Consider the following 230,686-nt stretch of genomic DNA (forward strand, 5'->3'; position numbering starts at 1 on the left):
AGCGGCATGTCGACGTATTTCGCCACGCGCGGGTGGTTCGCCAGCACGTCGACGAGCGCGTCGTCGAGGGTCTCCGGATACAGGTAGAATACACGCACCCAACGGATGCCCGCGATGTCGGCGAGGTCGGCGATGAGCTTCGCCAGCGGAACGCGCTCGGCGGCGGGGAGGTCCCGGCCGTAGGCGACCGTGTCTTGCGAGATGAGGTTCAGCTCGAGCACGCCCTGCTTCGCGAGAGCGCGCGCCTCGCGGAGGATGTCCGCCGCGGGCCGCGAGCGCTGCTTCCCGCGAAACTCGGGGATGGTGCAGAACGCGCACGTGCGGTTGCAGCCCTCCGCGAGCTTCAGGTACGCGCTCGCGCGGCTCTGCGTGAGCACGCGCGGGTCCTTCGCGCGGACCACCCAGTCGGCGGGGTTGCCCACGAGCACTCGGTCGGCGTTGCCGCGGAGGACGCTCGCGAGCTTGAGCATGTCGCTCGAGCCGAGGAAGTGGTCGACCTCGGTCATCTCCGCGGCGAGCTCCGCGGGGTAGCGCTGCGACAAGCAGCCCGAGACGACCAGCCGCTTGCAGTCGCCCGAGCGCTTCAGCTCGGCCATCTCGAAGATGGTGTCGATCGACTCCTTTTTTGCCTCGCCGATGAAGCCGCAGGTGTTCACGACGATCGTGTCGGCGGCCTCCGGCTCGCCTACGAGCGTGTACCCCTCGCGCGCCGCCACCCCGAGCATGACCTCGGAGTCGACGCGGTTCTTCGGGCAGCCGAGGCTGACGAAATAGATGGTCTTCTCGCGGGAAGAGTCGGGCGCGGGCGGCGCGGGCGGCGTAGGTGGCATGCGCGGAGGCTCAGTAGCAGGTGACGTCGACGTTGTCCCGGCCGGGTGTCCCCCGCTGCGCGCCGCTCGCGTAGGTGCTGAACGTGAGGCTCCAGCGGCTCCAGTCGCTGCGCACCGCCGCAGGGCAGTTCGCAGGGAACGCGATCGAGCGCGCAGGCGTGACGTTCGAGAAGGGCGGGTAGTCGAGCTGGTCGATGACCGTCGTGCCCGCGCGCACGGTGATGCGATCCCCGTCGTTCTTCAGCACGTCGGTGCGCTCGAAGGCGTACACGGGCTCGGGCAGACCGAGCGCCCGCGCGCCGGCGAGGGAGCCAGCCACGAGGACGATCCCGAGGGGCGGGAGCTCGGTGCCGGCGGGGAGGGTCGCCGTGTCGAAAGCGGCTCCCTTCGGCGACTCGACCACGAGCCCGTCGAGCTTGAGCCAGCAGGCGCTCCGGCGGCTCGTGATCTCGACCCACTCGGCGTTGTCGCCCGAGCCCGATCGCGAGGAGAGGAGAAGCTCGGTGATCGCCAGGTCGCCCGCGCCGAGCGGCGGGCAGTAGACCTTGGGCGGCGGGCCCGCGTCGACCGAGGCGTCGGGCCGACCCGCGTCGACGGAGGCATCGGGCCGGCCGCCGTCGACCGGAGGCGGCGTGGCGTCGACCGGGGGGGGCGTGGCGTCGACCGGAGGCGGCGCGGCGTCGACCGGAGGAGGCGCGGGGCGCTCCCCGGCCTGGAAACCGTTTGGGTTCACCGAGTCGGGCTCGCTCGGCTCGAGGGGGGCTTCCTCTTCGTAGAAGTCGTCCCCCGGGTCGGCCTGGGCGCGCGACGGTCGTGGAGAAGCGGCGCTGCACGCGGACGTGACGACCAGGAGCCCCGCGAGCAGGCCGGCCGCGCGGCGCGCGAGGAGCGCGCGCCCGACCTGACCCGGCGTGTGTGGAGGCGTGTCGAGCGGCGTGGGGGGGGACACCTGCATGCGCACCCTCATGCGGTAGCAGCTCCGCCTACATGCGCAAGGCGGCGGTCTGCGGCCGCGTCGACCGCGTCGATGAACCGGTCGAAGAACCGCGTCGAGTCGTGAGGGCCGGCCGCGGCCTCGGGGTGGAACTGCACGCTCATGGCGAGCCCGTCGCGCGTCGACAGCCCCTCCACCGTCCGATCGTTGAGGTGGACGTGGGTCACCCGCACACCTTCAGGCAGCGACGCCTCGTCGACGCAGAAGCCGTGGTTCTGGGCGGTGATCTCGACCCGGCCCGTGGCCACGTCGAGCACCGGCTGGTTGACGCCTCGGTGGCCGAAGGGGAGCTTGAACGTCCGGGCGCCGAGGGCCAGCGCGAGCAGCTGGTGGCCGAGGCAGATGCCGAACACCGGGGCGCGCTCACGGGTCTTCAGGAGGTCTCGGACCACCGCGATGACGTCGACCGCGGCGGCCGGATCGCCGGGCCCGTTGGTGAGGAAGACGCCGTCGGGCGCGAGCGCGAGGGCCTCGTCGGCGGGGAAGGTCGCCGGGACCACCGTGAGCTCGCAGCCGCGCTCAACGAGGTTGCGCAGGATGTTCTTCTTGGTCCCGAAGTCGTACACGACCACGCGGCGGCTCCGACCGCCTGCGGCCTGCGGCCGCGTGCGCCACGCCCCGAGGTCCTCGGTGAACGCGTAGGGCTCGCGGGGCGTCACGTGCGGGACGAGGTTCCGCCCCACCATCGACGGCGCGGCCCGCGCGGCCTCGTGGAGCGCCTCGAGCGGGCCAGTGCCGAAGGCCGCCATCTGGCTGCCGTGGTCCCGAAGGTGGTGGGTCAGACGGCGCGTGTCCACGCCCTGGACCCCCACGACCCCGTGGCGGGCGAGCCACGCGCTCAGGGGCTCTCTCGCGCGGTAGTTCGAGGCCGTGTGGCTGAGCTTTCGCGCGATGAGGCCGCGGACCGTGGGCCGCTGGTCGCGTGACTCGGCGTCTTCGCCGTTGACCCCCACGTTGCCGATCTCCGGGCTCGTGAGGACGAGCAGCTGGCCGAAGAACGACGGGTCGGTGAGGGACTCCTCGTAGCCGGTGGGCGCGGTCGAGAACACCGCCTCCCCCGTACCTATCCCCTCCGCCCCGAACGATTCCCCGGGGAACGCGGTCCCGTCAGCGAGCACGATGTGGGCGTTCGCGTGCACCATAGGCCGCGGCATAGCACGGAACGGCGGGGCTCAACGCTCCGCCAGCTCGAAGCGGTCGGAGGTGCGCTCGCCGCGGCGAGCCCGCTCGGCGGAGCGCCGCTCGGCGAGCCTCGACAGCTCGTTCGCCTGCTCTTGGACGGCGTACACGGCCGCCAGCGCGAGCAGCCCAAACGAGAAGAGGCCACCGAGCGAGTAGAGCAGCACCTCGCGGGACCGGTCCTCGTGGGACCGCTCGAAGTACATCGACACCGCGTGGATGGTGCGGGCGCTCCTGTGGATCACGACGAAGCTCCAGAGGCCGCCGGTGACGAGCATGAGGAACAAGTCGAGCCCCGGCCGGAGGGCGGGGTTCTGGGTGGTTCGCTTCAGGTCCCGCGCCAGCAGGGCGAGCCACACGATCCCGAAGAGCCCCCCGGTGACGGCGACGAGGGCGGTCACCCGCGCGGGGCTGCGCTGCGGGAGGAGCCCTCCCACGAGGCGCACCTTGACGGGCACGCTGGCGCGCGCGCGGGCATAGAGCTCGTGGGTGGAGGAGAGAGTCGCGGCCATTCTCGGCGTCCGGTGCGGCGTCCAGCCAGACCATTCAAGCGCACGGGCTGGGCCGCGCAAACTGAAAACGATGTAACCTCCACGGGTCGCGACCGGCAAGAATCCGTCGCGCCTTGACCCCGCGTGCGCGCCTCGGTAAGCCACGTGTCCCCTTGATCTCCGCCGAGACCATCCTTGCCGTTCGCGAGAGATCAGATCTACTCGCCGTGGTGGGGGAGCACGTGCCCAGCCTGAAGCGGCGGGGGAAGTCCTACGTGGGGCTCTGCCCGTTCCACAAGGAGAAGAGCCCGAGCTTCCACGTCAACCCGGATCGCGGCTTTTACCACTGCTTTGGGTGCAAAGAGTCGGGCACCGCGATCGACTTCGTGATGAAGCTCGAGGGGGCGACCTTCCCGGAGGCGGTGCGCTCGCTCGCCGAGCGGCTCGGCCTCGAGGTCGACGAGTCGCGCGAGGCTCCCACCGAGGTCGACCGCCAGAAGCGGCACAAGGACGACCTCTACTCGGTGAGCCAGCTCGCCGCCGTGTTCTTCGAGGCACAGCTCCGCGAGCACCCCGACCGCGAGCTCGCCCTCGACGAGCTCGCGCGCCGCGGCCTGCGCCCGAGCTGGGCCGGCGGCGAGAACGACGCGGAGGCCGACCAGGCGCTCCAGGCCTTCCGACTCGGCTACGCGCCGCCCGAGTGGGACGGGCTCGCGCGCTTCCTTCGGGCGCAGGGCATCTCTCCGCTCGTGGCCGAGACCGCCGGGCTGCTCGTGCCCAAGTCGAGCGGCGCCGGCCACTACGACCGCTTCCGGCATCGGCTCATGTTCGCCGTGGTCGACCCGCAGTCGCGCGTCGTGGCCTTCAGCGGGCGCGCCCTCGCGCCACACCCCACCGACACCCGCCGCGACGATAAACCTGCAAAGTACATCAACTCGCCGGAGACCCCGATCTACACGAAGGGGGCCATGCTGTTCGGCGTCCACGCGGCGCGCCACGCCATCCGCGCGGCGGAGGAGGCGCTCGTCGTCGAGGGCAACTTCGACGTCGTCTCGCTCCACGCGCGCGGGGTCACGAACGTCGTGGCGCCGCTCGGCACGGCCTTCACGCTCGAGCAGGCGAAGCTCCTCCGTCGGTTCGCGCCCGCGGTCGTGCTGCTCTTCGACGGCGACGCTGCGGGGAAGAAGGCCGTTCGGCTCTCGCAGGCGCCGCTCCGCGAGGCGGGGCTGTCCGTGCGCGTGGCCACCCTGCCGGAGGGGGTGGACCCCGACGAGCTCGTGCGCGAGCGGGGCGCCGACGCGGTGCGCGAGCTCGTGGCGCAGGCGCGGGGCATGACCGAGCACCTCATCGAAGAGGCGCTCGACGCCTCGTTCGTCTCCGCCGACGCGTACGAGCGCGTGCGCCGCGTGGGCGAGGTGGCGCAGATCCTCCGCGACGAGCCGAACCCGCTCGTGCGCTCGATGTTCAAGTCGTACGCCGACCAGCTCGCGGGGCGGCTCGACCTGCAGCGGTCGCCCGAGGCCTTCCGCACGCTCGAGCAGACCGTCCGGCGCGCCGTCGCCGACAAGCCACCGCCGCCGCCGAGGTCCCGCCGCCCGGGCCTCCCGGAGGAGGGAGACACTGCGCCGACCCAGCAGCGGCCGGCGGACGCGCGCATCGCTCGCCGCGTGAGCGGCGCCGCAGAGCGACGAGAAATCATCGGCGCGCTCCTCGAGTACCCCGCCTTGCTCGACGACGAGGAGGTCGACGCCACGCTCCAGCAAGACCTCGTCAAGGGCCCGAGCGTCTACGTCGTCGTCGCGCTCCGCGAGGCCTGGGATCGCCGCACCGGGCGGCTCGATAGTGTTGAATTTCTTGCCCAAATCGACGAAGCGTTCCACAGCTTCGTCGCCTCCCGGCTCGCCGCCCCGTTGCACGAGACCGAGGAGGACGCAAAACGGCACTTGCTCAAGAACGCAAAACAGCTAAAGAGCCTGCTCCTTGGCGAGGAGGCTGAAAACCTCGCCCGTGAAAATTACAAGCCGGAAATCGAGTGGGAGACGCAAACCGAACTGGCGAAGGAGGCTGCTAGCCGCGTGAAGGCGCGGCAAGGCATCAAAGAGTGACGGGGGAGCGGGGCCCCGACCTTGGGCTGCGACGCGCCCTCGGGCGCTGCGCACGCGACGAGCGACGAGCGACGGCTCGGGATGACGACCCAAAGCGGGGGGCGCGAGCGGCGCGCTCCCGCGATTCGGCTTGTGGAAGAAGGCGGCAATGGCGACGAAGAACCGGGACCGAAAAGAAGAGTCGAACCCCAAGGAGAACGGCCAGAAGAAGGGCTTCATGACCTACGACGAGGTCAACGAGTCGATGCCCGGGGACGCCTCCGACCAAATGGACGACGTGATGGGCGGCCTCGGTGACGAGGACATCGAGATCGTCGACGCGGCGACGCAGGTGAAGATCGCGCCGAAGCGGATCGTGGAAGAGGAGGCGGCCGAGAAGAAGAACGTCCCCCGGGACGGCCGCGAGAAGGAAGACGACGAGAGCTACTACTCGAAGTCGAACGATCCCGTCCGGATGTACCTCCGCAAGATGGGCAGCGTGTCGCTGCTCACGCGCGAGGGCGAGGTCGAGATCGCCAAGCGCATCGAGCAGGGCGAGCACCGCATCCTCGGGGCCATCCTGAACTCGCCGGTCGCTGTGCGCGAGATCATCGATCTCGGCGACAAGCTCCGAAAGCACAAGATCCGCGTCCGCGAGATCGTCCGCGACGGCGACGACGAGGAGCGGGAGTTCGACGAGGAGGAGGCCGATCGCCGCGTGCTCCGCTCGATCGACAAGGTCAAGCAGCTCGACAAGCTCGGGCAAGAGCTCGCCGCGCAGCGCGAGACCGCCGCCGCCTCGCGTCGCAAGGGCCTCGACGCGGAGATCGTCGCGAACCACACCAAGATGGTCGAGACGCTCGAGGAGATGCGCCTCAACAAGAAGACCATCGACAAGATCGTCCTCAAGCTGCGCACGCTGATCCAGAAGGTCGAGCGCGCGGAGAGCGGCTCCACCGAGCTCGAGAAGCGCACCGGCGTCGACATGGAGCAGCTCCGCAAGGAGGCGCGCGCCGCCAAGGGCGACGTGGCCGCCGAGCGCAAGTTCAAGCGCCGCCACGCGGTGGCCCCCGAGGAGGTCCTCTCGAATCACTCCGCGGCGCTGAAGAACCTGAAGAAGGTCGAGGAAGAGCTCCAGCTCGACATCAAGGCGCTGCGCGAGACCTACTCCGAGATCCGCTCGGGCGAGCGCATGGCGGAGCGCGCGAAGGCCGAGCTCGTCGAGGCGAACCTGCGCCTCGTCGTGTCGATCGCGAAGAAGTACACGAACCGCGGCCTGCAGTTCCTCGACCTCATCCAGGAGGGCAACATCGGCCTCATGAAGGCGGTCGACAAGTTCGAGTACAAGCGCGGCTACAAGTTCAGCACGTACGCGACCTGGTGGATTCGCCAGGCGATCACCCGCGCGATCGCCGATCAGGCGCGCACGATCCGCATCCCCGTGCACATGATCGAGACGATCAACAAGCTCATCCGCACCTCGCGGTACCTCGTCCAGGAGTACGGCCGCGAGCCCACGCCCGAAGAGATCGCGGAGAAGATGGAGCTGCCGCTCGACAAGGTCCGCAAGGTCCTCAAGATCGCGAAGGAGCCCATCAGCCTGGAGACCCCGATCGGCGAGGAGGAAGACTCCCACCTCGGCGACTTCATCGAGGACAAGAGCGTGGTGTCGCCCGCCGAGGCCGTCATCAACAACAACCTCGCCGACCAGACCCGCAAGGTGCTGAAGACCCTCACTCCTCGCGAGGAGAAGGTGCTCCGCATGCGCTTCGGCATCGGCGAGAAGAGCGATCACACCCTCGAGGAGGTCGGCCAAGACTTCGAGGTCACGCGCGAGCGCATCCGCCAGATCGAGGCGAAGGCCCTCCGCAAGCTGCGTCACCCGAGCCGCTCGAAGCAGCTGAAGAGCTTCATCGAGAGCTGAGCGTTCGCGTGCGCACACCGAGCCCGCGTGCTCCGAGGGAACGACCTCGACGGCGCGCGGGCTCGCTCGCGTCTTCGGTCGCGGTGGCGCTATTTTCCCTGCTCGCGGCGGGTTGTGAGCGAGGCTGCCTCGCGCGCGCCCTGACCGATCGCGCGGGGGAGCCGCAGGCGCAGGGCGTCGACCTCGGCGGCACCGACTGCCCCGCCGGCGTCGTGCGGTGCCGCGCGGGGGAGCTCGAGCGCGCGGTGGGCGGACACCTGCCCGCAGTGTGCCGGCGCCCCGAGGGGTGCGCCTGCCCCACGGAGCGGGCCGGGGAGTGCAGCGCGCTGGGCATGGCGCCGCGCTGTCTGCTGGAGGACGCCTGGGTGGAGCTCTCGATGGGGCACGAGGCGGCGCTCTGTGTGGGCACGGCGTCGCGCGCCGTCCCCGTGGACGGTGTGGTGGGCGTGCTCGTCCCGAACGACGCGCCTGCGCGCGTCCCCACCGCCGCGTGCGACTCCGACGACGCGCGCTGCGTCGACGGGGCGCTCGTGCGGTGTCACCCCGCGCCGCGGGTGGTGGCCCGCTGCCTGCGCGGGTGCGCGGGGCCGGGCGGCGTCGATCCCGACACGAGCGACGAGGCGCTTCAGGCTCTCTGCGCGCGCTAGCCCCGGCTCGCCCGCGGTCCCCGGCGCGACCCTCGCTCGAGCGCGATCGCGGCGTCAGGGGCCGTGCAGAGCCGCGCCCTCAAAGATGTAAGAAAATGTGACCCAATGTAGGTCTCCCAAGTACGCTTCGAAGCGCGCGGAAACCCAAGCGGATCTTCGCCCGAGCGGCGGCGCCGCGCGGGCGCAGGCGTCCTCACAAGTTACATCAAAGACGTTGGCCAACATCTTGCTTTTTCGATGAAAAGGCGAGACCGCCGGAAATCGGGGAGAGAAGTCATGAAGCGCTCGAAGTTTGGGGCTTTGGTCTTCGGATTCGTTGTGGTTTCTGTCTGGGCGGGCCAGTCGCCGCCCGCGGTCGCCGAGCCGTCGGCGCCCGAGCTGTCGGGCGGGCCCGGCTGGCTCGGCATCACGGCCACGAACGGCCTCAAGCTCTCGACCACGCCGGCGCCGGTGGACGCGCTCCAGGCGAGCTGTCCGACCGGCATGGTCGAGGTCGAGGGCGATTACTGTCCGGCGCTGCAGCAGCGGTGCCTCCGCTGGCTCGACCCCGAGACCAAGCTCCGCTGCGCGGAGTTCGCGCCCACCGGCGCCTGCCAGGCGAAGACGGTGCATAAGCACTTCTGCATGGACCGCTACGAGTACCCGAACAAGGTCGGCGAGCGGCCCGTGATCGGGACCACCTGGTACGAGTCGCGCGACGCGTGCAAGGCCCAGGGCAAGCGGCTGTGTTTGGACAGCGAGTGGACGCTCGCGTGCGAGGGGCAGGAGCGGCTGCCGTATCCGTACGGCTACGCCCGCAACGCCGAGGCCTGCAACATCGACAAGCCGCACCCCGAGCCCAACGCGGCGGCCATGTTCGATCCGAAGCGGCGCGCGGCGGAGTTCGCCCGGCTCGATCAGCGCGATCCGTCGGGGGCCCGCGAGGCGTGCGTGAGCCCCTACGGCGTCTCCGACATGGCGGGCAACGTCGACGAGTGGGTCGTCAACGAGAGCGGCTACCCGTACAAGAGCGGCTCGAAGGGCGGGTACTGGGGCCCGGTGAGGACTCGCTGCCGGCCCATGACCACCGCGCACTTCGAGATGTTCTCGTTCTACCAGCTCGGCTTTCGGTGCTGTGCCGACGCGCAGACGCCGGAGCCCTCGGGCCCGAGCCCGTCGGTCGGTCTCGTGGGGCCGCGCCGGCTTGGCGTGGCGGCGAGCGGCCGCGTGGCGCTGCTGCCGGGCTCGTGACGGCGGCCGCCGGGACCGTCGTTACGGCTCGGCGTCCGGGGCGCCGGCGTCTTCGGGAGGCCGCTTCGAGCGCGGGGCGCGCGCGGGAGGCTCGCCGTACTCCGCGCGGAGCTTCCGCGCGAGGTTGTTGATGAGCACCTGCTCGTGGTGATGGGGCATTTGTGGGAGCTGCACCACCACCGTGACCGGGCCGTCTTCGGCGCCGCGAATGAGCTCGATCGAGCCGCTGGTGGCCTTCGCGCCCGACTCCGGCGACTTGTACTCGAAGAGCAGGTAGCCGGTGTTCGCGTCTTTCTCGACGACCTTGAAGCCGAGGTCGACCCGGATCATGCGGAACGCGGCGTTCCAGGTGCGGTCGTAGCCGTACGCCGACTCGTACGAGGCCTTTGCGGTGGCCTCGTGCCCGGAAAGCAGCGCCGCGACCGCGAGCCCGGCGCCGAGCGCCGAGGCGCCGGCCGGACCGAGCGGCGGGACCGAGGCGAGCGCGAGGCGCGCGCGAAGCAACCAGCGGAACATGCCTTCAGGGCTAGCCCCTCCGCGGCCATCGGCCAAGTCTTTCGTGCACCGGATCACACACCCCCACCATGACGCGACGCGTTGCGGAGCTCAGGAGGCGGGCTCGCGCTCGGGAGGGGGCGAGATGCTCTCGTGCGCGCGCGCGTCGAGCGCCTCGCGGACGGCGCCCTTGTGGGTGAAAAAGAAGAAGCCGCCGACGAGCGTGCTGAGGGCGAGCTGCGAGGCGTAGAGCAAGAACACATACGCTGCGCCTGCCCCGATCACGACGCTCTCGGGGAAATACATCGACATTCCCGCGTAGATTCCCGCCTGAAAGACGCCGAGGAGGCCGGGGGGGCCGGGGATGAGGATGGTGACCCCGAGCATGCCCATCAGGGCGCAGCTCTCGCCGAGCGTGATGGGTGAGCCGTCGGCGTGGACCACGCCGCAGCCCCACGCGAGGAGCCACATCCCGCACGCGTTGATGCCCCAATAGATGGTGGTCTCGAAGAGGAAGCCTCCGGCGTCGCGCGCGTTGCCGAAGGCGTGGAGCCCGTTGGCGAGCTTCTCGGCGATCTCCGAGAGCTTGAGGGCGAGCCGCTTCGAGACCAGGCCGAAGACCGCGAGCGTGGCGCGACGCGCGAAGTCGCGCGCGAAATAAAAGACGAACACGGTCACGAACGCCGCCGCGAACACGCCCAACATGACGAAGCCGCTGGCGCGCACTTGGGCCACGCGGATGGGCAGCCCCACGACCTGCTCGGGCAGCGGCGAGAGGTGCGGGACGGTGATGAGCGCCACCGCGAGGAGGCCGCTGAGGAACAGGCCGTCGACCACGCGCTCGGCCACGACCGAGCCCGTCGCGGACGAGAGGCTCACCTTGCCGGGCTCGCGCACCATATAGGGCCGCACGAGCTCGCCGAGGCGGAAGGGGAGCAGCAGAATCGCCGCGAAGCCGATGCACGAGATCGCGAACGCGCGGCTCTTCGTGATGGTGACGAACGAGCGCAGCAGGTAGCGCCAGCGGACGGCGCGAAACCAGGTCATCGCCAGAAAGGTGAGCGCGTACGCGGGCAGGGTCCACCAGCGCACGTTTTGGAAGGACACCCCGCGCGGGATGAGCGTGAGCCCGCCCCGCTGCAGGGTGACCAGGATGCTGACGGTGATGATCGCCGAAGCCACGAGCTTGCCGGCGTTGCGCCGCAAGATCCCGCGCTCACCGGGCGCGGCGGTGGCCTCCGACACTCACAGGCTCCAGTAGTCCAGCCCGCGGCTGACCTTCTTGGGATCGAGCGCGCTCTTTACGTCGATGAGCACGCCCCCCTCGCGCACCAACGACTCGAGCTTCGGCTGACCCATCTCGAGGTACTGCTTGTGGCTCACCGCGAAGATGAGGGCGTCGAGGTCCTTGAAGTCGTCGAGCGACGAGAGCGTGAGCCCGTACTCGTGCACGGCCTCGGGCGCGCTCGCGATGGGATCGTGGATGATCGGGGAGATGCCGAAGGTGCGCAGCTCCACGAGGATGTCGGGGACCTTGCTGTTGCGAAGGTCGTTGCAGTCTTCCTTGAACGTGAGCCCGAGGACGCCGATCTTCGCGTGCTTGACCGGCCGATCGAGGTTGATCAGCATCTTCACGGTGCGCTGCGCCACGTACGCGCTCATGTGATTGTTGATGCGCCGGCCGGCGAGGATGACCTCCGGCTGGTAGCCGAGCTCCTCGGCCTTCGTGGTGAGGTAGTAGGGGTCGACGCCGATGCAGTGGCCGCCCACGAGGCCCGGGAAGAACTTGAGGAAGTTCCACTTCGTGCCCGCCGCTGCGAGCACGTCGCCGTGCGGATGCCGATGCGATCGAAGATGAGCGCGAGCTCGTTCATCAGGGCGATGTTGAGGTCGCGCTGGGTGTTCTCGATGACCTTCGCGGCCTCGGCGACCTTGATGGAGGGGGCCCGGTGGATGCCCGCTGTGATGATCGCGCCATAGGCCGCGGCGACGCGGTCGAGCGTGGCGTCGTCCTCGCCGGACACGACCTTCACGATGCGCTCGAGCGTGTGCTCGTGGTCGCCGGGGTTGATGCGCTCGGGGGAGTAGCCGAGGGCGAAGTCGGCGCGGTCGAGCCCCGACACCTTCGCGAGGATCGGCCCGCAGATGTCCTCGGTGACGCCTGGGTACACCGTGGACTCGTAGACGATGACGGCGCCCTTGCCGATGACCTTGCCGACCGACTCGGAGGAGCGAACGACGGGAGTGAGGTCGGGGACGTTGTTCTTGTCGACCGGCGTCGGGACGGCGACGACGAAGAACGTGCATCCGCGCATGTCCTCGATGTTGCTGGTAATTTTGATCGGGTTGGACGTGAGCTCCGCCTCCGAGATTTCGTGGTTCCGGTCGTAGCCGCGCTGGAGCTCGGCGACCTTCTCCTTGTGGATGTCGAAGCCCACCGTCCCGGGGAACGCCTTCGCAAAGGCGAGCGCCACGGGGAGGCCCACGTACCCCAGCCCGATAATCGCGATCTTCTCAGCCATTCTCATCCTCCCTCAACGCGGTCCCTCGCGGTCCCTCGCGGTCCCGCACGCGCCCGTGCGTCGCCGAGCCTCGCCGAGACACGAGCGCCGACACCCTACAGGAGTCTCTGGCGCGCGTCGCGTCCCTTTGGTCGGGTGACGCACATGCGCGCTCTCAGGCGAGGGGCGCTGGGGGCGCGAGGGGCGCGCCCCGCCCGCGGAGCACCTTCGTCGGCCCGTCGATGAGCAGCCGCCGCACCTCTCTCTGGCCGGCGAGCGCGGCCAGGCGCTCGATCGCGCGCGCCGTGACCTCCGCGTCCTCGGGGCGGTGAGCGTCGGAGCATGCGGCCTCGTAGGCCCCTTCGTCGACCAGCTTCTCGGCCGCCCGCTGCGAGGCCCGTCCGTACTTCCCGACGAGCGAGCAGATGTCGAGCAGCAGGGCGGCGCCCGCGTCGATGAGCGGATCGAGGCAGGCGTCGTCGGCCCACACCGGCTTGTAGCGCTCCGGGTGCGCCAGCACCGCCGTGAGGTTCGCGCGCCGCAGGTCGAAGAGGCGCGCCTGCGCCTGGGCGGGGAACGCGTCTGGTGGGAACTCGATGAGGATCGGTCGCACGCGCAGGGCCTGCTGGCCGGAGAGCGGCGGGTAGGGGAGGGCGTCCGCCGCCCGCATGCGCTCGAACACGAGCGAGTCGAAGTAGTGCTCGCTGGCGAGGTGCACCTCCGGCAGCTCCGTCCGCGGGATGGCGTTCAGCCCCTCCAGCGTGCGCGCGTACGCCTCGCGCAGCCCGGCTGCGTCGTTTTCGAACATCCCCGGGCGCGTGTGCGGGGTGGCGTAGACCGTCGAGAACCCGGCCCCCCACAGGCCTCGCAGGATGCCGGCGCTCTCCTCAGGGGAGCGCGCGCCGTCGTCGACGTTGACGACCCAGTGCGAGTGCAGATCGATGTAGCCGCGCATGGGGCGGGAGGATAGCGCACCCCGTGAGCCGCCGTACGTCGGCGCGCGCCGTGCGAGCGGCGCGAGTGCGGCTCGCGGCCGCCCTTGAAAATTCGCACACCCGCTGCCGGACCGCATACCTTGAGGTGTCGCGAGATCCACGGTGACGATCTTCGATCACGACCGCGGATGGCTTCGACGGGGCATCGGAGCGCTCTGTCTCCACCCACGGGGCAACCCGGGTGGGCCACGCTCGTGTCCGGCATCACGTGCTCCAGACCACGCTCGCCCAACCAGGGGAACCCCATGCCCACGCTGAACCCTCATACGCGGGAGCTGTCGTTCAAGCTCGTGTTCTATGGCCCGGGGCTCGGCGGGAAGACCACCACCCTGCAGAGCATCTTCGGGGCCACCGAGCCCGAGCACCGCGGCAAGATGGTGAGCGTCGCCACCCAGCAGGATCGCACGCTCCACTTCGACTATCTCCCCGTGCGGGCGGGGCTGGTTCGCGGCGTGACGACGCGGCTCCAGCTGTATACGGTGCCCGGGCAGCTCTACTACGACGCCACGCGCCGGCTCGTGCTCTCCAACGTCGACGGGGTCGTCTTCGTCGCCGACTCGCAGCGGGGGCGCATGGACGCGAACCAGGAGGCCCTCGACGACCTCCGCGAGAACCTGGAGAAGCTCGAGCGACCGCTCGAGGGGCTGCCCCACACGTTCCACTGGAACAAGCGCGATTTGACGGAGCTCGTGCCCGTCGAAGAGCTCGAGGCCCGCTTCAACCGCTCGGCTGTCCCGTCGCGCTGCACCGTCGCGCTCACGGGGGAAGGCGTGATGGAGGGGCTCGAGACCCTAGTCGACCTCGTCGTCGCCGCGTACGACGGGCACGGTGAGGCGCGTTCGGAGCCGCGTCCTGCGTCGCAGCCGGGGGGCGTCGCAGCGCCGAGCGACGTCGCCGCTGCGCCCGCCGCGCCCGCGTCCCGAGGCGGGTCGCCCGCGCAGCGCGAGGCCTCCATCCCGCCGCGGGAGAGAGGTTCGGGGCCGGTCGTCTCCCCGCTCTCGACCTCGCTCCTCGAGTCCGATCCGGAGCTCGCGCTCGAGCCGCCCTCCGACGACGAGGGCAAGCGGGTGACGGTCGCGCCGCGGGCCTTCGCCCCCGAAGCCGGCACCGCGGTCTCCGCGCAGCTGCCCGCGCGGGTCATCGTTCGCCCAGCGGCGCCCGTGTCTTCGCTCCCCCCGGTGCCGAGCCCGCCTGGCTCCTCCGAGGCCGGGCTCACGTTCGTCCACATGTTCCCCTCGGCAGACGAGCGCGAGGTCGTCGAGCGCCTCGAGGCGCAGCTCGCCAGGGGCGACGCCCACGCGGCGTTGCTCTCGGCCGAGATCGCCCTCTCGCGCCTCCTCGCGACGGTGGGCGCGGCCTTCGGAGGCGACGGGGCGCCGAAGGAGCCCGCGCTCGCCGCCTACCTGCTGGGGCTCGACGGGCGTCGCTTCTCTGCGTTTCGAGCGGTCGTCCGGGCGACGCGACGCGGCGACGACGTGGGGCTCGCGCAGGCCTTCGAGGGCTATTTGCTCCTCCTCGAGGGGGCGAGGCTTCGCGAGGAAGGCCGAGCGGAGCGTTGAGCGAGCCGACCTGGAATCTCGTGCGCGCCAGCGAACGGGGGTGTATCCTTTGACTTCGATGATGGCGGATCCGCTGGCCATGGAGGTCGACGAGCCCGGCGAGCTTGCGCCCGGGACGCGGTTAGGTCGCTACGAGCTGCTCGTGCCGGTGGCGCGGGGCGGAATGGCGCGCGTGTGGGCCGCGCGCATGCACGGGCAGCGCGGCTTCACCAAGCTCGTCGCCATCAAGACGATCCTGCCGCACCTCGCGAGCGAGCAAGAGTTCGAGCGCATGTTTCTGGACGAGGCTCGTATCGCCTCCAACGTGCACCACCCGAACGTGTGCGAGACCTACGAGCTCGGCGAGGAGAACGGCGTCCTCTATCTCGCCATGGAGTGGGTGAGCGGCGACTCGCTGAGCCGGGTGATCCGGCCGACGCAGGGGCCTCAGACCTACCCGCTCGAGCTGCGCATCGTCGCGCGCATCCTCGCCGACGCGTGCGCGGGGCTCCACGCGGCCCATGAGCTGGTCGGCGACGACGGCACGCACCTCAGCGTGGTCCACCGCGACTTCTCTCCGCACAACATCCTCATTTCGGCCGAAGGCAACGTCAAGGTTGCGGATTTCGGCGTCGCGAAGGCGTTCGGTCAGCTCCACGAGAACACGAGCGCGGGGCAGATCAAGGGCAAGCTCGCCTACATGTCGCCGGAGCAGGTCGGAGGGATCGCCGATCGCCGAAGCGACGTCTTCTCGGCCGGGTGCGTGCTCTACGAGGCGACGCTCGGGATTGCGCCGTTCCGCGCCGACAACGATCTCCAGACGATTCAGGGGCTCCTCCAGGGGCACTACGTGCGGCCCTCGGAGCGCGCGCCGGGGTACCCGCCGGACTTCGAATGGATCGTCATGACCGCGCTCGCGGCCGAGCCGGAGCGCAGGTTCCAGACGGCCGAGCAGCTCCGGGTCGCGCTGGAGGAGTGGCTCGCGCGGACCGGGCAGGTCGTCACGCAAGCCCAGGTCGCGCAGGCAGTGCGCGCGCGCATCGGGGAGCGCATCGACCGTCGTCGCGACCGCATCCGCAGCGCGCAGGCCGCGTCGGTGGCCGACCTCCGCGACGAGGCCATGACCCCCTCTGGGCGGTCGCCGCGATCGGCGAGCGGCGTGCAGCCGGTGATCGTGCGCGACGCTCTCGAGATGTCGCGGTCGCAGCGCTTCCCGACCCAGGCGGACATGTCGGGCTCGTACTCGCAGGTCGGTCCTCAGGGCTACCCGGGCTACCCCGCGCCTGCGCCCGCCGAGGACAACAGCCGCTACAACGCGATCGGTGGTGTCGCGATCGGCGTCATCCTGGCCGTTCTGCTCGTGGGTGGGGGTTTCCTGTATTCGTCTCGCGCGTCCGCACCCGTGGCCGCACCTATCGCGACCCCGGCCGCGCCGGCCAAGGCGGTCGTCGCTGCGCCTCCGGCCGACACCGCGTCCGCGGCGGTCGTCGCGTCGGTCGCACCCCCCGCCGATCTCGAGCTGCCGGACGTCCCCTTCCTCGCGCTCGAGCTCGAGCCCGCGACGGCGCTCGTGGCGGTCGACTCGGCCGCCCCCGCGGCGATGCGCTCCATCCCGTTGCCCGCGGCGGGCAAGTCGGTCGTCCTCACGTTCAAGGCCGAGGGGTACACCGACACCGTCGCGACCGTCGACTCGAAGACGGCCACCCCGCTCAAGGTGACGCTCAAGCCGAGACCGAAGGCCGCGGCGCCGAGCGGCGGCTCTGGTGGGGGGCCGGCCGTGCCCCCGACGCCGCGCCCCGGCGCCGGGCCGAAGCCACCGGCCATTCCGGCGAGCCCTTACTGACACGCCTCGCGCGCGCATTTCTTGGTCGCTCGCGCCGCAGCCGTGACAGGATGAAGGAGGAGGTTCGGATGCGGAGAGATGTGTGTTCGCGCGCGGTCGCGTGCTTGTTGCTCGGGCTCGCCCTCGCGGGGCCGTCGATCGCCCGAGCAGAGGAGCCCGCGGAGGACACGACCGCCGAGGCGAAGGCGCGCTTTCGACAAGGCTCTGAAGCGTTCGGACAGAAGCGCTTCGTCGAGGCCGCGATGCACTTCGAGGCGGCCGCGGCGCTGCGACCGCACGCGGTGCCGCTCTTCACCGCCGCGCTCGCGTGGGACACGGCCGGGCGCCCCGAGCGTGCGGCCGACGCGTTCGCGCGCGCGCTCGAGCTGCCTGGGCTGGACGCCAAGCAAACCGCCACCGCCAAGGAGCGCGTCGAAGCGCTCGAGCGCACGCTGGGCGTCCTCGCCCTGACCGTGCCCGCGGGCTGGAAGGTTCAGCTCGACACCCTCACCGAGGTCAAGGTCACGGGGCCGGCGCGTCTCCACGCGGCGCCCGGCGCTCACGTCCTGACGCTGCAACCGCCGGGTCGCCCTATCGAGCGCCGCGACGTGTCCCTCGAGGCGGGGAAGGCCACGCCGTTGACGCTCACCGAGGCCGATCTCGCGTCGTCGAAGAAGCCCGAGGTCGCGACGACGCCGAAGGTCGAAGCCCCGCCGCCGCCGCCGCCGCCGCCGCCACCTCCGAAGCCCGCGCCCGAGCCGCTCCCGCTCCGCACCGTCGGCTTCGTCGCGGCGGGCGCGGGTGGCGCCCTCATCCTGAGCGGCATCATCCTTGGCACGCAGGCGAACGGCGCCGGCACGGCCTACAGCGCCGGCCCCACGCGCGAGGGCTACGATCACGCGTCCGGTCTCCAGACGTGGACGACGGTCTCGTTCGTGAGCGGGATCCTCCTCGCCGGCGCCGGCGTGACCCTGGTTCTCCTCCCGCTGGGGAAGTCGGAGGCGAAGGTCGCGATCTCCCCCAACTCGGTCACCTTGGGAGGCACGTTCCAATGAAGAGAAACGCGAAGGCCGTCGCGCGCCTCGGCGTCGCGGCGCTCCTCTCCTCCGCGGTCGCGGCGGCCTGTTCGCTCGGCCTCGACGAGGGGCGCATCGGTCAAGTCGACGCCGCTCCTCTCCCCACGACCACGACGACGGTGGAGCCCCCGGTCGACGGCACGGCGCCTGACGCTCCGGTCGTGAAGCCGAGCGACGCCGCGCCAGACAGTCGCCCGCCGGCGACCTGCGCGCGCAACGAAGACTGCCTGACCACGGCGACGTGTCAGAAGGGCCGCTGCGACGTCGCGGCCAAGCGCTGCATCTACGAGATTTGTCCCCAGACCGATCGATGCAAGGTCGCCGCCTGCAACGCGGCCACGGCCCGCTGCGAGGCGCCCGTCGATCGACCGTTCAGCGAGAGCTTCTCCATCATCGACCAGCCGAGCGGCGCGGGGCCCTTCAAGGGCATCGCGCTCATCGAGCCGTTCGTGTTCGTGGGAACGAGCTCGGGCGTGTACGCGTACTCGCTCCAAGAGGCAGGCGTCCCAAAGACCCCTATCCCTGTGGCCGGCGCGGCCTTCGTCCCGCAATATCTGTTCGCGTCGGGCCGGCGCCTCTACCTCGTCGGGCCGCTGCAAGGGAGCCTGCAGCGGCGGCTGGCGGTCGGGTGGCTCGACGTCCCCTCCGACCCGGCGCCGGCGGAGCTGCGCGCCGAGTCGAAGTACGTGACGTTCAACGCGCCCAGCCTCGGCTCGGTGTTCCCGTACCCCGGAGAGCGCATGCTCGTGGGGCAGCAGAGCTCGGGGTCGGCCTTTGGCATCACGGAGCCCCCGTTCGGCGCAGCGATCGCCCTCCAGACCGCGATCCTCCCTTCGGGCCAGCTCGCCGCCAGCTCTGGCGACCGAGTCGTCCTCCTTCGCGCGGTGGGGGGCACGTCGGCGCCCGTCCTCTCGCTCGTCACGGGGGCGGGGACGCCCACGCCGAACGCCGGGGCGGATCAGTCCGTCGCGGCTGGCGGCAACGCCTCGTACAACTACGCCAGCGGACACTTCGCCACGAGCCCGGGGGGCGCCGTGGCGATGTCGTGGCACATGACCAACTCGGCGTCGCCGTTCAACAACAACGCGGTGGCGGCGCGCCTCTCGTTTCTCCTCAAGGACGACAAGGACGTTTCGTTCTCGAGCTCGGATTTCATCGACTACGCGACGTTTCCCGCGCCCGGTGTGAACCCGAACATCTCCAACCTGGCTGGCCCCATCGCGTGGGCCGACGACACGACCTTGCTCGCGACCTACGCGACGCCGGGGGATACTGGCCGCACCAGCGTCGTCTTCGTGCGGCGCGGGCGCACCGACGCGGGCGTGGACGCCGGCGTGACCGCGCCGGTCGACCTGCCCTTCTCGGCGGGCAACGTGCTGAGCGTCGCCGCTGCGCCGGGGGTGGGCGCGCTGCTGGTCTCCGCGGGCGGCGGCGGGTACCAGGTCACCGTGCTCCGCGAAGGCTGCGCCGCTTCGCCCTGAGGGCGCACGGCGGCTCGCCGCGCGGGTGGGAACCGTGAGGCGCCGTCTGAGGAGACGGTGCCCGCGGGCCGTCTTGCGCGTCCGACAGTGGAGGGGTCGAAGCGCGATCGCGGGGTCAGATCGCGCGGATCACGTTGGACAGCCGGCCGAGCCCGTCGATCTCCAGGTCGACCCGGTCGCCTGGCTGGAGCCACTGGTCGTGGGTGATCTTCGAGCCGTTGAGCTCGAGAAAGCAGCCCGTCCCGCAGGTGCCGGAGCCGATCACGTCGCCGGGGTACACGTCCACGCCGTAGCTCACGCGCGTGAGGATCTCGGCGAACGTGAACGTCATGTCGCTCACGTCCCCCGTGGACACCTGCACATCGTTGACGAAGCCGCGCATGCCGAGCCGGTACACGTTGCCCTTCGCGGTCTTCGTCGTATGTGCGGAGAGCTCGTCGAGAGTGACGAGCCATGGCCCGAGCGCGGTCGCGAAGTCTTTGCCCTTCGCGGGACCGAGCGAGAGCTTCATCTCCTCCATCTGCAGGGCTCGGGCCGAGAGATCGTTCATGATGGTGAGGCCGAACACGTGCGCGTCGGCGTTCTCGGGCGTGAGGTCGCGACCCCGCTTGCCCACGACGATCGCGGCCTCGAGCTCGAAGTCGAGGCGGTCGCGCGCGAGCTCGCGGACGCCCACGTCGCCGGGCCCGACGACCGCCTGGTGGTTCGTGAAGTAGAACACGGGGAACATGTCGAACTCGGGGATCATGTCGAGGCCGCGGTTGCGGCGCGCCGTGACCACGTGCTGGCGGAACGCGTAGCCGTCGCGCATCGACGGCGGCCGGGGGATCGGCGCGACCAGCGGCCTGCCCTCGGGGGAGAGCAGGAGCTCGTGCGGCAGCTCGCCGGTGGCGTGGGCGGCCAGGAGCTCGCGCCCGGCGGCGAGGGCGACGTCACCCGCCTCGACGAAGCCGAGCACGGACGCGCCGTACCGGGCCGATACGGCGGAGGCCGTGGCCGCGCGCCCTTCGCGCGCCTCCAGCCACGCGAAGGCGAGCGGAAGGTGCACGAGCGCGTGGGCCGTCGCGGTGGCGTCGGTGTCCACCACGAGGGCGGGGATCTGGGTGTCGTTCTCGACGAAGGTTGCGAGCTTCACGCCGAGGCTTCTATCACGCCGACCCGCCGAAAACGCCGTAGAGTGCCCGGCGATGCCAAGAGGACTGTTTTCGAGGCTCCCGCGCGGGGCGCTCACGCTGGTGAAGGAGGTGGCTCGCCACGTGCTGCGCCGGCCCGTCGTGGGCGTCGTGGTCGCCGGCCGGACCTCCGACGGCCGCTGGCTGCTCATTCGACGAGCAGACACGGGCCGCTGGGCGCTCCCGGGGGGTACGGTCGAGTGGGGTGAGCCCCTCGCGGCGACCTACCCTCGCGAGCTCGAGGAGGAGGCCGGCGTCGTCGTGTCGCGCTTCGAGCGCGTCGCGGGCGTGTTCTCGCGCCCCGAGCGCGATCCCCGCTTCCACGCGATCACCGTCGTCGTCCGCTGCGAGGTCGAGCCGCCGGTCAAGGCGCCTCGAAACCCGCTCGAGATCCTCGAGGCGCGCCTGTTCGGGGAGAGCGAGCTCCCCGATCTCCGCGTGATGGGCATGGACGAGATGCTGGCGTGCGCGCGCGACGGGGCGCCGGTTCATTTCGAGTGACCGCGTTTTTTTCTGGGGCTCGCGTAGATCGAAGGGCGGGCGGGCGCGTAGACGAGGGCTCGGGCGGTCACCTCGGGCCGGCGCAGGGAAGCAGCGAGCGGGAAGAGGCCACATGGAGCGAATCGGCGAGTACCTCGTCAAGCGCCTGATCGGCGAAGGGGGCATGGGCAAGGTCTACGAGGCGGAGGAGCGCCTGTCGAAGCGCCGCGTGGCGCTGAAGGTGCTGCGCCCCGAGCTGACGAAGAGCGACGAGGGGCGGCGGCTCTTCTTGAACGAGCTCCAGATCCTCGCGCACTTGGAGCACCCGAACTTGGTGAGGAGCCTCGCGTCGGTCGAAGACGGCGACAAGCTCGTGATGGTGCTCGAGTACCTCGAGGGGCGAACGTTGCGCGACGAGCTGACGCGTCGAAGGTCGCTGCCCTGGTCGGAGGCCCTCGAGCACGTCGTCCACATCGCGGAGGCCCTCGCCGTGGCGCACGAGCAGGAGCCGGCCATCGTGCACCGCGACCTGAAGCCCGAGAACGTGATGCTCCTCTGCGAGGAGGGTCCCGACGGGGCGCCGAGCGCCGACGCGCCGGTCACCGGGCTGAAGGTCATGGATTTCGGCGTCGCGAAGGTGCTCGCCGAGGTCAACGTGACGAACACACAGAGCGTCGGCACGCTCCAGTACATGAGCCCCGAGCAGATCGACGCGGGCGCCGTCGACGCGCGGGCCGACCTCTACGCGCTCGGGCTGGTCTTCTACGAAATGCTCGCGGGCGAGGTCCCGTTCCACTCGGCGTCGCCTCGCGAGCTGCTGAACTTGCAGTGCACGGCCGAGCCGCCCGAGCTCTCCGACGAGGTCCGCCGCGGCCTGCCGAGGGGCGTGGAGAACACCCTGTTCGCGCTGCTCGAGAAGAGCCCGGAGAAGCGGCCCGCGAGCGCGCGCGAGGTGATCGACGCGCTCGAGCCGTTCCGCGCCGCGGAGAGCGAGGCGGCGTCGCGGGCCCGGCGGACTGCGGGGCCGAAGGTCACGAGCCGCACGCACGTGTCGACCGGCGGCGGGCGGAGTGAAGCCGAGGCCGACGCGGGAGAGAAGGACGCCGCGTCCGAGTCGGAGCCGGCGAGCGAGCCGCGCACTGAGTCGGCGAGAGCGGAGCGCACGCCGTCGGCGAAGAAGGTGGAGCGCCTCGACACGGTCGCCCTCGTGGAGAGAGCGGGGACGCCGCGCGACGTTCCGCTCTGGCTCGGCGTGCTCGTCATCGTCGTCCTGTCCGCCGCGGCGTCGCTCACCACGTATCGCCTCCGCGTCGCGGCGAACGCGCGCGCCGCGGCCGGAGAGTCCGCGTCGGCGACCGCGGCCTCGCAGACCGCCTCCCAGCCCTGAGGCGACCGTGGTCCCGCCGCGAACGAGGGCGCCCGAGCCCGCCGAGCTCGCACCGCTCCCTCCGCGCGGCCGCGCGACGAGGGGCGCCCTCCCGGACGGCGCCATCTTCCACCGCCTCGGGGCGGCCGACGCGGCGCTCGCGCGGCGCGTCGCCAAGCTGGGCGCCGCGGGCGTCTTCGGGTGCGAGGCGGGCGGGGTCGACGACGCGGGGCCGTGGTTCCTGCTCACACCTCCAACACCCACACTGCGCGAGCGGCTGGAGGTCGGAGCGCTCCCGTCCGCGGAGGCGATCGTGCTCTTTCGTAGGCTCGCGGGCGCGCTCGCGGCGTGCGAGGCGGCCTCGCTGTTCCCGGGGCGCCTCCGCCCGCGCGACATCGGCGGCGAGGGAACGAGCACGTTCTTGCTGGCCGCGCCGCTCCTCTCTGCGTGGCTGGGAGAGACCCTCGCGACTGCACCGGAAGGGGCCTCGCTGTCGCGCTGGGACGCCCCCGAGCTGGCGGACGGCGCGGGCGCGAGCAGCGCCACGAACCGCTACGCCTTGGGCCTGGTCGTCTACAACGCCCTCGCCGGTCGTCACCCGTTCGGCGGGCTCGGCCTCCGCCACGCCCACAGCGCATCGCTGCGCGACGCGCCGCCCCTCCCGGAGCAGGTGGCCGGCGCGCTGTCGCCCGGCGTGCAGGCGCTGCTTCTCCGCGTCCTCGCGCCGAGCGCGGCCGATCGGCCTGCGTCCGCGACTGAGATAGTCAATCGACTTGATGAGCTCCTCTCGCCGGCGCGCCCGAGCCGCGCGCGCGTAAGGCCCGCCACGGCGCCGTCGCCGCGCCCCAAGGCGGCTCGGACCGAGCCTCGCAGCGGAGGCCGCGGCTTGCCGCGCGGGTGGGCAGCGCCGCTGGTGCTCGGGCTCGCGGGGCTTGCCGCGCTCGCGTCGCGCGCCGCCTCGCCCCCGGACGCGAGCGCCGTCGCCGCCGCGCCGCCTCCGCAGCCTCCGCGGCCCCTCTCGGTGACGCGCGCCGCCGACTGCGCGCCGTGCCACGCGCGCGAGGTGTCCGAGTGGGAGCGTTCGGTCATGGCGCACTCGGTGAAGAGCCCGCTCTTCGGCGCCCTGGAGAGCATCGTGGAGGAGCAGGCGGGGCGCGACGCGCGGTGTCCGAACGGCGCCGGGCTGCTCCGCCGTCGCGGCGCCGAGGTGTGCGCCGACCGCCGCTCGGGCGTCGTCATCACGGGCTCCGGCGGCGAGCACTGGTGCGTGAACTGCCACGCGCCGATGGAGGCGCAGAGCCCCTCGGTCGAGCCATGGACGGCGTTCTCGTCGCCGCGCGGCCGCGCGCCGCTGCGCGACGTGCTCCGCCCCGAGGCGCTCGAGGGCGTGTCGTGCGGCGCGTGCCACGCGACGGTCGGCCCCGTGGGTGCGCACGCCTCTGGCGCCCGCTACGAGGGGAACCCCACGTGGATCTCGACCGCCACGGGCGCGCTGTTCCTCGCGAGACCCGAGGACGCGCAAGGCCGGAGCGGCATCGGCAACAGCGGCTACCGGCTCGAGCCCTCGTCTCTCCTCGGCGAGACCACGGGCGCCCGCCCGCACCGCGCGTCGAGCCCGGAGGCGCTCGCGTACCGCCGGTCGAGCGAGTTCTGCGGGGCGTGCCACGACGTCCGGCTCTTCGGCACCGACGCGGTGGCGCGCAGCTCGGGAGACCACTTCAAGCGTCTTCGCAACGGCTACTCGGAGTGGCGGGCGTGGGCCAACGCCGAGGCCGCGAGCGGGCGGCGCGCGGCCACCTGTCAGGACTGCCACATGAGCCTGTTCCCGGGCGTGTGCCTCCCGACCTCCGACGCGGGCGCGCCCGGGCCCGGGTGCCCGCCGGGCACGCGGCTCTCCCCGCGCGCTCCAGGTGAGTACGCGACAGGCCTCGTGGCGCCCTCCTCGGCGCGCCCCGAGCGCCTGTATTCGCACACGTTCTCCAGCGTCGACGTCCCGCTGACCCCGTCGTTCCCGGAGCGGTTCGCGGCCGGCGCCACGCTCGACGCGCGCGGCGTGCCGCTCGGGCTGCGCGCCCGTCGCGACATGCTCCTCGCGCGCACGTTCCGGTTCGAGGTAGGCGCTGCGAGGCGGAGCGGCCGCGCGCTCGAGATCCCGATCGTGCTCGAGAACACCGGCGCCGGGCACCGGGTCCCCGCGGGCTTCAGCCAGGAGCGCGAGGTGTGGGTCGAGCTCCGCGTGACCGACGGCGCGGGGCGCGAGGTGTACCAGGTCGGGGGACTCGACGACCCGCGCGCCGATCTCCGCGACAAGCGCTTCCTCCGGATTACGGCCCGAGAGACCTCGTTCGACTCCGACGGGCGGCCGCTCGGTCTCTTTGGCGCCGACGTCGCCGATGGCCCCGACCTGCCGGAGTGGTCGCCGAACCCGCGCGCCGGCGGTACGCGCTTTCGCGGCAAGGGTCTCATCAATCTGCAGAACGGCTTCCTGCGCTGCGTGCGCTGCATCGGCGTGATCGACGCGCGGGGTCGCTGCCAGCCGGGCCCTGGGCAGGGCCGCACTCGCGCCGACCGGTACGACGACGGCGTGTACGATCAAGACACCGGCGAGTGCCGGTCGAACCTCTCGGGCGGCGAGGAGCTCTTCGAGACCTACTTCCCCGTCGGCTCTCTCGACGCCGAGCGCGGTGTGTTCAAGGCGCCCGACGCGATCGTCGACACGCGCTCCGCGCCGCCCGGAGCGCCGCTCGAGTACACCTACGTGCTCGATACGGGCGCGCGCACGGGCCCGTTCCAGGTCGAGGCCCGCCTCCGCTTCCGCAGCTTCCCGCCCTTCCTCGTGCGGGCGTTCGCGGCCTACGAGGAGGCGCAGGCCGCCCGCGGTGCGCGCCCGAGCGGTGCGCAGGTCACGCTCGACATGCTCGAGCGGGTCGAGGTGCTCGAGCTCGCGCGCGCGACGACGAGGATCGAGTGAGCGAGCCGTGGCCCGAGGTCGTGTGGTCGTCGCCGCTGCTCCGCGGGCTCGACGCGCGCGGGCGTCGAGAGGTCGCGGCGGCCGGCGCGCTGCTCGAGCGCGCCCCAGGCGAGGCGCTCTTCACCGAGGGCGCCCCCGCCGACGCGCTCTTCGTGATCCTCGAGGGCGAGGTCGGTCTCTCGGCGCTCGGCCGGGGGAAGGCGGTCGCGAGGATCGAGCGCCGCATGCGGCCCGGCGACGCGCTGGGCGAAGAGGCGCTGCTGGGCCCGCACGCGGTCCGTGACGGCGACGCTGTCGCGACCCGCCGGGTGGTCGCAGCCAGCGTGCCCTGCGTCGTGCTCACTCGGGCGCTCGTGCGCGCGGGGGGCGCAGAGCTCGAGGCGCGCACCTCGCGCGCCGTCCGGCGGAGGCTCCTCGAGCGGCGGCTCGCGGTCTCGGGCCTCACAGCCGGGCTCGGCGACGGGCCAGTGGGAGAGCTCCTGGACATGGCCGAGCATCGCGACGTCGCTCGCGGCGAGGTCGTGTTCGGGGCGGGCGAGCGCGCGCGCGCCCTCGTCTTCGTGCTCGACGGGCTGCTCTCGACCCACGAGATCGACGACGGAGGCAAGCTCGCGCCGGTCGGCTACGTGGGCCGCGGCGACCTGTTCGACCCGGGCGCGGGGCCGCTCCCGGTCACGCTCGCCGGGGCCGGCCCTTCGGCCGTCGCGCTGTTCCCGGCCGCAGGGCTCGCGCGAGCGTTCGCCGGCCGAGAGGACGCCATCGCCGCCGTGGGCCGCGGCGCGCTGCCCGCGCGGATCGAGGTCGACGGGGGCACGACGGCGCATGTTGTCAAGGATCTTTACCGTGTGCAGATCGCGGGCTCGCTGCTGGTCATCGACCCGAGCTCATGCGTGCGGTGTGGCCACTGCGTCTGGAGCTGCGGCGCCGCGCACGAAGACGGCGTGCCGCGCCTCACGCGTCGCGGCGACAAGCTCCTCGTGCCCACGTCGAGCGGGGCGTCGCCCCTGTTCCTCCCGAACAGCTGCCAGCACTGCAAGAACCCGGCGTGCCTGAAGGAGTGCCCGACCGGCGCCATCGTGCGCGACGGCCGAGGCGAGGTGAAGATCCGCGAGGAGCTCTGCACCGGCTGCGGCAACTGCGCCCGAGGGTGCCCGTGGGAGAACATCCAGGTCGTCCCGAGGTCGCCGCGAAGGCCCGCGGTGGCCGGCAGCGAGGACGTGGCGCGGGTCGCGAGCGGCGTGGCCGTGGCCTTCCCCGACGTCGCGGTGAAGTGCGATCTCTGCGAGGGGCTCGCCGGCGGCCCGGCGTGCGTCGCCTCGTGTCCCACGGACGCGATCGCGCGGCTCGATCCGCTCGCGTCGGGGGTGGCGAGCGTCGCCCCGGGGCCGCTCCTCCCGCCGCCGCGGCCCGCGTGGCCGTGGGTGGTCGCGGGCGTCCCGGCCGCGCTCGCCCTGTCGCGGCTCGCGCTCTCACCGCGGACCTCGGGCGCGCTCGCGCTCGCGCTCTCCGCGGTGGCCGCGGGATACGTCGCGGCCAAGCGTGTCTCTCCGCGGGCCGGCGCGGGCGCAGGCGCCGTGCGCTCACGCCTGCGCCCCCACTACGTGGGCCACCTCGTCGTGGGCGTCCTCACCCTGGGGGCGGTCGCGGCCCACGCGCGCGCGGTCGCGGCGCCGCACGCCGCCGGCGGCGCCGCGCTGGTGCTCTGGCTGGTGGCCGCGGTCACCGGTGGGCTGGCGGCCCTTTTGTATCGGCTGGTGCCGAGCCGGATCGCGAGGCTCGAGCGCGAGGCCACGCTGCCCGAGGACCTCGCGCCGGCGCGCGAGGAGAACAGCCGGGCCGTGTTCCGCGCGCTGTCTGGCCGCTCGGAGCTGGTAAAGCGCCTTTACGATAAGGTCCTGGCACCCTACCGCCGTCAGCCGCTCGGCGGGGTAGCGCTCGCGCTCTCGGGGCGCTCGGTGGGCGCGGAGGAGCGGCGCGTGCGGAAGGACATCGACGGGCTGCTCGAAGGGCGAGGGCAGGGCAAGCTCGAGGGGACAGGCGCACTGGTCCGCCTCGCCGTCGAGGCGCGCGCCCTCGACGCGCGCGCGGGCCTCGGAGGGCTCCTCCGAGCGTTCGTCCCGGCGCACGTCGCCGCGGTCGCCGCGTTCCTCGTGGTGGCGGTGGTGCACGCGTGGCTCTCGTGGAGGAGCGGGCCTTGAAGCGGACACCCGCGCGCGCGTTGGGTCGATCCGTCGCGCCCACCTCTGACACGACCCGCGTGCGCGCGGGCGCGCTCGTCGCGGCCGCCGCGGCGCTCGGGGCGGGCGCGGGGCTCGCGGTCAGCGCCTGGAGCGGGAGCGCGGCGCCCGAGCGCGCGCTCGCGTCGCCACACGTACGCGCGAAGATCGCCTGCGCCGCGTGCCACGCGGATCGCGGTGCCGAGCGCCCCGCCGCGGCGACCTGCACGCCGTGCCACGTCACCACGCTCCATGCCTCGACCCGCGCGCCCCACCGGGCGCTGGTCGCCAAGGGGGCGCTCTCGTGCGCGACCTGCCACCCGGCTCACGCGGGGTTCCAGGGCGTGACGTTCGCGGCCAGGGGCGGCGAGCGATGGGGCGCCGGCGCGACCCTCCCCGTCGCGCGGGATGCGGCGACCCCCGCGGGGCAGACCGTGCCGCTCGTGGCGCTCGCCGCGTGCACGCGCTGCCACGCCGTTGGCGATCCGCGCGATCCCACGGCGCGGTGCCTGCCGCCGGTGTCGGCGCGTGGCCCGAGCTGGGCGGTCACACCGAGCCTCTGCTTCGATGAGCACGCGGTGGTGACCGACGCCCCGCGCGCGTCGGCGGGGAAGTGTGGAGCTCAGCACGGCGACGCGCACCTCGCGGCCGTCGAGCTCGCGGGCGACGTCGCCCGCACGACGGCCTGGCAGGCTGAGGCCCCGAACCGGCGCGGCCTGCTCTGGCCGCCGGCCCTCGCGGGGCTGTTCGCGTTGATCGCCCTCGGCGTCGCGTCTCGGCGTGCGCCCGTACGCCCGACTGCGCCATCGAAGCTGCCCTCGGTCGAGGCGCGGCGAAAGCTGCCGCGGATCGACGCGTCCACGTGCCTCGGCTGCAACGCGTGCGTCGAGGCTTGCCCGTTCGAGGTGCTCGAGCTCGACTCCTACGTCGCCCGCGTCGCCCGGCCCGAGGAGTGCTGCGGCGTCGTGCTCTGCGAGCAGGTGTGCCCCAACGGGTCGCTCACCGTCGGCGAGGGAGACCTCATCGAGGGGCGCGTTGAAATCGACGAGCGCCTCCAGAGCGCCGCCGTCCCTGGCGTCTACCTCGCGGGCGACCTCACCGGCGTACCGCTCATCAAGAACGCGATCGCCCAAGGGGATCGCGTGGCGCGAGCGGTCCACGAAGACCTGCGCAAGGCGCCGCGCGCGCGCGCTCGCGTGGACGCCGACCTCGTCATCGTGGGCGGAGGCCCCGCGGGCCTCGCGGCGGCGCTGCGGGCGAAGGAGCTCGGGCTCGCGTGCGTCGTGCTCGAGCAGGGCTCGGTGGCGGCCAGCGTCCGCAGCTTCCCTCGCGGCAAGCTCGTCCACGATCCGCCGCTCACGCTGCCGGTCGAGGGAGATCTCTGGCTCGCGGAGGCGACCAAAGAGGAGCTCGTCGCCCAATGGGAGCGCATCGTCCGCGTGCGAGGCCTCGAGGTCCGAGAGGGCCACCGCGTGCGCGCAGCGTCGCGCGACGAGGACGGTGTCTTCTGCGTGGAGGTCGAGGTCGACGGTCAGGCGCTCACGCTCCGCGCGCGCCGCGTGCTCCTCGCGATCGGGCGGCGAGGCACGCCGCGCACCCTGCCGCTCGAGCTCGGCGCGGGTGTCCTCGAGAAGATCCACTACAGCCTGGCCGACGCCGCGTCGTTCGCGCAGGCCCGCGTGGTGGTCGTGGGCCTCGGCGACTCGGCGATGGAGGCCGCCCTCGCGCTCTCGCGCCAGCCCGGCGCCCGCGTCACGGTCGTGGCTCGCGCCACGTCGTTCACGCGCGGGCGGGCGCGGACGGTCGCGGAGCTCCGGCGAGCGCTCGAGTCGCGCCGGCTCGACGTCCACTTCGGCACGCGGCTCGTCGCCGTGGGCCGTACGAGCGCGACGCTGGAGGACCTCGCGAGCGGGAAGCGAGAGTCGCTCGGAAACGACGCCGTCTTCGTGATGATCGGCGGGCTCCCCTCGTGGGACCTGCTGGAGCGCGTCGGCGTCGTCCCGCGTCGCGAGCCGCCGCCGAGCGAGCGACATGGAGAGGCCGAGAGGGCCGACGGGGCCGACCCTGAAACGCCGCCCCGCTGAGATCTTTTCGCGGCGCGGCGCGTACAAGCGGGCTCGGAGGAGTGATGAAGCGGAGAACCCTGGCTATCCTGTCCTTGGCCTGCGTCCTGGCGTCGAGCGCCGCGGCGTTCGCGGTGCCCCTCCCCGATCGGGCGCCCGCGCTCGCCGGCCCGGATGTCGCGCTCTTGCCTCAGTCGGGGTCGGGCGAAGCCACCCGTAGCGCGAGGCCGGCCCAGTTCTCGGCAGGTGAGACCCTGCTCCTCGATGCTCGGCTCGGTCACGAAGTCCTCGGCCAGCGGGGCTCCGGCGAGACCTACCTCTTCGCGCAGGTCACGGGCGCCGACAAGGCTACCGATCGCGCCTCCGCGCCCCCCGTGAACCTCGGCATCGTCATCGACAAGTCGGGCTCCATGAAGGGTGAGCGCATCGCCAACGCGCTGAGCGCCGCGGTGCTCGCGGTCGAGCGCATGCGCGACGGCGACAAGGTCACGGTCGTGAGCTTCGCCGTCGCCTCGGAGGTGGTCGTCCCGCCCACGGTGATCGGCCCCGATACCCGCGCGGGCATCGAGGCGCGCATCCGAGGGATTCGCCTCGGCGGCGACACCTGCATCTCCTGCGGGCTCGAGTCGGCCATGCACGAGCTCATGAAGTCGCCGGCGGGCACCGACCAGGTGAGCCGCATGCTGCTCTTGTCGGACGGAGCTACGAACGCAGGAATCCGCGACGTCCCAGGGTTGCGGAGCCTCGCGGGGCGCATGCGGGACCGCGGCTGCTCGATCAGCACGATCGGCGTCGACGTCGACTTTGACGAGAAGGTGATGGCCGCCATCGCGAACGAGGCGAGCGGCCGGCACTACTTCGTTCGCGACGCCGCCGGCTTGCCCAACATCTTTGCGGAAGAGTTCGAGTCGCTGGTCGCCTCCGTCGCGCGCGACAGCGAGCTCGTGGTCACCCTCGCTCCGGGCGTCGAGGTCGAGCAGGTGTTCGATCGGGCGTTTCGCCGCCAGGGCGATCGCTTGATCATCCCGTTCGGCTCGGTCTCGCGCGCGCAGCAGAAGACCGTGCTCATCAAGCTCCGCGTCCCCGTCGGCTCTGTCGGCCTGCAGCCCGTCGCCGACATGAAGCTCGCGTTCCGCGATCTCGTCCTTCGCACCGACGGCGCCTCCACCGGGGCGCTGTCGCTCGAGGTCCGCGCCGGTGCCAGCGACCCGAGCCTCGACCCCTTCGTGGCCGCGCGGCTCGAGCGGAGCCGCACCGCCCAGAGCCTCACGCAGGCGAACCTCCTCTTCGAGGCTGGAAATGTGCTCGCAGCCCGCGCCGCCCTCGCCGATCGCCGCACGGAGCTGAAGAAGGCCGAGAAAATCGCGCTCGCCGACCCGTTCGCGCAGGCCCCTCGCGCGGCGCGCCCACTGAACCGTGATTTCGACGAGCAGCTCGGCGCGGTGGCCAACGCGGAGGCGTTCGGCGGCGACAAGGCCGCCACGGGTGGAGCGCCGCGCGCGGCGCCCGCGCCGGCCTCGCCTGCCGGGAAGGGCGCCGTCCGCCACAACCAGGCGGCGGCCTCGGAGCTCGCCTTCTAGACGCGCCACTGGACTGTACAAGTGCGCAGCGGTACGCTCGCGCGATGAGCGCTCGACTCCGCGGCAGGCTCTCCCGGCTCGCGCCGCCCGCGCAGCCGGGGCTCGGGGCCTCGCCGGCCACCGCGGAGCCGCCGTGCGACGACGAAGCGCTCGGCCTTGTGCCGCCCGCGTCGCGAGAGCGTAGCCTCTCGTCCACGCGGCCTACGCTCGACGAGCTGCGCGAGCGAATGGCCCAGGTGCTCGGTCGGGTCGAGCCCGCGCGCGTCGCGCCCGCGGTCGACCTGCCGGAGCTGCCTTTCCTCGCCGAAGAGACCCCCCACGGGACCATCCACGTTCGCGCGCGCCGGCTCTCGGCCGCCCACCGCGTGGGGCACGTCGGCCTCGCGCCCGCGGGCGTGGCGCGGCCCGAGGTGCTCGCGCTCCTCGCGCTCGACCCCTCGCTCGCCCTCGCGTCGCCACGCAAGGCGCTCTACCTCGACACCGAGACCACCGGCCTGTCGGGCGGCACGGGCACGGTGGCGTTCCTCGTGGGCCTCGCCTACTGGGACGCCGGGTGGATCACAGAGCAGCTCCTCGTCCGCGAGCTCGGCGAGGAGGCCCCGATGCTCGCGCGCGTCGCCGAGCGCCTCGCCGAGGCCGAGCTGCTCGTGACCTTCAACGGAAAGAGCTTTGATCTTCCGCTCTTACGTACACGTTTCGTGCTCGCGGGGCTGCCGCTTCCGCCCGAGCCGCCGCACCTCGACCTCGTGCACGTGGCGCGAAGGCTGCACCAGGCCCGTGGCTTCCCGTGCAAGCTCACGCAACTCGAAGAGCACGTGCTCGGCTTCGTGCGGGTCGACGACGTGCCCTCGGGCGAGGTCGCGGCGCACTACCTCCATTTTCTCCGCACAGGCGACACGCGCGGCCTGGTCGGCGTGGTCGATCACAACGGCTGGGACGTGGAGACGATGATCGCGCTGGTCGCGCTCTACGGCGAGCCGCTCGCGGAGACGCGCCTCGGGCCGAGCGAGCTCGTCGGCCTCGCGCGCACGCTGCGCCGGTCCGAGCGCCAGGACGAGGCGCTCCTCTTCGCCGACCGCGCCGTTCGCGAGGGGGCCGGGGCGCCCGCGCTTCGTGCGAGGGCGGAGCTCCAGAAGAGCCGCGGCGATCGCGAGGCGGCCCTCGCCGACTTCGAGCGCCTCGCCGCCGAGCTCGACTGCCCGCGCGCGCGCCTCGAGCTCGCGAAGCTCTACGAGCACCTCCGCAAGGCCCCCGCGCGCGCGCTCGAGGTCCTCGCGCAGGGCACGAGCGAGGCGCCCGCGTCCGCGGAGAAGCGGCGCGAGCGCCTGCGACGCAAGGTGGCTCGCGCCGGCGACGACGGCCCGCTCTTCGCGCGAGGAGCCACGCGCGAGGCCAAGCGGCGCTGAGCTCCCCGGCCGCGCGGCGCTCTCTCGCCCTGCAGGTTGTGGTAAATGCGCGGCATGATCGACCCCAGCGAAGACCGCTACGACCCGTCCGCCATCGAGCCCAAGTGGCAGCGATTCTGGGAGGAGCGGGGCACGTTCGTCGCGAAGCGCCGCCCGGGCCGAGAGAAGGCCTACGTGCTCGACATGTTCCCGTACCCCTCCGGCGCGGGGCTCCACGTGGGCCACCCCGAGGGGTACACGGCGACCGACATCGTGTGCCGCCACAAGCGCATGCGCGGGGTCGACGTGCTCCACCCCATGGGGTGGGACGCGTTCGGGCTCCCGGCCGAGCAGCACGCGATCCGCACGGGCACGCACCCGCGCGCGACCACCGCCGGCAACATCGAGAACTTCCGCCGTCAGCTCAAGGCGCTCGGCTTCAGCTACGACTGGTCGCGCGAGGTCGACACCACCGATCCGGGCTACGTGCGGTGGACCCAGTGGATCTTCCTGCAGCTCTATAAGCGTGGCCTCGCGTTTCAGCAGTCGGACATGCCGGTCAACTGGTGCCCCGCGCTCGGCACCGTGCTCGCGAACGACGAGATCGTCGACGGCAAGAGCGAGGTCGGCGGCTTCCCGGTGGAGCGCCTGAAGATCCGCCAGTGGTCGCTGCGCATCACCGAATACGCCGATCGCCTCGCGGCCGACCTCGCCGCGCTCGACTGGCCCGAGACGAAGCAAAAGCAGCTCCACTGGATAGGCCGAAGCGAGGGTGCGATCGTCGACTTCGCGATCGACGGCGAACCCGGCGCCAACCACACGGTGAAGGTGTTCACCACCCGCGTCGACACGCTCGCTGGCGCAACCTACGTCGTGCTCGCGCCGGAGCACCCGCTCACCACGGCGCTGGCGAGCCCCGCGCAGCGCGACGAGGTGCTCGCTTACGTCGCCGCGGCGGCCGCCAAGAGCGACATCGACCGCTCCGACGCGACCCGCGAGAAGACCGGCGTCGCGCTCGGCGTGAGCGCGAAGAACCCGCTGAACGGCGAGCTCGTGCCGGTGTGGGTGGGCGACTACGTCATCGGGAGCTACGGCACCGGCGCGGTCATGGCCGTGCCGGCGCACGACGAGCGCGATCACGCGTTTGCTGTAAAATACAAGCTCCCGATCGTCGGCGTGATCGCCCCCGCGGACGGCCGCGCCGTCGACGTGCAGGCCGAGGCTTACACCGACGACGGCGTGACGAACGAGGCGGCGCGCGCGCGGTCGCTATGCCCGCTACCCGCGGGGACGTCGAGCGACGAAGCGCGTCGCGCGGTGACCGCGTGGCTCGCCGCTCAGGGGCGGGGTGAGGCTCGCGTGACCTATCGCCTGCGCGACTGGGTGTTCTCTCGCCAGCGCTACTGGGGTGAGCCCATCCCAATCTACTTCCCGGTGCGGTGCGACGGCGATCCTCGCGCGCCCGGGGCCGCCTACGAGATCGACTACGCGACGCCGATCCCGGTGCCCGAGAGCGAGCTGCCGCTCGTGCTCCCCGATCTCGAGGACTTCAAGCCCGGCACCGATCCCGCCGGACCGCTCGCCCGCGCGGCCGATTGGCGCTTCTTCCAGCAGGACGGCGCGTGGTTCGCACGCGAGACCAACACGATGCCGCAGTGGGCGGGCTCGTGCTGGTACTACCTGCGCTTCCTCGACCCCGCGAACACGACGGCCGCGTGGAGCCAAGAGGCCTACGACGCGTGGATGCCGGTCGACCTCTACATGGGCGGCGCCGAGCACGCCGTGCTCCACCTCCTCTACGCGCGCTTCTGGCACAAGGTGCTCTTCGACGTCGGGCTCGTCTCCCATGGCGAGCCGTTCACGCGGCTCGTACACCAGGGCCTCATCCTCGGCGAAGACAGCCAGAAGATGAGCAAATCCCGCGGGAACGTGGTGAACCCCGACGACGTGGTGAAGAGCCACGGGGCCGACTCGCTGCGCCTCTACGAGATGTTCATGGGCCCGCTCGAGGCGGTGAAGCCCTGGCAGACCAGCGGCATCGAGGGCGTGCGGCGCTTCCTCGATCGCGTGTGGAACGTGGCCACGGGGGAGCTCACCGACGATCCGTCGGCCTACGACCAGGCGACGCGTCGGGCCGTCCACAAGACCGTGAAGAAGGTCGGCGACGACATCGAGGCGCTTCGCTTCAACACGGCGATCAGCGCGATGATGATCCTCGTGAAGGCCCTCGGCGCGCTGCCGGCGGTCCCGCGCGAGGCGGCGAGGGTGCTCGTGCTGCTCGTGTCGCCGTTCGCGCCGCACCTCGGCGAGGAGCTGTGGTCTCGCCTCGGCGCGACCGAGTCGCTCGCGTACGAGCCGTGGCCCACGTTCGACGCCGCGCTCGTGCGCGACTCCGAGATCGAGATCGGCGTGCAGGTGAACGGCAAGGTGCGCTCGGTCATCACGCTCGAGGTGGACGCCACCGAGGAGACCGCGCGCGCCGTGGCGCTCGAGGACGCGAAGGTGCGCGCGTTCATCGGCGACAAGTCCGTGAAGAAGTTCATCTACGTGAAGGGCAAGATCGTGAACGTCGTCGTCGCGTGAGCGCGCCCCGGCAGACGGTGCTGGCGCTGGCGCTCGCGCTCGCGAGCTGCTTCGGGTGCGGAGCGTGCGGCTACCGCCCGCTCGCGGCGCATGGCGCGGGCGATCAGCGCCTCTTCGTGGTCGCCGGGGCTCGTACGGTCCCGGCGGCGCGCGCCCACGACGCCCTCGTCGTGGCGACCGCGGGGCGGCTCGCGGAGGCCGGCGAGCTCGCGGGCGGCGCGGGGTACCCAAGGCTCGAGGTGGAGCTCGTGCGCATCGACGAGACCGCGGAGGCGCTCGCCCCGAGCGGCGAGAGGCCGCTGGCTCGCGGCCTCCGGATCACGGCCACCGGTCGCGCCCGTGTGCTGCGCGGGCCGTCCGAAGAGCCCGCGTTCGACACCGGCGACATGAGCGCTCACGCCTTCGTGAGCGCCGGCGGCGCGGGGACGGCGGGCTCGGCCGCCTCGTCGCTCGCGCTACGCGACGAGGCCGCGGCGCTGGCCGCGCGCGCTCTCGGCCGAAGGCTCGCCGAGCGTGTCCTGGGGCTGCCGTCGCCGTCGGACGAGGGCAGGGGCGCCGATCTCTAGTCGCCTAGGCCGTGTACGCGTAACCATTGGATAGTAAGCCTCAATCCTTCTTCAGGAGGCCCGGCAACGGCCGCAGGGCGAAGCCGAACATCAGCAGCGTGACGAGCAGCCAGGGCACGTCGCCCAGGAACGCGTAGACGGTCTGGCCGCGCATGAAGTGGACGACCGTGTCGACGGTGGCGGGCTTGAACGTGGGCGTGTGCGCCATCGTCCGGCCGACCGGATCGACGATGGCGCTCACGCCGCTGTTGGTCGCGCGCACCAGGTACCGGCGGTGCTCGATCGCCCGGAATTTCGCGAGCGCGAGGTGCTGCCACGGCTCGAGCGTGTCGCCGAACCAGGCGTCGTTCGTGATGTTCACTAGCAGATCGGGGTCCTCCTGGTTCACGAGGTCGCTCGTGAACCGCGGGAGAATGTCCTCGTAGCAAATGAGGGTGCCGAGCTTGTAGTCCTTGCCGCCGCGCGAGAAGAGCAGCGGCCGAAACTCTTTGCCCTTCGAGAAGCGCCCGCTGTTCGGCGACCACTTGTGAAGGATCGGCAGCTCCTCGCCGAAGGGGAGGTACTCGCCGAACGCGAGGAGGTAGTGCTTGTCGTAGCGCGCCGTGATGTCGCCCTGCGCGTTCGACGAGAGCGCCGTGTTGAACCAGCGTTCGCGATCGGGATCGCTCCGGTAGACCACCGCGCCGAACACCATGGGAACGCCCGCGCCGGCCGAGACGCGGTTCTTCATGAACGCCTCGTGCACGTTCTCCGGCACGGCGAACGTGACCGACGACTCGCTCCACACGACGAGCTCGGCGCCCTTCTGACGGAGCTCCTGGGTGAGCCGCTTGTGGCGGCGGAGCCCCTCGGCGGGGTCCTCGCGCTTCTGCATGAGCCCGAGGTTGCCCTGGACGATGCCCACGTGGAGCGGCTCCGACGCCGCGGCCCGTGCGTCAACCGAGCCGATGCGCACCGCGCCGTAGAGCACCGTGGCCGCGAGCCCGCCCGCGCCGATGCCCACGATGCGTCGCGACATGGGCCGCGCCTCCAGTCGCGCGACCACGAGCTCGGCCAACGCGAGGTTCGCGCCGATGAGCGCGAGCCCGACCAGGATGGGCCCACCGAGATCGGCCACCTGAGCGAGCGCGGGCGTGTCGTGCGCGACGCCGCCGAAGTACCACGTGAAGAGCACGGGGAAGGTGAGCTCGGCCGCCACGAACGTGCCCGCGAACGCCAGCGCCGGGGCGACGCCGCGCTGGGTGACGCGCGCGAAGAGCCACGCGTGGAGCGCGCTCCGGCCGCCCTGGAAGGCCGCGACCACGAGCACGAAGAACGCGCAGATGGGCGCCGGAAAGCCGCTGAAGGTCTTCAGCATCGACATGAGCCAGTAGAAGCCCGTCGCGTTCATGGTCGTGCCCTGGAGCAGACCGAGCCACGCCGCGCGGCGGGGTGTCTGGCCGAGCAGCACGACGTAGAACGGCACGAACGCCACGATCGCGAGCGGCCACAGGTTCACGCCCGGAAACGCGAGGAAATACAGCAGCCCCGAGAGGAACGCGCCCGCGGCGGCGAGGCCCGTGGGGAGCGGCCGGTCGGCGAGTGTACGGCGGTCGTTCGACGACGGCGCCGCGGTCGGCGGCGGCGCCGCGGGTGGCGAAGCAGGTTCGGATGCGCTCACGGCGGGGCTCACTCGGTGCGGAGGATGACGTGGAAGCCGAACGGCGTCTCGACGACGTCGGAGAGCTGGCCGACGCGCATGCGAAAGGCGACCTCCTCGAACGCGGGCACCATGCGTCCGCGGCCGAAGCGGCCGAGCGCGCCTCCGCGCCCCGCGGCGCCTGGCTCGTCCGAGTACTCGGTGACGAGCCGCGTGAAGCTCTCGCCGCGTCGAGCGCGCACGAGGACCTTCTGCGCGAGCGCCTCGGCTTGTTCACGCGTGCGCACGACCGAGGCGGGCGCACGCTCGGCGCCAAGGAACTGCACGAGGATGTGACGCGCCCCGATCTCCTTCGGGAGCGTGGTGCCGGGCGGGGCGAGCTCCATGGGAGGTGCCTCGCTCGACGGCGCGGGCGTGCCTCCGGTCTCCGGCGTGGCGCCGGGGGCCGTGGGCGCGCCAGAGGCTGCAGGGGCCTCCGGGGCGGGCGAGCGGGCCAACGAGGTCTCACCGTCGGGCGTCGCGAGCTGCACGGGCGCGGACCCGCAGGCCGCGAGCAGGAGGGCGGTCGACGGCAGGAGCCAGCCTCCTGCGCGGGTCATTTCTTCCCGCCGGGCCGATCGTGGCCGGGGTGGGCTGGCGCTCCTTCTGGATTCTTCTTGATCTCCAGGAGCTCGACCTCGAACAGCAGCGTCGAGTTCGGCGGGATGACCGGCGGGGCGCCGCGCGCGCCGTAGGCCTTGGAGGGCGGGATGACGAGCTTTCGCTTGCCGCCCGGCTTCATGCCGGCCACGCCCTCGTCCCACCCCTTGATGACCTGGCCCTGGCCGAGCGGAAAATCGAAGGGTTTCCCGTGCTTGCGCGAGGCGTCGAACTCCTTGCCGTCGACCAGGGTGCCGACGTAGTGCACCGACACCACGTCGCCAGCCTTCGCCTCCGGGCCCTTGCCGACGACGACGTCGGTCTTCTTGAGCGGCTCCTCGGGGGCGGCCGGCTTGTCGGCGGGCTTGGGCGCGGGACGGTCCGCGGCCTTCGCCGTGCCTTCGGGCTGAGCCGGCTCTGCCTTGGCGGCGGGGCCGGGGTCCTTCGTGACCGTGATGGGCTCGTCGGGCGCGGGGGCCGTGAGGTTCGAGCAGCCGACGAGCGCGAGCGCCACGAGCGCAGCGGGGAGGCGGAGCGGGCGGCGGACGTGAGCGGGGGCGCGAGGGGGAGTGTCTGCGATCATGGGCAGGCGCACCGTACCCGGCTCTGCGATGAAGTAAAGAGCCAGGCGGCCCTCGCGCTGCCCGATCGCGCGGTGGATCCATGGGGTATACGTCGAGAGAGGTCCGCCGCCATGGCCCGCGTGCTGCACATCGAAGACGACCCTCGCAACCGGCTGCTGGTCCGCAAGCTGCTGCTGGCGGAGGGGCACGAGGTCGTCGACGCCGTGGACGGCCTCGAGGGCGTACGCCTCGCCCTCGCGGAGCGACCGGATCTCGTCCTGGTCGACATCAACCTGCCGGGCCTCGACGGCTACGAGGTCACCCTCCGCCTGCGCACCGAGCCCTCCCTCGCGAGGGTGCCCATCATCGCGATCACCGCCGAGGGCGATCGCGACACCACCGTGGCCGTCGGCTGCGACGGGTTCCTCGAGAAGCCCATCGACGCGCGCCGTTTCGGCGAAGAGGTCGGTCGCTATCTGAAGGGCTTTCGCCCCAGCATGGTCTCGTTCTCCGACGCGACCGGCGAACGCCTGCGCATGCAGAGCGGTCGCATCGTCGCGCACCTCGAGGAGAAGGTGGCGGAGCTCTCGCACGCGAACGAGCGGCTCCGCGAGCTCGATCGGCTGCGGGTGGAGTTCTACCGGAACGTGTCGCACGAGCTCGCGACCCCGCTGACGCCGCTCGTCGGGTATCTGCGCATGCTCGCCGATGAGGAGCTCGGCGACGTCAACAAGGCGCAGGCGAAGGCGCTCCGCGCGATGGAAGACTCGGTGCGGCGGCTGCGCGGCGTGCTCGACAACCTCGTCGACGTCACGGCCCTCGAGACCGGGCACATGCGCTTCTTTTGCAAGGAGTACGACTTCGCCGACACCGTACGGCGCACGATCGCGCAGCACGCCGAGCGGTTCCACGAGCGACGCATCACGCTCCTCGAGGAGCTCCCGCGGGGCGGCCTGCCGGGCTCCTCGGACCCAGACCGGCTCGCGCGCGCGATGGGGCAAATACTCGATAACGCAGTAAAATTCAGCCAAGATGGAGGCATCGTCGGGGTGGCCGTGCGCGCCCACGAGTCCACCTACGAGCTGGTCGTGGCCGACACGGGCGACGGCGTACCGCCCGACCGGGCCGCGCGCATCTTCGACGCCTTCTACCAGGTCGACGGCTCGCCCACGCGCGCGCACGGCGGCGTCGGGGTGGGGCTCGCGATCGCCCGGCGCGTCGCGCGCGGGCTCGGCGGCGATCTCCGGCTGCTCGCGGAGGGGGCCACCATCGAGGGGATGTTCCTCGGCGGCGCGGCGTTCAGCCTGACCGTCGCGAAGCGCGCGCCCGAGCTCGTCGGCGCTCCATGAGCGCGCGATGAGCGACCGCGCGACCGTGCCCGAGCGCGAGCCCTCGCGCGCCTACCTCGACTGGAACGCGACGGCGCCGCCGCTCGAGGCGGCGCTCGTCGCCATGCACGAGGCGGGGCGGATCGCCTGGGCCAACCCCGCGAGCGTGCACGGCGACGGACGCCGCGCGCGTCGCTTGGTCGAGGAGGCGCGGGCCGAGGTGGCGGCGCTGACCGGGTACAATCCGCGCGACGTCGTGCTCACCTCGGGCGGGACGGAGGCGAACAACCTCGCGATCCGGTCCGCGTTCAGTGACGTGCGAGGGGTCCTCGTGCTCTCGCGCGCGGAGCACCCCTCGGTGCTGCGGGTGGCCGAGGCGCTCGAGCGAGAGGGCGTGGCCACGCTGCGGTGGGTGCCCACCGGGCCGGGCGCGGTGGTCGCCATGGAGGCGCTGGAGCGCGCGCTCGCGCCCGGCGACGTCGCGCTGGTCGCGCTGCAGGCCGTCAACCAGGAGACCGGCGCGCTCCAACCCATCGCCGACGCCATCGCGGCCTGCCACTCCCGGAACGTGCGCATCCACGTCGACGCCGTGCAGGCCTACGGGCGCGTGACGACCGACCACCTCTTCGGCGCCGACACGCTGGCGGTGGCCTCCCACAAGCTGCGCGGACCGAAGGGGATCGGCGCGCTCGTCGCGCGGCCGGGCGCGCGCCTCGCCGCCTACACGTTCGGCGGCTCGCAAGAGCGTGGCCTCCGCCCGGGCACGGTCGACCCGGTGGCGAGCGCGGGGTTCGCGGTCGCCCTCCGCCACGCCCGCGGCGGGCCCGCGCGCTACGCCGCGGTGGCCGCGCTGCGCGACGCGCTCGAGGCGGCGCTCGAGGGTGCCGCGGAGAGACCCGTGGAGCTCCGCCCCGCCGCCCGCGCGCCGCACGTGGCGAACCTGTTGTTCCCTGGGTTCGAGGGGCCTGAGCTCGTCGCCGCGCTCGACCTCGAGGGCGTGTCGGCGTCGAGCGGCAGCGCGTGCAGCGCCGGCACGAGCGAGCCTTCGCCCGTGCTCGCGGCCCTCGTGGGGCAGGCAGCGCGCGCGGCCGTGCGGTTCTCGCTCGGCGAGACCACGACCGAGGCCGACGTCGAGCACGCCGTGCGCGCGCTCCGGGTCATCCTCGCGCGCCGCGCCAGCCCGGGGGGGGGGGGGGGCGGGCCCCGGGCCCGGGGGCGGGGGGGGGGGGGGGGGGGGGGGGGGGGGGGGGGGGGGGGGGGGGGGGGGGGCCGGGGGGGGGGGGGGGGGGGGGGGGGGGGGGGGGGGGGGGGGGGGGGGGGGGGGCGGGGGCGGGGGGGGGGGGGGGGGGGGGGGGGGCGGGGGCCGGCCGAGTCCCTGGGAGCGTGATCCCTACGCTCCAGGTAGCGACGGCGTCTCAGGCTCGCGCGCTACTTCGCGGCGCCCGGCGCCGGGGCGGGGGCGGGGGCGCCAGAGAGCGGGATCGGGATCCAGAAGGCCTTCATCTGCGTGGCCGCGCCCTGGCGCTTGTAGCCCGCGAGGCCGAACATCACGTTCCAGAAATAGCCCGCGGGGTTCTCGCCGTACGAGAACAGCGGCGCAAAGTGGAACTGCCAGTCGAGGCCGCCGCTCACTTTGTGCTGCAAGTACACGGTGTTGCCAGCTACCTGAGTGATCTGCGCGTTCTTGGCCTCGGCGAAGCGCCAGAAGAGCGGGAACGCGACGGTCGAGCGCGACTCCGGGCTCGCGAAGTCCCACAGAATGGGCGCGAGCACAGTGTGCGACGACTTGCCCTCGCGCCCGAGGTACACGATCGGGTGGAGATCGGTCTCCCAGCCCTTGTAGCCTCGCTGCACGGTGAGGTTCGGGAAGGCCCAGAACGTGCGCGACTCGCCGTAGCGCTCGAAACGCGCGAACAGCGGGGTCCACAGAGAGCGCCCCTCGTTGCCGTGATCGCCGTAGTAGAAGGGGAAGAGCCCGCGCGCGGTGAAGCCCGTGTCCCGGTCGTCGTACGCGTAGTACATCGGGAGGATCGGGCCCGCGGTGGTGAGCGACGTGGCGCCGCTCCGCGTGGTCGAGTGCACGAACAGCGGCGTGACGGTGGTGTCGACCGTGGGCGTCGTGCGGTGCAGATAGCCGGGCACCGCGAAGAGCGTCCCGGTGGGCGAGGTGCCGTAGTGGAAGAACGGAAAGAGCGTGGTGTGCGACTCCTTCACGCCACCCGACTCGGGCTTCCCGCGGATCGAGAAGAACAGCGGCGCCACGTCGAACACGAACCGCTTCGGGTTCTCGTGCGTGATGACCGGGCCCACGACGGTGAACGAGCTCTCTTCGGCCTCGCGCTCGCGGTGGTAGTAGAGCAGCGGCGGGATGAGCGTGTAGGTCTTGCGCCCGCCCTCGACGTCGCCGTTGTCGCCGCGGAAGAAGAGCGGCGCGACGCCGAGGTCGACGTCGGTGCCCGTGCGGTCGCGGAAGTACGGGCCGACGAGCGTGAAGGCGCTCTTCGCGTTCCAGTGGGACGACGTGAGCAGCAGCGGAAAGTGGAAGTAGCCGCCGTCCGCGCGCGCGCCGGTGAAGGCGAGCGGGGCGATCCAATTGTCGTGCTCGCCGGGGGCCTCGCGGTGGGCGAGCGGGCCGAGCACGAAGGTGCGCGACGCGTCGTCGCGGACGTGCCACGCGAGCGGGAAGACCACGTCGGCGTCGTGCCGCGGTGAGCGCCGCCGGTAGTACACGAGCCCGAGCAGCGACTCGGTGTCCTCGGCGGACTCGAGCGAGAGCTTGGGGGTCGGGAGGAGGGCTCTTGGGTGAGGGGCGCCCGCCGCGGGGAGGCCCCGCGTGTGCTCGAGGTAGAAGGGCGGCAAGAAGCGGAAGCGGTAGTCGCCCTTCGACTCCTCGTAGACAGGGAAAAACGAGCGCTTCAGCGAGCCCATGGGCGACGGCTCCCCGCCGTCGTGGTCGGTGCCGATGCGGTCCTTCAGCTCCTCGGGGATGGCGGTGGGGTCCTGCGGCGCCTGAGCCTGCGGTTCGGCGCGGCCCGGCGCGCGTGGCGCGGCGTCGTCGTCGTCGCCCGCGGCCGGCTGGGCAGGGCCCGCGCCGCGCGGTGGTCCGCTCCCGCGCGGACCTCCACCCGGCGGCCGCTGCGCGAAGGCTGGCGCGGCGAGCGCGGCGAGCGCGGCGAGCGTGGCGAGCGTGGCGACCGCCGTCGCCGCGGTCGTAGCGGGCCGCCGCGCGCTCACGCGGGCGCTCCGGCGAGGCGCTCGCCGAGGACGCGCGCGACCTCACCCCGGCCGATCCGCTCCTGCGTGTGCGCCCCGAGGTTCTTGAGCTCGACCTGTCCGCCGTCGAGCTCCGCGTCGCCGAGCAGCACCGCGAAGGGCGCGCCGAGGCCGTTCGCGCGGCGGAGCATGCTCTTCATCGAGCCCCCGCGCGTGTCGACCTCCACAGCGAGGCCCGCGGCCCGCAGCTCTCGCGCGAGCACCAGCGCCGCGCCGACCGCCCGCTCGCCGAGGGGCGCGATCAGCGCCTGCACGTGGGGGCGCGTGGGGGGTGGCTCGGTCGCGATGAGGAGCCGCTCGAGCCCACCGGCGAAGCCGAGCGCGGGCACGCTGGGCCCGCCGAGCTCCTCCACCATGCGGTCGTAGCGGCCGCCGCCGATCAGGGTGTCGCCCGCGCCGAGCTTCTCGCGCGACCCTTTGATCTCGAAGAGCGTGCGCGTGTAGTAGTCGAGCCCGCGCACGAGGAGAGGGTCGACCTCGTAGGTGACTCCAAGCGCGTTCAAGTGCTCGACAAGCCTGGAGAAATGGGCGCGGTCTTCCGCCGTGAGGACCTCGGTGAGCGACGGCGCGCCCACGATCGCCTCGCGGTCCTTCGGGTTCTTCGAGTCGAGGATGCGGAGCGGGTTCTTCCCGAGGCGTCGCTGCGAGTCCTCCGACAGCGCGTCGCGTTTCGGCTCGAGGAACGCGACCAAGGCGTCCGCGTACGCCGCCCGTGTGCCCGGTCCGCCGATGGAGTTGACGAGGACGCGCGGCGCGGTGACGCCGGCCGCCGTCAGGAAGGCGACGAGCTCCGAGATCATCTCGGCGTCGCTCGCCGGCCCGGCGTCGCCGAAGCACTCGGCGCCGTACTGCCAGAACTGGCGGTAGCGGCCGAGCTGCGGTCGCTCCGCGCGGAACATGGGGCCGAGGTAGTACCAGCGGCTCACGGGCTCGGATTTGGCGACGTTGTGCTCTACGTACGCGCGCACGGCGCTCGCCGTGCCCTCGGGCCGGAGCGAGAGCCGGTCGTCGTGGTGGGCGAAGGTGTACATCTCCTTCTCGACGACGTCGGTCTCTTCGCCGATGGCCCTCGTGAAGAGCCCCGCCGGCTCCACGAGCGGCGTGCGGATCTCCCGGTAGCCGCCGAGCGCCATCGCGCTGCGAAACAGGCCCTCCAGCGCGTGCCAGCGGGCCACGTCGCCGGGCAGCACGTCGTTCATGCCTTTGACGGCGCGGATGGAAGGCGAAGCGGAGGGCGAGGCCATGGAAGAAGTGCCCGAGACGGCGGCCACAGAGGGGCGGTGGCGGGCGGGCCGACTTTTGCCTTTTCGCCCGAGCGGGGTCAAGGGGAAGCTTTCGCGGTGAGGGGCTGCATGCTAGCTCCACGCGACTGTGGGAGGAATGCACAAGGCGCGGGGCGCGCGTGCGTGCGCGCTCGATTTGGGTGGGGCACGCGTCGGCGTGGCGCTGGCAGACGAGCTCGGCCTGTACGCCCACCCGAGGGGCGTGCTGGCCGCGCGCCCGAGGCCCGCGCTCCTCGCGAGCATCGCCGCGTTCGCGCGCGAAGAGCGGGTGACCCACATCGTGTGCGGGCTGCCCCTCGACATGCGTGGCGGCGAGGGCGACGCCGCGAACAAAGCGCGTGATCTTGCACAGGAAATTGCCGACAGCACTGGGCTCTCGGTCGAGCTGTGGGACGAGCGCCTCACCACGGTGGAGGCGCGGCGTAACCTCGCGGCGAGCGAGGTGCACGGCGCGAAGGCGAAGGCGCGCATCGACGAGGCGTCGGCCGTGACGATCCTTCAGGCGTGGCTCGACCAGCGCCGCCATGCTCCGCGCTCGCGGGGCAGGCGGTGAGCGGCTCCCGCGGCGCCGGTGAAGCGCGCGAGGGGGGGCGTGGCGGCGGGGCGGACCGACGCCGACGCCGGCGCTCTCCGCGCTCGCGGGTGTCCGCGCCCACCATCGCCCGCGTGATCGCCGCGCTCCTGGTCACGACGCTCGTCACGTGCGCTGTCCTCCTCGAGGTGGTCTACCCGACCTCGAAAGGCCCGGGGACCGGCAAGGTCGTGACGTTCGTCGTGACGAAGGACCAGGGGGCCTTCGCCCGGAGCCAACAGCTCGCCGAGCTCGGCCTCGTGTCGAGCCCGCGCATCTTCGCGCTGTTCATGCTCTCGCACGGCGGCGCGTCCACCCCGGTGCCCGGACCGCACTTCGTGACCGACGACCTCGAGCCGGGCGAGCTGCTGAAGCGTCTGCAGCGCTTCGGGCTCGGGGCGCGCGTGAAGGTCACCATCCCCGAGGGCTTCACCCGCTTCGACATCGCCCGGCGCTTGGAGGAGAAGCGCGTGTGCAGCGCCGCGTCGTTCCTCGAGGCCAGCGTGCGGCCCGAGCTGCTGACGGAGCTCGGCCTCACCGGGTCCGCAGAGGGCTTTCTCTTCCCGGCGACGTACGAGTTTGCGGCCGACGCCGATCCCGATCACGTCATCCGTCGGATGAAGTCGGAGTTCGATCGTCGGCTGGCGCAGCTCCACCTCGCTCATTCGCTCTCCAAGAGCTCTCTCTCCGCCCAGCTCGGCTGGGGCACGCGCGAGCTCGTGGTGCTCGCCAGCATGGTCGAGAAGGAGGCCGTGGTGGACGACGAGCGGCCCCTCATCGCCGCGGTCTTCATGAACCGCCTCCGCGACCCGGCCTTCAAGCGCAAGGTGCTCCAGTGCGATCCCACCGCCGGATACGGCTGCCTCGTGCTCGGCGCGGCCGTGCCCGCGTGCGCCGGATACGCGGGCAAGATCACGCACGACATCAACTCGGCGCCGGAGAACACGTACTCCACGTACACGCACGAGGGGCTCCCGCCCGGGCCGATCTCGAACCCGGGCGCCAAGTCGCTCGAGGCCGCGGTCTCCCCTGCTAACACCAAGCATCTTTACTTCGTCGCTCGCGGCGGCGGTCGTCACGCGTTCTCGGAGACCTTCGACGACCACCACGCCGCCGTGAAGGCGTCGGGGCCGCGCACGCCCAAGGCCGCCCCCGCGCCATGAACCTGAGAGTGAGCCCGAAGGGGCGAACGCAGGTCTAGATGGCGAGCCCGAGCCGAAGGCGCGGTCCCGCCATGCACACGGCGAGTAGGATGGCGCCATGGAACCCTGGCTCAAGGCCGCGCTCGCGGGCGGCGTGTGTATCGGTGTGCACTACATGTTTTTGCGCGCCGCTTCGGGCAAAATCGGCGACAGCCTCGGTGCGCTGATCCTCGAGGGGACGGCGACCCTCGGCATCCTCGCGGCGTACGTCGGCCTGCCTCGGGGCGAGGCCGTCGCGACGACCCGCGTCGGGGGGGTCTACGCCGCGCTGAGCGGGCTCATGATCTCGGGGGCGAGCATCCTGCTCTTCTACGCCCTGCGGCGCGGCGGCCCGGTGGCGTCGACCGGCACCGTGGTGCTCGGTGGCGGCGTCACGCTGAGCGCCCTGCTCGCGCCGCTACTCTTCGGCGAGGCGTTCACCGCGCGGCGCGGGCTCGGCGTGCTGCTGGGGGTCTGCGCGATCTTCGTCCTCTCCGCGGACGGCAAGGCGGCGACGCCGTGAGAGCGAGCTTCAGCCGATACCGCCCGCGGCGCGGTCGACCAGCCACGAGAGTCGGCCTTTGAACCCGCGCGTGATGCGCGCGGGGCAGTCGAAGGCGTCGCCGTGGAGCGCCCACGCCCGTTCGAGCGCGGGGTTCTTCGACCCGCCGTAGGCGACCACATACACGTTGCGGGCCTCCGCGAGGACCGCGCGGCCGAGGGTGACGCGCGCCTCACGCGTGTCGGTCGCCGGGATACCGAGCACGACGCTCTCCATGTCGTTGACCGCGGGATCGCCAGGGAAGAGCGAGGCCGTGTGCCCATCGTCGCCGATGCCGAGCACGACGAGGTCGAACGCCGGCGGCGTGCCGGGGATCTCCTGCGCGAGGAGCTCGGCGTACGCGGCGGCGCTCGCGGCCGGGTCGCGCGTGCCGTCCATCGGGAAGACCCCGAGGAACGGGGTCGCTCCGAAGGCCTCGCGGACGGCGCGCGTGTTGCTGCGCGCGTGGTCGGGCCCGACGGCGCGCTCGTCGACCCAGAAGAGCTTCACGCGGTCCCACGGCACGTCGGTCGCGGCGAGCGCGGCGTAGGTGGGGAGGGGAGTGCCGCCGCCGCTCACGGCCATGGTCGCGGTGCCCCGCGCTCCGACCGCCCGCCGGAGGACGTCGGCGAAGAGCCGCGCCCCCTCCGCAGCGCCGCGCTGGGGGTCGTGGACGGCGACGAGCTTTCCTGGGACGAGTTGTGTGGCCACGAGCTGACGGCTTTCTGGGGCACGGGGAGGCGGAGGCGGAAGGCGACGAGGCAGGGTGGTCTGGCGGCCCCTCAGGGGGACGGGGCGCCGGGGGCGCCGCCCGGGAGGTCGGCCGATTCTTCGACGGGCTCCAGCGTCGCGAGCTCGTCCGCGATGTTCTCGGCGAACGCGATCGACTCGAGCAGGGCCGCGTCGAGAGGCGGGCGCCGGAGCGTCCGCTCGAGCCACTTCGCGGCCTTGTTCGCCCCGAGACGAACGCGCTGCTCCATGGCGGCCCCTCCCGAGGGGACGAGCCGCCAGGTGATCACGTCCGCGTCGGAGGTCTCGCCGCACTCGCCGCCGCTCGCCAGCTTGCGGACCGCGCTGCCGCGGAGGAGCTCGTGACCCTCTCGGGCGACGAAGGAGACCTCCGCGAGCGTGCACGGGGCCACGCCCTGCGGGGGCGGCACCGCGCGGAGGTCGATGCGGACCTCTCCGCCGTCGGGTCGCACGTAGCGGAGCGCGCCTCCCGCGCGGTAGGAACGAATGCCCAGGCGCGTGGCGAGCCACCCTACGAGGAGCGCCGCCTCCGACCCGATGGTGCTGTCGGGCGGCGACGCCTGCAGCACGCGGATGGACTCGATCCGCTCGGCGAACGGCGTGTGCGCGGGCTGATCGAAGAAGCGCGCGAACAGCTCTTGCCACGGCTGGAGGCGGGTCCACGCGAGGTCGGCGACGCGAGGCCCCTCGGTGCGCGAACGCGCGTAGGCCGCCAGGCCAACCAGGTTGCTCACGGAGGTGTACTCCGAGTCGATGAGCACCCGGTCGGCGCGCTCGGCGAGCTGCTCGAAGATGGCGTCGTTCGGGTGGAGCCTTCCGAGCCACACGAGCGCGATCGGGACCTCCGCGACGCGCAGAGACTCGACCACGCTCGGGATGCGCAAGCACATGGGCCCACGCGCCGTGAGCGAGATCCGCTCGGTGAACGAGTCCTTCTCGCCCCCGGGCGAGGTCACGTGCACGGCGCACCCCTCGAGGGAGCCCTGGCGTGACCCCGCCTCGAGGCCCACGACGATGGCGCGCGCCAGCAGCGACGCCGACACCTCGTCGACGACGTGGGTGTATTTTACAGCGATATCGATCGACTCCGCCACCACCACGAGGTTCATCGACAAGAGCCGGGTCGTCGGCCCGCGCGCCTCGCCGATGGCGCGCAGCTCGCGCTCCACGTTCGCGATGATCGCTGATGGCGGTGTCACGGCTTCCTCCACCGGCGCCCGTCGCGGGCGAGGAGATCGTCGGCCTGCTCGGGGCCCCACGAGCCCGACTCGTACACAGGCGGCGGCGCGCTCGCCTCGGCTCGCCACGCGTCGAACACGCGATCGATGAAGGCCCACTGCTCCTCGACCTCGTCGTGCCGGGTGAACAGCGTCGCGTCGCCGCGCATCGCGTCGAGGAGCAATCGCTCGTAGGCCTCGGGAGTGTTCGAGCCGAAGGCGGCGCCGTAGCGGAAGTCCATCGCGACGTCGCGCAAGATGGTCTGCTGCCCGGGCTCCTTCGTGATGAACCGCAGGGCGATCCCCTCGTCGGGCTGGATCCGAACCGGTGAGGACGTTCGGGCTCACGCCGCCGTCCGGCGCGCGGAACAGGTTGTGGGGCACGCGCTTGAACTGGATGGCGACCTCGGTCACGCGCCGCGCGAGGCGCTTGCCCGCGCGCACGTAGAAGGGCACGCCCCCCCACCGCCAGTTGTCGACGAACATGCGCATGGCCACGAACGTCTCGATCGACGAGGTCGGCGAGACGTCGGGCTCCTCGCGGTAGGCGGCCACCTCGTCGCCGCGGATCAGGCCGCGGCCGTATTGGCCGCGCACGACGTTCTCCTGCACCAGCGTGCGCTCCATCGGCCGGAGGGAGCGGAGCACCTTGACCTTCTCGTCGCGCACGGCGTCGGCCGCGAGCGAGATGGGGGGCTCCATCGCCGTCAGGCAGAAGAGCTGCATCAGGTGGTTTTCGACGATGTCCTTCGTGACGCCCGTCTCTTCGTAGAAGCGCCCGCGCCCCTCGACGCCGATCTCTTCGGCGACCGTGATCTGCACGTGGTCGACGTGCTCCCTGCTCCAGACGGGCTCGAACAAGCTGTTCGCGAAGCGAAACACGAGCAGGTTCTGGACCGTCTCTTTGCCGAGGTAGTGGTCGATGCGGAAGATCTGCGACTCGTCGAACGCCGACGCGAAGATCGCGTTCAGCTCGCGTGCGCTGGCCAGGTCGGTGCCGAACGGCTTCTCGACCACGACGCGGGTGACGGCGCGGCCTTCGCCGGGCGACTGGACGAGGCGAGCGTCGCGCAGGTTCGCCACGATCGTGCCGAACTCCGAGGGCGGAACGGCGAGGTAGAACAGCCGGTTTCTCGTGCCGCGCTCGACCTCGAGGGCCTCGAGCTGCGCGCGGAGCGCTGCGTACGTCGACGGGTCGTTGAAGGCGCCGCGCACGTAGTGGACGCCGCGCTCGAAGTCGTCCCACACGGCTTCGTCGAGCGGCTTGCGGCGCGAAAAGCTGGACACCCCGTCGCGCATCTCCCGACGGAAGTCCTCCTGGCTCTTCTCACGGCGCGCGACGCCCACCACCGCGAAGCCGCTCGGGAGCGTGCGGCTGACTGCGAGGTTGTAGAGCGCCGGGAGGAGCTTGCGTTTGGTGAGGTCGCCTGATGCGCCAAAGATGACGACCACCGAAGGCGCCACGGTGCGGTCCTCGACGAGACCGCGTCGGAGCGGGTTGCTCATGAGCACACGCTCTGCGCCGCGCAGGCGACCCGCGCGACCTCGACGTCCCAGCGAACAAGCATGGTTCCCTTCTCCCTAGACTCCCGACCCTCGCGTGAGCGCCGCCCATCATAGCGGCGTTCGAACGGCGGCGCGCGAATCTGGCGAAACCCCCTTCGGTCGACCGGCATCCGAATCCACGAGGACGACGATGCACACCAACGACGACGCCACCAACCGACGGAACCTCCAGCCCCTTTCGAGCAGCCCGTCCAACGCAGACGCCCTGCCAGAGCCGCGCCAGCCGAAGCGCCGCGGCTTCGCGGCGATGGACCCCGCGAAGGTCTCCGAGATCGCCCGCAAGGGCGGCAAGGCGGCGCACGCTGCGGGCACCGCGCACGAGTTCACCGCCGACGAGGCGCGCGCGGCCGGTCGCAAGGGAGGCCTCGCGCCTCACTCGCGCCGTGGCACGCAGAAGCTCCCCGAGCCCGCGCGCGGCTAGCCCCTTTTTTGACCGGGCGCGTGGCGGCCCGTAGCGTGTGGTTCGCCGTGCTCCCCCCTGTACGCGTCCACCACCCCCACGTCGATCTGAAGCCCGACGACGGCGCGCCGTTCGTGCGGGGGACCCGCGTGGCCGTGCGCAGGCTGTATGCATGGCACAAGGGCGGCGCGAGCGTCGAGACGCTCCTGAAGCGCTACCCGGGGCTGGGTCCCGCGCGACTGTTCGACGCGCTCGCGTTCGCGTACGACAACCTCGAGCTCGTCGAGGCGGACCTCGCGCGTGAGCGCGCGCTGCTTCACTCCGACCCCGACGCTCCGAAGGCCGCGACGCGTCAAGAGAAGCTCCCGTTCTGACGCGCCCCGTCGAGAACTTTTTCGCCTGCCAGGCGTCCAAGCGGCTTCCACCCCTGGAGCCCGCATGTCCTCGACGCCTCCGCTCGCCGCCCCCGCTACCCCCGCGCCCGAGGCGCCGTCCCTCCCTCTCCCCCCGCGAGGCCCCATAGGCCGCCGCACGCGCGCGTTCGCAGTGCTGGCGGTACTGGGCGCCTTCGCAGGCAGCTACCTCGGGCTTCGCCTGGCCGATCGGCAGGCTGCGCCAGCCGCCCGCGCGAGCGGCGCGCTCCAAGGCGCGGTGTTCGCCGTCTCGCGGGGCGCCGCCGACAAGGCGGGGGGCTTCACCATCACGCCCCCGGGCGGGACCGCACAGACCGCGGGCCCCAAGGCCCAGGTTGGGCCTGGCAGCGTCCTCAAGACCGACGCGCGCACCCGGGCCCGAGTGAAGCTCGCGGACGGGACCGACCTCGTGCTCGACCGGGGCTCCGAGCTGGTGCTCGAGGCCCAGGCGCGTACGGCTCGCCTCGTGGAGGGGAGCGCGCTTATCGAGGCTGCGAGCGTCGCGGGGGCGCCGCCCTTGACCGTCCGCACCGCGCTCGGCGACGCCCGCGTGCTCGGCACCAAGCTCGTCGTCACGACCAGCGCCGACCGCACGAACGTCGAGGTGCTGCGGGGCGAAGTCGAGGTCCAAGGGGCAGGGCAAGGGGACGGCACGGCGAAGGTCCTCGCTGGCCAGGAGGCGGTCCTGACGAAGGCTGCCAGGCCCGAGGTCGTCCCCGCGACCGACCTCGCGCGGCGCACGGCGTTCGGCGAGGCCCTCGTCGCTCACAACGAAGACACCGAGGGCGACACCGGCGGCCTCGGCGAGCTTCGCGCGAAGCGGCCGGGCAAGACCGACGAGAAAGATCGCGTCGTGCGGCTGGCTCGTCACGACGTGAAGGTGCGCATCGCGGGCGCGGTCGCGCGCACCGAAATCGAGGAGGTCTTCACGAACGAGAGCGACGACGAGCTCGAGGGGCTCTACCGCTTTCCGCTGCCACCCGGGGCCCAAATGGAGCGCCTCGCGCTCGACGTGGACGGCAAGCTCGTGGAGGGCGAGTTCGTCGACGCGGCCCGGGCGCAGGCCATCTGGCGTGGGGTGATCCAGCACGCAGCGCCGAGCGCCCCGAAGCCTCGCGAAGAGTGGGTGTGGGTGCCTGGCCCGTGGCGCGATCCCGCGCTGCTCGAGTGGAAGCGCGGCGGGCGCTTCGAGCTCAAGATTTTCCCCATCCCGAAGCGCGGCTCTCGGCGCGTGGTGCTCGCGTACACCGAGGCCATCGCGCCTTCGGCGGGCCTTCGCCGGTACACCTACCCGCTCCCACACACGACCTCGAGCGACATGGTCATCGAGCAGTTCCACGTGGACGCTCGCGTCCTCGGCTCCGACAAGCCCGCGAGCGTTCAGCCACGGGGCTACGAGCTCACGCGGAGCGAACAGGGTGGCGCGGTGGCCCTCTCGACCGAGGCGCGGAGCTTCCGTCCGTCTGGCGATCTCGTGATCGAATACTCGCTCGGGGACCAGCGCAGCCCGCTCTCGGCTCACGCCTTCGCCACGCCCGCCGCGGGCGGAAAGCCTGGCGAACGCTTCGCGGCGATCGCGCTGCGCCCGCAGCTCCCCAAGTGGACCGACGTGCGGCCGCGCGACCAGGTGATCGTCGTCGACTCCGGCCGCTCGATGTTCGGGGAGCGCTTCCGCCGGGCTCGCCGCCTCGCGGTCGAGATGGCGCAGGAGATGGATCGCCGCGATCGAGTGACCGTGATGACGTGCGACATGCGCTGCAGGCCGCTTGCGGCGGGGCTCATCGGGCCGGGCTCCACCGCGTCACACGACGTGGACGCGTTCTTGTCGGGGGTGACGCCCGACGGCGCGTCCGACCTGGTCGGCGCCGTGCGGGAGGCCTCGCGCGTCGCGGGGCGCGACGGCTCACGGGATCTCCGCGTGACGCTCCTGTCGGGCGGCCACGCCACCGCGGGGCACCGCGCCACTGATCGGGTCGCCGACGAGGTCCGTGACGCCGTCGGCGACCTGGCCCACACCTCGGTGCTCGCGGTACCCATCGGGGGAGACTCCGACGTGACGTTCCTCTCCGAGGTCGCGCGCGGCGGCGGCGGCGTGGTGCTCCCGTACCAGCCGGGCGAGCGCCTCGCCACCGCGGCGCTCGACGTGCTGAACGCGTCGTACGGGACCGTGCTTCGTGACGCCACGCTCACTCTCCCGGAGGGACTCGTGGACGCGGCGCCGGGCGTGCTCCCGCCCCTGCGTGGCGGCGGCGAGACCCTCGTCGGAGTGCGCATGCTGCGCGACCGGGTCGAGGGGGAAATCGTGCTGCGTGGCACAGTCGGCGGCGAGCCGTTCGAGCAGCGCACGCCGGTCACGCTGACGGCTACCGACGCGCCGGGGAACGCGTTCGTGCCCCGGGTGTTCGCGGCGAACCGCATCGCGGATCGCGAGCGAGAGGCCGGCGACGCGGGGAAGACCGAGCTCATCGAGCTCTCGAAGCGCTTCCTCGTACCGAGCCGGTTCACCTCCCTCCTCGTCCTCGAGAGCGAGGCGATGTTTCAGGCCTTCGGCATTCAGCGAGGCGGGAACACGCAGGTGCGCTGGACCGGCGACGATCTCGCGACGGGACTCATCGCGGGGACCAAGTCGGCCGAGACCGAGAAGGACGATTCGCACGATCTCGGCGGCGCCATGGAGCTCAAGGTGCCCGCCGGCGCCGGCGGCTTCGGCGCGCTCGCAGGCCCGTCGCCCACGTCCCCTGCGCCCGCGCCCCCTGCCGACGCCCCAGCGGCCAAACCCAAGGCCGAGGCCTTCGGGGGCGCGTCCCGGGCGGACGAGGCGCCGCGCAAGGGCGCCCCGTGGCAGCCTTCGATGCCGCCGCCACCCCGTGGGCGCGGCGAGTGGATGAAGCGTGTCTGGCGTCGCACCGCCGCGGTGACGGAAGGCCGTGGCGCGGTCGTGCCGGGCGACAAGCTCTCGGCGGCGCGATCGGCGCTCGCCGCGGCGCCAGACGAGCGCAACAAGCACCGCGACCTCGCGCGCCTCCTCGCCGTGCAGGGCGAGCTCTCGGAGCTCGACGATGTGCTGACGAAGTGGAACGAGCGCGACCCGCTGGACGCCGACGCGATCGCCTGGCGCGCCGACCTCTCCGCGAGGAGGGGAGACCGCGCCGGCGCGCTCCGTGTGCTGACGGGCGCCCTCGCCTCGACCACGGCGTCGCCCCGCGAAGCGTCGCTCGTCGCTCTCGCGGCGGCGGAGGCCTACGAGCGAGCCCACGATCCAGCGGCCTGCGCGCTTCGAATCACGGTGAGCGAGCTGCGACCCGGCGACGTCGAAGCGGCCGCGCGGGCGGTCCGCTGCGAAGAGGGCCTCGGGCACGCGCGCTCGGCCATGCGCCTTCGCAAGGGGTTCCAGGGGGCGAAGCTCGCGGCGCTGGAGGCCGCGCTCGCGAGGATCGGCTCCGAGAAGGCCGACACGGCCCGAGGAGACATCGTCATCAGCGCGAACTGGGAGGGCGCCGACGACCTCGATCTGGCCTTGCTCGACCCCACGGGAGTCCGCGCGTCGTTCGTGTCTCGGCTCCCTGGCGTCCACGTGGTCGATCCGACGGGCCTTGGCCGCGAAGAGCTCGGTGTGTCCAACGCCAAACCCGGCGCGTTCCTCGTGGAGGTGACGCGCGCGACGCGAGGCGCGGGGCGCCCCATCTCGGGGACCGTGAAGATCTCCTCGGGTGGCAGCGTCAAGCAGATGCCCTTCGTGTTGACCGGCGACAGCGTCGTGGTGGGGCGCGTCGACGCCCGCTACGAGGAGACCCTCGTCTCCGAGTCGGTGGATCGCTCGGTGCCACCGACTCCCTGGGGGATCGGCGGGCGCCCGTTCGATCGCGCCTCCGCCTCGGCTGCGCTCTCGCGTGTGAACCTCCAGTCGTGCGCGCGCCCGAACGGTCCGACCGGCGTGGGGCACGTCACCGTCGTGTTCTCACCGGCGGGCTTCGTCAGCTCCGCCGTGGTGGACGGCGGCCCGTTCCCCGTGACGGCCATCGGGGCGTGCATCAGCGCTCGCTTCCGCGGCATCCGAGTCGCGCCGTTCGACGGCGTGCCCGTCTCGATCGGCAAGACGTTCACCCTGCGCTCGGCGCCGTGGGAGGAGTGACCTCGGACACCCTAGTCAGTAATCTTGTCTTGTTTCGGCGGGTTGGACACTGACTCCCGCCCCTGGATGGGCGGGGACCAGGTCTAGCTAGTAGTCGCAGCGCGACAGGCTGATCACCGCCGCGACGCGGGCCTTCACGACGTCGAACTCGCGGAGCGCAAGGGTGATCTCCGCCTGGCGGAGGGTGGTCGCGGCGGCGACGAGCTCGAGGCTCGTCCCGCGCCCCTCGTGATAGGCCACGCGGACGAGGCGGTCGGTCTCCGCGGACAGCTCCCGGGAGCGAAGCGCGACGGCCCGCGACTGTTCGGCGACCTCGACGGCCCGGCGTGCCTGCGTGATCTCGATCGTGGCCTGGCGCCGCACCGCCTCGAGGCGCTGCTCGGCGCGGCCGATGTCGACGTTCGCGGTCCGCATGGTCGCGTAGCGCGCGCCGCCATCCCAGATGGGGATGGAGAGCACTCCTTGGATGTTCCACGTGGTGCGCGGCGTGGCGCCCGTGTCGATGCTCGTCGTGGCGAGGGTGCTCTGGAGGTTCAAGACGGGAAGGAACTGCCGCTTGACGTCGCCGATGGCGCGCCCGGCGAGCGCGATGCTCGCGCCCGCGGACGCCACATCGGGGCGGTCGTCGAGCCGAGACGAGGGTTTACACGTGGCCGAGGCCGCCTGCTCGAGCCCGTCGATCCTCACGTCGGCGGCCACGCCGATGGCCTCAGGAACGCCCAGCGCGAGCCCGAGCGCCTCACGGCTCTGGCGGAGTGACTCGTCACCGCTGACGAGCGAGGTGCGGGCGACCTCCGCGTCCTGCTGCGCTCGCACGACGTCGAGGCCGGTCGCCGAGCCGAGCTCCGCGCGCCGCTGCGTGAGCGCGAGGCGCTCGAGGGCGTTGCGGAGGCCGACTCGGTTCAACTCGGCGAGGCGCTCCGCGGTGACCACGGCGACCATGCCGTTCGCGACACGGAGGGCGATCTGTCGCTTCACGTCGGCGACGTTCAGCTTCGCGACCGCTTCACTCTGCTTCGCCGTGCCGAGCGCGTACCACGAGCGAGTCGCGAGGAGCGGCTGGACCGCGGTGATCCCCGCGTTCGCCGCGTTGGGGAACGGCGTCTCGATCGGGCACAGCGACACCGAGCCGTCGGGCGTGCACTTCGAGCTCGGTTGCAGCGACGTGTTGGTAATGAGCTGGTGGGTGAGCGACGCGTTCAGGTTGATCGACGGGAGGGAGCCCGCGAGCGCCTGGCGCCACTGCGCCTCGGCGCGCGTGATTTCGATCTCGGCGATCCGCAGATCGGTGGACCGAGCCTTGATGTAGACGAGCGCGTCCTCCCAGCGGTGGAGTCGGCGCGCGGGCTGCGGCACCGAGACGAGCATCGCGTCCTCTACCGCCGGGCTCGCGGGGGTGGGCGCGGTGCGAGCGGGCGCGGGCGCGGGCGCGGGTCCCTCCGCCGCGGCGCTCGATCGGGCCTCGACGACGACGAGCGTGGCGAACGCGAGTGCAACCTTCCAGGCATGACTCATTCCGCTCAAGTACCACGCGAGCGTCCGGTCGTTCAGGCTCGTGCGGGCGTCAGGTGGCGTAGCGGTCGTCGCCCCGGGTGATCCGGAGCTCCGCGCGGAGCTCGGCGAAGCACCCTCGGAGTTGCGCGACGGGCACGCGGAACGGCGCGGCGACCTCGGCGTGGGTGAGTGGCACCTCGTCTACAAACACGATGGCGTAGGCGATGGCGGCCGCGAGGCTCTCGCTGGACCGCGTGCGCGTGACCGAGAGGCGGGCCTGTTCTGTCGCGTCACGCGCCAGCTCGCGCGCTCGCGAGCGCTGCTCGTCGCTGAAAGGCAGCCGCTCAAGGCCGAGCCGTAATGTCCGGCTCAGGGCCTCGTGCGCGCCCGGCTGCGACACGATTCGAGCGCTCCCGCAGGGCGCGTGCCGCGCGGCGGGTGGGCGAACCGCCACGTCGTCGGACCGACGCTCCACCCAGCGAGCGAGCGCCGAGAGCTCCCGCGTGGGCCCGTGGGCGAGCGCCCTCCCAAGCACCTTCTTCGCGTCTGCCCAGCGACCCGACCGGCCGAGGGCGTGGGCGTACGAGGCGGCGACCGAGGGATCGCTCCGCGCCCCGTCGTGAGCTCGACGAAGCCACGGCACCGCCGCGTGAGGATCTCCGAGGGCCACGTCGAGCAAGTGGCCCAGGTTGTGGGCGTACGAGCCGTTCTTGGGCGCGAGCTCCAGGGCGCGCTGGTACGCGGTGCGCGCGAACCGGAAGTGGCCCAGCGTCGACTGCGAGAGCGCGAGCACGGCCCACGCGCGGTGGCTGGTAGGGAAGTGCTGGAGCACGCGGCGCGCATACAGGGCCGCGCGCCACGGCTCTTCCTCTGCCAAGAGCTCCGCGAGCTTCTGGTGGGCGAAGGCGGCGTCCTCGCTCGTGGGGCTCGCGATCCGGGCGAGCTGATGCAGCAACGGTACGACTCCGACCGGATCGCCCGAGCGCCGCAGCGAGTGCTCCGCCCGGCGACGGAGTCGCGCGGGAGCATTGTCGTCACGGGTGCGGCGCCCTCTCATGGCTGCACTTGGTGTAGCGAGAACGAGACACCCGCGCAAACCGCGACGCGAGATTTGGGCTGTCAGCGCCTCGCGGCGAAGTCGATGATGCGCTGCTCGACGAGCTCCGCGAGGATGCCGAGCGCCTCGAGCTCCTTCATCCCGCTGATGTCTACGATCTCCTCGACGCTGGACACACCGTCGACGTGAGACAGGATGAACCCCGCTTTGTGATCGATCGCGAGCCAGCGGAGTTGATCGCGCGCGACCGCGACGACGGGCACGCGGTCGAGGGGGCCGAGCTTGGCGGCGAGGCTCGCGCGAAGGGACGTCCGGCACCGCTCGAGGCACTCCAGGGCGTCGACGTGCTGCGGGTGTCGGGCGAGAAGCGCCTCGGCGGTGGCCATCGCCCCCGCGAAGTCGCCCATCGCGAACTGGTCCTCCATGTCGACGGCGCTCGGGCCGCGCGGCGGCTTCGGCGCGGGAGCCGGCGCCGTCGTGGGCGGCGGCTCGAGCAGCATCACGGCGGGAGTCGCCTCGGGCGTAGGGGCATGGATGGCGGCGAACCCCACGGGCGTGGGGCGGGTAAACACAGCCGCGGGGATGGGCGCCGATGGCGGCACCTCGGTCTCGGGGCTTTCCCCGGCGGGCGGTCGCGCGGTGATGATCTTCGACTGGCTGGGCGCCGCAGCCGGCTCTTCCTCCACCAGGAGATCGGAGTCGAGGAAGGGGCCGCTGTCGTTGGTGGTCCGCGCATAGGGCGGGGGTGGCGCCGTGACGGCGAGCGGCGCGGCGTTCTCCGTCGCAGCAGGAGCCGTCTCCGGGGCGTGCGGCTCCGCGGACGCTGCCGGGGGCGGCGCCGTGCCCGCATCGTGAGGCTTCGTGCTCGCCGGGCCGAGGTCCCAGTCGTCGTCGAGAGACTCGTCCTCGGGGGGCGCGGGCGCGGCCACGGGTGAGTGACCGCTCGGCACCGCGGACGCTTTGAGCGCGTCCCACACCCGTCGACCGTCGACCACGAGCGTCGCGTCCGGGTCGTCGCCGGCCTCGCTCGGCGGGGTCTTGGGGGCCTCGGTCACTCGAGTGGTCCTTGCTTCGTTGCGCCGCGCAGCGCGATCAGGTCTTCGCGACCACGCCCTTGAACATGCGATGGGTCCGCTGAAGGCCCTCGAGCTGCTCCTTCACCGCCGCGGCGTCGCGCTTCTCGATCGCCTTGCGCGCCTTGGCCACGATGCCCTTGGCCTTCTCGATCGCGTCGCGACCGAAGTCGCTGGACGCCACCACGGCTTGCACCTGGGGAAAGAGCTCTTCGATCTGGGCGATGGCCTTCTCGGCCTCTTGCTTCGCGCTCTCGAACTCGTCGGACGTGCGGCGATCGACCAGATGGTCTTTCGCGTTGTCGATCATGGACTTGATCTCGTCGCGCGTGAGGCCGCTCGTCGCGGTCACCTGGATCGACTGCTCGAGGCCGGTCTCGAGGTCCTTCGCGCGCACCGACACGATGCCGTCCGCGTTGATCTCGAAGGTCACCTCGATCTCGACGGTGCCCTTCGCCGCGCGGCGCAGGCCCGTCAGGATGAACTCGCCGAGCAGCTCGTTCTCCTCCGCGTTGGTGGAGTCGCCCTGCATGACGAGGATCTTGACGGCGGTCTGGTTGTCGCGGCTCGTCGTGAAGATCTTCTGTCGCTGCGTCGGGACGGTCGTGTTCGCGGGGATGAGCTCCTCGAAGAAGTTCCCGAAGGTCATGATGCCCAGCGCGTGGGGCGTCACGTCCAGCAGGATCATCTGCTGCTTGTCGTCCACGAGGGCGGAGCCCTGTATCGCCGCGCCCAGCGCCACGACCTCGTCCGGGTGGACGCCCTTGGAGGGCTCACGCTCGAAAAACTTCGCGACGGACGACTGAATGAGCGGCATGCGGGTCATGCCGCCGACGAGGAGCACCTCCTCGACCTCGTTCTTCTCGAGCCGCGCGTCTTCCAGCGTCTGTCGGCAGATGTCGATCGTGCGCGCGACGAGGTCGTCGGCCAGCTCTTCCAGCACCTGCCTCGTCAGCGTGCGCTGGAGGTGGAGCGCCTCGTTTCGGCTGCTCGTGATGATGAAGGGGAGGTTCACCTCGGCGTCGCTGACGCTCGAGAGCTCGCATTTCGCCTTCTCGGCGGCGTCCTTTAGGCGCTGCAGCGCCATGCGATCCTGCCGAAGGTCGATGTCGTGCTCGTCCTTGAAGCCCTGCACGAGCCAGTCGATCACCCGCGCGTCCACGTCCTCGCCACCGAGGAAGGTGTCGCCCGCCGTCGCGATCACCTTGAAGACGCCGTTGCCGGCGATCTCGAGGATCGAGATGTCGAAGGTGCCGCCGCCAAAGTCGTAGACCGCCACGACCTTCTCGACGTTGCGTCCGTACCCGTACGAGAGGGCGGCCGAGGTGGGCTCGTTGATGATCCGGATGACGTCCAAGCCCGCGATTTCACCCGCATCTTTGGTGGCTTGGCGTTGGTTGTCGTTGAAGTACGCGGGCACCGTGATGACCGCCTGCGTGACGGGCTCACCGAGGTAGTCCTCCGCGATGACCTTCATCTCCTGGAGGATCATCGCGCTCACCTCGGGGACGCTGAACTCCTTCTCGCGGAGCACGATGCGCACGTCCGCGTGGGGCCCCTCGACCACCTTGTAGCTCGAGGTAGCTACGGCGTTCTTCACCTGCGGGGACGTCCACTTGCGGCCGATGAGGCGCTTGGCGGCGTAGACCGTATTCTCGGCGTTCGTGATGGCCTGGCGCTTGGCGATGTGTCCGACGAGTCGCTTACCTGCCTCGGTCACGGCGACCATGGACGGCGTGGTCTTGTATCCGCCGCGGTTCGGGATCACCACCGGGTTGCCGTTCTCAACGATCGCAACGCACGAATTGGTGGTGCCGAGGTCGATTCCGATGACTTTATCCATACGTGGGGCTCTCCAAAAAAGAACGCGTCACAGCATGCCTCAAGTGGCCAAGGTTGTGCACATTTCTAACGTGCACGGCCAACGCTGCGGCGATTGGGTTCAGGCGGGCCTCGCGGCGAGGGACTTCAGCAGCTCTGCCACGGACTGGCTCTTGGGGTCCACCTTGGCGGCGGCCTCGAGCTCTCGCTTCGCGGCCAAGGTCAGGTTGGCGGCGATGTAGACCTTCGCCAGCGTGATGCGGTACTTGATGTTCTCGGGCATCAGCTCGATCGCGCGCTTCGCGAGGTCGGCCGCCTGGTGCAGGTTGCCCTTGCCCGCCACGAGGCAGCGCGCCGCGGACTCGGCCGCGATGGCGTCGTTGGGGCGGATCTGCGCGACCTTCTGCCACGACCGCGCGGCCTCCACGAACTTGTCGTTGCGCTCCTCGTACTGGGCGGTCTTCTGGTAGCTGTCCACGAGGATGAGCGAAGCGGCCGCGTCGGCCTCGTCGTAGCGCGCCCGGAGCTCCTCGTCGGTGTCGTCGACGCTGAGGGCCATGCGCAGCGCCGCCGCGCGCGCGACGGCGTCGTTCTTGGCGGCGGCCGCGTCCGCCATGTCGGTGTACTTCTTCACCTGCGCGCGCTTCACGCCGTGGAGGCGGTCTTCGTACATGCGCTTGACCGTCTCGCGGTTCTCTTCTGCCGTACGCCAGCGCGCGCTGTCTTGGCGCGCGGTCTCGACGGGCTTGGGCGGCGCCGCCTGCGCGACGGGCCGCCCGAGGCGCCTCGCGAGCGCCTCGCGCCGCGCGCGAAGCTCCGCCTCCGGGTCGCGCTTGGGGCCGACGGGCTCGAGCTCGCTGGGGTCGACCTCGGTGTACTCCGCGGCCGCCGCCTTGAGCTCCTCCTGGGCGCGCGCGAGCTGGGCCTCGAGGCTGCGCGTCGTGACGACGTCGCGCAGGTAGACGTCGTATTCCTCCCGACCCTGCGTCGACGTGAGGGTCTCGTGGGCGGTGGTCACCTTCGCGAAGACGACCTCCATCTTCGTCTTGAACGAGCCGAGGTTACGTCGGAAAAAGCGGTCGGGGTGGAGACGCGACGCGAGGTCGTAGTAGGCGCGCTTGATCGCCTTCTTGTCGACGTCTTGGGTGACGCCGAGCAGCGTGTAGTGATCGAGCTCGTCGAGGTCGTAGAAGAGGTCGAGGATCTGCCTCCGGTGGTCGCGCTCGAGGTCGCACACCTCGTCGAGCTCGGATTCGGGATACCGCTGCGAGCGCCCGGCGCTCCCGGCGCTCGCGGCCTTGGACGCGTCCGGCTTGGACTGCGCTGGGGGCGGCGCGGGCGGCGGCTTCGACGGGTCGATCATGTCGACCACCCCGAGGCCCTTCAGCTTGTCGATGCACGAGGCGACGCTGCCCTCCGGCAGCCCGGTGGTCTGCGCGATTGAGGCGATCGTGGTCGCGCCGTCGATGCGGGTCAGCACGAACCCGTCGGTCGGATCGAGCGGGAGTTTGCGGAAATCCACGCCGGGCAGCACCCGGGGCACAAGGGTAGGCAAGTGAGGTCCCTCCACGTCGATCGTACCGGAATCGGAGCGCACCGATGGAACTTTCGGCCGCGGGACGGGGTCACCGCGGCGCCGGGAAGCGCTCGTGCATCCACGGCCAGTGGGTGGGGGCCCCCCGAATGCGCGCCGACAGCTCGTCGTTGACGCGTCGCAGCAGCTCGCGCTCGCCGGCCTCGCCCGAGGTGAGGTCGTCCGTGCGGATCGCCCGAATGCGGATGCAATCTCCGGGGGTGTAGGTGCCCACGACCACTCGCGCGCCGGTGCGGAGCGCGAGGCGGGCGGGCCCCACCGGCGTGGGCGCCGGGACGCCGAGGAACGGGACCTCGACGGTGGGCACGCGCGAGGCGAGGTCCATCGGTGCGCCAAGCACGCCGCCGGACCGCAGCGTCCGCACGATGCGCGCCGCCGCGCCCGCGGTGCCTCGGAAGATGGCGCGCACCCCGTGCCGCTCCCGGAGCGCCACGAGCACCCTCGTGAGGCGGGGATCGTAGGCCGCGCGCGCGAGCGTGACGAGCGGGACGTCGGCCCGCACCAGGGAGGCGGCGACCCTCTCCCACGGTCCGAGGTGGGCCGAGGCGAACACCACGCCGCGCCCGTCGCGTCGCGCCTCGGCGAGGACCGCGTCCGAGCCCTCCTCGAGGGGCAGGACCGCCGAGAGCGAGCTCTTTCCGTACAGATCGACGGTGTCGCCGAGGTGCGCCCCGAGCGCGCGGAAGGTGGACCGGACCAGCGCGTCGCGCTCCGCCTCCGAGAGGTCGGGGAGACCGCGCCTCACGTTCCGTGCGGCCGTCAGGCGCGCGTGCCGGAGCAGCGCATGCGCGACCGCCCCGAGCCCCCGCCCGAGCGCGAGGAGCCAGGGGCGCGGGAGCGGCCCCAGCCCGGCCAGCAGCGCGCGCGCGGAGGCGTAAATGAGCGCGTTCTTTAGGGATTGCGCCCAAGTCCAGCGCCCCCCCTCGCGGAGATCGCGCGAGGCCAGCGTCGCGTCGGGCGTCGCCGGGCTCACCGGGGGCTTGGCACCGGCGCGCTCCGGTCGAGGCTGGTTCCGTCGGGGCACGCGACGCAGGCGGCGCGCACGCGATCGCGAGCCGCGCGCACCCGAACGACGGCGTCGGCGCAGACGTGCGGTTGGGCTGCGCCGTCGAGATCGCAGAGCTCTCCGGCCGCGCGGTCCATGGCCCCGAGCGCGCGGCACGCGGCGCGGCAGTCGGCTCCCGCATGCTCGAGCATGACGCTCGCCTCCACGAACGCGGCGCGGCGGGCGCCGAGCTCATTGGGCCGGTGGGCCGTCGCGGAAGGTGGGGAGGGTGGGGAGGGTGGGGGCGGCGCGTACTGCGGCGCGCCGGGCTGCACCGGCCTCGCGACCTGGTCTGGAGCAGCAGGGCTCGCGTTGACCGACTTGGGCGCGGCCTCGGCCGACGGAGCGCGCGGGGCCTCCGCGTCACGCGCGGCGCACGCGGCGAGGGACGCCGCGAGGGACGCGACGACCGTCGCGAGGCGGAGGGCGGGCCTGCTCACCGGTCACCCCCGGCGTCTCGCAGGGCGGCCAGGATGACGCCCTCTTGCACCTTGACCGCCTGGTCGAGCAGCTCGATCGCACGCGCCCGCGCGGCGCGCGCCTCCCCCTCGCGTCCGGCGTCGGCCAACGCGCCACCGCGCGCCTTCTCCACGAGCCCTTCGATCTCCAGCAGGTGGCCGCGGAAGAAAGTCGGCGCGTCTGCGTGCCGGAGCCCCTCGTGGACCGACGCCAAGGCGGCGTCCGTGTTGCCCATGCGGAGCTCGAGCTCCGCGCGGCGGGCGAGCGCGTCGGCGAGCACCTCCTCGACCTCGGGCGTCGTGCGCTCGGGGTGGGGGCGCGCGGCGGAAGTGAGGCGCCCGAGCGCCGCGACGGCGCCCGCGAGATCGCCCGAGTCCTCCTTGATTCCGGCCTGGTGGTGGAGCGCGCGCGCCTCGGAGAGGTACGCCATCGTCTCGAGATCGAACGCGGGACCCTCGTCGACGTGGCCTTCGCGCTTGCCGCAAGCCAGGACGAGCGCGAGCGCGAGCAGCGCCGCAAAGGCCAGGGCGACGTGCGCGGACGTGCGCGTGAACCTGGACGTGAGCCCCGAAGGGGCGACCCCAGGTCGACCGCGATCCCGAGCCGTAGGCGAGGGCTCGCTCATGAACCTGCGCCTCATTGGACCCCCCACGTCGCGAAGCGGTTCTCGCGAAGATCGCCGCCGCGCGCCACCGCGATGCGGTCGATGCGCGCGCTCGCCTCCGACGCGCGGAACGGCTCGCGGAACAGATCCTGCGTCGAGCGAGACCGCGCGAGCGGGGCGGTCGCCCGCGGCGTGTGATCCGGCCCGAACGACGAGAAGGAGAAGAGGACCGCCGCGGCGATCGCGAACGCCGAGACGGCCCCGAAGGCCACCCGGATCACCCGCCCGCGGCGGGACTGCGCCGCGCGCTCGTCGGTGGCGCCGACCACCCTGGAGACGAGCCGCTCGTGGTCCGCGGGCTCGATCGCGCGCGGTGCGTTCGCGACCTTCGCGGAGCGGAGCAGCTCGGCGGGGCCGGCGCCGTCCCCGCGCTCGAGCGCCTCCATGAGCGCCCGCGCCTCGCGCAGCTCGTCTTCGGTGGGGGGCGCCTCGGGGTCGAGGTCGCGCTCGTGTTCAGGAGCCATGCGTTTTATCCTTGGCCAGGCTACCATCCCGCGGAGCGGACGGAGCGATTGGAGGCGTCTCGAGCGCCTTCTTGAGCGCGGCGGTGGCGCGATGCAGCAGCACGTCGAACGTCGCGGGCGTCGCCCCGAGCCGGGCGGCGACCTCCTCGCGGGGCAGCTCCTCGAGCACCCGGAGGCGAATGGCCTCCGCGTAGCGCGGGTGAATGCGCGAGAGCGCGGCGTGGAGCTTCTCGCGCACGGCCTCGGCGTCGCGGGCCGCGGACACGCGGTCGTCGAGCGGCGTCGACGTGGCGGTGGCGTCCACCTCGCGCTCCACGTCCTCGGCGCCCCAGACCACCATCCGCTTGCGCGCCCTCAGATGGTCGAGCGCCACGCGCAGCGCAACCGTTCGTAACCATGGGTAAAACCCGACGTTTTGCCAGGTGAAGGTGTGGAGCTTCGCGAGGACCTTTTCGTAGGTCTCGGCGAGCGCGTCGTGGGCTGCAGCCTCCGAGCCCAGGCGCGGGAGCAGCACGCTCCGGTAAAGGGTCGGGCCGTGGGCCGTGAGCAAGACGCCTAGCGAGGCCCCGTCGCCCGCCTGAGCTCGCGCGACGAGCTCACGGTCGCGCTCACGCTCGAGGTCACGGTCCGCGGCGATCCCAACGCCCCCGCCGCGCCGCTCGTCGTCACGCTCGCCCTGCACGCGCGCGAGCCTACCAGCCTTGCGATCGGCGCGTCGCGTGACCTCGCGCGCCACCCCGAGGGTCGCCAAGACCGAGGGGAGACGCCAGTCGTCGAGGGCCATCGTGCTCACGAGGACCCAACGCGGGTCGGGTGGTGCACCTTACAGCTTCGCCCGCGGCGACGAACGCCTCGGGGCTCAGTTCCAGGTTCACGGGGACGCGTCCCCCGCGCTACCGTCGCGGCATGCGAGCTAGCGGTCACGTGGGTCTCCTCTCGGCCACCCTCGCGGCGGCGCTCGCGCTCGCCGCCCCGGCCGCCGCCGCGGAGGCAGCCGCGCCCACCCCGCCCGCCGCACGCGCCGGCGCGTCCGCGCGCCCCCTGCTGCCGTTCACGAAGACGACCCTACCCAACGGGCTCCAGGTCATCTTGCACGAGGACCACACGACCCCGACCGTCGTGGTCAACCTGGGCTACCGCGTGGGCTCGCGCTTCGAGGCGCCCCGCCGTACGGGCTTCGCGCACCTGTTCGAGCACCTGATGTTCATGGGCACGCGCCGCGCGCCGACGAAGGCGTTCGACGCGTGGATGGAGGCCGCCGGCGGCTGGAACAACGCGTGGACGAGCGAGGACCGCACGGTCTACTACGACGTCGGGCCGCCCACCGCGCTCCCGCTGTTGCTCTGGCTCGAGGCCGATCGGCTGAGCGATCTCGGGCCCTCGATGACGCTCGACAAGCTGAACGCGCAGCGGGAGGTCGTGCGCAACGAGCGCCGCCAGACCAGCGAGAACCAGCCCTACGGCAAAGCCGAGCTGCGGCTGCCGGAGCTCCTCTTCCCCGAGGGGCACCCGTACCACCACCCGGTGATCGGCTCGCACGCCGATCTCGAGGCCGCGTCGGTCGACGACGTGAAGGGGTTCTTCGCCACCCACTACACCGCGTCGAACGCGGCCCTCGTCGTCGCGGGCGATCACCACCCCGAGGCGACGCTCGCGTGGGTGACGCGCCTCTTCAGCGGGCTGCCCCGCGTGGCTCGCGCCGCCGATCCGGCAGTCCCCGCAGGCACTCCCGCGCTCGCCAAGGTCGTGCGCGAGACCCTCCGCGACACGGTGGAGCTCGCGCGCGTCACGTTCGCGTGGCCGAGCCCGAAGCATTTCGCCGCGGGCGACGCCGAGCTCGATCTCCTTGGAAGCGTGCTGTCCGCGACCAAGGCGAGCCGGCTCACAGAGCGCCTCGTTTTCCGCGAAAAGGCGGCCCAGAGGGTCGTCGCGTACCAGGCGTCGAGTGCCCTGGCGTCGCACTTCGCGATCGACGTGCTCGTGACCCCCGGAGTCGATCCCGCCAAGGTGGAGCGCCTCGTGGACGAGGAGCTCGCCAAGGTGCGGGCGGGCGAGCTCACCGAGGTCGAGCTCTCGCGCGCCAAGAACGGCGTCGAGACGGGCCTCATCACGCGGCTCCAGAGCGTGCGCGAGCGCGCGAGCCTCCTGAGCTCGTACGAACAGGAGCTCGGCGATCCGGGCTACTTCGAGCGCGATCTCGCGCGGTACCGCGACGCCACGCTGGCGGGCCTGCGGGCGGCGGCGCAGAGCTCGCTGCGAACGGACGCCCGCGTGGTGCTCACGGTGCTTCCGGAGCCGCCACGGGCCCAGCGGGCTTCAGGCGTCGGCGCGGGAAAGGAGGCCCCATGAGCGTCCGACCCCTCGCGCTCGCCGCGGTCTGCCTGCTCGCGGCGGCCTGCGAGCCGCCCGCGCCCCCCAAGCGCCCGAGTCCCCCGGAGAGCTCGCCCCCAGGCGCCTCGCCACGGGCCGCGGTGGCGCCCCCGCCGGCCGATCCGCTCGGCCCTAAGCCCGAGCCCGCCGCGCCCGCGCCGTACGTCCCCGACGCGCCCCGCGTGCGCACGTTGAAGAGCGGGCTCACCGTGTGGGTGCTCGAGCGACACGCGGTGCCCCTCGTGTCGATGACCCTGGTGGTCCCCGGGGGGGCGGCCCGCGATCCGCGGGGAAAGCACGGGCTCGCCGCGATCACGGCGAACATGCTCGACGAGGGCGCAGGGCGCCGAGGCGCGCTGGATCTCGCGCGGCATTTCGAGTCTCTCGGGGCCGAGCTGAGCACGGGCGCGACGGCCGACTACTCCTTCGCCCAGCTCACGGTGCTGAAGCGAAACCTCCGGGCGGTCTGGCCCGCGTACGTCGACGTGTTCGCGAAGCCTTCGCTCCTCCCGGCCGATTTCGCGCGCGTCCGCGAGCTCTGGCGGAACGAGCTCAAGGCGCGGCGCGCAGAGCCCGAGGACGTCGCCAGGGTCGCGGGCCTCGCGCTCCACTACGGGCTCGATCACCCGTACGGGCACCCGCCCGAGGGCACGCTGCGCGGGGCCGCGGCGATCACCGTCGCCGACGTCGCGGCCGAGTACGCGCGCGCCTACCGCGCCGACGTCGCGACGCTCGTCATCGTCGGCGACGTGGCCGACGCCGACCTGACCGCGCTCGAACCCGAGCTCGACCGCTTCGCCCGAGGGGCTGCACCGCGTGGCGCCGCGCCGCCCGCGCGTGAGGTGCCTCCCGCGCCGGCCCCGGTCCGTAGGCGGGTGGTGGTGGTCGATCGCCCTGGCGCTCCGCAGAGCGTCGTCTCTTTGCTGCTCCCGGCGGTCCCCGCGGGTCACGACGAGGCGCCGCTCTTGTCTCGCGCCAACATCGCCCTGGGCGGGTCGTTCACGTCGCGCCTGAACCAAGATCTCCGCGAAGAGCGCGGCCTCACGTACGGCGCGAGCTCGCGCCTCTCGTTCAGCCGCGGCGCGGGCGTCTTCGTCGCGCACGCCGCGGTGCAGACCGACAAAACCCAGGAGGCCCTCGCGGCGCTCATGGCCGACGTCGTCGCCTACGCGCACGGCGGGCCCACGCCCGCCGAGACCGAAAAGACCCGGCTCGTCGCGCGGGCGGATCTCGTGGAAGCGTTCGAGGGCGTATCCCCGGCCTCGTCGCGCCTGGCGCGCCTCGCCGGGGTGGGCCTACCCCACGACCACGACACGCGGACCTCGCCCCGCCGCGACGGCGCCACCCGCGCCGAGCTCGCGGACGCCGCGCGACGGTGGCTCGACCCCACGCGGGGGGCTGTGCTGGTCGTGGGGCCGAAGGCGACGGTGTTGAAGGCGCTCGAGCCCCTGAAGCTCGGCCCGGCGGAGACCCTCACGATCGAGTAGGGCCGGCGCTGGGGTCCATGGGCGCGCGGGCGAACAGCTGTTGACGTCCCAGGGGAGGGGCGCGTAATCCGGGGCCATGACGGTCTCGATCGAGCTCGGCCCGGGCGCTGAAGACAACGGGCTCGCCTCCATGTTGGCGGAGCTCCTGCGCCAAAATCTCGAGCAAAACCCCCACAAACTCACCGATTTCTACGCGCTGCGGGGCAAGTTCGCGATCGTGGCCGACGACGCCGACGTCGCCCTCACGCTGCGCTTCGCCTTCGGGCATCTGTGTGTGCTCAACGGCATCGTGGGCACGCCGGACGTCACCATCCGCGCGACGAGCGACGTGGTCATGGCCCTCTCCAACATGCCCGTCGGGGCCTTGGGCCTGCCCATCCCGTCCCGCGACGAGCAGCGCGACGTCGTGCGCCAGGTGGCGTCGGCCTTCCGCGCTGGCAGCTTTCGGGTCTTCGGCGTGCTCCGCCACTTCGGCATGTTCCAGCGGCTCACCCGCGTGCTGTCGGTGAACGGCTAGCAAAATACGGCACTTTGACGCTTTCACCTTGACGGGTGTGAGGTGCCCTCGTACCCTGCCGTGCCTCATTCCCCGTGGCGGCAGCCCGAGCACGTCGTGGCTGCAACTCCTCGTTATTACGTGATTTTGTAAGGTTCTCTCCCATGGCCGTTCACATCCGTCTCGCGCGCGCTGGCGCCAAGAAGAAGCCCTTCTACCGTATCGTAGTCACCGACCAACGCAGCCCGCGTGGGGGCCGGTTCCTCGAGAACATCGGCACCTTCGACCCGCTCCGCGAGGGCTCCTTCACGATCGACGCGGCCCGCCTCGCGTACTGGCAGGGCACGGGCGCCCAGGCGTCGGACACCGTGGCGCACCTCATCAAGGCCACCGCGAAGAAGGCCCTCGCGGCCGCCAAGTAGGCGCCGTCGTGCCCCTGAAAGAGCTGATTCGCTCCATCGCCGTGGAGCTCGTCGACCAGCCCGAGAAGGTCGTGGTCAACGAGATCGCCGGCGAGAACAACACCCTCATCGAGCTGCGCGTCGCGCGCGAGGACGTGGGCAAGGTCATCGGCAAGGAGGGGCGCACGGCCCAGTCGATGCGCACGCTCCTGTCGGCGGTCTCGACCAAGCTCGGCCGGCGCGCCCACCTCGACATCGTCGACTGATGATCCGCCCCGACGCGTGGGTACCCCTCGCCGAGATCGCCCGCGCCCACGGCGTGCGCGGCGAGGTGCGCCTTCGCCTTTTCAACAAGGACAGCGACGTGCTGCTCGAGCAGGACGAGGTCCTGGTGCGCCTGACCGACGGCGAAGAGCACGAGGTCAGCGTCGACGGCGCGCGGCGGGCCGACCAGGCCATCCTGATCAAGCTCCACTCGGTGGACGACCGCGAGCGCGCCGACGAGCTCCGCGGCGCGCTCGTGTGCGTGCGGCGCGAGGCGTTCCCGCCGCTGGACGACGGCGAGTTCTACACCTGCGACGCCCTCGGCGCGGAGGTCGTGCTCGTGCAAGGAGCGACCGACGCGACCGACGCCGCCACGGAGGCGGGCGCCCAGCGCCTCGGCCACGTCCGCGATCTGATGAGCTACCCGAGCGTCGACGTCCTCGTCGTTCGCGCCGAGGACGGCGGCCCCGACTGGGAGATCCCGCTGGTCGCGGCGTACGTCGCCCGCGCCGACGTGTCCGCGGGCCGCTTCGTGCTGCGCTCGATCGAGGGCATCGAGCGCCTCGCGCCTCGCGCGAAGGCGTCCGCTCCGCCCGACGACGGCCCGTGAGGGCGGCGTGAGGGTCGACGTCGTCACGCTCTTCCCGGAGCTCTTCGGCGCGTTCGCGACCACCTCGTTCGTGGGCCGCGCGATCGAGCAGCGGGCGCTCGCGCTCCGGCTGCGGTCGCCGCGTGAGTTCGGCCTGGGGCGTCACCGCAGCGTCGACGACACCCCCTACGGTGGCGGCTGCGGCATGGTCATGCGCGTGGACGTGCTCGTCGCCTGCCTCGAGTCCCTCGACGCCGACGCGCCGGCTGCGCCCGCGGTGGCGGCGGGCCGTGGCGAGGACGCAGGGCCCGGGCGCGCGCACCGCGTGCTGCTGACACCGCAAGGCGCGCCGTTCACCCAGGCCCACGCCCGGCGCCTCGCCACGCTGCCCGCGCTCGCCCTCGTGTGCGGGCGCTACGAGGGGTTCGACGAGCGCGTGCGACTGCACGTCGACGAAGAGATCTCTCTCGGCGACTTCGTCATGACCGGCGGAGAGGTCGCCGCCATGGCGATCATCGAGGCCACGGTGCGTCTGCTGCCCGGGGTGCTCGGCAACGCCGACTCGGTGGTCGACGAGTCGCACGGGGAAGGGGGGCTCCTCGAGTACCCTCAGTACACCCGCCCGCTCGAGTTCCGCGGCGCCCGCGTGCCCGATGTGCTCGCCGGAGGAAATCATAGTAAAATCAAGGCGTTTCGTGACGCGGAGCGCCTCGAACGCACGCGCGCCCGGCGCCCCGATTTGCTCGCGCGCCGAGGCGGTGATCCAGACGCGGGCGGGGAGTCGTGAGCCGCTCGGTGTCGATCGCGCTCGTGCACTTCCCGGTCCTCGACGGGAAGCGAGCGGAGGTCACCACCACGGTGACGAACCTCGACGTCCACGACCTCGCGAGGAGCGCCCGCACCTTCGGGTGCGCGTCGTACTTCATCGTGCACCCCGTGGAGGCGCAGCGCACGCTCGTGGGTCGCATCCAGGAGCACTGGACCACGGGCTCGAGCGCGCAGCGCATCCCCACCCGGAAGGTGGCGCTCGCGCTCGTCCGCGTGGTGCCGAGCCTCGAGGCGATGGTGGCCTCGTTCGGGGGACGCGACGAGGTCGAGCTGTGGGCTACCGCGGCGCGGGCCTCGCGCGAGCCGCTCGATTTCGCTTCGGCGCGCGCGCTCCTCGCCACGCCAGGCAAGCCGGTGGTCGTCCTCTTCGGCACCGGGTGGGGGCTCGCCCCGCAGGTCATCGACGGCGTGGACGCGCTCCTGCCCGCGATCGAGCGAGCGCCCGGCGTCGGCGAGGGAGACGCGTACAACCACCTCAGCGTGCGCGCCGCGTGCGCCATCACGCTCGATCGCCTGCTCGGCGGCTGACGCGCTCCTCAGCGGCTCACGAGCGGAGCATGCGGTGGACGATGAGCACCACGAGCCCGCCGCCGACCGCGAGGCCGAAGCTGTGGAGGTCGAAGCCCGTGACGCTGCCCCAGCCGAGGCGCGTACCTGCGAAGCCGCCGACCACCGCGCCGACGATGCCGAGGAGCGTCGTGGCGATGAGCCCGCCGCCGTCGCGGCCGGGCAGGATGAACTTGGCCACGATCCCGGCGATCAGGCCGAACAGCGCCCACGAGAGGAAGCCCATGCGCGCACTCTACGCCGCGGGCTACCCTTCGACGAGCGGAGCCTCGACGAGCAGGCCGCCGGGCTTGCCGGGGAGCAGCTCCACGAGCACCACCCGCGCGGCGACCGCCTGCCCCGCGTGTACGAACCGGAGCCGCTTCGCCTCGAGCCCGGCGCCGCGCGAGGCCACGAGGAGCGCGGGGAGCTCGCGTGCAGGATACACAAAACATGCGCGCCCTCGTCGACCGAGCAGCGACCGCGCCCGCACGAGGAACGGGTCGAGCGCGCCCGAGCGCGCGTCGCGCACCTGCGCGGCCGGGGGGCGCCCCTTGCCAGGCGTGAGGTACGGCGGGTTCGCGACCACGAGGTCGGCGGTCCCGGGCGCAAACGCGGCGTCGTCGGCGACGTCGGCGCGGACGACCTCGGCGCGCGCAGCGTAGCCGTTCTCTTCGAGGTTTCGCGCGCAGAGGCTCGCGAGCGTGGGGTCGCGCTCCACGAACGACACGCGCTCGGCGGAGCCGCTCGCGAGGAGCGTGAGCCCCACCGCGCCGACCCCTGCGCCGAGGTCGACGGCGTGCGTGGCGGGCCGCGGCCGGATCGCGAACCCCGCGAGGTGCAGCGCGTCCACGTTCACGCGGTACCCGACGCCGCGCGCGGGCTGCCACAGCACCGTGCGGCCCCCGTGGAGGGTGTCGCGCGTGGAGGCCGCCGACGACAGCACGTCGCGCTCCGGGGTTACTTGGAGGGGCGACGGCCGCGCAGGGAGAGCGCGGTGACCGCGCCCGGGAACATCTGCACGACGTGCGTGCCGAGGACCATCGTCTGGCCGTTGACCTTGCCGACCGCGGTGACGCGGACCGGGACGCCTGTGGGGAAGTTCAGCGCGCCGAAGAGCCCGAGCTTGCTCGTGCCCGAGCGGGCCTGCTGCTGGTCGGGGAGGGGATCGGCTTCGTTCTCGCCGAAGTAGAACACGTCGGCTTCGTGCGGCACGTCGGTGTCCACCGTGGCGCCGGCCACGCGAATGTCGCCGCAGTCGTGGATCTCGCCCGCGAGCACGCCCTTGTCGGGCTTCGGGATGAAGCCGCCCGCCGCCGCGGCGACGGTGTTGACGTCGGTGGCCGCGACCGCCGCCGGATCGTAGGCGATGACGTCGCCCTTGATGTCGCGGTTACGGAACATGACGTTGTAGTCGTAGAGCTCCTTCCACTGGCTGCCGTTCGGCGTGACGTCGCTGGTCTTCACGATGAGCGGCGTCTCGGTGGGAACGCCGGCGTACGTGTACGCGCGGAAGGAGCAGCCCCCCTCGGGGCACTTCTTCAGCCAGGTGGGCTTGGGCGTCTGCACGTCGTCGGTGTTCTTGGTCTCGATGGCCGTGCCCACCCGCTCGCCGACCGTGCCGTTTGGGCCCTCCTTGAAGAGCTCGAGCTTCACGCCCGCCGAGTCGTTCCCGCTCGAGAAGAGCCGCACGAACCCCTTCAGCGTGACCGTCTTCGAGGGTTCGAGCGCGCCCGGATCATCGAGGCAGGCGAGGTTCAGCGCGGGGTCGGTCGTGGAGTAGCGCTGGAGGCCGGTGCCGCGCGACAGCTCCTTCGTGGGCGGCGCGACGTACGTGCAGCACGCGTTGACCGTGCGGGGTGGCTTGCACGACGTCGGGTTCGCGTTGGAGGGGGCGCTGCACGATGAGCAGAAGTCCTTCTTCTGCAGGTCGGCCAGGCAGCCGCCCGCGGCGCCGCCGTCGCCGGCGATCGGCGGGTTCGAGGTGCTGCAGCCGGCGCCCGCGACGAGCGCGGAGCCGAGGACGATCGCGACGAGGGCTAGCTTCTTCATGCGTTCATGCGCATAGCAACGCTGCCGGGCTCGGGCTAGCCTCGAAGTGTCGTTTTGAGCGTTCATCCCGCAAATTCCACCGAGCGTGCCCGGCTGACGCAGAGCGTAAAGGACGAGGCGCGGCGCCTCCGCTTCGACGTGGTGGGCATCGCGCGGGCCGATCAGCCGCTCGGCGAGGACCACGCGCGCTACGAGGCGTTCCTCGCCGCCGGGTACCACGGCTCGATGGACTACCTCGCCGCCGACGCCGACGTCCGCGCGCGCCTCGATCGTCCGACCGTCCTCGAGGGCGCGCGCTCCGTGATTTGCTTGGCCCGCAGCTACAAGCGGGCGGACGACGACCGTGACGGCCCGATGGCGCAGCGCGTGGCCCGGTACGCGCGCGGCCAGGACTACCACAACGGTCTGCGCAAGCGGCTCCGGCGCCTCGCGGCCTTCGTGCGGGCCCTCGCGCCGGGCGTGTCCGCGCGGCCGCTCGTCGACGACGCGCCCGTGCTCGAGCGCGCGTGGGCCTCGCGGGCGGGCCTCGGCTTCGTGGGCAAGAACGGGCTCCTCATCGCGCCCGGCGTGGGCTCGTACGTGCTCCTGGGCGAGGTCGTGACGACCCTCGAGCTCGCGCCCGACGACCCGATCCCCGGGCGCTGCGGCGCGTGCACGCGGTGCCTCGACGCGTGCCCCACGCAGGCGCTCGTGCGACCGTTCGTCCTCGACGCGCGACGATGCGTGGCCTACCTCACCATCGAGCACGAGGGGCCTCTCGACCCCGCGCTCCGAGAGGGCGTGGGCGAGCGGGTCTTTGGCTGCGACGTGTGCCAGGAGGTGTGCCCGTTCAACGCGGGCCGCGCCGAGGCGGCCGACGCGCAGCCGTTCCGGCCCCACGCGCGCCTCGACGACGCGTCGCTCGAGGGCTGGCTGGGGCTGGACGCCGCCGGCTTCGAGGCGGTGCGCGCCGGGAGCCCGCTCGGCCGCCCGGGCCTTGACGGCCTGCAGCGGAACGCCGCGATCGCGCTGGGGAATCGAGGGGATCCCGTGGCCCGATCGGCGCTGAGCGCCAAGGCGTCCGACCCCCACGCGGCGCCCGCTGTGCGGGAGGCGGCCGCGTGGGCCCTCGGCCGCCTCCGTGGGGACTGAGCGTGCGGGGCGCGGCCCTCGCTGCTGCTGCCTCCATGCATCGAAAATCATTCAAGCTTCGACAGCCGCAGGGCGGGTTTTGTTTGCGCGACCGGGGGTGGGCGGTAGCCTAAGGACCCATGAAGCGCCTCGGACTCGCCACTGTGCTGCTCGCCGCCTCCCTCCCGATCGTGCTGCCCCGCGCAGCGTCGGCCGCAACCCAGCGCGTCACGGTCACACAGCGCGGCGACTTCGCGGTCATCGGGAACACCCTCGGCCACGACTGCGGCAACGCGACGCCTGCGCCCCTCGTCGGCACCCTCGGCGCGTGCGGCAACACCGGCCTCGCCGACTCGGCGCCGGACGTGTGGTGGACCACCGACGGCGCCGCGGCCGGCACGAACGCGTCTCTCGCGATCACCCCCGCGACGGCCCGGAGCGTCGCGGTGCTCGCGAGCGGGAACACGAAGGGCGTCGCGGTGCCCGCGGGCGCGACCGTGACGCTGGCGCGTCTCTCGTGGTCGGGGTCTCTCCCCACGGGCACGGCGCCCTCGGAGACCGTCACCCTCGATCGCGTCGGAGCCGGCGCCTTCAGCGCGCCGGTCACATCCGACAGCACGGTCGTGCGGACGGTGAACGGCAAGGTCTGGTACGGCGCCTCGGCCGACGTCACGGCCCTCGTGAAGCAGCATGGGACTGGCGCGTACGGGGTCAGCGGCATCTCGGTGCAAGACGTGGCCAACGCCAACGACAACGAGCGCTTCGGCGGGTGGTCGCTCACGGTCTTTTACTACCGAGAGACCGATCCGGTGCGGAACCTCACGCTGTTCGATGGCATGGACATCATCGACAACGGCCAGGTCGACCTGCCGCTCAGCGGGTTCCTCGTGCCGCCGGCGGGCTTCGACGCCACGCTCGGCGTGGTCACCTTCGAGGGCGACAACGCGCACACGGGCGACAGCTTCTCCTTCGGGCCCACTACGGCGAGGCTCACCGCGCTGTCGAACCCGCTGAACCCCGTCGGGAACTTCTTCAACGGCTCGCGCACGAGCCTCGGCGTGCCGGTCTCCGTGCCCGGCGATCTCCCGCAGCTCACCGGCGCCATCGGGTCGATGTCCGGAATCGACGTCGACGTCATCGACGTCACGGCCCAGATGGCTGCGGGCCAGAGCGCGGCGGTCGCGCGGCTCGCTACCGCGAGCGACACGTTCGCGCTCGCCGGGCTCGCGACGTCGCTCTCGTCTCTCATGCCCGACTTCACGGCGTCCCCCAAGACCGTGAAGAACCTCACGCACCCGACGGGCGGCACGCTCGCGGGCGACGTGCTCGAGTACTCGATCGCCGTGAAGAATACCGGCAGCGATCCCTCCGATCGCACCGAGCTCCGCGACGCAATCCCGACCGGGACGACCTACGAGGCGGGCTCCCTCTCCATCGTCTCCGGGCCGAACACCGGGGCGAAGACCGACGCCGGCGGTGACGATCAGGCCGAGTTCGACGCCGCCGCGGGCGCGGTGGTGGTGCGCGTCGGCGCGGGCGCGAACGCGACCTCCGGCGGCAGCTTGGGCATCAACGAAGAGAGCATCGTACGGTTCCGCGTGAAGATCTCCGCGGCGCCGCCGCCACTCATCTCCAACAAGGGCGTGATCCGATCGAGCGGCAAGGCCGCCGTCGCGGCGGGCCTCACCCTCGAGCCCACGTGGGGCACCATGGGGCCGGGCAGCCAGCCCGACACCCCGACTCCGTCGGCGGTCGGCAAGGACACCGACGGTGACGGCCTCCCCGACGATGTCGAGCTCGTGATTGGCACGAACCCCACGAACCCCGACACCGACGGCGACGGCGTCCGCGACGGGGTCGAGGTCGGCGGCGACACGGCGAAGCCCCAGGACACCGATGGCGACGGGAAGATCGACGCGCTCGACACCGACGACGACGGCGACGGAGTGCTCACGAGCGCCGAGCTCGGCGCCGACCCCACGAAGCCCCGCGACACCGACGGCGACGGCAAGCCCGACTACCTCGACGACGACGACGACAACGACACGGTCAAGACGGCGGCGGAGCTCGGCGCCGACCCCACGAAGCCGCTCGACACCGACGGCGACGGCAAGGCCGACTTCGTCGACGACGACGACGACAACGACACCCTCAAGACCGCCGACGAGCGCGCGGCCGCCACGTCCTCGCGGCAGCCCGACGACGTCGATGGCGACGGCAAGAAGAACTGGCTCGACGACGACGCCGACGGCGACGGCAAGAAGGACGGCGCGGTCGATGAGGGCCGCGGCGACACCGACGGCGACGGCGTCCCCAACTTCCTCGACCCCACGGACGCCAAGCCCCCGACGCCCGTGCCCACCGGCACAGGCACGACCCCGGCGCCCACCGGCTCCGTGCCAGGCGCGTTGCCGGGGGCAAGCGACGACCGCAACGACAACGGCTCGCTCGAGGGCGGGGGCGTCAACTGCGGCGTCGCCGAGCGCCCCGCGAGCGGCTCTACCGCGGCCATCGTGGGCCTCTCGCTGCTGGGCCTCGCGCTCGCGGGGCGGCGGCGTCGGCGCCCGTGAAGCGCGACCCGAGAACGAGCCTGGCCAACCGGCCCGTTTCTCGGTAGCGAAGCGGCATGTCTGAAGAAGCTGTGCTCGCGCTCGCCCCTGGCGTGCTGCGAAACGAGACCCGCGCGGTGGCTCGACTCCTCCGCGCGGTCGACGACCGCGTGCCGGGCTACTCGGCCGCGCTGAAGGCGTTATTTGCGCACACGGGACGTGCCTATATTGTTGGAATTACAGGGAATCCTGGCGCAGGAAAGAGCACGCTGACCGACCGCTTGGTCATGCGCTTCCAGGCCGAAGGCAAGCGCGTCGCGGTGCTCGCGGTCGACCCCTCGAGCCCCTACTCCGGCGGCGCCATCCTCGGCGATCGCATCCGCATGAACCGTCACGCGCTGGACGCGGGCGTGTTCATTCGCTCCGTCGCGACGCGCGGGCACATGGGCGGGCTCTCGCGCTCGGCGCGCGACATGGTGCGCGTGCTCGACGCTTCGGGCGCCGACGTCGTCCTCGTCGAGACCGTGGGTGTCGGGCAAGACGAGATCGAGATCACGCGCACGGCCCACACCACGCTCGTGGTCATGGCCCCGGGCATGGGCGACGAGGTGCAGGCGATCAAGGCGGGCATCATGGAGTCGGCCGACGTGTTCGCGGTCAACAAGGCCGATCGCGACGGCGTCGACTCCACCGTGCGTGACATCGAGCTCATGATCGCGCTCGGCTCGGAGACCATGACGGCGGTGTCCAAGTCCCGCGGGCACGTCGTGCATGGCAAGGCGCTCGGTCCGCCCGGCGCGCCGGCGCACGAGCGCGGAGGCGCCAGCGCCACGTGGACACCGCCCATCACCCGATGCGTGTCGCTGCGGGGCGAGGGGATCGACGAGCTCACGGCGCACCTCGTGGCCCACCGCGCGTGGCTCGAGGGCACGGTGGCGGGGCAGGAGCGGAAGGCCGCGCGGCTCGCCGAAGAGGTCCGCGAGTCGCTGCGCGAGGCCCTCATCGACGCGGCGACGCGGACGCTCCGCGACGAGCTCGACGCGGCGGTCGCGCGCGTGTCCTCCAAGACCTCGGATCCGTACACCGAGACCGAGCGGCTGCTCGAGGCCTTCCGGGGGCGCGGCGCTCCGGCGCCCGGCTCGTGACGTTTTCGCTTGGTTCTTCGCCGGCGCGGCGCCAGGCTGCGCGCCAGAATGTTCCGCACCTTGCTCCTCGACCGCGAGCCGCTCCTCGGCCGTCGCGGCGCGCTCCACGCCCTCGTCCGTCCGCTCGCGCTCGTGCTCCTCGCAGGCGCCCTCACGGGATGCCCCGACTCGGACAGCCCGGCCGGCATCGAACGCGAGCCCCAGCTTCGCGTCACCTTCGACCTTTCCCGTGGTGACGACAACCCGTCGTTCACCCTGAGTCGGGGCGAATCGCACGTCTTTCGGAAGAAGTTCGAGGACCTGGAAGAGCAGAAGGGGAAGGTGGCGCCGCAGCCCGGGAAGACGGGTTATCAGGGCGTCGTGGTGCGCGAGGTGGGGCGCGGTGACGGACGCCCCGAGTACCGCCTGAAGAACGGGTGGCTCGTGGTCACGAACCGCGGTGTCACCAAGGGCTACGCCGACAAGCAGCGCGCCCTCGAGTCGTGGGTCGCCAAGCGCGGCGAGCGCGTGGTCCCGGCCGCTCCGTACGAAGAGGTCCAGCGGGAGCTGGCGAGCCAGTAGACGCGAGGGCGCGCCGCCGCTCCCAGGTCCTGCCGAGACGCACGTGACGCGGCTGACTGGCGGTGCGCCGCGAGCGGTGCCAGGCTTCACGACAATGAACCAGGCGAACCAGGACACGAAGCCGACCACCAAGGCAACGGTTGCAGCCCAGCGCCCGTCGCCACGGCGCGTCCGTACGGGGGTGAAGGCGGGCTCCCTCCGCCGACCCTCGCCGCTGCCAATTTGCGATTCCCAGACCGGAGACTGCAGCGGCTAGCGGCTCGGGAGGTGGCGCTTCGATGGCGGAGCGTCTGCTCGAATCCGGCGAAGTCGGGCTCCCGTGTCCGCGCGCGCCTCACGTCGTGGTGACATCGGACATGTCGCGCGCTCCCGCGTGCGCCATGGCACGGGCTTCGCCGTGGTCTCCCGACTATGCTTTCAGGGCGGCCCCCGTGAAGTGAGAGCGAGGGGCGTGCCGTGCGGGAGCGCCGCGCGCCGTTTGACCGGGGGTTCTGCATGTGGCCACGTTCACGTGAAAGAGGGCTGAAGCTAGCCATGTCCCGCGCGGTCTTCGCGTCAGTCTTTGCTTCCCTGCTCATCGCTTGCGGCAGCGCCGCCGAAGACCCCGAGCCCTTCGGGCCGGGCGACGTCGAAGGGGGCGACGGCGGGCCGGCCACCCTAGGCGCAGACGCGGGAGCTGACGCGCGCGCGGACGCCAGGGACGTCTGCGAGGGGCGCGCCGACGGGACCTACTGCGGCGAGCGCCTCGGCGGCGAGGTCGGCGCGCGCATCACCTGCCAAGGCGCCAAGACGCAGAAGCGTGAGGTCTGCGCGACGGGCTGTTTCGTCCGAGAGCCCGGCAAGCCCGAGGCGCGCGACGACGTCTGCGCGAACGACGCGGTCGACCCCTGCTTCAACGATCCCGACGGCGTCCGCTGCGGCGTCGAGATTGGCGGCGACGCAAAGACGCTCTTCACGTGCGTGGGCAAGCGCACCGCGAAGCGGGAGGCCTGCAAGGACGGCTGCTATTCGGCGAGCGATCCGAAGGCGCCCGACGCGTGCGCGAGCGACGCCGTGGACCCGTGCTTCAACGACGCGGACGGCACGTACTGCGGGAACGCCATCGGGGGGCCCGCCGGGCAGCTCTATCGCTGCGCGGGAAAGCGGACCGCGTCGGTCGAGGCGTGCGGCGCTCCGGGCTGCATCGAGGAGCCTGGGGCACGCGCCGACATCTGCAACGGCGTCCTCTCGTGCGCGAACGTGCAGTGGTGGAATGTGCCGCTGACCTATGGCCCCTACATGTCGTCCGGCGGGTGGTGGGACACCGATCTGTTGGTGCGCGCCAATACGCCCGTCGTGCTTCGGCACGCGTCGAAGCTCGACAAGACCGGCGTCTACGGTTGGGGCTACATGCCCGAGTTCACCGATCAGGCGACCGGCAAGCGGTTTCGCATGTTGCATCTCCGCCCGAGCGCCCAGAACGCGACCGATGTAGGCCGGATCTATCCCGCGGGCTTTGTGGTCGGGATCTCGGGCGGCGACACGGCGGACACCGGACTGCCCAGGTACTCTACGGGGGCCCACCTGTGCATCCAGACACTCGAACTCTGGCGCACCGTCTTCCCAGACGTCAAGGACTCCTGCAAGCCCTGAGCTTCCTCCCGGCGAGCGGACAGGTTGGCTATGCCACCATGCTCCTCCGGGACGACCAAAATCACCCACAAAGGCTGTCGTTTCTCGAAAAGGTGATCGGGAGGGAGTACCCCGGGGGGATGTCGTCGCCGATCACGCGATCGGGAGAGAGTACCCCGGGGGATGTCGTCGCCGATCACGCGATCGGGAGAGAGTACCCCGGGGGATGTCGTCGCCGATCACGAGTAACCGGCGAGCCCGCCGTGAGCGCCGAGACTAGGTCGGGGAGCCCCGCGTCGTCGAGGGTCACAGAGCTCCCAGCGAGCTCGATGGCGCCGGCGGAGGCGATGAGCGCGAGCACCTCGCGCGCCGCGCGAAGCCCAGATGGATCATGTCGAATACGCGCTCGTCGCGCTCATGTCTCGTGGAAACCCCGCAGTGGTGGCGAACTACGGCAACGACACGGTGAGCGTGTTGGTGAATAGCGGTGCGGGGACGTTCGCCCCGAAGGTCGACTATCCCACAGGGAGCACCCCGTCTTCGGTGGCTTTGGGAGACGTGGACGGGGACGGCAAGCTCGACCTCGTGGTGGCGAACAACGGCAGCTCCACGGCGAGCGTGCTGGTGAACAGCGGGACGGGGACGTTCGCCCCGAAGGTCGACTACCCCACGGGAGCACCCCGTATTCGGTGGCGTTGGGAGACGTGGACGGGGACGGCAAGCTCGACCTCGTGGTGGCCACGGAGCGTGCTGGTGAACAGCGGTACGGGGACGTTCGCTGCGCGGGTCGACTACCTGACGGGAGGGTCGCCGTCTTCGGTGGCGTTGGGAGACGTGGATGGGGACGGCAACCTCGACCTCGTGGTGGCCAACGAATACAGCGATGCGGTCAGCGTGCTTGTGAACGGCGGGACGGGGACGTTCGCCACGCCGGTCGACTACCCCACAGGAACGTTGCCGTCTTCGGTGGCGTTGGGAGACGTGGACGGGGACGGCAAGCTCGACCTCGTGGTGGCGAACTCCGGCGGCAACACGGTAAGCGTGCTGGTGAACAGCGGCACGGGGACGTTCGCGCCGAAGGTCGACTACCCACGGGACCCCTGCCACGCTCTATGGCGGTGGGAGACGTGAACGGGGACGGCAAGCTCGACCTCGTGGTTGCCGGCGGCATCGGCGTGAGCGTGCTCGTGAACGGAGGCCCTGTCTGCGGAGTGGAGTAGCGGCGGGACCACGCGCCCGCACATAACCGGCTTCCCCTAGCCCTAACGCGAGCCGCGCCTCCGCCGTCCCGCGAGCACAAGCACGCCGAGGCCGAGGCCCAGCGCGGCGACACCGCCCGCGCTGTCGCCCGCGCGGCTCGTGCTCCGGCAGCCGCAGCCGCCGGCCGCCGCCTCGCCTGCAGCGCCCGCGCCGGGGCCGGTCGGGGCGGCCCCGGGGCCGGTCCCGCCGTCCGCATCCGGAGACACGGGGCCCGGGCCCGTGCCGGGAGGTGAGCCGGTGACCACCCCGAGGAGCTCCATCCTCGCGTCGTGGAACGGCTTGCCCCGCTCTCCCCAAGCGGGCTGGCCCGACGACGACTCGCTCAGCGCCTTGGGGATCGCTTTGCGCACGATGGAGTCGACCCGCGCCGGATCGGCCGCGCGCGCTAGCTGCATATAGCCGGCGTCCTGGACTCCGCGGCGCAGGTTCTTGAGGCGAATCGAGGCGATCAGCGCGTCGGTCCCGATCGAGTGGCTCGTGAACCGGTCGACCTGCTTGCCTGGATAGAGCAACATGCCGTCGCCGTTGCAGTAGTCGCCGTCGCGATTGTGGAAGTTCTCGGCGGTCACGAAGGGATCCACCGGCCCCTGTCCGCCGTTGACTCCGTCGTACCAATAGACGGTCTCCCAGTAGTACCAGCGCTCGATGTCGAACATGCCCTGCAGCCAGGCGTTCACGCGCAGCGACACGGCCTCGGTGTCGATCATGAAGGTGCCCGTGTGCGGCCGCACCCCGTTGTAGGCCCACACTCGCTTGCCGGCGGCCTTCGCGGCTTGGGCCGCCTTCGCGTCGTACGACTGCCCCGGAAGAATCGGGATGTGCACGGGCTGCGCGGCCGGGTTCTGGTAGCAGGTCCACGCGACGGGGATGTTCTTCGCGTCGGCGTTCTTGGACGAGGCGAGGAGGCTCACCCACCCCTGGCCGTAGGGGCTCGCGCAGCTCTCGTCGGCGGCGTAGACGAAGACGTCGAGCTTGCCGATGAGCCTTGCTTGCGCGAGCGCGGTCGCGACCCCCTCGACCTGCGTCAGCCGGGCGGCGGTCGGGGCGCCGTAGTCGCCGTAGGTGCCGAGGCTCAGGACGCCGTCGCCCTGGCCCTCTCCGGGCCCATCGTAGCCATTCGCGGGCGTGTAGAGCGAGCCGTCCAGCGCGGGCAGCTTTCGAGGGAGATCCGCCGCCGAGAGGGCCTGATGCATCGCCGAGAGGCCATGACGGTGGAGGAGCTTCCACAGGTTCGTCTCGGCGGCGGGGCCGTTGCCCATGCGGCTCGCGAGCGAGTCGAGCTCGTAGTAGAGCATCGTCTTGGCCGGTGCGTCGGGGAGCACGACCGGGTGCACGGTGAGCTCGACGGGGAGCGTGGCGAGCGGTCCCGCCGAGGACTTCACCACCACGTCGCCGCGATAAACGCCCGGGGCCTGCCCGCGGGGCACCGTCACGTCGACCCATACGATCCCGTTCTGCTTCGGCGCGACGCGCATGGGGTAAGGCGACCACGCGGGGGCGACCTCCACCGGAATGAGCGCATCGGGGACGAACCCGACCCAGCGTGAGGGGTCGGGTCCCGAGCCCGCGCGCCAGCCCAGCGACTCGGTCGGTTTGGTCGTGTTCCCGGACACGCGCTTGATTTCGACGAAGTGCTCCACAAAGCGCTCGATGCGTCGGCCGGCCGGCCTCGTAATGTCGGTGGCGCCAGGCTCGTTCTTGATGGCGCCGCCGGGGCCGACGAGCTCGGCGAGGTCTACGGTCACGCCGTCCAGCGCCGCGGTGTCGGCCTCGACGACGATCTGGAACGCGACGGTCTCGTTCCGGACGGCCACGAGCTTGATGGCGCTCCCGGGGACCCAGATGGGGTTGTCGCGTCCCGTCTCGAAGGGAGTGTCGATCGCGTCGCGGCGAAGCTTCTCGCCGTCGTCGATGGCCCAAACCGTGGGCGCCGCCGCGGCGTGGGCGGACGAGAGCAGGATCGCCGCGAGAGTGGAGGAAAATACGGCTCGTCGCACGGGGCCTCGCTGGTCGTGTTTTGCGAACCACGTCGGTCCGCGTCCGGTCGCAGCGTTGTATCCGATGCATCGGCCTCGAGCGACGCCATATCGGTGGCAACAGGGCTATTCGGAGATGCCTATGGACGAGGGGGGAGCGGTTCCCATGCTACGGTCGGGCATGTCCGTCTTCGGTCGACTTCGGGGCGTGTGGCTGGTGATCGGGGTCGCCGGCGTCGCCTCCGCCTGCGAGGGCGCGGCGGGCCCGAGCGTCACTCCCGGCTCGCCGACCGCGCCGGCGACCTCGAGCGCGGGCGGCCCGCCGCCTCCGGTGTCGGACGGGGCTGCGCCTCCGGACCCGCCCGGGGGGCCGCGCGGCTGGGTCCTCGCCTACGAAGAGACGTTCGAGGCACCCGCGCCGCTCGCGCTAGGCGCATGGAGCAGCGCTCCGGTCGTCGACACAGATCCCTTCGCGGACGACGGGAGCTATTTTCGCGCCAAGGGGGTGCGTCCGCCCACGACCCAGCGCGCGTCGGCGGCGATCGGGAGAGACGGGTGGCTCACGGTCGAGTCGGCGTCGCGCACCACCGGCGCGCCTCCCGCGGCGCTCGCGCAGACGGCCCCGGATCCGGGGAACCCCTCGAACCGCGCGCTCCGTATCCGGTCGATCGCCCACACCGACGCGACCATCGTGCGCCCCACGAAGGCGCTGCCTCCGGCGTATCGAGTCTCCGTCCGTGTGGGCTTCCCGAGCTTCGGAGACGGCAAACCGGGGAAGAACGGGTACGACTCCGGCAACGAGACCGCGGAGCCCTGGAGCACCTCGAGCGCGGTCGATCAGAACGGCTTCTACTGGCTCACGATCCTGGACACGCCGCCGCGCCCCCACAACAACACGTGGATTCATCACCACCGCAAGGTGGTCGTCGACAGCGACAACCACTCCCCGGCGTGGATGCAGATCTGGGACGGCGCGAAGTTCGTCGACAGCGGCGAGCACCCCATCATGATGTTCGCGGTCGACGGCCGCACGGCGGGGGGCAACGAGCGCATCGGCAAGCCGTTCCTGTCGTATTCGTCGGGCGCCTGGCAGCCCTCCGGCGAGATTCGCGCGGTGGACGCCTACAAGGCGAGCACCTGGTACACGGTCACGATCGCCCGAAAGGACGGGCACTTCACGCTCTCGGTGGAGGGGGACTTCGCGTTCGGCGGGAAGAAGAAATACGAGGGGACGATCGACGCCGCCGCCCGCTGCGTCTTTCACCAGAACCGCCCGGGGGAGCCCTCCGGCGCGTGCACTGACACCACGTCGTGGCCCGCGCTCGGGCCGCAACACCCGCACTGGCCCGCCGACGGCGCGTGGGACGACTGGTTCATGTTCGGGGATCCCCACGAGAACTACTACGAGGGCGAGGTCTATTACGACGACGTGCGGCTCGAGGTGTGGCGGGACTGAGGCTGCGCGGAATCGGGCGAGGGAAGAGCCCTCCATTCTTCGGAGGCACGGCTCGGAGCGACGCGGTGTCGGACGACGGGCCGCCCGGACGCGGCGCTGAGCTGCGGCTCGGAGACGCGCGCAGCGAGCTGCGTGCGAGAGTGCTCGTCGGTCCAGCGGTCGTTCGGCGGAGGATCGGGCTCATGCTCCTCGGACTCGCCGAGGGGAAGCTCGCCTTCTGCATCAGCGCCGCGGTGCTCTCGGGTGTGCCGGGATCCATGATCCCGAGGGCACCGAGGAGGCAGAGAAGGAGCTCGCCCCGATGACCAAGGCGCCAATCGTCGTCATCGGCGCGAGGAACGGGGAACGCCAGGAACGGGGATCGCGAGGTGTCGACGGCCCTCGCCCGCAGCGAAGAGCTCACCTCTCCAATCGCCGACGTCAGCCGGCTGAGGCGGGTTCTGGAACCGGGGATCTAGGTCGCCTTTTTCGGGCGCGCAGGCTTCGTCGCGGCCTTCGTCGCGACCTCCTTGCTCGCTCCCCCCCGAGGCGCCCGCGGTGGCTTCCGCCCCACCTCCTCGGCCGCGTCGGCGCTCGGACACATCCCGCGCACCGTGCACGCGCCGCACGCGGGCTTGCGCGCGAAGCACACGCGCCGCCCGTGGAAGATCAGCGTGTGGCTCGCGGTGTCCCAGAGCTCCCTGGGAAGCACCGCGCAGAGCGCCTTCTCGATCTTCTCGGGCTCGGTCTCCTCGGTGAAGCCGAGGCGCTGGGAGAGCCGCTGGACGTGCGTGTCCACCACCACGCCCTCGGGCTTGCCCCACACGACGCCGAGCACCACGTTGGCGGTCTTTCGCCCCACGCCCGGCAGCGCGACCAGCGCTTCGAGGCTCTGAGGGACCTCGCCGCCGTGGCGCTCGCAGAGCACGCGCGCCAGGCCCGTCACGTTCTTGGTCTTCTGCCGGAACATGCCGATCGTGCTGAGCTTCTGCTCGACGTCCGCGGGATCGGCGGCCGCGAGGGACTTCGCGTCGGGGTAGGCCGCGAAGAGGGCGGGGGTCAGCTTGTTGACGGCGACGTCGGTGGTCTGGGCGGAAAGCACCGTCGCTACGAGGAGCTGGAACGCGTTGGCGTGCTCGAGCTCGCAGTGCGCGTCGGGGTGCGCTGCGCGGAGCGCCTGGAGGACCTCGGTCGGCGTGGGTCCCGCGGGGGCTCTCTTCCTTGCGACTGCCTTTTTTGGTGCTCTTGGCGCTGCCATGGTTCCCTACGCGTGCCCGTGTGGGGAGAGCGGTGCGGCGCGGTACGGCGCGTCTGTGAGGCGTTCCCCCTCACACTTCCCCAAAGTTTGTGGCCCCGTTCGCGGGGCGCTCCCCCCCGATTTTCGGACTGGAGCGCCCACTTCGAGGGTTTGTTGGCTCAGTTCAGATCGGGCGGGGGATCTCCGCCGGTGGTGTCGCTCGGGGGCGCCTCGCTGGTGCCGTCGGCGCCGTCCGCCGCGGGGTCTTCCGCGGCCTCCGCGAGGCGCTCGACGGCGACGATGCGCTCGCCCTCTTCCAGCGACATCAGCTTCACGCCTTGGGCGTTGCGGCCGGTCTCGCGGATCTCGCTGATGCGCGTGCGGAGCATCTGGCCGCGGTCGGTGATGAACATGACCTCGTCCTCGTCGCACACGAGCTTTACGTCCACGACCGGGCCGTTGCGGTCGCTGGCGTCGATGAGGATGATGCCCTTGCCTCCGCGGTTCTGCGTGCGGAACTCTTCGATGTCGGTGCGCTTTCCGAAGCCTCGCTCGCACACGGCGAGCACGTGCTTGCGCGCGTCGTCGGTCACCGTGAAGCCCACCACCTGGTCGTCGTCGGCCACGTCGATCGCCTTCACGCCCATCGTCGAGCGCCCCATCGGGCGGACCTGCTCCTCGGGGAAGCGGATCGACTGGCCCTGCTTGGTCGCGATGAGCACCTCGCGCGAGCCATCGGTGAGCACGGCGGACAGCAGCTGATCGTCGCCCTCGATCTTGACCCCGATGATGCCCTTCTCCCGGAAGTTCTGGTAGTCGGTGAGCTCGGTCTTCTTGATCTGACCACGGCGCGTGAGCGTCATGACGAAGCGGCCGGCCTCGATGCTGGGCACCTCCACGACGGCGGCGATCTTCTCGCCGGGCTCCATGCCGACGAAGTTCACGATCGCGCGCCCCTTCGAGGTGCGGGCCGCCAGCGGGATTTCGTAAACCTTCTTGACGTACACCTTCCCCTTGTCGCTGAAGAAGAAGACGTACGCGTGCGTGGAGGCCACGAAGAGCTGGTTGACCCAGTCCTCGTCGCGCGCCTCCATGCCCACCTTGCCGCGCCCGCCGCGCTTCTGCGCGCGGTACGCGGAGGGGCTCGTGCGCTTGATGTAGCCCGCGTGCGAGATCGTGACGACCATGTCCTCTTCTTGGATGAGGTCTTCGTCGCTGATCTCGCCCGCGTTCTCCACGATCTCGGTGCGGCGCTTGTCGGCAAACTTCGCGCGGATCTCCTCGAGCTCCATCACGATGACGTTGAAGAGCAGGCCCTCGTTCGCGAGGATGTCGCGGAGCCGCGTGATCTCACGCGAGAGCTCGCCGTACTCCGCCGCGAGCTTCTCTTGCTCGAGCCCCGTGAGGCGCGCGAGGCGCATCTCGAGGATGGCCTTCGCCTGGCGCTCGGAGAGGTAGTAGTCGCCGCGCGCCTTCGCCGCGTCGATGTCGGCCTGGTCGAGCCCGGCCCGGGTCACGAAGGACTCGAGGCCCTTCAAAGGCAGCGCCATGAGGGCCGCGCGTGCCTCGTCGGCGTCGCGGCTCTGGCGGATGGTGCGCACGACGAGGTCCACCTCGGTCGTGGCCATGCCCAGGCCCTCGACGATCTCGCGCTTCTCCTCCGCCTGGCGGAGCTCGTAGCGGGTGCGCCGCGTGACCACGTCGCGGCGGTGCTCGACGAAGCACGCGAGGGTCTCGCGGAGGTCGAGGACGGCCGGTCGGCCGCGCACGATCGCGAGGTTGATGACGCCGAACGACGTCTGCAGGTCGGTCATTCGGTAGAGCTGGTTGATGACCACCTGCGGGAGGATGTCTTTCTTCAGCTCGATCACGAGACGAATGCCGTCGCGATCCGACTCGTCGCGCACCTCGCTGATGCCCTCGAGCTTCTTCTCGCGCACGAGCTCGCCGATGCGGGCGGCGACCTTGGCCTTGTTGACCTGGTAGGGGATCTCGGTGACCACGATCTGCTCGCGCTCGCCGCGGCCGGCGGCCTTCTCGACGAGGGTGCGGGCGCGCATGACGATGTTGCCGCGGCCGGTGCGCTGCGCCGAGAGGATGCCCGCGCGCCCGTAAATGAGCGCCCCGGTTGGGAAATCGGGGCCCGCGATGAAGCGCATCACGTCGTCGAGGGTGCACTCCGGGTTGCGAATGAGGTGGATCGTGGCGTCGATCACCTCGCCAAGGTTGTGCGGCGGGATGTTGGTCGCCATGCCGACGGCGATGCCGCCCGAGCCGTTCACGAGCAGGTTGGGCACTCGCGCGGGGAGCACCTTCGGCTCCTGGAGGCGATCGTCGAAGTTCGGCTGGGTGTCGACGCACTCCTTGTCGAGATCGGTGAGCAGCTCGACCGCGAGACGTGAGAGGCGGGCCTCGGTGTAGCGGTACGCGGCGGCCGGATCGCCGTCGACGCTGCCGTAGTTGCCCTGGCCGTCGATGAGCGGGTAGCGCATCGAGAAGTCCTGCGCGAGGCGGACCATCGCGTCGTACACGCTCGCGTCGCCGTGCGGGTGGTACTTGCCGAGCACGTCGCCGACGATGGTGGCGCTCTTGCGGAACGCGGAGGTGGGCGTGAGCCCCGCCTCGTACGCCGCGTAGAGAATGCGCCGGTGCACGGGCTTCAGCCCGTCGCGCACGTCGGGGATGGCGCGCCCCACGATGACGCTCATCGCGTAGTCGAGGTAGCTCGTGCGAAGCTCGTCTTGGATCGAGACCGGGATCCGCTGGTTCGGCGAGCCGGGCGGCGGGGGTGACGGAGGCGGAGGGGGCGGCGGAGGCGGCTGGTTCTCGGGGGACGTCATCGCGCCCGGAACGGTAGTTCAGCGGGGGCCCCCCGTAAAGCATGAAACCCTACGTTTTTCCCTGCGATGCGCGATTGTGCGGCGCTCGGCGCCGGGGTTCGCTACGGTTCGGTGGGGCAGGGCGTGCAGGACTCGTTTCAACTCGTAGGCAAGGTGCTGGACGGCAAGTACCGTCTGGACGGCGTGCTGGGGGAGGGCGGCTTCGGCGTCGTCTACGCCGGCCGGCAGCTCGCGCTCGATCAGCCCGTCGCGGTGAAGTGCCTCAAGCCCATGGAGGGCGGCGCCGACGTGGCATCGTTCCTGCGCGAGGCCCGCGTGCTCTTCGGGCTGTCGCACCCGGGCATCGTGCGCATGTACGACGTGGGCGAGATCGCCACGGCGCTGGGCCCCGTGCCCTACGTCGTGCTCGAGCACATTGAGGGGCGCACCCTAGACGCCGAGATCGCGGCCCGCGCGGCGGAGCGACGCCCCTTCACGGGGCCGGAGCTCTTCGCGATCGCCACGGGGCTGCTCGACGCCCTCGCGTTCGCGCACGCGCGCGGAGTGGTCCACCGCGACATCAAGCCCGCGAACGTGATGCTGGTCCGGGGGCCGGCCGGCGTGTCCGTGAAGATCTTGGACTTCGGGCTCGCGAGGGGCGGTAACCCCGGGCAGAAGACCACCGCAAACGTAGGACTTACGCCGCGTTACGCGGCGCCGGAGCAGTGGAACGCCAGCTACGGCGCGGTGGGCCCGGCGACCGATCTGTTCGCCCTCGGGCTCGTCCTCGAGGAGGCCGCGACGCTCTCGCCCGCGCTCGCTGGCGACTCCCTGGCCGAGGTCGTGGCGTCGAGCACCAACGTGGCGCGCCGCTCGTCGGTGCCTCACAGCCGCCCCGACTTGCCGCCGGGGTTCGCGGCCGCGATCGATCGGGCGACCCGCGTGTCTCCGGGCGAGCGCTTCGCCACCGCCGAGGCGATGAGCGCCGGCCTCCGCGCGCCGCCCGCGCCGCCGCCCGCCTGCGGGCCGCCGGCCTTCGGACCGGGCACCGCGACGCCTGGGCCGCCTACGGGGCGTGGGCCCGCCGCGTACGGCCCGCCCGGCGTGGCGTACGGGCCGCCGAGCGCGCCGCCGGGGGCCGCCCCTGGCCCGGCGTATGGCGCACCTGGCGCGCCGCCGGGGGCCGCGCCACCCCGCGCGTACGGCCCACCTCCCGCGCCACCCCGCGCGTACGGTCCCCACCTCTCGGCAAGCCTCCCACTGGCGGCTTCCCCGCTCGCCGAGCCGCCTACCGGGCGCCCCTCCCGGCTCGGCCCCGCCGTGCTCGTGTTCCTCGGGCTCTCGGGCCTCGCGGTGGCGGGCCTCTTCGCGGGCGGCTTCGGGGTCGCCTACTTCGTGTCGCGTCCGGCCGAGACCGCTCCTCCTGGGGTGGCCTACAGCGCCGGGCCTAGCGCCCCGCCCACGCCGCCGCCCCCGGACGCTCCGGCGACCGCCGCGTCGACTCCGGCGGCTGCGACGGCACCCGCGAGCGCGAAGTCGCGGACCCGTCCCACACCCGAGCCACCGCCGCAGCCGGGGCCGCCGCAGCCGGGGCCGCCGCAGCCGGGGCCGCCGCAGCCGGGGCCGCCGCAGCCGGGGCCGCCGCAGCCGGGGCCCGCGCGGGGATTCTCCGTCACGGCGCTCGGGCGGGAGAACCTCTACCCCTCGGTGGCGAGCTTCGTGGCGGTCGTCAACAGCCGCGGTCCGGGCCTCGAGCGCTGCTTCAAGAAAGCGGGCGTGGGTGGCGAGCCCTATTCGGTCAAGGTGCGGCGCTCGTTCCGGCGCGACCCCGCCGTGATCAACATCGTGGCGACCATGAGCTACAACGGCTCGCCCTCGGGCGCCGCGGCGGCTGAGGAGATCAAGGACTGCGTCTACTCCGACGTCCACGGCTGGCAGTGGCCGAGCCCGGGCTGGGGAGACAAGCCCGATGCAGGTGTAGCCTACATCGAGTTCCGCGCGGGCTACTGAGCGGCGCTCAGAAGAAGTTGCCGATGGTGAACTCGAACACGCTGCTCTCCTCGAAGTAGAGCTTGTTCAGCGGGAAGCCCCACTCGAACCGCAGCGGACCGAGCGGCGAGAACCAGCGCACGCCGAAGCCGGAGGAGGCGCGGAGGTTGGCGAGCGACGAGGCCGTGAAGCACGGCTGGACGAGCTTCGAGAACTGCGGCGCTGGCGTGGTCTGGCAGTACTGGTCCTCGAGGTTCCAGGCGTTGCCGGCGTCGAAGAACGTGACGCCGCGGATGCCCACCTTGTCGATGATGGGGAACTCGAGCTCGACGTTCGTGTAGGCCTGCAGGTTGCCGCCGATGTTCGCGCCGTTGGTGATGGGCGGCGCGTTCACGTCGAGCGACTGGTTCAGCGGCAGACGTGGGCCCACGGTGCGCAGGCGGTAGCCGCGGACGTCGAGGATGCCGCCGAGGAAGAAGCGGGCGAAGATGGGCACGCCGGCCGACTTCGGGCTCGTGACGACGCCCGCCTCGGTGTTGACCTTGAACACCACGCCGGAGCCCGCCTGGTCGGTCTGGCCGAAGAGCGGCACGTAGAAGCGGCCCGTGAGGCGGTGGCGCAAGAACTCGATCTCGCTCCCGATGACTCCGCTGGCGATCTCGGTGGAGCCCTGGAGGAACAACCCTGAGGTGGGGAAGAGGCGGTTGTTGCGCGTGTCGTAGGTGAGCGTTGGCCGCAGCGAGATGGTGCGGCCGGCGTTGAACAGGTTCGCGAGGGGCAGCCGCTGGAAGGTGCTCGAGAAGCTCGAGTTCGAGCCGAGGAACGTGGTGACCTGGGTGGTGTCGACCTTGTCGTTCTGGACGGTGCCCGTGAGGCTCACGCGGAGCCACGGCTGGACGAGCGCGTACCCGAACGTGAGCGAGCCGCCGAGCGATCGCCTGGAAAAGTCAGTAAAAATATAGAGTTGGTCGTAGAGCTCCGTGCTCGCCGACCAGTCGGAGTCGAGGAAGTACGGCTCGAAGAAGCGAATGCTGATGAGCTGACGGAGGCCGCTTATCTGGGCCTGCAGCGCGAGCGACTGGCCGTTGCCGAACAGGTTCGCCTGCTGCACCTGCGCGGTGGCGATGAAGTTCTCGACGCTGCTGAAGCCGGCGCCCACCTGAAAGGTGCCGGTGGGGCGCTCGGTCACCTCGAAGGTGATCTGGATCTTGTCGGGCGTGCTGCCCTGCTGCGTGCTCACGTCGACGCGCTCGAAGTACCCGAGGGCGGTCATGCGCCGCTTCGAGTCTTCCATCTTGGTCTCCGAGAAGAGCTGCCCCTCCTCGATTTCCATTTCGCGGCGCAGGACCTTGTCGCGGGTCTTGGTGTTGCCCTTGATCTCGATGCGCTCGACGTGCACGAGCGGGCCGCGGCGTATGGGGATGACGATGTCGACCTCGCGGCGCACCGGGTCGAGCTCGGTCTCGGGGTCGGCCTCCACGTTCGCGTAGCCGGCGTCGCGGTAGAGCAGGCGCACGGCGGTGAGGTCCTTCACGAGCTCGGCGCGGTTGAAGAAGTCGCCGCTCTTGGCCTTCACGAGCTGGCGTAGCGCCTTGCGGCCGCCGATGGGCTCGACCTCCTTGCCGTCCGCGTCCCGCTCGAACACCTTGAGCTGGCGGATCTTGAAGCGCGGGCCCTCGTGGATGGTGACCGTGATCTCGATGCCCTCGCGGTCGGGCGTGAGCATGACGCGCGGTGTCCCCACCTGCACGTTCATGTAGCCCTTGTCGTAGTAGAGGGCGTTCAACATGAGGACGTCGCGCTCGAAGACGTCCTGCCGGTAGGGGCCGCCCGAGCCGAAGGCGAGGAAGCCGGCGTTGCCGGTCTGCATGCCTTCGCGGAGCTCGGTGTCGGAGACCGTGTAGTTGCCGATGAAGGTCACGCGGCGCACGGTGACCGGCGAGTGCTCGGCGATCTTGAAGCGGACGACGACCTCGTTGTCGCGCTCGGCGTCCACCGTCGACTCGACGTCGGCGAGGAAGTAGCCCTTCTCCGCGTAGGCGTCCTTGATCTTCTGGACGCTCCGCCGCACGGCGGGGACGCTCAAGATGGTGTTGGGCTTGACCTCCACCGCCTCCTGCAGCTTGTCGTTCTCGATCTCGGAGTTGCCCTCGAACTCGACGGCCTTCACGTTGGGTCGCTCGCGGACGAGAAAGCGCAGCGACACGCCGCGATCGGAGCGCGTGAGGTCGACCTCGATGTCGTCGAAGAAGCCGGAGTCCCACAGGGCCCGAACGTCCGATGAGAGCAGCTCGGGGCGGAACGCCTGGCCCGGGCGCAGGCGCAGGTAGGTCATCACGTCGTCGCGCGCCACGCGGCGGTTGCCGCTCACCTCGATGGCGAGGATCGGCGCCCCGGCCGCCTTCTCGGCCTCGGTGAGGGGCAGGCGAATGGCTGGCGCTGCGGGCGCCGCGGCCACGGGCGTCGGCGTGGACGGTCCCGCGTCGGCCGAGGCCCCCGCGTCCATTGGGCTGCCGGCGTCGGCCGCGAGCGGCGTCGCGCGCGCGCCCGCGTCGCCAGCCCCCGCGTCGTCCCCTGCGGCCGCCGCGCTGCGCACCGCGGGCACGAGCTGCGCGCGGGAAGTTCCCGAAAGGACGAATAAAAGTAGCCCCAGCACGAGCCCGAGGGCGGCGAGCAGCCGTGCGCTTCGTCTCGGGTCAAGGAAGGGGCGGGTCGGCATCGAGCAGAGCTGCGTGGCGGAGATCCCGCAGACGCGGAGGGGTCCTATCGCGTTACCGGGAGCAAGGTCAACGCGTGTTTGGCGTCGCGCTCCGGGGCCGCCTCCCCTCGGGTGCGCGCGTGCCTTGCGGATTCATGCGCGCGCGCCCCGAGGGGGAGATCCGGCGACCCTTGGTGCGGAGACTAACTGGGGGCCACGGCCCCCTCGGGCGTCGACAGGTCGCCCGGCCGCGGCCACCAGAGATACCCGGAGAGGCCGAACGCCGCCGCGAGGGTCAGCATCGCGACCCGGCTCGGCATCACGTCGGCGAGGAGCCCCACGAGCGGCGGAGACCAGAGATCGCCGAAGAGGTGGATCGCGAAGATCGCGAGCGCCATCGCGCTCGCGCGGACGTGGGCGGGGACGCTTTTCAGGAGGATCGCGTTGATGGGCGACATCGAGAGGAACAGCGCCACCTCGCAGAAGAACGCCGCGCCGAAGAAGGCGTTCGACGATGGCGCGAGGAAGCAGAAGGCGGCGATGGGCGTCGCGATGAGGCTCCCGACGGCGCATAGCTTGAGGAGGGCGGAGACCTCGAGCTCGGTCCGGCGCTTCGCTTCGGCTTCGGTGGGCGCCTCGCTTGGCGGGCCGAGGTGCGCCGTCGCCTTCGCTTGCAGTCGGTCGGCCAGGTTCCCGCCCAGGAAGGTGCCGACCGCCCCACCGACGACGGTGATCAGGCCGAAGCGGAAGTTGGCGCTCACGAGCGTCACCTTGAAGGTGTCGGAGAGGAAGGTGGGGGCCCAGTAGCTGAAGCCCCCGAGGGCGAACGTGTAGGCGCAGTACCCAAGCAGCGCGCGCCGGTACTGCCGGGCGGCTCGGAGCTCCCCGAGGGCCTCCCGCACGTTCGGCTTCTCGCGGCTGCCGCGCTCGGGCTCGACCACGAGGAGGCAGGCGAAGCCGAGCAGCAGCCCCGGTCCGCCCGCGAGGTAGAACGCATAACGCCAGCCGTAGGCGTGCTCGATCGCGCCACCGATGAGGTAGCCGAGCGCGGCGCCGATGGGCTGAGCTACGTAAAATATCGAGAGGTTTCGGCCTTTTCGCGCCGTCGGGGAGACGTCGTCGATGAGCGTGGGGGCGATGGCGGTGAAGCTCGCCTCGCCGACGCCGACGACCGCCCGCCAGAAGAGCAGGGTAGGCGCGGTGCGCGCAAAGCCCGAGGCGACCGTGGCGACGCTCCACACGAGGATGCCGAACGTGATGAGGCGGGTGCGACGCCCGCGGTCCGCGAGGTAGCCGAAGACGGGGCTCGAGGTGAAGTACCCCACGAGGAAGATCGTGGCCATGAGCCCGCTCACGAAGTTCGAGAGGAGCAGCTCGTCGCGGACCTTCGGGAGCACCGCCGCGAGCACGTAGCGGTCCACGAAGTTCAGCAGGTTCAGCGCCGTGAGGAGCGCGAGCACGGCGGCGGGGCGACGGATCACCCGCCGAGACTACGGCGTTGTGGCCGGACCCGCGCCCAATTCGCGACTCGAGCCCACGCGGGAGCGCCACCGCAGGGCCCCACCGCAGCCGTCCACCCGCGGGTGGACGCGCCGCGCTCCGCTTGACACCTGTTCACCTCCCGCGGTAGCTGCCGAAGCGCCATGTTGCCCGCACAAGCCTCCGTCGACTCGACGCCCGCCTCGAGCCAGGTCCCGAAGAAGCCCGCGCGCCGCGCCACCGCCGAGACGATGGCCACCAAGCAGCGCGAGATCTCGGTGAGCGAGTTCTTCACGAAGAACCGGCACCTGCTCGGGTTCGACAACCCCGCCAAGGCGCTGCTCACGACCGTGAAAGAGGCCGTCGACAACTCGCTCGACGCCTGCGAAGAGGCCGGGATCCTCCCCGAGCTGCTGGTCGACATCAAGGAGGTGCAGAAGGACCGCTTCCGGGTCGTCATCGAAGACAACGGCCCAGGCATCGTGAAGGCGCAGATGCCCAAGATCTTCGCCAAGCTGCTCTACGGCAGCAAGTTCCACCGCCTGAAGCAGTCGCGTGGGCAGCAGGGCATCGGCATCAGCGCCGCCGGGCTCTACGCGCAGCTCACGACCGGCAAGGCGGTCACGATCACCTCGAAGATCGGCAAGGGTCGCCCCGCCATCCAAATCGAGCTGCGCATCGACACCAAGCGAAACCAGCCCGACGTTGTGAGCGAGCGCATCGTGCCCTGGGAGCGCGAGCACGGGACGCGCGTCGAGCTCGAGCTGGTCGCGGCGTACCGCGGCGGGCGCACCGGCGTCGACGCGTACCTGGAGCAGACCGTGGTCGCGAACCCGCACCTGGGGCTCAGCTACGATCCGCCGCGTGGCGAGCGCGTGGTCTACCCGCGGGCGTCGAGCGAGCTGCCCCGCGAGGCGCAGGAAATCAAGCCTCATCCGCACGGCGTCGAGCTCGGGATGCTGCAAATGATGCTCTCCGATGCCGAGGGCAAGTCGGTGCAGGAGGTCCTCGCGGCCGACTTCTCACGCGTGAGCAGCAACGTCGCCGGGAAGATCTGCAAAGACGCGGGCGTCTCCGCCCAGACGCCCGCCGGCGAGGTGCGCGGCGACGATCTCGACCGGCTCTACAAGGCGCTCGGCGAGGTGAAGCTGATGGCGCCGCCCGCCTCGTGCGTGGTGCCCATCGGCGAAGAGTTGCTCATCACGGGCCTCCGCCGTCGCTTCCCCGACGCCGACTTCGTCGCCTCGAGCACGCGGCCCCCGTCGGTGTACCGCGGCAACCCGTTCGTGGTGGAGGTGGGCCTCGCGTACGGCGGCTCGATGTCGGCGGACGAGCCCGCGGACGTCATGCGGTTCGCGAACCGTGTGCCGCTCCAGTACCAGCCGAAGGCCTGCGCGATCAGCGAGTCGGTGTACGACACGAACTGGCGCTCGTACGAGATCGCTCAGCCGAAGGGGTCGCTGCCGATCGGCCCGCTCGCCATCGTGGTGCACCTCGCGAGCGTGTGGGTGCCGTTCACGAGCGAGGCGAAGGAGGCGGTCGCTCACTACGACGACCTGCTCCGCGAGATGCGGCTCGCCGTGCAAGAGTGCGGGCGGAAGCTCGGCTCCTACCTCCGGGCGCGCGAGCGCGCGGCGAGCGACCAGAAGCGGCTCGGCATTTTCCAGCGCTACATCCCCGAGGTGGCGCAGGCCATCGCGGACATCCTCGCGGTGGACGCCGAGGGCGTCGAGGGCGCGTTCTTGCGAGCGCTGCCGAACTTCGCGAAGGTGGCCCTCGTAGAGACCACGGAGGAGGACGACGAGCCCTCCCGCGCCGCGTCGATGTTGCCACCCCCGGACGACGGCGACAGCGCGAGGCCGCCGCCACCTCCGCGCGTGCCTGAAGATGACGGCGCCGTGAAGGCCGCGTCGGTGAAGGCCGCGTCGGTGAAGGCCGCGCCTGCGAAGGCCGCGCCCGCGAAGGCCGCGCCCGCGAAGGCCGCGCCCGCGAAGGCTGCGCCCGCGAAGGCTGCGCCGGCGAAGAGCGCGAAGAGCGCGAAGGCCGCGCCGAGCAAGCCAAACAAGCCCACGAAGAAAGGGCGGGGGTGATCCATGGCCGCCAAGAAGAAAGCCCCGAAGGCCCCCGCCGCGAAGGCCCCCGCGAAGGGCGCGCCTGCGAAGGAGACGTTGCCGCTCGACGCCGTCGACGCAGCGACGCTGCGAAAGATCGAGAGCCTCGCGAAGCTTGCGCTCCGCTCCGTCGAGCAGGGCGACAACCCGGCCCTGTCGATCCGGACCCGCGCCCTCTCCAACGTGTCGTTCAACCCGAAGAAGCGAATCATCGAGCTCGGCGATCGCCGGCAGTCGCGTGAGTTCTTCAACACGTCGATGGCGAAGAAGTTCATGCAGACCTTCCTCGTGGCGCGTGGCTGCAAGAGCCTCATCGAGGAGCAGAAGACCGTCAGCATTCGTCAAATGTTCTACCTGTCGAAGCACACGCTCCGCGGCAGCCAGGAGAACACCTTCGACGAGCAGAGCGAGAGCGATCCCATCATCGAGGACCTCGAGGTCGGCATCGACGCGCTCCGCGAGGAGCTGCACCTCTTCGCCAACCGCCGCGGGCTCGTGGTCGGCCGGCTCGTCGTCAACGACGCGGGCGACGAGATCGACCTCAGTCGCATGGGCCGCGGCGGCTGGGGAATCCCCAGCATCTGCGAGGAGAAGGACCTCAAATTCACCCGGTGCGACGCCGAGTTCATCCTCCTCGTCGAGAAGCAGGCGATCTTCCACCGCCTCAACGAGGACCGCATCTGGGAGAAGCACAAGTGCATCCTCATGACGAGCGAGGGGCAGGCCGCGCGCGGCGCCCGGCGGCTCCTTCAGCGGATGGCCACCGAGCTGAAGCTGCCCATTTACGTGCTCGTCGATAACGACCCGTGGGGGCTCTACATTTACTCGGTGTTGAAGCAGGGCTCGATCAACCTGGCGTACGAGTCGATGCGCATGGCCGTGCCGAACGTGCGCTTCCTGGGCATGAGCTCCGTCGACCACAAGCACTTCACGCTGCCGAAGGCCGTGGAGATCAAGCTCTCCAAGGACGACGTGGCCCGCGCGAACCAGATGAAGAAGTACCCCTGGTTCGCCGACAAGAAGTGGCAGAAGGAGATCGACGATCTCCTCCGCGCCGGCTTCAAGATGGAGCTCGACGGGCTCCTCACCAAGGGCATCTCGTTCATCACCGAGGAGTACATCCCGAAGAAGATCCGGGACCGGACCTACCTCGTGTAGCGCCGCGCGGCGCGCCGCTGGCCCGGGATCGAATGCCGCGCGGCCCGCGCGCACCTACGCACGGGTACGGCGCCGCTCGCCACCGGGGTGGACTACGCCGGGTCCAGGACTCTCCACCGTGCAGTTGCGCACCGGCGCGCCGCAGCTTCTACTGAAAGAATCATGGCGACCTGCCCCACCTGCCACACCCAGTACGCCGACTCGGTCGAGGTCTGCCCCGAGCACGGAGCCGCGCTGCTGCCGGACAGCGTGTTCGCCGCGACGGACTCCGACCTCGCGCCTGGCACGCTCGTCGGCGAGTACCGCATCGAGGGGAAGCTCGGCGAAGGCGCCTTTGGCGCGGTGTACCGGGCGGTGCACCCGATGATCGGCAAGGCCGCCGCGATCAAGGTGATCGGCCGCTCGCTCTCGCACGACCCGCAGATGGTCTCTCGGTTCGTGGCGGAGGCGCGCGCGGTCAACCAGATCCGGCACCGCAACATCATCGACGTGTTCGGCTTCGGCGTGGTCCCGGACGGCCGCCACTACTACGCGATGGAGCTGCTCGAGGGCATGACCTTCGACTCCTACCTCAAGGCCCACGGGCGCCTCGCGCTCGCCGACGCGCTCCCCATCCTCCGCGGCATCGCGCGCGCGCTCGACGCTGCGCACGCGAAGGGCATCTTCACCGCGACTTGAAGCCCGAGAACGTGTTCCTCGTCCTCGACGACGACGGCCCACCGCAGCCGAAGCTGCTCGACTTCGGCATCGCCAAGCTCACCCAGCCTGGCGAGGCGACTCACAAGACCAAGACCGGCGCCGCCATGGGGACGCCGTACTACATGTCGCCCGAGCAGTGCCGCGGGCTCGATGTCGACGGCCGCACCGACGTGTACGCGTTCGGGGTCATGGCGTTCGAGGTGCTCACCGGCACTCTGCCGTTCGAGAGCGCGAGCGCGCTCGACCTGCTCATGATGCACCTGAACGAGCCGGTGCCGCGCGCCTCCGACCGACACCCGGAGCTCGGGACCGCGTTCGACGCCGTGTTCGCGCGCGCGATGGCCAAGGACAAGGAGGCGAGGCCCACGCTCGCCACCCAAGCGCTCGACGAGATCTCGCACGCGGGCGGGGTCGCGCTCACGAGCTCCGCCGGCGCGCGCGGCGCGGTGCTCCCAACGTCGGGTCACGTGGTCGCGGCGCGACCTCACGGGGCGACCGAGCTCGCGCACAGCCAGACCCTCGCGCAGCCCGTGACTCTCGCGGAGCCCCCCGTGATGCCGTCGAAGACCCTCGGCGCGTCCTCGGCCGACGTGGCCTCGCCGCCGCGCCGTTCGCCCGTCGTGCTGGGCGCCATCGCGCTCGTCGCCGTGCTCGTCGGCGCGGTCGGGGTCGTGGTGGTGAAGGGGCGCTCGACCGCGACCGCCGAGCCCCGCGCCGCAGCCTCCGCCCCGATTGAGGCGGCGTCCGCGCCGGCCACCGGCGTCACGGCGCCTCCCGCGGCCTCCGTCGCGACCCCGGCGCCGGCGGCGACTACGGTCTCGCTCACGGTCGAGGGCGCCACGCTCGACTCGGTCGTCACGGTGGACGGCAAGAAGCTCGGCGTGGGCCAGGGGCCGTTCGTCGTTCCGCGCGGTCAGGCACCGCTCGTGCTCTCGGTGGCGGCGCCCGGCTACAAGCCGTTCGTGGGGGCGTTCTTGCCCGCGGAAGACGGCAAGGTCGAGGCCCGGCTTGAGCGGGCAGGGGGCGGCCTGAAGCCCGCCGCGGTTCCCGCGGGACCGGGGAAGCCGGCCCCGACGATCTCGAAAGATCTCGCACAGCCTGACTTTGGCAAGTAGTGGATATCAGTTCCTTTCTTAGGAGACGGGGCGCCATGAAAAGGGGTATCGCGTGGCTCGTGGGGTGCGGTGTGGCGGTGGCCGTGGCCACGTCGTGCGCTGCGCTCGAGCCCTCCGCTACGGGCTTGTGCGGCAACGGCGTCATCGAGGACTCGGAGGACTGCGACGAGGCCATTCCGGCGACCTCCGGCGCCGCGTGTCTGCCCGCCGGGCAGCTCAACGCGTGCCACTACACGTGCGGGGTTAAGTCCGAGTGCCCGCCCGCGTGGGGCTGCGACATCAACGAGGGCATCTGCAGGCGCCCAGGCGGGACGTACACCCGAAAGCTCCGCCTCGAGACCGGCGCCGTACGTCTCGTGAAGGGCGACTTCGACGGCGACGGTCGCGCCGACCTCGTGCTGTCGCAAGCGAGCGACCTCGACGGGACGTCCTCCAGCACGGGGTACTTCTTCTCGGAGGGGATGCGCGAGCGCGAGCGCGTCCGGATCCCCACACGGATGGGCCCGCCTCACGTAATCCCGTCGGCGCTAAGCGACAAGGCCCTGGGCGTCGAGACGCCGGCGCGTGACTTCCCGCTCTCAGACCTCGGGTTCGCGACGACGCGAGGGGTCGGGCTGCTGCGCGGAGCCGAGGAAGAGCCGTTCGTCCCGGAGCTTCTACCCTTCCTGAAGGTGGCGGTCGCGAGCGCCCTCGTGCCCATCCCGAGCGCTCCGGATCCTGCGACTGGGTCCTCCCGAGGCCGGATCACCTACGGGGCCCTGGTCGCAGGCCCCGGCGGCCGCAACACCATGGCGACGGTGCGCCTCGACGGAGAGAACCCCCCGGCGAAGTACCTCGGCGAAATGGACGGGGACCCCGCGGCGCTCGCATCGGTGACAGCGCCCGCCGGCCGCGCCCTGTGTTTCTCGACGAAGGCGAACGCGCTCGCCCCTCCGACCACGTCGTGCAGCCACGCGCTCGTCTACTTCAAGGACGCCCCGATGGGGGTCGTCTATATCGTGGACGCCGATTCGGACGTCATCCCGAAACGTCGTCCGCGCATCCTGGCCCCCGGTCCCATTGACGGTCTCGCGGTGGGCGACGTCGATGGGGACGGCCTGACCGACATCGTCATCGGGCAAGGCCGGGGGAGCGACAAGGCCAGCTGTCCGCTCATGGTCGCCGGCGCGACGCTCCGCGACACGGCGCCGTCGGGGCTTGATACGCTCGAGTTCCGTCCGACCGCGTTGCCAAACCTGAGCGCCTGCCGGAACGAACCGTTCGTGGGGCTCGCGGAGCTCAACGGCGACGGCGTCGCCGACTTCATCTACGGCGGGCGAGTCCTGTTCTCGTCGGGGGCGGCGGGAGGGCCGCGCACCTGGGCCGAGGCCTACCGAAGCCCTGCCTCCCCGTGGACCCAGCTCACCGTTGGAGACTTCGACGGGGACGGGCGCGACGACGCGGTGCTGGCGGGGCTCGGGCAGGTCGACCTCACGGTGCTGCGCGGGTCACAGGGCGAGGTGCGACCCCTCACGGTCCCAACCCCGGAGCCGGTCGACACCGTCGTGGGCGGCTTTTTCGACGGCGATCGCATGCTCGACATCGCGTACTCGACCAAGTCGGACGGGACCCGCGCCGGTGCGGCTCCAGGCGTCCGCGACGCGGGGCCTCCGCCCCGCGACGCGGGGCTCCTTCGTGACGCCGCCGCGCCCGACGCCGCCGCCGCGCCCGACGCCGCGACATCGACGCCGACCCCCTCATCGTCCGTGTACGTCGTGTTTGGTGGCACGGAGCACGAGACGGTTCGTGTCGGGCGCAAGTCCGGCGCGCTCCAGAACCTGCGCCGACCCCTGTCGGATCCGACGCTCCCCGACATCGACGTCCTCGGCTTGCAGACGCGCACGGCCGCCGAGACGACCCTGTATGCGATCTACGCACCCCAAGGCCGCGGGCTCGTCCCTCTCTCGGGGAACACGGGAGAGGGCGGCGTAATCGGCGGTCGCGGGGTCGCGTTCGCCGATCTGCACGGCACCGGCAGGCTTGATGCCGTCCGCCTGAAGCTCAAGCAAAACTTCGCCTGCAAGACGGATCCGCCAAAGGCCGGCGTGGAGGTGCAGCCCGACCTGTTGACCCCGCCTTCGGTGCGAAAGTCGCGCGACGGCGCCATGGATTCGTACGACTCCCCGTACCACCCGCTGTCCCCGCTCGCGGTCGCCGCGGGGCGTGTCGGTGCGATCCCCATGGCGTTCGCGGTGGGCGCGGCGGGGGCAAGCTCCGCATCTTGGGGGCACGGTGTCGGCCGCAAGTGCCGAAGGGGCCCCTGTCGGCCAAGCTCGTCTTGAGCGAGCCTCGTCGAGGCGCTGGCGTACGACGTGGACCAGCCGCCCAGCGCCACCAGCGATTGCGTCAATCGACAATCGGACAGCTTGTCGCCGGCGGAGAGGTTCTCGCTCGTCGACCTCGACGGCGACGGGTACGACGACCTGGTGTTCTCCGACGGCGGGCGGGTTCGCCTCAAGGGGGACGCCGAGAGTCCGTACGGCCTCTATCCGGGCCTCGTCGTCGTGCTGCGGGGTGACGGCACCGGCAAGTTCTCGCGGGTCTCGCCCCCCGACCTGCGTGGCCGCTCGTTCGCCAAGGCCACCCTGCCCAACGGCCGCCCGGGCCTCGCGGTCTTGCGCGCTGGCAAAGTTGTATTCTACACGTTCACGAACGGCGAATTCGGCGCAGCACCCGCCGCGGACGTGACGCTCGAGGATCCGAACGGCCGTTCGCTCGAGGTCGGTGATTTCGATGGCGACGGGCTGGACGACCTCGCCGTGCTCGGCGGCGGCGTCTTGAAGATTTACGCAGGCGAGCGCGCGGGCCTCGAGGGACGGGTTGAACGGGAAGAGAATTCGCCACGCGCGCCCCGGGCACTGGATGGGTCTCGCCGTTGCCTTCGGCCTTGCGTCCCCGCTCGCAGCTTCCATCACGCCCCGCCTCGCGCGGGCGGAGGCGCCGTCCGCGGCCCAGCCAAGACCCAGTTCAGCCTCGGCGCGCAGGCCTACAGCACCGCGCGCTACGACGTCGCGGTGGTGGCGTTCGCCGAGGCGTACAGGCTGCTCCCGAGGCCGGAGATCCTCTTTTCCCTCGCCCAAGCCGAGAAGAAGCAGTGCCTCGCGACCAAGGACGGCGCGCTGCTCAAGAAGGCCCTGAAGCACTTTCGGGAGTACTACGACCGGCCGGAGCGCCTGGCGGAAGGTCGGAGGCGGTCAACGCGATCTCGGAGCTTGTCGCCCTGCAGAGCACGCCAGGTTATGCCGTCGCCGGCGCGGCGGCGGCCCCCGTCGCCACACGCGAGGCCACGAGGCTCTCGGTGTACGCGGCCGTCGACGGACAGGCGCGCGGCGCGGAGCTCTACGTCGACGGGCGCAGCCGCGGCGATCTGCCGTTTTCCGGCCCCGTCTCGGCGGGCAAACACCACATTCACGTCCGGTTGGCGGGGCACGTGCCGGTCGAGCGCGACGTGAAGCTCGCGGAAGGGACCTCCGAGAGCCTCAGGTGAACCTCGTGGAGCGCCCCGTGGGCGTCGCGTCTGACGCGCCCTCCAGGGACCGACGTCTACATCGACGGGGCGTTCGTCGGGCCGCACGCCCTTCGGCGTCGGGGTCGGCCTCACGTCGGGGCCCCACACGGCGGTGCTCGTGAAGAACGGGCGCCGTCTCTTGGCCAAAGAGTTCACGGTCGAGCAGGGCAAGCCGATGATCGTTCGCGCGCCGCTCGAGGTGTCCACCCAGCGCATCGCGGCGTACGCGGTGGGCACCGTGGGGGTCGCAGGCCTCGTCGCGTCCGGCGTGTTCTACGGCATCGCCCTCGGCGAAGAGACGCGGGCGCAGAACCGCCAGCTCGACGCGGCATTGGCAACCTCCAACCCCCAAGGGGTCGAGCAGTACAACAACGCGCTCGCGAACCGCGACTCGTTCCGCGCCGTAGGCACAGTGAGCGCGCTCGGCGGGGCGCTCGCGCTCGCCGGCGGGGTCGCCCTGTTCGCCTTCGACCGCCCCGATCCGAACAGCGTGCCGATCCGGGCCCGACGGGCCCAGCCGAAAAGCCTGGCGCGGACTTCGAGTTCGCCGCCGCGCCTCTGCTGCTCCGGGGGAAGGGAGCCGGCGGGCTCGGCACGCTAGGAATCGCGCCCGCGCTTCGCGACGCGAGCACGCTTCGGCTTGCGCTTTCTGTTTGCGAGGGACCGCGCGTTCGTCGCATGAAGGCGGGCATGCCGTTCAAGAAAGTGCTCGTCGCGAACCGCGGCGAGATCGCCCGCCGCGTCATCCGCACCTGCAAGCGCCTCGGCGTCCCGACCGTCGCCGTGTACTCCGAGGCGGACGCCCAGTCGCCGCACGTCCGTGAGGCGGACGAGTCGGTGCTGCTCGGCCCCGCGCCGGCGAAGGACTCGTACCTCAACGTCCCCGCCGTGCTCGACGCGATCGCGCGAACGGGCGCGGACGCGGTGCACCCGGGCTACGGATTCCTGAGTGAAAACAGCGGGTTCGCGCGCTCCGTCGCCACGGGAGGTGCGGCGTTCATCGGCCCGCCGCCGGCGGTGCTCGACGCGTTCGGCGACAAGATGAAGGCGCGCCACGTCGCGCTCTCCGCGGGCACCACGCCTGTCCCCGGGACCGACACGCCGCTCGCGCTCGACACCGCGGAGGCGCTCGTGGAGGCCACCGCCGTGGCGGAGCGGGTGGGCTACCCGGTGATCGTGAAGGCGGTCGGCGGCGGGGGTGGCATCGGCATGCAGATCGTGCGCGACGCCGCGGGCATGGAGCGCGCGCTGAAGAGCTGCTCCGACCGAGGGCGCGCGTCGTTCTCGGACGCCCGCGTGTACATCGAGCGCTACGTCGGCAAGCCGCGGCACATCGAGGTGCAGGTGTTCTGCGACGCGCACGGCGCCGCCTACGCGCTCGGCGAGCGCGAGTGCAGCGTGCAGCGCAGGCACCAGAAGATCATCGAGGAGACCCCGTCGCCGGCGGCCTTCTTCGCGGGCGAGGCAGGTGAGGCGAGGCGCGCTGCGCTCTACGAAGCGGCGCTCCGCGTGGTGCGCAAGGTGGGCTACGTGGGCGCGGGCACGTGCGAGTTCATCGCCGACGAGGCGGGCGAGCTCTACTTTCTCGAGGTCAACGCGCGCCTGCAGGTCGAGCACCCCGCGACCGAGATGGTCACCGGCCTCGACCTCGTCGAGTGGCAGCTCCGCGTCGCCGCGGGCGAGCGCCTGCCCGACTGGTCGCGGTTGCCGCGGACCGGCCACGCGATCGAAGCGCGCATCTGCTGCGAGGATCCGGCGAAGGGCTTCGTGCCCAAGCCCGGGCCCATCCACGAGCTCGCGTGGACACCGGACGGCGAGGTGCTCACGCGGGAGATCCGCGTCGAGTCGGCCGTCGTCGCCGGCAACACCGTCACGCCCTACTACGATCCCATGATCGCCAAGCTGTGCGCCTGGGGCGACACGCGCGCGGCGGCGATCGCGCGGCTCGACGCCCTGCTCGCGGGGGTCCACATCGCGCCCACCGTGACCAACATGCCGTTCGTGCGGCGCGTGCTCGCGTCGCCCGAGTTTTCGAGCGGCGAGTACGACACGGGGTTCGCCGAGCCCTTCGCGAAGCGCCCTCCGGCGTAGGCGCCAGGCGTCTGCGCGACCGCGGAGTCACCTCGGACTACACGGGAGTGAGCAGCGGGCGCCCTTCGAGGAGCGCCACCACGTTGTCCGCCGCGAGCATGGCCATGGCGCGGCGGGTCTCCGCCTCGGCGCTGCCGATGTGCGGCACGAGCACCGCGTTCTCTCGCAGCAGCAGCGCGGGGTGCACCTTCGGCTCGTGCTCGTAGACGTCGAGGCCGGCGGCGAACAGGGGCCCGTGAGCGAGCGCTTCGGCCAGCGCCTCCTCGTCGACCACCGCGCCTCGCGACGTGTTCACGAGCACCGAGCCGGGCTTCATGCGGGCGAGCTCCGCGCGGCCGATGAGGTGCCGCGTGGCGGCCGACAGCGGCACGTGGAGCGAGACGAAATCGGCGCGGGCGAGCAGCTCCGCGAGCGGCACGCGCTCGGCCGCCGGCGCCCCGGGCGGCGGGTCGGCGCGTGACGTGTAGAGTACACGCATTCCAAAGCCCTCGGCGCGCCTCGCCACTGCGCGCCCAATTCGCCCGAAGCCGACGACCCCGAGGGTCGCGCCGGCGACGCGCTTGCCGAGCATGAACGCCGGGTTCCACGGGGGAAACCCGCCGCTCCGGAGGACCCGCTCGGCCTCGCCGACCCGCCGCGCCGCCGCGAGGAGCAGGGCGAACGCCAGGTCGGCCGTGGCGTCGGTGAGCACGTCGGGCGTGTTCGTGACCGCCACACCGCGCGCGCGGCACGCGTCGAGGTCGACGTGATCGACCCCGGCGGACACGTTGGCCACGAGCTCGAGGCGGGGCAGGCGAGCGAGGAGCCCGCGGTCGACGCGCGTCGTGAGCAGCGGGACGAGGGCGCGCGCGGCCGCGGCCTCCGGGGAGAGCTCGCCGCCGACGCCGTCGGCGTACACCTCCACGCGCGCGCCGGTCGCGCCGATCCGCCCGAGCGCCTCGGAGGCGAGGGGGCCCGCCACGAGGACGTCAGTCATTCGCGTCGGCGTCCGCGTCGAACGGCACGACGCGCACGTCGTCGAGCCTCGGCAGCGCCGCCCGCAGCTCGGCCTCGATCGTGCTCGCGGTCCCGACGACGACGATCGCGAGATCTTGCGTCGAGATCCGCTCGCGCACGGCCGCGGACGCGGACGCGGCCGTCGTCGCGCGGACGCGCTCGAGGTACGAGGTGTGGTAGTCGGCCGGCAGCGCGAGCGTGTGGGTGTCCAGCGCCTGGTGGAGGCGCTTCGTCGGCGTGTCGATTTCGAACGCGTGCGATCGGACGAGGTAATTTCGCACGAACGCCGTCTCGCGCGGGGTCACGCCTCGCTCGACGAAGCGCTCGAGGAGATCGAGCTCCAACGCGACACACTTCGGGGCGTCGGTCGACGCCGGGAAGGTCCAGACGGTGAGCGCGTGGCGCACGCGCTCCACCGAGAGCCTCGCGCTCGCGCCGTACGACCAGCCGCGCTTCGAGCGGACCTCGCGCATCAGCCGCGAGGTGAACGTACCGCCGAAAATGGCCGTTCCGACGAGCAGCGGGACGTGGTCGGGGTCGTGGCCCGAGGTGCCCAGCGCGCCGATGAGGATCTGCGTCTGCGAGCGCTCGGGCTTGTCGACGATCACGAGGCGCCGGCCGCGCGGCCCGGGCGGATCGTGGAGGGCGTCGAACGACGGCGCGGCGCCGCTCGGGAGCGCGGCCGAGAGGCGCTCGGCGATCTCCGAGGCCTCCTGCGCGCCCACGTCGCCGGCGAAGCCGAAGGTCGCGGTCTCGCGCAGGTAGTGCCCGCGGTAGTGGGCCTCGAGCGTCTCTGGCGTGATCGTGGCGAGGGTGCGAGGGCGCCCCTGGGCCGAGCGGCCGAACGGGTGTCCCTCGAACATCGCGGCGCGGAAGGCGACCTGCGCGAGGTGGCGGTCGCTGTCGCGCGCCTCGATGAGCTCCGCGAGCACCTTCTTGCGCAGTCGCTCGACCTCGTCGGGTGCGAACGCGGGGCTCCCGAGGACCTCGGCGAGCAGGTCCACGAACCCGCCTAGATTGCGACGGATCACCTGCGCGTGCAGGGTGGTGGTCGTCGCGCTCACCTCCACCGACAGCTCGCCCCCGAGGCGGTCGAGCGCGGCCTCGAGCTCGCGCGCGGAGCGGCCGCGGGTGCCGCGGCGGAGCATGCGACCCGTGAAGCGCGACAGGCCCTCTTGTCCATGGGGATCAAAGAACGCCCCGGTGCCGAACGCGACGACGAGGTTGACCACCGGCAGCGCCCGCGAGGGCTCATGGAGGACGCGCGTCATGCGCTCACCGCCGCGGACTCGGTCGCCTGCGGGAGCACCGTGACGACGGTCCGCGAGGCGGCGCCGAGCCACCTACGCGCGGCCGTCCGCACCTGCCCGCGGGTCACGCGCCGGTACGCCTCGAGCTTCGCGAACGCGCCCCGCGGATCGCCCAGCACAGTGTCGTAGAAGCCTATCTGCTCGGCCTTGCCCGCGGCCGTGTCGAGCGACTGGAGGAGCCCGAGCTCGAGCCGGGCCTTCGCGCGCTCGAGCTCGTCCTCCGTCACGAGCTCCTCCTTCAGGTTCGCGATCTCGGCGTCGAAATCGCGGAGCAGCTCTTCGGGGCCGTGCGGCGCCCGCGCAGTGAGGAATACCTCGTAGAGGCCGGGATCACGGAAGGTCGAGACCCACCCGCGCAGCTCGGTCGCGACCTCGGTCGCGACGACCATCCGCTCGTAGAGGCGCGACGCGCGACCGCCGAAGAGGACCTCGTTCAGCACGCAGAGGACGGTGTGCTCGCTGTCGCCGAGCGACGGGCCCCGGTAGCCCACCAGCACCTTCGTGGTCGCGGTGGGGCGACGCAGCACGACCTCGCGCGCCGCCGTCTGGGGCGGATCGGGGAGGGTGTCCTCCTCCGGCACGACGCCCCGGGGAATGCCCCCGTACGCGCGCCCGACCTTCTCCAGCACCGCGCGCTCGCTCACGTCGCCCACCACCACGAGCGTCGCGTTGTTCGGCGCGTAGTAGCTCGCGTAGAACGCCTCGCAGTCGGCGGGGGTGAAGTTCTGGATGTCGTCCATCCAGCCGATCGTGGGCCAGTGGTACGGGTGCCGATCGAAGGCGGTCTTGTAGAGCAGCTCGTTCGCCGCGCCCTCGACGTCGTCCTCCACGCGATAGCGCCGCTCGTTCGCGACCACCTCCTTCTCGCTCGTCACCTGCGGCTCCCGCAGCACGAGGTGGGCCATGCGCTCCGACTCGAGGGACACGGCGAGGCCGAAGCGATCTCTCGGGAGCGACTCGTAATAGTACGTCCAGTCGAGCCAGGTGGCGGCGTTCGACTCCGCGCCGCTCTCCTCGAGCCGGCGGTCGAACTGCCCGGCGCGCAGGTTCTCGGTCTCGTTGAACATCAGGTGCTCGAACAGGTGCGCGAGCCCCGTCTTACCCGGCCGCTCGTGGCGCGAGCCCACGCGAAACCAGGTAAAATAGCTCACGGTTGGCGCCTGCCGGTCCACGAGCAGCAGCAAACGGAGGCCGTTCCCGAGCGTGAACGCGCGCACCGGATCGGCGCCGAAGGGCACGTCGCCCTCGTAGGTCCACTGGTGGGCGGGGGAGGGCGCGCGCGCGTTCAGCGTCGAGATCGTGGCCAGAATGCGCTTGTCCATTCCGCCCGCTTTACCACTCCGTCACGTCGAGCACCTGGAAGGATTCGCCGTGCCAGAGCCACACGTGCGGACCGCACAGCGCGAGGATGGCCGTCTCGGGGGCGCCGCTCAGCGACTCGCGGTCTTCGCTCCCGAGGCGTACGAGGCGCGCGGGCTCGTCGCAGTCGCGCGCGCGGTAAAACAGCGGCTCGTCCCCGCTCGTGCTGAGGACGCCACCGTCGCTCGCGATCAGCATGCCGCCCTCGAACAGGCGGAGCGAGTGGGCCGCGCGCGGCGCGCCCCGATCGTCGGAGAAGGCGGGGTGCTCTTGCTCCAAGGGGACAGGGCGGGGCCTCGCGGCGCGCTCCTCGCGCCACACGGTACCCTCCCGGTCGAGCACGAACGCGGCGCCGCGGAACACGTCGAGGTCGGCCACGTCGACGCCGATGACCTGGTCTTGGCGGATGTCGCTCCAGCGCTTGCCGTCGAACGACGCGACGGCCCCCATCTGCGCGCCGCTCACGAGCATGCTGAGGCCCCGCTTGTGCGCATGGATGGCGAGGACCGCCTCGCTCCCGTCGAGGCCCGCGTCGGGCGTGAACGGGATGAAGCGGTTGCCCGACAGCTCGAGCAGCGCTCCCGCGCCCCACACGAGCACGCGGCCCACGGCTGAGCCCATTCCGTACCAGAAAGTGCGCCCGGGGGTGCGGCGCGCGAGCGGAATGGGGCGGGACGTACCGTCGCGCTCGAACCGCACGGCGTGGCTCGCGGTCAGGCCCCACACCGTGCCATCGCGCTCGACGTGGATATCGGTGAGGTGCTCGTCGCGCGACACTTCGCTCTCGACCTCTCCGTCGACGAAGTGGAGCAGCAGGCTCGGCGCCTTCGCGCGGGCTCCGCTGGCGCGGCCGAGCACGTAGAAATCGGACGGTGAGCGCCCAGCCGCGGCTCGGAACGTGTAGCGCGTCGCGGGGAGGGGATCGAGGACGCGGGCGCCGCGCACCACGAGCGGTGGCTCCGGCGCCGACTCGCGGAGATCGCGCGACAGATCCTCGACGTGCTTGCCGGCCGACTCGGCGTAGAAGTTCTCGTTTCGGAACGTGCGCAGCCAGCGGAAGACGTCCTCGGCCCCGAACGCGACGTCGCCGGTGCGAAAGCGGCCGGTCATGGAGAAATCGTCGACGTTGATGGTGAGCACCGTCGCGCCCGTCGAGTCGAACAGGCGGTTCACGTCGCCCCGCGTGGCCCGAGCGCGCTCGGCTCCGAGCAGCGCGGTCATGGCGGGCAAGTCGGAGGTCTCGAGCGTGCCAAGCAGCGGCGTCTCGAAGTGGAAACCCAGGTTCGCGAGCAGCTCGCGGAGCCGCTGAGGGATCCGCGCCGCGGCCTCCATCGACTCTTCGCGCTCGTCGGCAAGGTCGTCGAGCCAGTGGGCGAAATCGTGCGCTCGTGGTCGTGGCGTGGTGCCCACGAGCTCGACGACGGGGAGCTGGCCGGGCGCCGTGGCCGCCCGCGGCGCTCCGCCGAACCGACGCGGCCCGTGCCCGCGATCCAGCGCGACGAGGGCGCCGTCGACCGTGGCGAAAGGGAAGTACCGCTTCCCGCCGTCGGCTCCGAAGCGCGCGCGCACCTCAGCCTGCGCGTGCGTGATGCCCTCCGCGTCGAGCAGCGCGCCAGGGTCGCCGAAGCCGGAGGTCACGGCGGCCACGGCGACGTAGGGCTCAGGGAGCGGTCCGCCAAAGCGCTCGGCGCGCGCCTCGAGCTCAGCCTCGGGGACCGGAGGAAGGAAGGACGCGCCACGGCCCGACTGTTCCAGGACCACGCGGATGCGCTCGATCGCGGCGAGCGCGAGGCGGCTCGGGTCGATCGTCGCCCGTGGCTTCGGGCGCCTTACCGCAGGCTTCTTCCGTGGGGCGAGGGTCTTTCGCACGCGGCGGCGCTAGACTACCAAACTTCGCGGCCGTCCTACGAGAAAGCCGCGCCTCGGCCCCGGAGGCAACGAAACGGACGAGGCGCGCCGTCCGCGAGGCTCCCGACGCCGCGCTCGCGCTCCGCAATTTCGTCGAGCGAGGGAGACTCGCGCCCTGGGGGAAGCAATCGCGGCCGCATGATCGGCGTTCGATGAGCTCCGCCCCGAGCCGGTGGCTCTGTTCGGGAGAATTCGCGGCGCTAGCCCTCGACCTTGAGGATGGCGAGGAACGCCTTCTGCGGGATCTCGATGTTTCCCACCTGCTTCATGCGCTTCTTGCCCTCCTTTTGCTTCTCGAGGAGCTTACGCTTTCGGCTGATGTCGCCGCCATAGCACTTCGCCGTGACGTCCTTCCGGAGGGCGCGGACGGTCTCGCGGGCGATGATCTTCCCACCGATGGCGGCCTGGATGGCCACCTCGTACTGCTGCTGAGGCACGAACTCCTTCAGCTTTTCGGCGAGCGACCGGCCCCGGTTCTGGGCTCGCTCGCGGTGCACGATGATGGAGAGCGCGTCGAGCGGGTCGCCGTTGACCAGGACGTCGACCTTCACGAGGTTGCCCGGGCGGTAGTCGATGATCTCGTAGTCCATCGACGCGTAGCCCCGCGAGACGCTCTTCAGCTTGTCGTGGAAGTCGAAGAGCACCTCGCCGAAGGGCAGCTCGTACACGATGATGAAGCGGTCGTTGGCCGCCGTCATGCCCATCTGGTTGCCCCGCTTCTCCTGGCACAACGTGAGCACGGCGCCCACGTACTCCTGGGGCACGTGGATGCTCATCTTGACGAACGGCTCCTCGATTCGCTCGATGTCCTGCGGAGGCGGCAGCTTCGCGGGGTTGTCGACCCGGACGTAGTCGCCGTTGTTCTTGTAGACGTTGTAGACCACCGACGGCGCCGTGGTGATGAGGTCGAGGTTGAACTCGCGCTCGAGCCGCTCCTGGATGATTTCCATGTGGAGCAGGCCGAGGAAGCCGCAGCGGTACCCGAAGCCGAGCGCCTCGGACGAGTCGGGCTCGAAGGAAAACGCCGCGTCGTTCATCTGGAGCTTGTCGAGCGCGTCGCGGAGGGACGGGTAGTCGGACGAGTCCGTGGGGAAGATCCCCGCGAACACCATGGCCTTCACGTCCTTGAAGCCGGGGAGCGCCTCGGAGGCGCGGAGACGCTCGAGCGCGTGGGTGACCGTGTCGCCGACCTTGGCGTCGTGGACGCTCTTGATGTTCGCCGCGACGAAGCCGACCTCGCCGGGGCCGATCTCCTCGAGGGCCACCGCGAAGGGCTGGAAGCTGCCGAGCTCCGTGACCTCGTATTCGGTCTTGGTGGCCATGAAGCGGATCTTGTCGCCCTTGCGCAGAGTGCCGTCGACCACTCGCACCATCACCATGGCGCCGCGGTAGGAGTCGTACCAGGAGTCGAAGATGAGGGCGCGCAGCTTCCCGTCGGGGTTCCCGCGGGGGGGCGGCATCTTCTTCACGATCTGGGCGAGGATGTCCGGCACGCCGACGCCGGTCTTGCCGCTGCACCGCACGGCCTCGGAGCAGTCGAGGCCGATGACCGACTCGATCTGCTCCTTCGTGCCGTCTACGTCGGAGGAGGGGAGGTCGACCTTGTTCAGCACCGGCAGGATCTCGAGGCCCTGGTCGATCGCGAGGTACACGTTCGCGAGCGTCTGGGCCTCGACCCCCTGGGTCGAGTCGACGACGAGGATGGCGCCCTCGCAGGCCGACAGGCTCCGCGAGACCTCGTAGTTGAAGTCGACGTGGCCCGGCGTGTCGATCAGGTTGAACTGGTAGACCTCGCCGTCGTCGGCCTTGTACTTGAGGCGGACGTTCTGCGCCTTGATGGTGATCCCCCGCTCACGCTCGATGTCCATCTTGTCGAGGAACTGCTCACGCGACTCGCGCTGCGTGAGCGCGCCGGTGACGTCGAGGATGCGGTCGGCGAGCGTGCTCTTCCCGTGGTCGATGTGCGCGATGATCGAGAAATTGCGGATCTTGGACTGAGGCGTGGGCATGGGCGCGGTGCCTTATAGCCGAAGCGCGCGCCCCGCGCCCCTCATCCGCGCGGCCGACGGCGTGGTCGACCCGGCGGGCGGGGTCGCGCCGGCACACGCCTCACATGTTCGGGTCGTCGCTGCCGCCGCCACCCCGCGCGCGCCTGTCCTCGCCGAGCGGGAGCTGCGCGTCGAGCGTCTCTCCCAACGGGAGCTGCCCGGGCAGCATGTGCTGGTAGCGCCGAAGCACGAGGTCGATCCCCTCGCGAATGTAGACGGCGACGGGCACCTTCGTTCGCTCGTGGAGGAGCTTGAGTTGGTCGCTCTGCTCCGGCGTGACGTAGATGGTCGTGCTGATCTTCTTGCGCATGGCGGGACCGTGCAGAGGCAGGTAGAGCAGGGGACGAGTCAGCGGGTTCGGGGCGTCCGAGATCCGCCCGAACGAACATACACTACGTGAGCATACGTGACCGTCAAGCGCGATTCTGTGACGTTCAAGATCTAAGGTAACATTTTAAGTGTTGGATATAAGATGTGAATTTCTTCAAGTTGGCCCACGCGCACCGGACGCAAACAGATTTGTCGCGTGGGGAAGCTTGCTCCGCGAGCGCGACCCCGGGTAGAGTGTCCACGCTCGGCGGGCCGACACGAGGGGTGTGGTGCGCGGGTAGTTGGAGTCGAGGAGGATGCGAGTGAACGACCGAAGCCCGAAGCGGGCATGGCACGGGGTCCGGGCGGGAGCACTCTTCGTCGCGGTCTGCGCGAGCGCGTGGTCGTTGGCGGGGTGCGAAGCGTCGGAGGCGATCGTCGCTGGCAAGCGGGATCCATCGCTCGTGCGCAACACCGCGATCGTCCACGAGCCGTGCGACGCCAAGTCCGGCCAGGTGCAGGCGATGGACGCGAACCTGGACGGAAAGCCCGAGATTCAGCGCGTTTACCGCGGCGGTGTGGAGACGTGCCGCATCTCGGACCTCAACGGAGATGGTCGCCCGAACATGTACGAGTACTTCGCGCAAGACGGCACTACCGTGCGCCGCCGCGAGTACGACTACGACGACAACGGCGTCGTCAACGAGATCGAGATCTACGAGGGCGGGCGCCTCACGCGGCGCGAGATGGACACGACCAACCAGGGCCGCATCGACACGTGGGACACGTTCGACAGCGTCACCGGGAAGATCGCCAAGCGCGAGCGAGACAGCTCCCTCGACGGTCGCGTCGACCAGTGGTGGGTTTGGAAGGGCGACACGGTAGACGTGGCGATCGATCGCGACGGTGACGGCAAGCCCGACCCCGAGGCGAGCCTCCTCATCGGACCCAACGGGCAGCCGGCCTCGCCCACCGGCGGCGCGCCGAAATCTGCGACGCCCGCGACCGACGCCGACGGAGGAGCAGCGAAATGAAGACACGAACCCGCGCCGCGCTCGCCCTGAGCCTGGGCGCCACGACCTTGGCTTCCGCGGCGCTCGCGCTCATCATCGGTGGCTGCGGCGGCTCCGAGACCCGCGCCGAGGTGGCCGCGGGCGGGGCGTCCAACCAGGCGGCATGGCCATCCGACGACCGCTCGATGTGCAACTACAAGGGCAAGCCCGATCTCGAGGTGAACGAGACGGCCGGCCCGGGTGCGCTGCGCCCCAACGTCCGTCGCGTGTATCGCGTGTTCGGCGCCGCGGGCGAGTCCTCGCGCAAGGCGCTGGTCTGCCGCGAGGCCGACACGAACCTCGACGGCATCAAGGACGTCGTGCGCACCTTCAACGCCAAGGGCGAGGCGGTCCACGAGGAGAGCGATCGCAACTACGACGGTCGCGTCGACGTGTGGATCAACTTCGTCGAGGGGCGCCTCGCCCAGGAGCAGGTCGACACGAACCTCGACGGCAAGCCCGACGTGTGGAAGTTCTACGTCGAAGGCAACCTCCAGCGCATTCGCCGCGACCGGAATTTTGATGGAAAGCCGGACGTGTGGGAAATGTACCGCAACGGCAAGCTCGAGCGCATGGGCATGGACGAGACCTTCGACGGGCACGTCGATCGGTGGGATCGCGACGAGCAGCTGAAGGCCGAGCAAGAGGCGGTCGAAGCGAAGGCCCGTGAGGCCATGGAAGCCGCGTCGAAGGACGGCGGCACCGAGCCAAACCCGGCCGACGCCGGCGCCCCCGCCAAGGGCGACGCCGGCGCGAAGTAGCGCCGCGGAGCCGCCGCGAGGCGGCATCGCTCGAAGAACGCCGCCCGTGCCGCGCCTCGCGGGGTACGGGCGTCGTCGCGTTCGGGTCGGCCGACGCCGTGCTCGTAGCAGGCGCCGCGACCGACGGCCCGTGCTAGAGGGCTGCGCATGGCATCCGAGCGACTCCAGAAGATTCTCGCGCGCGGCGGCGTCGCCTCTCGCCGGGCGACCGAAGACATGATCCGCGCCGGCAGGGTGCGAGTGAACGGACGCGTGGTGACCGAGCTCGGCACGAAGGCCGATCCACGCGCCGACAAGGTCGAGCTCGACGGCAAGCGCGTCGTCGCCGAAGACGCCGTCTACGTCCTCTGCCACAAGCCGCGCGGAGTGGTGTCGACGCTGAGCGATCCCGAGGGGCGCGCGACCATGGCGACCATGCTCTCGTCGTTCGACGTTCGGCTCTTCCCCGTCGGTCGGCTCGACTTCGCGACGAGCGGCGCGCTGCTGGCGACCAACGACGGCGAGTTCTCCGACGGGCTGCTTCACCCGAAGCGCGCGGTGCCCAAGACCTACGTCGTAAAAGTGAATGGTATCATGGAGAAAGAGCACCTCGACCGCTGGCGTCGCGGGCTTGAGCTCGACGACGGTCCGACGCAGCCCGCCGAGGTCAATTTCCTCCGCCACGAGGGCGACAAGACCTGGTTCGAGCTCACCATCAAGGAGGGCAGAAACCAGCAGATTCGCCGGATGGGCGAGGCGAGCGGGTTCTTGGTGATGCGGCTCTCGCGCGTGGCCTTCGCGGGGATCACCACCGAGGGGCTGCCCCCTGGCGGCGTAAGGCCGCTGACGCGGGACGAGCTCGGCGCGCTGAAGAAGGGCTACGGCGTCCCGAAGAAGCTGCCGACGACCCTCGACCTCGCCCGCGCGCGGGAGGAGGCCGCCGCGCCCCGCCGCGTCGTCCGGAGCCGTCCTTCTCCGCGGCCGGATGCGGGGGTGGAGCCAGGTGCCCGCCGCCCTCAGCGGCTCGCCGACGACGCGCGCGGCGGCTTCCGCGAGGACGCCCCGCGGCGACGCGAGGGCGCGCCGGTCGGGCCGCGCCGCGAGGCGCGCGAGCCTTCGGGGGGGGGCGAACGGTTCGGCGCGCGCTCCACGGGGTCGAGCGGACCGTCGCGGGCTCCGCGGGGCGAAGGGGCCCCGCGAGGGGAGCGCGAGCCCGGCCCGGCTCACGCACGGGTCGAGCGAGGCGCGCCCGGCCGCCGAGGCGAGCGCTCCGCAGGGGCTCCCGAGCGCGAGCGCGGGCCGGCGCCGCGTGGGCGAGGACCCGCGCCCGAGCGTGGGCGAGGACCCGCGCCCGAGCGTGGAGGCGAGCGTGGGGCGCCGCCTGGGCGAGGACCCGCGCCCGAGCGTGGAGGCGAGCGTGGGCCGCGTGGGCGAGGACCCGCGCCCGAGCGTGGAGGCGAGCGTGGGGCGCCGCGTGGGCGAGGACCCGCGCCCGAGCGTGGAGGCGAGCGTGGGGGCCGCGTGGGCGAGGACCCGCGCCCGAGCGTGGAGGCGAGCGTGGCACGCCGCGTGGGCGAGGACCCGCGCCCGAGCGCGGAGGCGAGCGTGGCACGGCGGGCGCTCGGTACGGCGGCGGCTCCCCCGTCCGCCGCGGCTACGATGTCACCTCGGACTGGGGGGGCGGGGCAGGCCGCGGACGTGCCCCGGAGACCGGGAGGCCCGCGGCCGACGATGGTGGACGGGGAACGAGCCGCACCACCGGGACGGGCGGGGGGCCCAAGGCGCCGCCGGGCACCTACGACCGCGTGAAGGGCCGGCGCGGGTAGCGCTCGCCGCCGCGCAGACCCATGCTGCGAATGTGCATCGCGTTCGCGTGCACCACGCTTCATACATCGGGTCGTCACGCCTCGCACGGCTCGCAACTCGGCGAGAATCCTCGGTCATCAAGCGGTTCGGCGCTCTAGTCTGGAGTCCACCTGCTGCTAGAGCTAGGCGCCGGGGCGCTGGCGGCGGCGCGGGCGCGCTCTTCGCGGCGATCGCGGCGGTGGGCCCAGCGCCAGGCGAGCGCGCCGAAGAGCGCGCCGAGCGCGATCCCGACGACCACGGAGCCGAGGCCCCAGTCGAGCAGCAGCTCGGGGGCCTGCTCGAGCACGTGCTCTCGCGTGATCGGCGCGAGCTTCCCGGTGCGCAGCAGGCGGGAGCACTGGATCTCGGCGAGCACGATGAACGGCATGAAGACGAAGTTCGAGACGCGCGAGCCGAGCCACGCGTAGAGGCGGTTTCGACGGAAGAGGGTGGCGGCGAACACCGCGACCCAGCCGTGGAAGCCGACCGCGGGCGTGCACCCAGAGAAGACGCCGAGGAACACCGCCTCGCCGACCTCTCGAGGCGTCGCGCGCTCGTTTCTTGCGCGGTGCCAGAGCCGTCTGGCGAGCCGGCGAACCTTCTTCCAGGCGCGGCGTCCACGGGGCATGGTCTTGCGCGGCGCCGGCACGCCGAGCGCAATAGCAGCTTCGGAGCGGAATTCGAGCCGTCGCGCGCTCCGCTGGTACGCGGCGGTCCGCGGGGTTGGGGGTGCGCCGGCGCCCCCCAACAAACTCGCCCGCGCCCGCGCGGTGAGGCACGCTCTCCCCGTGCAGCCCGCGCAGCCCTTGGACTTCTCGTCCGCCATCGCCGCGTTCGAGTCGCATCTGCGCGCGGAGCGCAACGCGTCGCCCCACACGGTCGCCGCCTACGCGCGGGACCTGCGCGCCCTCGACGCCTTCCTGCGCGAGCGAAAGGGCCTCGCGGAGTGCGCTCCGGTTCCCCTCATCGCGGCCGACGTGTACTCGCTCCGCGGGCACCTCGGCGTCCTCGCGCGCACCCACGCGCCGCCCTCGGTTGCGCGCAAGCTCGCGGCGATACGTACTTTTTTTCGATTCCTGGTCGATCGCGGCCACCTCGCCTGCAGCCCCGCGGACGAGCTGGCGAGCCCGAAGGCCCGCCGCCCGCTGCCCACGTTCCTCTCTGTCGACGCGGCCAAGGAGGTCGTCGAATGCGCCACCGCGGCCGACGGCCCCGTGGGGGCGAGGGACCGCGCGCTGCTCGAGCTTCTCTACGGCGCTGGGGTCCGCGTGAGCGAGCTCGTCGGCCTCGACCTCGGCGACGTCGATCTTGGCGCCGGTCGCGCGCGGGTCTTGGGCAAGGGCCGCAAGGAGCGCCTCGTGCCCTTCGGCGACGCCGCGCGCGACGCGCTCGTCGAGTACCTCGCGGCGAGGCCCGCGCTCGCGCACCCCCGCACCGGCGCGCTCGATCCGAAAGCGCTCTTCGTCTCCGTGCGCGGCCGCCGCTTGCCGGTCCGCGCGGTGCAGCTGCTCGTGCGCGCCTACGGGGCGCGGGGCGCGGGGCGGGCGGACCTCCACCCCCACGCGCTGCGCCACACGTGCGCGACCCACCTCCTCGATGGCGGCGCCGATCTGCGCTCGATCCAGGAGGTCCTTGGGCACGCTTCGCTCTCGACCACGCAGCGCTACACGCACGTCTCGGTCGAGCATCTGCTGCGGGTGTACGACGGCGCGCACCCGCTCGCCCGCGCACGGCCCCGCGGGTAGCGCCGAAGGGTTGAATTCCGTCGGCGTTGGTCAGAGCCCGTGGGAGCCACGGCGCCGCGAACATTGGGCACCGCCCAAGCGCGTCACCCATCACGACTTCGATGGGAGAGGCGTCGACTGCGACGCTCGGGGCGCTGGCCCTCGAGGGGAGCGCGCACGAACCTGTTCGTGAATCCGGCGCGGTGACTTACAGTGCGCGCCGTGCTCGCTGGGATGGTTCGTAGAGCGGCGCTCTCGGTCGGCGGAGCCGCGGTCGGGGCGGCGGTGGTCGCCGCGCTAGAGGCGCGCCGCGCCGGGAGCCTGGACCTGGAGCTGCCCTCGGTGGGAGCGCTCTTCCTCTCCGACTTGGGGCTCCTCTGCCCCTTGGCGCTGGTGATTGGCGTCGGGGTCGCGGCGGCGACGGCGTACTTCGAGCCGCGCGATCTTCGCTCACCCCTCGAGCACGTCCAGGCCCTCCGCGCCGCGCCGGTGCTCGAGCGATCGCGCACGGCCGCGCTGGTGCCGCTCGCGATCGTCGCCGCCTTCGTCCTCGTCGTGGTCTCGGCACACGTCGGCAAGGCCCGCCTCGCCGAAGGGACGCCGCAGGGCGCCGGCCTGCTCCTCGGCGTGCAGACCATGGCGCTCGTGCTCGTGCTTCTGGGCCTCGTGCTCGCCCTCGGCCCGCCGCTGCGCCGCGCACTCGCGATGGGGGCGTCACGCCTCCCGTCGCTCGTGGATCCCGCGGCGACCGGCGCCGCCGCCGCGGCGCTCGTCGTGTCGCTCGTCGCGCTCGGCGTGGCGAGCGGCGACGCGAGCGGCGACGGCGCGCACGCGCTGGCGATCCTCGGCGTGCTGAAGCGCAAGGAGCTCGACCTCACGCCCATCGCCGGCGCGCTGGTGCTTGCGGCGGCTGCGTACGCGGCGCCCGTGCTCGCGCGGACCGGCAAGGGGCCGCTCGCCCCGTTGGCGGTCCTCCCGGCGGTCGTGCTCGCGCTGGCCCTGTGCTGGCGTGACGCCCTCGTCCTCAACGCGGAGCCCGAGCTCGCGCGCGGCCTCGCCCGGTACGCCTCGCTGGGGAAGGTGGGCCTCGGCGTGCTCCGGCGCGCGACCGATCGCGACCACGACGGCGCCTCGCCGCTCTTTGGTGGCGGCGACTGCGACGACCGCGATCGCGCCCGCTATCCCGAGGCGATCGACGTCCCCGGCAACGGCGTCGACGAGGACTGCTCTGGCGCCGACACTCCCGCGCCCAAACCGGTCGCGCCCCCGGTGGTCGCGGTCCCGAAGCGCGCCCACCGCTTCAACGTCGTGCTGATCACGGTCGACACGCTCCGCACGGACCTCGGCTTCATGGGCTACCCGAAGCCCGTGAGCCCGAACATGGACCGGCTGGCGAAGAAATCCGTCGTGTTCGAGAGGGCGTATGCCATGGCGTCCTACACCGGCAAGAGCCTCGGGCCCCTCCACGCGGGGAAGTTCCCGAGCGAGACGCTGCGGGACGGCGGCCACTTCAACGTCTACTCACCCAAGAACACGTTCGTGGCCGAGCGGGCCCGCGACGCGGGGTACGCGACCCTCGGCGCCATGTCGCATTTCTATTTCAAGCCGAGCTTCGGGCTCGCGCAGGGCTTCGATAAGTGGGACCTCAGCGCGATCCCGCCGGGGCTCGCCGACAACGACAACTCGATGTCGAGCGAGGCGCTTTCCACGGCGATCCTGAAGCTCCTGCGCCAGCCGAGCGGTGAGGCGAGCGGGGGCGCGGGCGACGCCGGCACCGGCGACGCGGGCGACGCGGGCGACGCGGGCGACGCGGGCGACGCGGGCATGGGCGACGCGGGCGGGGCGGGGGAGAAGCCGTTCTTCGCGTGGTTTCACTACTTCGATCCCCACGCCCAGTACGCGCCCCACCCGGAGGCCCCCAACTTCGGCGAGGGGGAGAAGGGCGCCGCGGCCTGGGTCCACGCTCAGTACGACGGCGAGGTCTGGTACACCGACAAGCACCTCGGGCGCGTGCTCGACGCGATCGAGGCGGCGCCTTGGGCCGACCGCACCGTCGTCATCCTCACGGCCGATCACGGCGAAGCGCTCGGCGATCACGGCATGAGCTGGCATGGCTCCGAGCTCTGGGAGTCCCTCGTGCGGGTCCCGCTGGTCGTCTACGTCCCCGGCGTACAGCCCCGTCGTGTCGCAGCCCGTCGGTCCCACATCGATCTTGCGCCGACGATGCTCGCGCTCATGGGCATCACCGCGCCCCCGGGTGAGCTGTCCGGCCAGAGCCTCATGCCGGAAATCGAAGGCGTCGCGGGCGCGGAGGCCGACCGCGACGTGTACATCGACATGCCCATCGGCCCGTTCAACCAGACCCGCCGCGCCCTCATCTCGGGGCCCGGCGCGGGCGTGAAGCTCCTCCACTTCGGCGGCGCCCAGTACCAGCTCTTCGACCTCGCGGTCGATCCTCAGGAGCGGAACGATCTCCACCGCGACAAGGATCGCCTCGCGCCCATGCAAGCGGCGTTGGCGGCGTTCCGCGCGCGGTTGACCGAGATCGAGGTGAAGCCCGCCGAGCAGTGAGCGGAGTGGCGCCTGTCGGGAAATCCCGACAGTGTCGGTCCCCGGGTACAGCTCAGCCGCTACGCCGCGGCCGCTGGCGCAAACTCGGTGGCGGCGAGCTCGGCGCGGAGCCGCGCGCGCGCCCGGTGGAGCCGGGATCGGACGGCGCTCTCGGTCAGGCTCAGCGTGGTCGCGATCTCGTGAAGTGACAGGTCTGCGGTGTAGTGCGCGACCACCACCTCGCGGTAGTCGTCGGGCAACGTTCGGACGGCCGCCTGCACGGCGTGGGCCTCGTCGCGCAGCGCGGCCGAGTGCTCGGCGCCGTGCTCCTCGGTCCCCGCCAGGCCGGCCAGGTCGTCGAGCTCGTAGCCGCTGGAAATGCGGGCGCGGAGTCGACGCTGCGAGCGCATCAGCATGAGCGCCTCGTTCGCGGTGACTCGAAAGAGCCAGGTCGAGAAGCTCGAGTCGCCTCGAAACGAGGCCACCCGCCGAGTGATCTGGATGAGGGCGGCCTGCAACAGATCGCGCCGATCGTCCTCCGAGACCGGGTAGCGGAGGAGCTGCTTCTCGATGACAGGGACCACCTCCGTCAGGAGATGATTCATCGACTCGCGGTCGCCGAGGGCTGCACGCTGGAGGAGCTCAGGCTGGATTCCAAAGGCCATGCTCACCCTCAGCAATCGCCGTGCCGAGCGAATCATGCGGCGTTCTCGCGAACGGCAGACCTCGCCGTCGGCACGCGCCGACAGCGGCTGGGCTCGGAATTCGCGCGCTCTCGTTGGCCGTCCGCTAAGGTGAACGAATGCTGCCGGCCGCGCTCGTGCTCCTCATGGCCGCCTCGTCGCCGGCACCCTCGGGCGGCGCGGCGCGCCCCGCCGAGTGCGCGAAGGCCGACGGTTCGAGCGGCACCAACGCGTGGGAGCGCGCCAAGGCGCCCGAGCTCACCCAGTATTGCGAGAAGCTCGCGAGCGCGACGGCGCAGCTCGTGGGGACCGAGCCCGTTTCGCCCGAGGTCCTGACCCTCGTCGACGCCGCGATCCGGCTCCGCCCACAGCGAGCACCGGGACACGCGCTCCGCGGTCGAGCCCTCGCGCGCCTCGCACGCTACCCGGAGGCCGTGGCGGCGTTCGAGGAGGCCAAGAAGCGGGACGACCGGGCGCTCGACGAGCCCCGCGCGCTCTTCGCCTTCGCACACGCCCTCGCGCGCGCTGGCCGACGCACCGAGGGGCTCGCGGCGTTCCGCGCGCTGCTGCCGCGTGCGTCGCGGCTCGAGGCCGCGGAGCGCGGCGCGGCCTACGTCGAGGCCGGACTGCTCCTCCTCCGCGATGGTCCCACCCAGCTAGACGACGCGATCGCCGTGCTCCGCGAGGCGAGGCGACAAGCTCACGACGGGGTGCACGCGGCGGCGCTGCTCGGCCTCGCGCTGGCCCTCGAGCGGGTGGGGGAGCACGACCAGGCGCGCGCCCTGCTCGTGGAGCCCGGCAAGCTCCCGAAGCGCCTCGAGAGCGCCCTCGCTGAGCCCCGCGCGCGAGAGGTGCTCGCGGTGGGCGAGCCGGGCATCGAGCACCTCCTCCTCGGCGTGCTCCTCGAGGAGGCCGATCCCGCGCGTGCGGCCACGGCGTACCGAACCGGGCTCGAGAGGTCCCGCGTCGACGCGCCGCCGCGCCCCGCGAGCGCAGGCGGCGGCGCGGAGCCCGCGAGGGGCCCCTGGGACGAGCACACCCGCAAGCGCATCGACGCCCTCTCCGGGCGGAAGGCGCCTCGGTGAGGCGCGCGGCGCGCAGCGTGGTCGTCGCGCTCGTCGCGCTCGTCGCGCTCGTCGCGCCTGCTGCGCTCGACGTCGTGCCGTCCGCGGCCCGCGCCGACACCCCTCCGGGGCTCTGGGGATCGGTCGGCGATCCCGGCTCGCGCGCGCGCTATGACCTGCACGTGCGAGTGCGCCAAGTGCTCGACTTCGATGCCCGAGTGGAGCTCGCGAAATTCGGGGCGCTCGATCACGCGCGGGCGCTGCTCGAGGACGCTCGCGCCGAGGCGAGCCCGGACGTGCGCCTACGCTTCGACCTCGGCGAGGTCTACTACAAGCTCGACCTCCTGCCGGAGGCGGTGCGTGTGCTCGAGCCCGCGACCCGCGCGAACGAGGGGCACCCTGCCGCCGCCGACGCGATGGTGACGCTCGCGTATTGCTACGCGAAGCTCGATCGCCCGCGCGAGGAGCACGACGCCTACCAGCGCTACTTGAAGCTCGCGGTCGACCTCGGGCCCCGGGCGAACGCGACCCTGAACCTCGCCGAGTCCGAGATGCGCCTCGGCAACCTCGCCGAGGCGGTCACGGGGTACGAGAGCGCGCTGGTCCTCACGGCGAAGCTGCCTCCTACCTCGGGCGCGCACCAAACCGCCGCGCTCGCCGTGTGGGGGCTGGCCGTCGCGCTCGATCGCTCGGGGGAGGGGAGCCGCGGGCGGGCCGCCGCTGCGCGCGCGCTCGGGCTCGATCCCGGCCTCGCCATCATCAGCCAAGACAAGAACGTGTTCTTCGTTCCGGCCTATGAGCGGCTCTGGTACCTCGCGCTCGGCGCCGGCGCGCAGGCCGAGGCCGCGCCGAACGCGCACGAGGCGCTCGTGCACCGCCGGGCCCAGGAGCTCGCGCTGCGCACGTACGTGGCCAAAGCGACCGCCGACGACCGCTGGGGCGGGCTCGCGAAGGTCCGCCTCCGCGAGGCCTCCGCGCTCCGCGCGCGCGCAGAAGCGGCGGCGAGAGTGGCACCCCCACCGCCGCGTGAGCCTTCGGAAATATTCAGGTTTTAGACATGAAAGGCCCGCCCCTGCCGCTCGTGCAGCGGTCGCCCGCCCACCGGGAGCGCGTGCGGGAGGTGCTCGATCGCGTCCGGTCGGACTGCCCCCTGGGCGAGCGTCGCGCGCGCGATCCGGTCGAGCACGTGCACGCCTTCTCCACGCGCGATGAGCGCGAGCTCGTGGGCCTGCTCGCTTCCGCGCTCGCGTTCGGGAACGTCGCGACGATCCGCGCCAAGATCGCTGAGGTGCTCGAGCGCCTCGACCACGAGCCCGTGCAGCGGGCCGAGGCGCGCGCCGAGCTCGACCGCCGCCTGCGAGGGTTCGTGCACCGGCTCTTTCGAGGAGAGGACGTCGCTGGGCTGCTCTTTGGCGCGCGCGCTTGTCAGCGGCGCTTTGGTAGCCTCGAGGCGGTGTTCAAGGAGGGCTTGGCGCGCGCCGAGGCCGCCGGGGGGCCCCGCGACGCGGCGACTTGGGAGGCCCTCGCGTTCCTGGTCGACGAGGTGCGGCGCGAGGGCGGCCTCGACCGCCCGACCACCCGCCGCGGCCCCGCCCACCTCCTGCCCGACGTGCGGCGTGGGGGTGGCGCGAAGCGGCTCTTCTTGTTTCTTCGCTGGATGATCCGGCCGGCCGATGGCGTCGACCTCGGGGTGTGGTCGCTCCCACCCTCGCACCTCGCGTGCCCCGTCGACACCCACATCCTCAAGCTCGGTCGGAACCTCGGGCTCACCGCGCGAGCCGACGCGGGCCGCCGAACCGTTCGCGAGATCACCGCGTCGCTGGCCGCGCTCGACCCGGTCGATCCGGTCAAGTACGACTTCTCCCTCTGTCACCTCGGGATGGCGACGCGGTGCCGAGAGCGGTTCGACCCGGCCGTCTGCGGCGGCTGCCCCGTGCGTCCCGCGTGTCGTCACGCGACGCGACGGGCTCGGCCCCCGCAAATCGTCCCAAGGTGACCGCCGGGCGACGGAATGGCGCGGCCCTCGGGCGAAGACGTGGACTTCCAGTGGCCGATCGTGCGAGCGTAGACCGTCTGACCCTGTCTCCCCCCAACCCATGCCCGACACGAAAAAAGAGTTCTCCCTCGACGCCCTCCGGACCGACGGTTGGTTCGAGCGCATCGGCGAGGGGATCGGCAGCTTCCATGCTCTCTGCGAGATCGTGGGCGAGCGGTTCCTGGCGTTCTCGATCATCGTCGGCGCGCGCATCACGGCTCTGACGGTCGACCGCCGCAGTCCAGACCAGACCCTGGTCGACTTCGTGGTGGGCGGAGCCGAGGCCGACGGCGATCTCGAACCGCAGAGGCTCACCCTCGCGGACTTCCGGCGGCGCCTCGTGGGCGCGCTGCTCGTCGAGGAAGAGCGCCACCCCGTGCTTCCCGAGCGCGAGACCGACGTCGAGGCCATCCAGCTCTACATCGGCGTGCGGTACCTGCTCCTCGCGCCCCTCTATGGCTTCACCCTACGGAGCCTCGTCCTCACCGACGCGGGCGCGCGCCTGCACGTCTCGCTCGACGGCGATGACGAGGTGTTCGAGGTCGAGGAGTTCCGCGGTCGCGTCCGCGCGTCGGTCCGCGAGGAGCTCGATCGGATCGCCACCGGATCGCGCAGCGCGATCGACCTCTCGAAGGTCGCCGACGCGGAGGCCGCGGCGGGCAAGGGGGAGTGGCCGAAGGTCGTCGCCCTGCTCGGCACCTGGCCTGCGCCGCTCGCCATCTTCCTTCGCACCCCCGAAGGACAAATGCTCGCCCCCGAGGCGCGAGCGATGATCGCGAAGGGGCTCGGACTCCTGGGCTCCGCGTGCGTGCACCTCGGCGAGCTCGAGCAAGCGGAGGAGGTCTTCCGCATCGGCATCCAGTACGCGCAAGAGGGCATCGCCGCCGCCGACCTGTTCCGGCGCCTCGGCGAGGCGCTCATCGTCAACGATCGCCCGGGCGAAGCCATTGGCCCCCTGCGTCGCGCCATCGCCTTTGGTGGGCGCCCCGCGGAGGTCATGCCCCCGCTGGCCCGCGCGTTCGTGCGTCGCGGGCGCTTCGTCGCCGCCTACGCGTGCCTCCGCGACGCCCTCGCGGCGGGCGTGCCCGAGCGCGATCTCGCCGACGAGATCCGCGCCGTCGAGGACAAGCTAGGCCCGCCGCTCACCGCGTGGAAGGCCCTGCTGCTCCTCGAGCGCCGATGACGCCTCGCCGGGCGCCGCGCGCGCGTCCGGCCATGCGGTGGGGTCAACTCCCGTAGCGCGCCACGACGTCTTTCGCGCGGGCCACGAAGGCCTCCAGGTGGAAGCGCTCGAAGTCGGTCCACGTCGAAAGCGAGCGGGGGTCCTCCACGCGGTCGACGAACAGCGTCGCGAGCAGGTGGTCCACCTCGTGCTGGTAGGTCCCGGCCGCGAGGCCGGCCGCCTCGAAGTCGAGCGCGCGCCCGTGGCGGTCCTGCGCCTGCACCCGCACCCGCGCGGACCGGCGGACCTCTCCCCGGAGGTTGGGCACGCTGAGGCACCCCTCGTAGTTCAGGAAGGTCTCGTCCCCGAGCGGCGTGAGCACCGGGTTGATGAGGACCGTCAGCGGAATGTTCGGCTTGTACGGGTACCGCGGGTTGTTCTTGACCTCGATGACGCAGGCCGCGATCGGCCGGTACACTTGCGGCGCGGCGATCCCGGCGCCGTTCGCGTCGCGCATGGTCTCGATGAGGTCGTCCAGGAAGGTCTGCATCGCCGGCGTGGCGAGCTCGTCGCGGGAGATCTCCCGGGCGGGCTCCCGCAGGATCGGGTTCCCGACCGTCGCAATTTTCAGGAGGGCCATCCGCGGACGGTGCCGACCCCGCGGGCCGCCGTCAAGCTCGACCGATGGCGGCGCGCACCTCGAAGGGGCGCGCGATCGTGCTGCCGGACAGGCCGTCCCGCTGGCGTGAGTCGCGTTGACACCCGGCGGCGAAGCTTCTACACACGCAGGGTGCGTTGGACCTGGGAGCACCTCGTCCCGCGCGCCCGACCCCCGAAAGCTGCGTGATGCCAAACGAAACATCCTCGGTGTTTGCCCTCTACGCCCCGGTCTTCTTGATGATCGGCGTCGCCGTGCTGCTCGCCAGCCTCTTCTTCACGGGCGCCACGTTCCTTGGCGGCCGAATCAAAGAGACCCGCGAGAAGATGCTGCCGTTCGAGTGCGGCTCCGAGAGCTCCGGTGGGAACCACCTCAAGCTGTCGGTCAAGTACTATCTCACCGCGATTCTGTTCATCGTCTTCGACATCGAGGCGGTGTTCGTCTACCCGTGGGCCGTTCAGTTCAAGTCCCTCGGCTGGGTCGGGCTCGCGAGCATGTTCGGCTTCCTCACGGTGGTGGTCGTGGCGCTCGTTTACGTCGTCAAGAAGGGCGCTCTCGAGTGGGAGCACTGAGCGCCCTGCGGCCCGCCGTTCGCCCGTTGACCCCTGGAAACGTCTGATAAAGCTGAGGAATTCGTGGCCAAATCCCAAGTGACCCTCGAAGGCAGCGAGGCGGGCTTCGCGACGACGCGGCTCGACGCCTTGCTCAACTGGGCGCGCAAGTACTCGCTCTTTCAGTATCCGTTCGTGACCGCCTGCTGCGGCATGGAGTTCATGTCGGTCGCGGGGCCGCGCTTCGACGTCTCGCGCTTCGGCGCGGAGGCGCCGCGCTTCTCGCCGCGCCAGGCGGATCTCATCTGGGTCGTCGGCACCATCAGCCAGCGCCAGGCGCCGGCGCTGCGGCGTATCTACGAGCAGATGATGAACCCCAAGTACGTGCTGGCGTTCGGCACGTGCGCGAGCTGCGGCGGGTTCTACGACAACTACACCACCGTGCCGGGCATCGACAAAATCATCCCGTGCGACGTCTACGTGCCGGGGTGTCCGCCGCGCCCCGAAGGCGTGCTCGACGGCCTGCTGCTCCTCCAGGACAAGATCGCGCGCGGCGACCGCACGCCGGGCATCGTGAAGCCCCGGGAAGATCCTCTGAAGGACCTCGTGCCGCTCGGGAAGAAGAAGCCTCAGAAGGAGACCACCTCGTGAGCCAGCTCGTGCTCGATCGCTTGAAGACGCGCTTCGGTGCGGCCATCCTGGAGACCCACTCGGCCCACGGCGACGAGACCGCGGTCGTCACGCCCGAGAGCTGGCGCGCGGTCTGTCAGTTCCTGCGCGACGACCCCGCGATGTCTTTCGACATGCTCACCGATCTGTGCGGCGTCGACTTCCCCGACCGGCTCCCGCGCATGGAGGTCGTGGCGCACCTCTACTCCATCTCGCGTCGTCACCGCGTGCGCCTCAAGACCCGCGTCGGCGACGCCGATCTCTCGGCCGGCACGGTCGACCTCGACAGCGTCGCGGCCATTTGGAAGACCGCCGACTGGCTCGAGCGCGAGACCTTCGACATGTCCGGGGTCGTGTTCCGCGAGCACCCCGACCTCCGCCGCATCCTGATGTACCCCGAGTTCGTTGGGCACCCGCTCCGCAAGGACTACCCCGCGCACAAGGCGCAGCCGCTCATCGACTACCGCACGGAGGAGGAGGCGGGCCTGCCGCTCGAGAAGCTCGCCCCGTTCGGCCCCGACGAGGGCATGAGCTTCGGACGTCGCACCTACACCCGCTCGGAAGAGAACTGAAATGGAGCCGATCGATCTCGATCTCGAGGAGGGTGAGCTCGAGCTCCCCGCAGAGCCGATGCGGCTCAACATGGGACCGTCGCACCCCGCGATGCACGGCACCGTCCGTATGGTCGTGGAGCTCTCTGGCGAGACCATCGACAAAGTCGACGTCCAGATCGGCTACCTCCACCGCGGCTTCGAGAAGATGTGCGAGCGCGGCACGTGGGCCCAGGTCTTCCCGTACGCCGACCGCCTGAACTACGTCTCGCCGATGCTGAACAACGTCGGCTACGCGCTGGCGGTGGAGAAGCTCTGCGGCATCGCCGTACCGGACCGCTGCCAGTGGTACCGGATGGCGCTCGGCGAGCTCGCGCGGATCTCCGACCACCTCACGTGCAACGGCGCGATGGCCATGGAGCTCGGCGCCTTCACGCCGTTCCTGTGGTTCGTGAAGGCCCGCGACATGATCTGGGACATCCTCGAAGAGGAGACCGGCGCGCGCCTCACGCACTCGTTCGGCCGCATCGGCGGCATGGCTGCTCCGCCCACCGCGAAGTTCAAGGAGATGTGCGGCCACACCCTCGGCAAGGTGCTCAGCATCGTCGAGGAGGGGGAGAAGATGCTCCTCAAGAACCGCATCTTCATCGACCGCCTGGAGAACGTGGGCGTCATTTCCCAGGCCGACGCGATCTCGCTCGGGTGGACGGGCCCGTGCCTCCGCGCCACCGGCGTCGACTACGACGTGCGCAAGGCGCACCCGTACCTCAAGTACGACGAGGTCGACTTCGAGGTGCCTGTCGGGCGCCGCGGCGACACGATGGATCGGTTCCTCGTGCGCCTCGCGGAGATCCGCCAGTCGATGCGCATCCTCGAGCAGGTGTGCGCCCGAATGCCGGACGAGGGTCCGGTCTCGGTCAACGACCCGCGCGTCATGCTCCCCCCGAAGGACGCGGTCTACTCGACCATCGAGGCGACCATTCAGCACTTCAAGCTGGTCATGGAGGGCGCGAAGGTGCCCAAGGGCGAGGTCTATTCGTACACCGAGGGCGGCAACGGCGAGCTCGGCTTCTACCTCGTGTCCGACGGCTCGGGCACCCCGTACCGGGTGCGTATCCGCCCCCCGTGCTTCTCGATCGTCTCGGGCGTGTCGCAGCTCATCTCGGGCGGCATGCTGAGCGACGTCGTGCCGGTGTTCGGTTCGGTCAACATGATCGGCGGCGAATGCGATCACTGAGGCGACACCGTCGCGACACCGTCGCGACCCTGACGCGATCCTGGCCCGTGCGCGCCCCGCGCGGTTCAAGGGTTTGAGCGTATCCTCTCGTAATAGCTCGGAAAAAGCGACGAATGCCTACCTTCAAGCTCGACGGCAAGACCATCCCCTTCGAACCGGGTGAATCCATCATCCGAGCGGCCGAGAAGGCCGGGATGGAGATCCCCCACTACTGCTACCACCCGGGTCTCTCCGCGCCGGCGAACTGCCGCATGTGCCTCGTGGAGATCCTGCCTGGGCCGAACCAGCGTGCGATGATGCTCGACATCGTCGAGTGGGACGAGAAGCTCGGCGACTACCGGCCCACCCGCAAGCCGAAGCTCCAGCCGGCCTGCCAGTTCCCCGCCACCGAGGGCCAAGAGGTCCTCGCGGACACCAGCCCCCACGTGGTCGAGGCCCGCGCCGGCGTGCAGGAGTTCCTGCTCCTGAACCACCCGGTCGACTGCCCCATCTGCGACCAGGCGGGGGAGTGCAAGCTCCAAGACTACTGGCTCGAGCACCAGGCCACGCCGAAGCGCATGCACGACGAGCCCGTGCACAAGCCCAAGGCTGTCTCGTTCGGCGACAGCATCGTCTACGACGCCGAGCGTTGCGTCATGTGCACGCGCTGCATCCGCTTCATGGAAGAGGTCGCCAAGGACCCCGTCCTCGACATGCGGGAGCGCGGGAACCTGAAGGAGGTCATCGTGGCTCCGGGGCGCAAGCTCGAGGGGCACTACACCTTCATGACCGAGCACGTGTGCCCGGTCGGCGCGCTCACCACGAAGGACTTCCGCTTCAAGGCCCGCGTGTGGTTCCTGAAGTCGGCCAAGACCGTTTGCCAGGGCTGCGCCACCGGCTGCAACGCCACCTTCGACTACGATCCTCGCACGAACAAGGCCCTGCGTTACCGACCGCGCGAGAACGAGGCGGTCAACAAGTTCTGGATGTGCGACGACGGCATGTTGAGCTACCGCGACGCTGTGGAGGGGCGCGTGACCCAGGCTCGCGTCGGCGGCACCCAGGTGAAGCTCGAGCGCGCGCTCGACGAGGTGAGGAAATCCTTCTCCAGCGTCCCGCGAAGCTCGGTCGCGTTCGTGCTCTCGGGCCGCCACTCACAGGAAGACAACGTCGCGCTGGTCGAGCTCGCCGAGCTCTTCGGCAGCCGCGCGGTCTACACGTCCGGGGCGCCGTCCGGCTACCAGGACGACATCCTCATCCACGCGGACAAGAACTCCAACACGGCCGGCCTCCACCAGATGGCGCCCGAGGCGCGCAGCTTCTCGGAGCTCCTGGCCGACATCCGCGCCTCCAAGGTGACGCACGTGATCGCCCTCGGCGGCGCCACGCCCACGCACGATCCGGAGGACGCGACCGCCCTCGGCATGCTCTCGGGCCTGCTCGTCGTCGCCGCCCACGGCGGGCCGCTCGCGACGGCCGCGCAGGTGCTGCTCCCGGCGTGCTCGTGGGTCGAGGCCAGCGGCACCTACGTGAACGCGCAGGGCATCCACCAGCTCGCCGAGCGCGCGCTGGAGCCGCAGGGCGCCTCCGAGCCCGCGTGGCGCATGGTCGCCAAGGTGGCCACCGCGATCGGCGTCGAGCCCACCTGGGGAACGCTGAAAGAGGTCCGCTCGATGCTCGTCGCCACCACCAGCATCCCGCCGGCGGCGCCCGCGACCGCGTCGGCTGAATGATTCAAGGTTTCGAAGGTTTACGCGCGCAAAGGAAACGTAACCCGTGACAGGCTCGATGATTCTCTGGACCGCGGTGAAGATCCTCGTGATGGTGGGCTTCCTGTTCAACATGGGGGGCCTCCTCACCTGGGTCGATCGGCGCCTCAGCTCGATGATCCAAGACCGCGTGGGCCCGAACCGCGCGGGCATCAAGCTCGGGAAGTTCGAGCTGCGCGTGGCAGGCCTCCTGCACACGGCGGCCGACGGCGTGAAGTTCTTCTTCAAGGAAGACTTCATGCCCCCGAAGGCTGACAAGCTGCTCTTCTCCCTCGCCCCGATCTTGGCGATGGTGCCCGTGCTCGCGCTCACGGCCGTCATCCCCTTCGGCGACACGATCTCCCCGCACCAGCTCTGGCGCCACCTCTGCGCGCCGGTCGACGGACACAATGTGCTGCTCGAGGGCGGTCAGTGCGTGGACGCGGCCACGAAGGCTGTGCTCGCGAAGCCGCTCCTCGTGTTCCCGTCAGCGGCGCGCCTCGGCATCTCCACCGTGCAGGCGCCCATCGAGCTGCAGGTCGCCCCGCTCAACGTCGGCATCCTCTACGTGTTCGCGATGGCCGGGCAGGGCATCGTGGGCGCCGCGATCGCTGGCTGGTCGTCCGACAACAAGTTCTCCCTCATGGGCGCGCTCCGCGCGGCCTCGCAGATGGTGAGCTACGAGGTCACGATGGGCCTCTCGCTCGTCGGCGCCATGATGCTCTACGGGTCGGTCCGCCTCGAGGACATGGTCCGCTGGCAGGGCGACAACTGCTGGGGTATCTTCGTCCAGCCGCTCGCGTTCTTCCTCTTCTTCGCGTCGGCCGTGGCGGAGACGAAGCGCATCCCGTTCGACCTCCCCGAGGCCGAGAGCGAGCTCGTGTCGGGCTACTTCACCGAGTACTCGGGCATGAAGTTCGGCATGTTCTATTTCGCCGAGTACATGGAAATCGTCACGAGCTCGATGCTGCTCGTCACCATCTTCCTTGGCGGCTGGCAGCTGCCGTTCCTCCACCGCGACGGCCTGACGGTCTCGATCGGCGAGACGGTCTACTTCGCGCAGCGGCTCCCCCACATCTGGGTCATCATCTTCGGCGCCCTCGCGTTCTTCAGTAAGGTCATCGGGATGTGCCTCCTCCAGGCCTTCGTGCGGTGGAGCCTCCCCCGGTTCCGCTACGACCAGCTCATGAAGCTCGGCTGGACGGTGCTCCTGCCCGCCTCGCTCGCGAACATCTTCGCGACGGGCGTGCTCTACCTCGCCGCGGACAGCGGCGGCGAGTCGGTCGCCCAGTCGCTGAAGATCGCAGCGGACGTCGCGCAGGGCGCGGTCGCGGCGGTCATGATCGGCCTCCCGACCTGGGCTCTCTACGGATTCTTCAACACCCGCGCCAAGGACAGGACGCTCATCGGCACCTCCGGCGACATGGCGGCCGCCGCGGGCGGCACCAAGACCTCCCCGATGCAAGCGTGAGCGAGGACGACATGCCCCAAGCCTTTCCCAAGAAGCCCGCGAGCCCGAGCAACGCGGCCCCGGTCACCTACGCCGAGAAGACCCCCACGACTCAGTCGTATCTCCCCGAAATTATTCGCGGAATCGGCGTGTCGATGAGCCACTTCTTCCGCAACACGCGCGACATGCTGACGGGCGAGCGACCCGATCCGGTCACCGAGCGGCTCGACGTGGGCATCACCACCATCTCGTATCCGGAGCAGAAGCGCCCGTACCCGCAGCGGTTCCGCGGCGTGCACCGGCTCACGACCCGCGACGACGGCAGCCCGCGCTGCGTCGCGTGCCTCTGCTGCTCCACCGCCTGCCCCGCGCAGTGCATCTTCATCGAGGCCGGCGAGTACGCCGAGGGCGACAAGCGCCGCGGCTACGAGCGCTTCCCGGTGCGGTTCGTCATCGACGAGCTGCGCTGTATCTTTTGCGGATACTGCGTCGAGGCCTGCCCTTGCGACGCGATCCGCATGGACACCGGCATCCACCCGGTGCCCTACGACTCGCGCGACCAGTTCATCTACGCGCGAAACGAGCTCATCTCGCTCACCGCGCGAGACGGCTCGCGGGAGACCGCGAACCCGCGTCACGAGCCTGGCGACTCCTCGCACCCCGGCATCGACCGCGACCATCACTGAGGGCTCTTGGTCCTCGCGGGGCGCAGTGGGCGACGCGTGGGCGACCCGTGAGCGAGTATCGTCGCTCGGCGCTGCGCTGTCCTGGGTGCGCCGCGGCGCTTGATTCCATCGCCGTGGGGGACTCGCTCGTGGAGGTGTGCCGCCAGTGTCGCGGCATCTTCCTCGACTGGTTCGACGGAGAGCCGCGCGCGCTCGCGTCGGCGCTCGTCCCCCCGGTCGACGGTCTATGGGTCGGGCCCGAGCCGGGGCGCGTGCCGGGCGCATGTCCGCGGTGCGCCGTGAGGCTCGACGTGGAGCTTTTCGAGGGGCGGGGCCCCTACGTCCACCGCTGCAGCGCCTGCGCGGGCTTGTTCGTCGACGAGGCGTCGGTCCATCTGCTCGCCAGCACCGGCGTGCCCGATCCTGCGAGGGACGCGCCTAGGGGCCCGCTCGCGGCGCTTCTCGCGGGCCTCACCGCCGCGCTGCGAGCGCTCGCGGGGCGGGGTCCCCAGACGTAACGCGCAGGCTGGCGCGCAGCCCGCCCTCAGTACTTGGTCGTGAACGAGTCCATCTTTGGGTGGGCTGGCCACGAGAGCTGCCGCACGTGGCGGTCGATGCAGCTCGCGACGCCCGGGTTCGGAGGGTTCGTGTACACCGACACGCCCACCGCGCGGCCCATCTTGATGGCCACGCGCACCGTGACGCTCATGTTGTCGGGCGCGCCACAGCCGGAGACAAAGGCCGTGTTGGCCATCGGGGCCGAGAGCTGCGCGTTGGAGAGATCGGGGCCGCCGGCGGCCTGGCCCATCTTGATCTCTTCGTTGTTGGCCGCGAGCGCCGCCTCGTAGCTGCCGCCGAAGCCGCCACCGCCACCGCCACCGCCACCGCCGCCACCGCCACCGCCGCCACCGGCTCGCCGGACCTTGCCTTTGACGCCGCCGTCGGTGGAGAGGTCGAGCGCCGAGGGATCGTCGAGCAGGGCTTGGGAGTCGTCGCGCGCGCCGCGCGCTTTGAAATACCAGAGAAGCAAGCCACCGAGCAGGACCACGGTGACGCCGAGGCCCACGGCGTACTTCGCGATGCCGGCCTTCTTCTCGGCCTTCTCGAGGAGCACGACCTGCTTCTTCTCGGCCACGATCTCGCGGTGGATCTGCGTGTGCTCGGCGAACTGGGAGAAGTCGGGCCAGTCGGCGATGCGCTTGGCCTCGCCCGAGACCTCGTCGCGGAGGACGTGCGCGCCGGTGAACGAGTGGCTCGCGATCTGCTGGAGGACCTCGACCGCCGTGAAGGGGCCGTGATCCATCGAGTCTTTGATGACGACGTAGCGCGGCCGCGGATCGCTCTCGAGCTGCGCCTTGAGCTGCGCGAGCTGTGTGGTCGCGTCCACCCGCGCGGGCGCCGCCGGCTCGGGCTCGTTCTCGATCGCGGCGAAGGGATCGTGGTGAGCGCTGTTCGACTGGGCGGCCGCGGCTTGCGACACTTCGGGCGCCGAGTGCTGCGTCACGTGCTCACCGTGGGCGAGATCGAACATGGCCTGAGCGAGAGCGTTCAGATCGGCAGGACGCGCGGCCGGATCGGCGACGAGCGCTGCGCCAAGCAGGGCGTCGATCCCCGCGGGCAGGCTGGGGTTGGCCGTGCGCGGGGGCTGCATGCCAGGGCCCACCGACGCGCAGGTGAGGCACTCGTAGAAGATGGCGCCGAGGGCGTAGACGCTCGCGGACGCGGGGCCGAGGTTGCGGCCCGAGAGCTCGGGCGCGAGCACAGCCTGGTCCTGGGGCGTCGTGGGGACGGTGGCGTAGAGCGGGTCGTACTTCCACTGGCCGGCTTCGTCGCCGCAAATGCACGAGGCGTGCAGAATCAAGAGCTCGCCTTGCGCGTGCCGTCGCGCCACGTCCGCGGCGAGCGGGGCGAGCAGCGCGACCGCCTCTCCGAGGGCGAGGGGCGCGCGCGCTGCGCGGCGAGCGTCGAGGAGTGCACGGAGGCTGTGCGCGGGGGCGGAGGCAGGCACCTCACCCTTCGCGCTGGCGGCGTAGGACGTCGTCATGAGCCGTCATCGTACCTGCTGGTCGTCGTTGAACCAATAGGCTTGAACTATTGACGAAACTTAACCGTCGCGCCGCGAGTCAGCCCTCGTCGCGCTCGACGCGGGGCTTGGCCCGCTCCGCGACCAGGGTGCGCCCGGCCACGACCTTGCCGCCGAGTGCGGTGATGGCGTGCTCGAGCACCTCGGGTCGCACGCTGACGAACGTGATCCGATCGCGCATCCGGATACGCCCGTGGGCGCCCTCGTCGAGCTGCGCGAGCTCGACCAGGAGATCGTGCACGTCGCCTGGTCGCAGCCCGTCGCGGCGGCCGACGTTGAGGAAGAGCTGCGCGAACGAGGGATCGTCCTCGATCTCTTTCGTGTCGCGGGCGTCACCCCGGGCGGCGCGTGGGCGCGGATCGGCGCCGGCCGGCTCGTCGCTGACCGTGATGCCCGGCATGATCGGCGACTGGGGGGCCTCGAAGCTCGCCGACCCCGACACGGACGGGTAGGGGAGCGTGTCCGGCGGATCGTTCGACGCGGCGCGAGCACGGCGGACGCGCCGTGGGCCGCGCGGGCCCTCGAGGGAAGGCGCCGTCTCGCTCGCCTGGGGCGTCGCGCCCAATGCGGATGAGCTCGAGGAGGGGAGGATGGGCTGATCGTCGTCGTTCTCCGCGGGCGGCTCCCAGCTCGCGAACTCGCGGTGCGGCGTGCCGCCGCGGCGCGATCGGGAGCGCCCGGCGTCCGGCGCGCGATCGCGTGGCGAGTCGGAGGTTGGCGCGGGCGAAGGCTCGGCGGCGCGCGCGGGCGCGGGCGACGGGTCGGCGCTCACGGACGGGGCCGCGGGGCGGTCGCGCTCGCGCTCGCGCTCGCGAGGCGGTCGCGGGGAGACAGCGGGCGGGGCGGCGACCACGACGGGCGGCGGGTTCTTCGCCCTGCGGGCCTCGCCCGCGGCGGCGCTCGCGTCTCCTCCCTTGGCGCCCAGGTAGCCTCGCAGCAGGCCGGCGATGACCTGCTCCGCGCGCTCGTGGGTCAGCAGGCGCCGCGCGAGGCTGAGGTCTTCCGCGAGGGGGTCCTCCGCGAAAGCCTCGAGGAACACATTGACGAGGTCGGTCTCCTCCCGCGTGCGGAGCTCGCCTGACGTGGGCAACGAGCGCTCGATGGGGCGGATTTTGTACGTGAGCCGCAGCAAGTAGAGGTTGCCGAGGTCCTTCGGTCCGATGAGCGAGATCGCGGTGCCCGTGCGGCCAGCGCGACCCGTGCGCCCGGTGCGGTGGACGTACGACTCGGTCGACTCGGGGAAATCGTAGTTGATGACGTGGGTCACGTGCGAGACGTCGATGCCTCGCGCCGCGACGTCGGTCGCAACGAGGAAGCGCAGCTTGCCCTCGCGCGTGCGGCTCATCACCTTCTCGCGCTCGCGCTGATCCATGTCGCCGTTCAGGGACGCGGCGTCGAAGCCGCGGTTCTGCAGCGCCTCCGCGAGGCGCTCGGTCTCGTCCTTCGTGTTGCAGAAGACGATCGCGCTCTCGGGGTCTTCCACGTCGAGCACGCGCATCATGGTCTCGCGCTTGTCGCCCTTCGTGGAGGTGACGTACGTGAAGTGCTTGATTTCGAGGGCGCCGACCTGGTCGCTCGAGAGCGCGACCCACTCCGGATCGGTGAGGTGGGCCTGCGCGAGGCGCTCGATGTCCGGCGGGATCGTGGCGCTGAAGTAGAGCCCCTGGCGGTCCTTAGGGAGGGTCTCGATGATCGAGTGGAGCTCCTTCGCGAAGCCCATGGAGAGCATCTCGTCGGCCTCATCGAGCACGAAGATGCGGATGTTCTTCGGGTCGAGGGTGCCGCGGCGCAGGTGGTCGAGCACGCGCCCCGGCGTGCCGACGACCACGTGGACGCCGTCCTTCAGTGCGTCGATCTGCGCGCCCATCGGGGCGCCGCCGTAGACCGGCAACACCTTGATACCCTTGAACTTTGCGAGCTTGCTCACTTCCGCGCAGACCTGGAGCGCGAGCTCGCGGGTGGGGGTGAGCACGAGGGCCTGGACCCCGACGAGCGACTTGCGGACGAGCGAGTCGATGATGGGCAAGCCGAAGGCTGCGGTCTTGCCGGTGCCCGTGCGGGCTTGGACCACCAGGTTGCGCCCACGGCAGGCCGGCTCGAAGACGGCCAGCTGCACGGGGGTGGGGTGCACGTAGCCAAGCTCGGCGAGGGCCGCGCGAAGATCGGCGCTCAGGTCGAGCACGTCGAACGTGGGCGCCGCGGCGGCGGCGGGCGTGGGCGCGGGCTGCGCGAGATCGGTGTCAGCGGAAGCGTTCATGGTCCTTCTGGGCCGGGGGCTAGACCCGGCCGGCGGACTAAAGCACGAATCCGGGTGGAAATCAGGGAGGAGGAAGCGCTCGCGCGAGATCGGCGCGAATCGGGGCGAGCTCGGTGGCCCGCCCCGCGAGCGTCGTCTCCTCCGCCCGGTGGAGCCGGAGGAGCGAGGACAAGGCCACGAGCCCTCGCGGGACCTTGGCGCAAGAGGCCTCGAGCGCGGCCATGGGGGTCGGGTCGAAGCCGTCGCCGATGGAGCTCGCGTACGCGCGCGGGGCTTCGGCCGGGGCGGCCTTGGAGGCCTCGACGAGGGCCTGGTCGATGCGACCCTCGAGGCGCCTGACCTCGCCGAAGCAGGCCCGCGCCTCCGGGTTGGTCCCGTCGACGGACTGGAGATCGAGCAGGAACGCGCCCTTCGCGAGCTCCCAGGTGCTCTCCACGACGAAGACCGCGGAGACGGCCAGGAACAGCGCCACGACCGTTTGGGTCGCGCGCCGCTCGGCCTTCGTTGGGGCGTTGGGGGTTCTCTCCAAGGGTGGCTCTGACGCGGATGCGACGCGAACTCTGAAGGAACGCACCCCGTCCAGTCAACGAGTATGGGGCCTCGAGCCAAGGCGAGGGCTCTCCATCGACCGGTTCCGCTCGCCCTCGACCTGGGTGTGCCCGGCGGATGCACGAGGAAGGAGCTTGACGAGGCTGACGAGTGACCACATTGTTCAAATTGTTTTGAAACTTACGAGGCAAAAAGGGTGAGCTGATGGAGGCGATCGCTGCAGTGCGCCTGCTCGAGGAGACCGCGCGGATCGCGCCGGTTCCCCCCGCCGGGCTCGTGAGGCTCCACGACGCACGCGCGCTGCTCGGCGAGGACATCGCCCGCGTCGAGGCGAGCCTCCTCGCGGCTGCCGCCGACGGCTGCGCTCCGGCGACCGACGCGGCCGCCCACCTGCTTACGTCGGGTGGCAAGCGCGTGCGCCCCCTCTGCGTGCTGCTCGGCGCGCTCGCGTGCGGCGAGATCACAGGCGAGGCGCGCTCGCTGGCCGCCGTCGCCGAGATGATCCACCTCGCCACGCTCCTGCACGACGACGTGGTGGACGACGCGGAGGAGCGCAGGGGCCAGCCTGTCGCGGGGCGAGTGTTCGGCAACGCGGTGAGCGTGCTCGCGGGAGACTCCCTGCTGGTGCACGCCCTCGAGCGGACGAGCCGCGTCGACCGCCCCGAGACCCTGCGAGAGCTGTTCGCGACCTTGCGCCGGCTGGTGGACGGCGAGGTGATCCAGCTCCGCGGTCGAACCCGGCTCGACGCCTCGGAGGAGACCTACGCGAGCATCCTCGAGGGGAAGACCGCGTCGCTCTTTCGCTGGGCGCTTCGGGCCGGCGCGCGGGCCGGCGGCGGCTCGGAGGTCGACATCGACGCGCTCGGCGCGTTCGGCGGGCACCTCGGGGTGGCGTTTCAGCTCGTCGACGACGCGCTCGACTACACCGGCGGGCAGCTCGGCAAGGATCTGAACGCGGATCTCCGCGAGGGCAAGGTCACGCTGCCGCTGATCCTCGCCGCGAAGCGCGAGCCCGACCTCTATGATTCCCTCGAGCGTGTCCGGGCGGGCGCGCCGCATCCCGGGGAGCGGGAGCGCCTCCTCGCCGCCGGCGCGCGGGCGGCGGGGGAGGTGAGGGAGCGGGCGTGGTCCGAGTCGCGACGCGCGCTCGAAGAGCTCGCCGCCCTGCGCGAGTCGCCCGCGCGGGCGCTGCTCGGGGCCGTGGCGCGCGAGCTCGTGGCGAGGCTGTCATAGCTCCGCGCCGTGTGGCGCCCGCGGCTCACGGCGCCACCGCCACGTCGCGTGGGCGTTGGCCTCGCGGCGCACGTCGGCTAAGGCTGGGGGCGTGACCCGAAAAGCGAAAGAGCTCTGGCCGAGCGAGGCCGCGGTGAGCGACCAGGTCGGCCGCCTCATCGAGTTCTGGGGGTTCAAGCGCAACATGGGCCGCATCTGGGCCGTGCTGTACCTCTCCCCGGAGCCCCTCAGCGCCGAGGACCTGCGCGACGCGCTCCAGCTGTCGAGCGGCGCGGTGAGCATGACGCTGAGCGAGCTCGGCAGGTGGGGGGTCGTGCGAAAGGTGTGGGTGCAGGGCGATCGGCGCGACTACTTCAACGCGGAGATCCAGCTCTGGAAGATGATCTCGCGGGTCTTCAACGAGCGCGAGAAGGCCGAGGTCTCGAACGCCATCGAGTCCTTCGAGGAGGCCCTCGCGTCGCTCGCGCCGCTCCGCGCTTCGCCTGATCCGAAGGTGCGCGCGCGCGCCGAGCTTCAGTTCGAGCGCATCGGCCAGCTCCTCGAGCTCGCGCGCCTCGGCAAGCGCCTGCTCGACGCGCTCGTCACCACGGCGAAGATCGACGCCGAGCCGCTCGTCACGTTCCTGCTCCAGCGCCCGCGCTGAGCGGGCGACGGGCACGCTGCGCGCGGGCTCAGTTCAGCCCGTGTTTGTCGGCGGCCGTAGGGGGGCCTTGGTCGAGGAACACGCTCGTGACCTCACGCTCGAGGGCGGCGGCGAGCTCCTCTTCGAGGGCCGCGATCGACCCCGCGGCGCGCTCGACGTTTCGCTGGTACACGAAGAGGCGAACCGTGCGCCGGTCGCCGTCTTCCGTGGGCGGGGTGTCGAGGATGACGAGCGCGCGCGGATCGACGCCGTCGACCACGAGCTCGGCGCCGGGGAGGTCGACCACGAACACCTCGGCCTCCCGGACGTAGCGCGCGAGGATGGCGTCGAGGCCCGCCAGGGCTGAGCGCACGATGAGCGAGAACGCCTCCGCGGTCGGCGCCCACGGCGGGGGCGCGTTGGCGTTGTCGATGGCCCGCGAGCGCAAGAACGCCTCGATCGAGCCGCGAGCGTCGCCCGCCTCGTCGCGGAGGAGGCCGAGGTAGTAGTGCGCGTCCACGTGGTCGGGCTCGGCCTTGACGGCCTCCTCGACGAGCGGGCGGGCTTTGTCGATCTCGCCCACTTCGTAGAGCGCGCGGCCCACGAGGAAGGTGTAGCTCGGGGTCTCCCACGGGCCGTCCGGCAGCCGGGCCATGGCGCGCTTCGCCTCCGGGAGATCACCCTTGGCGAGGAGCGCGTCCACCTTCAGCAGCAGGCAGTCGGCGAGCTCCTCGTTGGTCTCCGCGAAATCGAGCGCCTCGTCGCAGAGGGCGATCGACTCGTCGAAATCTCCCACGGGGTGCATGAGCAGCTCGGCGCAGTTGAGCATCGCCTCGAAGTAGGTCTCGTCGAGCGTGATCGCCTGCCGATAGTGCTCGAGGGCCTCGTCGGCGTCGCCCGCGAGAGCGGCCGAATAGCCAAGAAGATTATGCACTTCCGGAGACTGGGGGTCGAGCTCGAGCGCGCGTCGCGCGCACACGATCGCGCCCTTCGCGTCGCCGCGTTGCGCGAGATCCCAGCCGCGGTCGAGCGTGGCAGAGAACTGGTCCATGGCGCTGTCGGAGCTCACGGGGGAGGCTTTAGCGGAACTTCGCGGACATGAGTAGCGCCGTCTGTCGCGCACGCCCCCGCGCTCGCTCCGAGCTCAGTCGTGCACCACCACGCGCGTGCCGGGCTTCTCGGTCGTGGCGTTCGCACCGTGCCAGCCCTCGGGGACGTGTGGCTCGGTCCAGTTGAACATCGTGCGTGCGTCGGAGGGCGCCAGGTTCACGCACCCGTGGCTGCGCACCGACCCGAACGACGCGTGCCAGAACGCCCCGTGGAGCGCGTAGCTCCCGTTGAAGTACATGATCCACGGCACGTCTTCGATCGAGTAGGGGCCGTCGGTCGCGACGTCACCGTCCATGGTCGCCGCCACGTGCTTCTCGCGAATGCGGAACGAGCCCTGGGGCGTCGCGTGGTCCTTCTCTTTGTTCTGGTGGTCGCGCTTGCCCGTGGACACCAGGGTCGCGAAGGCTGGCTTGTCGCCCTCGTAGGCGATGAGGGTCTGCGTGGTGAGGTTCACGTCGACCCATTTTTCGCCCGGCGTGAGGTCGCGGGGGAGTGGGCCGGGGCGGGTGCGCGCGCCCTCGGTGACGCGCATCCACCAGCCGTCCTCGGTCTCGTCGTAGCGCACGCCGCCGACGACCTCGTTCTTGCCCGTGAGCTTCACCATCGTGAAGCGCGGTACGGGCTCGCCCGCCACGGCCTTCTTGCCGCTCAACGTGTACTTCTTCGTGCGGTGGAGGGCCCACCCGACGAGCGGGTTGGGGGCCATGCCGGCCTCGGCGCTGGGCGGCGCCGTGCGGTCCGACAGCCACGCGCCCTTGAAGTCTGTGAGCGGCTTCTGCACGTAGAGGCGATCGGCCGGCGCGATGAGGCCGCCGGTGGTCTTCCACCAGCTCGAACCGCCCGAGACAAACTGCCGATCGAGGGCGAGATAGAAGCCCTTCACCATGCGGCGCGCGATGGGGCCGTCGCCGCGGAGGTCGTCGAGCGTGACGTTGGGCTTGCCCGCGCCCGCGTCGCGCAGGTACCAGGGCACCTCGGGCTCGTCGGGCGCCTTCGCCGCGGCGAGCGCGAGGCCGAACATGCCGCCGCCGGCGTCGGTGTCGACCTGCACCTGCACGTCGGGGGTGCCCCCGCCGGCGTCCCGCTCGGCGCGGTCGCGGTCGCGCCTGCGCTTCTTCGAGGAGGGCGCCGGCGAGCTGGACGCTGTGGTGCCCCCCGTGAGCCAGGGCTCGAGCTTGAGGCGCTCTTCCCGCGAGGGCACCTGCCGGTACAGCGGCGCGCCGTTCGTGGTGTTGTATGCGTACTGGTAGGGGAGCGGCGCCTCGAGGTCGGGGTCGTGCGGCGCGAGGCGCACGCGGGGGTGGTTCAGGTCGAGGGTCGCGTAGCGGCCGCAGACGAAGCCGCCCCCTACGAGCTCGTACCAGCCCTCCGTGCAGTTCGCCTTGACGTGCTTCTCGGGGATCACCGGGGCGCGGGCCCCATGGCGGAGATAGCCGATGCGGACGCTCCCCTTCGACTTGTCGCTGCGGCGCGCGTCGTCGTGCGGCCACTCCATGTCGCTCATGACGAGCGTGACCATCGCCATCGCGCCGATGCGAGGCCCTTGGTACCCGGCGTCGGCGACCTCGGCGGCGGCGGCGGCGTCCCGGGCCTCGGCGCTCGGCTCGGCGCGCGGCGCGGGCGCCGCGGAGGGGGTCGCCGTGGCGGGCGCCGCCATGGCGGGCGTCGGGGGCTTGGCGGGCGCGGCCTCGTCGTCGTGGGAGCAGGCGGCGACCGCGCCGGCGGCGACGAGGGCGGCCGCGAGGGCGCGACGGTTTGAAGCGAGGCGCGGCGGGCCTGACTTCCGACGTGGGGAGGAAAATTGCGTCATTTCTGCCCTTGGCGCGTCATTAGTACGCCTCTGCGCGCCCTCGATCCAGTTTGTGGACCCGCGCGCTTGCGCGGGATCGCCGCCCACCTTGGCAAGGCCGGTGCCAGCGCGCATCCTTCGCCAAGGCGCGGTTTCTGCCGTAAAGGTGTGGCAGCGATGGGAACGAAGCGTGGCTCCTGAGACACGCCCTCCACGGGGCAGCGCGAGCGCTCGGTCCGCCGAACACTCCGTTCTGCGCGGGGCAGCTCCCTCGGCGCCCACGGCGCCGCACGCGGGGGACGCCGCCGCCGGGCAGTCCCCGACAGGCCCTTCGCGCTTCTGGGCGTCTCGGCGGGCCGGGGCGCTCTTCGCCGGCGCGCTGGTCACTTCGCTCGGAATTCACATCATATTCTCGCCATTTGGGATCCTCCCGAGCACGGGCGGCGTGACGTTCAAGGACGTCGACGACGAGCTCACGGTCCCGGTCGAGCTCATGGCCGTGGAGGCGCGGCCCGACCCGCCGCCGAGGCCGCCCGAGCCGCCGCCACCCCCCACCTCGGCCCCGGTGGCCGACCCGACCGCGGGCCGCAGCTCTCGTGACGCGGGCCCCGAGCGGCCGGACGCTTCGTGGCTCACGGCGCGCGACGCTGGCTCCGACGCCGCGGTGCGCGACGCGGGGGACGGTGGGGAGGCGCACGACGCGGCGGCCGAGGACGCCGGCGAAGGCGACGGGGGCGCGTCCGACAGCGGGGCCATCGCGCAAGGCGCAGGCGTGAGGGACGGCGGCGCGCCCAAGGTGGGGTTCGCTGGGCTGGTCACGGCCGGGCCCACGAACGTGCGGCTCCTGCTCAACGTCGCGCTCATTCGCCAGCACCCCGTCGGCGCCAAGATGGGGCCGCTGCTCAACGGGATCCCGCAGTGGGCCGACTTCATGAAGGGCACCCAGACTCTCGTCGATCCGGTGCGGGACACCGACTGGATCTTGATCTACGGGCCCTCGCTCATCCACACCGAGCGCGACGCCATCTTCATTCGCTACGGCCTGCCCGACGCCATCGTGGACCGCGCGATCGCGGAGGCCACCAAGAAGTACGCGAAGGGCGGCCCCTACGACGCGGGCGTGCCCGGGGTGGCGGCGTCGCTCGGCCACGCCGATCAGGCCGAGCGCGTGTTCCTCCGCGCCCAGCCGCAAGAGGCGGCCGTGGTGCCGCCGGCCAAGGCGCACGACTTCGCGTTGCTTCTCCGCCACCGCTCGGTCGATCCCGGCCTTCGCCCGGGCGAGGCCGTGCGGCTCATCGTCCGCGATCCCCATCGACAGGTCGCGGTGCCCGGTCTCAAGTTCCCCGACGCCATGACCGAGCTGCGCCTCTGGGTGGTGCCGCGCGCCGACGGCGGCGCCGAGGTGTTCGCCGATGGCGAATGCAAGGGCGAGGCCGAGGCCGCCGACGTCGCCGAGCGCACCCGCGAGTTCCTCAAGAACGTGAACACCCCGGGAACGAGGATCCTCACGCGAGGGCTCTTGAACCACGTGGACATTCAGGTGGTGGGCAACGTGGTCAAGACGCACCTCTCGGCCTCTCGCGAGCAGATCGAGACCGTCCTGCACCTCGTCGCGGCGAACATGGGCGTCCAGCTGCCGGCGCCTGGCGCGGCGCCGCCGGGACCGGTCGCGCCCGCGGGAGGGGCCCCGCGCCCGCCGCCCGTCCCCGCGGGAGGGGCCCGCCCGTGAGGCGAGCGCGAGGCCTCCCGGTGGTCGCCGCCGCCGCGCTCCTCGTGGCGGGGTGTCACGCCGGCGTCGAGCCGGTGGCGGTCCTCGTCCCGCCGCCTGTGACACCGGCGCCGGTCCCCCCAACCCCGCCGCCGGCCCCCGTGGCGCCGACCGAGGGCTCCGTCGGGCTCGAGGCCTGCAAAGGCGCCCGCCTGGACGTGGACTTCCAGAAGCTCCGCGCCGCCCCGCGCGCGGAGTGGATCCGGCGCCTGTTCCTTCACGACGCGCGGTTCGCGGATCTGGCCGTCGCCGGCGTCGTCGAGCCCTTCGGCGACGCCCGGGTCGCGAGGTTCTGCGCCGCCGTGCTCCGGGGCGGAGACTGGGACGCGATCGTCCTCACCCACCGGCTCGAACCGCCGACCGTAGAGGCGGCGCTTCGCGTGTATTCTGCACGTGTAGACGAAGGGGGCTCCGAGGCGCTCGGCGTCCCTGGGGTCCAGGGCACGCGCGTCCGAACGGGGGACACGGCGTGGTCGGCGCAGCGCGCGAGGGCGGGGGAGCTGCTCCTCGTGCCGGCCGAGGCCGGGCCGCGCTCGGCGTCGCTCTACCGGGGCTCCGCGCCCCTCGACCCCGCCGGCCTCGAAGACCCCGCCTCTGCGCCCGCCGCGGGGGCCCTCGTCGCGCGGCTCACGCTCGACGCGCCGGCCCAGCGCATGCCCTGGGCGCCCGACCTCAGCGAGCTCCGGAGCCTACGCGCCGAGCTCCGCGCGACGCCTGCCGGCACCGCCGAGCTCCGGGCCAAGGGCGAGGCCGTGGACGCCGCCGCGGCGCTCGCGCTCGCGGCGCGCCTGACCGCGCGGGCCGAGGAGGTGGGGCGCCCGCTGGCGGTCCGAATGGTGCTGCGTGGGCTGCTCTCGTCGCTGAAGGTGCGCACGAACGGCGCCGAGGTAGAGGTGCGCCTGCCGGCGAGCGCGCCGCAGGTCGACGCGCTCCTCGCCCTCGTCGCGGCCGCGGTCGGCGCGCGCCTCGACGGCCCCCCCGATCCGTGAGGCAGGGGTCCAGAGGCGTCCCGCTGTCAACGCGTTGCCCGCGATGCCCCGTCCAGCGTAGAAGGGCGCACCATGAACCACCGCCGTGTCTCGGGCGCGCTCGCCGCGCTCGCCGCCTCCACCGTCCTCGCCGTCTCCCTCAGCGCCTGCTCCAAGAGCGTCGAGGAGCCGAAGGAAGACTTCAAGCCCGCCGTGGCGAAGCCGCTGCCCCCGGGGCCCGAGAAGCTCGACATCCAGGACGAGGTCGTGGGCCAGGGCCAAGAGGCGAAGACCGGCGACGACGTCTCCGTGCACTATACAGGCACCCTGATGGACGGGAAGAAGTTCGACTCGTCGCGCGACCGCGGCGATCCGTTCAAGTTCAAGCTCGGGCAGGGCCAGGTCATCAAGGGCTGGGACCAGGGCGTGGTGGGCATGAAGGTCGGTGGCAAGCGCAAGCTCGTCATCCCCTCGGCGCTCGGCTACGGCGAGAAGGGCTCGCCGCCCACCATCCCGCCGGGCGCGGGGCTCAAGTTCGACGTGGAGCTGCTCGCGATCGGGGGCGAGCCCGACGCCGGCGCCAAGGACGGGGGCGCCAAGAAGGACGCGGGCCCGGCGAAGAAGAAGTAGCCCCGCGGCCGAGCGCGGCGAGCGTTGGCGGGAGCGCCGATCCGCCAATCACTTGGGCGGCGGGTCTTGGGGCTTGGCGTCGGCGTCGAAGGCCGCCCTCGCGTCGTCCAGGCTCCCGCCCCGCAAGTAGTACGCGCGGGCCGCGGCGCCGACGGCGAGCGTACCCGCGAAGGCCACCGCGCCGGACACGGCCGCGCCGCCGCCCGGGAACACGTACTTCACGAGCGCGCGCGCGCCCTCGCGGAGCGCGAAGCCGACGCCGACGCTCGCGCCGATGCTCGCGAGGAACTCGAGCGCGCTCCGCTTGTCGATCGTGCGCCCCGAGATCCACGCGATGGTGATCACCAGGGAGACCTGCATGCTCGTGATCGGGATGACGTCGGCCACCGGGATGGGCACGGCCGCGATCGCCGCGCAGACCGCCGCGGTCGCCTGCGAGAGGCTCACGGCCAGCTCTTCCTGCAGACCACGCACCTGCGCGAGGCGCACGAAGGCGCCGCGACCCGCGTTGGGGAGGTGGGCGTAGAGAAGCGTGCATAGTGCATCCATCCCCCAGCGCTCGTCGTCACGGACGTTGCCCTCTTTGTCGAACGAGAGGTACGCGCTCACTCCCCGCACGCCCACGACCTGCGTGACGAGCAGGCCGCGCGCCTTCAGCTTTCGCTCGAGCAAGCCCTCGGCCTCGTTCACGTATCCGAGCTTCTCGTGCAGCGCCTCCTCGGGCTCCGCGTCCGGGCGGTGCAGGCGCGTGCGCTTGGGCTCGAAGAGATCGCAGTGGGTGAGCACGCCCACGATGGGAGGGCGGAACCTGTGCGCGCGCTCGACCTCGGCCAGCACCTGCTCGATGCCGTCGAGGTCGCGGTCGATGGCGCTGTCGACGTCTTGGGCGCGCACGACGAACAGGAGCGCGTCTGGAACGCGGCGCTTCAGCTCCACCGCCACGGAGGCCAGCGCGTCGCGCCCCGGATCCTCCTCGGCCGGCGCCGAGCCTTCTTGCAGACCGCGGGTGTCGAGGAGGTGGAGCGAGCCCTGCTCCGACGCGTGCTCGTACCAGGCGCCGCGACCGGTCTGCGCGGCCACGTGGCCCACCTTCGCGACCCGCTTGCCGAAGAGGGCGTTCACCAGCGAAGACTTCCCGCTGCCGCGCCGGCCGATCAGCACGAACGCGGGCGGACGCTGCTCGAGGATGAGCCCGCGCAGGGTCCCGATCTTCGACACGAGGTTCTTCGCGGCGCCGTCCGGGAGGAACTGGAGCATCTCTTCTGCTTTCGCGAGCGCCTTCGCGAGATCGCGCAGCGGGGAGCCTTCGTCCCGGGGCGGGGGCATGGGTGGATGCTACCCCGACGTCGCCTCGCCCCCAAGCGCGCACGGGCCGCGCGCGCGAACGCGAAGGGGGACCTCGGAGGGCGGACGACGACGGAGGACAACGGATCTTCATTGTCACGCCCTGCGAGGCCTCTATTCTCGTCGGATGAAGACCCTCATCTCCGGTGGCACTGTGGTTACGGCGGTCGACACCTACGCGGCGGACGTGGCCGTGGTTGACGGGAAAATCGCCGCCATCTTCGGGCCGAACGCGGCGCCCGCGGGCCCGTGGGACGTGACAATCGACGCGCGCGGGAAATTCATCCTGCCTGGCGGCATCGACGCGCACACCCACCTCGACATGCCCTTCGGCGGCACCACGTCGAGCGACGACTTCGAGACCGGCACCCGCGCCGCGGCCTACGGCGGCACGACCACGATCGTCGATTTCGCCATTCAAGCCCGCGGCACCGCGCTGCGGACCGGCCTGGACACCTGGCATGGCAAGGCCGAGGGCAAGGCCGCCATCGACTACGCCTTCCACATGATCATGACCGACGTGAACGATCAGACCGTCCCCGAGATGGACGAGATCGTCAAAGAGGGCGTGACGTCGTTCAAGATGTTCATGGCGTACCCCGGCGTGCTGCACGTCGACGACGGCCAGATCTTCCGCGGCATGCAGCGGGCAGGCGAGAACGGCGCGCTCATCTGCATGCACGCCGAGAACGGCATCCCGATCGACATCCTCGTGCAGCAGGCCCTCGCGAAGGGCCACACCGCGCCGATCTACCACGGGCTCACGCGCCCGCAGATCATGGAGGCCGAGGGCACCTTCCGCGCGATCTGCCTCGCCGAGATGGCCAACGCGCCCGTGTACATGGTGCACCTGTCCGCCGAGAGGGCGCTCAAGCAGGTGATCGAGGCGCGCGACCGCGGCCTCTCGGTGTACGCCGAGACCTGCCCGCAGTACCTCTTTCTCAGCCAGGACGACCTCGCGCGCCCCGACTTCGAGGGCGCGAAGTACGTGTGCACCCCGGCGCTGCGGCCGGCCCACATGCAGGAAGATCTCTGGCGCGGCCTCCGCACCAACGATCTGCAGGTGGTGTCGACCGACCACTGCCCGTTCTGCTTCAAGGGGCAGAAGGAGCTCGGGCGCTCCGACTTCTCGAAGATCCCCAACGGCATGCCCGGCGTCGAGACGCGCATGTACCTCTTGTGGGACGGCGGCGTGCGCGCGGGGCGCATCAGCATGAACCGCTTCGTGGAGATCACCTCCACGGCGCCCGCGAAGATCTTCGGTCTCTACCCGCACAAGGGCACCGTGGCCGTGGGCGCGGACGCGGATCTGCTCGTATGGGACGCCGAGCTCCGCCACACCCTCAGCGAGAAGACCTTGCATATGCGTGCAGACTACACGCCTTACGAGGGGCGGGACGTCGTCGGCGGCCCGACCCACGTGCTCTCGCGCGGCAAGCTCGTCGTCGAGCACGGCAAGTACGTGGGTCGCAAGGGCGACGGCCGCTTCGTGCGGCGCAGCACCTTCAGCCTCTGAGCCGAGCGGGGCCAAGCCCGCGCGGCGTGACAGCTCAGGTCGCGGGCCTCAGGCCCCGGCAGTCGGCGGCGCCGCCGGGGCCGGGGCCTCGCGCTTGCCCCACATCATCGCGGTGTACACCCCCGCCGACACGAGCGCGCCCACGAACCACGCGTAGTCGAACATGCCCTTCAGGGCAGGCACGACCGCGCCGATCCACGAGAGGGCGCAGCCCGCGAAGGTGGCCACGAGCGCGGGCACGCTCACGCCCGCCGGGTCCTTGCCGTAGCGCCCAGCGCGTCGGTAGAGGTCCGCGATGTCGAGGCGCGTGCGCCGGATGAGCCAGTAGTCGGCGATGAGCACGCCGCCAATGGATCCGAGGCCGCCGGAGTACCCGAGCAGCCACCGGTAGATGTAGCCCTCGGGGTCCTCCTGGAGCTTCCACGGCACCATGAGGATGCCGACGATGCCGGTGATGAGCCCGCCGGTCTTGAAAGAGATGTGGCGCGGCGCGAGGTTCGCGAAGTCGTTCGCGGGCGACACCACGTTCGCCGCGATGTTCACGCCCAGCGTGGCGACGACGACGGTGAACATGCTGACCGCGACGAGCACGCGCGACTCGAACCGCCCCACGAGGTCGACCGGATCCCAGATCGCCTCGCCGTAGATCTCCTGCGAGGCGCTCGTGATGATGACGCCCATCGCCGCGAAGAGGGTCATGGTGGTCGGCAACGCGACGACCTGGCCTATGGCTTGTTCGCGCTGCGAGCGGCCGTAGCGCGTGAAGTCGGGCATGTTGAGCGAGAGGGTCGACCAGAACCCAATCATCGCGGTCACGCTGGGGACGAAGATGACCCAGAACGAGCCGAGCGTCTTGAACTTGCCCTCGGCCGCCATCACCGAGCCGAGGCCGTTGGCCTTCCAAATCGCCCACGCGACGAGCGCGGCGGTCATGACGAGCACGTACGGCGCGGCGAGGTTTTCGACCTTCCTCAGCACTTCCATGCCCTTGTAGACGATGAGGATGTTGAGGCCCCAGAACAGCAGGAAGGCGATGAACTCGGTGGGCGGGTGCCCCGACATGAGCCAGCGGAGGGGCGTGCACGGGTCGTTCGGCACGCAGACCTTGGGGGCGGCGCCGAGGAGGTTCGTCCACCCTGGCCAGAGCGTGCGGAAGAGCGTGTGGAGCGCCTTGCCGCCGATCCACGCGTTGATGCCGAACCAGCCGCACGCGACGAGGGCGCGCATGACCGCCGGCACGTTCGCGCCGTTCACGCCGTACGCGGCGCGGGCGAAGACGGGGAAGGGGATGCCGTACTTCGTGCCGGGGTGCGAGTTCAGCAGGATCGGCGCGAGGACGATCACGTTCCCCACGAGGATCGTGACGAGGGCCTGCCACCAGTTCATGCCCGCCTTGATGAGCCCGGCGGCGAGCATGTAGGTGGGGATGCAGTGCGCCATGGAGATCCACAGCGCCGCGAAGGTGTACGTGCTCCACGTGCGCTTCGCGAGCGGCGTGGGCGCGAGGTCCTCGTTGTAGAGGTGGCTCCCCGCGAGGTCCACGCCCTCGGCGAGCTCCACGCGCCCGTCGGCTCGCTCGATCTGCTCGTTCGTCCCGCTCGTCCCCATAGCGTCACGCTCCTAGCACGGTCGCGGCACTGATCGCGCGCCTCGCGAGGAGCGCGACGCAGGCCGCGGAGCGCGGCGGCGTGCGAGGGGAGCCTATCGACGGGCCGCTGGCGCCACCTATTCGGTGTCCTCGAGCGCACCGGGCGGCAGCTCGGTGGCGCGCCAGAGGTACCAGGCTGCGAGGGAGCGGTACGGGGCGAGGGGCGCACCGAGCGCCACGAGCTCGGCTGGAGACGGCCGCTCGTCGAGCCGGAACGTGCGCCTCGCGCCCTCTTGCACGCCAAGGTCGTGGATAGGGAACACGTCGGGGCGGCCGAGCCGAAAGATCAGGAGCATCTCGACGGTCCAGCGGCCAACGCCGCGGACGCGGGTGAGTCGCTCGACGAGCACGTCGTCGCCGAGGCGCGCGGCCCCGCGCATCGTAGGGAGGCGCCCGTCGGCGCAGTGCGCCGCGAGATCGCGCATCGCGAGGAGCTTCGCTGCGGAGAGGCCGGCCCCGCGGAGGGTCGCGTCGTCCGCCTGGGCGAGCGCCTCGGGCGAGAAGTTGCCGCTTGGCGTGGCGAGCAGCGCGGCCTCCACGCGGCCGAAGATCGTCGCCGCGGCCTTCGTGGAGAGCTGCTGCGACGTGATCGCGCGGGCGAGCGCGAAGAAGAGCGTCGGCGCCGGGCCCGAGCCGAGCTCCAGCAGGCCGGTCGCGGGGCCGACCCGCGTGATGAGGCGCGCCATGAGCCGCGAGCGGGCCGAAAGGTGGGCCGCCGCCGTGGCGAGATCGTACCGGAGGCGCGTCACGGCTTCGCGTTGAGGAGCCGTGGGCTTGCCGCTTGCCCCTTGATTCCCTTATGAATTTCGATACCGCGCCCCGCCTCGCGGCCCTCGGCGTAGGCGGCGGTGCGGCGCTCCCCGGCCGAGCGCACGTGGCGCACGTGCGGGTGGCGTCGGCGGTAGTAGCCGTGGAGGTCGGCGTCTCGCACCCACACCAGGCCGTCCTCCTGTTGGGCCATGGCGTCGCGGCCGAGCTTCTCGAGCATTCCGTGCATGACCCCGGCGAGGAAGCGGCGTCGGTCGGCGTCGCCGGGCAGGCCGCGCGCGCGCTTGTGCTCGGCCCAGAGGCGCTCGGCGGTGCGGAGCAGGTACCCGTGGACGTACTCGGCGATCTCCAGGTTCTCCGGCGTGCCGCACACCTCGAGGACGCTGCCGCGCTTCCCCTCCAGCGGCCTGTAGACAGGGATCCAGATGCACTCGACGAAGAAGTGGTGCGCGAGGATGAGCGAGAGCGCGCGCTCTGCCTCGGTGACCCGCCCCGTGGGCCGGCCCAGGTGCCGAAATGAGTGGCCGCGAGCCGCGCGTGCTGCCGAGAGGTCGAGGTTGTGCTTCAGCAGGAGCCGCTGCGCCGCGAGCATGGCCGCCTCGGCCTCGTGCACGTTCGGGCTCTCGGCGAGGGCGAGCAGGCGCGCGACCCGCGAGGCGATGCGGTCCGAGGCCGGGTCGGTCGCGTCGGGTAGCCCCGTGGCCCGCCCGTCGATCGCGAGGCGCGCGCAGAGCTCGCGGAACACGGGGCCGTGCGCGGTCTCGTCCAGATCGCCGTGGCGCTCGCTCATGTACTGGTGCGCCATCTCGTGCTTCAGCACCTCGACGACCGTGCCCCAAGGCTCGCGCACGACGAGGGAGCTCGAGATCTCGATGGTCCGGGACGACGGCACCCACCGCCCGAGCCGGCTCTCGACGGGGACCAGCTCCACGCGCGGTGTGGTGAGCGCCCCACGGAAGAGCGACGCGTTGAGGAGCCGATGGTGCTCGACCAGCTCGCGCAGCAGCGCGGCGGAGAGCGCTGCCCCGAGCGCGGTCATCGTGGCTGCTCGACCGAGAAGAGCGAGTCGGAGTACGCGACGCGGGCCTTGTGGCAGTCGACGCAGATGGCAGGTCGACCCGAGAAGAGCACCTTGCCTTCGGCGTTGTATTCGGCGAAGAACCAGCCGTCGTCGGCGTCGCTGCGGCGCTCCATGACGGCCACGATCGAGAGCTTGGCGCCGGAGTAGCCTTCCTTGACCACGATCGAGCCCTTGGGCCAGGCCGGGCTCAGCCCCGCGCGCGGAACCATTCTGTTTGGATCGCTGATGGCGCCGGCGATCACGGGGTTCACGTAGACATCGACCGCCCCCGCGTGGGCCGTGTAGCTCGGCTGGCGCTCGGGTAGGGTGGGCGCGCGCCGCCAGGACGTGTAGTTCGCGGACTTCACCCGAGCGAAGAGCTCGTCGGCGCTCTGCGGTTCTTGGTTCTCGCCGCTGCACCCCGCCAGCGCCGCCGCCGCGATCACGAGCCAAGTCGCGCGCCCAGAGCCGGTCGAGGGAGACATCTTTCGAGTCATACCGCCGGCGCGGCCGAATGAGAATGAGAACCCTCGGGGACACGCCCCATCTTCGAGCGGGATACCGGGTTCGAACCGGCGACATTCAGCTTGGGAAGCTGACGCTCTACCAACTGAGCTACACCCGCGAGCGACCGAGAATATACAGCCACGGCGCGCCGGAGCGCAACGCCCTCGTGCGAGCCCGCCAAAATGTTCGACGGGGGAGCGGCGGTGAAAAGCAACGGCCCGGGCGTCGCTTCGGACACCCGAGCCGTCGGTACGATCCCTGGCTACGGCCACGCTTGCGGAGAGGACAGCGCCTCGCCGGCCGCGTGGCGAGCGGCCTGCGAACCGGAACTGTAGCTCCGGTCTACGCGGCCCGCCCTGTAGGTCGGGATTGGTGTGTACTCTGCATGAGATGCTCCTCCTCCGGCGTACCGGCACCCGGCGTGGGACCGCGGTCGAGCCGTGGGCGCTTGCTCCTTTCAGGAGGGCGCAGCGGCCATCGCGCGAAGCCCGGGCCGTGGTGTTTCGATCGTGGAAGGATTTCTCCTTCGGTGTGGGGCGCGCGCCGCGGGAAAAACCGCGCCGGATCATTCCGGGAGGCCAGCTCCGCGCGTGCCCGTTCTCTTGAACGTAGCATCGGGTCGGGTTCGCGCGAGGGGGGCGCGCGATCTTTTCGCGTTCTCGGCGCGGATCGAGCGCCGCGTCACTGGGGGAGGACGGCCGCCTTCACGTCGTAGGTCATCGTGCACGGGAGGGTCGAGAATTCTCCCCCCGCGCTCGCGAGCTGCCCTGCGCAGTCGCCCGACTTGGCGCTGAACTTGTAGACCAAGGCCCCGACGAACGACGTGGGAGGCTCCCCCTGCAGCGTGGCCGAGAGCGTGTCGGTTCGATGCATAGTGCACCCAAGTGCGCCCGCTCGTTCGTCGGCCTTGGCGACCACGACGTCGAGCTCGGCGACCACGCGGACCCGGCCCGCCTCGTCGATGAGGCCCTGGAGTGGCACCGTGGAGCCTTGCACCCAGTTGAGAGTGTTGCCCTCCCGCGAGAGCCGCACCTCGTAGCGGAACGTGGGCGCGGCCTTCCCGCACGTGGTCCCGAGCAGCGACCCGTTCACTGCGAAGGTGCCGAGCTTCTCGCCGGGCTCGCGTGTGTCGCGTGTTCCCGCGCACGCGGTCACGAGCGCGACGAGCGCGACGAGCGCGACGGGCGCGACGGGCGGCGAGCGCATGCCTTTGCACTATCCAAGGAGGCCCCGGTGAGGCAACTTCCGCGCGTGGGAGACGACGCCCCTCAACGCGTGTCGACCGCGGCCCGACCCGCCCAACCCTACGCCGCGGCGCTCGCCCGGCGAGCGCTCCTCGGGCAGCTCGTCCTGTTCGCGGTCGCCCTCGCGGTGTCGTCCGCGACGGACGAGGGCGGCGTCGCGCTCGCCGAGCGCCTCGCGCGCACGCTGCCGCTCGCTCCGCTCACGTCGGCGCTCGCGGCGGCCTTGGTCGTGCTGCAGGCGCGTCGACGCGGCGAAGAGCGCGCGCTGGCCGCCGTGGGCCTCGCGCCGGCGACGCTCGGCCTCTGGTGCGCGTTGGTCGCGAGCGCCACGCCCAGCGCGGCCGGGCTGGCGATGGCTGTGGGGGCGGTGGACGTGGCGGAGTTCTACCCGTCGCCGCCGCGAGCCCCGATCTTCGTCGACGACGGTGTCACGTTCTCGTCGGCCGAGCTGGGCGTGGCGGTCGGCCGCGACGGGGACCTGCGACCGCTCGCCGCTCCGGCCACCGGAGCAGGGGCGCACGCGCTCCCATCGCACGCGCGCGGGGTCGCCGCGCTCGTCTCGGTGGTGAGCGGGCTCGCCCTCGCGCTCTCGGCGACCCGCGCACGCGCGCGCCCCGCGCGAGGGGGGAGAGAGCCGCGAGGGGCGGCCGCGCGCGCGCTCGCGGCGGTGGCGCCAGGCCTCGTCGCCTCGGTCGCGACGCTGCTGACCTTCCAGCTCGCCGCTGCGGGCCGTGTCCCCACGGCGCTCGCGGCGGCGCCCATGCTGGGTTTGCTCGTCCGGGAGGTTGTCGCCTACCGTAGCGCGCGATGAGCAGCTCATCCTCGATCCCCGTACGCGCTGCGCTCCCCGAGCCCATCCGCTTCGAGCGCTTCCCCGCCTCCGAGCACGTCGTGCTGGTGCACGGGGGCGCCGGGGCCGTGCCCGAGGCGTCGCGCGCCGCGCACGCGGCCGGTTGTCTACGCGCTGCGCACGCGGGGGCCGAGGTGCTCCGCGCGGGCGGCCGAGCCCTCGACGCCGTGTGCGCCGCGGTGATCGTCCTCGAGGACGATCCGCTCTTCAACGCAGGGACCGGGGCCTGCCTCGACGAGTCAGGCGCGCTCTCGCTCGACGCGGCGGTCATGGACGGGCAGCGCCTCGACGCGGGCGCGGTCGCGTGCCTCCCCGCGTTCGCGAACCCCGTACGCATCGCCCTGCGCGTGCTCGAGGCGGGCGGGCCCATCCTGCTCTCCGGGGAGGGCGCCCGGGTCTACGCGGTGGCCCAAGGCTTCGCGCCCGCGGGCGACGCCATGGTAACCTCGGCCGCACGCGCGAACCTCGCGGACGCGAAGACCCGCGGCGCTACGCTGGGGTGGGCCGGTGGGACCGTAGGCGCGGTCGCCCGCGACGCGCGCGGGCACGTGGCAGCGGCGACCAGCACGGGCGGCAAGACCAACAAGAAGATCGGCCGCGTGGGCGACACGCCGATCCTCGGAGCGGGCACCTACGCCGACGACGCGCTCGGCGCGGCCTCGGCCACCGGCGACGGCGAGGCCTTCATGCGGCTCTTGCTCTCGAAGTCGGCGGTCGACGCGCTCGCAGCTGGCCGCGCCGACGCGGCGCGCGAGGTCATCGCGCACCTCGGCGCGCGGCTCGGTGCGCTCGGAGGGATCTTGCTCGTGTCGCCAAGAGGGGAGGCGAGCTTCGCGCGCAACACCGAGACGATGAGCTACGGGGTGGTGGGCCCTGGCTTCGAGGTCTGCGGGACCTAAAATGCGAAAGGCGTGCAACTCCGAAGAGTTGCACGCCTTCTTCAGCGTGTCGCGCTGCGGCTCAGCCCTCTTGGGCGGTGCTCGAGGCCTTGAGGTCCATCGCGTCCTGAAGCCCGCAGCGCAGGCGCGTGGCGCGCTTGATGCGCTTCTTCTTCAGCGGGGTGGCGAGCCACTCGTGACGCTTCCTCATGTTCCAGATCGCGCGATTAGCCATAACTTCCTTCGAATCTCCTCAGCAGGCGTGGCCCGAGACGGACCGCCAGACAATCGTGCGCGGAACGTATCTGCGTTTCTGTGCAGCGTCAAGCGGGTTCACCCCGACACCTCGCCTTCGGCTCGGGCTCGCCATCGACCTTCGTCCGCCCGTTCGGAGCTCACCTCCGGGTTCGGGTCGGCGACGGGCTCAGTCGGGGATAGGCACGAGCTTCACGTCGAGGAGCACTGGCGCGTCCTCCGCGACGACTCGGCGGTCGAACGGGAGGTACCCGGGGGCGACCACGGTCACGTAGTGCACGCCCCGGGGGAGCGCGACTCCCCGCGCGGCGACGACCTCGAGCGAGCCGACGGCGATGTCGTCGACCGTCACCGACGCCCCGCGGGGCTCGCCTCGGAGGCGGAGGCTCACCGTGGCCGTCTCACGCGCAGGCGCGCAGGCAGCGAGTGACATGGCAGCGGAGACGGCGAGCGTGAGCGGGAGCCGCGAGCCCATCACTCCCACTCGATGGTCGCGGGGGGCTTCGACGAGATGTCGTAGACCACGCGGTTGATGCCGGGCACCTCGTTGATGATGCGCGACGAGAGCACGCGCAGCAGCGAGTAGGGCAGCTCCGCCCACTCGGCGGTCATGCCGTCGGTCGACGTCACGGCGCGGATCGCGCACGTCTCCTCGTAGCTTCGGAAGTCGCCCTGTACGCCCACCGAGCGCACGGGGAGCAGCACGCAGAACGACTGCCACAGCTCGCGCTCGAGGCCCGCCCGGCGCACCTCCTCGGTCACGATGCGGTCGGCCGCGCGCAGCGTGGCGAGCCGCTCCCGCGAGAGGTCGCCGAGGACGCGGATCGCGAGCCCGGGCCCCGGAAATGGCTGGCGATCGACCAGCTCGGCGGCGACCCCGAGCTCACGCCCGGCGGCCCGCACCTCGTCCTTGAACAGATCCCGCAGCGGCTCGACGAGCTTCATGTGCAAGTCCTTCGGCAGGCCGCCGACGTTGTGGTGGCTCTTGATGACGGCGCTCGGCCCCTTGCTGGAAACGCTCTCGATGACGTCGGGGTAGAGGGTGCCTTGAACGAGGAAGGCGGCGCCCTCCACCTTGCGCGCCTCCTCCTCGAACACTTCGATGAACACGCGCCCGATGGTCTTTCGCTTCGTCTCGGGATCGGTGACGCCGTGGAGGGCCGAGAGGAAGCGCTCGGTCGCGTCGACCGCGATCACGCGCAGGTGGGGCGCGAGCTCGGCGAAGGTGCGCACGACTGTCTGGCGCTCGTCGTGACGGAGCAGGCCGTTGTCGACGAAGATGCAGGTGAGGCGCTCACCGATGGCGCGCTCGCAGAGGATGGCCGCGATCGAAGAGTCCACTCCGCCCGAGAGGCCGCAGATGGCCCGCGCGTCGCCGACCTGCTCTCGCACCGCGGCGATCGCCGCGTCGGTGAACGAGCGGGTCGTCCACGTGCGCTTCACGTCTGCGACGTCGAAGAGGAACGCGGACAGCATGTCGGCCCCACGCGGGGTGTGCGCGACCTCCGGGTGAAACTGCACGCCGTAGAGGCGCCGCGCGGCGTCGCCCACGACGCAATAGGGTGTCCCGTCGGAAGAGCCAAATTCCTGAAATCCCTCGGGAAGGGCGACGATGTGATCGCCGTGTGACATCCACACGCGGACCGCCTCGCCGGCGGTGAAGCGAGCCAGCGGGCCTGCGGGCTCGCGCACCGTGAGCGTCGCGCCGCCGTACTCGCGACCGCCCGAGGCCTCGACCCGGCCGCCGAGCGTGTGCGCCATCCACTGGAGCCCGTAGCAGACACCGAGGACCGGCACGCCGAGATCGAAGAGAGCGCTGGCCGCGGCGGGGGCCTCCGCCTCGTAGACGCTGCTCGGGCCACCCGAGAGGATGATCGCCTCGGGCGCGTGCGCGCGCAGCGACTCGATCGACAGCGTGTAGGGCTCGATGGCGCACGGCGCACCGAGCTCCCTAACCCTCCGCGCGATGAGCTGAGTGTATTGGGACCCGAAGTCGAGGACGAGGACGCCGCCGGAGCTCATGGCGCCACCTCGCCTTCGGCTCGGGTCCGCCGTCGACGTTCGTTCGCCCCTTCGGGCCTCACTTCCAGGTTCACGCGATGCCCCTAGCACGTCCGCGCGCCCCGCGTGCGCCCGGCGCCCGCGGTCTCCGCGGTTTGGGACGCGACGACCGTGCGGGCGGCAGAAATTCGCGTGCGACGAAGCACAGCCGAATAGAGTGCAGGGCATGATCGTCCGAGTCGCCCGGATCGGCGCCGTCGTCACGCCACTGCCCGCGTACCAGACCGATCAGGCCGCTGGGCTCGATCTCCACGCGGCGCTGGACGCCCCCGTGGTCCTCGCCCCGGGGGAACGCCGCGCGATCCCGACGGGCCTGGCCTTCGCGATCCCGCCGGGGTTCGAGGCGCAAGTGCGCCCCCGCTCGGGCCTCGCTCGCGACTGGGGCGTCACCGTCCTCAACGCGCCGGGCACGATCGACGCCGACTACCGCGGAGAGGTGTCGGTGGTCCTCGTGAACCACGGCCAGCGCGCGTTCGAGATCGCCCCCCTCGCACGCATCGCGCAGCTCGTGGTCTGCCCCGTCGTCCGCGCCGAGCTCACGCTGGTCGACGGGCTCGACGAGACGGCCCGCGGCGTGGGCGGCTACGGTTCCACTGGGCGGTGATCCCAGATACATTGGGGGGGCCCGCGGGCCAGGGAAGGGAGCCATGACCGAGCCAGCAAACGCCGCCGCAGACGACAGCGAGGGGGCCGCGCGTGAGCCGGCCACGGCCGGCGGAGCAGGCGCGGAGGCCGCCCAGCCTGGCGCCGCGGAGCCCACGGGGAGCGCGGTGGCGATGGCCGGCGACGCGGCCGGCGCGCCCGCGCCCGCGCCCAAAGGCCAAGGGCCGGACCCGGAGGGCGAGACCACGCCGCTCGTCGACGAGGCCATCGAGCCGAGCCCACTCAGCGCCCGGCTCGCGTCGCGCCCGCCGGAAGCGCCGATCAGCCGTGCGCCCGCCTCGCAGCGCGTCGAGGACGCGAACAAGCGGATCGGGTCGACCCTGAAGGGCTGGCGCCTCGCGCAGGTGCTGAGCGTCGACGGCGCGACGGCGTCGTTCGAGGCCATCAAGGGCGCGGGCGACGCGGGGGAGCGCGCGATCGTCCGAGTGATGTTGGGCGAGGTCGCCAAGAGCGAGCGTGCCCGCAGCCATTTTCTGCGCTCGGCGTACGCCTCGGGCAGGTTCACCCATCCGCGGGTGGTCCCCGTCACGGCCGACGGCGTCGACGACGAAGGCGCTCCCTTCACCGTCCGTCCGTGGGTGCACGGCGAGCCGCTACCCACCTACGCGCGCCTCAACAATGTGGACGAGCAGCGCGTGCTGCGCATCGCCGAGCAGCTGCTCGACATCCTCGAGATCGCCCACGCCCACGGCATCGTCCATGGCGACTTGCGGCCCGAGAGCGTGCTCATCACGACGCGCGGCTCGGCCCGCCTCATCAACTTCGCCACGCCGCCTGGCCTCAGCGCGCGCGCCGACTCCGAGAGCCCCCTTGGCGCGCTGCGGATGGGGCCGTTCACGGCCCCGGAGCGCTGCGTCTCGGAGGGGGGCGCGGCGAGCGAGCAGGCCGACGTGTGGTCCGTCGGCGCGGTGATGTTCTTCGCGCTCACGGGCGAGCCGCCTCGCGGCGACGGCACCACGCTCGAGGCCCTCGCGCGGCCGGCGCGCCCCCTCGCCGAGGTGCTGAAGGGCGCGTCGCCCACGCTCGCGGCCGTCATCGACCACGCGCTTCAAGCCGATCCCTCTCTGCGCTATGACAGCGCCTACGCGATGCTCGGCGATGTGCGTCGGGTCGCCGCGGGCCGTCCGCCGAAGCTCGCGAAGGCTGCGGGGGCTGTCCCTTCCGGGGTGCTCTCGGAGGGGCCGCCGTCGACGGTGCGACCGCTCCCGTTCCGCGCGGCCTCGAAGCCCAACGTGGGCGGCGCGCAGGCGAAGAGACAGGGCGCCTCGCAGTGGCGCGGTAACCTGACGCTCGCCGTGCTCATCGCCGCGCTGCTGGCCTCGGCGACCTACGTCATGTTCCGCGAGAAGTCCGAAGAGCGACGCCGCCCGACCACGCCGTCGGCCGAGTAGCGCGGACGGGAGTCTATCAACGGGCTGCTAGAGCGCCGAACCGCTTGATTCGGTCGGCTTTTCGCCGATTTACGTCGCCGTACTTCGTTGCTCCTCCTCGCCTAGCAGCAGTAGGACTCGTCGTCGCGCCTCGCACGGCTCGCAACTCGGCGAAAGTCCTCGGTCATCAAGCGGTTCGGCGCTCTAGTCCCCTGGAGTCGTGGTTCGTACCAGAAGCCCGGTCTTCGGTGTCATGCCGAGGAGCGAGGGGGTGCCCCGTTTTCGGCGGCGGCGGGCCCGTCCTCAACTCGGACGTCGTTCCGCGCGGTGGAGGCGGCGCTTTGCGCTCGGGGACAGTGGTTTCGGGTGTGACCGCGCGAGAACGCCGACCCTCGAACATGAGTATCCTCCCGCCGCCGCCGAAAACGGGACACCCCCTCGCTCCCTTGTGGCGAAAGGCCGAGCCGCGCGACTTCTGGAAGGGATCACGCCTCCAGGGGACTAGAAGGGCAGACCCACCATCACGCGATGGCTCGAGAGGGACAGGCTCCGCAGGTCGGCTTGGAAGCCGTAGGAGAGCTCCACAGGCAAAATGAGCTGTGGAAGGTGCATGCGAACCTGGGGCCCGAGGAGCACGCCGCCGCCCTTGTACGTGCTCTCGCGCGCGACCAGGGCCGGGCGGCAGGGGCCGGCCGCTTGCCCCGCGCACTCGGGGCTCTCGTAGGTGAGCGAGGGCTCGGTGGACCAGCCGCGGTCGACGTAGAACGTCGGCCCGGCCGCGAACGTGAGCGACATGGGCAGCTTGGTGTAGCGAAACAGGCTCACGCGGTAGCCCACTCCCAGCTCGAAGACCCCGCGCACCCGCGTGAAGCTGGCGAGCGGGGAGACCGTGTCGGGGCGCGTCGCGAAGCCGAGCCCGAGGTGTGTGGTCAGGGCGAGGTGCCCGAAGACGACCGAGCTGCCGGCGAAGAGGCCGTAGTAGTTGGCGGTCTTCTCCTGCTGCGTAAACAGCCCTACGGCGCCGTCGTCGATGTGGGGCAGGCCGCGAAAGCCAGGGCCCCGGGCACGGCCCTTGAGGTAGACGCCGTAAAGGATGGGGACCCCGAAGCCGATGCGGTTCGCGAGGACCTGAGACGATACCGCGACGACCCGGCCGTCGCAGGTGAGCATCGGACCGCCCGAGTTTCCTGGGGCGATGAGCGTGTCGGTCTGGAGGTGGTCTCCGTTCACGGCGCTCACGATGCCTTGCGACACGCTGAACTTGAGGACCCCGCGGTAGTCGTCCTCCGCGAGCGTGCCGTACGGGTGCCCCAGCGCGACCACCGGCCAGCCAGGTTCGACGTGCTGCCGAGGGAGCAGCGGCTCCTCCGCTTGCTCGCGCTCGAGCTCGAGGAGCGCCACGTCGTGCGCGGGATCCGCGGCGACGACCTCACCCGCCTGCGCGGTGCCGTCTGCGAGGACGACGCGGGCGTAGCGGCTGGTCTCCACGACGTGGAGCGCGGTGAGCACGTGGCGCCGGCTCCCGAAGATGAACCCCGCGCCTAAGCCGCCCTCCGGGCGCTCGACGACGACGATCTTCGCGCGGGATTGGCGGTAGAGCCGCGCCGCGAAGTCGGGCGTACAAGGTGGCCCCGTGTCACGCCGGAGCGCAGGCGGCGCGGGTGGTTCAATGAGCACACCACCTTCGTCGCCGGCTGGGCCTGTCGGGGCGCTCGCGAGGTCGGAGCCGCGCGCGGGGGAGGCGAGGGCGCTGGCGAAGAGCACCAACCCGCCGGCGAACGCCTGAACCTGCCCCCGTCGCGGCGAGGCGAGCCGCGGCTTCATCCGCCGGAGCCCGCGGGCGCGGCGGACGAGCTGGGCGAGGGCGGCGGCCGCGGTGAGGCCGAGGCGCCCAGGAAGGTGAGGTAGTTGCGTGCCTGCACGACGAGCGGGCTCTCCGGGTAGTCGCGCGCGACCGCCTCGAAGGCCTCCTTCGCGTCGGGGAGCTGCTTCATCTTCAGGTAGGTCTCGCCGAGGAGCACGAGCGCCTCCGGCTCGAGCCCCGAGCCCGTGTGGCCGGCCACGCGCGCGAGCTTCGGCTTCGCCGCCGGAGGTCGGGGGCGAGCGGACGCCGTGTTGCGGCCGCCGCGCACCTCGAGCTCGTGGGGATCCGCCTCGTGGGCCGGCTCGAGCTCTGGGTGCGACGCCTCCGCCCCGCCGAAGTTGTGGAGCGCGTACAGAATGCGCCCGACGGCCGCGGTGTAGTTCGCGCGGTTCAGGTAGAAGCGCGCGACGTAGAGCTCGTGCCGGACGAGGCGGGCGGTGACGTCGGTCAGCAGCGTGCGAACGTGGTCGCTCTCCTTCGCGTCGGGGTAATCGGCGATGAAGCTCTTCACCTCGCGGTAGGCGTCCATCACGACGGCCTGGTCACGCTCGTCGGCGGACGGGAGCAGCAGCGACTCGTTGATCTGCTTGTATTCGGCCTCGGCGATTCGGGCGCGGGCGTACACGACCTCGGTCTGATCGGCGCGGTGATCGTGCACGAACTGCCTGTACTGCCGCACCGACTCCGCGAGCTTGTCTTGGGCGAAGTCGATGTCGGCGAGGCGGAGCTCGGAGAGCTTCGCGTAACGCGAGTAGCCGTACTTGCGCTTCACTTCGCGAAAGAGGGCCTGCGCCTCGAGCCAGTTCTTGTCGTCGAACTCGACCATGGCGTCGTCGTACGCGCGCTTCGCGTCCGCCGCGTAGCCCAGCGCCGACTTCGACTCCTGCGGCATGCACCCGGCCGTGAACCCCGCGCTCGTCGCGGTCACCAGGGCGACGGAAGCGAGGAGCCCGCGAGACCACACGACGCGTTTGCCACCTCCGCGAAGCATCGGCCTTGCCTACACTACTTCTCGCCCCGCCACCGCACGATCTTTCGTGCCGGCTCGCCCTCGCCCTGGCGGACGGCCTGACGGACGAGCAGGCGCACCTTCTCGGCGAGCGCGCTCGTCGCGAGGGGCGAGTCGGGAGGCGCCGGATCGAGCGTGACTGCCACGGAGAGATCGTCGGCGACCTCCGCGACCACCCCGAGCTCGGCGCTCGGGAGCGCGACCGTGCCGCGGTAGACGAGCGGGCTGCCCGGCTCCCGCTCGAGCGTCAAACGGAACCCCGTCCTGGGCGGGCCGCCGGTGATCATCGCGACGGCCGGCGGCGGCGGGGGGCGCAGCCCGAAGCCAGGGCTGGGCAGCGGGCAGGGGAGCGAGGGGCTCGGACGACGGGGCGCATTCGCCATTCCCTAGCCGCTCCTGCGCGTCGCTTCAATCGTCGCTTCGAGGGTCGTCGCCTCGGTCGTCGCTGCCGCCGCGTCGCCTGGGCTCGAAGCGACTCGACCGCGCTGCGCGCCGAGGCCGCAGCCGCCCGAGGAGAAGGCCGACCCCGAGGATCCGCGTGTGCAGATTTGCGTGGCGAAACCTGGTAAGCGTTCCCGGAGCATGGTCGAAAAGAACCCCATCACGCCCGAGGGTTACGAGAGGCTCCGCGATGAGCTGCACCAACTGCGCACGGTCGAGCGCCCGCGGGTGATCCAGATGATCGCCACCGCCCGCGAGCACGGCGACCTGAAGGAGAACGCCGAGTACCACGCGGCGCGCGACAAGCAGTCGTTCATCGAGGGGCGCGTGAAGGAGCTCGAGAACAAGCTGGCTCGTGCGGAGGTCATCGACCCGGCGAAGGTCGACAGCCACCGCGTCGCGTTTGGCGCGACCGTCACGCTCCTCAACGTCAAGACGGACGAGGAGGTGGTCTACCGCATCCTCGGCGCCGACGAGGCCGACCTCGAGAAGGGCTCGATCAGCATCACGAGCCCGCTCGCGCGTGGCCTCATCGGCAAGGAGGCGGGCGACGAGGTGAAGGTGCGTATGCCGGGCGGCGACCGCACTTACGAGGTCGTGGAGGTCGTGTACAAGTGAGCGTCGAGAAGTGAGCGCGGCTCGCAACACGGCGACGGCACCGCGCGCGCTACGGACCACGTGAACCGCCCTCTCTGGTGTCCATGAGCGCCGCGCCTCCGGCGGGCGTGGCGACGCTCGCCCCGCGGATGCTCGCCCGGGCGGGGCGCGTGTTGCTCGCGTGGGCGCTGCTCATCGCCCTGGAGAACGTGGTCGTCGGCGTCGGCTACCGACACCTCTTCGTAGGCTACTGGGAAATGGCGGCCGCGCGCGTCCACCTGAGCCCGCTGCTGCTCGTCGCGCTCGTGCCCGCTGCGCTCGCCTTGGCTTGCGCGGCAGAGGTCTCGCAGCGCGCGCCGGCCGTCACCCTGCGCCGCGCGTCCTCCGCGGCGGCGGCGCTGTTCGGCGCCGTCGCGGCGCTGTCCGTCTCGACCGGCCGCCACACCGAGAGCTGGGCCGTTCGAGCGCCCTTCATGCTGGCCACCGGGCTGGCGCTTGGTGCGATCGCGTGGGCCGCGCTCCCTCGTCTCCACGCGGCGTCGCCCGGGCAGCGCGCCGCCCTGGGCGTGGGCCTCACCGGCGCGCTCTGGTCGGCAGATTCCTTCGTTCTTCCAAGGCTTTATCCTGGTTTCCACTGGGCATGCTTCTTCCTCCTTTTGCCCGCCTCGTCGCTCCTCGCGGGCGCGTGGGGCGGCGCGAGGAGCGAGGCGCAGGGCGGGGCGCCACGGCGATGGCCGGACCGCGTCGCCTACGGAGCGCTGGCGCTCGCCCTCGCCTTCGCGCCGCTCGTCCCCCGCGCGGCGCGCGCGGTGTCTCGTCAGGACAACCTGCGCCTCGTGCTCCTCGAGCGCGCCCCGCTCCTCGGGCGCGCCGTCCGCCTCGCCGCGCGGGTGGCGCCTCCCGAGGACACCAACGAGGCGCCCGCCGTCCCCGGCCTCGCGACCGAGTCCGCGCGCGCGCTCGACTGGACGGGCGGCGACGTGGTCCTGCTCACCGTCGACGCCCTCCGCGCCGATCACGTGACCTCCTACGGCTACGGGCGCGCGACGACCCCGCACCTCGACGCGCTCGCGGCCCGGGGGACCCGCTTCGATCGCGCATATTGCGCGACCCCGCACACGTCCTACTCCGTCACCTCCATGCTGACGGGCAAGTACATGAAGCCGCTGCTCGCGCTCGGCGTCGGCGACGACTCCGAGACCTGGGCCGCCCTGCTTCGGCGCTACGGCTTTCGAACCGCCGGCTTCTACCCGCCGGCGGTCTTCTTCATCGACGAGGCCCGCTTCGCGACGTTCCGCGACAGTGGCTTCGGCTTCGAGTACCGCAAGGTGGAGTTTGCCGACCGCGCCACGCGCGTCGCGCAGGTGAAGAGCTACCTGTCACGCGCGCCCCACGACAAGCCGCTGTTCCTGTGGGTCCACCTCTTCGAGCCCCACGAGCCGTACGAGGCCCACGCGGGCCACATCTTCGGCGAAGCCGGCCGCGACGTAGACCGCTACGACAGCGAGATCGCCGAGGCGGACGCCACCGTCGGCGACATCAGCGCGGAGGTCGAGCGCCGCCGCCCGGGCGCGACGCTGCTCGTCACCGCCGACCACGGCGAGGAGTTTGGAGAGCACGGCGGGCGCTACCACGGCACGACGGTCTACGAGGAGCAGGTGCGCGTACCGCTCGTGATCGTGGGGCGAGGGGTGCGCGCGCAGGTGGCGTCGGCGCCGGTGCAGACGATCGACCTGCTCCCCACCGTGCTCTCGGCGCTCGGAATCCCGCGGCCGGCGCGCGTGCGAGGCCGCGATCTCGGGGCGATCCTCCGCGACGGTGAGGTCACCGAGGCGGCAAAGCGTGGGTTCGCGTTCTCCGAGACGGACGACTACGCGCTGGTCGCCGAGGGGAGCGAGCGGCTCGTGTGCGCGCGAAAGGTGGGGGCCTGCACGCTCTTCGACGTGGCGACCGACCCCGGGCAGCGGCGTGACCGCGGCGGGGAGACGCCCGCGCGGCTCCGGGCCCTTCGGGCGCGGCTCGCCCAGACCGAGCGCGACCACGGGCGGTACGAGGGCGGCGCGCAGCGGCCCGAGGCGCTGCGGCGCGGTCGCCAGGGCGACGTGGACGCCGCCGAGGACGTGGCCGCGCTCTTCGACGACGCCAGCGTCGCGGTGCGGCGCGAGGCCGCGGAGGTCGCGTTCTTGCTCCACCAACCCTCCACGACCAACGGCGCGCGTCGCGCGCTCGCGCGCGAGGATGATCCGGCGGCGAAGAGCTTCCTCTCGCTCGTGCTTGTGCGGTCGGGCGCGACCGACGAGGCCCCTCGGCGGGCGGCGGTCGCGCTGCTCGAGGGGGCCGACGCGGGGTGGCGTCGCCGCGCCGCGCTCGCGCTCGCCGACGGCGGCGATCCGCGCGGGCTCAACGTGCTCGCGGCGTGGCTCGCAGAGGAGCTCGAGCTCGAGCCTGTCCGCGAGCTCTGCGCCCTGTTCGCCCGCTACAAGGCCCGCGTCGCCGTCCCCAACCTCATCGCGAAGCTCACCGACCTCCGCGTTCGCCCGTTCGCGGCGCAGACGCTCGGGGCCATCGGCGATCCGGCCGCGAAGCCCGCGCTCCTCGCCGCGTTCGCGGCCGAGCGCTACCACCCGACTCGGGAGCGGCTCGCAGAAGCGCTCACCCTCGTCGGCGCAAAAGACGAAATGTATCCATCGCTTGCGCGATTCTCTGGTGTCCCTGAGCCGCTCGTCAACGCGCTCTCGGTGGCGGACAGGGCCGGGCTGCTCGTGCCGCGTCGGGGCGGCCTGCGCGCCGCGGGGCTGGCGGCCGGACTCGCGGGGCCGCGAGCCGGAGCCGCCCGCCTCGAGGGTACGGTGCGCGTGTCGCCGGGCCGGGTCCGCGTACTGCTCGGGGTGCCGGCTGCCGCCGCCGCGGTGGCTCCGACCGCGACGCTCGCCGGGCAGCCGGTCGAGCTGACCCCTCGCGGCATCGCCGACGGCCTCGCACTCCACGTCGGGGAGCGCGTGGTAACGACCGGCGAGGTCGCGCTCGCGGCCGACCACCCGGAGGGCGTGCGGGCGGCTTGGGTCGTCCCGGTGGCCGAGGAGCTCCCGCCGCCTCCGCGCGAGGCGTGGGATGCCGGAGCGCAGCCGCTGGACGACTCGTGGGACTCGGGACTTTCCGGGGACGCGAAGGGCGAGTAAGGTCCGACCGCCCAAGGAGCCTGCCGTGAGCGACGCCAAGAAGACCCCGCAAGACGACGACGTGAAGACCGACGACGCCGCCGCCAAGGCCGCCGCGCCCGCCGCGGCCGAAGGCGAGGGGACTGATCGCGAGGCCGACGAGGAGACCGAAGACCCGTCCGACGAGTCCGAGGGCGACGAAGACGGCGACGAAGACGGCGACGAAGACGGCGACGAGCCCGAGGCCGAAGAGCCGGCCGCTGCCGCCGACGCCGAGCCCGCGAAGCCCAAGAAGAAGCTGGTCGAAGAAGACCTCGAGCTCAGCGACGACCCCGAGCTCGCGCGCGAAGAGCGGGCCCTCGCGGAGCGCCGCTCCAAGCTCAAGAAGAAGGGCGTCGGCAAGGCGGCGCTCGCCAAGGCCGCGTCGAAGAAGCTCGCCGAGGTTCGCGACAAGCGAAAGGCGGCCATCGCCGTCGACGCGGCGGATCCGCTGCTCGCGCGCACGAACCAGGTCGGCGCGTGGCTCCAGAACAACCAGCGCGCCGTGCAGGTGGCCGGTGGGCTCGTCGCGCTCGGCCTCTTCGGGACGGGCGGCTACCTCTACTACCAGCAGAAGCACGAGAGCGACGCGTCGGTGGTGCTCGCAGGCGCGATCACGGACGAGCGTGGTCTCATCGGCGAGGCCCCCGCCGACGACGACGAGAACCGCCTGAAGGACCCGCGGCCTTACTTCAAGACCGCCGAGGACCGCCGCGAGAGCGCGCTCAAGAAGTACAAGGAAGTGCAGGCTCGCTTCGCCGGCACCGGCGCAGCCTATCTCGCCAGGCTCGCCGAGGCCTCGGTCCTCCTCGACAAACGCGACGCCGACGGCGCCATCGCTGCCTACACTGAGGCGAAGGCCACGCCGCTCGCGCAGGCCGACCTCGAGGTGCGTGGGCGTGCCACCGAGGGGCTTGGCTTCGCGTACGAGCTCAAGGCGAACCTCGATCCGGCGCAGAAGGACAAGCACCTCGACGCGGCCTTGGCGGAGTTCAAGACCCTCGAGAACGGCGTGGACGCCAAGGGCTTCAAGGAGCTCGGGATGTACCACCAGTCGCGCGTCCTTCAGGCGAAGGGCGACCTCACCCGGGCGAAAGAGCTGCTCCTCAGCCTGCGCGAGCGCATCTCCAAGCCCGGCGACGACCACCCGTTCGCCTACCTGGAGGAGATGTCGAACGACCGCCTCCGGATGATCGACCCGAAGGCGGTCCCGCCTAAGCCCAAGTACAACGACGCGCAGCTCCAGGAGATGCTTCAGAAGCTCCGTGCGGGCGGCGGCGCACCGGGCGGCGCCGGCGGCGGGGACGACGACGAATGACCTCTCGGACCCTCGCCGCCGCGTCGGCCCTCGCGCTCGCAGGCGCCGCGTGCTCTACGCTCACGCCCGAGACAGCGAACGACCGCGCGAACGCCGAGGTGCCGCTCTGGTTTCACCGGCCCATCGGCGCCATCAGCGTCGAGTTCGACAGCGCCGCGCTCGCGTGGGTCGCCGGCAATACGCATGGAATTACGGCGGAGTCGCGCAAGGTGGGCGAGGCGTGGGAGCGCGGCAAGCCCGAGATCGACCCGCGCCGCCACCGGGTCTTCCTCGGCTCGTCCGATCACGGACTGTATGCGCTGCGCGCCGGCGACGGCAGCGTGATCTGGCGCTTCGAGACTCCGTCCGCCGTCCAGTCCGAGCCGCTCTACGACCCAGAAATGGACACGGTGTATTTCGGCGCCCACGACGGCGCGCTCTACTGCGTCCGCGCGGCGACCGGCGAGCTCGTCTGGCGCCACGACAGCGGCGCCGAGGTGGCCAAGAAGCCGGTTCGCGATGGGGAAACGCTCTATTTCGCCAACGCGGCCGACACCCTCGTCGCGGTCGATCGACGCAGCGGCAAGACCCGGTGGCAGGCGCACCGGCAGCCCGCGCTGGGCATGGAGGTCGCGGGATACGCGGGCCCCACCTTCGACCGTGGGCTCGTGTACATGGCCTACAGCGACGGCCACGTGATGGCCTACGATGGCCGCGACGGCACCGAGAAGTGGGCGCCCGTCGACCTCGCGGCGGACGCTGAGCAGGGCGGCGAGGCCGTGCGCTACCTCGACGTCGACACGACCCCCGTGGTCGACGACCTCCCGCAGGGCCGCGTCGTGTACGTCGCGAGCTACGCTGGCGGCGTGGTCGCCCTCGACGCGCACACCGGCTCGCGCGTGTGGACCAACGACAAGGCGCTCGGGGTCACCGACCTTTTGCTGTTCCGTGAGCCGGCGCACCGGGCCAAGGGGGATCCTCCAGGCGCACCGCTCATCCCTGAGCGTCGCGTCCTGATCGCCTCGAGCGCGAGCACCGGCCTCTGGGGGCTCGACCCCGCGTCGGGCGGGCGGATGCTCTGGCGAAACCGCGTCCCGGAGGGGGGCATCACGGCGCCCGTCGCCGTCGCGGGGGCGCTCCTCGTGGGGACGACCCGGTACGGAGCGTTCCTCGTGTCGCCGCTCAACGGGAAGGTCATCGACGGCCTCGAGATGGGGGGTGGCTTCGCGCACACGCCCGCGGCCTACGGCACGCGCGCGTACCTCTTCTCGAACTCCGGACGCTTTTTGGGCCTCCACATCGCGCCTCCGCTGGAGATGCCCAAGCCCTGACAAGGAAGGCGAAGGCCCGACCGCCATGGCCTCGCTCGCGGGCAGGTAGGGTCCGAGCGCCCGCGCGGGTGGGTGCCAGCGGCCTGCCTGGAAGGAGCGGCGAGCTGACCGACGTGCTCGGCCGGGTCAGCCGCTGGCCGGACCCCAAACATTGGCCCGCGTCGCGTGGCCCTGCGAAGCTGGTCGCTGGATGGACTTCGCTGCGTGGCACGCACGCAAGTCCTGAGAACGCCTCGATATTCACCCCGTTCACTTAGTTTACATAATGCATCTTATGCGAATTTTGTAAGGGGCGGTGAGGGGTCCGCCCGGACGCCTCGCCGCGCGGCCCCTCCACACCTCGTCGTCGGGTCCTGGCGGATCGCGCCTTCCTTCCACGGACGGTCCGGTCCTCGTCGTCGGGTCCTGGCGGAGGGTCGCGGCGTCGTCTCCCGCGGTCGTCGCCGGATGGCCGCGTTTCCGGGTCCCGTCACGCAGGTGGCCCGCTCGCGATCCGGGCGCGCGGCTCCGTCCCCAGCCTCGGCGTCGCGGGCTGCGCCGGCGTTCGCGCGAGCCGGCCGGCTCGTGCGCGAGGGCGGCTTGCTTGTTGGCGATCTTGGCGAGCGGCTCTTGAAAGCGACCCGCGCTCACCTGCCGTCGGTTGGCTCGCAATCGACATTAGATACTGCCGCAAAACAGCTCGAAATCATGAATGATTTAGCAATTTACGGCGCCGCCGGAGCGCCCGTCAGCTCGAGGGCCTCCTCGACGAGCGGCGACGGTCGCTCGCTGGCCACGCACCAGAGTTGGTGCGCCGCGCGGGTGGCGCCGACGTAGAGGGTGTGGCGCGCCTGCGGGGTCGCGGGGTAGCTCGAAGCGGTGGTCTCGAGGAGCACGACCTCGTCGAACTCGAGGCCCTTGGTCTGCCGAACGTCGGTCACCTCGACGCCGGGCTCCCAGGCAAAGTCTTGCTTCGCGACGCGCCGCACGTTGGGCACCTCGGCCCGCACGAGCCCCTCGTAGTAGACCTGCGCCTGTTGCGGGAACCGCGCCACGACGGCCACGTTGGCGGCCGGCTCGGCGCGCGCGAGCTCCTTCAGCGACTCGGCCAGGAAGAGCACGGCCTCGCCCGGTGAGGCGAAGGTGAAGAGCTCCACGGGCGGGCCGTGCCGGGTGGCGATGGGCTCCGCTTCGTGCGCGAAGGGCCCGAGCACGCTCCGGGCGAAGGTCGTGATCTCCGCCGTGGAGCGGTAGCTCACGCGGAGCGGCGAGAGCGAGCGGGCCTCCACGCCGAGCTCCTCCAGCATGTGGTTCCAGTCGAACTCCCCGCGGTCGTCGCCGTCGTCCAGCATGCGCTGGGCCGTGTCGCCGGAGAGCGTGACCGAACCGTCGGCCCCGCCTGCAAGCTCGATGAGGACCCGCAGCTCGACCGGGCTCGCGTCTTGGACCTCGTCGACGAAGAGGTGCGCGACGCGCAGGGGCTTGCCCTCGCCGTCCGTCAGCGGGCCGCGGATGACCTGGTGGATACGGAGCAGGAGCGCGTGGTCCTCGGCGTCGAGCGACGGGGTCTCGCCGTCGCGCTCGCCCTCGTGACGGATGCGCGCCTTGCGGACGCCCCACGCGTGGACCTGGTCGAGCTGCCCGGGTCCAAAGCTCGGCTCGCCGGCGAAGGCGCGACCGAGCAGCTCGCGGTTGGTGGTGAGCTCGTCCCAGGTCGCGAGCACGCTGCGGGTCTCTTTTCGGAGGTCGAGGCCGAGCTTCTCGACCGCGCCGCGGGTGACCTCGGGGAGGGTGTCGGCGGTGCCGATGTCCTTCGAGAACGTCCGCTTGCCGATGAGCCAGAGTCCGAGCGCGGTCGTGCGCGCGTCGGGCGCGCCTTTGCAGGCCGCGAACGCTCGGATGACTCGGTCGCCGTCGGGCCACTTGGTCATGGTCGCCGCGACCTTGCGGTCGAGCCGCCCGTCGAGATCGCGGGCCAGCACGTCGAGAGCGCGCAGCATGCGGGCGCTCGCCTTGGCGCGGGAGACCACCGGCGGGGTGTCCTCCGCCACCTTCGACGGCAGCTTGGGGTAGAGCTCGAGGACCGCCCGAGAGGCCCACTTGGGGAACGTCGTGACGGGCACACCGTTGACGCCGAGCGACGGGAGGACCCGTCCGGTGTAGTGGACGAGCGCCTCGTTCGGCACGATCACCAGCATGCGCTCCGGGCGAAAGCGCGACGGATCGGTCTCGGCGAGGTAGGCCACTCGGTGGAGACCGACGGTGGTCTTGCCGCTGCCCGCGCCGCCTTGGATGGCCACGAGCGACGCGCCCGGGCGCGTGATGAGCTCGAACTGGTCCTTGTCGAGCAGCGCGGCGATCGCCGGGAGCTCCTTGTCTGTGCGCAGCTCGCCGTCGTGACCCACGCCGAGCCGCTTAGGGCCTGCGTCGCGTGGGGCGACGGTCCAGGCGCGCTCGGTCGCGAGGCGCGAAGCCCGAGGATCCAGGCGGCGCCAGCGCCCCTCCTTGCCGAGCATGAAGGTGCCTTGCGGCGACGCCACGCGCTTCAGCGCGCCATCGGCGATGGCCACGCTCCTGCGCGCGAGCACGCGACCCTCGACCGCGCGATCCCCGAGGGTCTCCTCGTAGTCCTCCTCCTCGCCGTAGCGGTAGAAGATGCGGCTCACCGGGGCGTTGCGCCAATCGACGATGCGGAGGCCCGCGCGGGCGTCGAGGTACGACTTGGCGCCGACGAGCACGTCCCGGCGGCGCGGCTTCTTGTCGCCCTCGAACGACTCCTCGAGCCTCAGGTGGCCGAAGTACGGGCTCTTGCGATCGATGGCGCCGGACGTGCCCTTGCCGCGCTGGGCCCGCAGGGCCCCCAAGTTGTGCATTTGCTCGAGGAGCGCGGGGAGGTCCTCGGGCTTGGCGCACGCGATCTGCTCGCGCAGGTCGAGGAGCAGCGCGTCGTCCTCGGCGGGCGCGCTCGCGGCGCGGAGGGCGTCCGCGTCTTCCAGGAGGCCGCTCACGGTCGAGAGGAGCTTCAGCTCCTCCGCGACGATGCGGGCGCCTTCGGGATCATCTTCGAGGCCAGGGATCGAGGGCTCTGGATGGCGCATGGAGGGGAAGCGTTATTCCCGACTCCGGCCCCCTTGCGCAAGGGTGGAGTGCACGGACCGAGTGCACCGGCAGCACCCCTCCGCGCGGGGCGCCCGCTCCCTCCCCTCCAGGACGCGTGGAACCTCTTGAGTTTACATATTATTCTCGCCGCCCGCGCTCGGCTCCGCGATCGGATCGGTGGGCCCGTCGCCGCGCACGGCGAGGCCGAAATCGAGGAGACGCGGGCGAAGGCCTCGCGAACCCCTTGGCAGCCCGTTGAACGCAGCCCGTGCCGATGCGGCGGCGCGCGGGCGACGGGAGTTCACCAACCGTTAGAGCAGCAGCTCGTCGCCGAGGCGCGGAACGGCCAGGTTGGCGCCCCGGATCCTGGCGCACTCGCGCTCCACGCGCCCCTCGAAAATGGGCTTGATATGGTAGAGCAGCGTCGGCACGTCCTTCGGGGCGCGGAGCTTGCGCAGCTCGGCGTCGAGGGTCTCGGGGGTGTGGTGCCCGCTTACGCGCGCGAGCACGTGCTGCTCGTTCGGGAAGCTCACTTCCATGAGCAGGAGGTCGAGGCGGGGCAGCTCGTCGACCAGCTGCCAGAGGCGCGTCGTCGGGCCGGTGTCGCCGCTGTAGACGAGGGACTTCCCCTTGCGCTCGACGATGAACGCGCACGTCTCGATGGTGTGCGTGACGCACACCGCGCGCACGGTGAACCCCGCGATCTCGACGCGCACCTCGGGCTCGAGGGAGACGTACTCGATGGCTGGCGCCTTCGCGCTGGGAATGACGGCGAAATTCGGCCAGATGAGGTCGTTGAAGAAGTGCTTCTTCAGCACCCCGATCGTGAACTCGGTGCCGCACACGAGGAGCGGCGGCATGCCGCACTGCGCCCGGTTGTCGGCGATCGTGGCGAGATCACGGATGTGGTCGAGGTGCGCGTGGCTGACCAAGACCGCCTTGAGCTTGCACTGCGCCTTGACGTCGAGGCCGCTCGTGAGGGCCCCGGCGTCCATGGCGAGCGTGCCGTCGAGCACGAACGCGCTCGTACGGTGTTTCGGTGTCTCGCCGCCATGGCACCCGGCTACGAAGAGCCGCATCAGCGGCGCTCCAGTCGGCGGTGCGGAGTGAGAGAGCGCATCGAGATCGCGAGGTTAGCCTCCGTGTTTCGAGGAAGTCAAAATGCCCGCCTCTGCGCGGCCACTTTTTTCCACAGCGAGAAGCCCCGCGGCGCTTGCGCTCCGCGGGGCTCTCCCAGGCGTTCCAGGCGGAGCGCCTGGCATCGACCGGACTCAGTCCATGTCGAAGTCGCCGCCCATGCCGCCCATGCCGCCCATGCCACCCATGCCGCCCATGCCGCCCATGCCGCCCATGCCGCCGCCGCCGCCACCAGCCTTCTTCTTCTCCGGCTTGTCGGCGATCACGGCCTCGGTGGTGAGCATGAGGCCCGCGACGCTCGCGGCGAACTCGAGCGCCGAGCGCACGACCTTCGCAGGATCGATGACGCCGGCCGCGACGAGGTCCTCGAACGTCTCCGTCGCCGCGTTGAATCCGAAGGCGCCGGTGCCGCCGCGAACCTTGTCTACGACGACGGAGCCCTCGGCCCCGGCGTTCTTCGCGATCTGGCGGAGAGGCTCCTCCACCGCGCGCCTGACCAGCTGCACGCCGAACTGGCGCTCGCCGTCGAGCTTGAAGCCGTCGAGCACGGCGCTCGCGCGGAGCAGCGCGACGCCGCCGCCGGCGACGATGCCCTCTTCCACCGCCGCACGGGTGGCGTGGAGCGCGTCCTCGACGCGGGCCTTCTTCTCCTTCATCTCGGTCTCGGTGTGCGCGCCGACCTTGACGACGGCGACGCCGCCCGCGAGCTTCGCGAGGCGCTCCTGAAGCTTCTCCCGATCGTAGTCGGACGAGGTGAGCTCGACCTGCTTGCGGATCGACTCGACGCGCGCCTTGATCGCGGCCGGGTCGCCCGCGCCGTCGACGATGACCGAGTTGTCCTTGTCGACCGTCACTCGCTTCGCCGAGCCGAGGTCGGCGAGGGTCACCTGATCGAGCTTGAGGCCGAGGTCGTCGGAGATGACCTGACCACCCGTCAGGATGGCGATATCCTTGAGCATTTCCTTGCGACGATCGCCGAAGCCGGGGGCCTTGATCGCGCAGACCTTGAGCAGACCACGCAGGCGGTTCACGACCAGAGTGGCGAGCGCCTCGGCCTCGACGTCCTCCGCGATCATGACGAGCGGGCGACCCTCGCGGGCGACCTGCTCGAGCAGCGGGATGATGTCCTGCATCGAGCTGATCTTCTTCTCGGTCACCAGGATGGCCGGGTTGTCGAGCTCGACGGTCATCTTCTCCGTGTTGGTCACGAAGTAGGGCGAGAGGTAGCCGCGGTCGAACTGCATGCCCTCAACCACCTCGAGGGAAGACTCCATGCCCTTCGCCTCTTCGACGGTGATCACGCCCTCCTTGCCGACCTTCTCCATCGCCTCGGCGAGCATGTCGCCGACGGACTTGTCGCCGTTGGCGCTGATCGTCCCGACCTGCGCGATGTGCGCGCGGTCCTGGGTCGGCGTCGCGAGCTTCTTGATCTCGGCGACGAGCAGCTCCACGGCGGCGTCGATGCCGTGCTTGATATCCATGGGGTTGTGCCCCGCTTCGACCAGCTTCAGGCCGTTCGTGTAGATCGCCTGAGCGAGCACGGTGGCCGTGGTGGTGCCGTCGCCGGCCTTGTCGTTGGTCTTCGAGGCGACCTCGCGCACCATCTGCGCGCCCATGTTCTCGAACTTGTCGGCGAGCTCGATCTCCTTCGCGACCGTCACGCCGTCCTTCGTGATGACGGGCGAGCCGAAGCTCTTCTCGATGACGACGTTGCGGCCCCGGGGCCCGAGGGTGACCTTCACCGCGTCGGCGAGGAGGTTCACGCCGTGGAGGATGCGCGTGCGCGCGTTGCGGCTGTAGAGGATTTGCTTGGCGCTCATGGTGTCTCTCTTTTCGTGTCTTTCGTCGCGTTCGTCGTCCGGATCACTTGTCGAAGACCGCGAGGATGTCTTCCTCGCGAAGAATCACGTGCTCTTCCCCGTCCAGCTTGACCTCGGTGCCCGAGTACTTGCCGAACAGGATCTTGTCGCCGGCCTTCACGTCGAGCGCGATGACCTTGCCGTTGTTCAGGACTTTGCCGTTCCCGACGGCGATGACCATGCCCTCCAGCGGCTTCTCCTTCGCGGAGTCGGGGATGATGATCCCTCCCTTGGTCTTCTGCTCTTCGGCGGTGCGCTTGACCACGATGCGGTCGAGGAGCGGGCGAATCTTCATGGAGTATACCTGCAAAGTTCAGTGGTTTCGGTGATGCGCGCCACGCTGTGGCGGTCGCGGCCCACCGCGCTCAGACGGGGGCTCGGGTGCGCTTGCTAGCACTCGAACAGGACGAGTGCCAGCGGCCGGGAAGGTAATTCGGGCTGCGCGCGCGTCAACCCTCGGGGCTCGTTTTCGGGCGAACCGGTCCGCTGCCGTCCCTCCGGCGCGCCCATGGCGGAATCGTGTTGACTTGCTTTCCGAGGCGAGTAAGTTGCGCGGCGTCGACGGGGGAAACCCCGCGGCGCGCTTCCCGCTTCTCTTGGGGAATCGTCTAATGGCAGGACAACGGATTCTGATTCCGTTTATCTAGGTTCGAATCCTAGTTCCCCAACTCAGTCGGTCGATCAGAACGTCCGACAGGCAGCGCAACCGGCCCCATCGTCTAGCGGTTAGGACATCGGCCTCTCACGCCGGTAACACGGGTTCAATTCCCGTTGGGGTCACAAAGTGAGGCGGTTCGGGCGACCGAATCAAGGAGAAGGCTCGGTCCGCAACGCGGCGCCGGGCCTTCTGCTTTTTTGGGGTCCATTCTCGAGCGCCGGGGAGCGTTCGCCCGTCGCGCGGCGTAGGCTGGCTCATGAAACACGCTTCGCGCTTGGGGCTCGCGGCGGCCTTGGCGATCACGCTCGCCGCGCTGGCCGCTTCGTGCGGCGGCGCCGTGGATGGGGCGGTCGACGCGGCCACGGTCGACGCGGGCTCTCCCAACGCGATCGACGCGGGCTCTGCCAACGCGGTCGACGCGGGCTCTCCCGACGCGCGGCCCGACGCCACGCCCGACGCGGGGTTCACCGACCGCTGCGCGGCGCCATCCGACTGCGCCGCCTTGGGCGCGCCGCTCACAGTGAGCTATTGCAAGGGCTCGTCGTGGAGCTGCGTGCTCGGGCGCTGCACGTGGGAGTGCCGCGGCGGGCGCACCTGCACGAGAGACGCGGGCGGGTGCCTCGCGTGCGATCGAGGCGGCGGTGCGCTCCCCGAGCGCTCGTGCCCCGGCGACGTCTGCGTCGAGGGGCTCCTGCCACGCGACGGCGGCGGGGGCTCCGCGGAGGCGACCTGCGCCCGGGCCTTCCTCGTCGACGTCACGCGCTGCGAGGGAGAGGACGTGGCGCTCCGCACCGGCGAGACCTGCACCCTCCAGAGCCTCTTCACGGGCGCACCGCGCGGTGTGCTCCAGTGCGGCCCCTGCCAAACCGTGCTTGGCCCCTGAGCGGTCCGCGCCCCGCGTGCTAGGTCTCAGCCCATGAGCTCCCGCTACCTCACCTCGCCGCGCGGCGCCGCGCTCGAGTCCCGCCTCTGGCCCACGGTCCGGCTCTTCGGCGGCCTGTTCGGGATCCCCGCGGGTTGTGGCGTGGTCATCGCCGTGTCTGCCGCGCTCGACGTGCCCATCGTCGCGGCGCTCGCGATCGGGGTGATGATCCTCTCGATGCTGACGGCGACCGTGCTGCAGTGGGTGTACATTTTCGGGTCGACGTCCCGGCTCAGGAAGGCGGAAGAGCACCTCCGCGGGGGGAGCCTCGCCGTCGCCGTGGGGCTCGCGCAGTGGGTCCTCGCGCGCGTGTTTCGCGCGGATTTTCGGACACGAGCGTTCTACGTGCTCGCGCTCGCGGCCGAACGAGCCGGCGATTTCGCGGACGCTGCGTATCTCTTCCGCTGCGCCATGAGGGCGCTCCCGGCCTTCGCGGGGAAGTCGCACGCCGTGCGCCTCCGCGCGCTCGCCGCGTCGCACGAGGCGTTCGCGCTGGCCGCGTGCGGCCGTGACGCCGAGGCGGAGCGCGCGCTCGCCGTGGCGCACGGTGCCCTGCCCCTCCTCGGGCAGCGTGGGCTGCTCGAGGCGCTCGACGACCCGGCGCTCGGGCCGCTGTCGATGAACGCGACGCTCTCCGACATCGAGGGTCGGCGCGATCCGCGCGCCGTCGCGACGCTGGCGGGCGCCCTGCTGGCGTGGAAGCGCCGCGATCCGCAGCGGGCACTCAACGCGTTCACCGGGGAGGCCCAGATGCTGTCCTACAACACCCTACCCCACGAGCAGCACCTGCTGGCGCGGCTCGAGGCCTCGTCGATCGCCATGCTCGGCGGCGCGCAGTACCGGGGCGGCGCCGTGGTGGGCGCGGGGAGCGTCGACCCCGCGACCGACGCGTGGGTCTCGGCCGTGCTTGGCCAAACGAGCTGATCGCTGGCTCGGCGTCAGGCGTCGAGGTGGCGGCAGACGACCTGGTGGAGCGCGTCGGGGGCGTCCACGTGCACCCAGTGGCCCGCCCCCGGCACGATCTCGAGGGCCACGCGACCGGGATCGCGGGCGGATGCGGCCAGGACTCTCGCCCGCGCGGATGGGTCGAGAGTCGGCGAGCGCCCACCCGCCACCACGACGATCCTCCCGGCGAACGCGGGCGGCGGCGCCTCGACGAACGAGAACAGATCCACGCGGAGGTAGTCGGCGAGCAGGGCCTCGATGGCCGTGAGGTCGAGTCGAAACGCGAGGCCGTCGTCGCGGGCGACGAGGTTCATGGCGAGCCACGCGACCACGCCCGGCTCGAGCCCGCGCCGACGAGGTGGGCCGTGAACGCCTCGCGCGAGGCGAAACGCGGGGGCGCGACGCGCAGGAGCTGGAGCACACGCTCGGTGGTCTCCGAGCCCGCGGCGCTCGGGCCGGGGTTCGAGTCGACCACGATCACATGCTCGAGCCCCTCGGGGTGCGCGGCAGCGTACGCGAGCGCGACTTTGCCGCCGAAGCTGTGCCCGAGCACGGCGTGGACGCGCCTCGCTCGCGCGCTCTGCAGCTGAGCGAGGTCCTCCGCGCACGCGGACACGGTGTGGGGAGGCGCGAGATGGAGCGAGCGGCCGTGCATGCGGAGGTCGACGAGCCACCCTTCGGAGCCCGCCGTGCAGGCGCGCTCCGAAGCCAGAAGGCGCTTGGCAAAGCCGCGCCAGTTGGCGCCACTGCCCAGGATTCCATGAAGAAAATACAAAGGCTTGTGCCGCCGTGGTTCCGGGCGCGCGGGCACGGTCGTGAGGGCGAGCGTCGGGGCGAACGTCACGGCGGACGAGCCTAGCGCAGCCCCGCCCTCGGGCGCGACCCCGGGACGCGCCGAAAACTTCGCCCGTGGTCTCCCAGAATTGCGGCTCGCGTCCAGCCTTCGTGCTACGCCGAGTCGCATGCGCATCCGCCTGCTTTCTTTCGTCTTGGTGAGCACCCTCGCGACCCCGATCGCGCTCGCGGCGTGCGGCGCGACGCCCCGCCCCGGGGGCGAGTTCGATCCCCCCGACGCCGCCGCTGGCGACGCCACGCCCGCGCCCATCGACGGCCAGAGCTTCATCGACGGGAGCTTCCCGAGCCCCGACGGCTCGGTCCTCCCGCCCGGCGGAGAGACCCGCGATCCGGTCGACTGTGACGAGGCGAAGCGCACGAAGAGCTACGTGGGCTGCGACTACTGGCCCACGGTCAACGCCAACAACGTTTGGTCGATCTTCGACTACGCCGTCGTCGTGTCGAACGCTGGCACGAACCCGGCGACCGTGACCGTCACGGGGCCCGCCGCGTTCTCGAAGCAGGTCACGGTCCCTGCCGGAGAGCTCAAGAAGATTTACCTCCCGTGGGTGCCCGCTCTGAAGGGCCCCGACACCAACGAACAGGGCTCGGCCACGCCGATGACAGCGTCGGTCATGGCGGCGGGCTCCGCCTACCACCTGGTGAGCAGCGTCCCGGTCATCGTCACTCAGTTCAACGCGCTCGAATACAAGCCCGCGGGGGGCGAAGCGCCGGGGGGCGGTCCAAAGAACTGGAGCTCGTGCCCGGGCAAGGGCAACGGCGCGAGCCCGCCCTGCTTCTCGTACTCGAACGACGCGTCCTTGCTCCTCCCGAGCACGGCGATGACCACGAACTATCGGGTGGCGAGCTACATGGGCTGGAGCTTCCCCGAGACGCCCAACCCCATCCCGTTCTTCCCGCCCACTCCGCGTCAGGAGATCATGGGCACGCAGCTCACCATCACCGCCACGGAGGACGACACCGTCGCCACCGTGCGGCTCTCCGCCAAGGGCAAGGTGCTCGCGGGCAGCGGTCTCCCGGCGACCAACGGCGGCGGGACGATGACCATCACGCTGGCGAAAGCCGGCGACGTGGCGGAGCTCGTCACCGAGAAGGGCGATCGCTACGACCTCAGCGGCTCGCTCATCACGTCCACCAAGCCGGTGCAGGTCATCGTGGGCCTGCCCTGCGTCAACGTGCCCGCCACGAAGCAGGCGTGTGACCACATCGAGGAGTCGGTGCTCCCCGCCGAGACTCTGGGCAAGCGGTACATCGTGACCATGCCCTCCGGGCCAAAGGGTGGCCCCGTGAAGCACTGGGTGCGCTTCGTGGGCAACCGCGACAACACCACGCTCACCTACGCGCCCACCCGCCCGCCCAAGTGCCCCGCCTCCCTCCAGGCAGGCGAGGTGGTGGACTGCGAGCTCGTCACCGCCAACTTCGACGTGACCGGCACCGAAGAGTTCGCCGTCGTCACGTTGCAGGTCGGCGCCGAGGAGCTCGGCAGCGAGACCGAGCTAAACCGGGGCGATCCGGCGCTCAGCACGTTCGCCTCGGTCGAGCAGTTCCGCACGAAGTATCTGTTCTTGGCGCCCGACGACTACGACGTCGCGTTCGTCGACATCGTGGGCGAGGCCGCCGCCGACATCAAGATCGACGGCACCGCGGTGCCCGCGTCGTCGTTCACCGCGATCGCCGGCGGCTTCGGCGTGTTCCGGGTGAAGCTCGGCGCGGGTAAGGGTGGCGCGCACACGCTCGAGGCGGCCAAGCCCGTCGGCATCCAGGTGCTCGGCTACGGGGCCAACACGAGCTACCAGTACCCCGGCGGGCTGAACCTCAAGCTCATCTCGATCCCGCCCGTGCCGAAGTGAGCGCGTAGCTCGCGCGCCGACGAGGGCCGCCCGGTGCGCCGGACGGCCTTCGCTACTTTGGGTCTGCCGCGCGGCGAGATCGGCCGAGCGATGCGCTTCAGCGCTCGGACGCCTTGAGCTGCGCCTCGAGGAGCTGTTCCTGCGGGGTCTTGGGGCGAGCGGGCTTTGGCGGCGGCGGCGGAGGCGCCGCGGCCCGCGGAGGCGGATCGGGCACGAGCGGAGCTGCTGGCCCCTCGGCCGAGGTCTTCGCGGAGGGCGCTACGGACGACGGAGACGGTGAAGACGGCGGAGATGGCGGGGGCGGCGACAGCCCCAGGACCTCGGCCGCGCTGAGTGGCGCCACCGGCCGCGGCCGGCTGACGCGCACGGCGTCGCGCTCGTCGAACGACACCACCGCGGCCGTGGGCGCGGAGGCGGGCGCGGGCGCGCTCAAGGCTTCCGTCGTGGTCGGCGCGGTCGAGATTGGTGCTGTCGTGACCGTGGGCGGAGCGGGCTTCACTCCGGCCCCTGCGCCGTCGCGCGAGAGCGCGCTGGCCACGCGCATGCCCACGACCGCGCCGAGCGCGCCAAGCGCTAGGCACGCGACAACCCAGGCAAACGCAGGCTTCTCTCGCACCACCACCACCTGCGGGATCGGCGCCTCGCCGCCGGGCGACTCGCGGCGCTCCGCCGCCGGCGTGGGGGCGGACGGCGCCGATACCTCCTGGGCCTCGCGGGGCTCGGCGGTCGGTGCGGCGGCAGCGGCAGCACGCGGGACCTCTGCGGCGAACGCGGGGAGCCGCGGCGCGCTCGGGATGGCCGGCAGCGCGCCCGCGGAAGGCGGGGGTGCGGAGGACCGCGCCCGCGACACCCAAGCGGCTTTGTCGTCGGACAAGGCCCGCGACATCTCGGCCTCAAGCGACGCCATCACCTGCCCCACCGGCACGGCCTCCGGCACGGGGCGAGGCGGCTCGGCGTCGGCGATCGCGGCGGCCACGAGGTTCGTTGGCGCGGTCTGCTCGGACTCGCCGGGCTCGTCGACCTCGAGGAGGTCGTCGTCGCCGAGCTCCTGGGCGGAGTCCGCGGAGGCCGTTCGCTTCGGGAGTCGAATCATCGCGCCCCCTCGGTTTGCCATCCCGCGCACGGGATGTCGAGCGGCGTGTGGTGTCGCACGCCGCGGTCGAATCTCGCCTCAGCGGGCCGCGCGTTTGGTACGCAGCCTCCCATGCTCGCTCCGCCGCCCGCCCCGCGCCGCTCGCTTCAACGCCTCGCGCGCCTCGTCCGCCTCGTGCCGCTCGTGCCGCTCGCGGTCGGCGGCTGCGGACCCGCGCCGTCTGCGCGGCCCCCCTCCCCCGCCCCGAGCGCGAGCGCGTCCTCGGCGGGCCCGCGACCGGAGGCGGTCACGCCGACGTTCGAGAACCCCGGGGGCATGTGGATGCCTACCCAGATGGTCGCCCACGAGGCCACGTTGCGGCGGCTCGGCGTCGCGTTCGAGCCCAAGCTCCTCGCGGATCCCAGCTCGCCGCTCTTGTCGTCGATCGTCAGCCTCGGGGGCTGCTCGGCCTCGTTCGTCTCCGACGGAGGCCTCGTGATCACGAACCATCACTGCGCGACCGGCGCGCTGAGCTTCAACTCGACCCCGGAGACCAACCTCCTCCGGGACGGGACCCTCGCCCGCTCACGCGCGGAGGAGCGCTCCAACGGGCCCGAGGCCCGGGTGCTCGTCACGCAGAAGCTCACCGACGTCTCAACCAAGGTCCTCGAGGGCGTGGCCGACGATAAGGACGATCTGGCCCGCTATCGGCGGGTCGAGCGCCGGTCGAAGGAGCTCGTCGCCGCGTGCGAGGCTGGCCGGCCCGAGCTCCGCTGCACCCTCGCGTCGTACTACGCGGGCACGGTCTACGTTCTCATCGAGCAGCTCGAGCTCCGCGACGTGAGGTTGGTCTACGCGCCGCCGGCGGGGGTCGGGAACTACGGCGGCGAGATCGACAACTGGCGCTGGCCGAGGCACACGGGCGACGTCGCCATCTTCCGGGCCTATGTCGGCAGAGACGGCAAGCCCGCCGGGTTCTCTCCCACGAACGTGCCCTACAAGCCGGCGCACCACCTCCGCGTCGCGTCGACGCCGCTCCGCGCGGGAGACCTCGTCCTGGTCGCCGGCTACCCTGGCCGCACCCAGTCGTGGCGCTCCGGGCCAGAGGTCGACGAGGCCATCGGCTGGTCGTATCCGCGCCGGCAGCGCTTCTGCGAGGACGCGCTCGCCGCCCTGGAGGTCTTGGGCGCGACGTCGCCCGAGGTGAAGCTGAAGGCGACCCCGTACGTGCGGCGATACGGCAACTGGCTGACGAACACGAGGGGGCAGCTCGAGGGGCTCGTGAAGGGCGGCCTCGCGCATCGCAAGGCGGAGGACGAGGCGAAGCTCGCGGCCTTCATCACCGATGAGCCCGGGCGCAAGGCCCGCTTCGGCGACGTGCTCGGGGAGCTGCGCGAGGCGGTGGCGGAGCACGCGAAGAGCCGCGACGCGGACGCCCAGCTGCACGAGCTGCTCTTGCCGAAGCTCGTCTCGGCGGCCGTGACCATCGTGCGCACGGCGAAGGAGCGCGAGCGGCCCGACGCCGAGCGCCACCCGGACTACCAGGAGCGCAACCTCGCGCGCCACGAGCGGGAGCTCCGCTCGCTCGAGAAGACCTACTCGCGCCCCCTCGATCAGGGCCTGCTCCGCCTAGCGCTCACGCGGATCGCGCGGTCGCCCGAGGCGGAGCGCACGTCGGCCGTGAGCGCGGTCGTCGGCGGGGGCGACCCGGAGAAGGCCATCGCCGCCCTTTATGCGACCACGCGACTCGAAGACACCGAGCAGCGGCTGAAGCTCCTTCAGCGCGCGCAGCTCCGCGAGCTCGTTCGCTCGAAGGATCCGCTGATCGCGCTGGCCGTCCGCCTCGTGCCGATGCTCGTGGCGACCGAGGAGCGCGAGCACCGCTTCGAGGGGCGCATGCTCACGTTGAAATCGCGCTATGTCGCCGCGCGCCGGGAGCTGGCCGGCCGGGAGCTCGCGCCCGACGCGAACGGCACGCTGCGCGTGACGTTCGGGACCGTCCGTGGGTTCTCGCCGGGCCCAGGTAAGCCGGTCTACCGGCCGTTCACCACCCTCACCGAGATGCTCGCGAAGGACACCCGCGCCGAGCCCTTCGCCGTGCCGCCGGGGCTCGCTGCAGCGGCCGCGATGAAGAAGCTCGGGCCGTACGTCGACGCTCGCCTCGGCGACGTCCCGGTCGATTTTCTCGCGGACCTCCACATCACCGGCGGCAACTCGGGCAGCGCCACGCTCGACGCGCGCGGCGAGCTCACCGGCCTCGTGTTCGACGGGAACTACGAGGCCATGGCGGCGGACTGGCTCTTCATGCCGGAGCTCACCCGCAGCATCCACGTCGACATCCGCTACGTGACGTGGCTCCTGGACGCGGTCGCCGGCGGCGACCACCTGCTCCGTGAGCTCGGCGTGAAGCCGTCGATCGACTGAAGCCGGCGCGCGGCGCACTTCGCGCCGCGCGCCGCGCTCGTGTCACGCCTCGTCGGGACCCATGAACGGGTACCCGAGCGTGCGCGCGGGCACGAAGGTCTCCTTCACCGTGCGCGGCGATACCCAGCGGAGCAGGTTCAGCGCGCTGCCTGCCTTGTCGTTGGTGCCCGAACCCCGCGCGCCGCCGAACGGCTGCTGACCGACCACCGCGCCTGTGGGCTTGTCGTTGATGTAGAGGTTCCCGGCGGCCTGGCGCAGCCGGATCGCCGCGTGGCGCACGAACGCGCGGTCCTGGGCGAAGATCGCCCCGGTGAGCGCGTAGGGGCTCGTCTCGTCCACCAGCGTGAGCGCCGCCTCGACGTCGGCGTCGTCGTACACGTGCACGCCCAAGATGGGCCCGAAGAGCTCCTCGGCGAGCAGGTCATGCCGGGGGGCGCGCACCTCGACGAGCGTTGGGCCCGCGAAGTACCCCTGGGCGCGCGACCACCCAGGGTCGGCGATGACCGTGCAGTCTGCATCAGTTCTTAGGCGCTCTCGCCAGGCCGCGAGGCGGTCGTAGGCGCGGGCGTCGATCACGGCGCCCATGAAGTTCGTGAAGTCCTCGACGTCGCCGATGCGGATCGACTCGATGAGGGCCACCACGCGGTCTCTCACCTCCGGCCAGAGCGAGCGAGGCACGTACGCGCGCGAGGCCGCGCTGCACTTCTGCCCCTGGTACTCGAAGGCGCCCCGCGCGAGGGCCACCGCGAGCGGCTCGGCCTCCGCGCTTGGGTGCGCGAACACGAAGTCCTTGCCGCCGGTCTCGCCCACCAGGCGTGGATAGGTGCGGTAGCGGTCGACGCGCTCGCCCACGCCGCGCCAGAGCGACTGAAAGACCCGCGTCGAGCCCGTGAAGTGCACGCCCGCGAGATCCCGGCTCGCGAGGCACGCGCCGGCGACCGAGGCGCCGTCCCCGTGCACGAGGTTGATGACCCCGGGCGGCAGCCCCGCGGCCTCGAACAGCTTCATGATGTGGTGCGCGGCCAACGCCTGGGTCTCGGCGGCCTTCCAGACCACGACGTTGCCCATGAGCGCGCACGCCGCCGGGAGATTCCCCGCGATAGCGGTGAAGTTGAAGGGCGTCACCGCGAGCACGAAGCCCTCGAGCGGCCGGAGCTCCAAGGCGTTGTGGACGCCGGGCGTGCTTTGGGGTTGCTCGACGAGCCGGGTCGCGAAGTGGGCGTTGAAGCGGAGGAAGTCGATGAGCTCGCAGGCCGAGTCGATCTCGGCTTGGTATGCGGTCTTGCTCTGGCCGAGCATGGTCGCGGCGTTGAGCGTCTGGCGGAGCGGCCCGGCCAGCAGCTCCGCCGCCCGCAAGAAGACCCGCGCGCGCTCCTCGAGCGACAGCGCGGCCCAGCCGGGCGCGGCGGCCTTGGCGGCAGCGATCGCGGCCTCCGCCGCCTTCGCGCCGCCGTGGTACGACCGCCCGAGCACGTGGCTGTGCGCGTGGGGCGCGCGCACCTCGAAGCGCTCGCCCTCGTGCGAGGGCCGGCCGCCGATGACGTGCGGGAGATCGGGGATCTCGCCTCCGAGCCGGCCGAGCTCCTGCTTGAGCGCCTTGCGCTCCGGGCTGCCGGGGGCGTACGAGAGCGTGGGTTCGTTGTGCGGAGTGAGCGTCGGGAGCGGAAGGTCGAGCAAGGGGTTCTCCTGCCCGCATCGTCCCGCCGAACCGGGCGCTTGGGAAGGCGCACGGGCCAACCCAGCGACGCTCCTCTCGCCCGCGGTTTGCGTGGAGGCGGGTTCCGGGCTAGAGACTAGTAACTCACAGATGAGGTGCTAGTTTGCGACGCTATTTTCACGTCCTTGGCCACGAGCGAGCCGCCCGCGCGGTGCCCCACGAGGCGTTCTCCTCCGACGGGGACCTCCTCGTCGTCGACGCGTACGCCGCGCACGCGCTCGCGACGGGCACGCCGGCGACCCCCGCCGAGGTGACCGCGCTCGCCCTCCTCCACGAGCTGCTCCACGTCGTCATTAGCCGCCACGCCGCCGCGCGTGACGCGATGATCGCGCACGTCCTCGGCGCCTGTCCGGAGGAGACCCGCGCGGCGGCGGAGGCCTACGTCGCCGCGTTCCCCCCGCCCGAGGTGTTCTCGGGCGCCCGCACGGTCCTCGAGTTCCTCGACGACCGCGGGCTCGCGTGGGCCTGCGAAGAGCTGCTCCTCCTGTGGGTGTCCGCGCAGAACCCGGCCTACGCTTCGGTGGAGGTGCTCGCGTCGCCAGCGGCGCTGCCACCCGCCTTCCAGGTGTTCGCCGCGCACGCGAGGGCCGCCTTCGACCAGGCGCCGAGCACGCTCGGCCCGCGCGAGTCGCTGCTCGACAGCCTGCTCGGGCCCGCTCGCAGCGGCGGCACGGTCTTCGAGCAGCTCGCGTGGCTCGAGGCGCGCTGGGGGCTCTTCCTCACCGAGACGGGGCGCATGCGGCGCGTGCTGTTCGGCCAAGACCTCGGCCGCGAGGAGGCCCGGGCCCTCTCGCTCCGCGCCGCCGCCGGGCGCGCGACGCACGACGCGCACCACGACGGCGGGAACGAGGTCGGCCTCGGCGGGCACGACGGCGCCGCCCGGTTCACGCCGGATCGCGCGTGGATGCCCGAGACCGTCGTGGTCGCGAAGAACGCGCTCGTGTGGCTCGCGCAGCTCACCGCGCGCCACGGCCGCACGATCGAGACGCTGGCCGACATTCCCGACGAGGCGCTGAGCGATCTCGCGGAGCACGGAGTCACCACCCTGTGGCTCATCGGCCTGTGGGAGCGCAGCGACGCCTCGCGCGCCATCAAGGTGGCACGCGGCGACCTGGAGGCGGCGGCCTCGCCCTACGCGATCTTCGACTACCGGATCGCCGAGTCGCTGGGGGGCACCCCGGCGCTCGACGCGCTCCGCGAGCGCGCGGGCCGGCACGGGCTCCGGCTCGGCGCCGACATGGTCCCGAACCACATGGGCGTCACCTCGCGGTGGGTCCTCGACCACCCGGAGCGGTTCCTCTCGGTTTCGCGGCCCCCGTTCCCCACGTACCGCTTCGACGGCCCCGAGCTGTCGCCCCACCCGCGCGTCTCGATCCGGCTCGAGCGCGGCTACGACGACCGCACCGACGCGGCCGTCGTCTTCGAGCGACGCGATCTCGGCACGGGCGAGGCGACCTACATTTACCACGGCAACGACGGCACCGGCCTGCCGTGGAACGACACCGCGCAGCTCGACTACTCGAAGGCCGCGGTGCGAGAGGCCGTGATCGAGTGTATCATGCACGTATGTCGCATGTTCCCCGTCGTGCGCTTCGACGCGGCGATGACCCTCGCCAAGCGCCACGTGCAGCGCCTGTGGTTCCCTCGACCGGGATCCGGCGGCGACGTCCCCTCGCGCGCCGAGCATGCCCTCACCGACGGCGAGTTCGACCGGCTCTGCCCGAGCGAGTTCTGGCGCGACGTCGTCGATCGCGTCACGCGCGAGCTGCCCGACACGCTCCTCGTGGCCGAGGCCTTCTGGATGATGGAGGGCACGTTCGTTCGCGATTTTGGTATGCACCGCGTGTACGACTCGGCCTTCATGCACATGCTCCGGAGCGAGCAGAACGCTTCGTTCTTCGCCATGCTGGCCGATGCCCTTGCCCACGAGCCGGAGGTGCTCGGGCGCTTCGTGCACTTCCTCTCGAACCCTGACGAGGAGCCGGCGCGGATCGCGTTCGGCGCCGGTGACAAGTACTTCGGGGCGTGTGCGATGATGTGCACGTTGCCCGGCCTGCCGCTCTTCTCGCACGGGCAGCTCGAGGGCCTGACCGAGAAGTATGGCATGGAATTTCAAGCCCCGCGTTGGGACGAGGCGATCGACGAGGCCGTCGTCGCGCGCCACCGCGCGGCGATCGCGCCGCTCCTCCGATTTCGCGCCCTCTTCGCGGGCGTCGAGAGCTTCGAGCTCTTCGCGGTCACACACGAAGACGGCGGCGTGGCGCACGACGTGTTTGCGTATGCGAACGAGCGCGACGGGCGCCGAGCGCTCTTCGTGTTCCAGAACGCGCCCCGGGAGGTCCGCGTGCGGATCGGCCGCACCGTGCCCAAGTCGCGGGGGAGCGCCGGTCGCACCTCACGGTCGCTCTCGGAGGTCTTTGGCCTGCGCTCGATCGGCGACCAAGACCTCTTCGCGGTCTCGCTCACCTCCGCAGACCGGGTGAAGGCGGGGCGGCTCCACGAGGGGGCGCTCACCCTGGCCCTCGGTCCCTACGGCCATCGGGTGCTCGTCGAGCTGGGGGAGCACGACGCGGCCGCCGCACACGACGCGGCCGCCGCACACGACGCGCCGGACCTCACGGTCTCAGCGCCGGCTACGAGCCCCGAGGCCGAAGACCGCGCGCCGGCGCGCCCGCTCGAGCCGCTCGGCGATCTCGCTCGCCTCTGCGGCGTTGGGGAGATGGAACTGGCGCTCGCCGCCGTCCTGCTCGCGCACGACGAGGACGCCGCGGTCTTGCGCGATGGAGGCGATGTCGCTCCACGCGAGCGCGACCTGGCCTCGATCGTCGTGGAAGACCAGTCCGTCCTCGCGGACGCCGAGGTGCGCGTTCTCGAGGAGCGCCGTCACCAGCGCGCCGAGCCCTAGGACCACCGCGGCGAGCAGCACGACGCACCCGGCGAGCGCGGCGAGGCGGGCCGCGTCGGCCTCGAGCCGCGGGAGGCAGAGGAGCGACGCCAGCGCGCACGCGGAGACGGCGCCAAAGCTCAGCGCCAGTAACCACGGGGCGCGCAGGCCTGATCCCGCGCCGCGATCGGGCCGCACGCGGACATAGTCGAAGCCTGGGGTGGGCCGCTCTTCGCAGGGGGACCAGCTCGCCACGCGCGCCTCTCAGCGCATGGCGGGCGGCCCATAGTTGCGCGGCGCCGCCCAGTCGCCGCCCACGCGGGGCACGCTCGAGGGCGCCTGCGGCTGGGGCAGCGGCGACGCGCCGGGCGACGTGCCGAAGTTGCGAGATCCCGTGTAGCCGCCCGCGGTGCCGTACGGGCTGAGGCCGGCGCCATAGTAGCCGCGCCCATAGCCGCCGCCGGTGCTCACCACGGTCTGCTGGGTCTGGCTGATGTTGTTGTTCACGATCACGGTGACGCCGCCGCTCCCCGGCGCCGCGGCTGCCGTGGGCCTCGCGTAGACGGACTCGTCTGCGCCGAGGCGGAGGGTGCGGCTCAGCCTTGGTTTCGAGGCGCCCTGCTCCTCCCCGCGGAGGCTCAGCTCTTCTTGCGTGGGCGCGTCGAAGGCGGGGATCGGCGCGTCCGACCGCGCGACCGAGCGCGGCGGATCGGTCGTGCCGGACGGGAAGCGAGCCTCCTCCGCGCGCGAGCAACCCGTGATCGAGACGATCGCGACGGCCATCGAGGCGATGGATGCGAGCCACGTGACCGGGGTGAGCCCGCGGGCGAGCGAAAGGCGTTCGGTGTGCATGCCACGCAGAGTGTGCTTCGTCTCGGTCCGGTCGGCTACCGCTTTCTCGTGCTCCCGCCTGCTCCTCGGCCGCGCGGTCTCTACCCGAGGCGCCCGGCGTGCAGCGCCTTGACGATGTCGAGGGCGGTGATGATGCCCACGACCGAGCCCGAGTCGCTGACCACCACGACCCGGTGGACGCCGTCCTCCGCGAACCGGCGGATCGCGACCTTCACGTCGTCGTCGGGCGCCACCGTGATGACCCGCCTCGACATCGTGCGGCCGACCAGGTCGTTCAGGTTGATCTCGCCGTCCGAGAGGTCGTCGACGATGTCGGATTTCGAGAAGACCCCGACGAGGCGATCGGCCTCGATCACCGGAGCGCCGCTCACCCCGAGGGTCGCCAACGTCTGCGTGGCCTCGCCCAGGGTCGAGTCAGGGGACAGCGTGAGCACGCTCTCGGACATCAACTCGGCGACCTTCAGCATGGGCGAATCATCGCGCCTCGCGGGCTCATCGTCCACTCATCGTCCGCCGGGCCGGCAACGCGCGGTCCCTGAGGTCGCTTGGGGCTTGATTCTCTTCGTGATTCCGCCTTGGCGTCACGGTGAGGGTGGGCATCCGGACGGGCCACCGGTCGCCGTCAAGGCGCGGGGGGGCCGCCTCCGGGCGCGCCCTCCCGCCGCCGGCGCGCGCGAGAGGCCCGCGAGAAGAGAAAATAGAAGGGCAGCCCTGCGAGCAGGATCCCGAGACCGATCGCGCACTCCTGGGGACGACCGCGCACGAGCGAGGCCGCGATGGCCACGTTCGCCCCGACGTAGAGGAGCGGGATCACGGGATAGCCCCAGGCCTTGTAGGGCCTTGGAAGCAAGGGCTTTCTCACGCGCAGCATGTACAGCGCGAGCGTGTCGGCGATGGTGGCGAGCACGATCGCGAACGTGGTGTAGTCGAGCACCCGGAGGAAGCTCCGGAGCCCAAACACGAGCACGAGCGCGGTCGCCCCTTGCACGGCGATCGCCACACGGGGGGCGCCCGAGGGTGCGTGCACGCGGCCGGCCTGGCGGAACATCAGCCCATCGCGCGCCATCGCGTACGCGATGCGTGGGCCCACCAGGGTGTTCGCGTTCAGCGCGCCGAGCACCGAGCACAGAATGAGCACCGACAGGAACGTCCCGCCCCGCTCGCCGAACAGCGCGAGCGCCGTCGCGCGTCCGACCGCGTTCTCGCCCGCGAGCCGCGTCATGGGCAGCGTGGTCGCGTACGTCGCGTTGATGAGCAGGTAGATCACCGTGCAGACGCCGAGGCCGAGGAACAGCGAGCGCGGGAGCGTTCGCTCCACGTCCCGGATTTCGCTCGCCACGTACACCGAGGCGTTCCAGCCGAGGTAGGTGAAGAGCACCGGCGAGAGCGCCACGCCGAACGAGAGCGTGGGCGCTTCGGTGGAGGCGGCCGGCGGCGCTGCGGCGACCGCCGCGTGCCCGAGCACGAGGGGACCCGCGATCACGAGGCCCGCGAGCGCGAGCACCTTGATCACCGCCGTGACGTTGTTCACCGTCGCGCCCGCGCGGACACCGAGCGCGTTCACGGCCGACGTGAGCACCACGACCCCGCCGGCGAGCGCGTGCTTCGCGTAGGGGTGGATCGCCACGAGCCCCGCGACGCCGTTCGCGAAGCCGATGGCGAGGGTGGCTACCGTCCCCGCGTAGATCACGAAGAACGAGAGCCACCCGACGAGGAACCCCGCGAGGGGGTGATACGCCTCGCGCAGATACACGTAGTCGCCGCCCGCCTTCGGGAACATGGCGCCGAGCTCGGCGTTGGCCAGCGCCCCGGCGAGCGACAGGAGGCCGCCGACGAGCCACGCGGCGAAGAACCAGCCGCGGCTCGGCAGGGCCTGGGCCACGGCGCCGGGCGTGAAGAAGATGCCGACGCCGATGACCGAAGACACGACGAGCATCGTCGCGTCGAGGAGCCCGAGGGAGCGTTTCAGCTCCCCCCGCGCCTCCCCCCGCGCCTCGCCCCTCCCCGCGCCATGCGCCTCGGCGTCGCCGGGGTCGACGCCGAGCTCGCTCAAGAGTCGATCGCGATCGACAGCCTCTGACGGAGCGCGAAGTAGTCCTCGGAGGTGCTGAAGAGCACGAGCTCCTTCATGCGCTCCTTCACCGGCACGCTCGCGCCCTCTTCGTTCATGCGCAGGGTCTCCGCGCTGACCTGCAGGTCGTGCGCGAGCAGGAACCCCGCGCGGTCGGCGGTGTAGTCGACGGCGGCGACCCAGCGCTTCAGGTCGAGCGCGCCGCCCGCCTGCAGTAGCTTCGAGACGACGCTGCCGAGGACGTCGCGCTGGGCGCCGTGGAAGTCCTGGTTGATCGCGGCGAGGCACTCCTCGACCTGCGCCTGGAGGTCGGGGGTGACCGGGAACTGCGGCACGACGAGCTTGATCGCGGCGAAGAGCCAGGCCTTCAGGCCCGTGCCGGTCGGCACGAGCTGACGGACGTAGAAGCCGGCGCGGAGGTACGTGAGGTGGCGCCCCGCGAGGAACGCGAGCACCTGCGTGGGTGCGTTCAGCTCGAAGGCGGCGCGACCGAGCAGCACGGCCGGGGTCTGCGCGTGTACGAAGCCTAACGTGCTGGGATCATTGGGGTTCTGGAAGACCGTGGCGGGCGCGAGTCCGAGCACCCCCTGCACGTAGAACAGCGTCTGCGAGATGGGGTACGGGTGCAGCGACGTGTCGATCGCGTAGCGCGGATCGTAGCCGAGCGCCTCGAGGGTCTGGGTCCGCGCGCGGATGATGGTCGGCTGGATGAGCGTGAAGATGCGCGTGAGCAGCGGGTCGAGGTCGCCGTGGGTGAGGTGCCCCCAGTCGTCCTCACCGAGCGCCGCCTGCGCGGCGGCCGCGTTCTCGGCGCGGTGCTTCTTGAAGAAGCGCTCCTCGTCGGGCTCGGCGAGCTTGAGCACCGCGAGCGCCTGGCAGAGGCACCACGCGGGGTCGGGCTTCTTCGAGTCGGTGAAGAGCTTCCGCAGGAGCTTGTAACTCTCGACCCGGTAGGGGTTCTTCCTGAGGATTTGCGACTGCGCGCGCACGGCCTTGTCGAGGTACTGCGCGGGATCCGACGCGTAGAGCTCGGCGAGGCGCTCGCCGCGGGTCTTGTCGTCCGGATCGAACGCTTGCGCCGCTTCGAAGGCGTCGATCGCCAGCTCGGGCTCGTTCAGGTGCTCGTGGTAGAGGCGCCCCAACTCGTCAAGGATCCTGACGATCGCGCCGCGGTCGGCGGCGTCCTTCGCCGCGTCGAGCTGCGACTTGAGCATGCGCTCCACGTGCACGTGGTCGCCCTTCTCGCGGTAGAGCTCGACGAGCTCCTCCGCCGCCTTGGCGACGCCCGGGTCGAACTTGAGCGCTCGCTCGAAGAACTCGATGGCTTGATCGAGGTTCTTGACCTGTCGCCGCGCGATGGTGGCCGCGGTGTGCATGTACTTCGCGCGCTGCTTGGCGTCGTCGACGAAGTCGGCGAGGCGCGTGACGACGTCGATGAGCTTCTCCCAGTTCTGCTCCTCGGAGTAGAGCTGCATGAGCTTGGTGAGGAGCTTGCGGTCGTCGGGCCGCTCCTCGAGGGCCGCGACGTAGTTCTTCTGTGCGGAGCCGCGGTCCTGGAGCTTCTGGAACTGGATGTCGCCGATCTCGAGGAGGAGGTCGAAGCGCTCGGTGCCGAGGGCCACCTCGACGCGGCGCCTGCGCACGGCCACGGCCTCGGTCCAGTTCTCCTGAGCGTCGAACAGCTTCGCGAGCGCGCGCGAGGGGCGCGGGTTCGAGGGGTCGAGGTCTGCGGCCTCGCGGAGCGGCGCCTCGGCGGCCGTGAGATCGCCGCTGCGACGGGCGCTCTCGCCTAGGTGATAGAGCGCCTCGGCCCGCTCGGTGCCCACGAGCTTGTGCCCGTAGCGCGAGAGCAGATCCTCGTGCATCTGGTAGGCCGACTGCGGATCGCCGTACTCGAACAGCGCGGTCGCGGCGCGCGACAGCGGCTCGACCTCGCCTTGCGCCTGCGCCTTCAACGCCTCGATGGCCGAGAGGAGCCGCGGGTTCGTCATGGAGGGCGGCGCCACCGACTTGATCGACGACAGGCTGCCGGCCTCGCCCGTAGCAGGCGGCGGGATCGACGGGCGCGACGCCTGCGCGGGGCGGTTGGTCTTGCCGAACGCCTCGATGAAGCGCACGAGGACGCGCACCGCCTCCTCGCGCGAGAGCACCTGGGTGCGGGTGACGAGCGACTCGTAGAGCTTCGAGGCCTCGAGCATGCGATCGCCGTCGAAGGCGAGGTCGCCGAGCACGAGGAGCGCCTCGGCGTTGGAGCCGTCGAGCTCGACGGCCTTCTTCGCGGCGGCGCTGGCGTCGTCCTTGCCGCGAGGCCCCTGGCTCATGAGCACCTTCGCGAGCTCGGAGTGGAGCCGCGCCTTCGCGAGGTTGCCCTCGGCGAACTGGAGCTCCTTCTCGATGAGGTCGACCACGCTCTTCGTGTCGCCGCGCTCGGTGTACGCCTTGCGCAGGTTCGACGCGGCGCCCGCGTCCTTTGGGTTCGCCTGGAGGGCGAGCTTGTAGCGCTCGATGGCGCCGTCCTTGTCGCCTCGGGCCTCGAGCAGCCTGCCCGCGCGCATCCACTGCTCGGCCCGCGCTTCGGGGGTGTCTGCCTTGATGGCGAGGGTCTCGATCGCGCTGAGCGCCGCGTGCGCGTCGCCCGACAGTTCGCGCAGGTGCGCGATCGCCTCGAGCGCGCCAGCGTGGTCCGGCTTGAGCGCCAGCGCGGCCTCGTAGACCTTCGTGGCGCGCTCGGGCGAGCCCACCTGCTCGGCCAGCGTCCGCGCCTTCGCGACGAGGATCTCGACCTTGCGCGCCTGGTCGGTCGTGCTCGCGGCGTGCTTCTCGTAGATGCCGACCACGCGCTCCCACTTGTCGAGCGCGCGGTAGTGCCGGGCGAGCGCCGTGAGTGCGCCGTCGTTCGTCCCGTCGATGAGGAGGATGTCCTCGAGGCACTCGGCCGCCTTCGCGTGGTCGAGGAACTCCTCGTCGTGTAGCGCGGACATCCGCTCGAGAATGTTGATCTTTTGGCGCGGCGTCGCGGCCACGTGGATCTGCCGTTCGAGCACGTCGAGCAGCTCGCGGTAGCGGCCCGTGCGGCTGAAGATGCGATCGAGGCCCTTCAGCGCGGTGAGGCTCGTCGGGTCGAGCGCGAGCACGGCCTCGAACTGCCGCGTCGCCTCCGGGAGGTTCGAGAGGTGGTCCTCGTAAACCTCGGCGACCTTGCAGAGGGCCTCGGCCTTGTCACGGCCCCGCCGCGCCTCGGCGCGCGCGGCGAGGATGCGCACGAAGGTCTGGAAGTCTCCGGTGCGCTCCGCGATGCGCCCGAGGGCGTCGCTCGCGCGGACGTGGCCGGGGTCGTCGGCGAGCACCGCGGAGAAGATGTCGCTCGCGCGCTTCGTGTCGGAGAGCTTGGTCTCGAGCAGCTCCGCCGCCTCGACGCGCAGGTCGCGCGACTTCGGGGTGCTGGTCGCGGAGTCGGCCCGCGCGATGAGGAGTGCGGTGAGCTCGGGCCACTGTTGAGCGCGACGGTAGATATTCGTGAGCCCCTCCGCGGCGCTGTCGTTCGAGGGCTCCTGGGAGAGCACCTGCTGGTAGGCTAGCAGCGCGAGATCCGCGCGTCCGAGCTTGAGCTCGTACCACCGGGCCGCGCGGACCAGGAGCACGTTGCGGTCGGAGGCGCCGGTCTCGGGGTTCTTGATGGCCTCGGTGATGGCGTCGAGGGCCTCGGTCCACAGCTCCTGCTTCGTGCCCGCGAGCCGCTCGATCTCCGAGGCGATCTCGTCGTCGGAGGGCACCTCGCACAGAGCCTGCGCGAACGCGACCAGGGACTGATCGATGTCGGCGAGCTCGCCGGCGTACAGGCGGCCGATCTCCGCGAGGGCGTGGCCCCTCGCCTCGCCGGGCGGCGCCGTCTGGCTGCGCTCGAGGAGCATCTCGACGAGCTCTTCGTACTTCCCGAGCGCCTTGCGCAGGCCCTCGAGCGCGCTGAACGCGGTGTCGTCGCCCGGATCGACCTCGAGCACCGCGGCGTACGCCGCCTCGGCCCGGGCCTTGTCGGCGCCGTGATCGAACGATCGGGCCGCGCGGAAGAGCAGCGCCTTCTTCGACTCGCGCGCCTCGTCGGTGTCGGGCGCGACGCTGTCGGCCGCGGCGAGGAACGCCTCGGCCACCCGCGTGGCGTCGGCGCCCTGGTCGATGGCGGTCTCGACGGCCATCCCGACCTCGGCGTCGGTGGGGCTCTCGGCGAGCTTCGCCAGGAGCTCGTCCACCTTCTCGGGCGCCATGGACGCCGCGGGGCGCACCGAGACGCTCGCGCGGCCGGTGGCCTCGAGGGCCTCGAGGAGCGCCATCGCGTCCTTCGGGCGTCGCGCGGGGTCCTTGTGCAGGAGAGAGAGCACGAACGCGTCCACGTCGCGCGATACCCAACCCCGCGGGGCCTTGGTGCTCGGCGGCGCGGGCTCGGTCGCGAGGTGGGCGAACGCCGCGTCGGCCAGCGTGTCGGCCTCGAAGACGGGCTTGCCGGAGATGAGCTCGTACATCATCGCGCCGAACGCGTAGACGTCGGCCTTCGCGTCGGCGTACTTGCCGCGGACGATCTCGGGCGCGATGGTGCGAGGCGAGCCTATCACCGCGATTTGTTTGCCGTTTTGGCCAGAGCCTCGGTGGCGGAGGCGATCGGTCCCGAAGTCGATGAGGACCACCCGGCCGTCGTGGGCGAGGAGCACGTTCTCGAGCTTCAAGTCGCCGTGCGAGAGCTGCGCCTTGTGGAGCACGGCGAGCGGCTCGAGCAGGTTCTTGAGCATCGGCTTGAGCTCACCCACGTGGGACGCGCCCATGCGGGAGAAGCGGTGGGCGAGCGGCGCGCCCTCGACGTGCCGGTAGGCGACGTAGAACACGCCCTCCTCGAGCTCGCCGGCCTCGAGGCCGACGGGCAGTCCCGCGTGAGTGAGCGCCGCCACGAGGCGATTGGCGGTGAGGAAGCGGTGCACCGCGCGCAGATCGCGGGCGGCCTCGCGCCGGAGGACCTTGAGGGTGTAGCTCTCGCCCGCGCGGAGCGCGACGTACACCGACGACAGATCGCTCTCGCCGAGCTTCTTCTGGACGGTGAACTCGCCGATCTGCCGGCCGGTGGTCACCTCCTCGGTGCGCAGGAGGGCGGCGATGTCGAACACCCGGGGGTCGACGTCGCGCCGCTGGACGCGCAGCACGTCGACGAGCGCCTCGATGCGCTCACCGGCAACGCAACGCTCGGTCAGCGCGCGCGCGAAGCTCCCCTTGGCGGAGGCGCCGCCGACGTCGTCCGGGGGGAGCCCCAAGAGCTCGCCGCTCATGGTGGTCATCTCTTCGAGCGAAAACAGGCGCTCGAGCTCTCCGCGGAGGATGTCAATCGTCGGGTTCATGCGGCTCCTTAGCAGTTCACGAGCGCGACCCCGGCCAGCCGCCGCAGCCCCCGCTCGTGGGGCGCGCAGCTTATCGAAAATCGACCGGAGTGGTAGAAATTCCCCACAACTCGCGCGGGTCGGCCCTCCGGCGCGCACGTCGACAAAACGCGCGCCCCCGGGCGACGGGGGCTCCGCCGCTCGGGGGCAATCGTGAGGTGGGTGCGCGCCGTGGCTCTACGGGCTCTACTGGCCGGGCATCTTGGGGAGGCAGACCGCGCCGAGCGGCCCGCCCTTCATGCAGCCGAGGCCGTTGACGCAGTCGAAGTCGGTCTCGCAGGGGAAGGCGCACTTTCCGTACTGCACGTTGCACTTGTGCGACATGCACGCGGAGTCGTTCGAGCAGGCGATCGCCTGCGGTCCGGGCACGGCGAGCGTGGGGCCCGCGGGTTGGGCCGGCGGGTACCCAGGCTGGCCGGGCGGGGGCTGACCGGGCGGCGGGTACCCAGGCTGACCGGGCGGCGGGTACCCAGGCTGACCGGGCGGCGGGTACCCAGGCTGGCCCGGCTGGCCCGCGTAGGGGGGAGGCGTGTTGGGCGGCGGCTGCTCGTCTTTGCAGGCCGACACCAGCACGGCCGCGGCCACGAGCGAAGAAAGGATGGCGATCGACGCAGGTCTCATGGGTTCTCCTGAAGGGTTACGTTACAGGTTTTGTCCGGGCGCGCTGGGAAAAGCGGCGGCGCGACGCGGGGGCGCAGCCGCGGGCGGCGATGGTCGGCGGCGGCCTCGAAATGCTATGAAGCCCCCGTGAGCTCCGCGAGCCCCGAAGGGGCGAACCAAGGTCGATGGCGGCGCCTTCTGCGCCGCGCGCTCCCCGCCGTGCTCGTCGCCGTGCTCGCCGCGACTACCGGGTGTGCGCGCGCGGAGCCTCCTCCGCCCGAGCTCGCCGGCGGGAGCCCGGCGGTGGCGCCCCTCCCTCCACCGCCGCCCTCGTCGCCCACGACGACTCCGTCGCCCACGACGTCGTCCGCCGTCGCCGTGGCGTCGGGGCCTGAGTCGGACGCGGGGCAGACTCCGCCCGGCGAGCCGCCGGCGAGCCTCGACGATCCCGGGGCGCTCCCACAGACCCGCGTTCGCCCGGCGGCCGACGGCGCCGCCTTCGAGGCCGGCGCGCGGGCGCTCTGGGACGCGATCGTCAACGACCAGCCCGAGCGCGCTGCCGCTTTCTTCTTTCCGCTCAAAGCGTACGAGCAGGTCAAGGCCATCCCCCACCCGGCCTCCGACTGGCGGCACCGGCTCTTCGCCGCGTACGTCCGCGACATCCACGCCGCGCACCGCCGCCTCGGCGCCCACGCCGCGGAGGCGAAGCTGGTCGGCCTCGAGGTCCCTTCCGGCGGGGGACGCTGGGTGGAGCCTGACGAAGAGAGCAACAAACTCGGGTACTTCCGCGTGTACGGAGCGAAGCTCAAGTACGAGATCGACGGCGCGGCGCGCGCGATCGACGTGAAGTCGCTGATCTCGTGGCGCGGTGAGTGGTACGTCGTGCACCTCGCCGGCTTCAAGTAGTCTGGCGCCCTCACGCGTCGCGTGAAAAGCTCGTGGTGCGTCGGTCGAGCGCTCGAACGCTCGCTAGCTCGACGAAGGAGGCCCATGAGTCGAACCGCCGCACACCCGAGGACCACCGCGCGACCCAGCCTGCCCCTGACCCGCCGGCGCCTGGCTGCGGTGGCGGCGCTGGTCGCCGTCACGGCGATGGTCGCGGCCTTCGGGGGCTGCACCCGGGGCACGCAGGACGCGCCGGGGGCTGACGCCGGCGACTGCATCGGCCCCGAGTTCATCGGCACGCCGCTCTCCATCCGGTGCGGCGCCCTCGTCGACGACGAGGGGCGGCAGGTCTGGCTCCATGGCGTGAACGCGCGCGTCCAGGGGCTCTTCGACGTGACGTTCGACGACGGTCGCGTCCCGCTGGAGCCGATCCCGGATTTCGGCGCCGCGGACGCCACCAACATCCGGAGCCTTGGGCTCAACGCCATCCGCCTGCCCATCAACTGGAGCGGGCTCGAGCCTACCGAGACCGGCGGCTTCTCGGCGCCGTACCTCGAGCGCATCGCCCAAATCGTCGGGCTCGCGCGCGACGCCGGGCTGTTCGTCATGCTCGATCTCCACCAGGACGCCTACTCCAAGGAGATCGGCGAAGACGGCGCTCCTTACTGGGCGATCTCCCCTGCCCCGCCGGAGCGCCTCCAGGGGCCGCTGAACGACCTGGAGGCGCGGCGACTCTCCAAGCCGGTGAAGGACGCGTTCGAGACCTTCTTCGGGCCGAGCGCCGAGGGCATCCGGCTGCGCGCGCGCTTCGCGAAGGCCGCTGCGCGGGTCGCCTCGCGTTTCGCCACCGAACCCGCGGTCGTGGGCCTCGAGCTGTTCAACGAGCCGCTCGGCACCGACGAGCAGCTCGCCGCGTTCCACGCCGAGGTGCTCGCCGAGGTGCGCCTCGCCGCGCCGAAAAAGCTAGTCTTTTTCGAGCCTTCCGCGCTGCGCAACCTCACCGACCGCGCTTCGCTTCCGGCCCGCCCGCTCGGCCCCGGGACGGTGTACGCGCCGCACGTCTACACGCTCGCGTTCACCGGCACGCCCTCGTCGATCGCCGCCATGTCCAAAGAGACGCTCCGGGCTTCGAACGAGAACGCCCGCCTGGAGGCCGACGCGTGGCAGGCGCCGCTGGTGATCGGCGAGTTCGGCTTCTCGCCCACCTCCCCCGCGTTCACCGACTATGTGGCCTGGCAGTCGGAGCTCCAGGACGAGGTCCGCGCGAGCTCGTTCTTCTGGGTCTGGAAGGAGACGAGCCAAGGCTCGTGGGGCGTCTACGATCTCGTGGGGACCAAATGGGAAGAGCGCCCCGCCGTGGTGAACGCCCTCACGAGGCTCCGGCTGGAGCGCGTGGCCGGGCGCCTCGGCCGGGTCGGATACGACCGCGAGAAGCGCCGCCTCACCTTCACCTTCGAGGGCGGCACGGCGGCCGGCCGCAACGTGGTCAGCACGGGCCGCTTGGCGGGGACCGTCGACGTGAAATGTGACGGACGTGGCGTGGCGGCGGAGGGCAAGGGCCCCATCGAGATCGCGTGCGGCGGCGCCGGCTCGCACGAGGTGGTCGTGACCGTGATTCCGCGCTGACCCGCCGGGCGTCAGCGAGCGTACGAGCACACCACGGTGACGGAGGGCTTCCCAACGTGAGGGAACGCCTGCATTCGGAGCGCGGTGCTGAGACAGAAGTCCGCCGCGCACCCCATGTTGTCTTTGCTGGCCGAGACCGCCGTCGGGGTGCCGTTGGGAGCGAGGCTCACCTGGTAGGTCAGGCCGAACGAGCGCGACGGGTACTTGCACGCGAGGGTCTGGCGGGTGCACGGTGGGATCTGCGTGTTGCGGCCCAAATCGCCGTTCGTGAAGTCGCTCGACCTGCCCGGGATCGGCACCATGGTGCAGCCACGGAAGACGGGACCGGCGGGGCCCGACGGCGCGCTCGGTGCGGTCGACGGCGCGCTCGGTGCGGTCGGCGGCGCGCTCGGTGCGGTCGGCGTGGGCGATGGCCGTGAAGGGGCGCCAGATGGCACGGGCGAAGGGCGGTCCGGCGCGGTCGGCGGGCCGCCTGGCGGGTGCGACGTTCCATTGGGCGCGCTCGCGGTCGAGGCGGTGACGAGGCCCGACGGTGCGGATGACGGCGCGCCCCGAGGCGACGCGTCCGACGCGGTGGGCGGAGCGTCGCGCGCACCGCCAAGAAGCCACACGGTGACGGCCACGCCCGCGACGGCCATGAGCAGCACCGCGACCCCGAATCCGACGAAAAGCCCTCGCCCCGCGCGGCTCGGCGCCACGGCCGCCTGCGAGGCGGTCGCGAGCCCCGGGTCGACGGCCCCGTGCGAGCCTGTCGCGAACGGCGCTCCGCTACCCGGCGCCCCACCCGCCGCCTGCGACCCCGTCCCAAACCCCGCCGCCTGCGACCCCGTCCCAAACCCCGCCGCCTGCGACCCCGTCCCAACCCCCGCCGCCTGCGACCCCGTCCCAAACCCCGCCGCCTGCGACCCCGTCCCAAACCCCGCCGCCTGTGACCCCGCCCCAAACCCCGCCGCCTGCGACCCCGTCCCAAACCCACCTCCTACCGGCGTGCGCGCCCGCGAAGGGACGTGCGCGAGGAGCTCCTGGCTCGACGCGGATTGGGGCTGCGCCCACGGTCGAAGCGCGGCGCGCATCTCTTCGGCCGACGCGAACCGCGCCTCGGGCCGCTTCGCCATCGCCCTCCCCACGAGCTGCGTGAGGCCTGGGTCGAGGTCCGGGACGAGCTGCTCGAGCGGCGTGATCGGCTGGTCGAGCCGCGCGAGGAAGTCGCTCGCGTCCGTCGCCTCGATCGGGAGGCGGCCGGAGAGCGCGTGGTACATCGTCGCGCCGACGGCGTAGAGATCAGCGCGCGCGTCGATCGCGCCGCCGAGCGCCTGCTCCGGGGGCATGTACGCCGGCGAGCCCACCATCGCCCCCGCCATCGTGAGCGGGGCCTCGTCGAGGAGCTTGGCGACCCCAAAGTCAAGAACCTTGACGATATCGTTCACCATCGACATGACGGTGAGGAACACGTTGTCCGGCTTGATGTCCCGGTGAACGATGCCGGCGGCGTGGGCGGCGCCGAGGGCCGCGAGCACCTGGCTCGCGATGAACGCGACGCGCTGCGGCCGGAGGCGCCCGCGCTGGATCGCGTCGCCGAGCGACTGGCCGACGAGCCGCTCCATGACGAGGAACGGCGGCTCGCCAGGTTGCCACTGGAAGTCCGTGATCTGGATGATGTTGGGGTGACCGAGCGCCGCGGCGGCCCGCGCTTCGCGCTGGAACCGCGTGAACTGGTCTTCGCGAAGCTGCCCTCGCGCCGCGTGGAGGACCTTGATCGCGACCGTGCGGCCGAGGGCCTCCTGGACGCCCTCGTACACCGCGCCCATCGCCCCCTGCCCGAGGAGCGCTCCTACGCGATAGGCCCCAGCGCCTAGCGACCTCCCCGTGAGCGCGCCATCCACGCCGCCGAAGGTATCGCAGTGAGCGCCACCGCCCGCGACTTTTTCTCGACTTTCCGTACGCTCGGGCTACCACTCGCTCGGCCACTGCCCCGGCCCGAAGCGAGCGCTGATGTCCGAGCCCAAGGTCCCCCCTACGCCCCGGGCCACGAGCCCCCTCGCCGAGGCCCGGTCCGACGAGTCGGGCCGTATCGACAGCCCGGCCACCCTCGAGGTCGCGGGCGGCGGCGACGGCGAGCTGCTCCGCACGCTCCTCGCGATCCTCCCGGTCGGCGTGATCGCGTACGACATGACCACCATTCGGTACGCCAACGCGGGCGCGCTCCGGCTCCTTGGGCTCCCCGCCACGCCGAGCTCGCCTGCGGAGCTCTTCCAGTACATTCATCCTGAAGACTGGCCCGTCGCCGAGCGGCGGCGCGACGCGCGGGCTCGGGGCGAGCACACGCCGCCCGTGGAGCTGCGCCTGTGCCACACGAGCGGAGCGGTCCTCACGGTGACGGTCGACACCGTGGAGCTGCGCGCGTCGCCCGCGCCCCTGTTCCTGACCGTCCTCCAGGACGTGACCCGCCAGCGCGAGCACGAGCGCGAGCAGCGAGCCGCCGAGGCCCGGCGCGCCAGCGAGGACGAGGCGCTGCGCGAGACCCAGCGGCTCGAGAGCCTCGGCGTGCTTGCTGGAGGAATCGCGCATGATTTCAACAATTTGCTCGCGAACGTCTACGCGAGTCTCGCCGCGATCTCGCGCATCGCGGGCCCCCTCGCGGAGCGCCACGCCTTCGCGCCGCACATCGAGAACGCCGAGTGCGCGGCGGCCCGCGCGGCCGATCTGACCAAGCAGCTCTTGGTCTACGGCGGTGGGGCGTCCATCGCGCGGCGGCCTACCTCGCTCTCGGCCGTCGTCCACGAGCTCCGCGGGCTGCTCCGCGTCGCGCTGTCCAGGACCGCGACCCTCAGCGTGCACGTGGGCGCCGACCTCTCCCCCGTGCTCGCCGATCCGGCGCAGCTCCGGCAGGTCGTGATGAACCTCGTCACGAACTCCGCCGAAGCGCTGGGAGCGAAGCCCGGGCGCGTGACGATCCGCACCCGACACGCGGCCACGCTGGGCCCCGAGCACCGCTCGCTGGTCGCCCAGGCGACCGAGGCTCCCCAGGGCTGGGTGCTGCTCGAGGTCGAAGACGACGGCCCGGGCGTGCCCGAGACCTCGCGTGCGCGCATTTTCGAGCCGTTCTACAGCACCAAGGGCGCAGGGCGCGGCCTCGGCCTCGCCACCACGCTGGGCATCCTCCGCACCCACGGCGCGAGGCTGGCGCTCGACACGAGCGAGGCGGGCGGCGCGAGGTTCTCGTGCGCTTTCCCGGCCCTCGACGGGCGCGCCACGCCCGAGGTGGCCGCAAGCCCCCCGACGGCTCCGCCGAACGAGGGCGTCACGGGCACCGTCCTCCTCGTCGACGACGAGCGCCGCGCGCGCTTTGCGCTAGGATTTCTTCTGAAGAGTCGTGGCTTTACGGTGCGCGAAGCGGCCGACGGCGTGGAAGCGCTGGAGGCGGTCGCCGCGGGCGGAGTCGAGGTCGTGGTGATGGACCTCAGCATGCCGAGGATGGGCGGCCGCGAGGCCTTTCTCCAGATGCGCGAGCGGTGGCCTGGGCTGCCCGTCGTCCTCACGAGCGGGTACGGGGCGGCGCAGCTCGAGGCCCTCCCCCACCGGGAAGACCTCTTCGGGTTCCTGGAGAAGCCGTTCCGCGAGGAAGCGCTCGTGCCGCTCCTGTCTCGCGCGCTCGGGCGCCGCGTGGGGCGTTGAAGAGACGCGGCCCTCGACGGCGCGCTCGGCCGAGATGCGCTATGTCTCGCGTATGATGCTGCACTTCCCTGGCGCCCGGATGCGCCACGCGCTCATCGCCCTCGCGACCGGCGTCGCGGTGCCCGCGTGCGGAGCCACGCCGCGTCCGGAGGGCACGTTCGACGCGCCCGCCGACGCCGCGCCGTCCGCCACGGCGACCGACGCCGCCCCAGGTCCGTCTGCGCCGCCGCTCTTCAAAGACGCCGCGCCGAGCGACGCCGCGCCGCCGGGGACCGAACCGCCAACCGAGGTCGATGTCGTGCTCACCGCCGACAACGCGTACGCGTTCGGTTGGGGCGATGCGTCGAGGGTGAACACCTACCGAAACGTCGCGCCGGCGCGCCTCGCGGGCGAGATCTTCAATTGCCCGGTGGGCAACGGCCCCGAGGCCTGGGTGGTCCCTGCGGCCGACGCGCCACCGGGCGCGTTCCTCTACGTCGTCGCGTGGGCCGATCGCGCCACGTCGCAGGGGGTCATCGGGCAGTTCCGCCGCCGGGGCGGCACGCCGATTTTTACCGGCGATGGCGCGTGGGAAGGGTGCGCGACGGGCCGCGAGTACAACACGAGCTCCGCGCCGACGGTGTTCCCGACCCAGGACGTCGTGAACGAGCAGATCACGATCTGCAACGCCGGCACCGGCGACCGCACGACCTCGAGCGCCGGCTGGGTCGGCTCGACGGCTGCCGTAACTCCCAACGCGATCGGGCGCGTGGCCTTCGGGGAGGACAACTCCAACGCGGGCGGAACGTTCCAGATCGTCTGCCAGAAGGACGCGACCGGCGCGGAGGGCGTGGCCCCCGCCGCGAAGTGGATGTGGTACTCGCCGGACGGCAACGATCCCTTCCGCTACGTGGCGCCAGGGAACTCCACACGCACCTTCCTCATTTTCCGGCTGCCGGCGCGCGCCCTCCCCCCGGCACCGCCGAAGTAGCGGTCGCCCTTCCCGGCGAGCCGGCGCATGAAGGGAGCGCCTTTACAGCGACCGAAAGGCACGGTAAGCCGTCGGGTCTCTCGGGCTGGTAGCTCAGTTGGTTAGAGCTGCGGACTTTTAATCCGTAGGTCGCGGGTTCGAGTCCCGCCCGGCCCACTCTTTGGAACAGCGCACCTACGTGTGAGGTCGTGCAGCCTGGCACCTCGCCGCGGCGAGGAGCCCCTGCCATGGTGACCGTCTCGGGCGGATCGCCCAGCGCCCTGCCGTTGCGTTCTCACGATCGCTAGGCTACGCGTCCGTCATCCCCGAGCATCGCGCCTGGCTGGTGGGACTCCGCCGGCGCCCGCAAGGAGCCCATGGAGCCACACGCCGCCCGAGACCAGGACTTCGACGTCGTCATCGTTGGACACGGCCAGGCCGGCGCCCTCCTGGCGCGGCACCTGCGGCTCGCGCTGGGCACATCCGCGCGCTTGCTCGTGCTGGAGGCCGCCCCCGAGCTCGCCGACTACAAGGTCGGCGAGTCGACGGTCGAGGTCGCTGCAAACTACATGGTTCGGCGGCTCGGGCTCGGCACCTACCTCTACCAGCACCAGCTGCCGAAGAACGGCGTGCGCTTCTTCTTCGACTCGCAGGAGCGGGACGTCCCGCTCCCCGAGATGAGCGAGATGGGCACCGACAGGCTGCCCTTCCACCCGGCCTTTCAGCTCGAGCGCGCGTCGTTCGAACGCGATCTCTTGGCCATGAATCTCGCGAGCGGCGTCGACGTGCGCCTGGGCGCGGAGGTCGTGGATCTCGCCCTCGGCTCCGGCGACGCCGACCACCGGGTCACGTTCGTGCGCGACGGCGCGCGGACCACCGTCTCCACGCGCTTCGTCGTCGACGCCGGGGGGCGCCGGCAGTGGCTCTTGAAGCGGCTTGGCGTGGGGCTCCACCGCGAGACCCGCCTCAACACCGCGTCGAGCTGGGCGCGCTACCGCCGCGTCCCGGGCGTCGACTCGTTCGGCGACGCCGCGTGGCGCGAGCGCGTCCGCCACACGTCGCGGCACCTCTCGACGAACCACATGATGTACGACGGCTACTGGATCTGGTTCATCCCGCTCGCGGGTGACCTGATGAGCGTCGGCGTCGTCTACGACAAGGACCGCGTCCCCGAACGGCTCGGCACCCGCGAGGCGTTCGAGGCCTTCCTGGGCCGTCACCGCGCGACGCGCGAGCTGCTCTACGGGGCCGAGCTCTGCGACTTTCAGCAGTACGCGCACCTGCCCTACCGCTCGGACCAGTACTTCTCCGCCGACCGCTGGGCCACCACGGGCTTCGCGAGCGCCTTCGTCGATCCGTTCTACAGCCCCGGCGCCGACTTCATCGCGATCGCCAACGACTTCATCGTCGAGCTCGTCACACGTGCCTTGCGCGGGGACCGCGGGGGCCTCGTGGAGCGCGCCGACCTCTTCAATGCATACTACGAGTTCTGGTACGAGCGCACGCTGCGGATCTACGCGGGGCTGTACCCGACGTTCGGCTCGTTCGAGGTATTTCGACTGAAATACATGCTCGACTTCAACAACTACTACAACCTCGTGGTGTGGCCGTTCATGGCCGACAAGCACCTCGACGTCGCGTGGCTCCGCGACGAGCTCAGGTTCGTCGATCGGGTCATTCAAGCGCAGGACTCGATGGCCGCCCAGTTCGTCGCGCTCGCGGAGAAGCTCCGCGCGAGGGGCGAGTACCACGCGGAGAACCGCGGCCGCTGGCACAACGTGCTCGCGGCGATCGTGCGCCTGCAGGAGCGCCTTGGTCCCCGCCTCGACGAGCCGCTGCGCCGCGCCCAGGTGCAGGCGGCCTACTCGAGCGTGTTCGCCGCCGTGATCGAGCGCGCGGCCGGGCTCGGCGGGCTGTCGAACCGCAAGGCGTTCCTCGCCGAGCTCACCTTCCCCACCGTCGTGCTCTTCAAGGACATCACCGAGGCGAGCGTGGCGCGGCTCCTCGACCGCGCGGCGGCGCGAATGAAGCGCGACCTCTCTCGCGAGCTGCCCGACGCCCAGATCGCCGCGATCCGTCTGTCGGCGGGCGGCGCCGAGGTCGAGTCCGACGCCGGCCACGCCGAGGCCCTCGCGCAGCGCGCGGCGGCGTTGTGGGACGCCCGCGGCGAATCCCTCGCTCACGTCGAGCTCTAGAACCGCCGCTTCTGTCGCCTCGAAATCATGTGTTTTTTTGCAGAAATTGGCGCGCCGCGATCACTCCGGCCGGGCGTCGGCGGCCGCGTCGACCGGGGGCGCGCCGCCGTCGACGGGTCGCTTCTGGCACTCGACCAGGTCGGCCACCTTCGCGACGCCGCCGGCCTGCGCCTGAATGGCCGTGAACGGGAAGCCGAGAGAGATGGCGTCGCAGGGCTTGTTGGGATCGCGCTCGCCGCTCGCGAGCAGATCGAGGTTTCCAGAGACGAACTGCTCGACGAACGCGTAGTTCGGATCGGTCTCACAGATGCCCACCAGGCGGAGCCCCTTGATCACGTCGTCGCGCTTCGCGCGCCCGGCCACGACGCCGTCGGTCGCGCGCCAGAGCCCGTCTCTGCCCCGCGCGAGCTTCGCCGTCACGAAGCCCTTCTGGATGGTGAGCGGGTACGCGGTCGCGAGCGCGCGCTGCCCGGGGAACCAGAACAGCGTGTTGTCCGGCAGCGTCACGAAGAGCACGCCCTCACGGACGAACGCCTTGGCGTCGAAGAGCTTCGACTCGGGCAGGGCGCCGTTAGGGCCGAGCGGCCCGGCCAGGGCGGTGTCGCGGATCTGCCACTTCTGGTCGGAGTTGAAGCACGGATGGGTCTTCCAATCGTCGGACCCGCAGTCCCACGGGAGCAGGGTGTCGAGCCCGGGTGAGGGGTAGAAGTCGACACGCACCTCGTCGTCTTCCGAGTCGCCGTTGTAGCCGGAGATGCGGAAGAGGTAGTTGTACGCGCCCACGCAGAGCGCGCAGTTGAAGCCGTCCGAGTTCAGGCCGTACGCCTTCGAAGTCTCGGGCGCCACTGCCGCCTGGTAGCCCAAACGACCAAAGGTGTTGTCGCGGCAGTAGGCGCCGTCGAGCGGCACGCCCGAGGAGACGGGCTTGCAGGACAGGTTCGTCTGCCCCGGGGTCTCGCAGGTCTCGGAGCCCGTGCACGTGCCGTCGAGGTCGAAGCCCACGTTGCGCCACGCCTCGGGGTCGAGCTTCCCCTGGTCGTTGAGCGAGCCGGTGTTGAGGGTCTGGAAGGCCAGATAGAACGGCGGGAGCACGCCGGGGTTGCCGGCGGCGGGGCGGTCCTCGACGCGAGGGAAGCGCGCGCTGAAGCAGCTCGAGGGGGAGTCGGCGGGGCCGCTCCAGTAGCCGACCCCGCCTCGTCTCGCCGCGCCCGCGTCGACGCCGCCGGAGTCCCCGCCAAGTAAGGACGAGTCGTACACGTTGCAGGCGTCGCTGAGCGACGCCGAGAGGCCCGCCGAGAGCGCGAGCACCGCGACGAGGCTCGCGCGCTTGAAGGCTACGCTCGCGGCGGGCGCGGCGGGCGCGGCGGACGTGGCGGACGTGGCGGACGGCGTTCGTGAAACCATGCACTACGCAGAGTAGACGAGCGCGCGCGGCTTGTCGCGCCATCCCCCGCGGCACCGGTTTGGCGTCCGCGAGTCGTCAAGGAGGCGCGCTCGGGCGAGATCACGGGAGGGCACCGAAGAAAATGTTCGCGCCAGGCACCGGGCAGCGCAGAATGCCGGACCGGCGCGGGAGCCGAGAGACGAGGGGAACTGGTGGAGGAAAAGATCATCGACCTGCTCCTCGACCGGGAGGCCTCGCTCGAGAAGCGGGTGGCCGCGGCGATCGTGCTGGGCGAGGTGGGCGCGAGCAGCGCGCGGGCGGCGGTCGCGCTCGGCGAGGTGCTCGACTCGGACGCGCCTCTCTTGCAGCAGCGGGCGCTCGAGGCGCTCGCCCGGGTGGGGGCCAAGCGCTCGATACCCAAAATCATTCCGCTCTTCGCCTCGCCCTCCGAGGACGTGCGCCGAGCGGCGCGCGCTGCGGTGGCGAGCTTCGGCGAGGGGGTGGTGGGCACGCTCCGAGAGCGCCTCGCCGGCCCCGAGGAGCGCGCGGAGACGGTCGAGCTCGCGGCAGACGCGGCGAGCGAGCTCACGTTCTCGGCGCTGCTCCGCGGGCTCGCGTCGGCGACCGGTGACGCGGCGGGCTCGGCGGCCCTCGTCGTCAAGCAGCGCGTGAAGGACGCCGACGAGCGGACCCGCAAGACCTACCTCGCCGAAACCGAGAAGCTCCTCGCCGCGCAGGCGCGGGCGCGTGGCACGAGCGCGGCGCTCGCTGGCACCATCCGCGTGCTCGGCACCCTGGAAGACCCCCGGACCCTGCCGACGCTACTCAGCTACGCGACCTCCAAGACGGCCGACGCTTTGGTGAAGAAGGAGGCGATCCGCGCTGTGGCCTCGGCCCTGCGGGGCGATCGCGCACCCCCGAAGGTCGTGGACGCGCTCGCCACCGCGGCGGTGGACACCGACGACCGCTCGCTTGCGCAGGCCGCCCTCGAGACGCTCGACGGGCTGTCGCTCGCTCCGGAGTCGATCCGGCGCCTCTCTCGCCTGCTGGCGAGCCCCGATCCCGAGCACGTTCGCTTCGTCATCGATCTGCTGGCGCGGGCGCCGGGCGGCGAGGCCGCGAAGCTGCTCGTCGAGGTCCTCGCCAGGCTCGACCGCTCGTTCGCCGGGCCGGCCGCCTCGGCGCTCGAGGGCAAGGTGCACGCGGCGCCCGCCCTCGCGCGCGCGCTCCTCGAGACCCAAGATCGCGAGCGCGCGTGGACGCTCAGCGCGGTGCTCCGTCCCCTCGCCAAGCAGCTCCCGCTCGGTCTCCGGAAGGAGCTGCTCGGTCACGCGATCGATCGACTCGCCTCCGGCGAGCGCGGGTGGGAGGCCGCGCTCGACGTCGCGCGCGACGCCGACGCCGACGCCGTCGCGAGCGCGCTGCGAGCCACCGCCCACAAGCTCGTACGGGCGCGCAGCGTCGACAAGGCGCAGGTGGTGCTCTCCTTGCTCACGAAGGGCGAGCTGTGCACCCCCGAGGATCGCTACCTCCAAGCCTCCCTGACGCTCCAGCGCATGGCGCTCGACACCGAAGAGGGGACGCGCCAGGCCGACGAGGCGTTCGGCGCCTTCGAGCGGCTCGCCGAGGAGGGGTTCGACGTCTCGCGAGCGCTACGCAAAGATCGTAACCTCGACCTCGAGCACATTTTCTACGTGGGCTGCCACCTCGCGGACGCGGGGCTCCCCGCCGGCCGCGAGCTGCTCGACGACGTGCGCGCGCGGGGAGGTCGGGCCCGAGTGGCGCGCTTGGCGAAGGCGAAGCTCGAGGCGATCTCGGCGAAATGAAGCCCGGTCTACGGATCGGGTCGGCGCGCTCGTGAGGGCGAGGCGACGCGATGGAGCCCGGTCGACGGATCGCGTCGGCGTTTGGGGGCGGGTCGGCGAGCGCGCGCCTCGAGCGCTCGCCCTCGGCCATGTTCGGCGCTAGAGCGAGCGCATGGACATCTTCCGAACGTCGATCGCGCGTCTCCTCGAGAGCCGCCGAGGGGAGCGGTTCGCGCCCGTGCGTGTCTCACGCGACCTCGCGCAGCGGCTGAACCGCACTCTGGGTGAGCCGGCGTGCAACGCGGACGAGCTCGAGCGACGGCGTCAAGCGGCCGCGCGCCTCGAGGCCCTCAAGGGTGCCCCGGCGCCCGCGCCAGAGGCGGCGCCGCAGGCGCCGGTCGTGATCTATTACGAGCGCGATCGGAACGCCCGCGAGCTCGCGCGCATGGAGGATCTCCTCCGGGCCAAGGGCATCACCTACAGCCTGCTCGACGTCTCCGGTGACGCGGCAGCGCAGGCCTTCGCGCAGCGGGAGGCACGCGTGAAGGCCGACGACCTCCCGGTGGTGTTCGTTGGGCCCACGGCGGTGGGCCCCTACCCCGCCCTCGTGACCTTCGACGTCTCCGGCAAGCTCGCGAAGGCGCTCCGAGGCGGCTGAGCGGCCGTGAAGCTGCGCTCGTTCAAGCTCAACTTCGCCGAGCGCCGCGCCCGCGCGGTGCCGGCGACGGACGCCGCTGGCGCCCCCTTCGTCGAGGTCCCGATCGATCTCGTCGGCGAGGAGGGCGACGCGGCGCTGTCTGCGAGCGAGCCGCTCCGCGCGTGGTTTGGCGAGCGCGCTTCTGCCGCTGGCGCGGCCGTGCGGTCCATCTCGTTCGACCTCCCCCGTGGGCGCGCGTTGGCCACCGTCCGCGCACCGGACGACCGGGTCGAGGCCGTGCGGGTCGACGAGCACGCGTGCCCCGAGCTCTTCGACCTCGCGCGCTCGCTCACGCCCACGCTCTGCAACCTCGCGCTCCGCGTGCTCGCGCGGCGACCTACTCCCGGGTGAACCCGACGCTCGTGCCGAGGTGGCCGAGCCGCCGCGCCTCGAGGCAGGTGGGTGAGCCGACCTCGACGACGCGGCAGCCGTCGGGGCGCACGTCGTACACAGCGCAAGGGAACCTCCCGGCGACCGAGAGGTCGAGGGCGCCGCAGCGCACGCCGTCGTTGATAACAAAGCGAAAGTGCGGCGGTTTTTCGTATACGACCGTGAGGCGCCGCAGGCGCTCGTCGCCCATGCGGAGCTCGTCTGCCTCGAGCAGCGTCACCGTGTTCGGCCCGTGGTGGCAGCACCGGCCGCACGCGACGCAGTCCGAGCCGTCGAGCCGCGGAGGGCTCAGCTGCGGGCTCAAACGCGGTCTCAACGGCTCAGTGCGATCGCCGGCCACGGCAAGACCTCCAGCGCCGGCGACAGCTCCGCGAGGCCGCGCCGCACCTGCTCGATGGTGGGCCGGTTCTTCGGATCGCGTCGCAAGCAGTGGCTCGCGAGCCCGGCGACGCGCTCGAAACCGGCGCGCGCCGCGAGCTGCGAGAGCTTCGGCGGCCCGCCATCGTGGACGAGGTGGCTCGAGACCAGCGCGACCTGCTGATCGGCGTCGAAGAGCACCTCGCCCATGAGCACCTCGAAGAGCAGGCAGCCAAAGGCGTAGACGTCGGCCGCCAGCGGTGAGGCGTCGGCGGAGTGGACCCAGATCTCGGGGGCTCCGTAGGGCCCGGAGGCGCACCCGGGACGCAGCTTGCGCCCCGACAGCCCGAAGTCCACGAGCACCGCGACCTCCCCATCGCGCAGCACGACGTTGGAGGGCTTCACGTCGAGGTGCCCGAGGCCCGCCTCGTGCATCACGGACAGTCCCGCGAGGAGGTCGCTGAGCGCGCGCAGGGCTCGCGGCATGTCGAGGGCGAGCGACTCGACGGCCAGCTCGAGCGAGAGCCCCTCGACGAGCTCCATGACCAGGATGGGCTTCGGGCGCGCGGCGAGGTCGAAGTTGACGAAGCGGGCGAGGTTCGGGTGCGGGGGGAGGCCCACGAGCGCCATCGCCTCCGACCGGAACATGTCGAGGAACTGCTCCTCGGAGACCGACCGCGCCACGCTCGCGTCGTAGTCGGGCACCTTCAGCGCGAACCGCTCCGCGTCGGGGTCGTGGCGATCTTCGAGGCGGTTGGCGACGAAGACCGAGCCCGAGCCGCCCACGCCGAGCGGGCGCTGCACGAAGAACGCGCCGAGGGCTCGCCGCGCCGGGAGCCACGACGGCAGCGCCTCGCCCTGGACCACGCGCGCCCGCTCGTCGGCGCGCGGCGCCTCGACCGGCAGGTCGGAGAGCCGGCTCGCCGTCTTGGTGACGAGCGTGGCGAGCGCCCAGGGCAGCCCGCGCGTGAGCTCGGCGAGGGTGGCGGCGAGCGCCCCGGAAGCGACCCGCTCACCCGCCACGAGCGCGCGCCCCACGACGACAGAAAGGAGCCTCACGCCCCCGGAGACGAGCCGCGACTCGCGGCGGAGCGTGCGTTTGCCCGCGGGCTCGAGCCTCATGCGTGCCCCTCGAACGACCTGCGCGAGCGCGACGACGGCGGCCTCGAGGTTCTGGACCACCTCGGCGTCGGGCATCGCGCCCCCGCCCATCCCGCGGAGGGCGTCCGCCTTGGAGAGCACCACGAGCGCGGCGTGGAGTCGCACCAGCACATGCCGGAGCGCCTCGGCGCGCGCGGAGCCCTCGGAGACGAGGTCCTCGGCGAACCGCCCGAGCGCGGCGACGCGGACGTCGACCGAGTTGGCCGGCCGAACGAGCGGGAACGCCTGCTCGGCGTCGGGCGGTGGCGGGAAGAGCGAGTCGTGCGTCGCGGCCGAGACGCGCGCCTTCGTCGGGGTGACCGTGTCCGCCCCGAGGAAGCGCACGTACTCGGCGAGCATGTGGCGCATGTCGGGGTTCATGGACGCCTCGCCGAGCGCGACGAGGTCGGTCCCGGTGGAGAGGCTGTCGACCGCGCAGAGCACCGCGTCCGCGACGTCGAGCTCTTCCGCGCGGACCAGGGCGTCCAAGCACCGGGCCAGGGTCGCGATGAACGCGCGACGCAGCATCGGCTCGGGCCCCCTCGCGACGCGCTCCAGCACCGCGAGCGCGGTCGCTTGCCAGCGCGCCTTCTGGCGGGCCGACTGCGCCGGATCGTCGTTCGAGCTGGACGCGTCCCCGTCGACCAGGTGGAGGAGCGCCCGAATCCGCACGAGATCGAGCGCGCCCGCGGGGCTCTCGCCCTCGCGCGCGAACTGGCGGGCGAGCATCCAGGAGCCCAGGTGCTCGCGCAGAGCGTCGAGCGCGGACTCGCCCGCCGCGACCTTCTCCTGGCTCGTCTCGAGCCGCAGCAGATCGGCGAGGACGTTGCGTTCGAGGAGCGACGCGTCGAGGTCGCGCAGGACGCCGAGCGCGACGCGCCGACCCGCCGCGGCCTCGCGCCGAGTCCCCTCCTGGGCAGCGTCGAGCGCGGCCACCGCGACCTTCGTGGCCTCGAGCAACGCCATGCCGCGCGAGTGGGCGGGCTGCGCGCCTCCGGATGCGAACGCCGAGAGGGCCCGCTCCACCTCGCGCCGCAGCGGCTCGCGCTTTCGCGCCGCGCCGGAGAGGTCGAGGCGCAGCTCCTCGCGTAGGCCGTCGTCGTCGACGTCGGCCGTGGACATCGCGCCGAGGACCTTCTTCGCCGCGCCGTCGCAGAAATGGCTGCCGCCGAGCTCGTCACGGGTCCAGAGCACCGACTCCGCGACGTCTTGCGGGGCGCTCCGGAGGGCGAAATCGAGCAGCAGGTACGCGGCGTCCGGCTCGGCCTCCGCGACGCGCGGTAGGCCCCACACGAACGCCCCCCCGATGCCGGGGTCGAGGCCCGGGAGCGGGCCGCGAAAGAGCCGCGCGGCCATGCGCTCGGCGTCGTCCGGTCGCACGGCCGCGTACGCGGCGATGGAGGTCGCCGCGCGCCGCCACTCGGTGGGGGTGAGGTCGGGCGAGACCGAGCTCTCGATTTCTTCCCGCGTTCGGGGGCTCCATGGCGCGATGAGGCCGCGGGCGACGGCGACGTGGCGCCAGACGAGCGACTCGCGGTCGGCGAGGAGGCGGTCGAAGGCCGCGCCGATCGCGTCGCCGCGAAACACGCGGAGCGCGTGAGCGTCGCCGTGAGCGGCCCGCTTCGCGGCCTCGCGCGCGGCGCGCTCGAGGAGCCTGGCCGCGAGCCGGCGTGACGGCAGGGACCGGGTCGAGGGGGCGGTGATCCACTCGCGGGCGAACTCGCGCCGAGAGACCAGGGCGAGCGCGAGCGGGCCGTCGGCGACCCCGAGCATCAACGGGAGCTCCGTGACGAGGGAGACGCGCGCGTGCGCGCCCGCGGACGCGAGCCCCTTGCCTCCCGAGAGCGCCATCACCGTGGCCATGGCGACGAAGGTCTCGGCGTTGCCCGAGAAGAGCCGGGTGAGCACGCGGCGCCCCAGGTCACGCTGCGCGGGACCGACGGGCAGCGCGGCGGCCAGCAGGAACAGCGCGCGGCCCGCGGCGGGTGGGGCCAGCCAGTCGAGGTCCTCGACGAGCCCCTCGGAGAGGGCCGCCTTGATTCCCAGCGCCAACAGGTCCGGGTTTAGGCCTTCCAGCGGCCCGGGCCCATCGTCGACCCGTGCCCGGGCGAGGGCGGTGACCGCCTGGCGGAAGGCCACCCTGCGCTCTTCGACCGACCGCTGGTGCAGGTCCACGAGCGACTGAACGTACAGACCAGGATCTTTCACGTTGGCCACACCAAGCATCGCACGCCGTCGAGTGACATTGCAGCATTCGGGGCCAAAAAAGACACCGAAGGCGATCCGTGGTAAGGCACGCCCCACGACGCGCCGGCGCGTCCGTGTGGCGGCGCCCTTGCCCGCGCCTCTTCCTCCGCAACCCACGAGAAGTCCTGATTGTACTCGACAAAGTAACGAAGCGCTTCGGACCCAAGATCCTGTTCGAGGACGTCTCGATGCAGTTCGATCCGCAGAAGCGTTACGGCCTCACCGGGGCGAACGGCGCCGGCAAGTCGACGCTCCTGAAGATGCTCGCCGGCGAGGAAGACACGGACCAGGGCTCGATCACGATCCCCTCGAACCTTCGGCTCGGAGTCCTCAAGCAGAACCACTTCGAGTACGAAGAGGAGCGCATCCTCGACGCGGTGCTCATGGGCAACCGGGGCCTCTGGGACGCCATGGTCGAGAAGGACCGCCTGCTCGAGGGGGAGGTCACCGACGAGGTGGGCATTCGGCTCGGCGAGCTCGAGGGCGTCATCGCCGAAGAGGACGGCTACACGGCGGAGAGCGAGGCGGCGGGGCTGCTCGTGGGCCTGGGCATTCCTCAGGAGCACCACGCCGACAAGATGAACACCCTGGCGGGTGGGTACAAACTGCGCGTGCTCATCGCGCAGGTGCTCTTCGGCAAGCCTGACGTCCTCCTACTGGACGAGCCGACGAACCACCTGGATCTCGAGTCGATCGCGTGGCTCGAGCGCTTCCTCCTCGACTACCGGGGCACGCTCGTCGTCATCTCGCACGACCGGCACTTCCTGAACGCGGCGGCCACCCACATCGCCGACGTCGACTACCAGACGATCACGGTCTACACGGGCAACTACCAAGACTTCGTCGAGCAGAAGTACGAGAACAAGCAGCGCGCCGAGCAGCAGAACCAGGCGGCGAAGAAGAAGATCGGCGAGCTCCAAGGGTTCGTACAGCGCTTCGGCGCGCACGCCTCCAAGTCGAGCCAGGCGCAGTCGCGCATGAAGCAGATCGAGAAGCTCAAGGAGGAGGTGGGCTCGCGCGGGCAGAAGCGTTCGAGCCTGGTGCGCCCCTTCATTCGGTTCGAGTTCGAGAAGCCGAGCGGCCGCGACGTGCTCCGCATGGAGGGGGTCGACAAGGCCTTCAACGTCGAGACGCGCAGCGGCGCGAAGGAGCGAAAAGTCGTGTTTCAGCGCGCCGCGCTGCACCTGAACCGCGGCGACCGGCTGGTGGTGACGGGCCCGAACGGCGTGGGCAAGTCCACCCTGCTGAAGCTGCTCGTCGGCGCGTACGCGGGCCTGGACGCCGACACCCGCAAGGACGTCTACACGCCCGACGCGGGAGAGGTGCGCTGGGGGCACGACACGAGCGTCGGCTATTTCGCCCAGGACACCCACGAGGCCCTCGGCCGCACGGGCGCCGGGATGAACGCCTTTCAGTGGCTCTACCAGTGGGACACGAACGCCCCACAAGAGCACATCCGCGGCATCCTCGGCAGGCTGCTCTTCCAAGGCGAGGCCGCGCTGAAGAACACCGAGTCCCTCTCCGGCGGCGAGTGCGCTCGCCTGCTGCTCGCGAAGCTGCTGGTGCTCCAGCACAACGTCCTCGTGCTCGACGAGCCCACGAACCACCTCGACATCGAGTCGATCGAGGGGCTCCTCGACGGGCTCAAGCTCTTCAAGGGGACGCTGGTCTTCGTCAGCCACGACCGGCACTTCGTCTCTTCGCTCGCGACCCGCGTCCTCGACCTGCGCCCGAAGGAGAGCGCGGGCGCGGACCTGGTCGACTACGGCGGCACCTACGACGAGTTCCTCGAGCGTGAAGGCCGCGACCTCCTGCGGCGCTAGCCCTCGGCTGCCGAGAACGACGCCCGAGAGGCGCGCCTTTCACGCGGAGCTCTCGTATTCTGTTGTGTCCACCAAGCCAGCGCGCCCCACGAGCCCCGCATGCCCCCGAGAAAGGACGACCGCTTCGCTCCGACCGTGATCCACGGGCGGCCTGGAGAGCCGCTCACTGAGCGGTTCGGGAGTCCGCACGCGAGCCCCCGCCTCCCCGACGACGCGCGCGAGCCGGGCGAGGGGCTGCGCCTGCCCTCGCTGCTCCGGTTGGGGGAGGAGCGCGCCCTCGCGGAGGGCGGCATGGGGGTCATCACCGTCGCGAAGGACCCGCTGCTTGGCCGCGAGGTCGCCGTGAAGACGCTGCACCGCCATCTGTCGGCGGAGCCGCCCGTACGCCGGCTGTTCCTCCGCGAGGCGCACGTGATGGGGCTCCTCGAGCACCCGCACATCGTGCCGGTCTACGACGTCGGGGAGCGCGAAGACGGGCGCCTCGCCCTCGTGATGAAGCTCATCGAGGGCCGCACCCTCGCGTCGATGATCCGGGCGCTGCCCAAGGGACCTATCGACACGGGGACGCTCTACGTGTTGCTCGAGGTGATCACCAAGGTCTGCGACGCGCTCTCGTACGCCCACGATCGCGGCGTGCTCCACTGCGACGTGAAGCCCTCGAACGTCATGGTGGGCGACTACGGGCAGGTGTACCTCACCGATTGGGGCATCGCGCGCTTCGAGGCGAGCGGGCGTCCCTCCGTGCCCTCGGGCGACCGACCGGACTCACCGCCCTCCAACGAGCCGACGGACGACCCCGCTCCAAACGTGGTCATCGGCACCCTCGCGTACCTCTCGCCCGAGCAGGCGCGCGGGGAGCGCTCCACGCTGGACGAGCGGGCCGACGTCTTCCTGGTCGGGGCCGTTCTGTACGAGCTCCTCGCGCGGAGGCCGCCCTACCCCACCCGGGAGCCCGCCGAGGCCGTGGCCCAGGCGAGCGCGTGCGCCTTCCCACCACCGAGCGCCGTCGCCGGCGCCGCCTCGGTGCCCGCGGAGCTCGAGCGGATCGTGCTGCGCGCGATGGCGAAGGAGCGCGGCGAGCGCTACGCGAGCGTCCGCGGGCTGCGCGACGACCTGTCGCGCTTTCTGCGGGGCGGGGCCGAGTTCCCACGACAGGTCTTCCGAGCCGGCGACGTCATCGTCCGAGAGGGCGACGCGGGCGACGCCGCCTACATCGTCGCCGAGGGACTCTGCGACGTACGCAAGCGCGTCGCGGGCGGCACGGCGGTCGTGAAGACCCTCGGGCCAGGCGACGTGTTCGGCGAGATGGCGATCCTCACCGCCGGGCCTCGGACGGCGAGCGTCGTCGCCGTGGAGGACACGACCGTCCTCGTGCTCACGTCGGAGGCGCTCGAGGACGAGCTCGCCGCGTTGAAGCCATGGATGGCGAGCCTCCTCCGGACGCTCGCGAAGCGCTTCCGCGAGGCCGACCAGCGGCGCGTCACGGCGCTCTCCGCCCCCAGCCCCGTCCGGCTCGCCAACTACATCTTCATGAAGCTCTCGACGTGGGGCACACCGGCGTTCGGGGGCGGCCGGCAAGTCGCGTGGTCCGCGCTCGCGAAGGAGATCGAGGAGCAGCTCGGCGTGCCGGCGCTCTCCGCGTGGCAGCTCGTGAGCCTCTTCGGGCTCTTCGACCTCGACATCTACGCGGACACGGTGGTCATGCGCGATGAGGCGAAGGCGCGCGCCACGCTCGCCGCCGAGCTCGGCCACCGGGTCTAGCAGCCTGTTGATAAACGGACACCGAGCCCGCGCGTCGTCCGCGCGGCATCGGGCAAGGCGCGATCCGAGGAGCCCGCTTTTGCAGGTGAGCAGGCACCGGAGGATCGCAACGAAGCCCGTGCCGATGCGGCGGCGCGCGGGCGACGGGAGCTTATCAACGGGCTGCTAGTCCCCTGGAAGCGTGATCCCTTCCAGAAGTCGCGCGGGTTCGGCCTTTCGCCACAAGGGAGCGAGGGGGTGTCCCGTTTTCGGCGGCGGTGGGAGGATACTCATGTTCGAGGGTCGGCGTTCTCGCGCAGTCACCCCCGAAACCACTGTCCCCTGAGCGCAAAGCGCCGCCTCCACCGCGCGGAACGACGTCCGAGTTGAGGACGGGCCCGCCGCCGCCGAAAACGGGGCACCCTCGCTCCCCCCCTCGCTCCTCGGCATGACACCGAAGACCGGACTTCTGATACGAACCACGACTCCAGGGGACTAGTCCCCTGGAAGCGTGATCCCTTCCAGAAGTCGCGCGGCTCGGCCTTTCGCCACAAGGGGAGCGAGGGGGTGTCCCGTTTTCGGCGGCGGTGGGAGGATACTCATGTTCGAGGGTCGGCGTTCTCGCGCGGTCACACCCGAAACCACTGTCCCCTGAGCGCAAAGCGCCGCCTCCACCGCGCGGAACGACGTCCGAGTTGAGGACGGGCCCGCCGCCGCCGAAAACGGGGCACCCCATCGCTCCTCGGCATGACACCGAAGACCCGACTTCTGATACGAACCACGACTCCAGGGGACTAGCTAGAGCGCCGCCGGTCGATACGTTGGCGCTCGACGGGCTCACGCGTCTCGCGCGTACTCGGCGAAGCTCTCGCTCGGCTGCAGGCTCTCGTAGATGCGCGCGCGCGCGACCCGGACGCGGGCGTCGCCGAACGACGCCGAGGCCGCGTCGAAGAGCCATTTCGCGAGGCGCTCCGACGTGGGGGTGAACGGGAACACCGAGAGCTTGATGCCGCCGGGGAGCTCGTTTCGGGCGCCAGCGAGCTCGCCCGTCAGCACCGGCGGCGCCTGGCCGAGGTGGCCGAGCGTCTCGCGGCGCGAGCTCACGAGGGTCTCGCCAAGGCGGGCGAGATCCGACCGCGTCTCTTCGAACGAAGCCGCGCCAAGCGCGAGCGAGTGATCGAGCAGGCGGAAACATGGGTCGAGCAGCTCCTCGTGGACCCGGTCGAAGTCGACCACGAAGCCTTCGGCGTCGAGCTCGCTCGCCTGCAGCATGACCTCGAACCGCCAGGTGTGGCCGTGGAGAGAGATGCACGGCCCGCGGTGGCCGCGGACGTGGTGAGCAAAGTGAAGGTGAACGCCGCAGCTCGCTCGGTACATGCTCAACCTCGGAAGACGACTCGGGACACGTCGTTCTCGCGGAGCACGAGCTTCCGGAGGCCCGGCAGCTCGGGCGCGAGCTGTTGCCAGATCCAGGTCACGAGGACTTCGCTCGTGGGGTTCTCCAGACCTTGGATATCATTAAGGTAATGATGATCGATGCGATCGCGCGTGGGCTTCATCGCGCGCTCGATTTCGGAGAAGTCGAACACCCACCCCGTGGCCGGATCGAGCGCGCCGACGATGTGGATGTCGAGGTAGAAGGCCAGCCCGTACACGTTGTGGCAGGGGTGCTCTGGCGGAGTGCGCGGCAGACGGCGCGCCGACTCGAAGCGGATCGTGTGGATGAGCTCGTATCCTCCGGTGGTATCGGCCATGCGGCTCCTTAGCGCTTTCTCGGCCGGCGTCGCGGGAAAAAGCACGCGTGCTCGCCCGCCTCGACTAGAGTCCGCCGCCGATGAAACAGGCTGAGCTATTGCACCTCGCGACGCTCGCGGGGCTCACACTCGAGCCCACCGAAGAGGCCCGCATCGTCGCCGATCTGAGCCGCGTGCTCGCCTACATGGGTGAGCTCGCGGCAGTGGACATCGGCGCGCTGGAGCCCCTCGAGAGCCCGAGCGAAGGAGGGGCGCCCACGCGCGACGACGTGGCTCGCGCCCCGGACGCCGCGTTCCGCGAGGCGGCGCTCGGCGCCGCGCCCGAGATCGCAGGCGGCGCGTTCGTCGTGCCCGCATTCCTCGACTGACCCGCACGCGGGAGGCGCCCAATGCTCGAGACCGAGTCGATCACCAGCTTGGCCGCGCGAATCGCCCGCGGTGAGGTCCGCGCGGAGGACGCGTGTCTCGAGGCGTTCGCCCGCATTCACCGGCACGACGGCGAGCTCGGCGCGTTCCTGACGCTGACCGAGGAGGCCGCGCTCGCGTCGGCCCGCGAGGTCGATCGCGATCGGGAGGCGGGCCGCACGCTCCCGCCTCTCGCCGGCGTGCCCATCGCCCTCAAGGACTCGCTGTGCACGCAGGGGGTGCCTACGACCTGCGGGTCTCGCATCCTCGAGGGCTGGGCGCCGCCGTACGACGCCACGGTCGTCGAGCGTCTCCGCGCCGCGGGGGCGATCCTCGTCGGGAAGACCAACATGGACGAGCTCGGGATGGGCTCGTCGACCGAGTACAGCGCGTTTCGCGTGTGCCGAAACCCATGGGACCTGGGGCGGACACCGGGCGGCTCCTCTGGCGGGAGCGCGGCGGCGGTCGCGGCGCGCATGGCCCTCGGCGCGCTCGGCAGCGACACCGGCGGCTCGGTGCGGCAGCCCGCCGCCTTCACGGGCACCGTCGGCCTCAAGCCCACCTACGGGCGCGTGTCGCGGTACGGGCTCGTCGCGTTCGCCTCGAGCCTCGACCAGGTGGGGACCTTCGCCACCGACGTGCGCGGCGCGGGCGCGCTGCTCACCGCGATCGCCGGCCGAGATGCGCGCGACTCGACCGCGAGCGCGCGGGAGGTGCCGCGCTTCGAGGACGCCTGTGGACGCGACGTACGGGGCCTGCGGGTCGGTGTGCTCGACGAGGCCCTCCACGCGGGGCTCGATCCGCGCGCGGCGGAGGCCTTCGATCGGGCGATCCGTGAGCTCGAGCGGTTCGGCTGCGAGATCGTGCGCACCTCTGCGCCGAGCCTCGCGCACGCGGTGGCGACCTACTACGTGCTGGCGACCGCGGAGGCGTCGAGCAACCTCGCGCGCTTCGACGGGGTGCGGTTCGGCCTCCGCGAGCGCGAAGGGGTTCGCCATCTCCATGAGCTCATAGGCAAATCGAGAGACCACGGGTTCGGGGCGGAGGTGAAGCGGCGCATCCTGCTCGGCACCTTCGTGCTCTCTGCCGACGCCTTCGATAGCCACTACCGCAAGGCACAGCGGGTCCGCCGCCTGCTGCGCGACGAGCTCACCCGCGAGCTCGCGCGGGTCGACGCGATCCTCTCCCCCACCGCGCCCACGCCCGCCCTACCGCTGGGCGACCACGCGGGCGATCCGCTCGCGATGTACCTCTCCGATCTGCTGACGCTGCCGGCGAGCCTCGCCGGCCTGCCCGCGCTCAGCGTCCCCTGCGGCGCGACCCCCGAGGGGCTCCCGCTCGGCCTTCAGATCATGACCCGCGCCTTCGACGAAGAGACCGCGCTCGCCCTTGGGCACGCGTACGAGCAGGTCGCGCCGCTCCGAGGCTCCCGGCCACCGGCGGCGGGCCCGCTATGATCGACGTCGAGGAGGCGCGCGCGTCGCACGGCCCCGCGCTCGTGGCGTTGTTCCGCGCCGCGGGATGCGGTTGCTTCTGCCGTTACTGGCACTTCACAGGCACGAAGAACGACTGGCTCGCTCGGCTGGCCGAGACGCCGGACGCGGGGGCGGCGGAGCTCACTGGAGCGCTCGATCGGGGGGCGCCCGACGGTCGAGGCCTGGTCGCGCTCGACCGCGAGCGAGGCGAGGCGGTCGGCTGGCTCAAGCTCTGCGCACTGGCCGAGGTGCCCAAGCTTCGAGTGCAGGGCGCGTACCGGGGCCTCGATCTGGAGGCCGGCGGCGCGCCGCTCGCGATCGGCTGCGTGCTCGTGCACCCCTCGAGCCGACGCTCGGGCGTCGCGGGGGCGTTGCTGGCCGGAGCGGTCGCGCGCGCACAGGCCGAGGGCGTCGTGCTCCTCGGGTTCCCTCGCCGAAGCGCCGCGCCGCTCTACGACGAGGCTGCGTTCGCGGGGCCCGAGCGCGCGTTCGAGGCCGCCGGTTTCCGCGTGGCGCACGATTCGCCCGCCTACCCGGTCTACCGCTTCAACCCTCGGGAGTAGCCCGGTCTACCGCTTCAACCCTCGGGAGTAGCCCGGTCTACCGCTTCAACCCTCGGGAGTAGCCGACACGGGGCCGAGCCAACATAGGCCGGGCGCTAGCTTGGCTAAGCTACCGGCGCGGTGGCTCGTCGGCGAACCAGCCCTCGGCCTCGAGCAGGCCCGAGGAGAGGCCGAGAAAGAGCGCGCGCGCCGCGCTCGGATCTCGCCCGAGGAGCGCGTCGAGGGTGGCGCCTTGAGTGGCACGGCGCACGGCGTCCTCCTCCGCGAAGGTCAGGCGGAGGCCCTCGAGGGTGCCGGCTGCGCCGGGGAGCGGGCTCGCCGTGCGCACGGGACCACGCACGGCGCTCACGTACCGATGGCACTCCTGGTCCGTGTAATGTGCACGCACTCCCCGCGCGACGAGGTCGGACACGTGGAACGCGAGGGGCACGGTCTCCTCGTGAGATCGGACGCCGTGCTCGAACGTCAGCTCGCCGCTCGTCCAGGAGAAGACCTCCAGGATGCGGGTCTCCACCTGGTCGAACACGGCGCGGTAGAGCTCCACCGGGCGCAGCACGCCGGTGCCGACGAGCGCGTCGCCGAGGCGGCCGCCGAAGCGGGGAAGCATCTCGAGCGCGCGCTCGACCTCCACACGCAACACCGAGCCTTGCGCGATGAGATGCGCGCCGAGCAGCTCGCGCGGCTCGGTCGAAACCACGAGCTCCGGGACGCCGTCGACGAAGTAGATCTTCTTGCGCACTCGGGGCGTGCGGCCCACGAGCACCCCTGTCTCGCGCTCGGCGGCGAGCCGATACAAGAGGCCGGGCAGCCCGCGACGCGAGAAGGGAGTGCGCGCCGCCGCGGTCTCCTCCGGCCCGCGCCATCGCAGCGCGGGGCTGGAGACGAACCGAGAGAGCTCACGGTACGCGACGAGCTCCCGCGGCGGGCCTCCGTCGCGGGCGACGCGCGACGCCGGCGGCAGTCGCCCGGTCACGACCAGCTCCACGAGCCGCGCGAAGGGGACGACCTCGCCCGGGCCCTCGCTCGTCACGATTTCGTAGCGTGACGCCGGCGCGCCGAAGGGATCGTCGGGGGGCGGCGGCGGGAGCGTGCTCTGTCGCCTCGATGACGGCACGAGCGGGGCCGCCGGCCCTCCGGGGGCGGGGGAGAACAAGCCGAGGACATGCGCCACGCGGGCGAGCGAAGCAGGCGTGAGGTGCAGCCGGCGTCGTCGGACGAGCTCCTCGAGCGCCTCGGCGAACGCGGCGGCGGACGCGAAACGATCGGCCGGCGCGGTCGCGAGCGCGCGGTAGACAATCCGCCGGAGATCCTCGGGGATCGTCGCGCTCGACCGCTCGAACGCGGTGAGATCGCCGTCGCGGATGCGCTCGAGCACACGCACTTCGTTGCCCCCGCCGAAGAGCGGCGTCAACGTGAGGAGCTCGCCGAGGACGATGCCTGCGGCGAAGAGATCACTGCGGGCGTCGAGCTCGCCACCGGTGACTTGCTCGGGCGACATGTAGCCGAGCTTGCCCTTCACCTGCCCTGCGTTCGTGCGGCGCTCGAGCTCGGTCGCTCGCATGATGCCGAAGTCGGTGAGCTTCACCTCGCCGCCGCGAGAAATGAGGAGGTTCCCGGGTGAGACGTCGCGGTGCACCAGCCCGAGCGGGAGGCCTAGCGAATCGCGTGCGTTATGCACGTAATCGAGCGCGCGCAGCACCGAGAGTACGACCTGGAGGGCTACCTCCACCCCGACGGCCGCGCGCTGCGCGGCGGCGGCCCGAATCAGCTTCGCGACCGTCGTGCCCTCGACGTACTCCATCGCCATGTAGAGCTCGTCGCCCTCGTCGCCGAAGTCGAAGATCTGGACGACGTTGGGGTGGCAGAGGCGCGCCGACACGCGGGCCTCGTCGACGAACATCGCGAGAAACTCCGGGTCGTGGGCGAGCTCGGGGAGGATGCGCTTGAGCGCCACGGTCTTCTCGAACCCGTGGGGGCCGCGGCGGCGCGCCACGTAGACCTCGGCCATTCCGCCCGCGGCGACCCGCTGCTCGAGGACGTAGGGCCCCAGGGACGTTGGCTCGCTGCCCTGGACCATGAACGCATCCTAGCGAAACGCTGGCTCGAAAGGAGGTCGTCGCGGCGCAATTCGGGCCCCACTCGCCGTGCACGGGACTAGGGTCCGGATCCATGGCCAAGACCGAGACCCCCTCCGGCGGGCCTTCCGGCGTGCTCGTCGTCGACAAAGCGCGCGGCCCCACGAGCCACGACGTCGTGGGCAGGGCGCGCGCGCTCCTCCGCACCCGGGAAGTGGGCCACGCCGGCACGCTCGACCCCATGGCGACGGGCGTGCTGGTGCTCGGCGTGCGCGAGGGCACCAAGCTGCTCCCCTACCTGACCGCGCACGACAAGACCTACGAGGCGCGGGTCGTCCTCGGCGAGAGCACTGAGACCCTCGACGCGGAGGGCGCGGTGCGCACGCACGAGGCGGTCGCGCCGTGGCTCGTCGACGCGCTCGCCAGGCTCGCGCGGGTCGAGGGCGGCGCGCTACCCCCTGGCCTGGTCGACGCGCTCGACGCCGAGCGCGGCCGGCGTGAACAGATCCCCCCGGCGTTCTCGGCCATCCGCAAGGACGGCGTCCGCGCGCACGCCCTGGCGCGCGCCGGCGTGGAGGTGGCGCTCGACCCCCGCCCGGTGCGCGTGCACGCGCTCGAGGTCACGGCCGGTTCGGTCGATCCTCCGACCCTGAGCGTGCGGGTCACAGCCGACAAAGGCTATTATGTTCGGTCACTTGGGCGCGATCTTGCGCTCGCGCTCGGCACGGTCGGGCACCTCTCGGAGCTCCGGCGTGTGCGCTCGGGCCCGTTCGGCCTCGGGGGCGCCGTAGCGCTCGACCCCGACGCGGCGCGCGGCGTGATCGACCTGGCCACGGCCGCGGCGCTCGCGTTGCCGACGGCCCGCCTCGACGGCGCCGCCGTGCTGCAGGCCCGGCGAGGTCAGCGCGTCGCGCTCCCCGAGGACGCCGCTCAGGGGCCGTGCGCGTGGCTCGACGACGCCGGCGCGCTCGTGGCGATCGGTGAGCGGGCACCGGAGGGCCACGGGCGGGTGCTCCGTGGGTTCGCCCCCCCCGCTATTTCTTCGGCCCCCCCCCCGCCTTGAGCTTCTCTTTGGCCAGCTTGATGCGCTCCTCGGCGGCCTTCTTCATCGGGCCCGCGGGCTCGAGCCTGAGGTAGGTCTCGTAGGCCGCGACGACGTCTTTCCAGCGACCGGCGTCGGCGTGACGCCCGCCGAGATAGAAGTAGGCGGGGGCGTATTTCGGCTCCTTGGCGACGGCAGCCTCGAGGTCCGACAGAGCGCCGGCCTTGTCTCGCGCGCCGAGCTTGCAGAGCGCGCGGTACGTGCGCAACTCCGCCGCGTCTTGCTTCGCGAGGGCGCCGTCGAGCACGCGGATGCAGTCGGCGAACGCGCCGACGTTCTTCAGCTCGAAGCCGACCGAGGCGAGCACGCCGACGTCGCCGTTCGCGAGCTTCTCGGCCTGGAGGAGCCGCTCGCGCGCCGCGTCGGCCTTTCTCCACTTCCCGAGCCACTGCCCCAACGTGAGCGCCGCCAGCGGATCGGCCGGGGCGAGCTTCAACGCGAGCTCCATCGCCCGCGTGGCGCCAGCCTCGTCGCCCTTGGTCGCGAGCGCGACTCCCAGGTTCTCGGCGAGCGCGGCGCTCTTGGGGTGCTTCTCGAGCCCCGCCTGCGCGAGCGTGGCCGCTTCGTCGACCTTGGCGGCGTCGAGCAGCAGCGCCGAGAGGTTGACCGAGCCCACCTCGTGCCCGGGGACCGTGGCGAGGGCCGCGCGGTAGTGCTTCTCCGCGGCGGCCTTGTCGCCCTTCTCCACCAGCGCCCCGAGGTAGGCGTGCGCGTCGGCGTCGTTGGCGTCTCTCGCCAAGGCCGCCTCGAAGGCGGCTCGGGCGCCGGGCTCGTCACCCTTCTCGAGGGCAGCCTTTCCCCGCGCGACGTCGGGGCTCGGTCCGCCCGTGGCGGGCGCGCCAGGCGCCCCGGCGCCCCGCGCGAGCGAGGGAGGCAGGGTCGGAGGACGCGCGGGCTCCGCGACCTGCGGCTCGGGCGGCCCGCCGCACGCGACATTTGACGCCGCGAGCGCGAGCGCGCCGGCCCCCACCGCCATCGCCGCCACCCTGCCCCGCGCTCCCCGCACGCACGCACCCAACCGCCGCATCCCGATCGTCATTGTGCCTCCTCCGATACCGCGATTCGCAGGCGCTCGCGGACTTCCTTGAACCGCGCACCCGGGCGAACCTTGGCCCCGTCGCGCTCCGTCACATAGAACACGTCCGCCACGCGCGTGCCCTCCGTGTTGATCTTCGAGAGGGCGATGTCGAGCCCGAGCTCGTAGAGCTCCTGTGCCACGGCGTGCAGCAGCCCCGGCCGGTCGCGGGCGAACACCTCGATGATCGTGTGGCGTGGCGACGCGCGGTCGTCGAGGACGATCTCGGTCGACACGGCCGGTGTAGCGCGCTCGCGGCGTCCGCCCCGCTCCCCGAGTAGCTCGCGCGCGGTGGTCTCGCCGCTCTCGAGGGCCGCGAGGTCGCGCCGGAGCCGGGTCACGGCGCGCTCGGCGAAAGCGGCGCTGTCGCCGCGGTCGCGGACCAGGAACACGTCGACGGCCTCGGTCGGCGCGCCACCGCCGGGCTCTCGGGAGTAGACCTGCGCGGCGAGCACCTCGAGCCGCGACGCTGTGATCGCCGCGGCGATCCGCGCGAGCAGGCCGGGCCGGTCCTCGGCCACGACGCAGAGCTCGACGACCCCCTCGTGGCGGTGGGGGAGCACGTCGAGGGCGACAGCCGCGCTCCCCCGGGACGCCGACAGGGCGGCGTGCGTGACGACCGACGCGGGGGCGTTCGCGAGGAGATAGCGCTCTGGCATCGACACGAGGAACGCGTCGAGCGCCGCGGTCGATCCGTCGGGGCCCTCGCGGCCGAGCGCTCGCGCCCGCTCCCGCACCCGCTCGAGGCGCGCGTCGTCGGCGATCGGCTTCTGGCCTCCCGCGAGGTGTGCGTCGGCGGCGAAGTAGAGCTCCTCCAGCATCCGCGACTTCCACGCCGTCATGGCCGTGGGCGACGTCGTCGAGAGGTCAACGACCGTGAGCAAGTAGAGATCGCGCAGCCCCTCTCGGCCGCGCAGCTGCTCGGTGAAATCTTGGGCGGTGGCGGGCTCGTCGAGGTCGCGGCGCGTCGCCACGTGGTACATCGTGAGGTGCTGCTCGACGAGCGCGACCGCCTCCTCCACCTCCTCCGCCGTGAGCCCGAGGCGAGGGAGAATTCCCCCGCACATTCGGGCACCTACGAGCGAGTGATTCTTCCGACTCCCGCTCTCGTCGGGGTACCCTTTCCCCACGTCGTGGAGCAGCGTGGCGAGGAAGAGCGGGCGGGGGCGCGCGATCTCCGCGGCGAGGCGCGACGCGAGCGCGTGCTCATGGCCGAGGTCGCCGCGGCAGAGCGCGCGGAGGCAGTCCACCGCGGCCACGCTGTGAACGTCGACGGTGTACACGTGGTAGACGTCGTGGTGCACGCGGCCGGTTACCGGGAG

Annotated in this window: 179 protein-coding genes, 4 tRNA genes and 4 pseudogenes (2 of these 187 running past the window's edge); 103 read left to right on the plus strand and 84 right to left on the minus strand. The window is 71.6% G+C overall.

Going from position 1 to position 230,686, the window contains the following annotated elements; genetic code table 11:
* The 4 genes in view from rimO to IPQ09_05350 are tightly spaced (at most 30 nt apart) and all read right to left on the minus strand, a layout consistent with a single transcriptional unit that may run on beyond the window.
* A protein-coding gene (gene rimO, locus IPQ09_05335) for a 30S ribosomal protein S12 methylthiotransferase RimO (GenBank protein MBL0193644.1) crosses the window boundary here: on the minus strand, window positions 1-830 show its 5' portion. It extends 601 nt beyond the left edge of the window; only the first 830 of its 1,431 coding nucleotides appear in the window; the start codon lies at window positions 828-830; its stop codon lies off the left edge, out of view.
* Window positions 831-840: 10 nt separating this feature from the next.
* A complete protein-coding gene (locus tag IPQ09_05340; protein MBL0193645.1) occupies window positions 841-1,785 on the minus strand; it encodes a hypothetical protein in 945 nt (314 codons plus the stop codon).
* An 8-nt stretch (window positions 1,786-1,793) separates the two neighbouring features.
* The gene (gene carA, locus IPQ09_05345; protein ID MBL0193646.1) at window positions 1,794-2,966 is read right to left on the minus strand and encodes a glutamine-hydrolyzing carbamoyl-phosphate synthase small subunit; all 1,173 of its coding nucleotides are present in this window, start codon (window positions 2,964-2,966) and stop codon (window positions 1,794-1,796) included.
* Window positions 2,967-2,996: 30 nt separating this feature from the next.
* Window positions 2,997-3,515, minus strand: coding sequence for a DUF4234 domain-containing protein (locus IPQ09_05350; protein ID MBL0193647.1), 519 nt, complete (start codon window positions 3,513-3,515; stop codon window positions 2,997-2,999).
* Between the two features lie 152 nt (window positions 3,516-3,667).
* On the opposite strand from IPQ09_05350, the gene dnaG reads away from it, so the two are divergent.
* The 4 genes from dnaG to IPQ09_05370 all read left to right on the plus strand — a co-directional run bounded on the left by dnaG (window position 3,668) and on the right by IPQ09_05370 (window position 9,379).
* Window positions 3,668-5,599 carry a DNA primase gene (gene dnaG / locus IPQ09_05355; protein MBL0193648.1) on the plus strand — a complete coding sequence of 644 codons (1,932 nt, stop codon included), beginning with the start codon at window positions 3,668-3,670 and terminating at the stop codon, window positions 5,597-5,599.
* 148 nt (window positions 5,600-5,747) lie between these two features.
* A complete protein-coding gene (gene rpoD, locus IPQ09_05360) occupies window positions 5,748-7,502 on the plus strand; it encodes an RNA polymerase sigma factor RpoD (GenBank protein ID MBL0193649.1) in 1,755 nt (584 codons plus the stop codon).
* An 83-nt stretch (window positions 7,503-7,585) separates the two neighbouring features.
* Window positions 7,586-8,149: a hypothetical protein gene (locus tag IPQ09_05365; protein MBL0193650.1), complete on the plus strand. Its 564-nt coding sequence runs from the start codon at window positions 7,586-7,588 to the stop codon at window positions 8,147-8,149.
* 276 nt (window positions 8,150-8,425) lie between these two features.
* Entirely contained in the window at window positions 8,426-9,379 is a 954-nt protein-coding gene (locus IPQ09_05370; protein ID MBL0193651.1) for an SUMF1/EgtB/PvdO family nonheme iron enzyme, read from the plus strand.
* Window positions 9,380-9,400: 21 nt separating this feature from the next.
* Here the strand turns inward: IPQ09_05370 and IPQ09_05375 are convergent, their stop codons facing one another.
* From IPQ09_05375 to IPQ09_05390, 4 genes and pseudogenes are all read right to left on the minus strand, one after another.
* Complete coding sequence (locus IPQ09_05375; protein ID MBL0193652.1) at window positions 9,401-9,895, minus strand: hypothetical protein; 495 nt, start codon at window positions 9,893-9,895, stop codon at window positions 9,401-9,403.
* A gap of 90 nt (window positions 9,896-9,985) precedes the next feature.
* On the minus strand, window positions 9,986-11,119 hold the full coding sequence (locus IPQ09_05380) for a flippase-like domain-containing protein (protein MBL0193653.1): 1,134 nt from the start codon (window positions 11,117-11,119) through the stop codon (window positions 9,986-9,988).
* Window positions 11,120-12,396: pseudogene (locus IPQ09_05385) on the minus strand (nucleotide sugar dehydrogenase).
* A 154-nt stretch (window positions 12,397-12,550) separates the two neighbouring features.
* Window positions 12,551-13,330 (minus strand): protein tyrosine phosphatase, encoded by a 780-nt coding sequence (locus tag IPQ09_05390; protein ID MBL0193654.1) that lies wholly within the window; start codon window positions 13,328-13,330, stop codon window positions 12,551-12,553.
* Window positions 13,331-13,615: 285 nt separating this feature from the next.
* Here IPQ09_05390 and IPQ09_05395 point away from each other — a divergent pair, with 285 nt between their 5' ends.
* From IPQ09_05395 to IPQ09_05410, 4 genes are all read left to right on the plus strand, one after another.
* Complete coding sequence (locus IPQ09_05395) at window positions 13,616-14,929, plus strand: GTPase domain-containing protein (protein ID MBL0193655.1); 1,314 nt, start codon at window positions 13,616-13,618, stop codon at window positions 14,927-14,929.
* A gap of 58 nt (window positions 14,930-14,987) precedes the next feature.
* Window positions 14,988-16,751 (plus strand): serine/threonine protein kinase, encoded by a 1,764-nt coding sequence (locus IPQ09_05400; protein ID MBL0193656.1) that lies wholly within the window; start codon window positions 14,988-14,990, stop codon window positions 16,749-16,751.
* 68 nt (window positions 16,752-16,819) lie between these two features.
* Window positions 16,820-17,785 carry a hypothetical protein gene (locus tag IPQ09_05405; protein ID MBL0193657.1) on the plus strand — a complete coding sequence of 322 codons (966 nt, stop codon included), beginning with the start codon at window positions 16,820-16,822 and terminating at the stop codon, window positions 17,783-17,785.
* Window positions 17,782-19,287 carry a hypothetical protein gene (locus IPQ09_05410; GenBank protein ID MBL0193658.1) on the plus strand — a complete coding sequence of 502 codons (1,506 nt, stop codon included), beginning with the start codon at window positions 17,782-17,784 and terminating at the stop codon, window positions 19,285-19,287. Before IPQ09_05405 ends, IPQ09_05410 begins: the two co-directional genes overlap by 4 nt.
* Window positions 19,288-19,402: 115 nt before the next feature.
* Here the strand turns inward: IPQ09_05410 and IPQ09_05415 are convergent, their stop codons facing one another.
* Window positions 19,403-20,098, minus strand: coding sequence for a fumarylacetoacetate hydrolase family protein (locus IPQ09_05415; protein ID MBL0193659.1), 696 nt, complete (start codon window positions 20,096-20,098; stop codon window positions 19,403-19,405).
* A 376-nt stretch (window positions 20,099-20,474) separates the two neighbouring features.
* Between IPQ09_05415 and IPQ09_05420 the strand changes: the two genes are divergently transcribed.
* The 9 genes from IPQ09_05420 to IPQ09_05460 all read left to right on the plus strand — a co-directional run bounded on the left by IPQ09_05420 (window position 20,475) and on the right by IPQ09_05460 (window position 35,669).
* Window positions 20,475-20,960 (plus strand): NUDIX hydrolase, encoded by a 486-nt coding sequence (locus tag IPQ09_05420; GenBank protein MBL0193660.1) that lies wholly within the window; start codon window positions 20,475-20,477, stop codon window positions 20,958-20,960.
* A gap of 112 nt (window positions 20,961-21,072) precedes the next feature.
* A complete protein-coding gene (locus IPQ09_05425; protein ID MBL0193661.1) occupies window positions 21,073-22,326 on the plus strand; it encodes a serine/threonine protein kinase in 1,254 nt (417 codons plus the stop codon).
* A 7-nt stretch (window positions 22,327-22,333) separates the two neighbouring features.
* Entirely contained in the window at window positions 22,334-25,276 is a 2,943-nt protein-coding gene (locus tag IPQ09_05430) for a hypothetical protein (GenBank protein MBL0193662.1), read from the plus strand.
* Window positions 25,273-27,474, plus strand: a complete 2,202-nt coding sequence (locus IPQ09_05435; GenBank protein ID MBL0193663.1) for a cyclic nucleotide-binding domain-containing protein — start codon at window positions 25,273-25,275, stop codon at window positions 27,472-27,474. Before IPQ09_05430 ends, IPQ09_05435 begins: the two co-directional genes overlap by 4 nt.
* Window positions 27,471-29,576, plus strand: coding sequence for an NAD(P)-binding domain-containing protein (locus IPQ09_05440; protein ID MBL0193664.1), 2,106 nt, complete (start codon window positions 27,471-27,473; stop codon window positions 29,574-29,576). The genes IPQ09_05435 and IPQ09_05440 overlap by 4 nt, the downstream gene beginning before the upstream one ends.
* A 44-nt stretch (window positions 29,577-29,620) precedes the next feature.
* A complete protein-coding gene (locus IPQ09_05445; GenBank protein MBL0193665.1) occupies window positions 29,621-31,135 on the plus strand; it encodes a VWA domain-containing protein in 1,515 nt (504 codons plus the stop codon).
* 44 nt (window positions 31,136-31,179) lie between these two features.
* Window positions 31,180-32,541: a ribonuclease H-like domain-containing protein gene (locus tag IPQ09_05450; protein MBL0193666.1), complete on the plus strand. Its 1,362-nt coding sequence runs from the start codon at window positions 31,180-31,182 to the stop codon at window positions 32,539-32,541.
* A gap of 54 nt (window positions 32,542-32,595) precedes the next feature.
* A complete protein-coding gene (locus tag IPQ09_05455; GenBank protein MBL0193667.1) occupies window positions 32,596-35,103 on the plus strand; it encodes a leucine--tRNA ligase in 2,508 nt (835 codons plus the stop codon).
* The gene (locus IPQ09_05460) at window positions 35,100-35,669 is read left to right on the plus strand and encodes a hypothetical protein (protein MBL0193668.1); all 570 of its coding nucleotides are present in this window, start codon (window positions 35,100-35,102) and stop codon (window positions 35,667-35,669) included. Before IPQ09_05455 ends, IPQ09_05460 begins: the two co-directional genes overlap by 4 nt.
* A gap of 40 nt (window positions 35,670-35,709) precedes the next feature.
* Here IPQ09_05460 and lnt read toward each other — a convergent pair whose 3' ends face one another.
* Genes lnt through IPQ09_05475 form a run of 3 tightly spaced genes read right to left on the minus strand, consistent with a single transcriptional unit; the run spans window position 35,710 to window position 38,530 of the window.
* Window positions 35,710-37,329: an apolipoprotein N-acyltransferase gene (gene lnt / locus IPQ09_05465; GenBank protein ID MBL0193669.1), complete on the minus strand. Its 1,620-nt coding sequence runs from the start codon at window positions 37,327-37,329 to the stop codon at window positions 35,710-35,712.
* Window positions 37,330-37,337: 8 nt separating this feature from the next.
* Window positions 37,338-37,907 carry a peptidylprolyl isomerase gene (locus IPQ09_05470; protein ID MBL0193670.1) on the minus strand — a complete coding sequence of 190 codons (570 nt, stop codon included), beginning with the start codon at window positions 37,905-37,907 and terminating at the stop codon, window positions 37,338-37,340.
* Complete coding sequence (locus tag IPQ09_05475; protein MBL0193671.1) at window positions 37,904-38,530, minus strand: FKBP-type peptidyl-prolyl cis-trans isomerase; 627 nt, start codon at window positions 38,528-38,530, stop codon at window positions 37,904-37,906. Before IPQ09_05475 ends, IPQ09_05470 begins: the two co-directional genes overlap by 4 nt.
* A gap of 111 nt (window positions 38,531-38,641) precedes the next feature.
* On the opposite strand from IPQ09_05475, the gene IPQ09_05480 reads away from it, so the two are divergent.
* Together IPQ09_05480 and IPQ09_05485 are read left to right on the plus strand one after the other, a co-directional pair.
* Window positions 38,642-39,859: a hybrid sensor histidine kinase/response regulator gene (locus tag IPQ09_05480; GenBank protein MBL0193672.1), complete on the plus strand. Its 1,218-nt coding sequence runs from the start codon at window positions 38,642-38,644 to the stop codon at window positions 39,857-39,859.
* Between the two features lie 7 nt (window positions 39,860-39,866).
* A complete protein-coding gene (locus IPQ09_05485) occupies window positions 39,867-41,225 on the plus strand; it encodes a cysteine desulfurase (GenBank protein MBL0193673.1) in 1,359 nt (452 codons plus the stop codon).
* Window positions 41,226-41,266: 41 nt separating this feature from the next.
* Here the strand turns inward: IPQ09_05485 and IPQ09_05490 are convergent, their stop codons facing one another.
* Together IPQ09_05490 and IPQ09_05495 are read right to left on the minus strand one after the other, a co-directional pair.
* Window positions 41,267-43,072, minus strand: coding sequence for a hypothetical protein (locus IPQ09_05490; protein MBL0193674.1), 1,806 nt, complete (start codon window positions 43,070-43,072; stop codon window positions 41,267-41,269).
* Window positions 43,069-44,355, minus strand: coding sequence for a histidine--tRNA ligase (locus IPQ09_05495; protein MBL0193675.1), 1,287 nt, complete (start codon window positions 44,353-44,355; stop codon window positions 43,069-43,071). The genes IPQ09_05490 and IPQ09_05495 overlap by 4 nt, the downstream gene beginning before the upstream one ends.
* Window positions 44,356-44,491: 136 nt before the next feature.
* Here IPQ09_05495 and ruvX point away from each other — a divergent pair, with 136 nt between their 5' ends.
* From ruvX to IPQ09_05510, 3 genes are all read left to right on the plus strand, one after another.
* Window positions 44,492-44,947: a Holliday junction resolvase RuvX gene (gene ruvX / locus IPQ09_05500; protein MBL0193676.1), complete on the plus strand. Its 456-nt coding sequence runs from the start codon at window positions 44,492-44,494 to the stop codon at window positions 44,945-44,947.
* 89 nt (window positions 44,948-45,036) lie between these two features.
* Window positions 45,037-46,128: an endolytic transglycosylase MltG gene (mltG, locus tag IPQ09_05505; GenBank protein MBL0193677.1), complete on the plus strand. Its 1,092-nt coding sequence runs from the start codon at window positions 45,037-45,039 to the stop codon at window positions 46,126-46,128.
* Between the two features lie 97 nt (window positions 46,129-46,225).
* A complete protein-coding gene (locus IPQ09_05510) occupies window positions 46,226-46,669 on the plus strand; it encodes a hypothetical protein (protein MBL0193678.1) in 444 nt (147 codons plus the stop codon).
* 9 nt (window positions 46,670-46,678) lie between these two features.
* Here IPQ09_05510 and pgl read toward each other — a convergent pair whose 3' ends face one another.
* The 3 genes and pseudogenes from pgl to zwf all read right to left on the minus strand — a co-directional run bounded on the left by pgl (window position 46,679) and on the right by zwf (window position 50,160).
* On the minus strand, window positions 46,679-47,398 hold the full coding sequence (gene pgl, locus IPQ09_05515) for a 6-phosphogluconolactonase (GenBank protein ID MBL0193679.1): 720 nt from the start codon (window positions 47,396-47,398) through the stop codon (window positions 46,679-46,681).
* 71 nt (window positions 47,399-47,469) lie between these two features.
* Window positions 47,470-48,636, minus strand: coding sequence for a glucose-6-phosphate dehydrogenase assembly protein OpcA (locus IPQ09_05520; GenBank protein MBL0193680.1), 1,167 nt, complete (start codon window positions 48,634-48,636; stop codon window positions 47,470-47,472).
* Window positions 48,633-50,160, minus strand: a pseudogene (zwf, locus tag IPQ09_05525) (glucose-6-phosphate dehydrogenase). The gene IPQ09_05520 and the pseudogene zwf overlap by 4 nt, the downstream one beginning before the upstream one ends.
* Window positions 50,161-50,350: 190 nt before the next feature.
* On the opposite strand from zwf, the gene IPQ09_05530 reads away from it, so the two are divergent.
* The 3 genes from IPQ09_05530 to IPQ09_05540 all read left to right on the plus strand — a co-directional run bounded on the left by IPQ09_05530 (window position 50,351) and on the right by IPQ09_05540 (window position 55,165).
* Window positions 50,351-50,641, plus strand: a complete 291-nt coding sequence (locus IPQ09_05530) for a hypothetical protein (GenBank protein ID MBL0193681.1) — start codon at window positions 50,351-50,353, stop codon at window positions 50,639-50,641.
* 35 nt (window positions 50,642-50,676) lie between these two features.
* Entirely contained in the window at window positions 50,677-50,994 is a 318-nt protein-coding gene (locus tag IPQ09_05535) for a DUF433 domain-containing protein (GenBank protein MBL0193682.1), read from the plus strand.
* Between the two features lie 64 nt (window positions 50,995-51,058).
* Window positions 51,059-55,165: a FecR domain-containing protein gene (locus IPQ09_05540; protein ID MBL0193683.1), complete on the plus strand. Its 4,107-nt coding sequence runs from the start codon at window positions 51,059-51,061 to the stop codon at window positions 55,163-55,165.
* An 87-nt stretch (window positions 55,166-55,252) separates the two neighbouring features.
* Here the strand turns inward: IPQ09_05540 and IPQ09_05545 are convergent, their stop codons facing one another.
* The 10 genes from IPQ09_05545 to IPQ09_05590 form a co-directional block, all read right to left on the minus strand.
* A complete protein-coding gene (locus tag IPQ09_05545; GenBank protein MBL0193684.1) occupies window positions 55,253-56,680 on the minus strand; it encodes a TolC family protein in 1,428 nt (475 codons plus the stop codon).
* A 49-nt stretch (window positions 56,681-56,729) separates the two neighbouring features.
* On the minus strand, window positions 56,730-57,614 hold the full coding sequence (locus tag IPQ09_05550) for a hypothetical protein (GenBank protein ID MBL0193685.1): 885 nt from the start codon (window positions 57,612-57,614) through the stop codon (window positions 56,730-56,732).
* Window positions 57,615-57,778: 164 nt separating this feature from the next.
* Window positions 57,779-58,771 (minus strand): hypothetical protein, encoded by a 993-nt coding sequence (locus IPQ09_05555; protein MBL0193686.1) that lies wholly within the window; start codon window positions 58,769-58,771, stop codon window positions 57,779-57,781.
* Window positions 58,772-58,808: 37 nt separating this feature from the next.
* Window positions 58,809-60,632 (minus strand): molecular chaperone DnaK, encoded by a 1,824-nt coding sequence (dnaK, locus tag IPQ09_05560; protein ID MBL0193687.1) that lies wholly within the window; start codon window positions 60,630-60,632, stop codon window positions 58,809-58,811.
* A gap of 99 nt (window positions 60,633-60,731) precedes the next feature.
* Complete coding sequence (locus tag IPQ09_05565) at window positions 60,732-62,132, minus strand: DnaJ domain-containing protein (GenBank protein ID MBL0193688.1); 1,401 nt, start codon at window positions 62,130-62,132, stop codon at window positions 60,732-60,734.
* 103 nt (window positions 62,133-62,235) lie between these two features.
* On the minus strand, window positions 62,236-63,177 hold the full coding sequence (locus tag IPQ09_05570; GenBank protein MBL0193689.1) for a hypothetical protein: 942 nt from the start codon (window positions 63,175-63,177) through the stop codon (window positions 62,236-62,238).
* Window positions 63,174-63,689 (minus strand): hypothetical protein, encoded by a 516-nt coding sequence (locus IPQ09_05575; protein ID MBL0193690.1) that lies wholly within the window; start codon window positions 63,687-63,689, stop codon window positions 63,174-63,176. The genes IPQ09_05570 and IPQ09_05575 overlap by 4 nt, the downstream gene beginning before the upstream one ends.
* The gene (locus IPQ09_05580; GenBank protein ID MBL0193691.1) at window positions 63,686-64,333 is read right to left on the minus strand and encodes a hypothetical protein; all 648 of its coding nucleotides are present in this window, start codon (window positions 64,331-64,333) and stop codon (window positions 63,686-63,688) included. Before IPQ09_05580 ends, IPQ09_05575 begins: the two co-directional genes overlap by 4 nt.
* An 11-nt stretch (window positions 64,334-64,344) precedes the next feature.
* On the minus strand, window positions 64,345-64,836 hold the full coding sequence (locus IPQ09_05585; GenBank protein ID MBL0193692.1) for a hypothetical protein: 492 nt from the start codon (window positions 64,834-64,836) through the stop codon (window positions 64,345-64,347).
* On the minus strand, window positions 64,826-65,620 hold the full coding sequence (locus IPQ09_05590; GenBank protein ID MBL0193693.1) for an RNA polymerase sigma factor: 795 nt from the start codon (window positions 65,618-65,620) through the stop codon (window positions 64,826-64,828). Before IPQ09_05590 ends, IPQ09_05585 begins: the two co-directional genes overlap by 11 nt.
* 122 nt (window positions 65,621-65,742) lie before the next feature.
* Between IPQ09_05590 and IPQ09_05595 the strand changes: the two genes are divergently transcribed.
* From IPQ09_05595 to IPQ09_05630, 8 genes are all read left to right on the plus strand, one after another.
* Complete coding sequence (locus IPQ09_05595) at window positions 65,743-67,185, plus strand: insulinase family protein (GenBank protein ID MBL0193694.1); 1,443 nt, start codon at window positions 65,743-65,745, stop codon at window positions 67,183-67,185.
* Window positions 67,182-68,693, plus strand: coding sequence for an insulinase family protein (locus IPQ09_05600; protein MBL0193695.1), 1,512 nt, complete (start codon window positions 67,182-67,184; stop codon window positions 68,691-68,693). The genes IPQ09_05595 and IPQ09_05600 overlap by 4 nt, the downstream gene beginning before the upstream one ends.
* Window positions 68,694-68,769: 76 nt before the next feature.
* Entirely contained in the window at window positions 68,770-69,210 is a 441-nt protein-coding gene (locus IPQ09_05605) for a hypothetical protein (protein MBL0193696.1), read from the plus strand.
* Window positions 69,211-69,353: 143 nt separating this feature from the next.
* Complete coding sequence (gene rpsP, locus IPQ09_05610) at window positions 69,354-69,611, plus strand: 30S ribosomal protein S16 (GenBank protein MBL0193697.1); 258 nt, start codon at window positions 69,354-69,356, stop codon at window positions 69,609-69,611.
* Window positions 69,612-69,625: 14 nt separating this feature from the next.
* Window positions 69,626-69,856, plus strand: a complete 231-nt coding sequence (locus tag IPQ09_05615; protein ID MBL0193698.1) for a KH domain-containing protein — start codon at window positions 69,626-69,628, stop codon at window positions 69,854-69,856.
* Window positions 69,856-70,464 (plus strand): 16S rRNA processing protein RimM, encoded by a 609-nt coding sequence (gene rimM / locus IPQ09_05620; protein MBL0193699.1) that lies wholly within the window; start codon window positions 69,856-69,858, stop codon window positions 70,462-70,464. The genes IPQ09_05615 and rimM overlap by 1 nt, the downstream gene beginning before the upstream one ends.
* Window positions 70,465-70,471: 7 nt before the next feature.
* Window positions 70,472-71,230, plus strand: coding sequence for a tRNA (guanosine(37)-N1)-methyltransferase TrmD (gene trmD, locus IPQ09_05625; GenBank protein ID MBL0193700.1), 759 nt, complete (start codon window positions 70,472-70,474; stop codon window positions 71,228-71,230).
* Window positions 71,231-71,238: 8 nt separating this feature from the next.
* Window positions 71,239-71,799, plus strand: coding sequence for an RNA methyltransferase (locus tag IPQ09_05630; GenBank protein ID MBL0193701.1), 561 nt, complete (start codon window positions 71,239-71,241; stop codon window positions 71,797-71,799).
* 16 nt (window positions 71,800-71,815) lie between these two features.
* Here the strand turns inward: IPQ09_05630 and IPQ09_05635 are convergent, their stop codons facing one another.
* The 3 genes from IPQ09_05635 to IPQ09_05645 are packed head-to-tail and all read right to left on the minus strand — an operon-like array spanning window position 71,816 to window position 73,869.
* Entirely contained in the window at window positions 71,816-72,064 is a 249-nt protein-coding gene (locus IPQ09_05635) for a GlsB/YeaQ/YmgE family stress response membrane protein (GenBank protein ID MBL0193702.1), read from the minus strand.
* Window positions 72,065-72,085: 21 nt separating this feature from the next.
* Window positions 72,086-72,763 (minus strand): methyltransferase, encoded by a 678-nt coding sequence (locus IPQ09_05640; GenBank protein ID MBL0193703.1) that lies wholly within the window; start codon window positions 72,761-72,763, stop codon window positions 72,086-72,088.
* A 14-nt stretch (window positions 72,764-72,777) separates the two neighbouring features.
* Complete coding sequence (locus IPQ09_05645) at window positions 72,778-73,869, minus strand: hypothetical protein (protein ID MBL0193704.1); 1,092 nt, start codon at window positions 73,867-73,869, stop codon at window positions 72,778-72,780.
* Between the two features lie 54 nt (window positions 73,870-73,923).
* On the opposite strand from IPQ09_05645, the gene queG reads away from it, so the two are divergent.
* The 7 genes from queG (at window position 73,924) to IPQ09_05680 (ending at window position 82,065) form a co-directional block, all read left to right on the plus strand.
* Window positions 73,924-75,000 carry a tRNA epoxyqueuosine(34) reductase QueG gene (gene queG / locus IPQ09_05650; protein MBL0193705.1) on the plus strand — a complete coding sequence of 359 codons (1,077 nt, stop codon included), beginning with the start codon at window positions 73,924-73,926 and terminating at the stop codon, window positions 74,998-75,000.
* A gap of 119 nt (window positions 75,001-75,119) precedes the next feature.
* Entirely contained in the window at window positions 75,120-77,549 is a 2,430-nt protein-coding gene (locus tag IPQ09_05655; protein ID MBL0193706.1) for a DUF11 domain-containing protein, read from the plus strand.
* 56 nt (window positions 77,550-77,605) lie between these two features.
* Window positions 77,606-78,673 carry a methylmalonyl Co-A mutase-associated GTPase MeaB gene (gene meaB / locus IPQ09_05660; protein MBL0193707.1) on the plus strand — a complete coding sequence of 356 codons (1,068 nt, stop codon included), beginning with the start codon at window positions 77,606-77,608 and terminating at the stop codon, window positions 78,671-78,673.
* Between the two features lie 48 nt (window positions 78,674-78,721).
* Window positions 78,722-79,234, plus strand: a complete 513-nt coding sequence (locus IPQ09_05665) for a hypothetical protein (GenBank protein MBL0193708.1) — start codon at window positions 78,722-78,724, stop codon at window positions 79,232-79,234.
* 534 nt (window positions 79,235-79,768) lie between these two features.
* Window positions 79,769-80,866 (plus strand): hypothetical protein, encoded by a 1,098-nt coding sequence (locus IPQ09_05670; protein MBL0193709.1) that lies wholly within the window; start codon window positions 79,769-79,771, stop codon window positions 80,864-80,866.
* 363 nt (window positions 80,867-81,229) lie between these two features.
* Window positions 81,230-81,976, plus strand: a complete 747-nt coding sequence (locus tag IPQ09_05675) for a VCBS repeat-containing protein (GenBank protein ID MBL0193710.1) — start codon at window positions 81,230-81,232, stop codon at window positions 81,974-81,976.
* On the plus strand, window positions 81,964-82,065 hold the full coding sequence (locus IPQ09_05680; protein ID MBL0193711.1) for a hypothetical protein: 102 nt from the start codon (window positions 81,964-81,966) through the stop codon (window positions 82,063-82,065). The genes IPQ09_05675 and IPQ09_05680 overlap by 13 nt, the downstream gene beginning before the upstream one ends.
* A 42-nt stretch (window positions 82,066-82,107) precedes the next feature.
* Here the strand turns inward: IPQ09_05680 and IPQ09_05685 are convergent, their stop codons facing one another.
* Window positions 82,108-84,102, minus strand: coding sequence for a DUF4091 domain-containing protein (locus IPQ09_05685; GenBank protein MBL0193712.1), 1,995 nt, complete (start codon window positions 84,100-84,102; stop codon window positions 82,108-82,110).
* A 160-nt stretch (window positions 84,103-84,262) separates the two neighbouring features.
* On the opposite strand from IPQ09_05685, the gene IPQ09_05690 reads away from it, so the two are divergent.
* The gene (locus tag IPQ09_05690) at window positions 84,263-85,537 is read left to right on the plus strand and encodes a hypothetical protein (GenBank protein MBL0193713.1); all 1,275 of its coding nucleotides are present in this window, start codon (window positions 84,263-84,265) and stop codon (window positions 85,535-85,537) included.
* Between the two features lie 454 nt (window positions 85,538-85,991).
* Here IPQ09_05690 and nth read toward each other — a convergent pair whose 3' ends face one another.
* Together nth and gyrA are read right to left on the minus strand one after the other, a co-directional pair.
* Window positions 85,992-86,774, minus strand: coding sequence for an endonuclease III (nth, locus tag IPQ09_05695; GenBank protein MBL0193714.1), 783 nt, complete (start codon window positions 86,772-86,774; stop codon window positions 85,992-85,994).
* Between the two features lie 158 nt (window positions 86,775-86,932).
* Window positions 86,933-89,593 (minus strand): DNA gyrase subunit A, encoded by a 2,661-nt coding sequence (gene gyrA / locus IPQ09_05700; GenBank protein ID MBL0193715.1) that lies wholly within the window; start codon window positions 89,591-89,593, stop codon window positions 86,933-86,935.
* 66 nt (window positions 89,594-89,659) lie between these two features.
* Between gyrA and IPQ09_05705 the strand changes: the two genes are divergently transcribed.
* On the plus strand, window positions 89,660-91,582 hold the full coding sequence (locus IPQ09_05705; GenBank protein MBL0193716.1) for a serine/threonine protein kinase: 1,923 nt from the start codon (window positions 89,660-89,662) through the stop codon (window positions 91,580-91,582).
* 7 nt (window positions 91,583-91,589) lie between these two features.
* On the opposite strand, the gene bamA is transcribed toward IPQ09_05705, so the two are convergent.
* Both bamA and IPQ09_05715 read right to left on the minus strand, forming a co-directional pair.
* Window positions 91,590-94,280 carry an outer membrane protein assembly factor BamA gene (gene bamA / locus IPQ09_05710; GenBank protein ID MBL0193717.1) on the minus strand — a complete coding sequence of 897 codons (2,691 nt, stop codon included), beginning with the start codon at window positions 94,278-94,280 and terminating at the stop codon, window positions 91,590-91,592.
* A 182-nt stretch (window positions 94,281-94,462) separates the two neighbouring features.
* Window positions 94,463-95,740, minus strand: coding sequence for an MFS transporter (locus IPQ09_05715; GenBank protein ID MBL0193718.1), 1,278 nt, complete (start codon window positions 95,738-95,740; stop codon window positions 94,463-94,465).
* A 162-nt stretch (window positions 95,741-95,902) separates the two neighbouring features.
* On the opposite strand from IPQ09_05715, the pseudogene IPQ09_05720 reads away from it, so the two are divergent.
* The 8 genes and pseudogenes from IPQ09_05720 to IPQ09_05755 all read left to right on the plus strand — a co-directional run bounded on the left by IPQ09_05720 (window position 95,903) and on the right by IPQ09_05755 (window position 106,459).
* Window positions 95,903-97,435 (plus strand): annotated as a pseudogene (locus IPQ09_05720) (DNA topoisomerase VI subunit B).
* 396 nt (window positions 97,436-97,831) lie between these two features.
* Window positions 97,832-99,007 (plus strand): DNA topoisomerase IV subunit A, encoded by a 1,176-nt coding sequence (locus IPQ09_05725; GenBank protein ID MBL0193719.1) that lies wholly within the window; start codon window positions 97,832-97,834, stop codon window positions 99,005-99,007.
* A 162-nt stretch (window positions 99,008-99,169) separates the two neighbouring features.
* Entirely contained in the window at window positions 99,170-99,685 is a 516-nt protein-coding gene (locus IPQ09_05730; GenBank protein ID MBL0193720.1) for a protein kinase, read from the plus strand.
* Window positions 99,682-100,821, plus strand: a complete 1,140-nt coding sequence (locus IPQ09_05735) for a serine/threonine protein kinase (protein MBL0193721.1) — start codon at window positions 99,682-99,684, stop codon at window positions 100,819-100,821. Before IPQ09_05730 ends, IPQ09_05735 begins: the two co-directional genes overlap by 4 nt.
* A gap of 35 nt (window positions 100,822-100,856) precedes the next feature.
* Entirely contained in the window at window positions 100,857-103,142 is a 2,286-nt protein-coding gene (locus tag IPQ09_05740) for an FG-GAP repeat protein (GenBank protein MBL0193722.1), read from the plus strand.
* Between the two features lie 84 nt (window positions 103,143-103,226).
* Window positions 103,227-104,312: a VCBS repeat-containing protein gene (locus tag IPQ09_05745; protein ID MBL0193723.1), complete on the plus strand. Its 1,086-nt coding sequence runs from the start codon at window positions 103,227-103,229 to the stop codon at window positions 104,310-104,312.
* A 174-nt stretch (window positions 104,313-104,486) separates the two neighbouring features.
* Window positions 104,487-104,969, plus strand: coding sequence for a hypothetical protein (locus IPQ09_05750; GenBank protein MBL0193724.1), 483 nt, complete (start codon window positions 104,487-104,489; stop codon window positions 104,967-104,969).
* Between the two features lie 89 nt (window positions 104,970-105,058).
* Window positions 105,059-106,459 carry an ATP-grasp domain-containing protein gene (locus tag IPQ09_05755; protein MBL0193725.1) on the plus strand — a complete coding sequence of 467 codons (1,401 nt, stop codon included), beginning with the start codon at window positions 105,059-105,061 and terminating at the stop codon, window positions 106,457-106,459.
* A gap of 37 nt (window positions 106,460-106,496) precedes the next feature.
* Here IPQ09_05755 and IPQ09_05760 read toward each other — a convergent pair whose 3' ends face one another.
* From IPQ09_05760 to IPQ09_05785, 6 genes are all read right to left on the minus strand, one after another.
* Window positions 106,497-107,435 carry a D-glycerate dehydrogenase gene (locus tag IPQ09_05760; GenBank protein MBL0193726.1) on the minus strand — a complete coding sequence of 313 codons (939 nt, stop codon included), beginning with the start codon at window positions 107,433-107,435 and terminating at the stop codon, window positions 106,497-106,499.
* Window positions 107,428-108,726 carry an insulinase family protein gene (locus IPQ09_05765; GenBank protein ID MBL0193727.1) on the minus strand — a complete coding sequence of 433 codons (1,299 nt, stop codon included), beginning with the start codon at window positions 108,724-108,726 and terminating at the stop codon, window positions 107,428-107,430. Before IPQ09_05765 ends, IPQ09_05760 begins: the two co-directional genes overlap by 8 nt.
* Window positions 108,723-110,087, minus strand: coding sequence for an insulinase family protein (locus IPQ09_05770; protein ID MBL0193728.1), 1,365 nt, complete (start codon window positions 110,085-110,087; stop codon window positions 108,723-108,725). Before IPQ09_05770 ends, IPQ09_05765 begins: the two co-directional genes overlap by 4 nt.
* A 10-nt stretch (window positions 110,088-110,097) precedes the next feature.
* Window positions 110,098-111,993: a hypothetical protein gene (locus IPQ09_05775; GenBank protein ID MBL0193729.1), complete on the minus strand. Its 1,896-nt coding sequence runs from the start codon at window positions 111,991-111,993 to the stop codon at window positions 110,098-110,100.
* A gap of 239 nt (window positions 111,994-112,232) precedes the next feature.
* Window positions 112,233-114,041 carry an elongation factor 4 gene (gene lepA, locus IPQ09_05780; GenBank protein ID MBL0193730.1) on the minus strand — a complete coding sequence of 603 codons (1,809 nt, stop codon included), beginning with the start codon at window positions 114,039-114,041 and terminating at the stop codon, window positions 112,233-112,235.
* 100 nt (window positions 114,042-114,141) lie between these two features.
* A complete protein-coding gene (locus tag IPQ09_05785) occupies window positions 114,142-114,390 on the minus strand; it encodes a ribbon-helix-helix domain-containing protein (protein ID MBL0193731.1) in 249 nt (82 codons plus the stop codon).
* 322 nt (window positions 114,391-114,712) lie between these two features.
* Between IPQ09_05785 and IPQ09_05790 the strand changes: the two genes are divergently transcribed.
* The 3 genes and pseudogenes from IPQ09_05790 to IPQ09_05800 all read left to right on the plus strand — a co-directional run bounded on the left by IPQ09_05790 (window position 114,713) and on the right by IPQ09_05800 (window position 117,215).
* A complete protein-coding gene (locus tag IPQ09_05790; GenBank protein MBL0193732.1) occupies window positions 114,713-115,423 on the plus strand; it encodes a hypothetical protein in 711 nt (236 codons plus the stop codon).
* Window positions 115,420-116,202, plus strand: a complete 783-nt coding sequence (locus IPQ09_05795; protein ID MBL0193733.1) for a hypothetical protein — start codon at window positions 115,420-115,422, stop codon at window positions 116,200-116,202. The genes IPQ09_05790 and IPQ09_05795 overlap by 4 nt, the downstream gene beginning before the upstream one ends.
* A 147-nt stretch (window positions 116,203-116,349) precedes the next feature.
* Window positions 116,350-117,215: pseudogene (locus IPQ09_05800) on the plus strand (rRNA pseudouridine synthase).
* Window positions 117,216-118,141: 926 nt separating this feature from the next.
* Here IPQ09_05800 and IPQ09_05805 read toward each other — a convergent pair.
* Window positions 118,142-118,654 carry a DUF2062 domain-containing protein gene (locus tag IPQ09_05805; GenBank protein ID MBL0193734.1) on the minus strand — a complete coding sequence of 171 codons (513 nt, stop codon included), beginning with the start codon at window positions 118,652-118,654 and terminating at the stop codon, window positions 118,142-118,144.
* Here IPQ09_05805 and IPQ09_05810 point away from each other — a divergent pair.
* Window positions 118,653-119,771, plus strand: a complete 1,119-nt coding sequence (locus IPQ09_05810; GenBank protein ID MBL0193735.1) for a tyrosine recombinase XerC — start codon at window positions 118,653-118,655, stop codon at window positions 119,769-119,771. The genes IPQ09_05805 and IPQ09_05810 overlap by 2 nt on opposite strands.
* A 201-nt stretch (window positions 119,772-119,972) precedes the next feature.
* Window positions 119,973-122,321: a sulfatase-like hydrolase/transferase gene (locus IPQ09_05815; protein MBL0193736.1), complete on the plus strand. Its 2,349-nt coding sequence runs from the start codon at window positions 119,973-119,975 to the stop codon at window positions 122,319-122,321.
* Window positions 122,322-122,380: 59 nt separating this feature from the next.
* On the opposite strand, the gene IPQ09_05820 is transcribed toward IPQ09_05815, so the two are convergent.
* The gene (locus IPQ09_05820) at window positions 122,381-122,965 is read right to left on the minus strand and encodes an RNA polymerase sigma factor (GenBank protein MBL0193737.1); all 585 of its coding nucleotides are present in this window, start codon (window positions 122,963-122,965) and stop codon (window positions 122,381-122,383) included.
* A gap of 137 nt (window positions 122,966-123,102) precedes the next feature.
* On the opposite strand from IPQ09_05820, the gene IPQ09_05825 reads away from it, so the two are divergent.
* The 4 genes from IPQ09_05825 (at window position 123,103) to IPQ09_05840 (ending at window position 127,265) form a co-directional block, all read left to right on the plus strand.
* Window positions 123,103-124,068, plus strand: coding sequence for a hypothetical protein (locus tag IPQ09_05825; protein MBL0193738.1), 966 nt, complete (start codon window positions 123,103-123,105; stop codon window positions 124,066-124,068).
* Window positions 124,065-125,102, plus strand: coding sequence for a hypothetical protein (locus IPQ09_05830; protein MBL0193739.1), 1,038 nt, complete (start codon window positions 124,065-124,067; stop codon window positions 125,100-125,102). The genes IPQ09_05825 and IPQ09_05830 overlap by 4 nt, the downstream gene beginning before the upstream one ends.
* Window positions 125,103-125,158: 56 nt before the next feature.
* The gene (locus IPQ09_05835; GenBank protein ID MBL0193740.1) at window positions 125,159-126,043 is read left to right on the plus strand and encodes a TIGR02757 family protein; all 885 of its coding nucleotides are present in this window, start codon (window positions 125,159-125,161) and stop codon (window positions 126,041-126,043) included.
* A gap of 100 nt (window positions 126,044-126,143) precedes the next feature.
* Window positions 126,144-127,265 (plus strand): hypothetical protein, encoded by a 1,122-nt coding sequence (locus IPQ09_05840; GenBank protein MBL0193741.1) that lies wholly within the window; start codon window positions 126,144-126,146, stop codon window positions 127,263-127,265.
* Window positions 127,266-127,308: 43 nt separating this feature from the next.
* On the opposite strand, the gene def is transcribed toward IPQ09_05840, so the two are convergent.
* Window positions 127,309-127,884 carry a peptide deformylase gene (gene def, locus IPQ09_05845; protein ID MBL0193742.1) on the minus strand — a complete coding sequence of 192 codons (576 nt, stop codon included), beginning with the start codon at window positions 127,882-127,884 and terminating at the stop codon, window positions 127,309-127,311.
* Between the two features lie 206 nt (window positions 127,885-128,090).
* Between def and ndhC the strand changes: the two genes are divergently transcribed.
* The 8 genes from ndhC to IPQ09_05885 all read left to right on the plus strand — a co-directional run bounded on the left by ndhC (window position 128,091) and on the right by IPQ09_05885 (window position 135,270).
* Complete coding sequence (gene ndhC / locus IPQ09_05850) at window positions 128,091-128,474, plus strand: NADH-quinone oxidoreductase subunit A (protein MBL0193743.1); 384 nt, start codon at window positions 128,091-128,093, stop codon at window positions 128,472-128,474.
* Between the two features lie 63 nt (window positions 128,475-128,537).
* Window positions 128,538-129,104 carry an NADH-quinone oxidoreductase subunit NuoB gene (gene nuoB, locus IPQ09_05855; GenBank protein MBL0193744.1) on the plus strand — a complete coding sequence of 189 codons (567 nt, stop codon included), beginning with the start codon at window positions 128,538-128,540 and terminating at the stop codon, window positions 129,102-129,104.
* Window positions 129,101-129,694 (plus strand): NADH-quinone oxidoreductase subunit C, encoded by a 594-nt coding sequence (locus tag IPQ09_05860; GenBank protein MBL0193745.1) that lies wholly within the window; start codon window positions 129,101-129,103, stop codon window positions 129,692-129,694. The genes nuoB and IPQ09_05860 overlap by 4 nt, the downstream gene beginning before the upstream one ends.
* 1 nt (window position 129,695) lies before the next feature.
* Window positions 129,696-130,910: an NADH-quinone oxidoreductase subunit D gene (locus IPQ09_05865; protein ID MBL0193746.1), complete on the plus strand. Its 1,215-nt coding sequence runs from the start codon at window positions 129,696-129,698 to the stop codon at window positions 130,908-130,910.
* A 113-nt stretch (window positions 130,911-131,023) separates the two neighbouring features.
* The gene (locus tag IPQ09_05870; protein MBL0193747.1) at window positions 131,024-132,622 is read left to right on the plus strand and encodes a (2Fe-2S)-binding protein; all 1,599 of its coding nucleotides are present in this window, start codon (window positions 131,024-131,026) and stop codon (window positions 132,620-132,622) included.
* 55 nt (window positions 132,623-132,677) lie between these two features.
* A complete protein-coding gene (locus tag IPQ09_05875; protein MBL0193748.1) occupies window positions 132,678-134,108 on the plus strand; it encodes an NADH-quinone oxidoreductase subunit H in 1,431 nt (476 codons plus the stop codon).
* 11 nt (window positions 134,109-134,119) lie between these two features.
* Window positions 134,120-134,773, plus strand: coding sequence for an NADH-quinone oxidoreductase subunit I (locus IPQ09_05880; protein ID MBL0193749.1), 654 nt, complete (start codon window positions 134,120-134,122; stop codon window positions 134,771-134,773).
* 47 nt (window positions 134,774-134,820) lie between these two features.
* On the plus strand, window positions 134,821-135,270 hold the full coding sequence (locus IPQ09_05885; GenBank protein MBL0193750.1) for a zf-TFIIB domain-containing protein: 450 nt from the start codon (window positions 134,821-134,823) through the stop codon (window positions 135,268-135,270).
* Between the two features lie 26 nt (window positions 135,271-135,296).
* Here the strand turns inward: IPQ09_05885 and IPQ09_05890 are convergent, their stop codons facing one another.
* The 3 genes from IPQ09_05890 to IPQ09_05900 form a co-directional block, all read right to left on the minus strand.
* A complete protein-coding gene (locus tag IPQ09_05890) occupies window positions 135,297-136,796 on the minus strand; it encodes a hypothetical protein (GenBank protein ID MBL0193751.1) in 1,500 nt (499 codons plus the stop codon).
* A gap of 79 nt (window positions 136,797-136,875) precedes the next feature.
* Complete coding sequence (locus IPQ09_05895) at window positions 136,876-139,092, minus strand: DEAD/DEAH box helicase (GenBank protein ID MBL0193752.1); 2,217 nt, start codon at window positions 139,090-139,092, stop codon at window positions 136,876-136,878.
* A gap of 61 nt (window positions 139,093-139,153) precedes the next feature.
* Entirely contained in the window at window positions 139,154-139,564 is a 411-nt protein-coding gene (locus IPQ09_05900; protein ID MBL0193753.1) for a hypothetical protein, read from the minus strand.
* 281 nt (window positions 139,565-139,845) lie between these two features.
* On the opposite strand from IPQ09_05900, the gene IPQ09_05905 reads away from it, so the two are divergent.
* Entirely contained in the window at window positions 139,846-140,874 is a 1,029-nt protein-coding gene (locus IPQ09_05905) for a polyprenyl synthetase family protein (protein MBL0193754.1), read from the plus strand.
* 91 nt (window positions 140,875-140,965) lie between these two features.
* Complete coding sequence (locus tag IPQ09_05910) at window positions 140,966-141,517, plus strand: ArsR family transcriptional regulator (protein ID MBL0193755.1); 552 nt, start codon at window positions 140,966-140,968, stop codon at window positions 141,515-141,517.
* Between the two features lie 28 nt (window positions 141,518-141,545).
* Here IPQ09_05910 and IPQ09_05915 read toward each other — a convergent pair whose 3' ends face one another.
* On the minus strand, window positions 141,546-142,547 hold the full coding sequence (locus IPQ09_05915; protein ID MBL0193756.1) for a tetratricopeptide repeat protein: 1,002 nt from the start codon (window positions 142,545-142,547) through the stop codon (window positions 141,546-141,548).
* Between the two features lie 93 nt (window positions 142,548-142,640).
* Window positions 142,641-144,416, minus strand: coding sequence for a L,D-transpeptidase (locus IPQ09_05920; GenBank protein MBL0193757.1), 1,776 nt, complete (start codon window positions 144,414-144,416; stop codon window positions 142,641-142,643).
* A gap of 424 nt (window positions 144,417-144,840) precedes the next feature.
* Between IPQ09_05920 and IPQ09_05925 the strand changes: the two genes are divergently transcribed.
* From IPQ09_05925 to IPQ09_05935, 3 genes are all read left to right on the plus strand, one after another.
* Window positions 144,841-146,124 carry a hypothetical protein gene (locus IPQ09_05925; GenBank protein ID MBL0193758.1) on the plus strand — a complete coding sequence of 428 codons (1,284 nt, stop codon included), beginning with the start codon at window positions 144,841-144,843 and terminating at the stop codon, window positions 146,122-146,124.
* A complete protein-coding gene (locus IPQ09_05930) occupies window positions 146,121-147,152 on the plus strand; it encodes a hypothetical protein (GenBank protein MBL0193759.1) in 1,032 nt (343 codons plus the stop codon). The genes IPQ09_05925 and IPQ09_05930 overlap by 4 nt, the downstream gene beginning before the upstream one ends.
* Window positions 147,153-147,224: 72 nt before the next feature.
* Window positions 147,225-147,761, plus strand: a complete 537-nt coding sequence (locus tag IPQ09_05935) for an FKBP-type peptidyl-prolyl cis-trans isomerase (GenBank protein ID MBL0193760.1) — start codon at window positions 147,225-147,227, stop codon at window positions 147,759-147,761.
* 48 nt (window positions 147,762-147,809) lie between these two features.
* On the opposite strand, the gene IPQ09_05940 is transcribed toward IPQ09_05935, so the two are convergent.
* Window positions 147,810-149,087 carry a 50S ribosome-binding GTPase gene (locus tag IPQ09_05940; GenBank protein MBL0193761.1) on the minus strand — a complete coding sequence of 426 codons (1,278 nt, stop codon included), beginning with the start codon at window positions 149,085-149,087 and terminating at the stop codon, window positions 147,810-147,812.
* Between the two features lie 145 nt (window positions 149,088-149,232).
* On the opposite strand from IPQ09_05940, the gene hydA reads away from it, so the two are divergent.
* Window positions 149,233-150,621, plus strand: a complete 1,389-nt coding sequence (gene hydA, locus IPQ09_05945) for a dihydropyrimidinase (protein ID MBL0193762.1) — start codon at window positions 149,233-149,235, stop codon at window positions 150,619-150,621.
* Window positions 150,622-150,669: 48 nt separating this feature from the next.
* On the opposite strand, the gene IPQ09_05950 is transcribed toward hydA, so the two are convergent.
* From IPQ09_05950 to IPQ09_05975, 6 genes are all read right to left on the minus strand, one after another.
* On the minus strand, window positions 150,670-152,229 hold the full coding sequence (locus IPQ09_05950; GenBank protein ID MBL0193763.1) for an NCS1 family nucleobase:cation symporter-1: 1,560 nt from the start codon (window positions 152,227-152,229) through the stop codon (window positions 150,670-150,672).
* Window positions 152,230-152,346: 117 nt separating this feature from the next.
* Window positions 152,347-153,018, minus strand: a complete 672-nt coding sequence (locus tag IPQ09_05955) for a DNA-3-methyladenine glycosylase 2 family protein (GenBank protein ID MBL0193764.1) — start codon at window positions 153,016-153,018, stop codon at window positions 152,347-152,349.
* Window positions 153,015-154,040: a DUF2786 domain-containing protein gene (locus IPQ09_05960; protein ID MBL0193765.1), complete on the minus strand. Its 1,026-nt coding sequence runs from the start codon at window positions 154,038-154,040 to the stop codon at window positions 153,015-153,017. Before IPQ09_05960 ends, IPQ09_05955 begins: the two co-directional genes overlap by 4 nt.
* 32 nt (window positions 154,041-154,072) lie before the next feature.
* Window positions 154,073-154,582: a cytochrome P460 family protein gene (locus IPQ09_05965; protein ID MBL0193766.1), complete on the minus strand. Its 510-nt coding sequence runs from the start codon at window positions 154,580-154,582 to the stop codon at window positions 154,073-154,075.
* A 67-nt stretch (window positions 154,583-154,649) separates the two neighbouring features.
* A tRNA-Gly gene (locus IPQ09_05970) sits at window positions 154,650-154,722 on the minus strand.
* 563 nt (window positions 154,723-155,285) lie between these two features.
* Window positions 155,286-155,810, minus strand: coding sequence for a hypothetical protein (locus IPQ09_05975; protein ID MBL0193767.1), 525 nt, complete (start codon window positions 155,808-155,810; stop codon window positions 155,286-155,288).
* Window positions 155,811-155,837: 27 nt separating this feature from the next.
* Between IPQ09_05975 and IPQ09_05980 the strand changes: the two genes are divergently transcribed.
* A complete protein-coding gene (locus IPQ09_05980) occupies window positions 155,838-156,659 on the plus strand; it encodes a hypothetical protein (GenBank protein ID MBL0193768.1) in 822 nt (273 codons plus the stop codon).
* On the plus strand, window positions 156,656-157,597 hold the full coding sequence (locus tag IPQ09_05985; protein MBL0193769.1) for an isoaspartyl peptidase/L-asparaginase: 942 nt from the start codon (window positions 156,656-156,658) through the stop codon (window positions 157,595-157,597). The genes IPQ09_05980 and IPQ09_05985 overlap by 4 nt, the downstream gene beginning before the upstream one ends.
* 61 nt (window positions 157,598-157,658) lie before the next feature.
* On the opposite strand, the gene IPQ09_05990 is transcribed toward IPQ09_05985, so the two are convergent.
* From IPQ09_05990 to guaA, 3 genes are all read right to left on the minus strand, one after another.
* Complete coding sequence (locus IPQ09_05990; GenBank protein ID MBL0193770.1) at window positions 157,659-157,811, minus strand: hypothetical protein; 153 nt, start codon at window positions 157,809-157,811, stop codon at window positions 157,659-157,661.
* Between the two features lie 189 nt (window positions 157,812-158,000).
* Window positions 158,001-158,306, minus strand: coding sequence for a PEGA domain-containing protein (locus IPQ09_05995; GenBank protein MBL0193771.1), 306 nt, complete (start codon window positions 158,304-158,306; stop codon window positions 158,001-158,003).
* A complete protein-coding gene (guaA, locus tag IPQ09_06000; protein ID MBL0193772.1) occupies window positions 158,306-159,853 on the minus strand; it encodes a glutamine-hydrolyzing GMP synthase in 1,548 nt (515 codons plus the stop codon). Before guaA ends, IPQ09_05995 begins: the two co-directional genes overlap by 1 nt.
* Window positions 159,854-160,058: 205 nt before the next feature.
* On the opposite strand from guaA, the gene dut reads away from it, so the two are divergent.
* Both dut and IPQ09_06010 read left to right on the plus strand, forming a co-directional pair.
* A complete protein-coding gene (dut, locus tag IPQ09_06005) occupies window positions 160,059-160,496 on the plus strand; it encodes a dUTP diphosphatase (protein ID MBL0193773.1) in 438 nt (145 codons plus the stop codon).
* Window positions 160,497-160,539: 43 nt separating this feature from the next.
* Complete coding sequence (locus tag IPQ09_06010) at window positions 160,540-161,946, plus strand: serine/threonine protein kinase (GenBank protein ID MBL0193774.1); 1,407 nt, start codon at window positions 160,540-160,542, stop codon at window positions 161,944-161,946.
* 480 nt (window positions 161,947-162,426) lie between these two features.
* Here IPQ09_06010 and IPQ09_06015 read toward each other — a convergent pair whose 3' ends face one another.
* From IPQ09_06015 to IPQ09_06025, 3 genes are all read right to left on the minus strand, one after another.
* On the minus strand, window positions 162,427-163,749 hold the full coding sequence (locus IPQ09_06015; GenBank protein ID MBL0193775.1) for a trypsin-like peptidase domain-containing protein: 1,323 nt from the start codon (window positions 163,747-163,749) through the stop codon (window positions 162,427-162,429).
* Complete coding sequence (locus IPQ09_06020; protein MBL0193776.1) at window positions 163,746-164,183, minus strand: tetratricopeptide repeat protein; 438 nt, start codon at window positions 164,181-164,183, stop codon at window positions 163,746-163,748. Before IPQ09_06020 ends, IPQ09_06015 begins: the two co-directional genes overlap by 4 nt.
* Window positions 164,184-164,794: 611 nt before the next feature.
* Window positions 164,795-165,181, minus strand: coding sequence for a hypothetical protein (locus IPQ09_06025; protein ID MBL0193777.1), 387 nt, complete (start codon window positions 165,179-165,181; stop codon window positions 164,795-164,797).
* Between the two features lie 199 nt (window positions 165,182-165,380).
* On the opposite strand from IPQ09_06025, the gene greA reads away from it, so the two are divergent.
* The 4 genes from greA (at window position 165,381) to IPQ09_06045 (ending at window position 171,661) form a co-directional block, all read left to right on the plus strand.
* Window positions 165,381-165,857 (plus strand): transcription elongation factor GreA, encoded by a 477-nt coding sequence (greA, locus tag IPQ09_06030; protein ID MBL0193778.1) that lies wholly within the window; start codon window positions 165,381-165,383, stop codon window positions 165,855-165,857.
* 83 nt (window positions 165,858-165,940) lie between these two features.
* Window positions 165,941-169,015: a sulfatase-like hydrolase/transferase gene (locus IPQ09_06035; GenBank protein MBL0193779.1), complete on the plus strand. Its 3,075-nt coding sequence runs from the start codon at window positions 165,941-165,943 to the stop codon at window positions 169,013-169,015.
* Between the two features lie 25 nt (window positions 169,016-169,040).
* Entirely contained in the window at window positions 169,041-170,351 is a 1,311-nt protein-coding gene (locus tag IPQ09_06040; protein ID MBL0193780.1) for a tetratricopeptide repeat protein, read from the plus strand.
* Window positions 170,348-171,661, plus strand: a complete 1,314-nt coding sequence (locus IPQ09_06045) for a PQQ-binding-like beta-propeller repeat protein (GenBank protein ID MBL0193781.1) — start codon at window positions 170,348-170,350, stop codon at window positions 171,659-171,661. The genes IPQ09_06040 and IPQ09_06045 overlap by 4 nt, the downstream gene beginning before the upstream one ends.
* A 704-nt stretch (window positions 171,662-172,365) precedes the next feature.
* On the opposite strand, the gene IPQ09_06050 is transcribed toward IPQ09_06045, so the two are convergent.
* The 4 genes from IPQ09_06050 to groES all read right to left on the minus strand — a co-directional run bounded on the left by IPQ09_06050 (window position 172,366) and on the right by groES (window position 178,030).
* Window positions 172,366-174,738 carry an ATP-binding domain-containing protein gene (locus tag IPQ09_06050; protein ID MBL0193782.1) on the minus strand — a complete coding sequence of 791 codons (2,373 nt, stop codon included), beginning with the start codon at window positions 174,736-174,738 and terminating at the stop codon, window positions 172,366-172,368.
* Window positions 174,739-175,050: 312 nt separating this feature from the next.
* On the minus strand, window positions 175,051-175,818 hold the full coding sequence (locus IPQ09_06055; protein ID MBL0193783.1) for a 3',5'-cyclic-nucleotide phosphodiesterase: 768 nt from the start codon (window positions 175,816-175,818) through the stop codon (window positions 175,051-175,053).
* Window positions 175,819-176,010: 192 nt separating this feature from the next.
* The gene (gene groL / locus IPQ09_06060) at window positions 176,011-177,696 is read right to left on the minus strand and encodes a chaperonin GroEL (protein ID MBL0193784.1); all 1,686 of its coding nucleotides are present in this window, start codon (window positions 177,694-177,696) and stop codon (window positions 176,011-176,013) included.
* A 43-nt stretch (window positions 177,697-177,739) separates the two neighbouring features.
* On the minus strand, window positions 177,740-178,030 hold the full coding sequence (gene groES / locus IPQ09_06065) for a co-chaperone GroES (GenBank protein ID MBL0193785.1): 291 nt from the start codon (window positions 178,028-178,030) through the stop codon (window positions 177,740-177,742).
* Window positions 178,031-178,332: 302 nt separating this feature from the next.
* Here groES and IPQ09_06070 point away from each other — a divergent pair.
* From IPQ09_06070 to IPQ09_06085, 4 genes are all read left to right on the plus strand, one after another.
* A tRNA-Gln gene (locus IPQ09_06070) sits at window positions 178,333-178,403 on the plus strand.
* Window positions 178,404-178,443: 40 nt separating this feature from the next.
* A tRNA-Glu gene (locus IPQ09_06075) sits at window positions 178,444-178,515 on the plus strand.
* Between the two features lie 134 nt (window positions 178,516-178,649).
* On the plus strand, window positions 178,650-179,276 hold the full coding sequence (locus IPQ09_06080; GenBank protein ID MBL0193786.1) for a hypothetical protein: 627 nt from the start codon (window positions 178,650-178,652) through the stop codon (window positions 179,274-179,276).
* Between the two features lie 33 nt (window positions 179,277-179,309).
* Window positions 179,310-180,239 carry a hypothetical protein gene (locus IPQ09_06085; GenBank protein ID MBL0193787.1) on the plus strand — a complete coding sequence of 310 codons (930 nt, stop codon included), beginning with the start codon at window positions 179,310-179,312 and terminating at the stop codon, window positions 180,237-180,239.
* Window positions 180,240-180,253: 14 nt separating this feature from the next.
* On the opposite strand, the gene IPQ09_06090 is transcribed toward IPQ09_06085, so the two are convergent.
* Together IPQ09_06090 and IPQ09_06095 are read right to left on the minus strand one after the other, a co-directional pair.
* The gene (locus IPQ09_06090; GenBank protein ID MBL0193788.1) at window positions 180,254-180,574 is read right to left on the minus strand and encodes a hypothetical protein; all 321 of its coding nucleotides are present in this window, start codon (window positions 180,572-180,574) and stop codon (window positions 180,254-180,256) included.
* A complete protein-coding gene (locus tag IPQ09_06095; GenBank protein MBL0193789.1) occupies window positions 180,571-181,104 on the minus strand; it encodes an alpha/beta fold hydrolase in 534 nt (177 codons plus the stop codon). The genes IPQ09_06090 and IPQ09_06095 overlap by 4 nt, the downstream gene beginning before the upstream one ends.
* A 118-nt stretch (window positions 181,105-181,222) precedes the next feature.
* Between IPQ09_06095 and IPQ09_06100 the strand changes: the two genes are divergently transcribed.
* Entirely contained in the window at window positions 181,223-182,965 is a 1,743-nt protein-coding gene (locus tag IPQ09_06100) for an IgGFc-binding protein (GenBank protein ID MBL0193790.1), read from the plus strand.
* Between the two features lie 97 nt (window positions 182,966-183,062).
* Here the strand turns inward: IPQ09_06100 and IPQ09_06105 are convergent, their stop codons facing one another.
* Window positions 183,063-184,058, minus strand: coding sequence for a hypothetical protein (locus IPQ09_06105; protein ID MBL0193791.1), 996 nt, complete (start codon window positions 184,056-184,058; stop codon window positions 183,063-183,065).
* A gap of 111 nt (window positions 184,059-184,169) precedes the next feature.
* Between IPQ09_06105 and IPQ09_06110 the strand changes: the two genes are divergently transcribed.
* Window positions 184,170-186,461 carry a S46 family peptidase gene (locus tag IPQ09_06110; GenBank protein MBL0193792.1) on the plus strand — a complete coding sequence of 764 codons (2,292 nt, stop codon included), beginning with the start codon at window positions 184,170-184,172 and terminating at the stop codon, window positions 186,459-186,461.
* Window positions 186,462-186,503: 42 nt separating this feature from the next.
* On the opposite strand, the gene pruA is transcribed toward IPQ09_06110, so the two are convergent.
* Complete coding sequence (pruA, locus tag IPQ09_06115) at window positions 186,504-188,138, minus strand: L-glutamate gamma-semialdehyde dehydrogenase (GenBank protein MBL0193793.1); 1,635 nt, start codon at window positions 188,136-188,138, stop codon at window positions 186,504-186,506.
* Between the two features lie 143 nt (window positions 188,139-188,281).
* Here pruA and IPQ09_06120 point away from each other — a divergent pair, with 143 nt between their 5' ends.
* Window positions 188,282-191,083 carry an alpha-amylase gene (locus IPQ09_06120; protein MBL0193794.1) on the plus strand — a complete coding sequence of 934 codons (2,802 nt, stop codon included), beginning with the start codon at window positions 188,282-188,284 and terminating at the stop codon, window positions 191,081-191,083.
* A 243-nt stretch (window positions 191,084-191,326) separates the two neighbouring features.
* On the opposite strand, the gene IPQ09_06125 is transcribed toward IPQ09_06120, so the two are convergent.
* The 5 genes from IPQ09_06125 to IPQ09_06145 form a co-directional block, all read right to left on the minus strand.
* Window positions 191,327-191,914 carry a hypothetical protein gene (locus tag IPQ09_06125; protein ID MBL0193795.1) on the minus strand — a complete coding sequence of 196 codons (588 nt, stop codon included), beginning with the start codon at window positions 191,912-191,914 and terminating at the stop codon, window positions 191,327-191,329.
* 80 nt (window positions 191,915-191,994) lie between these two features.
* The gene (locus tag IPQ09_06130) at window positions 191,995-192,381 is read right to left on the minus strand and encodes a CBS domain-containing protein (protein MBL0193796.1); all 387 of its coding nucleotides are present in this window, start codon (window positions 192,379-192,381) and stop codon (window positions 191,995-191,997) included.
* 155 nt (window positions 192,382-192,536) lie between these two features.
* The gene (locus IPQ09_06135; protein ID MBL0193797.1) at window positions 192,537-193,967 is read right to left on the minus strand and encodes an amino acid permease; all 1,431 of its coding nucleotides are present in this window, start codon (window positions 193,965-193,967) and stop codon (window positions 192,537-192,539) included.
* Complete coding sequence (locus IPQ09_06140) at window positions 193,964-199,363, minus strand: tetratricopeptide repeat protein (protein ID MBL0193798.1); 5,400 nt, start codon at window positions 199,361-199,363, stop codon at window positions 193,964-193,966. The genes IPQ09_06135 and IPQ09_06140 overlap by 4 nt, the downstream gene beginning before the upstream one ends.
* 225 nt (window positions 199,364-199,588) lie before the next feature.
* On the minus strand, window positions 199,589-200,023 hold the full coding sequence (locus tag IPQ09_06145; GenBank protein MBL0193799.1) for a hypothetical protein: 435 nt from the start codon (window positions 200,021-200,023) through the stop codon (window positions 199,589-199,591).
* A 126-nt stretch (window positions 200,024-200,149) separates the two neighbouring features.
* Here IPQ09_06145 and IPQ09_06150 point away from each other — a divergent pair, with 126 nt between their 5' ends.
* Both IPQ09_06150 and IPQ09_06155 read left to right on the plus strand, forming a co-directional pair.
* On the plus strand, window positions 200,150-200,908 hold the full coding sequence (locus tag IPQ09_06150; protein MBL0193800.1) for a hypothetical protein: 759 nt from the start codon (window positions 200,150-200,152) through the stop codon (window positions 200,906-200,908).
* 84 nt (window positions 200,909-200,992) lie between these two features.
* Complete coding sequence (locus tag IPQ09_06155; protein ID MBL0193801.1) at window positions 200,993-202,513, plus strand: cellulase family glycosylhydrolase; 1,521 nt, start codon at window positions 200,993-200,995, stop codon at window positions 202,511-202,513.
* An 11-nt stretch (window positions 202,514-202,524) separates the two neighbouring features.
* On the opposite strand, the gene IPQ09_06160 is transcribed toward IPQ09_06155, so the two are convergent.
* A complete protein-coding gene (locus tag IPQ09_06160) occupies window positions 202,525-204,396 on the minus strand; it encodes a protein kinase (GenBank protein MBL0193802.1) in 1,872 nt (623 codons plus the stop codon).
* Between the two features lie 109 nt (window positions 204,397-204,505).
* Here IPQ09_06160 and IPQ09_06165 point away from each other — a divergent pair, with 109 nt between their 5' ends.
* From IPQ09_06165 to IPQ09_06180, 4 genes are all read left to right on the plus strand, one after another.
* Window positions 204,506-206,188: a response regulator gene (locus IPQ09_06165; GenBank protein MBL0193803.1), complete on the plus strand. Its 1,683-nt coding sequence runs from the start codon at window positions 204,506-204,508 to the stop codon at window positions 206,186-206,188.
* A gap of 52 nt (window positions 206,189-206,240) precedes the next feature.
* Complete coding sequence (locus IPQ09_06170; GenBank protein MBL0193804.1) at window positions 206,241-207,158, plus strand: hypothetical protein; 918 nt, start codon at window positions 206,241-206,243, stop codon at window positions 207,156-207,158.
* An 82-nt stretch (window positions 207,159-207,240) separates the two neighbouring features.
* Window positions 207,241-207,314, plus strand: a tRNA-Lys gene (locus IPQ09_06175).
* A 200-nt stretch (window positions 207,315-207,514) separates the two neighbouring features.
* Window positions 207,515-209,332 (plus strand): tryptophan 7-halogenase, encoded by a 1,818-nt coding sequence (locus IPQ09_06180; GenBank protein MBL0193805.1) that lies wholly within the window; start codon window positions 207,515-207,517, stop codon window positions 209,330-209,332.
* 60 nt (window positions 209,333-209,392) lie between these two features.
* Here the strand turns inward: IPQ09_06180 and IPQ09_06185 are convergent, their stop codons facing one another.
* Window positions 209,393-210,736, minus strand: a complete 1,344-nt coding sequence (locus tag IPQ09_06185; protein MBL0193806.1) for a hypothetical protein — start codon at window positions 210,734-210,736, stop codon at window positions 209,393-209,395.
* Between the two features lie 192 nt (window positions 210,737-210,928).
* On the opposite strand from IPQ09_06185, the gene IPQ09_06190 reads away from it, so the two are divergent.
* From IPQ09_06190 to IPQ09_06200, 3 genes are all read left to right on the plus strand, one after another.
* Window positions 210,929-212,542 (plus strand): HEAT repeat domain-containing protein, encoded by a 1,614-nt coding sequence (locus IPQ09_06190; protein MBL0193807.1) that lies wholly within the window; start codon window positions 210,929-210,931, stop codon window positions 212,540-212,542.
* A 151-nt stretch (window positions 212,543-212,693) separates the two neighbouring features.
* A complete protein-coding gene (locus IPQ09_06195) occupies window positions 212,694-213,179 on the plus strand; it encodes a hypothetical protein (protein MBL0193808.1) in 486 nt (161 codons plus the stop codon).
* Between the two features lie 6 nt (window positions 213,180-213,185).
* A complete protein-coding gene (locus tag IPQ09_06200; protein MBL0193809.1) occupies window positions 213,186-213,569 on the plus strand; it encodes a hypothetical protein in 384 nt (127 codons plus the stop codon).
* Here the strand turns inward: IPQ09_06200 and IPQ09_06205 are convergent.
* Both IPQ09_06205 and IPQ09_06210 read right to left on the minus strand, forming a co-directional pair.
* Window positions 213,556-213,912 (minus strand): YkgJ family cysteine cluster protein, encoded by a 357-nt coding sequence (locus IPQ09_06205; GenBank protein MBL0193810.1) that lies wholly within the window; start codon window positions 213,910-213,912, stop codon window positions 213,556-213,558. The genes IPQ09_06200 and IPQ09_06205 overlap by 14 nt on opposite strands.
* Window positions 213,913-213,920: 8 nt before the next feature.
* Window positions 213,921-217,313: a serine/threonine protein kinase gene (locus tag IPQ09_06210; GenBank protein MBL0193811.1), complete on the minus strand. Its 3,393-nt coding sequence runs from the start codon at window positions 217,311-217,313 to the stop codon at window positions 213,921-213,923.
* 227 nt (window positions 217,314-217,540) lie between these two features.
* On the opposite strand from IPQ09_06210, the gene IPQ09_06215 reads away from it, so the two are divergent.
* Entirely contained in the window at window positions 217,541-219,175 is a 1,635-nt protein-coding gene (locus tag IPQ09_06215; protein ID MBL0193812.1) for an ATP-binding cassette domain-containing protein, read from the plus strand.
* Window positions 219,176-219,274: 99 nt separating this feature from the next.
* Window positions 219,275-220,936, plus strand: coding sequence for a cyclic nucleotide-binding domain-containing protein (locus tag IPQ09_06220; GenBank protein MBL0193813.1), 1,662 nt, complete (start codon window positions 219,275-219,277; stop codon window positions 220,934-220,936).
* Between the two features lie 816 nt (window positions 220,937-221,752).
* Here the strand turns inward: IPQ09_06220 and IPQ09_06225 are convergent.
* Both IPQ09_06225 and IPQ09_06230 read right to left on the minus strand, forming a co-directional pair.
* Window positions 221,753-222,292: a 6-carboxytetrahydropterin synthase gene (locus tag IPQ09_06225; GenBank protein MBL0193814.1), complete on the minus strand. Its 540-nt coding sequence runs from the start codon at window positions 222,290-222,292 to the stop codon at window positions 221,753-221,755.
* 2 nt (window positions 222,293-222,294) lie between these two features.
* Entirely contained in the window at window positions 222,295-222,669 is a 375-nt protein-coding gene (locus IPQ09_06230; GenBank protein ID MBL0193815.1) for a 6-carboxytetrahydropterin synthase, read from the minus strand.
* 80 nt (window positions 222,670-222,749) lie between these two features.
* On the opposite strand from IPQ09_06230, the gene IPQ09_06235 reads away from it, so the two are divergent.
* From IPQ09_06235 to IPQ09_06245, 3 genes are read left to right on the plus strand one after another with little or no spacing between them, the layout of a single operon-like run.
* Window positions 222,750-223,037: an Asp-tRNA(Asn)/Glu-tRNA(Gln) amidotransferase GatCAB subunit C gene (locus tag IPQ09_06235; protein ID MBL0193816.1), complete on the plus strand. Its 288-nt coding sequence runs from the start codon at window positions 222,750-222,752 to the stop codon at window positions 223,035-223,037.
* Between the two features lie 21 nt (window positions 223,038-223,058).
* On the plus strand, window positions 223,059-224,531 hold the full coding sequence (gatA, locus tag IPQ09_06240) for an Asp-tRNA(Asn)/Glu-tRNA(Gln) amidotransferase subunit GatA (GenBank protein MBL0193817.1): 1,473 nt from the start codon (window positions 223,059-223,061) through the stop codon (window positions 224,529-224,531).
* Window positions 224,528-225,112 carry an N-acetyltransferase gene (locus IPQ09_06245; GenBank protein MBL0193818.1) on the plus strand — a complete coding sequence of 195 codons (585 nt, stop codon included), beginning with the start codon at window positions 224,528-224,530 and terminating at the stop codon, window positions 225,110-225,112. Before gatA ends, IPQ09_06245 begins: the two co-directional genes overlap by 4 nt.
* A gap of 109 nt (window positions 225,113-225,221) precedes the next feature.
* Here IPQ09_06245 and IPQ09_06250 read toward each other — a convergent pair whose 3' ends face one another.
* Entirely contained in the window at window positions 225,222-227,189 is a 1,968-nt protein-coding gene (locus IPQ09_06250; GenBank protein ID MBL0193819.1) for a serine/threonine protein kinase, read from the minus strand.
* 92 nt (window positions 227,190-227,281) lie between these two features.
* Here IPQ09_06250 and truB point away from each other — a divergent pair, with 92 nt between their 5' ends.
* Window positions 227,282-228,250: a tRNA pseudouridine(55) synthase TruB gene (gene truB, locus IPQ09_06255; GenBank protein MBL0193820.1), complete on the plus strand. Its 969-nt coding sequence runs from the start codon at window positions 227,282-227,284 to the stop codon at window positions 228,248-228,250.
* On the opposite strand, the gene IPQ09_06260 is transcribed toward truB, so the two are convergent.
* Together IPQ09_06260 and glnD are read right to left on the minus strand one after the other, a co-directional pair.
* Window positions 228,222-229,328, minus strand: a complete 1,107-nt coding sequence (locus tag IPQ09_06260; GenBank protein ID MBL0193821.1) for a tetratricopeptide repeat protein — start codon at window positions 229,326-229,328, stop codon at window positions 228,222-228,224. The two genes, truB and IPQ09_06260, sit on opposite strands and share 29 nt — an antisense overlap.
* On the minus strand, window positions 229,325-230,686 hold the final stretch of the coding sequence (gene glnD / locus IPQ09_06265; GenBank protein ID MBL0193822.1) for a [protein-PII] uridylyltransferase. It continues 1,416 nt past the right edge of the window; the window shows 1,362 of its 2,778 coding nt (coding positions 1,417-2,778); its start codon lies beyond the right edge, outside the window — the gene reads right to left on this strand; it ends in the stop codon at window positions 229,325-229,327. The genes IPQ09_06260 and glnD overlap by 4 nt, the downstream gene beginning before the upstream one ends.

The organism is Myxococcales bacterium (assembly GCA_016720545.1).
In the GTDB taxonomy this organism is placed as follows: domain Bacteria; phylum Myxococcota_A; class Polyangia; order Polyangiales; family Polyangiaceae; genus JAAFHV01.

What these genes read in the sequence shown, in the direction of transcription:
- IPQ09_05340 (MBL0193645.1), bottom strand. Translation starts at nt 1,785, where the DNA reads ATGCAGGTGTCCCCCCCCACGCCGCTCGACACGCCTCCACACACGCCG.
- carA (MBL0193646.1), bottom strand. Translation starts at nt 2,966, where the DNA reads ATGGTGCACGCGAACGCCCACATCGTGCTCGCTGACGGGACCGCGTTC.
- IPQ09_05350 (MBL0193647.1), bottom strand. Translation starts at nt 3,515, where the DNA reads ATGGCCGCGACTCTCTCCTCCACCCACGAGCTCTATGCCCGCGCGCGC.
- rpoD (MBL0193649.1), top strand. Translation starts at nt 5,748, where the DNA reads ATGGCGACGAAGAACCGGGACCGAAAAGAAGAGTCGAACCCCAAGGAG.
- IPQ09_05370 (MBL0193651.1), top strand. Translation starts at nt 8,426, where the DNA reads ATGAAGCGCTCGAAGTTTGGGGCTTTGGTCTTCGGATTCGTTGTGGTT.
- IPQ09_05375 (MBL0193652.1), bottom strand. Translation starts at nt 9,895, where the DNA reads ATGTTCCGCTGGTTGCTTCGCGCGCGCCTCGCGCTCGCCTCGGTCCCG.
- IPQ09_05390 (MBL0193654.1), bottom strand. Translation starts at nt 13,330, where the DNA reads ATGCGCGGCTACATCGATCTGCACTCGCACTGGGTCGTCAACGTCGAC.
- IPQ09_05395 (MBL0193655.1), top strand. Translation starts at nt 13,616, where the DNA reads ATGCCCACGCTGAACCCTCATACGCGGGAGCTGTCGTTCAAGCTCGTG.
- IPQ09_05400 (MBL0193656.1), top strand. Translation starts at nt 14,988, where the DNA reads ATGATGGCGGATCCGCTGGCCATGGAGGTCGACGAGCCCGGCGAGCTT.
- IPQ09_05405 (MBL0193657.1), top strand. Translation starts at nt 16,820, where the DNA reads ATGCGGAGAGATGTGTGTTCGCGCGCGGTCGCGTGCTTGTTGCTCGGG.
- IPQ09_05410 (MBL0193658.1), top strand. Translation starts at nt 17,782, where the DNA reads ATGAAGAGAAACGCGAAGGCCGTCGCGCGCCTCGGCGTCGCGGCGCTC.
- IPQ09_05415 (MBL0193659.1), bottom strand. Translation starts at nt 20,098, where the DNA reads ATGCGCGACGGCTACGCGTTCCGCCAGCACGTGGTCACGGCGCGCCGC.
- IPQ09_05420 (MBL0193660.1), top strand. Translation starts at nt 20,475, where the DNA reads ATGCCAAGAGGACTGTTTTCGAGGCTCCCGCGCGGGGCGCTCACGCTG.
- IPQ09_05425 (MBL0193661.1), top strand. Translation starts at nt 21,073, where the DNA reads ATGGAGCGAATCGGCGAGTACCTCGTCAAGCGCCTGATCGGCGAAGGG.
- IPQ09_05445 (MBL0193665.1), top strand. Translation starts at nt 29,621, where the DNA reads ATGAAGCGGAGAACCCTGGCTATCCTGTCCTTGGCCTGCGTCCTGGCG.
- IPQ09_05450 (MBL0193666.1), top strand. Translation starts at nt 31,180, where the DNA reads ATGAGCGCTCGACTCCGCGGCAGGCTCTCCCGGCTCGCGCCGCCCGCG.
- IPQ09_05455 (MBL0193667.1), top strand. Translation starts at nt 32,596, where the DNA reads ATGATCGACCCCAGCGAAGACCGCTACGACCCGTCCGCCATCGAGCCC.
- IPQ09_05470 (MBL0193670.1), bottom strand. Translation starts at nt 37,907, where the DNA reads ATGACCCGCGCAGGAGGCTGGCTCCTGCCGTCGACCGCCCTCCTGCTC.
- IPQ09_05475 (MBL0193671.1), bottom strand. Translation starts at nt 38,530, where the DNA reads ATGATCGCAGACACTCCCCCTCGCGCCCCCGCTCACGTCCGCCGCCCG.
- IPQ09_05480 (MBL0193672.1), top strand. Translation starts at nt 38,642, where the DNA reads ATGGCCCGCGTGCTGCACATCGAAGACGACCCTCGCAACCGGCTGCTG.
- IPQ09_05485 (MBL0193673.1), top strand. Translation starts at nt 39,867, where the DNA reads ATGAGCGACCGCGCGACCGTGCCCGAGCGCGAGCCCTCGCGCGCCTAC.
- IPQ09_05495 (MBL0193675.1), bottom strand. Translation starts at nt 44,355, where the DNA reads ATGGCCTCGCCCTCCGCTTCGCCTTCCATCCGCGCCGTCAAAGGCATG.
- ruvX (MBL0193676.1), top strand. Translation starts at nt 44,492, where the DNA reads ATGCACAAGGCGCGGGGCGCGCGTGCGTGCGCGCTCGATTTGGGTGGG.
- IPQ09_05510 (MBL0193678.1), top strand. Translation starts at nt 46,226, where the DNA reads ATGGAACCCTGGCTCAAGGCCGCGCTCGCGGGCGGCGTGTGTATCGGT.
- IPQ09_05530 (MBL0193681.1), top strand. Translation starts at nt 50,351, where the DNA reads ATGCACACCAACGACGACGCCACCAACCGACGGAACCTCCAGCCCCTT.
- IPQ09_05540 (MBL0193683.1), top strand. Translation starts at nt 51,059, where the DNA reads ATGTCCTCGACGCCTCCGCTCGCCGCCCCCGCTACCCCCGCGCCCGAG.
- IPQ09_05545 (MBL0193684.1), bottom strand. Translation starts at nt 56,680, where the DNA reads ATGAGTCATGCCTGGAAGGTTGCACTCGCGTTCGCCACGCTCGTCGTC.
- dnaK (MBL0193687.1), bottom strand. Translation starts at nt 60,632, where the DNA reads ATGGATAAAGTCATCGGAATCGACCTCGGCACCACCAATTCGTGCGTT.
- IPQ09_05580 (MBL0193691.1), bottom strand. Translation starts at nt 64,333, where the DNA reads ATGAGCGAGCCCTCGCCTACGGCTCGGGATCGCGGTCGACCTGGGGTC.
- IPQ09_05585 (MBL0193692.1), bottom strand. Translation starts at nt 64,836, where the DNA reads ATGGCTCCTGAACACGAGCGCGACCTCGACCCCGAGGCGCCCCCCACC.
- IPQ09_05590 (MBL0193693.1), bottom strand. Translation starts at nt 65,620, where the DNA reads ATGGCCCTCGACGACTGGCGTCTCCCCTCGGTCTTGGCGACCCTCGGG.
- IPQ09_05595 (MBL0193694.1), top strand. Translation starts at nt 65,743, where the DNA reads ATGCGAGCTAGCGGTCACGTGGGTCTCCTCTCGGCCACCCTCGCGGCG.
- IPQ09_05600 (MBL0193695.1), top strand. Translation starts at nt 67,182, where the DNA reads ATGAGCGTCCGACCCCTCGCGCTCGCCGCGGTCTGCCTGCTCGCGGCG.
- IPQ09_05605 (MBL0193696.1), top strand. Translation starts at nt 68,770, where the DNA reads ATGACGGTCTCGATCGAGCTCGGCCCGGGCGCTGAAGACAACGGGCTC.
- rpsP (MBL0193697.1), top strand. Translation starts at nt 69,354, where the DNA reads ATGGCCGTTCACATCCGTCTCGCGCGCGCTGGCGCCAAGAAGAAGCCC.
- rimM (MBL0193699.1), top strand. Translation starts at nt 69,856, where the DNA reads ATGATCCGCCCCGACGCGTGGGTACCCCTCGCCGAGATCGCCCGCGCC.
- IPQ09_05635 (MBL0193702.1), bottom strand. Translation starts at nt 72,064, where the DNA reads ATGGGCTTCCTCTCGTGGGCGCTGTTCGGCCTGATCGCCGGGATCGTG.
- IPQ09_05645 (MBL0193704.1), bottom strand. Translation starts at nt 73,869, where the DNA reads ATGAAGAAGCTAGCCCTCGTCGCGATCGTCCTCGGCTCCGCGCTCGTC.
- IPQ09_05655 (MBL0193706.1), top strand. Translation starts at nt 75,120, where the DNA reads ATGAAGCGCCTCGGACTCGCCACTGTGCTGCTCGCCGCCTCCCTCCCG.
- meaB (MBL0193707.1), top strand. Translation starts at nt 77,606, where the DNA reads ATGTCTGAAGAAGCTGTGCTCGCGCTCGCCCCTGGCGTGCTGCGAAAC.
- IPQ09_05665 (MBL0193708.1), top strand. Translation starts at nt 78,722, where the DNA reads ATGTTCCGCACCTTGCTCCTCGACCGCGAGCCGCTCCTCGGCCGTCGC.
- IPQ09_05670 (MBL0193709.1), top strand. Translation starts at nt 79,769, where the DNA reads ATGTCCCGCGCGGTCTTCGCGTCAGTCTTTGCTTCCCTGCTCATCGCT.
- IPQ09_05675 (MBL0193710.1), top strand. Translation starts at nt 81,230, where the DNA reads ATGGATCATGTCGAATACGCGCTCGTCGCGCTCATGTCTCGTGGAAAC.
- IPQ09_05690 (MBL0193713.1), top strand. Translation starts at nt 84,263, where the DNA reads ATGTCCGTCTTCGGTCGACTTCGGGGCGTGTGGCTGGTGATCGGGGTC.
- nth (MBL0193714.1), bottom strand. Translation starts at nt 86,774, where the DNA reads ATGGCAGCGCCAAGAGCACCAAAAAAGGCAGTCGCAAGGAAGAGAGCC.
- gyrA (MBL0193715.1), bottom strand. Translation starts at nt 89,593, where the DNA reads ATGACGTCCCCCGAGAACCAGCCGCCTCCGCCGCCCCCTCCGCCTCCG.
- IPQ09_05705 (MBL0193716.1), top strand. Translation starts at nt 89,660, where the DNA reads ATGCGCGATTGTGCGGCGCTCGGCGCCGGGGTTCGCTACGGTTCGGTG.
- bamA (MBL0193717.1), bottom strand. Translation starts at nt 94,280, where the DNA reads ATGCCGACCCGCCCCTTCCTTGACCCGAGACGAAGCGCACGGCTGCTC.
- IPQ09_05725 (MBL0193719.1), top strand. Translation starts at nt 97,832, where the DNA reads ATGGCCGCCAAGAAGAAAGCCCCGAAGGCCCCCGCCGCGAAGGCCCCC.
- IPQ09_05730 (MBL0193720.1), top strand. Translation starts at nt 99,170, where the DNA reads ATGGCGACCTGCCCCACCTGCCACACCCAGTACGCCGACTCGGTCGAG.
- IPQ09_05740 (MBL0193722.1), top strand. Translation starts at nt 100,857, where the DNA reads ATGAAAAGGGGTATCGCGTGGCTCGTGGGGTGCGGTGTGGCGGTGGCC.
- IPQ09_05755 (MBL0193725.1), top strand. Translation starts at nt 105,059, where the DNA reads ATGCCGTTCAAGAAAGTGCTCGTCGCGAACCGCGGCGAGATCGCCCGC.
- IPQ09_05760 (MBL0193726.1), bottom strand. Translation starts at nt 107,435, where the DNA reads ATGACTGACGTCCTCGTGGCGGGCCCCCTCGCCTCCGAGGCGCTCGGG.
- IPQ09_05765 (MBL0193727.1), bottom strand. Translation starts at nt 108,726, where the DNA reads ATGACGCGCGTCCTCCATGAGCCCTCGCGGGCGCTGCCGGTGGTCAAC.
- IPQ09_05770 (MBL0193728.1), bottom strand. Translation starts at nt 110,087, where the DNA reads ATGGACAAGCGCATTCTGGCCACGATCTCGACGCTGAACGCGCGCGCG.
- lepA (MBL0193730.1), bottom strand. Translation starts at nt 114,041, where the DNA reads ATGCCCACGCCTCAGTCCAAGATCCGCAATTTCTCGATCATCGCGCAC.
- IPQ09_05785 (MBL0193731.1), bottom strand. Translation starts at nt 114,390, where the DNA reads ATGCGCAAGAAGATCAGCACGACCATCTACGTCACGCCGGAGCAGAGC.
- IPQ09_05795 (MBL0193733.1), top strand. Translation starts at nt 115,420, where the DNA reads ATGAAGACACGAACCCGCGCCGCGCTCGCCCTGAGCCTGGGCGCCACG.
- IPQ09_05810 (MBL0193735.1), top strand. Translation starts at nt 118,653, where the DNA reads ATGGTCTTGCGCGGCGCCGGCACGCCGAGCGCAATAGCAGCTTCGGAG.
- IPQ09_05805 (MBL0193734.1), bottom strand. Translation starts at nt 118,654, where the DNA reads ATGCCCCGTGGACGCCGCGCCTGGAAGAAGGTTCGCCGGCTCGCCAGA.
- IPQ09_05820 (MBL0193737.1), bottom strand. Translation starts at nt 122,965, where the DNA reads ATGGCCTTTGGAATCCAGCCTGAGCTCCTCCAGCGTGCAGCCCTCGGC.
- IPQ09_05825 (MBL0193738.1), top strand. Translation starts at nt 123,103, where the DNA reads ATGCTGCCGGCCGCGCTCGTGCTCCTCATGGCCGCCTCGTCGCCGGCA.
- IPQ09_05840 (MBL0193741.1), top strand. Translation starts at nt 126,144, where the DNA reads ATGCCCGACACGAAAAAAGAGTTCTCCCTCGACGCCCTCCGGACCGAC.
- def (MBL0193742.1), bottom strand. Translation starts at nt 127,884, where the DNA reads ATGGCCCTCCTGAAAATTGCGACGGTCGGGAACCCGATCCTGCGGGAG.
- ndhC (MBL0193743.1), top strand. Translation starts at nt 128,091, where the DNA reads ATGCCAAACGAAACATCCTCGGTGTTTGCCCTCTACGCCCCGGTCTTC.
- IPQ09_05865 (MBL0193746.1), top strand. Translation starts at nt 129,696, where the DNA reads ATGGAGCCGATCGATCTCGATCTCGAGGAGGGTGAGCTCGAGCTCCCC.
- IPQ09_05870 (MBL0193747.1), top strand. Translation starts at nt 131,024, where the DNA reads ATGCCTACCTTCAAGCTCGACGGCAAGACCATCCCCTTCGAACCGGGT.
- IPQ09_05875 (MBL0193748.1), top strand. Translation starts at nt 132,678, where the DNA reads ATGATTCTCTGGACCGCGGTGAAGATCCTCGTGATGGTGGGCTTCCTG.
- IPQ09_05880 (MBL0193749.1), top strand. Translation starts at nt 134,120, where the DNA reads ATGCCCCAAGCCTTTCCCAAGAAGCCCGCGAGCCCGAGCAACGCGGCC.
- IPQ09_05890 (MBL0193751.1), bottom strand. Translation starts at nt 136,796, where the DNA reads ATGACGACGTCCTACGCCGCCAGCGCGAAGGGTGAGGTGCCTGCCTCC.
- IPQ09_05895 (MBL0193752.1), bottom strand. Translation starts at nt 139,092, where the DNA reads ATGAACGCTTCCGCTGACACCGATCTCGCGCAGCCCGCGCCCACGCCC.
- IPQ09_05905 (MBL0193754.1), top strand. Translation starts at nt 139,846, where the DNA reads ATGGAGGCGATCGCTGCAGTGCGCCTGCTCGAGGAGACCGCGCGGATC.
- IPQ09_05915 (MBL0193756.1), bottom strand. Translation starts at nt 142,547, where the DNA reads ATGGACCAGTTCTCTGCCACGCTCGACCGCGGCTGGGATCTCGCGCAA.
- IPQ09_05920 (MBL0193757.1), bottom strand. Translation starts at nt 144,416, where the DNA reads ATGACGCAATTTTCCTCCCCACGTCGGAAGTCAGGCCCGCCGCGCCTC.
- IPQ09_05935 (MBL0193760.1), top strand. Translation starts at nt 147,225, where the DNA reads ATGAACCACCGCCGTGTCTCGGGCGCGCTCGCCGCGCTCGCCGCCTCC.
- IPQ09_05940 (MBL0193761.1), bottom strand. Translation starts at nt 149,087, where the DNA reads ATGCCCCCGCCCCGGGACGAAGGCTCCCCGCTGCGCGATCTCGCGAAG.
- hydA (MBL0193762.1), top strand. Translation starts at nt 149,233, where the DNA reads ATGAAGACCCTCATCTCCGGTGGCACTGTGGTTACGGCGGTCGACACC.
- IPQ09_05950 (MBL0193763.1), bottom strand. Translation starts at nt 152,229, where the DNA reads ATGGGGACGAGCGGGACGAACGAGCAGATCGAGCGAGCCGACGGGCGC.
- IPQ09_05965 (MBL0193766.1), bottom strand. Translation starts at nt 154,582, where the DNA reads ATGTCTCCCTCGACCGGCTCTGGGCGCGCGACTTGGCTCGTGATCGCG.
- IPQ09_05975 (MBL0193767.1), bottom strand. Translation starts at nt 155,810, where the DNA reads ATGCGCTCGCCGCCCGTCGCGCCCGTCGCGCTCGTCGCGCTCGTCGCG.
- IPQ09_05985 (MBL0193769.1), top strand. Translation starts at nt 156,656, where the DNA reads ATGAGCAGCTCATCCTCGATCCCCGTACGCGCTGCGCTCCCCGAGCCC.
- IPQ09_05990 (MBL0193770.1), bottom strand. Translation starts at nt 157,811, where the DNA reads ATGGCTAATCGCGCGATCTGGAACATGAGGAAGCGTCACGAGTGGCTC.
- IPQ09_05995 (MBL0193771.1), bottom strand. Translation starts at nt 158,306, where the DNA reads ATGGGCTCGCGGCTCCCGCTCACGCTCGCCGTCTCCGCTGCCATGTCA.
- guaA (MBL0193772.1), bottom strand. Translation starts at nt 159,853, where the DNA reads ATGAGCTCCGGCGGCGTCCTCGTCCTCGACTTCGGGTCCCAATACACT.
- dut (MBL0193773.1), top strand. Translation starts at nt 160,059, where the DNA reads ATGATCGTCCGAGTCGCCCGGATCGGCGCCGTCGTCACGCCACTGCCC.
- IPQ09_06010 (MBL0193774.1), top strand. Translation starts at nt 160,540, where the DNA reads ATGACCGAGCCAGCAAACGCCGCCGCAGACGACAGCGAGGGGGCCGCG.
- IPQ09_06015 (MBL0193775.1), bottom strand. Translation starts at nt 163,749, where the DNA reads ATGAAGCCGCGGCTCGCCTCGCCGCGACGGGGGCAGGTTCAGGCGTTC.
- IPQ09_06025 (MBL0193777.1), bottom strand. Translation starts at nt 165,181, where the DNA reads ATGGCGAATGCGCCCCGTCGTCCGAGCCCCTCGCTCCCCTGCCCGCTG.
- greA (MBL0193778.1), top strand. Translation starts at nt 165,381, where the DNA reads ATGGTCGAAAAGAACCCCATCACGCCCGAGGGTTACGAGAGGCTCCGC.
- IPQ09_06035 (MBL0193779.1), top strand. Translation starts at nt 165,941, where the DNA reads ATGAGCGCCGCGCCTCCGGCGGGCGTGGCGACGCTCGCCCCGCGGATG.
- IPQ09_06045 (MBL0193781.1), top strand. Translation starts at nt 170,348, where the DNA reads ATGACCTCTCGGACCCTCGCCGCCGCGTCGGCCCTCGCGCTCGCAGGC.
- IPQ09_06050 (MBL0193782.1), bottom strand. Translation starts at nt 174,738, where the DNA reads ATGCGCCATCCAGAGCCCTCGATCCCTGGCCTCGAAGATGATCCCGAA.
- IPQ09_06055 (MBL0193783.1), bottom strand. Translation starts at nt 175,818, where the DNA reads ATGCGGCTCTTCGTAGCCGGGTGCCATGGCGGCGAGACACCGAAACAC.
- groL (MBL0193784.1), bottom strand. Translation starts at nt 177,696, where the DNA reads ATGAGCGCCAAGCAAATCCTCTACAGCCGCAACGCGCGCACGCGCATC.
- groES (MBL0193785.1), bottom strand. Translation starts at nt 178,030, where the DNA reads ATGAAGATTCGCCCGCTCCTCGACCGCATCGTGGTCAAGCGCACCGCC.
- IPQ09_06080 (MBL0193786.1), top strand. Translation starts at nt 178,650, where the DNA reads ATGAAACACGCTTCGCGCTTGGGGCTCGCGGCGGCCTTGGCGATCACG.
- IPQ09_06085 (MBL0193787.1), top strand. Translation starts at nt 179,310, where the DNA reads ATGAGCTCCCGCTACCTCACCTCGCCGCGCGGCGCCGCGCTCGAGTCC.
- IPQ09_06090 (MBL0193788.1), bottom strand. Translation starts at nt 180,574, where the DNA reads ATGAACCTCGTCGCCCGCGACGACGGCCTCGCGTTTCGACTCGACCTC.
- IPQ09_06100 (MBL0193790.1), top strand. Translation starts at nt 181,223, where the DNA reads ATGCGCATCCGCCTGCTTTCTTTCGTCTTGGTGAGCACCCTCGCGACC.
- IPQ09_06105 (MBL0193791.1), bottom strand. Translation starts at nt 184,058, where the DNA reads ATGATTCGACTCCCGAAGCGAACGGCCTCCGCGGACTCCGCCCAGGAG.
- IPQ09_06110 (MBL0193792.1), top strand. Translation starts at nt 184,170, where the DNA reads ATGCTCGCTCCGCCGCCCGCCCCGCGCCGCTCGCTTCAACGCCTCGCG.
- IPQ09_06125 (MBL0193795.1), bottom strand. Translation starts at nt 191,914, where the DNA reads ATGCACACCGAACGCCTTTCGCTCGCCCGCGGGCTCACCCCGGTCACG.
- IPQ09_06130 (MBL0193796.1), bottom strand. Translation starts at nt 192,381, where the DNA reads ATGCTGAAGGTCGCCGAGTTGATGTCCGAGAGCGTGCTCACGCTGTCC.
- IPQ09_06140 (MBL0193798.1), bottom strand. Translation starts at nt 199,363, where the DNA reads ATGAACCCGACGATTGACATCCTCCGCGGAGAGCTCGAGCGCCTGTTT.
- IPQ09_06145 (MBL0193799.1), bottom strand. Translation starts at nt 200,023, where the DNA reads ATGAGACCTGCGTCGATCGCCATCCTTTCTTCGCTCGTGGCCGCGGCC.
- IPQ09_06155 (MBL0193801.1), top strand. Translation starts at nt 200,993, where the DNA reads ATGAGTCGAACCGCCGCACACCCGAGGACCACCGCGCGACCCAGCCTG.
- IPQ09_06165 (MBL0193803.1), top strand. Translation starts at nt 204,506, where the DNA reads ATGTCCGAGCCCAAGGTCCCCCCTACGCCCCGGGCCACGAGCCCCCTC.
- IPQ09_06170 (MBL0193804.1), top strand. Translation starts at nt 206,241, where the DNA reads ATGATGCTGCACTTCCCTGGCGCCCGGATGCGCCACGCGCTCATCGCC.
- IPQ09_06180 (MBL0193805.1), top strand. Translation starts at nt 207,515, where the DNA reads ATGGAGCCACACGCCGCCCGAGACCAGGACTTCGACGTCGTCATCGTT.
- IPQ09_06185 (MBL0193806.1), bottom strand. Translation starts at nt 210,736, where the DNA reads ATGGTTTCACGAACGCCGTCCGCCACGTCCGCCACGTCCGCCGCGCCC.
- IPQ09_06195 (MBL0193808.1), top strand. Translation starts at nt 212,694, where the DNA reads ATGGACATCTTCCGAACGTCGATCGCGCGTCTCCTCGAGAGCCGCCGA.
- IPQ09_06215 (MBL0193812.1), top strand. Translation starts at nt 217,541, where the DNA reads ATGCAGTTCGATCCGCAGAAGCGTTACGGCCTCACCGGGGCGAACGGC.
- IPQ09_06220 (MBL0193813.1), top strand. Translation starts at nt 219,275, where the DNA reads ATGCCCCCGAGAAAGGACGACCGCTTCGCTCCGACCGTGATCCACGGG.
- IPQ09_06225 (MBL0193814.1), bottom strand. Translation starts at nt 222,292, where the DNA reads ATGTACCGAGCGAGCTGCGGCGTTCACCTTCACTTTGCTCACCACGTC.
- IPQ09_06230 (MBL0193815.1), bottom strand. Translation starts at nt 222,669, where the DNA reads ATGGCCGATACCACCGGAGGATACGAGCTCATCCACACGATCCGCTTC.
- IPQ09_06235 (MBL0193816.1), top strand. Translation starts at nt 222,750, where the DNA reads ATGAAACAGGCTGAGCTATTGCACCTCGCGACGCTCGCGGGGCTCACA.
- gatA (MBL0193817.1), top strand. Translation starts at nt 223,059, where the DNA reads ATGCTCGAGACCGAGTCGATCACCAGCTTGGCCGCGCGAATCGCCCGC.
- IPQ09_06245 (MBL0193818.1), top strand. Translation starts at nt 224,528, where the DNA reads ATGATCGACGTCGAGGAGGCGCGCGCGTCGCACGGCCCCGCGCTCGTG.
- IPQ09_06250 (MBL0193819.1), bottom strand. Translation starts at nt 227,189, where the DNA reads ATGGTCCAGGGCAGCGAGCCAACGTCCCTGGGGCCCTACGTCCTCGAG.
- truB (MBL0193820.1), top strand. Translation starts at nt 227,282, where the DNA reads ATGGCCAAGACCGAGACCCCCTCCGGCGGGCCTTCCGGCGTGCTCGTC.
- IPQ09_06260 (MBL0193821.1), bottom strand. Translation starts at nt 229,328, where the DNA reads ATGACGATCGGGATGCGGCGGTTGGGTGCGTGCGTGCGGGGAGCGCGG.